General features: G+C 70.8%; 207 protein-coding genes, 1 tRNA gene and 2 pseudogenes. 134 read left to right on the top strand and 76 right to left on the bottom strand.

Features of this window, described 5'->3' with window-relative positions:
- Nucleotides 1-74: 74 nt before the first annotated feature.
- Nucleotides 75-746, bottom strand: coding sequence for a DsbA family protein (locus B8W67_RS00005; RefSeq protein WP_234793871.1), 672 nt, complete (start codon nt 744-746; stop codon nt 75-77).
- Between the two features lie 534 nt (nt 747-1,280).
- Here B8W67_RS00005 and mihF point away from each other — a divergent pair.
- The 5 genes from mihF to metK all read left to right on the top strand — a co-directional run bounded on the left by mihF (nt 1,281) and on the right by metK (nt 5,133).
- The gene (gene mihF / locus B8W67_RS00010; protein ID WP_067333923.1) at nt 1,281-1,598 is read left to right on the top strand and encodes an integration host factor, actinobacterial type; all 318 of its coding nucleotides are present in this window, start codon (nt 1,281-1,283) and stop codon (nt 1,596-1,598) included.
- A gap of 69 nt (nt 1,599-1,667) precedes the next feature.
- Nucleotides 1,668-2,231, top strand: a complete 564-nt coding sequence (gmk, locus tag B8W67_RS00015; protein WP_069391947.1) for a guanylate kinase — start codon at nt 1,668-1,670, stop codon at nt 2,229-2,231.
- Nucleotides 2,232-2,274: 43 nt separating this feature from the next.
- On the top strand, nt 2,275-2,571 hold the full coding sequence (gene rpoZ / locus B8W67_RS00020) for a DNA-directed RNA polymerase subunit omega (protein ID WP_069391948.1): 297 nt from the start codon (nt 2,275-2,277) through the stop codon (nt 2,569-2,571).
- A 13-nt stretch (nt 2,572-2,584) separates the two neighbouring features.
- Nucleotides 2,585-3,838, top strand: coding sequence for a bifunctional phosphopantothenoylcysteine decarboxylase/phosphopantothenate--cysteine ligase CoaBC (coaBC, locus tag B8W67_RS00025; protein ID WP_069391949.1), 1,254 nt, complete (start codon nt 2,585-2,587; stop codon nt 3,836-3,838).
- Nucleotides 3,839-3,930: 92 nt separating this feature from the next.
- A complete protein-coding gene (gene metK, locus B8W67_RS00030; RefSeq protein WP_109561681.1) occupies nt 3,931-5,133 on the top strand; it encodes a methionine adenosyltransferase in 1,203 nt (400 codons plus the stop codon).
- Here the strand turns inward: metK and B8W67_RS00035 are convergent.
- Nucleotides 5,130-5,684, bottom strand: a complete 555-nt coding sequence (locus tag B8W67_RS00035) for a CHAP domain-containing protein (RefSeq protein ID WP_085301854.1) — start codon at nt 5,682-5,684, stop codon at nt 5,130-5,132. The two genes, metK and B8W67_RS00035, sit on opposite strands and share 4 nt — an antisense overlap.
- 76 nt (nt 5,685-5,760) lie before the next feature.
- Between B8W67_RS00035 and B8W67_RS00040 the strand changes: the two genes are divergently transcribed.
- Nucleotides 5,761-6,006, top strand: coding sequence for a hypothetical protein (locus B8W67_RS00040; RefSeq protein WP_133056025.1), 246 nt, complete (start codon nt 5,761-5,763; stop codon nt 6,004-6,006).
- Nucleotides 6,007-6,066: 60 nt separating this feature from the next.
- On the opposite strand, the gene B8W67_RS00045 is transcribed toward B8W67_RS00040, so the two are convergent.
- Both B8W67_RS00045 and B8W67_RS00050 read right to left on the bottom strand, forming a co-directional pair.
- Nucleotides 6,067-6,984, bottom strand: coding sequence for a hypothetical protein (locus tag B8W67_RS00045; RefSeq protein WP_133056026.1), 918 nt, complete (start codon nt 6,982-6,984; stop codon nt 6,067-6,069).
- Between the two features lie 160 nt (nt 6,985-7,144).
- On the bottom strand, nt 7,145-8,083 hold the full coding sequence (locus B8W67_RS00050) for an alpha/beta hydrolase (RefSeq protein ID WP_085301700.1): 939 nt from the start codon (nt 8,081-8,083) through the stop codon (nt 7,145-7,147).
- Here B8W67_RS00050 and B8W67_RS00055 point away from each other — a divergent pair.
- The 6 genes from B8W67_RS00055 to ribD are packed head-to-tail and all read left to right on the top strand — an operon-like array spanning nt 8,082 to nt 14,906.
- Nucleotides 8,082-8,816 carry a lysoplasmalogenase gene (locus B8W67_RS00055; protein ID WP_234806619.1) on the top strand — a complete coding sequence of 245 codons (735 nt, stop codon included), beginning with the start codon at nt 8,082-8,084 and terminating at the stop codon, nt 8,814-8,816. The genes B8W67_RS00050 and B8W67_RS00055 overlap by 2 nt on opposite strands.
- A complete protein-coding gene (locus tag B8W67_RS00060) occupies nt 8,813-10,825 on the top strand; it encodes a primosomal protein N' (RefSeq protein WP_085301702.1) in 2,013 nt (670 codons plus the stop codon). The genes B8W67_RS00055 and B8W67_RS00060 overlap by 4 nt, the downstream gene beginning before the upstream one ends.
- A gap of 52 nt (nt 10,826-10,877) precedes the next feature.
- Nucleotides 10,878-11,810 carry a methionyl-tRNA formyltransferase gene (gene fmt / locus B8W67_RS00065; RefSeq protein ID WP_069392035.1) on the top strand — a complete coding sequence of 311 codons (933 nt, stop codon included), beginning with the start codon at nt 10,878-10,880 and terminating at the stop codon, nt 11,808-11,810.
- On the top strand, nt 11,807-13,186 hold the full coding sequence (locus B8W67_RS00070; protein ID WP_085301704.1) for an RsmB/NOP family class I SAM-dependent RNA methyltransferase: 1,380 nt from the start codon (nt 11,807-11,809) through the stop codon (nt 13,184-13,186). Before fmt ends, B8W67_RS00070 begins: the two co-directional genes overlap by 4 nt.
- A gap of 5 nt (nt 13,187-13,191) precedes the next feature.
- Nucleotides 13,192-13,887, top strand: coding sequence for a ribulose-phosphate 3-epimerase (gene rpe, locus B8W67_RS00075; RefSeq protein ID WP_069391956.1), 696 nt, complete (start codon nt 13,192-13,194; stop codon nt 13,885-13,887).
- Between the two features lie 5 nt (nt 13,888-13,892).
- The gene (gene ribD / locus B8W67_RS00080) at nt 13,893-14,906 is read left to right on the top strand and encodes a bifunctional diaminohydroxyphosphoribosylaminopyrimidine deaminase/5-amino-6-(5-phosphoribosylamino)uracil reductase RibD (protein WP_069391957.1); all 1,014 of its coding nucleotides are present in this window, start codon (nt 13,893-13,895) and stop codon (nt 14,904-14,906) included.
- Here the strand turns inward: ribD and B8W67_RS00085 are convergent.
- Both B8W67_RS00085 and B8W67_RS00090 read right to left on the bottom strand, forming a co-directional pair.
- Entirely contained in the window at nt 14,878-16,467 is a 1,590-nt protein-coding gene (locus tag B8W67_RS00085) for an MFS transporter (RefSeq protein WP_085301706.1), read from the bottom strand. The genes ribD and B8W67_RS00085 overlap by 29 nt on opposite strands.
- The gene (locus B8W67_RS00090) at nt 16,467-17,171 is read right to left on the bottom strand and encodes an LppX_LprAFG lipoprotein (RefSeq protein ID WP_085301708.1); all 705 of its coding nucleotides are present in this window, start codon (nt 17,169-17,171) and stop codon (nt 16,467-16,469) included. The genes B8W67_RS00085 and B8W67_RS00090 overlap by 1 nt, the downstream gene beginning before the upstream one ends.
- A 107-nt stretch (nt 17,172-17,278) precedes the next feature.
- Here B8W67_RS00090 and B8W67_RS00095 point away from each other — a divergent pair, with 107 nt between their 5' ends.
- Nucleotides 17,279-17,884, top strand: coding sequence for a riboflavin synthase (locus tag B8W67_RS00095; RefSeq protein WP_069391960.1), 606 nt, complete (start codon nt 17,279-17,281; stop codon nt 17,882-17,884).
- 23 nt (nt 17,885-17,907) lie between these two features.
- On the opposite strand, the gene B8W67_RS20460 is transcribed toward B8W67_RS00095, so the two are convergent.
- Entirely contained in the window at nt 17,908-18,255 is a 348-nt protein-coding gene (locus B8W67_RS20460; protein ID WP_133056027.1) for a hypothetical protein, read from the bottom strand.
- A 379-nt stretch (nt 18,256-18,634) separates the two neighbouring features.
- Here B8W67_RS20460 and B8W67_RS00105 point away from each other — a divergent pair, with 379 nt between their 5' ends.
- Genes B8W67_RS00105 through ppc form a run of 13 tightly spaced genes read left to right on the top strand, consistent with a single transcriptional unit; the run spans nt 18,635 to nt 32,491 of the window.
- The gene (locus tag B8W67_RS00105; RefSeq protein WP_069391962.1) at nt 18,635-19,909 is read left to right on the top strand and encodes a bifunctional 3,4-dihydroxy-2-butanone-4-phosphate synthase/GTP cyclohydrolase II; all 1,275 of its coding nucleotides are present in this window, start codon (nt 18,635-18,637) and stop codon (nt 19,907-19,909) included.
- Between the two features lie 19 nt (nt 19,910-19,928).
- Entirely contained in the window at nt 19,929-20,411 is a 483-nt protein-coding gene (ribH, locus tag B8W67_RS00110; RefSeq protein WP_069391963.1) for a 6,7-dimethyl-8-ribityllumazine synthase, read from the top strand.
- Entirely contained in the window at nt 20,408-20,881 is a 474-nt protein-coding gene (locus tag B8W67_RS00115; RefSeq protein WP_085301710.1) for a PH domain-containing protein, read from the top strand. Before ribH ends, B8W67_RS00115 begins: the two co-directional genes overlap by 4 nt.
- Before the next feature lie 9 nt (nt 20,882-20,890).
- Nucleotides 20,891-22,840, top strand: coding sequence for an excinuclease ABC subunit UvrC (uvrC, locus tag B8W67_RS00120; RefSeq protein WP_085301712.1), 1,950 nt, complete (start codon nt 20,891-20,893; stop codon nt 22,838-22,840).
- Nucleotides 22,837-23,730 carry an RNase adapter RapZ gene (rapZ, locus tag B8W67_RS00125; protein ID WP_069391966.1) on the top strand — a complete coding sequence of 298 codons (894 nt, stop codon included), beginning with the start codon at nt 22,837-22,839 and terminating at the stop codon, nt 23,728-23,730. Before uvrC ends, rapZ begins: the two co-directional genes overlap by 4 nt.
- A 14-nt stretch (nt 23,731-23,744) precedes the next feature.
- Complete coding sequence (gene yvcK / locus B8W67_RS00130) at nt 23,745-24,785, top strand: uridine diphosphate-N-acetylglucosamine-binding protein YvcK (RefSeq protein ID WP_109470094.1); 1,041 nt, start codon at nt 23,745-23,747, stop codon at nt 24,783-24,785.
- On the top strand, nt 24,782-25,759 hold the full coding sequence (whiA, locus tag B8W67_RS00135) for a DNA-binding protein WhiA (protein WP_084228735.1): 978 nt from the start codon (nt 24,782-24,784) through the stop codon (nt 25,757-25,759). Before yvcK ends, whiA begins: the two co-directional genes overlap by 4 nt.
- 44 nt (nt 25,760-25,803) lie before the next feature.
- A complete protein-coding gene (locus B8W67_RS00140; RefSeq protein ID WP_234806620.1) occupies nt 25,804-26,244 on the top strand; it encodes a VOC family protein in 441 nt (146 codons plus the stop codon).
- Nucleotides 26,241-27,263, top strand: coding sequence for a type I glyceraldehyde-3-phosphate dehydrogenase (gene gap, locus B8W67_RS00145; RefSeq protein ID WP_085301716.1), 1,023 nt, complete (start codon nt 26,241-26,243; stop codon nt 27,261-27,263). The genes B8W67_RS00140 and gap overlap by 4 nt, the downstream gene beginning before the upstream one ends.
- Before the next feature lie 13 nt (nt 27,264-27,276).
- Nucleotides 27,277-28,521, top strand: a complete 1,245-nt coding sequence (locus B8W67_RS00150; RefSeq protein ID WP_085301718.1) for a phosphoglycerate kinase — start codon at nt 27,277-27,279, stop codon at nt 28,519-28,521.
- A 9-nt stretch (nt 28,522-28,530) separates the two neighbouring features.
- The gene (tpiA, locus tag B8W67_RS00155; RefSeq protein ID WP_069391972.1) at nt 28,531-29,316 is read left to right on the top strand and encodes a triose-phosphate isomerase; all 786 of its coding nucleotides are present in this window, start codon (nt 28,531-28,533) and stop codon (nt 29,314-29,316) included.
- Between the two features lie 34 nt (nt 29,317-29,350).
- Nucleotides 29,351-29,584 (top strand): preprotein translocase subunit SecG, encoded by a 234-nt coding sequence (gene secG / locus B8W67_RS00160; protein ID WP_069391973.1) that lies wholly within the window; start codon nt 29,351-29,353, stop codon nt 29,582-29,584.
- A 33-nt stretch (nt 29,585-29,617) separates the two neighbouring features.
- A complete protein-coding gene (gene ppc, locus B8W67_RS00165) occupies nt 29,618-32,491 on the top strand; it encodes a phosphoenolpyruvate carboxylase (protein WP_085301720.1) in 2,874 nt (957 codons plus the stop codon).
- Nucleotides 32,492-32,519: 28 nt separating this feature from the next.
- Here the strand turns inward: ppc and B8W67_RS00170 are convergent, their stop codons facing one another.
- From B8W67_RS00170 to tkt, 6 genes are all read right to left on the bottom strand, one after another.
- Complete coding sequence (locus B8W67_RS00170) at nt 32,520-32,897, bottom strand: hypothetical protein (protein ID WP_069391975.1); 378 nt, start codon at nt 32,895-32,897, stop codon at nt 32,520-32,522.
- Nucleotides 32,898-32,904: 7 nt separating this feature from the next.
- Nucleotides 32,905-33,645: a 6-phosphogluconolactonase gene (gene pgl, locus B8W67_RS00175; RefSeq protein ID WP_069391976.1), complete on the bottom strand. Its 741-nt coding sequence runs from the start codon at nt 33,643-33,645 to the stop codon at nt 32,905-32,907.
- On the bottom strand, nt 33,642-34,568 hold the full coding sequence (gene opcA / locus B8W67_RS00180) for a glucose-6-phosphate dehydrogenase assembly protein OpcA (RefSeq protein WP_069391977.1): 927 nt from the start codon (nt 34,566-34,568) through the stop codon (nt 33,642-33,644). Before opcA ends, pgl begins: the two co-directional genes overlap by 4 nt.
- 34 nt (nt 34,569-34,602) lie before the next feature.
- Nucleotides 34,603-36,084: a glucose-6-phosphate dehydrogenase gene (gene zwf / locus B8W67_RS00185; RefSeq protein WP_109470095.1), complete on the bottom strand. Its 1,482-nt coding sequence runs from the start codon at nt 36,082-36,084 to the stop codon at nt 34,603-34,605.
- A 65-nt stretch (nt 36,085-36,149) separates the two neighbouring features.
- Nucleotides 36,150-37,286: a transaldolase gene (gene tal / locus B8W67_RS00190; RefSeq protein WP_085301722.1), complete on the bottom strand. Its 1,137-nt coding sequence runs from the start codon at nt 37,284-37,286 to the stop codon at nt 36,150-36,152.
- Nucleotides 37,287-37,292: 6 nt separating this feature from the next.
- Nucleotides 37,293-39,395 (bottom strand): transketolase, encoded by a 2,103-nt coding sequence (tkt, locus tag B8W67_RS00195; protein WP_069391980.1) that lies wholly within the window; start codon nt 39,393-39,395, stop codon nt 37,293-37,295.
- Between the two features lie 247 nt (nt 39,396-39,642).
- Here tkt and B8W67_RS00200 point away from each other — a divergent pair, with 247 nt between their 5' ends.
- Nucleotides 39,643-40,575 carry a heme o synthase gene (locus tag B8W67_RS00200; RefSeq protein ID WP_069391981.1) on the top strand — a complete coding sequence of 311 codons (933 nt, stop codon included), beginning with the start codon at nt 39,643-39,645 and terminating at the stop codon, nt 40,573-40,575.
- Here B8W67_RS00200 and B8W67_RS00205 read toward each other — a convergent pair.
- On the bottom strand, nt 40,506-41,504 hold the full coding sequence (locus tag B8W67_RS00205; protein ID WP_109561682.1) for a carbon-nitrogen hydrolase family protein: 999 nt from the start codon (nt 41,502-41,504) through the stop codon (nt 40,506-40,508). The two genes, B8W67_RS00200 and B8W67_RS00205, sit on opposite strands and share 70 nt — an antisense overlap.
- Nucleotides 41,501-42,478 (bottom strand): quinone oxidoreductase family protein, encoded by a 978-nt coding sequence (locus B8W67_RS00210; protein WP_085301860.1) that lies wholly within the window; start codon nt 42,476-42,478, stop codon nt 41,501-41,503. Before B8W67_RS00210 ends, B8W67_RS00205 begins: the two co-directional genes overlap by 4 nt.
- 63 nt (nt 42,479-42,541) lie before the next feature.
- Here B8W67_RS00210 and B8W67_RS00215 point away from each other — a divergent pair, with 63 nt between their 5' ends.
- Nucleotides 42,542-43,405: a DcsG N-terminal domain-containing protein gene (locus B8W67_RS00215; protein WP_085301724.1), complete on the top strand. Its 864-nt coding sequence runs from the start codon at nt 42,542-42,544 to the stop codon at nt 43,403-43,405.
- Here B8W67_RS00215 and B8W67_RS00220 read toward each other — a convergent pair.
- From B8W67_RS00220 to mptB, 4 genes are read right to left on the bottom strand one after another with little or no spacing between them, the layout of a single operon-like run.
- Nucleotides 43,355-44,317, bottom strand: a complete 963-nt coding sequence (locus tag B8W67_RS00220; RefSeq protein WP_069391983.1) for a COX15/CtaA family protein — start codon at nt 44,315-44,317, stop codon at nt 43,355-43,357. The two genes, B8W67_RS00215 and B8W67_RS00220, sit on opposite strands and share 51 nt — an antisense overlap.
- Nucleotides 44,318-44,371: 54 nt before the next feature.
- Nucleotides 44,372-45,163 carry an ABC transporter permease gene (locus B8W67_RS00225; protein ID WP_085301725.1) on the bottom strand — a complete coding sequence of 264 codons (792 nt, stop codon included), beginning with the start codon at nt 45,161-45,163 and terminating at the stop codon, nt 44,372-44,374.
- The gene (locus B8W67_RS00230) at nt 45,160-46,116 is read right to left on the bottom strand and encodes an ABC transporter ATP-binding protein (protein WP_234793873.1); all 957 of its coding nucleotides are present in this window, start codon (nt 46,114-46,116) and stop codon (nt 45,160-45,162) included. Before B8W67_RS00230 ends, B8W67_RS00225 begins: the two co-directional genes overlap by 4 nt.
- Nucleotides 46,113-47,801 (bottom strand): polyprenol phosphomannose-dependent alpha 1,6 mannosyltransferase MptB, encoded by a 1,689-nt coding sequence (gene mptB, locus B8W67_RS00235; protein ID WP_085301727.1) that lies wholly within the window; start codon nt 47,799-47,801, stop codon nt 46,113-46,115. Before mptB ends, B8W67_RS00230 begins: the two co-directional genes overlap by 4 nt.
- Nucleotides 47,802-47,907: 106 nt before the next feature.
- Between mptB and B8W67_RS00240 the strand changes: the two genes are divergently transcribed.
- From B8W67_RS00240 to B8W67_RS00270, 7 genes are all read left to right on the top strand, one after another.
- Nucleotides 47,908-48,615: a helix-turn-helix transcriptional regulator gene (locus tag B8W67_RS00240; RefSeq protein WP_234793874.1), complete on the top strand. Its 708-nt coding sequence runs from the start codon at nt 47,908-47,910 to the stop codon at nt 48,613-48,615.
- Nucleotides 48,616-48,680: 65 nt separating this feature from the next.
- Complete coding sequence (gene sufB, locus B8W67_RS00245) at nt 48,681-50,135, top strand: Fe-S cluster assembly protein SufB (protein WP_069391987.1); 1,455 nt, start codon at nt 48,681-48,683, stop codon at nt 50,133-50,135.
- Nucleotides 50,135-51,310, top strand: coding sequence for a Fe-S cluster assembly protein SufD (gene sufD / locus B8W67_RS00250; RefSeq protein WP_069391988.1), 1,176 nt, complete (start codon nt 50,135-50,137; stop codon nt 51,308-51,310). The genes sufB and sufD overlap by 1 nt, the downstream gene beginning before the upstream one ends.
- Nucleotides 51,307-52,089 carry a Fe-S cluster assembly ATPase SufC gene (gene sufC, locus B8W67_RS00255; protein ID WP_069391989.1) on the top strand — a complete coding sequence of 261 codons (783 nt, stop codon included), beginning with the start codon at nt 51,307-51,309 and terminating at the stop codon, nt 52,087-52,089. The genes sufD and sufC overlap by 4 nt, the downstream gene beginning before the upstream one ends.
- 1 nt (nt 52,090) lies before the next feature.
- The gene (locus B8W67_RS00260) at nt 52,091-53,365 is read left to right on the top strand and encodes a cysteine desulfurase (protein ID WP_069391990.1); all 1,275 of its coding nucleotides are present in this window, start codon (nt 52,091-52,093) and stop codon (nt 53,363-53,365) included.
- A gap of 7 nt (nt 53,366-53,372) precedes the next feature.
- On the top strand, nt 53,373-53,912 hold the full coding sequence (sufU, locus tag B8W67_RS00265) for a Fe-S cluster assembly sulfur transfer protein SufU (RefSeq protein ID WP_085301729.1): 540 nt from the start codon (nt 53,373-53,375) through the stop codon (nt 53,910-53,912).
- Nucleotides 53,909-54,256, top strand: a complete 348-nt coding sequence (locus tag B8W67_RS00270) for a metal-sulfur cluster assembly factor (RefSeq protein ID WP_069391991.1) — start codon at nt 53,909-53,911, stop codon at nt 54,254-54,256. Before sufU ends, B8W67_RS00270 begins: the two co-directional genes overlap by 4 nt.
- A 6-nt stretch (nt 54,257-54,262) precedes the next feature.
- Here the strand turns inward: B8W67_RS00270 and B8W67_RS00275 are convergent, their stop codons facing one another.
- Nucleotides 54,263-54,445: a DUF8730 family Cys-rich protein gene (locus tag B8W67_RS00275; protein ID WP_084228737.1), complete on the bottom strand. Its 183-nt coding sequence runs from the start codon at nt 54,443-54,445 to the stop codon at nt 54,263-54,265.
- A 104-nt stretch (nt 54,446-54,549) separates the two neighbouring features.
- On the opposite strand from B8W67_RS00275, the gene trxA reads away from it, so the two are divergent.
- Genes trxA through B8W67_RS00290 form a run of 3 tightly spaced genes read left to right on the top strand, consistent with a single transcriptional unit; the run spans nt 54,550 to nt 57,444 of the window.
- Nucleotides 54,550-54,936: a thioredoxin gene (trxA, locus tag B8W67_RS00280; protein ID WP_085301731.1), complete on the top strand. Its 387-nt coding sequence runs from the start codon at nt 54,550-54,552 to the stop codon at nt 54,934-54,936.
- 26 nt (nt 54,937-54,962) lie between these two features.
- Complete coding sequence (locus B8W67_RS00285; RefSeq protein ID WP_069391993.1) at nt 54,963-55,814, top strand: enoyl-CoA hydratase; 852 nt, start codon at nt 54,963-54,965, stop codon at nt 55,812-55,814.
- A gap of 7 nt (nt 55,815-55,821) precedes the next feature.
- The gene (locus tag B8W67_RS00290) at nt 55,822-57,444 is read left to right on the top strand and encodes an ABC-F family ATP-binding cassette domain-containing protein (protein ID WP_085301732.1); all 1,623 of its coding nucleotides are present in this window, start codon (nt 55,822-55,824) and stop codon (nt 57,442-57,444) included.
- A gap of 27 nt (nt 57,445-57,471) precedes the next feature.
- On the opposite strand, the gene B8W67_RS00295 is transcribed toward B8W67_RS00290, so the two are convergent.
- The 3 genes from B8W67_RS00295 to acnA form a co-directional block, all read right to left on the bottom strand.
- Nucleotides 57,472-58,155, bottom strand: coding sequence for a peroxiredoxin (locus B8W67_RS00295; RefSeq protein WP_069392040.1), 684 nt, complete (start codon nt 58,153-58,155; stop codon nt 57,472-57,474).
- Between the two features lie 125 nt (nt 58,156-58,280).
- The gene (locus tag B8W67_RS00300; protein WP_069391995.1) at nt 58,281-58,844 is read right to left on the bottom strand and encodes a TetR/AcrR family transcriptional regulator; all 564 of its coding nucleotides are present in this window, start codon (nt 58,842-58,844) and stop codon (nt 58,281-58,283) included.
- A 9-nt stretch (nt 58,845-58,853) separates the two neighbouring features.
- Entirely contained in the window at nt 58,854-61,571 is a 2,718-nt protein-coding gene (gene acnA, locus B8W67_RS00305; RefSeq protein WP_085301734.1) for an aconitate hydratase AcnA, read from the bottom strand.
- 206 nt (nt 61,572-61,777) lie between these two features.
- Here acnA and B8W67_RS00310 point away from each other — a divergent pair, with 206 nt between their 5' ends.
- The 9 genes from B8W67_RS00310 to B8W67_RS00350 all read left to right on the top strand — a co-directional run bounded on the left by B8W67_RS00310 (nt 61,778) and on the right by B8W67_RS00350 (nt 70,759).
- A complete protein-coding gene (locus B8W67_RS00310; RefSeq protein ID WP_069391997.1) occupies nt 61,778-62,359 on the top strand; it encodes an Rv1476 family membrane protein in 582 nt (193 codons plus the stop codon).
- 295 nt (nt 62,360-62,654) lie between these two features.
- On the top strand, nt 62,655-64,070 hold the full coding sequence (ripA, locus tag B8W67_RS00315) for an NlpC/P60 family peptidoglycan endopeptidase RipA (RefSeq protein WP_069391998.1): 1,416 nt from the start codon (nt 62,655-62,657) through the stop codon (nt 64,068-64,070).
- 11 nt (nt 64,071-64,081) lie between these two features.
- Nucleotides 64,082-64,810 carry an NlpC/P60 family peptidoglycan endopeptidase RipB gene (ripB, locus tag B8W67_RS00320; protein WP_069391999.1) on the top strand — a complete coding sequence of 243 codons (729 nt, stop codon included), beginning with the start codon at nt 64,082-64,084 and terminating at the stop codon, nt 64,808-64,810.
- A 126-nt stretch (nt 64,811-64,936) separates the two neighbouring features.
- On the top strand, nt 64,937-66,055 hold the full coding sequence (moxR1, locus tag B8W67_RS00325) for a chaperone MoxR1 (RefSeq protein ID WP_069392000.1): 1,119 nt from the start codon (nt 64,937-64,939) through the stop codon (nt 66,053-66,055).
- A 56-nt stretch (nt 66,056-66,111) separates the two neighbouring features.
- Nucleotides 66,112-67,023, top strand: coding sequence for a DUF58 domain-containing protein (locus B8W67_RS00330; protein ID WP_085301862.1), 912 nt, complete (start codon nt 66,112-66,114; stop codon nt 67,021-67,023).
- A gap of 42 nt (nt 67,024-67,065) precedes the next feature.
- On the top strand, nt 67,066-68,073 hold the full coding sequence (locus B8W67_RS00335; RefSeq protein ID WP_069392001.1) for a VWA domain-containing protein: 1,008 nt from the start codon (nt 67,066-67,068) through the stop codon (nt 68,071-68,073).
- A 64-nt stretch (nt 68,074-68,137) separates the two neighbouring features.
- Nucleotides 68,138-68,890, top strand: a complete 753-nt coding sequence (gene fabG1, locus B8W67_RS00340) for a 3-oxoacyl-ACP reductase FabG1 (protein WP_069392002.1) — start codon at nt 68,138-68,140, stop codon at nt 68,888-68,890.
- A gap of 36 nt (nt 68,891-68,926) precedes the next feature.
- Nucleotides 68,927-69,736, top strand: coding sequence for an NADH-dependent enoyl-ACP reductase InhA (inhA, locus tag B8W67_RS00345; protein ID WP_085301735.1), 810 nt, complete (start codon nt 68,927-68,929; stop codon nt 69,734-69,736).
- 15 nt (nt 69,737-69,751) lie between these two features.
- The gene (locus tag B8W67_RS00350) at nt 69,752-70,759 is read left to right on the top strand and encodes a ferrochelatase (protein ID WP_069392004.1); all 1,008 of its coding nucleotides are present in this window, start codon (nt 69,752-69,754) and stop codon (nt 70,757-70,759) included.
- Between the two features lie 16 nt (nt 70,760-70,775).
- Here the strand turns inward: B8W67_RS00350 and B8W67_RS00355 are convergent, their stop codons facing one another.
- On the bottom strand, nt 70,776-71,624 hold the full coding sequence (locus B8W67_RS00355; protein ID WP_085301737.1) for an Rv1486c family protein: 849 nt from the start codon (nt 71,622-71,624) through the stop codon (nt 70,776-70,778).
- A gap of 58 nt (nt 71,625-71,682) precedes the next feature.
- On the opposite strand from B8W67_RS00355, the gene B8W67_RS00360 reads away from it, so the two are divergent.
- From B8W67_RS00360 to B8W67_RS00370, 3 genes are read left to right on the top strand one after another with little or no spacing between them, the layout of a single operon-like run.
- Complete coding sequence (locus B8W67_RS00360) at nt 71,683-72,114, top strand: NfeD family protein (protein ID WP_085301739.1); 432 nt, start codon at nt 71,683-71,685, stop codon at nt 72,112-72,114.
- A gap of 42 nt (nt 72,115-72,156) precedes the next feature.
- Nucleotides 72,157-73,302, top strand: a complete 1,146-nt coding sequence (locus B8W67_RS00365; protein ID WP_085301741.1) for an SPFH domain-containing protein — start codon at nt 72,157-72,159, stop codon at nt 73,300-73,302.
- A 10-nt stretch (nt 73,303-73,312) separates the two neighbouring features.
- On the top strand, nt 73,313-73,672 hold the full coding sequence (locus B8W67_RS00370) for a DoxX family protein (protein ID WP_085301743.1): 360 nt from the start codon (nt 73,313-73,315) through the stop codon (nt 73,670-73,672).
- Nucleotides 73,673-73,679: 7 nt separating this feature from the next.
- Here the strand turns inward: B8W67_RS00370 and B8W67_RS00375 are convergent, their stop codons facing one another.
- The 3 genes from B8W67_RS00375 to B8W67_RS00385 form a co-directional block, all read right to left on the bottom strand.
- Nucleotides 73,680-74,840, bottom strand: coding sequence for a MalY/PatB family protein (locus tag B8W67_RS00375; protein ID WP_085301864.1), 1,161 nt, complete (start codon nt 74,838-74,840; stop codon nt 73,680-73,682).
- A 68-nt stretch (nt 74,841-74,908) separates the two neighbouring features.
- Nucleotides 74,909-75,673: a hypothetical protein gene (locus tag B8W67_RS00380; protein ID WP_085301745.1), complete on the bottom strand. Its 765-nt coding sequence runs from the start codon at nt 75,671-75,673 to the stop codon at nt 74,909-74,911.
- Nucleotides 75,674-75,715: 42 nt separating this feature from the next.
- Nucleotides 75,716-78,802 carry an MMPL/RND family transporter gene (locus B8W67_RS00385; RefSeq protein WP_085301747.1) on the bottom strand — a complete coding sequence of 1,029 codons (3,087 nt, stop codon included), beginning with the start codon at nt 78,800-78,802 and terminating at the stop codon, nt 75,716-75,718.
- 109 nt (nt 78,803-78,911) lie between these two features.
- Here B8W67_RS00385 and B8W67_RS00390 point away from each other — a divergent pair, with 109 nt between their 5' ends.
- Genes B8W67_RS00390 through B8W67_RS00400 form a run of 3 tightly spaced genes read left to right on the top strand, consistent with a single transcriptional unit; the run spans nt 78,912 to nt 82,342 of the window.
- Complete coding sequence (locus tag B8W67_RS00390; protein ID WP_085301749.1) at nt 78,912-80,753, top strand: DUF2207 domain-containing protein; 1,842 nt, start codon at nt 78,912-78,914, stop codon at nt 80,751-80,753.
- 51 nt (nt 80,754-80,804) lie between these two features.
- Complete coding sequence (locus B8W67_RS00395; protein ID WP_085301751.1) at nt 80,805-81,374, top strand: LemA family protein; 570 nt, start codon at nt 80,805-80,807, stop codon at nt 81,372-81,374.
- An 11-nt stretch (nt 81,375-81,385) separates the two neighbouring features.
- On the top strand, nt 81,386-82,342 hold the full coding sequence (locus B8W67_RS00400) for an NAD(P)H-dependent flavin oxidoreductase (RefSeq protein WP_085301753.1): 957 nt from the start codon (nt 81,386-81,388) through the stop codon (nt 82,340-82,342).
- 31 nt (nt 82,343-82,373) lie between these two features.
- On the opposite strand, the gene B8W67_RS00405 is transcribed toward B8W67_RS00400, so the two are convergent.
- From B8W67_RS00405 to B8W67_RS00420, 4 genes are all read right to left on the bottom strand, one after another.
- Nucleotides 82,374-83,465, bottom strand: coding sequence for a PPE family protein (locus B8W67_RS00405; RefSeq protein WP_085301755.1), 1,092 nt, complete (start codon nt 83,463-83,465; stop codon nt 82,374-82,376).
- A 216-nt stretch (nt 83,466-83,681) separates the two neighbouring features.
- The gene (locus B8W67_RS00410; RefSeq protein WP_069392014.1) at nt 83,682-84,056 is read right to left on the bottom strand and encodes a hypothetical protein; all 375 of its coding nucleotides are present in this window, start codon (nt 84,054-84,056) and stop codon (nt 83,682-83,684) included.
- A 12-nt stretch (nt 84,057-84,068) separates the two neighbouring features.
- Nucleotides 84,069-84,566, bottom strand: a complete 498-nt coding sequence (locus tag B8W67_RS00415) for a nitroreductase family deazaflavin-dependent oxidoreductase (protein ID WP_085301866.1) — start codon at nt 84,564-84,566, stop codon at nt 84,069-84,071.
- A complete protein-coding gene (locus B8W67_RS00420; protein WP_234793875.1) occupies nt 84,566-85,306 on the bottom strand; it encodes a TVP38/TMEM64 family protein in 741 nt (246 codons plus the stop codon). Before B8W67_RS00420 ends, B8W67_RS00415 begins: the two co-directional genes overlap by 1 nt.
- Nucleotides 85,307-85,433: 127 nt before the next feature.
- Between B8W67_RS00420 and mutA the strand changes: the two genes are divergently transcribed.
- The 7 genes from mutA (at nt 85,434) to B8W67_RS00455 (ending at nt 94,105) form a co-directional block, all read left to right on the top strand.
- Nucleotides 85,434-87,284 (top strand): methylmalonyl-CoA mutase small subunit, encoded by a 1,851-nt coding sequence (gene mutA, locus B8W67_RS00425; RefSeq protein ID WP_069392016.1) that lies wholly within the window; start codon nt 85,434-85,436, stop codon nt 87,282-87,284.
- Between the two features lie 5 nt (nt 87,285-87,289).
- Entirely contained in the window at nt 87,290-89,554 is a 2,265-nt protein-coding gene (scpA, locus tag B8W67_RS00430; protein ID WP_069392017.1) for a methylmalonyl-CoA mutase, read from the top strand.
- A gap of 14 nt (nt 89,555-89,568) precedes the next feature.
- On the top strand, nt 89,569-90,555 hold the full coding sequence (meaB, locus tag B8W67_RS00435; RefSeq protein WP_069392045.1) for a methylmalonyl Co-A mutase-associated GTPase MeaB: 987 nt from the start codon (nt 89,569-89,571) through the stop codon (nt 90,553-90,555).
- Between the two features lie 106 nt (nt 90,556-90,661).
- On the top strand, nt 90,662-91,879 hold the full coding sequence (gene lipL, locus B8W67_RS00440; RefSeq protein WP_069392018.1) for an esterase/beta-lactamase LipL: 1,218 nt from the start codon (nt 90,662-90,664) through the stop codon (nt 91,877-91,879).
- Between the two features lie 109 nt (nt 91,880-91,988).
- Nucleotides 91,989-92,429 carry an OsmC family peroxiredoxin gene (locus tag B8W67_RS00445; RefSeq protein ID WP_069392019.1) on the top strand — a complete coding sequence of 147 codons (441 nt, stop codon included), beginning with the start codon at nt 91,989-91,991 and terminating at the stop codon, nt 92,427-92,429.
- A 13-nt stretch (nt 92,430-92,442) separates the two neighbouring features.
- A complete protein-coding gene (locus B8W67_RS00450; protein ID WP_085301757.1) occupies nt 92,443-92,931 on the top strand; it encodes a hemerythrin domain-containing protein in 489 nt (162 codons plus the stop codon).
- A 46-nt stretch (nt 92,932-92,977) separates the two neighbouring features.
- On the top strand, nt 92,978-94,105 hold the full coding sequence (locus B8W67_RS00455; protein WP_069392021.1) for an NAD(P)H-dependent flavin oxidoreductase: 1,128 nt from the start codon (nt 92,978-92,980) through the stop codon (nt 94,103-94,105).
- 14 nt (nt 94,106-94,119) lie between these two features.
- On the opposite strand, the gene B8W67_RS00460 is transcribed toward B8W67_RS00455, so the two are convergent.
- The gene (locus B8W67_RS00460; RefSeq protein ID WP_085301759.1) at nt 94,120-94,338 is read right to left on the bottom strand and encodes a dodecin; all 219 of its coding nucleotides are present in this window, start codon (nt 94,336-94,338) and stop codon (nt 94,120-94,122) included.
- Nucleotides 94,339-94,653: 315 nt separating this feature from the next.
- On the opposite strand from B8W67_RS00460, the gene ileS reads away from it, so the two are divergent.
- From ileS to B8W67_RS00475, 3 genes are read left to right on the top strand one after another with little or no spacing between them, the layout of a single operon-like run.
- Nucleotides 94,654-97,815, top strand: a complete 3,162-nt coding sequence (ileS, locus tag B8W67_RS00465) for an isoleucine--tRNA ligase (protein WP_069392023.1) — start codon at nt 94,654-94,656, stop codon at nt 97,813-97,815.
- Between the two features lie 34 nt (nt 97,816-97,849).
- A complete protein-coding gene (locus tag B8W67_RS00470) occupies nt 97,850-99,202 on the top strand; it encodes a DNA polymerase IV (RefSeq protein ID WP_084228727.1) in 1,353 nt (450 codons plus the stop codon).
- A 57-nt stretch (nt 99,203-99,259) separates the two neighbouring features.
- Nucleotides 99,260-99,556, top strand: a complete 297-nt coding sequence (locus B8W67_RS00475; RefSeq protein WP_069392025.1) for a hypothetical protein — start codon at nt 99,260-99,262, stop codon at nt 99,554-99,556.
- Between the two features lie 217 nt (nt 99,557-99,773).
- Here the strand turns inward: B8W67_RS00475 and B8W67_RS21480 are convergent, their stop codons facing one another.
- On the bottom strand, nt 99,774-100,322 hold the full coding sequence (locus tag B8W67_RS21480; protein WP_085301761.1) for an HNH endonuclease: 549 nt from the start codon (nt 100,320-100,322) through the stop codon (nt 99,774-99,776).
- Nucleotides 100,323-100,467: 145 nt separating this feature from the next.
- Complete coding sequence (locus B8W67_RS00485) at nt 100,468-101,400, bottom strand: asparaginase (protein WP_069392270.1); 933 nt, start codon at nt 101,398-101,400, stop codon at nt 100,468-100,470.
- Between the two features lie 57 nt (nt 101,401-101,457).
- Here B8W67_RS00485 and lspA point away from each other — a divergent pair, with 57 nt between their 5' ends.
- On the top strand, nt 101,458-102,021 hold the full coding sequence (gene lspA / locus B8W67_RS00490) for a signal peptidase II (RefSeq protein ID WP_372507470.1): 564 nt from the start codon (nt 101,458-101,460) through the stop codon (nt 102,019-102,021).
- A complete protein-coding gene (locus B8W67_RS00495; RefSeq protein ID WP_085301763.1) occupies nt 102,018-102,944 on the top strand; it encodes an RluA family pseudouridine synthase in 927 nt (308 codons plus the stop codon). The genes lspA and B8W67_RS00495 overlap by 4 nt, the downstream gene beginning before the upstream one ends.
- Before the next feature lie 9 nt (nt 102,945-102,953).
- Here the strand turns inward: B8W67_RS00495 and B8W67_RS00500 are convergent, their stop codons facing one another.
- From B8W67_RS00500 to B8W67_RS00510, 3 genes are read right to left on the bottom strand one after another with little or no spacing between them, the layout of a single operon-like run.
- The gene (locus B8W67_RS00500; protein ID WP_085301868.1) at nt 102,954-103,709 is read right to left on the bottom strand and encodes a class I SAM-dependent methyltransferase; all 756 of its coding nucleotides are present in this window, start codon (nt 103,707-103,709) and stop codon (nt 102,954-102,956) included.
- A gap of 14 nt (nt 103,710-103,723) precedes the next feature.
- Complete coding sequence (locus tag B8W67_RS00505) at nt 103,724-104,347, bottom strand: MliC family protein (RefSeq protein WP_085301765.1); 624 nt, start codon at nt 104,345-104,347, stop codon at nt 103,724-103,726.
- On the bottom strand, nt 104,344-104,568 hold the full coding sequence (locus tag B8W67_RS00510; protein ID WP_069392274.1) for a dodecin family protein: 225 nt from the start codon (nt 104,566-104,568) through the stop codon (nt 104,344-104,346). The genes B8W67_RS00505 and B8W67_RS00510 overlap by 4 nt, the downstream gene beginning before the upstream one ends.
- 163 nt (nt 104,569-104,731) lie before the next feature.
- Between B8W67_RS00510 and dnaE the strand changes: the two genes are divergently transcribed.
- A complete protein-coding gene (gene dnaE / locus B8W67_RS00515) occupies nt 104,732-108,274 on the top strand; it encodes a DNA polymerase III subunit alpha (protein WP_069392275.1) in 3,543 nt (1,180 codons plus the stop codon).
- Here the strand turns inward: dnaE and B8W67_RS00520 are convergent.
- Entirely contained in the window at nt 108,264-108,758 is a 495-nt protein-coding gene (locus tag B8W67_RS00520) for a PPOX class F420-dependent oxidoreductase (protein ID WP_085301766.1), read from the bottom strand. The genes dnaE and B8W67_RS00520 overlap by 11 nt on opposite strands.
- A gap of 62 nt (nt 108,759-108,820) precedes the next feature.
- Here B8W67_RS00520 and B8W67_RS00525 point away from each other — a divergent pair, with 62 nt between their 5' ends.
- Nucleotides 108,821-109,231: a MerR family transcriptional regulator gene (locus B8W67_RS00525; RefSeq protein ID WP_069392276.1), complete on the top strand. Its 411-nt coding sequence runs from the start codon at nt 108,821-108,823 to the stop codon at nt 109,229-109,231.
- Between the two features lie 38 nt (nt 109,232-109,269).
- Here B8W67_RS00525 and B8W67_RS00530 read toward each other — a convergent pair whose 3' ends face one another.
- Nucleotides 109,270-110,001, bottom strand: coding sequence for a fasciclin domain-containing protein (locus B8W67_RS00530; protein WP_372507469.1), 732 nt, complete (start codon nt 109,999-110,001; stop codon nt 109,270-109,272).
- A gap of 190 nt (nt 110,002-110,191) precedes the next feature.
- Between B8W67_RS00530 and B8W67_RS00535 the strand changes: the two genes are divergently transcribed.
- Genes B8W67_RS00535 through B8W67_RS00545 form a run of 3 tightly spaced genes read left to right on the top strand, consistent with a single transcriptional unit; the run spans nt 110,192 to nt 113,354 of the window.
- Complete coding sequence (locus B8W67_RS00535; protein WP_069392277.1) at nt 110,192-111,001, top strand: enoyl-CoA hydratase/isomerase family protein; 810 nt, start codon at nt 110,192-110,194, stop codon at nt 110,999-111,001.
- Complete coding sequence (gene fadD11, locus B8W67_RS00540; protein WP_085301768.1) at nt 110,998-112,818, top strand: fatty acid--CoA ligase FadD11; 1,821 nt, start codon at nt 110,998-111,000, stop codon at nt 112,816-112,818. Before B8W67_RS00535 ends, fadD11 begins: the two co-directional genes overlap by 4 nt.
- 11 nt (nt 112,819-112,829) lie before the next feature.
- Complete coding sequence (locus B8W67_RS00545; protein ID WP_234793896.1) at nt 112,830-113,354, top strand: DUF488 domain-containing protein; 525 nt, start codon at nt 112,830-112,832, stop codon at nt 113,352-113,354.
- On the opposite strand, the gene B8W67_RS00550 is transcribed toward B8W67_RS00545, so the two are convergent.
- Nucleotides 113,327-113,560, bottom strand: coding sequence for a hypothetical protein (locus B8W67_RS00550; RefSeq protein ID WP_069392279.1), 234 nt, complete (start codon nt 113,558-113,560; stop codon nt 113,327-113,329). The two genes, B8W67_RS00545 and B8W67_RS00550, sit on opposite strands and share 28 nt — an antisense overlap.
- Before the next feature lie 91 nt (nt 113,561-113,651).
- Here B8W67_RS00550 and B8W67_RS00555 point away from each other — a divergent pair, with 91 nt between their 5' ends.
- Together B8W67_RS00555 and ilvA are read left to right on the top strand one after the other, a co-directional pair.
- Nucleotides 113,652-114,089, top strand: a complete 438-nt coding sequence (locus B8W67_RS00555) for a nitroreductase family deazaflavin-dependent oxidoreductase (protein ID WP_085301770.1) — start codon at nt 113,652-113,654, stop codon at nt 114,087-114,089.
- A 28-nt stretch (nt 114,090-114,117) separates the two neighbouring features.
- Nucleotides 114,118-115,398: a threonine ammonia-lyase IlvA gene (ilvA, locus tag B8W67_RS00560; RefSeq protein WP_085301772.1), complete on the top strand. Its 1,281-nt coding sequence runs from the start codon at nt 114,118-114,120 to the stop codon at nt 115,396-115,398.
- Here ilvA and treZ read toward each other — a convergent pair whose 3' ends face one another.
- From treZ to ripD, 5 genes and pseudogenes are all read right to left on the bottom strand, one after another.
- Complete coding sequence (gene treZ, locus B8W67_RS00565) at nt 115,399-117,141, bottom strand: malto-oligosyltrehalose trehalohydrolase (protein WP_085301774.1); 1,743 nt, start codon at nt 117,139-117,141, stop codon at nt 115,399-115,401.
- Entirely contained in the window at nt 117,134-119,413 is a 2,280-nt protein-coding gene (treY, locus tag B8W67_RS00570; RefSeq protein ID WP_085301776.1) for a malto-oligosyltrehalose synthase, read from the bottom strand. Before treY ends, treZ begins: the two co-directional genes overlap by 8 nt.
- 3 nt (nt 119,414-119,416) lie before the next feature.
- Nucleotides 119,417-121,591: a glycogen debranching protein GlgX gene (gene glgX / locus B8W67_RS00575; RefSeq protein ID WP_085301778.1), complete on the bottom strand. Its 2,175-nt coding sequence runs from the start codon at nt 121,589-121,591 to the stop codon at nt 119,417-119,419.
- A 44-nt stretch (nt 121,592-121,635) separates the two neighbouring features.
- A complete protein-coding gene (locus B8W67_RS00580) occupies nt 121,636-123,813 on the bottom strand; it encodes an acetyltransferase SucT (protein ID WP_109470114.1) in 2,178 nt (725 codons plus the stop codon).
- Between the two features lie 115 nt (nt 123,814-123,928).
- Nucleotides 123,929-124,432: pseudogene (gene ripD, locus B8W67_RS00585) on the bottom strand (NlpC/P60 family peptidoglycan-binding protein RipD); the annotation flags it as partial.
- 172 nt (nt 124,433-124,604) lie between these two features.
- On the opposite strand from ripD, the gene B8W67_RS00590 reads away from it, so the two are divergent.
- Genes B8W67_RS00590 through B8W67_RS00605 form a run of 4 tightly spaced genes read left to right on the top strand, consistent with a single transcriptional unit; the run spans nt 124,605 to nt 128,288 of the window.
- Nucleotides 124,605-125,915: an adenosylmethionine--8-amino-7-oxononanoate transaminase gene (locus B8W67_RS00590; protein WP_069392287.1), complete on the top strand. Its 1,311-nt coding sequence runs from the start codon at nt 124,605-124,607 to the stop codon at nt 125,913-125,915.
- A gap of 38 nt (nt 125,916-125,953) precedes the next feature.
- Complete coding sequence (locus tag B8W67_RS00595; protein ID WP_109561683.1) at nt 125,954-127,099, top strand: 8-amino-7-oxononanoate synthase; 1,146 nt, start codon at nt 125,954-125,956, stop codon at nt 127,097-127,099.
- On the top strand, nt 127,096-127,776 hold the full coding sequence (gene bioD, locus B8W67_RS00600) for a dethiobiotin synthase (RefSeq protein ID WP_085301780.1): 681 nt from the start codon (nt 127,096-127,098) through the stop codon (nt 127,774-127,776). Before B8W67_RS00595 ends, bioD begins: the two co-directional genes overlap by 4 nt.
- A 2-nt stretch (nt 127,777-127,778) precedes the next feature.
- A complete protein-coding gene (locus tag B8W67_RS00605) occupies nt 127,779-128,288 on the top strand; it encodes a 2'-5' RNA ligase family protein (RefSeq protein WP_085301782.1) in 510 nt (169 codons plus the stop codon).
- On the opposite strand, the gene B8W67_RS00610 is transcribed toward B8W67_RS00605, so the two are convergent.
- Complete coding sequence (locus tag B8W67_RS00610) at nt 128,281-128,868, bottom strand: TetR/AcrR family transcriptional regulator (protein WP_234806625.1); 588 nt, start codon at nt 128,866-128,868, stop codon at nt 128,281-128,283. The genes B8W67_RS00605 and B8W67_RS00610 overlap by 8 nt on opposite strands.
- A 162-nt stretch (nt 128,869-129,030) precedes the next feature.
- On the opposite strand from B8W67_RS00610, the gene bioB reads away from it, so the two are divergent.
- The 3 genes from bioB to B8W67_RS00625 are packed head-to-tail and all read left to right on the top strand — an operon-like array spanning nt 129,031 to nt 130,943.
- On the top strand, nt 129,031-130,056 hold the full coding sequence (gene bioB, locus B8W67_RS00615) for a biotin synthase BioB (RefSeq protein ID WP_069392363.1): 1,026 nt from the start codon (nt 129,031-129,033) through the stop codon (nt 130,054-130,056).
- Between the two features lie 9 nt (nt 130,057-130,065).
- Nucleotides 130,066-130,293 carry a biotin synthase auxiliary protein BsaP gene (bsaP, locus tag B8W67_RS00620; RefSeq protein WP_069392291.1) on the top strand — a complete coding sequence of 76 codons (228 nt, stop codon included), beginning with the start codon at nt 130,066-130,068 and terminating at the stop codon, nt 130,291-130,293.
- Nucleotides 130,290-130,943, top strand: a complete 654-nt coding sequence (locus B8W67_RS00625; protein ID WP_084228799.1) for a DUF2567 domain-containing protein — start codon at nt 130,290-130,292, stop codon at nt 130,941-130,943. Before bsaP ends, B8W67_RS00625 begins: the two co-directional genes overlap by 4 nt.
- Here B8W67_RS00625 and B8W67_RS00630 read toward each other — a convergent pair.
- Together B8W67_RS00630 and B8W67_RS00635 are read right to left on the bottom strand one after the other, a co-directional pair.
- Complete coding sequence (locus B8W67_RS00630; protein WP_085301784.1) at nt 130,894-132,243, bottom strand: lipase family protein; 1,350 nt, start codon at nt 132,241-132,243, stop codon at nt 130,894-130,896. The two genes, B8W67_RS00625 and B8W67_RS00630, sit on opposite strands and share 50 nt — an antisense overlap.
- 59 nt (nt 132,244-132,302) lie before the next feature.
- Entirely contained in the window at nt 132,303-133,037 is a 735-nt protein-coding gene (locus B8W67_RS00635) for an NUDIX hydrolase (RefSeq protein WP_069392293.1), read from the bottom strand.
- A 46-nt stretch (nt 133,038-133,083) separates the two neighbouring features.
- On the opposite strand from B8W67_RS00635, the gene nadA reads away from it, so the two are divergent.
- Genes nadA through nadC form a run of 3 tightly spaced genes read left to right on the top strand, consistent with a single transcriptional unit; the run spans nt 133,084 to nt 136,582 of the window.
- Nucleotides 133,084-134,148 carry a quinolinate synthase NadA gene (gene nadA, locus B8W67_RS00640; RefSeq protein WP_069392294.1) on the top strand — a complete coding sequence of 355 codons (1,065 nt, stop codon included), beginning with the start codon at nt 133,084-133,086 and terminating at the stop codon, nt 134,146-134,148.
- On the top strand, nt 134,145-135,710 hold the full coding sequence (locus tag B8W67_RS00645; RefSeq protein WP_069392295.1) for an L-aspartate oxidase: 1,566 nt from the start codon (nt 134,145-134,147) through the stop codon (nt 135,708-135,710). Before nadA ends, B8W67_RS00645 begins: the two co-directional genes overlap by 4 nt.
- Nucleotides 135,710-136,582 (top strand): carboxylating nicotinate-nucleotide diphosphorylase, encoded by an 873-nt coding sequence (nadC, locus tag B8W67_RS00650; RefSeq protein ID WP_069392365.1) that lies wholly within the window; start codon nt 135,710-135,712, stop codon nt 136,580-136,582. The genes B8W67_RS00645 and nadC overlap by 1 nt, the downstream gene beginning before the upstream one ends.
- 8 nt (nt 136,583-136,590) lie before the next feature.
- Here the strand turns inward: nadC and B8W67_RS00655 are convergent, their stop codons facing one another.
- Nucleotides 136,591-137,007 carry a nitroreductase family deazaflavin-dependent oxidoreductase gene (locus B8W67_RS00655; protein WP_069392296.1) on the bottom strand — a complete coding sequence of 139 codons (417 nt, stop codon included), beginning with the start codon at nt 137,005-137,007 and terminating at the stop codon, nt 136,591-136,593.
- A 109-nt stretch (nt 137,008-137,116) separates the two neighbouring features.
- Between B8W67_RS00655 and hisD the strand changes: the two genes are divergently transcribed.
- The 9 genes from hisD to B8W67_RS00700 are packed head-to-tail and all read left to right on the top strand — an operon-like array spanning nt 137,117 to nt 145,115.
- The gene (gene hisD / locus B8W67_RS00660) at nt 137,117-138,463 is read left to right on the top strand and encodes a histidinol dehydrogenase (RefSeq protein ID WP_085301786.1); all 1,347 of its coding nucleotides are present in this window, start codon (nt 137,117-137,119) and stop codon (nt 138,461-138,463) included.
- On the top strand, nt 138,460-139,584 hold the full coding sequence (locus tag B8W67_RS00665) for a histidinol-phosphate transaminase (RefSeq protein WP_085301788.1): 1,125 nt from the start codon (nt 138,460-138,462) through the stop codon (nt 139,582-139,584). The genes hisD and B8W67_RS00665 overlap by 4 nt, the downstream gene beginning before the upstream one ends.
- Nucleotides 139,581-140,195 carry an imidazoleglycerol-phosphate dehydratase HisB gene (gene hisB / locus B8W67_RS00670; RefSeq protein ID WP_069392299.1) on the top strand — a complete coding sequence of 205 codons (615 nt, stop codon included), beginning with the start codon at nt 139,581-139,583 and terminating at the stop codon, nt 140,193-140,195. The genes B8W67_RS00665 and hisB overlap by 4 nt, the downstream gene beginning before the upstream one ends.
- A 4-nt stretch (nt 140,196-140,199) precedes the next feature.
- Nucleotides 140,200-140,817 carry an imidazole glycerol phosphate synthase subunit HisH gene (gene hisH, locus B8W67_RS00675; RefSeq protein WP_069392300.1) on the top strand — a complete coding sequence of 206 codons (618 nt, stop codon included), beginning with the start codon at nt 140,200-140,202 and terminating at the stop codon, nt 140,815-140,817.
- Between the two features lie 16 nt (nt 140,818-140,833).
- A complete protein-coding gene (gene priA, locus B8W67_RS00680) occupies nt 140,834-141,568 on the top strand; it encodes a bifunctional 1-(5-phosphoribosyl)-5-((5-phosphoribosylamino)methylideneamino)imidazole-4-carboxamide isomerase/phosphoribosylanthranilate isomerase PriA (RefSeq protein WP_069392301.1) in 735 nt (244 codons plus the stop codon).
- 5 nt (nt 141,569-141,573) lie between these two features.
- Nucleotides 141,574-142,389, top strand: a complete 816-nt coding sequence (locus tag B8W67_RS00685; protein WP_084228801.1) for an inositol monophosphatase family protein — start codon at nt 141,574-141,576, stop codon at nt 142,387-142,389.
- A 1-nt stretch (nt 142,390) separates the two neighbouring features.
- Nucleotides 142,391-143,188 (top strand): imidazole glycerol phosphate synthase subunit HisF, encoded by a 798-nt coding sequence (gene hisF, locus B8W67_RS00690; protein ID WP_069392302.1) that lies wholly within the window; start codon nt 142,391-142,393, stop codon nt 143,186-143,188.
- Nucleotides 143,189-143,198: 10 nt separating this feature from the next.
- Nucleotides 143,199-143,546 carry a phosphoribosyl-AMP cyclohydrolase gene (hisI, locus tag B8W67_RS00695; protein WP_069392303.1) on the top strand — a complete coding sequence of 116 codons (348 nt, stop codon included), beginning with the start codon at nt 143,199-143,201 and terminating at the stop codon, nt 143,544-143,546.
- Nucleotides 143,547-143,597: 51 nt separating this feature from the next.
- The gene (locus B8W67_RS00700; RefSeq protein WP_069392304.1) at nt 143,598-145,115 is read left to right on the top strand and encodes an HNH endonuclease signature motif containing protein; all 1,518 of its coding nucleotides are present in this window, start codon (nt 143,598-143,600) and stop codon (nt 145,113-145,115) included.
- A 6-nt stretch (nt 145,116-145,121) separates the two neighbouring features.
- Here B8W67_RS00700 and B8W67_RS00705 read toward each other — a convergent pair whose 3' ends face one another.
- Nucleotides 145,122-145,586, bottom strand: a complete 465-nt coding sequence (locus B8W67_RS00705; RefSeq protein WP_069392305.1) for a peroxiredoxin — start codon at nt 145,584-145,586, stop codon at nt 145,122-145,124.
- 42 nt (nt 145,587-145,628) lie between these two features.
- Here B8W67_RS00705 and B8W67_RS00710 point away from each other — a divergent pair, with 42 nt between their 5' ends.
- The 8 genes from B8W67_RS00710 (at nt 145,629) to B8W67_RS21190 (ending at nt 154,850) form a co-directional block, all read left to right on the top strand.
- Entirely contained in the window at nt 145,629-147,185 is a 1,557-nt protein-coding gene (locus tag B8W67_RS00710; RefSeq protein ID WP_069392306.1) for an anthranilate synthase component I, read from the top strand.
- Nucleotides 147,178-147,822: a TIGR02234 family membrane protein gene (locus B8W67_RS00715; RefSeq protein WP_069392367.1), complete on the top strand. Its 645-nt coding sequence runs from the start codon at nt 147,178-147,180 to the stop codon at nt 147,820-147,822. Before B8W67_RS00710 ends, B8W67_RS00715 begins: the two co-directional genes overlap by 8 nt.
- Before the next feature lie 70 nt (nt 147,823-147,892).
- The gene (trpC, locus tag B8W67_RS00720; protein WP_069392307.1) at nt 147,893-148,711 is read left to right on the top strand and encodes an indole-3-glycerol phosphate synthase TrpC; all 819 of its coding nucleotides are present in this window, start codon (nt 147,893-147,895) and stop codon (nt 148,709-148,711) included.
- 7 nt (nt 148,712-148,718) lie between these two features.
- The gene (gene trpB, locus B8W67_RS00725) at nt 148,719-149,987 is read left to right on the top strand and encodes a tryptophan synthase subunit beta (RefSeq protein WP_069392308.1); all 1,269 of its coding nucleotides are present in this window, start codon (nt 148,719-148,721) and stop codon (nt 149,985-149,987) included.
- Nucleotides 149,984-150,781, top strand: coding sequence for a tryptophan synthase subunit alpha (trpA, locus tag B8W67_RS00730; protein ID WP_069392309.1), 798 nt, complete (start codon nt 149,984-149,986; stop codon nt 150,779-150,781). Before trpB ends, trpA begins: the two co-directional genes overlap by 4 nt.
- Nucleotides 150,781-152,508 (top strand): prolipoprotein diacylglyceryl transferase, encoded by a 1,728-nt coding sequence (lgt, locus tag B8W67_RS00735; protein ID WP_069392310.1) that lies wholly within the window; start codon nt 150,781-150,783, stop codon nt 152,506-152,508. Before trpA ends, lgt begins: the two co-directional genes overlap by 1 nt.
- Before the next feature lie 54 nt (nt 152,509-152,562).
- Nucleotides 152,563-153,981 (top strand): pyruvate kinase, encoded by a 1,419-nt coding sequence (pyk, locus tag B8W67_RS00740; RefSeq protein WP_085301790.1) that lies wholly within the window; start codon nt 152,563-152,565, stop codon nt 153,979-153,981.
- On the top strand, nt 153,981-154,850 hold the full coding sequence (locus B8W67_RS21190) for an acyl-CoA thioesterase II (protein WP_109470116.1): 870 nt from the start codon (nt 153,981-153,983) through the stop codon (nt 154,848-154,850). The genes pyk and B8W67_RS21190 overlap by 1 nt, the downstream gene beginning before the upstream one ends.
- A gap of 42 nt (nt 154,851-154,892) precedes the next feature.
- Here B8W67_RS21190 and cydC read toward each other — a convergent pair.
- The 5 genes and pseudogenes from cydC to B8W67_RS00770 all read right to left on the bottom strand — a co-directional run.
- Nucleotides 154,893-156,515 (bottom strand): annotated as a pseudogene (gene cydC, locus B8W67_RS00750) (thiol reductant ABC exporter subunit CydC); the annotation flags it as partial.
- Nucleotides 156,502-158,106: a thiol reductant ABC exporter subunit CydD gene (gene cydD / locus B8W67_RS00755; protein WP_069392313.1), complete on the bottom strand. Its 1,605-nt coding sequence runs from the start codon at nt 158,104-158,106 to the stop codon at nt 156,502-156,504. The pseudogene cydC and the gene cydD, both read right to left, overlap by 14 nt.
- Nucleotides 158,107-158,156: 50 nt before the next feature.
- The gene (cydB, locus tag B8W67_RS00760; protein WP_085301794.1) at nt 158,157-159,206 is read right to left on the bottom strand and encodes a cytochrome d ubiquinol oxidase subunit II; all 1,050 of its coding nucleotides are present in this window, start codon (nt 159,204-159,206) and stop codon (nt 158,157-158,159) included.
- A 22-nt stretch (nt 159,207-159,228) separates the two neighbouring features.
- The gene (locus B8W67_RS00765) at nt 159,229-160,704 is read right to left on the bottom strand and encodes a cytochrome ubiquinol oxidase subunit I (protein ID WP_085301796.1); all 1,476 of its coding nucleotides are present in this window, start codon (nt 160,702-160,704) and stop codon (nt 159,229-159,231) included.
- 90 nt (nt 160,705-160,794) lie between these two features.
- The gene (locus B8W67_RS00770) at nt 160,795-161,358 is read right to left on the bottom strand and encodes an HdeD family acid-resistance protein (protein WP_069392316.1); all 564 of its coding nucleotides are present in this window, start codon (nt 161,356-161,358) and stop codon (nt 160,795-160,797) included.
- Nucleotides 161,359-161,446: 88 nt separating this feature from the next.
- Here B8W67_RS00770 and B8W67_RS00775 point away from each other — a divergent pair, with 88 nt between their 5' ends.
- From B8W67_RS00775 to B8W67_RS00785, 3 genes are read left to right on the top strand one after another with little or no spacing between them, the layout of a single operon-like run.
- Nucleotides 161,447-162,379: an ABC transporter substrate-binding protein gene (locus B8W67_RS00775; RefSeq protein ID WP_234806621.1), complete on the top strand. Its 933-nt coding sequence runs from the start codon at nt 161,447-161,449 to the stop codon at nt 162,377-162,379.
- 21 nt (nt 162,380-162,400) lie between these two features.
- On the top strand, nt 162,401-163,288 hold the full coding sequence (locus B8W67_RS00780) for an amino acid ABC transporter permease (RefSeq protein WP_085301799.1): 888 nt from the start codon (nt 162,401-162,403) through the stop codon (nt 163,286-163,288).
- Between the two features lie 14 nt (nt 163,289-163,302).
- Nucleotides 163,303-164,055 carry an amino acid ABC transporter ATP-binding protein gene (locus B8W67_RS00785; RefSeq protein WP_069392368.1) on the top strand — a complete coding sequence of 251 codons (753 nt, stop codon included), beginning with the start codon at nt 163,303-163,305 and terminating at the stop codon, nt 164,053-164,055.
- On the opposite strand, the gene B8W67_RS00790 is transcribed toward B8W67_RS00785, so the two are convergent.
- On the bottom strand, nt 164,038-165,306 hold the full coding sequence (locus tag B8W67_RS00790) for an alpha/beta hydrolase (RefSeq protein ID WP_085301801.1): 1,269 nt from the start codon (nt 165,304-165,306) through the stop codon (nt 164,038-164,040). The genes B8W67_RS00785 and B8W67_RS00790 overlap by 18 nt on opposite strands.
- 68 nt (nt 165,307-165,374) lie before the next feature.
- Between B8W67_RS00790 and macS the strand changes: the two genes are divergently transcribed.
- The 3 genes from macS to B8W67_RS00805 all read left to right on the top strand — a co-directional run bounded on the left by macS (nt 165,375) and on the right by B8W67_RS00805 (nt 169,042).
- Entirely contained in the window at nt 165,375-166,502 is a 1,128-nt protein-coding gene (gene macS / locus B8W67_RS00795; protein WP_085301803.1) for a MacS family sensor histidine kinase, read from the top strand.
- The gene (locus B8W67_RS00800; protein ID WP_069392321.1) at nt 166,472-167,128 is read left to right on the top strand and encodes a response regulator; all 657 of its coding nucleotides are present in this window, start codon (nt 166,472-166,474) and stop codon (nt 167,126-167,128) included. Before macS ends, B8W67_RS00800 begins: the two co-directional genes overlap by 31 nt.
- Nucleotides 167,129-167,197: 69 nt before the next feature.
- Nucleotides 167,198-169,042 (top strand): DUF2339 domain-containing protein, encoded by a 1,845-nt coding sequence (locus B8W67_RS00805; RefSeq protein ID WP_085301805.1) that lies wholly within the window; start codon nt 167,198-167,200, stop codon nt 169,040-169,042.
- On the opposite strand, the gene B8W67_RS00810 is transcribed toward B8W67_RS00805, so the two are convergent.
- From B8W67_RS00810 to B8W67_RS00820, 3 genes are read right to left on the bottom strand one after another with little or no spacing between them, the layout of a single operon-like run.
- On the bottom strand, nt 169,032-170,330 hold the full coding sequence (locus B8W67_RS00810) for an adenylate/guanylate cyclase domain-containing protein (protein WP_085301872.1): 1,299 nt from the start codon (nt 170,328-170,330) through the stop codon (nt 169,032-169,034). The genes B8W67_RS00805 and B8W67_RS00810 overlap by 11 nt on opposite strands.
- Before the next feature lie 29 nt (nt 170,331-170,359).
- Complete coding sequence (locus B8W67_RS00815) at nt 170,360-170,980, bottom strand: maleylpyruvate isomerase family mycothiol-dependent enzyme (RefSeq protein ID WP_234806622.1); 621 nt, start codon at nt 170,978-170,980, stop codon at nt 170,360-170,362.
- A 10-nt stretch (nt 170,981-170,990) separates the two neighbouring features.
- Complete coding sequence (locus B8W67_RS00820) at nt 170,991-172,022, bottom strand: fused (3R)-hydroxyacyl-ACP dehydratase subunits HadA/HadB (RefSeq protein ID WP_069392323.1); 1,032 nt, start codon at nt 172,020-172,022, stop codon at nt 170,991-170,993.
- Between the two features lie 237 nt (nt 172,023-172,259).
- On the opposite strand from B8W67_RS00820, the gene B8W67_RS00825 reads away from it, so the two are divergent.
- Nucleotides 172,260-172,544, top strand: a complete 285-nt coding sequence (locus tag B8W67_RS00825) for a hypothetical protein (RefSeq protein WP_085301807.1) — start codon at nt 172,260-172,262, stop codon at nt 172,542-172,544.
- A gap of 12 nt (nt 172,545-172,556) precedes the next feature.
- On the opposite strand, the gene B8W67_RS00830 is transcribed toward B8W67_RS00825, so the two are convergent.
- Nucleotides 172,557-172,633 (bottom strand) — tRNA-Leu (locus B8W67_RS00830).
- 114 nt (nt 172,634-172,747) lie between these two features.
- Between B8W67_RS00830 and B8W67_RS00835 the strand changes: the two genes are divergently transcribed.
- On the top strand, nt 172,748-173,437 hold the full coding sequence (locus tag B8W67_RS00835) for an ANTAR domain-containing response regulator (protein ID WP_085301809.1): 690 nt from the start codon (nt 172,748-172,750) through the stop codon (nt 173,435-173,437).
- Nucleotides 173,438-173,443: 6 nt separating this feature from the next.
- Here B8W67_RS00835 and B8W67_RS00840 read toward each other — a convergent pair whose 3' ends face one another.
- The 3 genes from B8W67_RS00840 to B8W67_RS00850 are packed head-to-tail and all read right to left on the bottom strand — an operon-like array spanning nt 173,444 to nt 175,348.
- Entirely contained in the window at nt 173,444-173,698 is a 255-nt protein-coding gene (locus B8W67_RS00840; RefSeq protein ID WP_069392325.1) for a DUF167 domain-containing protein, read from the bottom strand.
- A gap of 7 nt (nt 173,699-173,705) precedes the next feature.
- Nucleotides 173,706-174,908 (bottom strand): lipid-transfer protein, encoded by a 1,203-nt coding sequence (locus B8W67_RS00845; RefSeq protein ID WP_197747582.1) that lies wholly within the window; start codon nt 174,906-174,908, stop codon nt 173,706-173,708.
- Complete coding sequence (locus tag B8W67_RS00850) at nt 174,905-175,348, bottom strand: Zn-ribbon domain-containing OB-fold protein (RefSeq protein ID WP_069392326.1); 444 nt, start codon at nt 175,346-175,348, stop codon at nt 174,905-174,907. The genes B8W67_RS00845 and B8W67_RS00850 overlap by 4 nt, the downstream gene beginning before the upstream one ends.
- A gap of 137 nt (nt 175,349-175,485) precedes the next feature.
- On the opposite strand from B8W67_RS00850, the gene polA reads away from it, so the two are divergent.
- The 3 genes from polA (at nt 175,486) to coaE (ending at nt 180,974) form a co-directional block, all read left to right on the top strand.
- The gene (polA, locus tag B8W67_RS00855; protein ID WP_085301874.1) at nt 175,486-178,149 is read left to right on the top strand and encodes a DNA polymerase I; all 2,664 of its coding nucleotides are present in this window, start codon (nt 175,486-175,488) and stop codon (nt 178,147-178,149) included.
- A 143-nt stretch (nt 178,150-178,292) separates the two neighbouring features.
- Nucleotides 178,293-179,720, top strand: a complete 1,428-nt coding sequence (rpsA, locus tag B8W67_RS00860) for a 30S ribosomal protein S1 (RefSeq protein WP_069392328.1) — start codon at nt 178,293-178,295, stop codon at nt 179,718-179,720.
- Between the two features lie 15 nt (nt 179,721-179,735).
- Nucleotides 179,736-180,974, top strand: coding sequence for a dephospho-CoA kinase (coaE, locus tag B8W67_RS00865; RefSeq protein WP_085301811.1), 1,239 nt, complete (start codon nt 179,736-179,738; stop codon nt 180,972-180,974).
- A 30-nt stretch (nt 180,975-181,004) separates the two neighbouring features.
- On the opposite strand, the gene B8W67_RS00870 is transcribed toward coaE, so the two are convergent.
- Together B8W67_RS00870 and B8W67_RS00875 are read right to left on the bottom strand one after the other, a co-directional pair.
- On the bottom strand, nt 181,005-181,442 hold the full coding sequence (locus B8W67_RS00870) for a hypothetical protein (protein WP_069392330.1): 438 nt from the start codon (nt 181,440-181,442) through the stop codon (nt 181,005-181,007).
- Between the two features lie 11 nt (nt 181,443-181,453).
- The gene (locus B8W67_RS00875; protein ID WP_069392331.1) at nt 181,454-181,960 is read right to left on the bottom strand and encodes a ribonuclease FAU-1 family protein; all 507 of its coding nucleotides are present in this window, start codon (nt 181,958-181,960) and stop codon (nt 181,454-181,456) included.
- Between the two features lie 176 nt (nt 181,961-182,136).
- On the opposite strand from B8W67_RS00875, the gene uvrB reads away from it, so the two are divergent.
- From uvrB to B8W67_RS00890, 3 genes are all read left to right on the top strand, one after another.
- A complete protein-coding gene (uvrB, locus tag B8W67_RS00880; RefSeq protein ID WP_085301875.1) occupies nt 182,137-184,326 on the top strand; it encodes an excinuclease ABC subunit UvrB in 2,190 nt (729 codons plus the stop codon).
- Entirely contained in the window at nt 184,323-185,723 is a 1,401-nt protein-coding gene (locus B8W67_RS00885) for an MFS transporter (RefSeq protein ID WP_085301813.1), read from the top strand. Before uvrB ends, B8W67_RS00885 begins: the two co-directional genes overlap by 4 nt.
- 203 nt (nt 185,724-185,926) lie before the next feature.
- Nucleotides 185,927-186,373: a universal stress protein gene (locus tag B8W67_RS00890; RefSeq protein WP_069392333.1), complete on the top strand. Its 447-nt coding sequence runs from the start codon at nt 185,927-185,929 to the stop codon at nt 186,371-186,373.
- A 12-nt stretch (nt 186,374-186,385) separates the two neighbouring features.
- Here the strand turns inward: B8W67_RS00890 and B8W67_RS00895 are convergent, their stop codons facing one another.
- The gene (locus B8W67_RS00895) at nt 186,386-187,063 is read right to left on the bottom strand and encodes an MBL fold metallo-hydrolase (RefSeq protein WP_085301815.1); all 678 of its coding nucleotides are present in this window, start codon (nt 187,061-187,063) and stop codon (nt 186,386-186,388) included.
- A 113-nt stretch (nt 187,064-187,176) separates the two neighbouring features.
- Here B8W67_RS00895 and uvrA point away from each other — a divergent pair, with 113 nt between their 5' ends.
- The gene (gene uvrA / locus B8W67_RS00900; RefSeq protein ID WP_069392374.1) at nt 187,177-190,092 is read left to right on the top strand and encodes an excinuclease ABC subunit UvrA; all 2,916 of its coding nucleotides are present in this window, start codon (nt 187,177-187,179) and stop codon (nt 190,090-190,092) included.
- Here uvrA and B8W67_RS00905 read toward each other — a convergent pair.
- Nucleotides 190,082-190,525 carry a DUF6653 family protein gene (locus B8W67_RS00905; protein WP_085301876.1) on the bottom strand — a complete coding sequence of 148 codons (444 nt, stop codon included), beginning with the start codon at nt 190,523-190,525 and terminating at the stop codon, nt 190,082-190,084. The two genes, uvrA and B8W67_RS00905, sit on opposite strands and share 11 nt — an antisense overlap.
- An 11-nt stretch (nt 190,526-190,536) precedes the next feature.
- Entirely contained in the window at nt 190,537-190,896 is a 360-nt protein-coding gene (locus B8W67_RS00910; RefSeq protein WP_069392335.1) for a DUF1844 domain-containing protein, read from the bottom strand.
- Nucleotides 190,897-191,111: 215 nt separating this feature from the next.
- On the opposite strand from B8W67_RS00910, the gene infC reads away from it, so the two are divergent.
- The 4 genes from infC to B8W67_RS00930 all read left to right on the top strand — a co-directional run bounded on the left by infC (nt 191,112) and on the right by B8W67_RS00930 (nt 193,221).
- On the top strand, nt 191,112-191,750 hold the full coding sequence (gene infC / locus B8W67_RS00915; RefSeq protein ID WP_084228815.1) for a translation initiation factor IF-3: 639 nt from the start codon (nt 191,112-191,114) through the stop codon (nt 191,748-191,750).
- A 30-nt stretch (nt 191,751-191,780) separates the two neighbouring features.
- Nucleotides 191,781-191,975 carry a 50S ribosomal protein L35 gene (rpmI, locus tag B8W67_RS00920; RefSeq protein WP_069392337.1) on the top strand — a complete coding sequence of 65 codons (195 nt, stop codon included), beginning with the start codon at nt 191,781-191,783 and terminating at the stop codon, nt 191,973-191,975.
- A gap of 74 nt (nt 191,976-192,049) precedes the next feature.
- A complete protein-coding gene (rplT, locus tag B8W67_RS00925) occupies nt 192,050-192,439 on the top strand; it encodes a 50S ribosomal protein L20 (protein WP_069392338.1) in 390 nt (129 codons plus the stop codon).
- Nucleotides 192,436-193,221 carry a TrmH family RNA methyltransferase gene (locus B8W67_RS00930; RefSeq protein WP_085301817.1) on the top strand — a complete coding sequence of 262 codons (786 nt, stop codon included), beginning with the start codon at nt 192,436-192,438 and terminating at the stop codon, nt 193,219-193,221. The genes rplT and B8W67_RS00930 overlap by 4 nt, the downstream gene beginning before the upstream one ends.
- Nucleotides 193,222-193,232: 11 nt before the next feature.
- Here B8W67_RS00930 and B8W67_RS00935 read toward each other — a convergent pair whose 3' ends face one another.
- Nucleotides 193,233-194,336: an oxygenase MpaB family protein gene (locus B8W67_RS00935; RefSeq protein WP_084228817.1), complete on the bottom strand. Its 1,104-nt coding sequence runs from the start codon at nt 194,334-194,336 to the stop codon at nt 193,233-193,235.
- 155 nt (nt 194,337-194,491) lie between these two features.
- Here B8W67_RS00935 and B8W67_RS00940 point away from each other — a divergent pair, with 155 nt between their 5' ends.
- From B8W67_RS00940 to B8W67_RS20465, 12 genes are all read left to right on the top strand, one after another.
- Complete coding sequence (locus B8W67_RS00940) at nt 194,492-195,421, top strand: adenylate/guanylate cyclase domain-containing protein (RefSeq protein WP_084228819.1); 930 nt, start codon at nt 194,492-194,494, stop codon at nt 195,419-195,421.
- Between the two features lie 68 nt (nt 195,422-195,489).
- The gene (gene pheS, locus B8W67_RS00945) at nt 195,490-196,542 is read left to right on the top strand and encodes a phenylalanine--tRNA ligase subunit alpha (protein WP_085301877.1); all 1,053 of its coding nucleotides are present in this window, start codon (nt 195,490-195,492) and stop codon (nt 196,540-196,542) included.
- Entirely contained in the window at nt 196,542-199,031 is a 2,490-nt protein-coding gene (pheT, locus tag B8W67_RS00950) for a phenylalanine--tRNA ligase subunit beta (protein ID WP_085301819.1), read from the top strand. Before pheS ends, pheT begins: the two co-directional genes overlap by 1 nt.
- A gap of 37 nt (nt 199,032-199,068) precedes the next feature.
- Nucleotides 199,069-200,121: an N-acetyl-gamma-glutamyl-phosphate reductase gene (gene argC, locus B8W67_RS00955; protein ID WP_372507468.1), complete on the top strand. Its 1,053-nt coding sequence runs from the start codon at nt 199,069-199,071 to the stop codon at nt 200,119-200,121.
- Nucleotides 200,118-201,314, top strand: a complete 1,197-nt coding sequence (gene argJ / locus B8W67_RS00960) for a bifunctional glutamate N-acetyltransferase/amino-acid acetyltransferase ArgJ (protein WP_085301821.1) — start codon at nt 200,118-200,120, stop codon at nt 201,312-201,314. Before argC ends, argJ begins: the two co-directional genes overlap by 4 nt.
- Nucleotides 201,311-202,219 carry an acetylglutamate kinase gene (gene argB / locus B8W67_RS00965; protein ID WP_085301823.1) on the top strand — a complete coding sequence of 303 codons (909 nt, stop codon included), beginning with the start codon at nt 201,311-201,313 and terminating at the stop codon, nt 202,217-202,219. The genes argJ and argB overlap by 4 nt, the downstream gene beginning before the upstream one ends.
- Nucleotides 202,216-203,391, top strand: coding sequence for an acetylornithine transaminase (locus B8W67_RS00970; RefSeq protein WP_085301835.1), 1,176 nt, complete (start codon nt 202,216-202,218; stop codon nt 203,389-203,391). The genes argB and B8W67_RS00970 overlap by 4 nt, the downstream gene beginning before the upstream one ends.
- Nucleotides 203,388-204,314 (top strand): ornithine carbamoyltransferase, encoded by a 927-nt coding sequence (argF, locus tag B8W67_RS00975; protein WP_069392344.1) that lies wholly within the window; start codon nt 203,388-203,390, stop codon nt 204,312-204,314. The genes B8W67_RS00970 and argF overlap by 4 nt, the downstream gene beginning before the upstream one ends.
- The gene (locus B8W67_RS00980; RefSeq protein ID WP_069392345.1) at nt 204,311-204,811 is read left to right on the top strand and encodes an arginine repressor; all 501 of its coding nucleotides are present in this window, start codon (nt 204,311-204,313) and stop codon (nt 204,809-204,811) included. Before argF ends, B8W67_RS00980 begins: the two co-directional genes overlap by 4 nt.
- Nucleotides 204,812-204,844: 33 nt before the next feature.
- The gene (locus B8W67_RS00985; RefSeq protein ID WP_069392346.1) at nt 204,845-206,041 is read left to right on the top strand and encodes an argininosuccinate synthase; all 1,197 of its coding nucleotides are present in this window, start codon (nt 204,845-204,847) and stop codon (nt 206,039-206,041) included.
- A gap of 4 nt (nt 206,042-206,045) precedes the next feature.
- Nucleotides 206,046-207,458 carry an argininosuccinate lyase gene (argH, locus tag B8W67_RS00990; RefSeq protein WP_085301837.1) on the top strand — a complete coding sequence of 471 codons (1,413 nt, stop codon included), beginning with the start codon at nt 206,046-206,048 and terminating at the stop codon, nt 207,456-207,458.
- Nucleotides 207,459-207,464: 6 nt separating this feature from the next.
- The gene (locus B8W67_RS20465) at nt 207,465-207,881 is read left to right on the top strand and encodes a tetratricopeptide repeat protein (RefSeq protein ID WP_133056028.1); all 417 of its coding nucleotides are present in this window, start codon (nt 207,465-207,467) and stop codon (nt 207,879-207,881) included.
- On the opposite strand, the gene B8W67_RS01000 is transcribed toward B8W67_RS20465, so the two are convergent.
- From B8W67_RS01000 to B8W67_RS01010, 3 genes are all read right to left on the bottom strand, one after another.
- Complete coding sequence (locus tag B8W67_RS01000; RefSeq protein WP_085301841.1) at nt 207,800-208,279, bottom strand: MPT63 family protein; 480 nt, start codon at nt 208,277-208,279, stop codon at nt 207,800-207,802. The two genes, B8W67_RS20465 and B8W67_RS01000, sit on opposite strands and share 82 nt — an antisense overlap.
- A 78-nt stretch (nt 208,280-208,357) precedes the next feature.
- Nucleotides 208,358-210,151, bottom strand: a complete 1,794-nt coding sequence (locus B8W67_RS01005) for an ABC-F family ATP-binding cassette domain-containing protein (RefSeq protein ID WP_085301843.1) — start codon at nt 210,149-210,151, stop codon at nt 208,358-208,360.
- Between the two features lie 25 nt (nt 210,152-210,176).
- Nucleotides 210,177-211,004 (bottom strand): acyl-CoA thioesterase, encoded by an 828-nt coding sequence (locus tag B8W67_RS01010; protein WP_085301845.1) that lies wholly within the window; start codon nt 211,002-211,004, stop codon nt 210,177-210,179.
- Nucleotides 211,005-211,146: 142 nt separating this feature from the next.
- Between B8W67_RS01010 and B8W67_RS01015 the strand changes: the two genes are divergently transcribed.
- Nucleotides 211,147-214,137, top strand: a complete 2,991-nt coding sequence (locus tag B8W67_RS01015; RefSeq protein WP_235671926.1) for an acyl-CoA synthetase — start codon at nt 211,147-211,149, stop codon at nt 214,135-214,137.
- Here the strand turns inward: B8W67_RS01015 and B8W67_RS01020 are convergent.
- Nucleotides 214,116-214,889 carry a hypothetical protein gene (locus B8W67_RS01020; RefSeq protein WP_085301849.1) on the bottom strand — a complete coding sequence of 258 codons (774 nt, stop codon included), beginning with the start codon at nt 214,887-214,889 and terminating at the stop codon, nt 214,116-214,118. The genes B8W67_RS01015 and B8W67_RS01020 overlap by 22 nt on opposite strands.
- 68 nt (nt 214,890-214,957) lie before the next feature.
- Between B8W67_RS01020 and B8W67_RS01025 the strand changes: the two genes are divergently transcribed.
- Nucleotides 214,958-215,167 (top strand): Trm112 family protein, encoded by a 210-nt coding sequence (locus tag B8W67_RS01025; protein ID WP_069392352.1) that lies wholly within the window; start codon nt 214,958-214,960, stop codon nt 215,165-215,167.
- Here the strand turns inward: B8W67_RS01025 and B8W67_RS01030 are convergent.
- Genes B8W67_RS01030 through B8W67_RS01040 form a run of 3 tightly spaced genes read right to left on the bottom strand, consistent with a single transcriptional unit; the run spans nt 215,133 to nt 217,299 of the window.
- Nucleotides 215,133-215,753 (bottom strand): TetR/AcrR family transcriptional regulator, encoded by a 621-nt coding sequence (locus tag B8W67_RS01030; protein WP_069392353.1) that lies wholly within the window; start codon nt 215,751-215,753, stop codon nt 215,133-215,135. The genes B8W67_RS01025 and B8W67_RS01030 overlap by 35 nt on opposite strands.
- Entirely contained in the window at nt 215,750-216,607 is an 858-nt protein-coding gene (locus B8W67_RS01035) for an ABC transporter permease (protein ID WP_069392354.1), read from the bottom strand. Before B8W67_RS01035 ends, B8W67_RS01030 begins: the two co-directional genes overlap by 4 nt.
- The gene (locus B8W67_RS01040) at nt 216,541-217,299 is read right to left on the bottom strand and encodes an ABC transporter ATP-binding protein (protein WP_085301850.1); all 759 of its coding nucleotides are present in this window, start codon (nt 217,297-217,299) and stop codon (nt 216,541-216,543) included. Before B8W67_RS01040 ends, B8W67_RS01035 begins: the two co-directional genes overlap by 67 nt.
- A 59-nt stretch (nt 217,300-217,358) precedes the next feature.
- Here B8W67_RS01040 and B8W67_RS01045 point away from each other — a divergent pair, with 59 nt between their 5' ends.
- Complete coding sequence (locus tag B8W67_RS01045; RefSeq protein ID WP_069392356.1) at nt 217,359-217,970, top strand: DNA-3-methyladenine glycosylase; 612 nt, start codon at nt 217,359-217,361, stop codon at nt 217,968-217,970.
- Nucleotides 217,971-217,994: 24 nt separating this feature from the next.
- The gene (gene tyrS, locus B8W67_RS01050; protein ID WP_085301852.1) at nt 217,995-219,305 is read left to right on the top strand and encodes a tyrosine--tRNA ligase; all 1,311 of its coding nucleotides are present in this window, start codon (nt 217,995-217,997) and stop codon (nt 219,303-219,305) included.
- Nucleotides 219,306-219,575 lie beyond the last annotated feature (270 nt).

Consider the following 219,575-nt stretch of genomic DNA (forward strand, 5'->3'; position numbering starts at 1 on the left):
GGGGGGTGGGGGGGGGGGGGGGTGGGGGGGGGGGGATTGGGGGGGGGTGGGCGCGCCGTGCGGCCCTGCCTTCGTCAGTCGCCGACGATCTCGGCGATCTTCGCCCGCAGCGCCGCGGGGGTGCGTGGGGCGTAATCCTCACCGTTGATCCGCACCGTCGGGGTGCCGCGCAGGCCCGCGGCACTGGCGGCGTCCTTCACCGCGCCACGGTAGGTGCCGGTGTCGATGCACTCGCCGACGGCTTCAGAGGCGCCGGCCTCGTGGGCCCACCGGGTCAGCTGCGCATCGTCGGGCTGGTCTGAGCTGGCCTCGTCGGGCTGGGTCGCCGGGTCGAACAGCAGCGCATGGAAGCGCCGAAACGCCGGCACCGACTCGTCGGCCACGCAGTAGGCGGCGGCGCCGGCGCGCGAGGAGTAGGTGCGCGTCCCGGAGTCGAGGATCGCGACCGGGTAGTAGTCGGCGGCCACCGTGCCGCTGTCGATCAGGTCGTCGATGGTCTCGCCGAACGTCTGCTCGAAGTGGCCGCACCCCGGGCAGAGGAAGTCTTCGTAGAGAGCGACGACCGCCTTCGGCTCCCCACTGTCGGGGTCGACCTGCAGATTGTCCGCGGCGACGCGTACCGGATGCAGGGCCTCGGTCGGTGGGCTCGCGGTGGGGTGAGCGCCCGGGGTGGCGGCGGTGCCGCGCAGCAGCAGAAACGCCGCGATCACCCCGATCACCACAACCAGCGCCGCGACGATCACCACGACCGGGGCCAGTGAACGGGATGGAGGGTTGGTGGGGTCTGATGGATCAGTGGGGGGCACCGGGGCCGATCTCCTCCCTGTGCGGCGACCGCGACCCTCTGACACTACCGTGCCGGTGCTGCGGTGATCGCGCCGGTCAGCGCCGTGTCCGACACACCGCGACACGCTCGACACGCGGAAAAACCCGCGAAATCCTGCCCGCGGGGCCGCCGCGGCGTCCACACCCACCCGCCGGCACGGCATCCGTAGCGCCGTCTTCGATGTTTCGTCATCAATCATGGTGCATGGCAACGGATTTGAATTCTCGACGACGGCAGGTCGCGATTTTGCGTCGGTGTGTGAGGGGCGCGCGAACGGGCCCGCGACGTCGGCCTCGCCCCGGATAGGTGGCCTCGGTGCGTGCCCGCCAGGCGGGGGTGGGGTTAGATTTCGTCAGACGGCGTGGGTACGGTCGTCGTCGCTAGCGGGTGTACCCCGGCTGAGACAACAGAAATCGGTGGCCAACGGGGTCGCCGGTGAGGAGACGGAGGAATCGTGGCCCTTCCCCAGTTGACCGACGAGCAGCGCGCGGCAGCGTTGGAGAAGGCCGCCGCCGCACGCCGGGCGCGTGCCGAGCTCAAAGACCGGCTCAAGCGCGGCGGCACCAACCTCAAGCAGGTTCTCAAGGATGCCGAGACCAATGAAGTGCTGGGCAAGATGAAGGTTTCCGCCCTGCTCGAGGCGCTGCCGAAGGTGGGCAAGGTCAAGGCCCAGGAGATCATGACCGAGCTGGAGATCGCCCCCACGCGCCGGCTGCGCGGGCTGGGCGACCGGCAGCGCAAGGCGCTGCTGGAGAAGTTCGACTTCTCCTAAGGCGCGGCCCTGAACGCCGACGGGGGACCGGGCGGCGACCCCCACCGCGGCCCCGAGCGGGCCGGACGGGTGGTGGTGCTGTCCGGTCCGTCCGCGGTCGGGAAATCCAGCGTGGTCGGATGTCTGCGCCAACAGATCCCCGACCTGCATTTCAGTGTGTCGGCCACCACCCGGGCCCCGCGTCCCGGCGAGGTCGACGGCCTCGACTACCGGTTCGTCACCCCGGCGGCCTTCCAGCAGCTCATCGATGACGGTGCGCTGCTGGAATGGGCCGAGATCCACGGCGGGCTGCACCGCTCGGGCACCCCGGCCGCGCCGGTACGTGCTGCAGCGGCCGCCGGGCATCCGGTGCTCATCGAGGTCGATCTGGCCGGTGCGCGCGCGGTGAAAGCCGCGCTGCCCGCCGCTCTGACCGTGTTTTTGGCCCCGCCGGACTGGGCGACGCTGGAGCGCCGGCTGGCCGGTCGCGGCACCGAGACACCGCAGGCGATGACGCGTCGACTGGCGACCGCCCGCGCCGAACTGGCCGCCCAGGGCGACTTCGATGTGGTCGTTGTCAACGACCGATTGGAGAACGCCTGCGCAAAATTGGTATCGTTGCTGGTGGGAACCGCGCCGGAGCCGGCCGACTAACCCGCCGCAGACCCCCGACCCCAACTTCCGGGAGACTATCCACGTGAGCACCACCCAAGCCGACAGCCCGTCGGTCGACAGTTACGAGACCTACGACACGCCGCTGGGGATCACCAACCCGCCCATCGACGAGCTGCTGGAGCGCGCGTCGAGCAAGTACGCGCTGGTCATCTACGCCGCCAAGCGGGCACGGCAGATCAACGACTACTACAACCAGCTCGGGGACGGCATCTTGGAGTACGTCGGCCCGCTGGTCGAGCCGGGGCTGCACGAAAAGCCGCTGTCGATCGCGCTGCGCGAGATCCACGCCGACCTGCTCGAGCACACCGAAGGCGAGTAGCCGGGTCGAACCGATGGACCCCAAGCGGACCCCCAAACGGATCATCGTCGGCGTCGCCGGGGGGATCGCCGCCTACAAGTCCTGCACCGTGGTGCGCCAGCTGGTCGAGGCCGGTCACCACGTCCGGGTGGTGCCGACCGAGTCCGCACTGCGGTTCGTCGGCGCCGCCACCTTCGAGGCGCTGTCCGGGGAACCGGTGAACACCGGGGTCTTCGAGGATGTCCCGCAGGTCCCGCACGTGGCGATCGGCCAGGGTGCGGATTTGGTGATCGTCGCGCCGGCGACCGCGGACCTGATGGCGCGCGCCGTCGCCGGTCGCGCCGACGACCTGCTCACCGCCACCTTGCTCACCGCGCACTGCCCGGTGCTGTTCGCCCCGGCGATGCACACCGAGATGTGGCTGCATCCGGCCACCGTCGACAACGTCGCCACCTTGCGCCGCCGCGGCGCGGTGGTCCTCGAACCGGCCTCCGGCCGGCTCACCGGCGCCGACAGCGGCGCGGGCCGGCTGCCGGAGGCCGAGGAGATCACCACGTTCGCCGAGCTGCTGCTGGAGCGCGCCGATGCGCTGCCCTACGACCTGGCCGGGCGGCGGGTGGTGGTCACCGCCGGGGGCACCCGCGAGCCGGTCGACCCGGTGCGGTTCATCGGCAACCGCAGCTCCGGCAAGCAGGGCTACGCCGTGGCGCGGGTGGCCGCACAACGCGGTGCCCGGGTGACGCTGATCGCCGGGCACACCGCCGGACTGATCGACCCGGCCGGGGTGGAGGTGGTGCGGGTCAGCTCCGCCCAGCAGCTCGGTGAGGCGGTCGCCAAACACGTTCCCGACGCCGACGTGCTGGTGATGGCCGCCGCCGTCGCCGACTTCCGGCCCGCGCAGGTCGCCGCCGCCAAGATCAAAAAGGGCGACAACGCCCCGCCGGTCATCGACCTGGTCCGCAACGACGACGTGCTGGCCGGGACGGTACGGGCCCGCGCCGACGGCCAGTTGCCGAACCTGCAGGCCGTCGTCGGATTCGCCGCCGAGACCGGCGACGACCACGGCGACGTGCTGTTCCACGCCCGGGCCAAGCTGGCGCGCAAGGGGTGCGACCTGCTGGTGGTCAACGCCGTCGGTGAGGGTCGCGCGTTCGAGGTCGACCACAACGACGGGTGGTTGCTGGCCGCCGACGGCACCGAATCGGCGCTGCAGCCCGGATCCAAAACACTGATGGCGAGCCGTATCGTGGACGCGGTCGTCGCGTTTCTGCACGGTCACGCCCGGTAGCGGCCACCGCCGCCCGGCGCCGATCGCCACGGCGATACGATTTGGCTAGCTAACTTTTACGAGGCCCGGGGAAGGATGCCATTGTGAGTGAGATGGGGCGGTTGTTCACCAGCGAGTCGGTGACCGAGGGGCATCCGGACAAAATCTGTGACGCCGTCAGCGACTCGGTGCTCGACGCGCTGCTGGCCGAGGACCCCGCCTCCCGTGTCGCGGTGGAGACACTGGTCACCACCGGGCAGGTCCACGTGGCCGGTGAGGTCACCACCGCGGCCAAGGCGGCGTTCGCCGACATCACCGACACGGTGCGCAACCGCATCCTCGAGATCGGCTACGACGACTCCGCCAAGGGGTTCGACGGCGCCACCTGCGGGGTGAACATCGCGATCGGCAAGCAGTCGCCCGACATCGCTCAGGGCGTCGACACCGCCCACGAGACCCGGGTGGAGGCGGCCACCGACCCGCTGGACGCGCAGGGCGCCGGCGACCAGGGGCTGATGTTCGGCTACGCGATCTCCGACACCCCGGAGTTGATGCCGCTGCCGATCGCGCTGGCGCACCGGCTGTCGCGCCGGCTGACCGAGGTCCGCAAGTCCGGGGCGCTGGACTATCTGCGCCCGGACGGCAAGACGCAGGTCACCGTGGCCTACGACGGCGCCACCCCGGTGCGGTTGGACACCGTGGTGCTGTCCACCCAGCATGCCGACGGTGTCGACCTGGACAACACCCTCGCCCCCGACATCCGCGACCAGGTGGTCAACACCGTGCTCGCCGAGTTGGGTCACTCCACCCTGGACACCTCCGACTACCGGCTGCTGATCAACCCGACCGGCAAGTTCGTGCTCGGCGGCCCGATGGGCGACGCCGGGCTGACCGGCCGCAAGATCATCGTCGACACCTACGGCGGTTGGGCGCGGCACGGCGGGGGAGCGTTCTCCGGCAAGGACCCGTCGAAGGTGGATCGCTCCGCGGCCTACGCGATGCGCTGGGTGGCCAAAAACGTCGTCGCCGCCGGATTGGCCGAGCGCATCGAGGTGCAGGTCGCCTACGCCATCGGCAAGGCCGCGCCGGTCGGGTTGTTCGTCGAGACGTTCGGCACCGAGACCGTCGACCCGGTCAAGATCGAGAAGGCCATCGGCGAGGTGTTCGACCTGCGCCCCGGGGCGATCATCCGGGACCTGGACCTGCTGCGGCCCATCTACGCCCAGACCGCTGCCTACGGACACTTCGGGCGCACCGACGTCGACCTGCCCTGGGAGCAGACCAACAAGGTCGACGACCTCAAACGCGCGATTTAGCCGTCGGCGGGGAGGCCGAACCCGCGCAAACCCGGATCGTCGGCGGTGGTGAAGCGGTGTACCGCGATCCCGCCCTCGTTGCCGCCGACGGTGGTGAGAACCCCGTCGGTGACGGCGACGACGAAGTTGGTGTGCTGACCGAACGGGCTGGGCTCGTCGTAGATGACCACGTCGGCGACCTGCGGGCGATACCCGCCGTCGGCGGGCCGGAACCGCTCGGCCTGTCGAAAGGCCTGCTCCAGGGTGGCCACGCCGGGGATCCGCCACGACCCCGAATTCGGGTTGGTCACCGGGGCGCCGGCGGCACGCAGCACCCAGCTGACGAAATCGGCGCACCACGGCTCATCGAGCCCGTCGGCGTAGGTCGGCCCCGGCGGCTGGTGGGCGTACTGCTCGGCGAGCACGTCGACCACCGCGGCCCGCACCGGGGACAGCCCGGCGGTGTCGACCACCGGGAACGCCACCTCGGGCGGCCGCTGCTGGCAGCCGGCCAGCGTGATGACCAGCGCCGCGAGCGCCGCAACCAGGCGGTGCGGTCGGTGCAGTGCCATGCGATTGAGCGTAACCGGGGCCCCGGTGCGCCCGTTACGCTCACAGGGCGCGCGGAGCGACAGGGAGGCGGCCCCGATGATGATCATGATCGGTCAGGTGACGTTGCTGACGTTCCTGGCGCTCGCGCTGGGCGTGATCGCGGTGGTGTTCGTGCGCGGAGTGCGCCGCAACGGGTTTCCGGACCCGCCGGCCGACCCGTCGGCGGCGGCGCTGCACCGAGCCATCTACGGGCCGCGCCCGCCCACGCCGTTGCCGGAGTGGGCCTACGGCGACGAGATCGGGGATCGGGCCGACGAGGCGCCCTCCGACGAGGCGTCCTGAGCGACGCGCCCCTGACGAGCAACCCTGAGCGCCCCGAGTAGCCCCGAGGGCATCACCGGGTCACAAGGTGCCGAGTACGGCCGTCACCAGGTTCTCGATCGCCAGCGGGATCTGCGTGACGGCGAACATCTGCGGTAGCTCCGCAGTCGCCGAGGCCCACGGCTGCCAGCCCAGTGCCGTGGCGACGGCCATCGGGACCGTCGACGTGAGGACCGAGAGCAGGCCGTTGTCGATCGGGAACGAACCGATCGACAGCAGCCCCGGCCAGAAGTGCCCGCCGCCGGCGTCGGCGACACCGCCATTGAGCAGCGCGCCGGTGACCGCGGCGGGCAGGTTGACCAGACCGCCCAGTGCGGTGAGCGGGTCGCCCTGCCCGACCGCATCGGCCACCGTGTGGGCGGTGTCGCCCAACGCCGCGGCAACACTGTGCACCGGGCCGAGAGCGGCGACCGTGACATACGGATCGGTCAGGTCGGCGAGCGCCGCCACCACGTTCGCCAGATTCTGCGCCATGGTGGCCGGAATCGCCATCACCGGATCCAGGTGCGCGACGGGATCGGTGACCGTCCCGACCAGCAGATCGGCCAGTGCGGTGAACCCCTGATCGAGGTGCCCGGACGTGAGATCGCCGACGATGTCGGTCAGCCCGGCCGGCCACCGCTGGGTCAGGTACCCGAGCAGTTCCCCGGTGCCGCCCTGCAACGCGGTGGCGGTCGTGGCGGCGTAGCCGCCCAGATTGTCGAGGAACTGCGTCAGCGCCGGCAGCCGGCGCGCCATCAGAGATGAGGCCAGGGCCCCCAGATTGTCCGCGGAGGTCGCCAAGACGTCCATCCACGCCGTGACGGGGTCGGCGGCGGCCGCCAGTGCGACCGAGAGCCGCTCCGGATTCGTCGGAACCGGTTCCACCGGCGCGGCGGCGACCAGGGCCGCGGTCAGCGCGACGCTGCCGAACACTGAGCGGTGGCGGGTTGGGTGCACGGCGGTTCCCTTCGCCTGCCCCCGGATCGGTATCGCAAAGACTATAAGCGGGCTTACGGACGCATCGGGGGACAACGGCGAAAATCGTTGCGCACCAGGAGGCGCACCAGGAGGCGCACCCCGTTGCGCACCACGAGGGTCCGGCGGCGATGCGCCGGTTTCAGGCGCGCAGCCCGGCGTGCAGCGCGGCCAGCCCCCGCTCGGTCGCCGCGGTGGCCGCCGGGACCACGCCGGAGTAGCCGAGATAGCCGTGCACCAGGGTCGCGGCGTTGTCGGTCTGCACCGCCACCCCGGCCGCGGTGAGCAGGTCGGCGTAGTGCAGGCCGTCGTCGCGCAGCGGGTCGTATCCGGCCACCGCGATGTAGGCCGGCGGCAGCCCGTGCAGGTCCGCGGTGCGGGCCGGGGCCATCGTCGGCGGCGGGTTCCGCGGATCGACCCCGTCCCCGGCGTACCAGCGGGTGAACGCCGCCAGCGCCGCGCGGTCCATCACCGGGGCGTCGGCGTTCTCGGTGAACGACGGCAGCGACGTGTCGTAGGTGGTGCCCGGGTACCACAGCAACTGGAACACGATCGCGGGCCCGCCCTGATCGCGGGCCAACTGGGCGACCACCGCCGACAGCGTGCCCCCGGCGGAGTCACCGGCCACCGCCAGCCGCGCCGCATCGGCGCCGAATTCGGCGCCGTGAGCAGCCACCCACTCGGTCGCCGCCAACGCGTCCTCGACCGCCGCCGGATGCGGATGTTCCGGCGCCAGCCGGTAATCGACCGACACCACCACCGCGTCGGCGCCGACGGCGTGGTCGCGCGCCGTGCCGTCATGGGTGTCCAGATCGCCGATCGCGAACCCGCCGCCGTGGAAGAACACCACCACCGGGTGCGGCCCGGGGCCCGGCGGCCAGTAGATCCGCACCGGCAGGTCACCGGCCGGCCCGGGGATCACCCGGTCTTCGGTGCGCACCTGGGGATGCACCGGGCGGCGCTTGAGATCACGGAAACGCTTGCGGGCGGCCTGCACCCCGCCGTCGGCGGTCAACCGGAACGGCACCGCGTCCAGTACCTTCTGCAAGATGGGGTCGATGGGCGGTGAATCTGCGGACATGACGACACCTTATGCGCGGCCCGCCACGTCGTGGCGAGCGCGGCTGTGGGGCGCCGCGGCCGTCGCCGGTATCGGCTACGGCGCGGCGTTGATCGTCATCGCGCTGCAGGTGCCGGGCGCTGCGGAACTGACCGGCCGGTTCCCGGCCCAACCGGCGGCCAAAGCGGCGATGGCGGTGCTGTTGGCTGCGGCGGCGTGGACCCACCCGCCGATCCGGGAGCGGCGGTGGCTGGTGGGCGCTCTGGGGTTCTCCGCACTGGGCGACGTGCTGCTGGCCGTACCGGGGTGGCCGCCGTCGTTCGTCGGCGGACTGGGAGCGTTCCTGGTGGCGCACCTGTGTTTCCTGGCGGCGCTGGTCCCGCTGGCCGCCCCGACCCGGGCGCGCTGGGTGGGGGTCGGACTCATGGTGTGCGCCTCAGCCGGGCTGCTGGTGTGGTTCTGGCCGCGGCTGCTCACCGAGGGCCTGGCGCTGCCGGTCACCGGCTACATCGGGGTGCTCGCCGCGATGGTCGCCGCGGCGTTGCTGGCCGGCCTGCCCACGGCGTGGACGGCGGGCGGCGCGGTGTGTTTCGCGGTCTCCGACGCGATGATCGGTATCGACCGGTTCGTGTTGGACTCCGAGACGCTGGCCGTGTCGATCTGGTGGTGCTATGCGGCGGCGCAGCTGTTGATCACCGCCGGACTGTTCTTCCGGCGGGGCCTGTCGGGGCCGGCTGCTAGACCGGCGAGGTGAGCCCCGCCGCCCGGCAGCCCGCCGAACACGAGCCGATCGCCCGGGTACTGCCGATGCTCTCGGTGCCGCACCTGGACCGGGAGTTCGACTACCTGGTCACCGCCGAGCAGTCCGACGACGCCCAACCCGGGGTGCGGGTGCGGGTGCGTTTCCACGGCCGCCTGGTCGACGCGTTCCTTTTGGAGCGGCGCACCGACACCGACCATGTCGGCCGGCTGGCCCGGCTGGAACGCGTCGTCTCCCCGGAGGCGGTGCTCACCCCGCAGGTGCGCCGACTGGTCGACGCGGTCGCCGCGCGCTACGCCGGCACCCGCGCCGACGTGCTGCGCCTGGCGGTGCCGCCGCGGCACGCGCGGGTCGAGCGCGACACCGCCCCGCCGCTGGTGTTGCCGATCGTGGCGGCCCCCGACCCCGACGCGTGGAACGCCTACGGCGGTGGCGGGCAGTTCCTCGCCGCGCTCGGCGAGTCCCGGGCGGCCCGCGCCGTGTGGCAGGCCCTGCCCGGGGAGAGCTGGGCGCAGCGGTTCGCCGAGGCGGCCGCACAGACCGTGCGCGCCGGACGTTCGGTGCTGGCGGTCGTTCCCGACCAGCGTGACGTCGACGCCCTCGCCGCGGCCGCCGCGCAGTACTTCGACGCCAGCACGGTGGCCACCCTGTCGGCGGGGCTGGGCCCGGCCGCGCGCTACCGCCGCTGGCTGACGGTGCTGCGGGGCGGGGCCCGGCTGGTGATCGGCACCCGCAGCGCCGTGTTCGCCCCGGTGCGCGATCTGGGGCTGGTCATGATCTGGGACGACGGCGACGACACCCTCGCCGAGCCGCGCGCGCCGTACCCGCACGCCCGCGAAGTCGGCATGCTGCGCGCCCACCAGCTGCGCTGCGCGGCCCTGATCGGCGGCTATGCCCGCACCGCCGAGGCGCAGGCCCTCGTCGAGAGCGGCTGGGCCCACGACCTGGTGGCCGAACGCTCGACGCTGCGGGCCCGCGCCCCGCGGGTGGTGGCCTCCGACGACGGCGGGTACTCCGGGTCCACCGAGGCCGCCGACCCCGCGGCGCGCACGGCACGGCTGCCGCTGGTGGCGTTGCGGGCCGCGCGAACCGCCCTGGCGGCCGGTGCCTCGGTGCTGGTGCAGGTGCCGCGGCGCGGCTACCTGCCGGCGCTGGCCTGTGCGCGCTGCCGCAGCGTGGTGCGGTGCCGGCACTGCACCGGGCCGCTGGCGCTGCCCGCCCGCTCGGCCAGCCCGGTCTGCCGCTGGTGCGGACGCGCCGACCCGGCCCTGCGCTGCGGGCACTGCGGCTCCGACGCGGTACGCGCGGTGGTGGTCGGGGCGCGGCGCACCGCCGAGGAGCTCGGCCGGGCGTTCCCGGGCACCACGGTGGTCACCTCCACCGGGGACACCGTCGTCACCGATCTCGCCGAGCACGCGCACGCCCCGGTGCTGGCGATCGCCACCCCCGGCGCCGAGCCGAGCGCGCCGGGCGGCTACGGCGCGGCGCTTCTGCTCGACAGCTGGGCGCTGCTGGGCCGCCAGGACCTGCGCGCCGCCGAGGACACCCTGCGGCGCTGGCTGGCCGCGGCGACGCTGGTGCGCGCACACCGTGACGGGGGGACCGTGGTCGTCGTCGCCGAATCCACGATCCCGACGGTGCAGGCGCTGATCCGCTGGGACCCGGTCGGCCACGCCGCGGGCGAGTTGGCGGCGCGCACCGAGGTCGGGCTGCCCCCGGCGGTGCATCTGGCCGCCGTCGACGGCGCCCCCGACGCGGTGGCCGCGGTGATCGCCGAGGCGGCGCTGCCCGGCGGCGCCGAACTGCTCGGACCGGTGGAGCTGCCGGTGGGCGCGCGTCGGCCCGCCGGCACCGACGGGCCGGTCGAACGGATGCTGGTGCGGGTGCCCCGCCACGACGGGCTGGCGCTGGCCGCGGCGCTGCGCCGCGCGGTCGCGGTGTTGTCGGCGCGGCACGGCACCCAGCCCACCCGGGTGCAGATCGACCCGTTGCACGTCGGCTGAGTCCGACCGGCGCGGTCCCGAGGCGCGGTGTGGTGCGGCCTAGACTGGCGCGGTGCGTCTCGTCTTCGCCGGCACCCCCGAACCCGCGCTGCCCGCCCTGCAACGCCTGATCGACGCCCCCGACCACGAGGTGGTCGCCGTGCTCACCCGCCCGGACGCCGCCGCCGGGCGCCGCGGCCGGTTGCAGCCCTCGCCGGTGGCGCAGCGGGCCCTCGACCACGCCATCCCGGTGCTGCGCCCTGCCAGCCCCAACACCGCGGAGTTCGCCGCCGAACTCGCCGAGCTGGCCCCGGACTGCTGCCCGGTCGTCGCCTACGGGGCGCTGCTGGGGCAGCGGCTGTTGGCGATCCCCGCTCACGGCTGGATCAATCTGCATTTCTCGCTGCTGCCGGCCTGGCGCGGTGCGGCCCCGGTGCAGGCGGCACTGGCCGCCGGTGACGAGGTCACCGGGGCCAGCACCTTCCGCATCGAACCGGCCCTGGACTCCGGACCGGTCTACGGCGTGGTCACCGAGACGATCCGCCCCACCGACACCGCCGGTGACCTGCTGGCCCGGCTGGCCGACTCGGGTGCGGCGCTGTTGGCCGCCACCCTCGACGGTGTCGCCGCCGGGACGCTGCAGGCGGTGCCGCAGCCGGCCGAGGGGGTGAGCTACGCGCCGAAGATCACCGTCGACGACGCCCGGGTGCGCTGGAGCCGGCCCGCCCAGGCCGTCGACCGGCAGATCCGGGCGCTCACCCCGCATCCCGGTGCCTGGACGATGCTGGGGCAGGCGCGGCTCAAGCTCGGCCCGGTGAGCGTCGACCCGGATGCACCGGCACCGCTGGCCCCCGGCCAGCTGCACGCCGGGCGCACCGCGGTGTGGATCGGCACCGGCTCCGACCCGGTGCGGCTGAACCGAATTCAGCCGCCCGGCAAGAAGTTCATGCCCGCCGCGGACTGGGCGCGCGGCGCCCATCCCGATCCCGCGGTGTTCGCCTCGTGACCCGGCCGCACCGCCGCCCGCCGCGGCGGACCCGCACCCCGTTGGACCCGGCGCGGCGTGCCGCCTTCGATGTGCTGCGCGCGGTCACCGACCGCGACGCCTACGCCAACCTGGCGTTGCCGCCGATCCTGCGGGAACGCGGCATCGTCGGGCGCGACGCGGCGTTCGCCACCGAACTGACCTACGGCACCTGCCGCACCCGCGGGCTGCTCGACGCGGTGATCGGCGCGGCCGCCGGACGCGACTCCACGGCGATCAATCCGGTGCTGCTGGACCTGCTGCGGCTGGGCACCTACCAACTGTTGCGCACCCGGGTGGAGTCTCACGCCGCGGTCTCCACCACCGTCGAGCAGGCCGGAATCGAATTCGATTCGGCCCGTGCTGGTTTCGTCAACGCGGTGTTGCGCACGATCAGCGCCCGCGACGAGGCCTCCTGGGTGGCCGAGTTGGCGCCGGACGCCGCCGCCGACCCGATCGGGCACGCCGCGTTCACCCATGCCCATCCGCGGTGGATCGCCCAGGCCTTCACCGATGCGCTCGGCGCCGACGCCGCGGAACTGGCCGCGGTGCTCGCCGCCGACGACGAACGGCCCCAGGTGCACCTGGCGGTGCGCCCGGGGGTGCTCGACGCCGCCGAACTGGCCGACGCGGTCGGGGGCCATCCCGGTCGCTATTCGCCGTACGCGGTGTACCTGCCGTCCGGGGACCCCGGGCAACTCGACGCGGTCCGTGACGGGAGCGCGCTGGTCCAAGACGAGGGCAGCCAGCTGGTGGCCCGCGCGCTCACCCTGGCCGAACTCGACGGCCCCGACGGGGGGCGCTGGCTGGACCTGTGCGCCGGACCCGGCGGCAAGACCGCGCTGCTGGGCGGGCTGGCGGCCGTCGCCGGGGCCACCGTCACCGCCGTGGAGCCGTCGGTGCGCCGCGCCGGGCTCGTCACCGAGAACACCGCCGGGCTGCCGGTGCGGGTGCACACCGTCGACGGCCGCGACAGCGGACTGGAACCCGGCTTCGACCGGGTGCTCGTCGACGCCCCGTGCACCGGGCTGGGGGCGCTGCGGCGGCGCCCGGAGGCCCGCTGGCGGCGGCGCCCCGCCGACATCCCGGAGCTGACCCGGCTGCAGCGCGAGCTGCTGGCCGCCGCGATCGCGCTGACCCGCCCCGGCGGGATGGTGCTCTACGCGACCTGTTCGCCGCACCTGGCCGAGACCACCGGGGTGGTCGCCGATGCGCTGCGCCGCCACCGGGTGCGCGCACTGGACACCACCGCCCTGTTCGCCCCGGCCGAGCGACTCGGCGCCGGACCGCACGTGCAGCTGTGGCCGCACCGGCACGGCACCGACGCCATGTTCGCCGCGGCGCTGCAAGTACTCTGAGCGCCATGTCCGACACCGCGGATCGACCGCTGATCGCCCCTTCGATCCTCTCCGCCGACTTCGCCCGACTCGCCGACGAGGTCGCCGCGGTCAAGGGCGCCGACTGGCTGCACGTCGACGTGATGGACAACCATTTCGTGCCGAACCTGACCCTCGGGTTGCCGGTGGTGCAGAGCCTGCTCGGCGTCACCGACATCCCGATGGACTGCCATCTGATGATCGAGGATCCCGGCCGCTGGGCCCCGCCGTACGCCGAGGCCGGTGCACACAACGTCACCTTCCACGCCGAGGCCACCGACGACCCGGTGGCGGTGGCCCGCGACATCCGCGCCGCCGGCGCCAAGGCCGGCCTCGGGATCAAACCGGGCACCCCGCTGGATCCCTACCTGGAGATCCTGCGCTCCTTCGACACCCTGCTGGTGATGTCGGTGGAGCCGGGCTTCGGCGGGCAGGCGTTCATCCCCGAGGTGCTCGACAAGGTCCGCGCCATGCGGCGTCTCGTCGACGCCGGTGAGCTGCGGATCCTCATCGAGATCGACGGCGGCATCAACGCCGACACCATCGAGGCGGCCGCCGAGGCCGGCGTGGACTGCTTCGTCGCCGGCTCCGCGGTGTACGGCACCGCCGACCCCGCCGCCACCGTGACCGCGCTGCGCGAGCGGGCCGCCGCGGTCTCCCCGCACCTGCATCTGCCCCGATGAGTGCGATGCTGACCCCCGAGGCGGCGATGAGCCTGGCGATCGAGCAGGCCGACGCGGTCAAGGGCGCCACCTACCCCAACCCGCCGTGCGGGGCGGTCATCCTCGACGCCGACGGCCGGGTCGCCGGGGTGGGTGCGACCGAACCGGTCGGCGGGGCCCACGCCGAGGTGCGCGCTCTGCGCCGCGCCGGACAGCGGGCCGCCGGCGGCACCGCAGTGGTCACCCTGGAGCCCTGCAACCACCACGGCCGCACCCCGCCGTGCGTGGACGCCCTGCTGGCCGCCGGGGTGGCGACGGTCATCTACGCGGTGCGCGACCCCAACCCGGTCGCCGCCGGTGGCGCCGACCGGTTGGCTGCGGCCGGGATCGCGGTGCACACCGGGGTGGGTGCGGACGCGGTCACCGCCGGGCCGCTGCGCGAGTGGCTGCACAAACAGCGCACCGGGTGCCCGCACGTCACCTGGAAGTACGCCACCAGCATCGACGGTCGCAGTGCGGCCGCTGACGGCTCCAGCCAGTGGATCACCGGCGAGGCCGCGCGCGCCGATCTGCACGTGCGTCGCGCGGCGGCCGAGGCGATCGTGGTGGGCACCGGCACCGTCTTCGTCGACGATCCGACCCTGACCGCGCGCCGCCCCGACGGAACCCTCGCCGACCGCCAACCGCTGCGGGTGGTGGTCGGCCACCGGGAGGTGTCCAGCGATGCGCGGGTGCTCAACGACGATTCGCGCACCATGGTGATCCGCACCCACGATCCGGCGGAGGTGATGGGGGCCCTCGCCGACCGCACCGACGTGATGCTCGAGGGCGGCCCCACCCTGGCCGGGGCGTTCCTGCGGGCCGGGCTGGTCCACCGGATCCTGGCCTACGTGGCGCCGATCCTGCTCGGCGGGCCGATCACCGCTGTCGACGACGTCGGGGTGTCCGCCATCACCGGCGCGCTGCGGTGGCGCTACGACGGCGTCCACCGCATCGACCCGGACCTGCTGGTCAGCTTGGTGCCGTCGGGGACTCGCTGACCGTCTCCGGTGTGGCCGTCTCCGGTGTGGCCTGAGCCGACCCCGACCCGGCCTCGGGGGCGTCGGCGCCGTGCGAGCGGCCCCCGATCAGCAGACCCAGCACCGCGCCGACCACACAGATGATCGCGGTGATGCCGAACATCTCGCCGTACTGCAGTGCGAACGCCAACCGGTAGTTGGCGGCCTCCGCGGTGAGCTTCTCGGCGAGGGTGTCCCCGCCGCGCGCCGGCAGCCCCGCCAGGATCTGGTTGAACCGGTGCAGACCCCACGCCGACAGTGCGGCCATCCCGACCAGCATCCCCGTCATCCGGGCCACCACCACGCCGGCGGAGGCGATCCCGTGCTGTGCCGGGGGAACCACCCGCAGCGTCGCCGACGTCAGCGGCCCGATCACCAAGCCCAGCCCGAGCCCGGCCAGCGCCAGGTCGGTGTCGAGGGCGGGCAGGGTGACGAACCCCAACTCGTGCTGGTAGGAGAGCAGGTCGACCGGCCACTGCGAGATCAGCCGGTAGCCGCCGGCGGCGATGAGCAGCCCGACGAACGTCACCGCCCGGTCGCCGACCCGGGTGGCGATGAACCCGCCCGCGAGCGCCCCGATCGGCAGCGCGATCAAAAACCGCAGCAGCAGCCCGGCCGCTTCGTTCTGGCTCATCGACAGCACACCCTGGCCGAACAGTTCCACGTCGACCAGCGTCACCATCAGCGCCGCGCCGGCGCACAGCGACGCCCCCAGCGCCGCGAGGAACGGTCCGAACCGCACGCCGGCCGGATCGATCAGCCGGGTGCGCGCGAAATACTCCCAGACGAAGAACGCGATCCCGGCCACCGCCGCGCCGACCAGCACCGACGGCCCCCAATCCGGAAGCGCCTGGTCGGCGCTCGGGTCGGGGTTGTACAGCCCCACCACCGCCAACCCCAGGGTCAGCGCCAACAGCAGCCCGCCGATGACATCGACCCGTTCCGGCGGCCCGGCCCGCTGGTCCTTCGACGGCAGACTGAAATGGATCATCACCATCGCGATCGCGGTCAGCGGCAAGTTGATCCAGAACACGTCACGCCAGTCCCGCAGCAACCAGACGATGAAGATCCCGTACAGCGGGCCGAGCACACTGCCGAGTTCCTGACCGGCGCTGATGATGCCGAGCACCCCGGCGCGGTTGCGTTCGGCCCACAGGTCGGCCCCGAGCGCCAGCGTCACCGGCAGCAGCGCCCCGGAGGCCACACCCTGCACCGACCGGCCGACCACCAGCATGGTCAGGTCGGTGGAGAGCGCGGTGATGACCGATCCGACCGCGAACGCGACCAGCGCCAGTTGCAGCAGCAGTTTGCGCCCGAACCGGTCGGAGGCGCGTCCCAGCAGCGGCATCGCCGCGACATAGCCGAGCAGATAGCCGGTGATGATCGGCGTGACCTGCTGGATCTTGTTGATCGGGATGCCGACACCGGCCGGCGGCGGGGCCATGATGTCGCGCATGATGGTGACCACGACATAGGTGTCGAGGGCACCGAGCAGGACCGCGAGGCTGCCAGCGCCGATCGCTATCCCACGGTTGGTCCGCATCACACCGCCGGCTTATCCACGGTGACCGGCGCGTCCCAGTTCGACAGCGTCATCTGCACCGTGTTGTCGCTGCTCTGCTCCAGCTGCGCCTGCACCAGCTGATGCGGGTCGTCGGCCTGGATCCAGGCGGTCGCCGGCATCGGGGCGGTCGCGTCCAGTTGCGGTGCCAGCTTGTTCACCGCGTCGGCGGTGACCTCACCGGAGATCTTGATGGTCTCGACGCCGTCGATCTTCTCGCGACTCTCGGCTTTCGGGTCGGTGAAGTTGGCCAGCACGTTGGCCAGCCCGGTGTCGGGGTCCAAGATCGTCGACGGGTCGTAGATGTCGGCGGCCGGACCCCAGTCCGACCAGCGCTTCCCCGACATCGAGGCGTAGAGAATTCCGTCGACGACGACGAAGTCGGCGTCGACCTCCTGGCCGAGCGCCATGATCTTGGCGTTGCCCTTGGCGGCGGTCTGCGGCTTGATGGTGAGGTCGCCGCTGAGGGAGCTGATCGGCAGCGCCTCGATCTCGCCGTCCACCGACAACTCCAGGTGCGCGCTCTGCAGACCGGCGGTGGTCGTCGACGCGTCCTGCAGCAGGGTGGCCGCGTCGGGCAGGTCGGCGGAGCTGGACTCCGTCGACGACGAACATCCGGCAACCAGTCCGGCGCCGAGCGCGACGGTGGCCAACAGAACAGCAGGAACTCTGCGACGCTTCAACATGGTCGCCAATGGTAGAGGGTCGCCGCGGCCGCGCAGCGCAGCAACACCGTGACGCGGCGCTGACCCGCGATTGCCCCGACCCCGGACCGACGGCCTAACCTGGGGCGATGTTCACCGGAATCATCGAGGAGCTCGGCGAGGTTCTCGCCCGTGACGACCGAGCGGATTCGGCTCGGCTGGTCATCACCGGCCCGCGGGTGACCGCCGACGCCGGGCACGGGGACTCGATCGCGGTCAACGGGGTCTGCCTGACCGTGGTGGACGTCGGTGACGGCCGGTTCAGCGCCGACGTCATGGCCGAGACCCTGCACCGGTCCAGTCTGGGGGACCTGGCGGTGGGCAGCCGGGTGAACTTGGAGCGTGCGGTGGCGGTGGGGGCGCGCCTCGGCGGGCACATCGTGCAGGGCCACGTCGACGGCACCGGTCAGATCGTGGCGCGCACCCCCGCCGAGCACTGGGAGGTGGTGCGGGTGGCGTTGCCGACGGCGCTGGCGCGCTACGTGGTCGAGAAGGGTTCGATCACCGTCGACGGGATCTCGTTGACGGTCTCCGGTCTCGGCACCGAGACGCACGGGTCCTGGTTCGAGGTGTCGCTGATCCCGACCACCCGCGAGCTCACGACCCTGGGCACCAGCCCGGTCGGCGCGGCGGTCAACCTCGAAGTCGATGTGCTGGCCAAATATGTGGAGCGGCTGCTCGCCGGTGATCGGTGAGTGACCCGCTCGGCCCGCCGGGACTACCCGTCGGACTCGGCGGACTCGGCGGACTTTAGCGCGAGGATGTTCTGCACCCGCTGGCGGTGGACCACGGCCAGCTGCGCCGCGACGGCCACCGCCACCACGATCGCCAGGTAGAACCCCGTGTTGACCTTCAAATAGCCGAGGAGCGTCGCGACGACGCCCGTGGCGCCCAGGACAACCGCGGTGAGCACCGCTCTGCGGCGGTCGCGGCGCATCCGGTCGGGACGCCGATCGCCCAGATACGCGGTGCCGAGACGGACCGCCGACCCACGCACCGCCGGATCCTGCGGAACGACACCGGTGGTGATGGCCGCGATGGCCGCCGACCGCTCGGCGGCGCTCAAGCCCGCGACCGCGGCGGCAATCGACCGGTGTCGGCCGCGATTCATGGACAGTAGACAGGCCGACACGGCGACCCCGAAACAGGACGCGGCGATCGCGGTGGAGCACCCGTCGGACCAACCGTGACCGCGGGGTGGCACAAGCGTAAACAGCACCGCCCAGAGTGCGCCGCTGAGCACCGCCAACACCACAAACTGGACCCCGCGCGGTTGCAGCGCGAATCGGAGCGACACAGCGACCAGTATTCACCGTGCTACGGCACCCGGTGCCGGCCCGGCTACTAACCCGCCCGCTAACCGGGCCACGAATTAGCCACAGCGGCGAAGTGGTCCATACTGAACAGGCAAGCAATGTCGATAGGGATGGGACGAGGCGGCACAGATGACGAAGTTCGACACCGTCGAACGGGCGGTTGCCGACATTGCCGCCGGTAGAGCCGTCGTCGTCATCGACGATGAGGACCGGGAGAACGAAGGCGATCTGATCTTCGCCGCGGAGAAGGCCACCCCCGAACTGGTGGCGTTCATGGTCCGCTACACCTCCGGATACCTCTGCGTCCCGCTGGACGGGGCCGTTTGCGACCGGCTCGGCCTGCTCCCGATGTACGCGGTCAACCAGGACAAACACGGCACCGCCTACACCGTCACCGTCGACGCCAAACACAACATCGGCACCGGGATCTCCGCCGCCGACCGGGCCACCACGATGCGGCTGCTCGGCGACCCCGACAGCGTGGCCGACGACTTCACCCGCCCGGGCCACGTGGTGCCGCTGCGGGCCAAGGACGGCGGGGTGCTGCGCCGGCCCGGTCACACCGAGGCCGCGGTCGATTTGGCCCGGATGGCCGGGCTGCAGCCCGCCGGCGCGATCTGCGAGATCGTCAGCCAAAAAGACGAGGGCGCCATGGCCCAGACCGATGAGCTGCGCACCTTCGCCGACGAGCACGGTCTGGCGCTGATCACCATCGCCGATTTGATCGAGTGGCGCCGCAAACACGAAAAGCACGTCGAACGGGTCGCCGAGGCGCGCATCCCCACCCGTCACGGCGAGTTCCGCGCCGTCGGCTACACCAGCATCTACGAGGACGTCGAGCACGTGGCGCTGGTGCGCGGTGAGATCGCCGGGCCGCATCACGACGGCACCGACGTGCTGGTGCGTGTGCACTCCGAATGCCTCACCGGTGACGTGTTCGGCTCGCGGCGCTGCGACTGCGGCCCCCAGCTGGACGCCGCGCTGGAGATGGTCGCGGCCGAGGGCCGCGGCGTGGTGCTCTACATGCGCGGCCACGAGGGCCGCGGCATCGGGCTGATGCACAAACTGCAGGCCTACCAGTTGCAGGACGCCGGCGACGACACCGTCGACGCCAACCTCAAACTGGGACTGCCCGCCGACGCCCGCGACTACGGCACCGGCGCGCAGATCCTCGTCGACCTGGGCGTGCGGTCGATGCGGCTGCTGACCAACAACCCGGCCAAGCGGGTCGGCCTCGACGGCTACGGCCTGCACATCCTCGAACGGGTGCCGCTGCCGGTGCGGGTCAACTCCGAGAACATCCGCTACCTGAAGACCAAACGCGACCGGATGGGCCACGACCTGACCGGGCTCGACGACTGCGAGCACCTGCCGCTGCCCGGCGACCTGGGCGGGGCGCTGTGATCGGCGCGGGACGCACCCGATGAGCGGTGGCGCCGGGGTGCCCGAACTGCCCCAACTCGATGCCTCCGGTGTGCGACTGGCGATCGTGGCGAGCACATGGCACGCCACGATCTGCGATGCGCTGCTGGCCGGGGCGACCGCCGTGGCGGCCCGCTCCGGAATCGCCGAGCCCACCGTGGCGCGGGTGCTCGGCGCGATCGAGATCCCGGTGATCGCCCAGGAATTGGCCAGCAGTCACGATGCCGTTGTCGCATTGGGCGTGGTGATCCGCGGCGCCACACCACATTTCGACTATGTCTGCGACGCGGTCACTCAAGGCCTCACCCGTGTCGGTCTCGACGCGGCCACCCCGGTCGCCAACGGGGTGCTCACCACCGACACCGAACAGCAGGCCCTCGACCGGGCCGGGTTGCCCGACTCGGCGGAGGACAAGGGTGCGCAGGCCACCGCGGCCGCGTTGAGTTCGGCGCTGACACTGCGTGCCCTGCGCGCCGCGCCGTGAGCCCCGCCGAACCCGCCTGGGACGTGGAGATCCGCCCGCACCGGGTGAAGTACTTCGTCTACATCGGGGCGATCTCGATCGCGGCCATCCACATCGCGGTGAGCTTTCTGCTCACGGTCGGCTCCAGCGGCGTGGTGTTTCGGGTGCAGGATCAGATCGCGATCATCGGCATCGGTCTGATCCTGGCGGCGGCGGTGATGTTGCTCGGCCGTCCCCGACTGCGGGTGGGCCCGGCCGGCATGTCGGTACGCAACGTGGCGGGTGACCGTCTCGTGCCGTGGACACAGGTGCAGGCGGTGGTGTTCCCGGCGAATGCCCGCTGGGCGCGGATCGAGTTGCCCCACGACGAGTACGTGCCGTTGATGGCGATCCAGGCGATCGACGACGACCGCGCCGTGGACGCCATGGATACCGTGCGTGACCTGGTGGCCCGCTACCGTCGCGACCCCGACGCGCCGAGCGCCGACTAGCCTGGAGGGGTGCCTGACCCCGCGACCTACCGGCCGGCCCCCGGGACGATCCCGGTCGATCCCGGTGTCTACCGGTTCTTGGATCCGCACGGTCGCGTCATCTACGTCGGCAAAGCCAAGAACCTGCGCAGCAGACTGACGTCGTACTTCGCCGACCTCGCCGGGTTGCACCCCCGGACCCGGCAGATGGTGACCACCGCCGCGCGCGTCGAATGGACGGTGGTGGCCACCGAAGTCGAGGCGCTGCAACTGGAATACAACTGGATCAAGGAATACGATCCGCGCTTCAACGTGCGTTACCGCGACGACAAGACCTACCCGGTGCTCGCGGTGACGCTGGGCGAGGAATACCCACGCCTGATGGTCTACCGGGGGCCGCGCCGTAAAGGGGTGCGCTACTTCGGCCCGTACTCGCACGCCTGGGCGATCCGCGAAACCCTCGACCTGCTCACCCGGGTCTTCCCTGCGCGCACCTGTTCGGCGGGGGTGTTCAAACGTCACCGTCAGATCGGCCGGCCGTGCCTGCTCGGCTACATCGACAAATGTGCTGCGCCGTGCGTGGACCGTGTCTCCGCTGAGGAGCACCGACGGATCGTGGAGGACTTCTGCGACTTTCTGTCCGGCAAGACCGACCGGTTCGCCCGCCAACTCGAACAGCAGATGAACGCTGCAGCAGAGGAACTCGATTTCGAGCGGGCTGCGCGGCTGCGTGACGATCTGGCCGCGCTGCGTCGTGCGATGGAAAAGCAGGCCGTGGTGCTCGGCGACGGGACCGACGCCGACGTGATGGCGTTCGCCGACGACGACCTTGAGGCGGCGGTTCAGGTCTTCCACGTGCGCGGTGGACGGGTCCGCGGCCAGCGCGGCTGGGTGATCGAAAAGTCCGGTGACCCCGGAGATTCCGGCCAGCCACGGTTGGTGGAACAGTTCTTGACCCAGTTCTACGGAGATCAGGCCGAGCTCGACGGCGCCGCCGACGAGGCGACCAATCCGGTGCCGCGGGAGGTCCTGGTGCCATGCCTGCCGCCGGCTGCTCCGGAGGTGGCGGCGTGGCTGTCCGGCCTGCGCGGTTCACGGGTTCGGCTGCGCGTCCCGCAGCGCGGTGACAAGCGGGCGCTGGCCGAGACCGTGCAGCGCAACGCCGCGGAGGCCCTTCAACAGCACAAACTGCGCCGGGCGGGGGATTTCACGGCCAGATCGGCCGCACTGCAAGGAATCCAAGACGCTCTGGGGCTCGCCGAGGCGCCGCTGCGCATCGAATGCATCGATGTGAGCCATGTGCAGGGCACCGACGTGGTGGCCTCCCTGGTTGTGTTCGAGGACGGACTGCCGCGTCGATCGGACTACCGCCGGTTCGCCATTCGTGAGGCAGCTGGGCAGGGCCACTCCGACGACGTCGCCTCGATCGCCGAGGTCACCCGACGCCGGTTCGTGCGCCATCTGCAGGATCAGGCCGATATGGTTGCCCCGGAAGGCAAATCGCGTCGGTTCGCCTACCCACCGAACCTGTTCGTCGTCGACGGCGGGGCTCCGCAGGTCAACGCCGCCGCCGCGGTGCTCGACGAGTTGGGGGTCACCGATGTGGCGGTGATCGGGCTCGCCAAACGACTCGAGGAGGTGTGGGTGCCCGCCGAGCCCGACCCGGTCATCCTGCCGCGCCGCAGCGAGGGCCTCTACCTGCTGCAGCGGGTGCGTGACGAGGCGCACCGGTTCGCCATCGCCTACCACCGCAGTAAGCGGTCGAAACGGATGACCGCCTCGGCCCTGGATTCGGTGCGCGGACTGGGGGAGACCCGACGGCGGGCGCTGGTGAACCACTTCGGCTCGGTGGCCGCGATCAAGAAGGCCACCGTGCAGGAGATTACCGCCGTGCCCGGCATCGGCGCCACGACCGCCGAGGCGGTCCTGGACGCGTTGACCGACACCGAGTCGCAGAACCGGGAGGTGACCGAGGCGTGAACGAGATCGCTGCAGGCAGCACAGGATCCGACATCGATGTGGTGTTGGTGACCGGTCTGTCGGGCGCAGGTCGGGGAACCGCAGCGAAGGTGCTGGAGGATCTCGGCTGGTACGTGGCCGACAACCTGCCGCCGGAGCTCATCACCCGCATGGTCGACCTGGGTCTGGACGCCGGGTCGCGGATCACCCAGCTGGCCGTGGTGATGGACGTCCGGTCGCGCGGGTTCACCGGCGACTTGGACTGGGTGCGTACCGATCTGGCCACCCGCGGTATCACTCCGCGGGTGCTGTTCATGGATGCCGCCGATGACATGCTGGTGCGCCGCTACGAGCACAACCGGCGCAGCCACCCCCTGCAGGGCACGCAGACGCTGACCGAGGGGATCGCCGCGGAGCGCCGTCTTCTGGAGCCGATCCGGGCGGCCGCCGACCTGCTCATCGACACCTCGACGATGTCGGTGCGGGAACTGCGCGAGGCCATCGAGAACGCGTTCGGTGGGGAGACGGTCGCCCACACCAGCATCACGCTGGAATCGTTCGGCTTCAAATACGGGCTTCCGATGGACGCCGACATGGTGATGGACGTGCGCTTTCTGCCCAACCCGCACTGGGTCGATGAGCTGCGCCGCCACACCGGCCAGAACCCGGCGGTGCGCGACTACGTGTTGCGCCAACCGGGTGCAAGCGGATTCCTCGAGACGTACCATCGGTTGCTGTCGCTGGTCGTCGAGGGCTACCGGCGGGAGGGAAAGCGTTACATGACGGTCGCGATCGGCTGCACCGGCGGTAAACACCGCAGTGTGGCGATCGCCGAGGAGTTGGCACGGATGCTTGAACCCGACGACGGGCTCTCGGTGCGGGTGCTTCACCGGGACCTGGGCCGGGAATGACACCGCCGCCCCCGATGACCGACCATCGCATCGTCGCCCTCGGCGGTGGCCACGGTCTCTACGCGACCCTGTCCGCCGCGCGCAGGCTGAGTCCGCACGTCACCGCCGTGGTCACCGTCGCCGATGACGGTGGCTCGTCGGGCCGGCTGCGCAGCGAGATCGACATCGTCCCGCCCGGTGATCTGCGGATGGCGCTGGCCGCGTTGGCCTCCGACAGCAGGCAGGGCCGGCTGTGGGCGACGCTGATCCAACACCGCTTCGGTGGCAGCGGCGCGCTGGCCGGCCACCCGATCGGCAACCTGATGCTGGCCGGTCTCTCCGAGGTGCTCGGCGACCCGGTGGCCGCCCTCGACGAGCTCGGCCGCATCCTCGGGGTCAAGGGCCGGGTGCTGCCGATGTGCCCGGTGGCCCTGCAGATCGAGGCCGACGTCTCCGGCCTGGAGTCCGATCCGCGGGTGCCGCGGGTCATCCGCGGGCAGGTGGCGGTGGCCACCACCCCCGGCAAGGTGCGCCGGGTGCGGCTGCTGCCCGACGATCCGCCGGCCACCCGCCAGGCGGTCGACGCGATCATGGACGCCGATCTGGTGGTGCTCGGCCCCGGTTCCTGGTTCACCAGTGTCATCCCGCACGTGCTGGTGCCGGGGCTGGCCGCGGCCCTGCAGGCCACCTCCGCGCGTCGGGCCCTGGTGCTCAACCTGGTGGCCGAGCCGGGGGAGACCGCCGGGTTCTCCACCGAACGGCACCTGCACGTGCTCGCCCAGCACGCGCCCGGGTTCACCGTGCACGACATCGTCGTGGACGCCCAGGGGGTCGCCGGCCAGCGGGAACGCGACCAGTTGCGCCGCGCGGCCACCCTGCTCGGCGCCGAGGTCCAGTTTGCCGATGTGGCCCGACCTGGTACACCTTTACATGACCCAGCGAAGTTGGCTGCCGCGCTCGACGCGGTGCGGACGCGCGGCGCCGGTGCCGCCGCGAAGACCGCCCCGGTGCGGGTCGAACAGCAACCACAGCGTGCCGGTGTGGAGGGACGGGGAGGTGACGACGGGTGGCGATGACCGCAGAGGTCAAAGATGAGCTGAGCCGTCTCCCGGTCACCTCGGTCACTGCCCGACGCGCCGAGGTCGCCGCCCTGCTGCGTTTCGCCGGCGGCCTGCACATCGTGTCCGGCCGGGTGATCGTCGAAGCCGAACTGGACCTGGGGATCACCGCGCGCCGGTTGCGCAAGGACATCTTCGACCTGTACGGCTACACCGCCACGGTGCGGGTGCTCACCGGCACCGGGATCCGCAAGAACACCCGCTACGTGCTGCAGGTCTCCGCCGACGGGGAGGCGCTGGCGCGCCAGACCGGGCTGCTGGACCTGCGCGGACGCCCGGTGCGCGGGCTGCCCGCCCAGGTGGTCGGCGGCAGCGTCGGGGATGCCGAGGCGGCCTGGCGGGGCGCCTTTTTGGCCCACGGCTCGCTGACCGAGCCCGGCCGCTCCTCGGCGCTGGAGGTCAGCTGTCCCGGCCCGGAGGCGGCCCTGGCCCTGGTCGGTGCGGCCCGGCGCCTCGGGGTGTCGGCCAAGGCCCGGGAGGTGCGCGGCGCGGACCGGGTGGTGGTGCGCGACGGCGAAGCGATCGGCACCCTGCTGACCCGGATGGGCGCCCAGGACACCCGGCTGATCTGGGAGGAACGCCGGATGCGCCGGGAGGTGCGCGCCACCGCCAACCGGCTGGCCAACTTCGACGACGCCAACCTGCGGCGCTCGGCGCGCGCCGCGGTCGCCGCCGCCGCCCGGGTGGAGCGGGCGCTGGCGATCCTCGGCGACACCGTGCCGTCGCATCTGGCCGAGGCCGGCAAGCTGCGGGTCGAGCACCGGCAGGCCTCGCTGGAGGAACTCGGCCGGCTGGCCGACCCGCCGATGACCAAGGACGCCGTCGCCGGGCGGATCCGGCGGCTGCTGTCGATGGCCGACCGCAAGGCCAAACAGGACGGGGTTCCCGACACCGAGTCGGCGGTCACCCCCGACCTGCTCGACGAGGCGTGAGCCCGCCGCCGCCGACCGGGCAGTGGCCCGCGCATCTCCCGGCGGTGCAGGTTCGGCATGCCCGGCCCACCGCCCGGCTCGCGGACATCATCGAGTTCTACGGCGCGGTGCTGGGCCTCCCGGAGCTGCATCGCAACACCGATGGGGACTGGTCGGTGGTCATGTTCGGGCTGCCCGGCGAACACCACCACCTGGAGTTCGTCGCCCACCGTGACGGCATAGGCGACGGCATAGACGGGACCGCGCCGACCCGGGAGAACCTGCTGGTGTTCTATTTCGAATCGACCGCCGGGCAACAGGCGGTGGCCGACCGTTGCCGCCGCAGTGGCGCCCGTGCGGTGACGCCGGACAACCCGTGGTGGGGCCGTCACGGGGCGGTGGCTTTTCTGGACCCCGACGGGTGGACGATAGTGCTCATGCCGGCGCCCATTAGGCTGGTGGGCGGAGCACACCAGACTTCAGCAGAAATGAGGACAGACCAGTGACGGTCCGGGTAGGTATCAACGGCTTCGGTCGAATCGGGCGCAACTTCTTCCGGGCGTTGGATGCGCAGAAGGCGCAGGGCAACGGCCCCGACATCGAGATCGTGGCGGTCAACGACCTCACCGACAACGCCACCCTGGCGCACCTGCTGAAGTTCGACTCCATCCTCGGCCGGCTGCCCCACGAGGTGAGCCTCGACGGCGAGGACACCATCGTGGTCGGCTCCACCAAGATCAAGGCCCTGGAGGTCAAAGAGGGCCCGGCCGCGCTGCCGTGGGGGGACCTGGGCGTCGACGTGGTCGTCGAGTCCACCGGCATCTTCACCAAGCGGGACAAGGCGCAGGGCCACCTCGACGCCGGGGCCAAGAAGGTGATCATCTCCGCGCCCGCCTCCGACGAGGACATCACCATCGTGCTGGGCGTCAACGACGACAAGTACGACGGCAGCCAGAAGATCATCTCCAACGCCTCGTGCACCACCAACTGCCTGGGCCCGCTGGCCAAGGTCCTCAACGACGAGTTCGGCATCGTCAAGGGTCTGATGACCACCATCCACGCCTACACCCAGGACCAGAACCTGCAGGACGGCCCGCACTCCGACCTGCGCCGCGCCCGCGCCGCCGCGGTCAACATCGTGCCCACCGGCACCGGTGCGGCCAAGGCGATCGGCCTGGTGCTGCCCGAGTTGAAGGGCAAACTCGACGGCTACGCGCTGCGGGTGCCGATCCCGACCGGTTCGGTCACCGACCTGACCGCCCACCTGAACAAGGCGGCCAGCGTCGAGGACATCAACGCCGCGATGAAGGCCGCCGCCGAGGGACCGATGAAGGGCATCCTGAAGTACTACGACGCGCCCATCGTGTCGTCCGACATCGTCACCGACCCGCACTCCTCGCTGTATGACGCCGGCCTGACCAAGGTCATCGACGACCAGGCCAAGGTGGTCTCCTGGTACGACAACGAGTGGGGCTACTCCAACCGGCTGGTCGACCTGGTCGCCCTGGTCGGCAAGTCCCTGTAGCGGCGGGCACGTCGTGGCCGACACCGCGATCAAGTCTCTCGCCGACCTGCTGGCCGAGGGGGTGGCCGGGCGCGGGGTGCTGGTGCGCTCCGATTTGAACGTCCCGCTGGACGCCGACGGGGCCATCACCGATTCCGGGCGCATCGACGCCTCGGTGCCCACCCTGTCCGCGCTGGTCGACGCCGGCGCCAAAGTGGTGGTCACCGCGCACCTGGGCCGGCCCGACGGCCGCCCGGACCCGGCGTTGTCCCTGGCGCCGGTGGCCGCCGCCCTGGCCGAGCGCCTCGGCCGACACGTGCAGCTGGCCACCGATGTGGTCGGCACCGACGCGCTGGCCCGCGCGGAGGGACTCACCGACGGCGATGTGCTGCTGCTGGAGAACATCCGCTTCGACCCGCGCGAGACCAGCAAAGACGACGCGCAGCGCCTGGCGCTGGCCCGTGAACTCGCCGAGCTGGTGGCCGCCCCCGACGGCAGCGCCGGGGCGTTCGTCTCCGACGGGTTCGGGGTGGTGCACCGCAAGCAGGCCTCGGTCTACGACGTGGCCACCCTGCTGCCCTCCTACGCGGGGCGCCTGGTGGCCGCCGAGGTGGCCGTGCTGACTCAGCTGACCGAATCCACCGAGCGGCCCTACGCGGTGGTGCTGGGCGGTTCGAAGGTCTCCGACAAGCTGGCGGTCATCGAGTCGCTGGCCGACAAGGCCGACAGCCTGGTGATCGGCGGCGGCATGTGCTTCACGTTCCTGGCCGCCCAGGGACTGTCGGTGGGCACCTCGCTGGTGCAGCCGGAGATGGTCGACACCTGCAAGCGGCTGCTGGAGACCTACCACGACGTGATCCGGCTGCCGGTCGACGTGGTGGTCGCCGAGCGGTTCGCCGCCGACGCCGAGCCGCAGACCGTCCCCGCCGACGCGATCCCCGGCGACCGCATGGGCCTGGACATCGGGCCCGGCTCGGTGGAGCGGTTCACCGCGTTGCTGTCGAACGCGAAAACCGTGTTCTGGAACGGCCCGATGGGCGTGTTCGAGTTCCCGGCGTTCGCCGCCGGCACCCGCGGGGTGGCCGAGGCGATCGCCGCAGCCACCGCCAAAGGCGGGTTCTCGGTGGTCGGCGGAGGCGACTCCGCGGCCGCGGTGCGCGCCCTGGGCCTGCCCGACGACGGTTTCTCCCACATCTCCACCGGCGGCGGGGCGTCGCTGGAATATCTGGAGGGCAAAACCCTGCCCGGCCTCGACGTGCTGCGCAGCACGGGACAGTAAAGGACAGCCATGAGCCGCAAACCGCTGATCGCCGGCAACTGGAAGATGAACCTCAACCACTTCGAGGCGATCGCGCTGGTGCAGAAGATCGCGTTCTCCCTGCCGGAGAAGTACTTCGCCCACGTCGATGTCACGGTGCTGCCGCCGTTCACCGACCTGCGCAGCGTGCAGACCCTCATCGACGGGGACAAACTGCAGCTGACCTACGGCGCCCAGGACCTGTCGGCGCACGACTCCGGGGCCTACACCGGCGAGATCAGCGGGGCGTTTTTGGCCAAGCTGGGTTGCAGCTACGTCGTGGTCGGGCACTCCGAGCGGCGCACCTACCACGGCGAGGACGACGCGCTGGTCGCGGCGAAGGCGGCGGCGGCGCTCAAACACGAACTGACCCCGATCGTCTGCGTCGGGGAGGGCCTGGAGATCCGGGAGGCCGGCGACCACGTCGAGTACTGCGTGCAGCAGGTGCGTGGCTCGCTGGCGGGGCTGTCCGCCGAGCAGATCGACGCCAGCGTCATCGCCTACGAGCCGGTCTGGGCGATCGGCACCGGACGGGTGGCCGGGGCCGCCGACGCCCAGGAGGTGTGCGCCGCGATCCGTGCGGAGGTGGCGCAGTTGGCCACTCCGGCGGTCGCCGAGACGGTGCGGGTGCTCTACGGCGGGTCGGTCAACGCCAAGAACATCGGAGAGCTGATCGGGTGCGACGACGTCGACGGCGCCCTGGTCGGCGGTGCCTCCCTGGACGGGGAGCAGTTCGCCACGCTGTCGGCGATCGCCGCCGGCGGGCCGCTGCCGTGACGGCCGGGCGACGGCCGTGCGATAGGGTGAGCCCATGATTTTGACCCTGAAGATCATCTTGGTGATCACCAGCATCCTGGTGATGCTGCTGGTGCTGCTGCACCGCGCCAAGGGTGGGGGACTGTCGACACTGTTCGGCGGGGGTGTGCAGTCCAGCCTCTCGGGGTCGACCGTGGTGGAGAAGAACCTCGACCGGGTGACGCTGTTCGTCACCGGCATCTGGGTGGTGTCGATCGTCGGCGTGGGTCTGCTGATCAAATACGCCTGACCCGGCGACCCCGGAGCACCGATACTGGGGCCTATGGCCGAACCGTCCGACACCGTCCCGTCTGACACCGTCCCGTCCGACAACATCCCGTCCGACACCGCGTTGAGTCCCATCGGCGCGGTTCAGCGAACCCGGGTGGGCCGCGACGCCACCGAGCCGATGCGCGACGACATCCGCCTGCTCGGCGCGATCCTGGGCGACACGATCCGCGACCAGCACGGCGACGAGGTGTTCGCGCTGGTCGAACGGGCCCGGGTGGAGTCGTTTCGGGTGCGCCGCTCCGAGATCGACCGGGCGGACCTGGCGGCGATGTTCGCCGGGCTCGACACCGCCGCGGCGATCCCGGTGATCCGGGCGTTCAGCCATTTCGCGTTGCTGGCCAACGTCGCCGAGGACATCCACCGGGAACGGCGCCGGGCCGTGCACGTCGCCGCCGGCGACCCGCCCCCCGATTCCAGCCTGGAGGCCACCTACGCCAAGCTGGACCGGCTGCGCGCCGCCGGCGAGCTGGACACCCCGGCGGTCACCGCGGCGCTGGCCGGCGCCCTGGTCGGCCCGGTCATCACCGCCCATCCCACCGAGACCCGCCGCCGCAGCGTGTTCACCACCCAGCACCGCATCACCGTGCTGATGCGGCTGCGTGCGGCCGGGCACACCACCACCGACGACGGCCGTGACATCGAACTGCAGCTGCGCCAAGCGATCCTGCTGCTGTGGCAGACCGCGCTGACCCGGTTGACCCGCCCGCAGCTCACCGATGAGATCAAGATGGGTCTGCGCTACTACCCGGCGGCGTTCTTCGAGGTGGTGCCGCGGCTCAACGCGGAGCTGCGCGCCGCGCTGCGGCAGCGTTGGCCCGACCCGGAACTGCTGGCCGAGCCGATCCTGCGGATGGGCTCATGGATCGGCGGGGACCGTGACGGCAACCCGAACGTGACCGCCGAGGTGGTCCGCTACGCCACCGGCAGCGCCGCCTTCACCGTGCTCAGCCACTACCTCGGTGAGCTGCGGGAGCTGGGCCGGGAGTTGTCGCTGTCGGGGCGGCTGGTCGCCGTCAGCCCGGCGCTGAGCGCACTGGCCGGCGCGACGGCATCCGAATCCGGCGACGACGAACCGTACCGGCAGGTGATCGATTTGATCCGGGCACGGCTGTCGGCGACGGCGACCGGTCTGCTGGACCGCGACCCGCCGGATCTGCTGGTTTTGGACGTGCCGGCCTACCGCACCGCCGCGGAACTGCGCGCCGACCTCGACACCGTCGACGCGTCGCTGCGCGGCCACGGCAGCAGCGTGCTCGCCGACGACCGGTTGGCGCGGCTACGCGAAGCGGTGCACGCGTTCGGGTTCCACCTGAGCGGTTTGGATCTGCGGCAGAACTCCGACGTGCACGAGGACGTGGTCGCCGAGCTGATGGCGTGGGCGGGGGTGCATCCGGACTACGCCGGGCTCGGCGAGGACGAGCGGGTGGCACTGTTGGCCGCCGAGCTGGCAACCCGCCGCCCGCTGTTGCGTCCCGGGGCGGTGCTCTCCGAGGTCGCCACCCGCGAGCTCGGCGTGCTCACCGAGGCCGCCCGCGCGGTCGCGGCGTTCGGGCCGCGGGCGGTGCCCAACTACGTGATCTCGATGTGCCGATCGGTCTCGGACATGCTGGAGGCGGCGGTCCTGCTCAAGGAGGTCGGCCTGCTCGACGGATCGGGGGTCGCCGGACCGGAGGTGGTCAACCCGGTCGGGGTGGTGCCGCTGTTCGAAACCATCGACGACCTGCACCGCGGTGCGCGGATCCTCACCGACGCCCTCGCGCTGCCCGGCTACCGGGCGCTGGTCGCCGCGCACGGCGACACCCAGGAGGTCATGCTCGGCTACTCCGACTCCAACAAGGACGGCGGGTACCTGGCGGCGAACTGGGCGCTCTACCGCGCCGAGCAGGCGCTGGTCGACGCCGCGCGGGCCACCGGGATCCGGCTGCGGCTCTTCCACGGGCGCGGCGGCACCGTCGGGCGCGGCGGTGGCCCCAGCTATGAGGCGATCCTGGCCCAGCCGCCCGGCGCGGTGTCCGGGTCGTTGCGGCTCACCGAGCAGGGGGAGGTGATCGCCGCGAAATACGCCGAGCCGCGCGCCGCGCACCGCAACCTGGAGGCGCTGCTGGCCGCCACCTTGGAGTCGACGCTGCTGGATGTGGAGGGCCTCGGCGCCGACGCCGAGGCCGCCTACGCGGTGCTCGACGACCTGGCGGAGCGCGCCGAGGCCGCCTACGCGGCGCTGGTGCACGACACCCCCGGCTTCGTCGACTATTTCACCGAGTCCACCCCGGTCACCGAGATCGGGGAGCTCAACATCGGCAGCCGGCCCACCAGCCGAAAACCCACCGCCGCGATCGAGGATCTGCGCGCCATCCCGTGGGTGCTGTCCTGGAGCCAGTGCCGGGTGATGCTGCCCGGCTGGTACGGGGTGGGCTCGGCGATCGAGGGGTGGCTCGATGCCGGGCCGCAGAGCCGCGCAGACCGGCTGGCGGTGCTGCGCGACCTCTACCGGCGGTGGCCGTTTTTCACCACGGTGCTGTCGAACATGGCCCAGGTGCTGGCCAAAACCGATCTCGGGCTGGCCGACCGCTACGCCGACCTGGTCGAGGACCCCGCGTTGCGGGCCACGGTGTTCGGGCACATCGCCGACGAGCACGCCCGCACCATCGCCATGCACCAGCAGGTGACCGGCGAACAGAACCTGCTCGCCGACAACCCGGGGCTGGCCCGATCGGTGTTCAACCGGTTCCCGTACCTGGAGCCGCTGAACCACCTACAGGTGGAGTTGCTGCGCCGCTACCGCGCCGGCGACGACGACGAGCAGGTGCGCCGCGGCATCCTGCTGACGATGAACGGTCTGGCCAGCGCGCTGCGCAACAGCGGCTGACCGGTCCGCGCGGGTCGCTCAAGGTCGCTTAGCGTCGCGTCCAGCCGAACACGGTGTTGACCGCGCCGCGCACCGCCGACTCGGCCATCGCCAGGGGTGAACCCACCGCCCCGCGAAGGTCTTTGAGCCCCAGCATGTACTCCACCCGCTCGGCGATCGCCTCCAACCGGTCGACCACCCCGCCCAGCGAGGTGGTGACCTCGTCGAGACTGGCCAACGTGCGATCGAGGTGGTCGAGGGTCCGGTTGAGCGCCACCATCGACGTGTCCAGCCCCTCGATGGTGCCGCTGAGCCCGGAGAGCACCTCATCGACCTGGCCGACGGTGACGTCGGCGTTCATCGCGGCCTGGGCCAGCGTCTTGATGCGTCCCCGAACCGGGGTGTCGCGGTCGGATCGGTCTACCATGGGTTCATTATGGCCGCTGCGGCAGCGCCGCGGCGGCTTCTGCGTCAAGTAACCACACGGTGTGTTCGCTGCCGATCGCCCCGGCCGCCGGGATCTCGCCCGCATCGGCCCCGCCGACCGCGGCGGCGACCGCCTCGGCCTTCGCCGCCCCCGACACCACCAGCCACACCTGCCGGGCGCGGCGCACCGCCGGCAGCGTCAACGTGATCCGCCGCGGCGGCGGCTTGGGGGAGTCGGGCACCCCGACCACCAGTCGGGTCGTCTCGGCGATGGCCGCGGTGTGCGGGAACAGCGAGTTGATGTGGCCTTCGGCGCCCATCCCCAACAGGTGCACGTCGAAGTCGTCGACCGCGGCGATCACCCGGTCGTAGGCCGCCGCCGCGGCGTCGAGGTCGTCGCCGGTGTCCGGGTCGTCGCTGGCGGCCATCGCGTGCACGTTGCCCGCCGGGATGCCCACCCGGTCCAGCAGCGCCTCACCGGCCTGTTTGGCGTTGCGCTCGGCGTCGTCGGCCGGAACGAACCGATCATCGCCGAAGAACACCTGCACCCGCGTCCAGTCGATCGCCGCGGGATGGGCGGCGACGTGGCGCAACAGTCCGATTCCGGTGCCCCCGCCGGTGAGCACGATGCGCGCTCGCCCGCGGGTGGACAGTGCCGCCTCGATCGCGCCCACCAGGCGGTCCCCGGCCGCGGCGACCAGCGTCGCGGTGTCGGGGTAGGTGTGCACGGTGGTCTGCGGGGTGCTCATCGGTACTCCACTCGGTCGAGGCCCTCGAGGGCCGAGCAGTAGATCTCGTCGGCGTCGAGGCGGCGCAGGTCCTCGGCGAGGCATTCGGCGACGTCGCGGCGCGGCAGCGAGATCAGCGTGTCGGGTTTGCCGGTGCGGCTCAACGTCGCGACCACCCCGTCCTGCGGGCGGCTGAGCGTGATCGTCTCGGTGCCGCGGGTGATCTCGATGGTCAGCGCGCCGATCTCCCGGCGCACCGGCGCGTCGAGCCGGCTGGCCAGCCAGCCGGCGAGGATGTCCAGCGCCGGTTCGGTGGCCAGCCCCGACACCACCACACCGGTGACCGGTTCATGCGGCGGCAGATCCAGCGCGGAGGCCAGCAGGGCCCGCCAGTAGGTGATGCGGCTCCACGCCAGGTCGGTGTCGCCGGCGGTGTAGCCGGCGCGCCGACCGCGGATCGCCGCCAGCGGGTCGGCGCTGTTGGTGGCGTCGGTGAGCCGCCGGACCGCCAGCCGGCCCAAGGTGTCCTCGGCCGGGCGGGCCGGAGCCTGATCGGGCCACCACGCCACCACCGGGATGTCGGGCAGCAGAAACGGCACCACCACCGACTCGGCGTGCTGGGCCAGCGGCCCGAAGAGCCGCAGCACCACCACCTCACCGGCTCCGGCGTCGCCGGCGACGCGCAGCTGCGCGTCGAGGCGGGCGGCGTCGGCGGGGTCACCGCGCAACACCACGATCACCCGGCACGGATGCTCGTGGCTGGCGGCGTTGGCCGCGTCGATCGAATCGGCCACCAGGGACGAGTCGGCCGCACCGGCGTCGTCGCCGGGTACGACGATCAGCGTCAGCACCCGGCCCATCGTGACCGCGCCGACCTCCTCGCGGACCTGGTCGAGTCGTTTGTTGATCGCGGTGGTGGTGGTGTCGGGCAGATCCAGGATCATCGGCACCGCTCCTCTCCGCGGCCGTGGCGCCCCGTCACGGCCGCCGCCATTCCCGGCCGGTGCGCGCCAACATCCGCACCGCCGACTCCGGGCCCCAGCTGCCGGCCGGGTACGGGTCGGGCCGGCCGTGGGCGGCCCACCGGTCGAGCACCGGGTCGAGAATCTCCCAGGACAACTCCACCTCGGCGTTGACCGGGAACAGCGACGGCTCCCCGAGCAGCACATCGAGGATGAGTCGTTCGTAGGCCTCCGGGGAGTCCTCGGCGAACGCCGACCCGTAGGAGAAGTCCATGTTGACGTCACGGACCTCCATCAAGTGCCCCGGCACCTTCGACCCGAACCGCAACGTGATGCCCTCATCCGGCTGCACCCGGATCACCAGGGCGTTCTTGCCGAGTTCGTTGGTCATGGTCGCGTCGAACGGCAGATGCGGGGCGCGTTTGAACACCAGGGCGATCTCGGTGACCCGCCGGCCCAGACGTTTGCCGGTGCGCAGGTAAAACGGCACCCCCGCCCAACGGCGCGTGTCGACCTCCAACGTGAGGGCGGCGAACGTCTCGGTGACCGAGTCGTGGGCGAAGCCCTCCTCCTCCAACAGGCCGACGACCTGCTCGCCGCCCTGCCACCCGGCCACGTACTGGCCGCGTGCGGTGGTCTGCTCCAGCGGCCCGACCAGCCGCAGCGCGGAGAGCACCTTGATCTTTTCGACCTGCAGCTGCGAGGGGCCGAAACTCACCGGCTCCTCCATCGCGGTCAGCGCCAGCAGCTGCAGCAGGTGGTTCTGGATGACGTCGCGGGCCGCACCGATCCCGTCGTAGTAGCCCGCGCGTCCGCCGAGCCCGATGTCCTCGGCCATGGTGATCTGCACATGGTCGACGTAGTGGGCGTTCCAGATCGGATCGAACAGCTGATTGGCGAAGCGCAGCGCCAGGATGTTCTGCACCGTCTCCTTGCCCAGATAGTGGTCGATGCGGAACACCGACTCCTCCGGGAACACCCGGTTGACCACCCGGTTGAGTTCGCGCGCACTGGCCAGGTCGTGGCCGAACGGCTTCTCGATCACCACCCGGCTCCACCGGCCCGGCCGCGGATCGGCCAGCCCGCTCGCGTGCAGCTGCTCGCAGACCGCCGGAAACGTCTTCGGCGGGATCGACAGGTAGAAGGCGTGGTTGCCGCCGGTGCCGCGCTCGGTGTCGAGCTGGGTCAAGGTGGCCGCCAGCCGGGCGAACGCCTCCGGGTCGTCGAAGGTGCCCGGCACGAACCGGAATCCCTCGGCCAGCCGGTCCCAGACCTCCTGACGAAACGGGGTCCGGGCGTGGTCACGCACCGCCTCGTAGACCACCTGCCCGAAATCCTCGTCGGCCCAGTCCCGGCGGGCGAACCCGACCAGCCCGAAGTTCGGCGGCAACAAGCCGCGGTTGGCCAGATCGTAGATCGCCGGCATCAGCTTCTTGCGCGACAAATCGCCGGTCACCCCGAAGATCACCACCGCACACGGGCCGGCGATACGCGGCATCCGCTTGTCGCGCTTGTCGCGCAGCGGGTTTCGGGGATTACGCCACTCCTCGGCGGCGGTGACGCTCACTTGCCAGCGGCGTCGAGGTGGGCCTGGGTCTCGGTGGACAGTTCAGCCCACGAATCCTCGAATTTGCGCACGCCCTCGACCTCGAGCAGCTCGAACACATCGACCAGATCGATACCGACACCGGCGAGTTGGTCGAAGACCTTCCCGGCGGCCGCCGCGGTGCCGCTGACGGTGTCGCCGCTGATCGCCCCGTGATCGGCGACTGCCTCGATCGTCTTCTCCGGCATGGTGTTGACCGTGTTCGGTGCGACCAATTCGGTGACGTAGAGGGTGTCGGGGTAGTCGGGGTTCTTCACCCCGGTCGACGCCCACAGCGGGCGCTGCACCCGCGCGCCGGCCTCGGCCAGCGCGGCGAACCGGCTGTTGGTCGGTGCGTTTTCGAACACCTCCTGGTAGGCGGCGTAGGCAAGCCGGGCGTTGGCGACCCCGGCCTGGCCGCGCAGCGCCAGCGCGTCAGGGGTGCCGATCTTCTCCAGCCGACTATCGACCTCGGTGTCGACCCGGGATACGAAAAACGAAGCCACCGAATGGATCTGGGAAATATCGTGGCCCGCGGTGCGTGCCGCCTCGAGTCCGGCGAGGAACGCCTCCATCACCTCGCGGTGCCGCTGCACCGAGAAGATCAAGGTCACGTTGACCGAGATGCCCTCGGCGAGGGTGGCGGTGATCGCGGGCACGCCTTCCTTGGTGGCCGGGATCTTGATGAACAGGTTCGGCCGGTCGACGATCTTCCACAGCTCCACCGCCTGGGCCACCGTCTTGTCGGTCTCGTGGGCCAGCCGCGGATCCACCTCGATCGAGACGCGCCCGTCGACCCCGCCGGAGGCCTCCCACTGCGGCGCCAGCACGTCGCAGGCGTCGCGCACGTCGTCGGTGGTGGCGGTGCGGATCGTGGCGTCGACGTCGGCGCCGCGGGCGGCGAGCTCGGCGATCTGGGCGTCATAGAGGTCGCCCTCGGCGAGTGCCTTCTGGAAGATCGTCGGGTTGGTGGTGATGCCGACCACGCTGCGGGTGGCGATCAGCTCGGCGAGGTTGCCGGTGGTCAGCCGGCTGCGCGACAGATCGTCCAGCCACACCGAGACGCCGGCGGCCGACAGCGCGGCCAGGTTCGGATTCTGGGTTGGTGTGCTCATTGGGTCTTACCCCTCTCGTTGGTTGTGCAGGGTGCGCTCGGCGGCCGCCACGACGGCCTCCGGGGTGAACCCGTACTCGCGGAACAACGTCTTGTAATCGGCCGACTCCCCGAACCGCTCGATCGAGACGATCTCGCCGGTGTCGCCGACCCAGCGGTGCCAGCTCAGCGCCACCCCGGCCTCCACCGCGACCCGGGCGGTCACCGCCGGCGGCAGCACCGCGTCGCGGTACTCGGCGGGCTGGGCGGCGAACCACTCCAGACACGGCATCGACACCACGCGTGCCTCAATGCCCTTGTCGGCCAACAATTTCTGTGCCTCCACGGCGAGCTGGAGCTCGGATCCGGTGCCGATCAGCACCACATCGGGGTCCGCTGCGCCGGCCCCACCGAGCACGTAACCGCCGCGCGCCACCCCGTCGGCGCTGGTGCCGGCGAGCACGGGCACGCCCTGGCGGGTCAAGGCCAGCCCGACCGGGCCGCTTTCGGCACCGCGCGCCAGCACGGTGCGCCAGGCGTACGCGGTCTCGTTGGCGTCGGCCGGGCGCACCACCGACAGGTTCGGGATCGCGCGCAGCGCCGCGAGGTGCTCGACGGGCTGGTGGGTGGGGCCGTCCTCGCCGAGCCCGATCGAATCGTGGGTCCACACGTAGATCGTGTCGATGTTCATCAGCGCGGCCAGCCGCACCGCCGGGCGCATGTAGTCGGAGAACTGCAGGAACGTGCCGCCGTAGGCGCGGGTCGGGCCGTGCAGCACGATCCCGGACAGGATCGCGCCCATCGCGTGCTCGCGGACCCCGAAGTGCAGGGTGCGCCCATGCCAGTGGGCGGTGTACTCGCTGGTGCTGATCGTCGGTGGGCCGAACGAGTCGGCGCCTTTGATGGTGGTGTTGTTGGAGCCGGCCAGATCCGCCGAGCCGCCCCACAACTCGGGCAGAGTCGGGCCGACAGCGGCGAGCACCGCCCCGGAGGCCGCCCGGGTGGCCACCGCCTTGCTGCCCGGCTCCCAGGACGGCAGGTCCGCGTCCCAGCCGTCGGGCAGTTCGCCGGCGAACAACCGGTCCAGCAGGGCCTTGCGCTCCGGGTGGCGCTTCGCCCAGGCGTCGAAGTCGGCCTGCCAGGCGTCGTGGGCGGCCTTGCCGCGCTGCACGAGCGAGCGGGTGTGGGCGATGACCTCGTCGCTGACCGCGAAGTGGCTCTCCGGGTCGAACCCGAGGACCCGTTTGGTGGCGGCGACCTCGTCCTCACCCATGGCGGCGCCGTGGATCGCGCCGGTGTTCATCTTCGTCGGCGCCGGATAGCCGATGACGGTGCGCAGCAAGATGAACGAGGGCCGGTCGGTGACCGCCTTCGCGGCGGCGATCGCCTCCTCGATGGCCGCGACGTTCTCACCGCCCTCGACGGTCTGCACATGCCAGCCGTAGGCGCGGTAACGCGCGGCGGTGTCCTCGCACAACGCGATCGTGGTGTCGTCCTCGATGGAGATCTTGTTGTCGTCGTAGAACACGATGAGGTTGCCCAGCTGCTGCACCGCCGCCAGCGACGACGCCTCGCTGGTCACCCCCTCCTCGATGTCCCCGTCGGAGGCGACGACGTAGATGTGGTGGTCGAACGGGCTGGCCCCCGGCGCGGGGTCCGGGTCGAACAGGCCGCGCTCGTAGCGGGCCGCCATCGCCATGCCCACCGCCGAGGCCAGGCCCTGCCCCAGCGGTCCGGTGGTGATCTCCACGCCGCGGGTGTGGCCGTACTCGGGGTGTCCGGGCGTCTTCGACCCCCAGGTGCGCAGCGCCTCCAGATCGGCCAGCTCCAGGCCGAACCCGCCGAGGTAGAGCTGGATGTACAACGTCAGGCTGGAGTGCCCGCACGAGAGCACGAAACGATCGCGGGCCACCCACTCGGTGTCGGCCGGGTCGTGGCGCATCACCCGCTGGAACAGCGTGTAGGCCAGCGGCGCCAGACTCATCGCGGTCCCCGGGTGTCCGCTGCCGCACTTCTGCACGGCGTCGGCGGCCAGCAGCCGGGCCGTATCGACCGCGGCCGTGTCGACCGCCGTCCAGTCGTCGGGCAGGCGGGGCTCGGTCAGCGTGGCGATGTCTTCGGCTGTGGTCACGAACGTTGTTTCCTCGGGGATCGACGGGGAGGGGTTTCTCCTTCCAGACCTTAGTCGCGGCGCCGGTGGTCCGCACCGCCGCGCCGGGGTTGGGCGCTACCCGCGGGTAGCGCCTGCGGGCTGACCGCGGGCGCCGCCGGTGGCCCGTCAGCACGGCCGGTTCGGTCAAAACGGGTCCGCGGTCTACCATCGGATGTAGTAGAAGCCGGCGCACCGATGGACGCCGGGTGATCTGAGGAGTATTTGCGTGAGCGTTCGGGTGCGTGTCGGACCGACCGCACCGAAGTTGCGGGACCGGCTGCTTGCGTATGTGGCCCTGACCAAGCCGCGCATCATCGAACTGCTGCTGGTCACCACGATCCCGGCGATGCTGCTGGCCCACCGCGACACCATGGACCTGCAGTTCATGCTGCTGATCGGCGCCACCCTGGTCGGCGGCATGATGGCCGCGGCCAGCGCCAACACCCTCAACTGTGTCGCCGACGCCGACATCGACAAGATCATGAAACGCACCGCGCGCCGGCCGTTGGCCCGCGACACGGTGCCGACCCGCCACGCGTTGATCTTCGGGCTGGTGCTCGGTGTCGCGGCGTTCGTGTGGTTGTGGCAGACCACCAACCTGCTCTCCGGTGTGCTGGCGGTCGCCACGATCGCCTTCTACGTGGTGATCTACACGCTGGTGCTCAAACGGCGCACCGCGCAGAACATCGTGTGGGGCGGGGCCGCGGGGTGCATGCCGGTGATGATCGGCTGGTCGGCGGTGACCGACTCCATCGCCTGGCCGGCACTGGCGATGTTCGCGGTGATCTTCTTCTGGACCCCGCCGCACACCTGGGCGCTGGCCATGCGCTACAAGGACGACTACCAGGCCGCCGGGGTGCCGATGCTGCCGGTCGTCGCCACCGAACGCCAGGTCACCCGGCAGATCGTCATCTACAGCTGGTTGATGGTGGCCTCGACCCTGGCGCTGATCCCGGTCACCGGATGGCTCTACACCGCGGTGGCGGTGGCGGCAGGGGCGTGGTTTTTGTTCCTGGCCCACCAGCTCTACGCCGGGGTGCGGCGCGGCCAGCCGATTCAGCCGTTGCGGCTGTTCTTGCAGTCCAACAACTACCTCGCCGTGGTGTTCTGCGCCCTCGCCGTCGACTCGGCGTTCGTGCTGCCCACCGTGCTGGGGTGATGACGGCGATACCACCGCGCGCCTAGGCGGTTCTGGTAGGCCCACGCCAGCGCCGGCAGCGGGCCGCGCTGATGCAGCCAGAACCCGGCCGGGGTCCGCTGTGCCGGCGGCACCCGGCCGACCGTGATCGTGGCCAACGCGAACCCGACGCCGCGGTCCGGGCCGCGACGGGCCAGCACGGTCCCATCGGCGGCGGCGACGACCGCCCCGCCCTCCAGGTGACCGCGGTAGGTCACCGGCGTGCCGGGCAGCCGGCAGTGCAGCGTGCCGCAGTGCGCGGCATGCACCACCGGGGCGCCCACCAGCCGGGCGAACACCGGGGCGGCGCGCGCCGCGGTGGCGGCGTTGGCGGCCTCCCAGTCGGCGGTGATCCGTCGCGGCACCCAGGCGGGAACGCTCCACCAGCAGGAGCCGCCGACCACCACGTCGACCCGCCCGGCCAGTCGCCGCGCCGTCTGGGTGCGGATGAACTCCCAGCACAGCGCCGCGCCGGCGGTGACGCCGTCGACCGTGGGCAGCACGCCGTCCGCGGCGTCACTGTCGGGGTCGGACGCACCGCGGTAGAAGTAGTTCTCCCACATGGTGGGCAGATCCTTGTCGTGGTGGCCGATCACCCCGCCGGGTCCGGCGAGCACGAACCGGTTGTAGGTGTGCCCGTCGGCGCCCCGGCACAGAAACGACCCACCCACGGTCACCGCGTGCCGGCGCGCCAAGGTGGTCAGCAGCGCGGTCGCCGCACCGTCGGCGGGCAGGGCCGCGGTGGCCAGCCCCAGATCGAAACCCATCCCGGTGGTGAAGAACTCGGGCAACACGATGATCTCGGCGCCGGCCTCGGCAGCGGCGGTGGCCAGGCGTTCGGCCATCGTCAGGTTCGCGGGCACATCGGCGAGGATCGCCTGCTGCTGGATGGCGGCCACGGTCGTGGTCACGGCACCAACACCACCGAACCGACGGTGCGCCGGGCCTGCAGGTCGCGGTGGGCCGTCGCCGCGTCATCGAGACGGTACCGGTGCCCGACGGTGACGGCGAGCTCCCCGGCGGCCACCGCGGCGAGGAATTCCCCGGCGCGCCAGCGGAATTCCTCGCCGGTGCGCAGAAAATGGGTCAGCGACGGGCGCGTCAACCAGATCGACCCGGCGGCGTTGAGCCGCTGCGGGTCGAACGGGGGCACCGGGCCGCTGGCGGCGCCGAACAACGCCAGCGTGCCGCGCACCGCGACGCTGGCCAGGCTCGCCTCGAAGGTGGACGCCCCGACCCCGTCGTAGACCACGGCCACGCCGGCGCCGCCGGTGTGCGCGCGGACCCGGTCGGCGAAGACCGCCGGATCGTCGTCGGGGTAATCGAGGACCACCGCGGCGCCGGCCTGCCGGGCCGCGTCGGCCTTGGCGGGGGTGGACACGGTGCTGAGCACCCGCGCGCCGCGGCGCGTCGCCCACTGGGTCAGCAACAGGCCCACCCCGCCGGCCCCGGCGTGCACCAGCACGTCGTCACCGGCGCCCACCGGGTACACCGAGGTGAGCAGATAGTGGGCGGTCATGCCCTTCAGCAGCGCCGAAGCCACCGTCTCCGCGTCGACCCCGGCCGGGCAGACCGCGGTGAATTCGGCGGGGGCGGTGCAGTACTCGGCGTAGGCGCCGGACGCGTTGGCGGTGACGACCCGGTCACCGACCCGCAGCGTCTCCACCTGTTCGCCGACCTCGACGACCTGCCCGGCGACCTCGGTACCGACGACGAACGGCACCTCCCGCGGGTAGAGCCCGGAACGGAAATAGGTGTCGATGAAGTTCACCCCGATGGCCTCGGCCTGGATCAACACCGCGTCGGGGGCGGGGGAGGGGCGCTGCCGGCGCACCGGGCGCAGCACCTCCGGGCCGCCCACCTCGCTGACTTCGATGGCGCGCATGACCCCCATCTAACCCGGTTCACCGCCGCCGGGTGGGCCGGTGCCCCCGTATCATCCGACGGCATGAAGCTGGCCCGCCCCGACGTGTTCCACCCGCGGATCGTGCTCGCCGCGGACCCGGCGCGGCCGGCCGGCCCGCCCGACGACGCCGGCCTGGTCGCCGCGCTGCGCGCCCGCGGGCTGCACGCCCGGTGGCTGGCGTGGACCGACCCGGCGACCGCCGGCGCCGACCTGGTGATCCTGCGCGCGGTCGGTGATCACCGCAGCCATCAGGCGGAGTTCGCCGACCGGATCGCCGCGCTGCCGCAGATGCTCAACCCGCCGCCGGTGCTCACCTGGAACGGCGACAAGCGCTATCTGCTGGACCTGAGCGACGCCGGGGTGCCCACGGTGGAGACCACGGTGTTCGCCCCGGGGCAGGTCGTGCGGGTCGGCGACGATGTGGACGGCGTGGTGGTGGCCCCGGCCGTCGGTGCCGGCGCACGCCGGTTCGACCGCGCCGACGCGGCGCGTGAGCACGCCCACCGGCTGCAGGCGAGCGGGCAGACCGTGGTGATCCAGCCGGCGCAGACCCGGCAGCGCATCGCGCTGGTGTTCCTCGGCGGCGCGCCGTCGCACGCGCTGGCCGCCGCTGCGCCCGTCGACGCCGACTTCGGCGTCTGGGACGTCGGTCAGGCCGCCCTGGCCGCGGCCGCCGCACAGGCCGGGGTGGGCAGCGACGAGATCCTCCTGGCGCGGGCGGTGGTGGCCGACGGCGCCGAGGGCGCCGGGCCGCAGCTGCTGCGGCTGCAGCTCATCGACCCGGTGCTGGGCTGGACGGCCCTGGGCGCCGACGCCCGGGCGCGTCACCAGCGCCAGTTCGCGTTGGCGGTGGAGTCAGCCCTGCAGCGCCGCGGGCTCGGCCCGCTGTCGCATCGCCGCCCATAGCCCGGCGGTGGTCGCGGTGCACAGCACCGCGAACGCCACGTGCACCGCCACCAGTGCCGGCGGGATTCCGGCGTAGAACTGCACGATGCCCACCACCGCCTGACAGGCCACCAGCGCCAGCAGCACCGCCAGGCGCACCAGCAGCGTCCGCGCCGCCCGCACCGCGGCCAGCGCGAAGCCCAACGCCACCAGCAGCGACAGGTAGGCCACCGTCAACGACGAGTGGGCGTGCACCAGCGTGGTGATCTCCACCTGCAGCCGCGGCACCGGCCGGTCGATGTTCTTGTCCCCGGCGTGCGGGCCGGCCCCGGTCACCAGCGTGCCGGCCACCAGAATGGCCGCCAGGATCACCCCGGTCAGCGCGGTCAGCCAGCGCAGCGGCGCCGGCACCCGGGCGAGCACGACCGCGGTGTCGCTGTCGGGTTCGCCGACCTTGACGTAGAACAGCACCGCCAGCCACACCATCGCCATCGAGATCAGCAGATGCAGCGCCACCGTCCACCACAGCAGACCGGTGCGCACGGTGATGCCGCCCAGGATCGCCTGCAGCACGGTCGACGCCGGCATCAACCAGGCGTAGACCTGCACCTCGGCGCGGCGGCGGGCCCGCACCACGGCGAGCACCGCCAGCCCGGCGGCGAGCGCCACCGCGAACGTGACCAGCCGGTTGCCGAACTCGATGGCCTGGTGGAGATGCGGTACCTCGGCGACCGCGACCGGGGTGAAACTGCCCGGGAAACACTGCGGCCAGGTCGGGCAGCCCAACCCCGAGGCGGTGACCCGCACGATCGCCCCGGTCACCGAGATGGTGCCCTGGGTGACGATGACCGCCGCGGCCAGTATCCGCTGGGTTCGCAGGCTCGGCATCGGCAGCACGTCCACCAGGCGCAGCAGGGCGCGTCCCAAGCTCACGACCTGAAACTACCCGATGTAGTAGCAGACCGGGTGGGTGGCCTCACCGCGCACTCAGGTGAAACGGAACCAGCGCAGCGCACCGGCGGCGGCCGCCGCCGCCCAGGCGAGGAGCACCGCGATGCCCAGCCAGTCCACCGACAGCGTCATCGCGCGGGTCAGCGCCTCGGTCAGCGCCCCCGACGGGGTCAGGCGCGCGGCCCAGGCCAGCGCGTCGGGAACGGTGTCGGTCTCGACGGTCAGCGCCCCGAGTCCGGCGAACACGAACCACAGCAGGTTGCCCAGCGCCAGCACGACCTCGGCTTTGAGGCTGCCGCCGAGCAGCAGACCCATCGCGGCGAACGTGGCGGTGCCCAGCGCGATGACGAGTGCGCCGAGCAGCAGACCGGCCGGTTCCGGCCGCCAGCCGAGCGCGAACCCGATCGAGCCGAGCAGCATCGCCTGCAAGAACACCACGGTCACCACGGCCAGCGATTTCCCGACGATGATGCCCCAAACCGGCAGCGCGGTGGCCCCGAGGCGTTTGAGTGCGCCGTAGCGACGGTCGAAGGCCACCGCGATCGCCTGGCCGGTGAACGCGGTGGAGATCACCGCCAGCGCCATGATCGCCGGGGTGAACACCGCGGCCCGCACGCCGGGACCGGAGCCGAACGAGCCCAGCGGCAGCAGGGTCATCCCGATCAGCAGGGTGATCGGGATGAACATCGTCAACAGCAGCTGTTCGCCGTTGCGCAGCAACAGCTTCAGCTCGAGGCGGTACTGGGCGGCCAGCATCGCGGGCACCGCGTTGGGTCGGGGATCGGGGGTGAACGTGCCCGCCGGGAACGGGGCGGATGGGGCGCTCATGCGCGCACCTCCCTTCCGGTCAGCTCCAAAAAGACGTCTTCGAGGGTGCGTTGCTCCACCCGCATCGAGGTCGCCAGCACCGACAGTTCCGCGCACCAGGCGGTGACGGTCGCCAACAGCGACGGATCCACCGGCCCTTCCACCAGGTATTCCCCGGGCACCGGTTCGCTGATCCGGTAGAGCTGCGGCAGCCGGGCGGTCAGCCCGGTCAGGTCCAGGCGGTGCGGCGCGGAGAACCGCAGCTGGTCTTTGGCGCCGGAGCGGGTCAGTTCGGCGGGGGTGCCGGCGGCGACCAGCCGGCCCCGGTCGATGATCACCAGCCGGTCGGCCAGCTCCTCGGCCTCCTTGAGGTGGTGGGTGGTGAGCACCACGGTCACCCCGTCGCGGCGCAGCGCGTCGATGAGCTCCCACACCAGCACCCGGGCGTGCGCGTCCATCCCGGCGGTCGGCTCGTCGAGGAAGACCAGTTCGGGGCGCCCGACGAGGGCGCAGGCCAGCGAGAGACGCTGCTGCTGGCCGCCGGAGAGCCGCCGGTAGGTGGTGCGTGCCGCGGTGGTCAACCCCAGGGTGTCCAGCAGCCACTGCGGGTCCAGCGGGTCGGCGGCGTAGGCGGCGACCAGGTTCAGCATCTCCTCGGCGCGGGCGGCCGGGTAGCCGCCGCCGCCCTGCAGCATCACCCCGATGCGGGCGCGGACCGCGGCGTTGTCGGCGATCGGGTCCAGTCCGAGCACCTCGATGCGCCCGGCGTCGGGACGCACGAAGCCCTCGCACATCTCCACCGTCGTGGTTTTGCCGGCCCCGTTCGGGCCGAGCAGCGCGAACACCTCGGCGCGCTGCACCTCCAGGTGCAGATCGGAGACCGCGTGCACGGCGGTGTCGCCGCTGCCGAACCGTTTGCTGACACCGTGCAGGCGCAGCGGGACCGCGGGGGAGGGATCGACGCTGGTGCTCACGGGGACTCAGCGTAGGACGCGGCGGCGGCCGGGGGACCCGCGGGCCGCTGCCGGGGGCGGTCCCGGTCGCCGGGCAGCCCGCGCCAGGGCAGTTGCCGGTGGGTCAGCGCGATCACCACGGCGACGATCAGGGTGCTGGCCACGGTGGCGTCGACGATCTGGAACAGCGCGAACCGGTCGCCGTTGGCGGTCGGGCCGAACACCCCGACGATCAGCGTCACCGCGATCACCGCGATCCGGAAGCCCGGCCGGGTCGCCCAGGCGGCCAGCGGGATGATCGCCCACAGCAGATACCACGGCTGCACCACCGGGAACAGCAGCACGGTGATCCCCAGCGCCACCCCCAACCCGCCGACCGGGTGCAGCCGTCCGCGCAACACCGCCAGCAGCAGCCAGGCGACGATCGCGGCGATGATCAACACACCGATGCCGCGGGTCAGCCCCAGTACCGCGGTGGTGTGGTCACCCAGGCCCAGCAGGATGCCCACCTGCCCGGTGCCCAAGGCGATCAGCGTCGGCGGCGACATCCAACTGCGCACCACGTTGGCGGTGCCCAGCGTGTTGAGCCACCCGAATCCGAGTCCGCTGGCGACGCCGATCACCACGATCACCGTCAGCGCCACCACGGTCATCGCCGTCCCGGCCGTCAGGAACGCCTTGACGGTGCCGCCCCAGCGGTTCGCCAACGCCATCGCGACGAACCCCAGCGCCAGCAGCGAGGGCAGCTTCACCAGCGCCGACAACGTGATCAGCACGACGCCGGCGAGCAGCATCGCCAGCGGCATCCAGCGTTGCCGCTCCGGCGCTCCGCGCGGCCACCGCCACGGCCGGTCCGGCAGCAGCCCGCGCCCGGCGTCGATGCCGCGCAGCGCGAACTCGGTGCCGGTGAGCATCAGCCCCAGCATCAGCGCCTCGTTGTGGATGCCGGCCACCAGGTGCATCAGCAGCAGCGGGTTGGTCGCCCCCAGCCACAGGGCGCTGACCTCGGCGACCCCGCAGCGGCGCGCCAGCCGGGGCACCGCCCACACGATCATGCCGACACCGATGAGCACCACCAGCCGGTGGCAGAGCACCGCGGCGACGATGTTCTCCCCGGTGAGGTGGGAGATGCCGCGCCCCAGCCACAAGAACAGCGGCCCGTAGGGGGCGGGGGTCTCCCGCCACAGGCTCGGCACCGACAGGGTGAACACGTGGTCGAGCCCCAGCCCGGGTGCCGGACCCACCTGGTAGGGGTCCTTGCCCAGCAGCGAGATCTGGCTCTGCGCCAGGTAGGAGTAGACGTCCTTGCTGTACATCGGCGGGGCGAACAGCAGCGGAAGGATCCACAGCAGCAACGTGCGGTCCAGTTGGCTGCGCGACAACCGGCGGGTGCCCTGGGTGAACCGCCCCAGCAGCAGCCAGCCCAGCGCCATCATCACCGCCCCGGTGGTGGTCATCGTCAGCGAGACGGTCTGGATCCGCGACGGCAGGTTCAGCAGCCGCACCCCGAAGGTGGGGTCTTGCACCACCGGGCGCGCCCCGGCGCCCAGCGCCCCGATCGCCATCAGCACCGTCCCGGTCGCGCCGAACAGCCGGGTGTGGCGCAACGCGACCAGCTCGGCCGGGTTCAGGGGGGAGCCGACGGGGCGTTCGTCGGCGTGCCACCGCGCGATCGTCGAACTCAGCGCGAGGCGGCGGGCGGGCATCCCAGCAGCGTAACCGGCCGGGTGGCGGCGACCACGGGGGCAGGCCCGACGTCGGGTAAGGGTTGCCTTGCTAGACCGGTCCGTGGAATTGCGTCACACTGATGTTGTGAAAATCAAGGCGCCGGTGGCCGCGGCCACCACCGACGCGACGGGGGCGACCGCCGAAGGGCACACCCGTCGCGAGGTCGTGCGTCTGCTCACCGAGTCCGGCTCGATCACCGCCGGTCAGATCGGGGAACGGCTGGGACTCTCCGCCGCCGGGGTGCGCCGCCACCTCGACGCGCTGATCGCCGCCGGCGACGCCGAGGCCTCGCCGGCCGCGGCCTGGCAGCACGTCGGGCGCGGTCGCCCGGCCAAACGTTTCCGGCTCACCGCGGCGGGTCGGGCCAAACTCGAGCACGCCTACGACGACCTGGCGGTGGCCGCGTTGCGGCAGTTGCGCGAGATCGGCGGCAAGGAGGCGATCCGGGCGTTCGCCCGCCGTCGCATCGACACCATCCTCGCCGACGTGACCCCGGCCGCCAGCGGTGAGGACGCCGACATCGCCGCTGCCGCCGACCGGGTGGCCGCCGCGCTGACCGACGCCGGCTACGTGGCCAGCACCGCCCGGGTGGCCGGGCCGATGCAGGGCATGCAGATCTGCCAGCACCACTGCCCGGTCTCCCACGTCGCCGAGGAGTTCCCGGAGCTGTGCGAAGCCGAGCGCGAGGCGATGGCCGCGGTCCTCGGCACCCACGTGCAGCGGCTGGCCACCATCGCCAACGGAGACAATGCCTGCACCACCCACATCCCGCTGATCAGTGCGGACCATTAGCAACCCCCTCAACCTTCGGCGCCCAGCCCGCGCGCCGAAGCCCCAACGAGCGAAGGAGCGGTGAAATGACCGTCACGCCCGAGACCGCGGCAGCCGATGCCCGGCCCGAACCGCTGACCCAAGAGGAGACGATCGCCTCGCTGGGCCGCTACGAGTACGGCTGGGCCGACTCCGACGACGCCGGCGCCGCGGCGCAGCGCGGCCTGTCCGAAGCCGTCGTCCGCGACATCTCCGCGAAGAAGGACGAGCCGGAGTGGATGCTCAAGACCCGGCTGAAGGCGCTGGGCATCTTCGGCAAGAAGCCGATGCCGACCTGGGGCTCCTACCTCGGTGACATCGACTTCGACAACATCAAATACTTCGTCCGGTCCACCGAACGCCAGGCCCAGACCTGGGAGGACCTGCCCGAGGACATCCGCAACACCTACGACAAGCTCGGCATCCCCGAAGCGGAGAAGCAGCGCTACGTCTCCGGGGTGGCCGCCCAGTACGAGTCGGAGGTCGTCTACCACAAGATCCGCGAGGACCTGGAGGAGAAGGGCGTCGTCTTCGTCGACACCGACACCGCGCTGCGCGACTACGAAGACATGATGCGGCAGTACTTCGGCACGGTGATCCCGGCCGGGGACAACAAGTTCTCCGCGCTGAACACCGCCACCTGGTCCGGCGGGTCGTTCGTCTACGTGCCGCCGGGCGTGCACGTCGACATCCCGCTGCAGGCCTACTTCCGGATCAACACCGAGAACATGGGCCAGTTCGAGCGGACCCTGATCATCGTCGACGAGGACGCCTACGTGCACTACGTGGAGGGCTGCACCGCCCCGGTGTACTCCAGCGACTCGCTGCACTCGGCGGTGGTGGAGATCATCGTCAAAAAGGGCGGCCGGTGCCGCTACACCACGATCCAGAACTGGTCGAACAACGTCTACAACCTGGTGACCAAGCGGGCCCGCGCCGAAGAGGGCGCCACCATGGAGTGGATCGACGGCAACATCGGCTCCAAGGTGACGATGAAGTACCCGGCGGTCTGGATGACCGGGGAGCACGCCCGCGGCGAGGTGCTCTCGCTGGCGTTCGCCGGCGAGCAGCAGCACCAGGACACCGGGGCCAAGATGCTGCACCTGGCGCCCAACACCTCGAGCAACATCGTGTCGAAGTCGGTGGCCCGCGGCGGCGGCCGGTCCTCCTACCGGGGGCTGGTCGAGGTGCACAAGGGAGCGCACGGCTCGAAGTCCAACGTGCAGTGCGACGCGCTGCTGGTGGACACCATCAGCCGCTCCGACACCTACCCCTACGTCGACATCCGCGAGGACGACGTCACGATCGGCCACGAGGCGACCGTGTCGAAGGTCAACGAGAACCAGCTGTTCTACCTGATGAGCCGTGGGCTGACCGAGGAGGAGGCGATGGCCACCATCGTGCGCGGCTTCGTCGAGCCCATCGCCAAGGAGCTCCCGATGGAGTACGCCCTGGAACTCAACCGGCTCATCGAGCTGCAGATGGAAGGCTCGGTGGGCTAGTGACCAACCTCACCGAAGCCATCGAGGGCACCACCAAGGGCGAGGTGTTCACCTCGTTCGACGTCGACGCGTTCGAAACGCCCGGCGGTCGCGACGAGATCTGGCGGTTCACCCCGCTGCGCCGGCTGCGCGGCCTGCACGACGGCAGCGCCCCGGCCACCGGGGCGGCGAACATCGCGGTGACCGAGCGTGACGGCGTGCAGGTCGAACGGGTGCGCCGCGGCGATGCCCGCCTCGGCGAGGCCGGGGTGCCCGCCGACCGGATCGCCGCCCAGGCGTTCTCGTCGTTCACCGAGGCCACCATCGTCACCGCGGGCGCCGACGCCGACCCGCACACGCCGATCGAGGTCACCGTCACCGGGCCCGGCGCCGGGGCGGTCGCCTACGGGCACCTGCAGCTGCGGGTCACCGAGCTCGCCGAGGCCACCGTGGTGATCGACCTGCGCGGCGGCGGCACCTACGCCGACAACGTCGAGTTCGTGGTCGCCGACGCCGCCCGGCTCACCGTGGTGTGGATCGCCGACTGGGACGCCGACATGGTGCACGTGAGCATGCACCACGCGACGCTGGGCAAGGACGCGGTGCTGCGCCACGCCGCGGTGCAACTCGGCGGGGAGCTGGTGCGGTTGACCGGCCGGGTCGGCTACACCGGGCCCGGCGGTGACGCCGAACTGCTGGGGCTGTACTTCGCCGACGACGGCCAACACCTGGAGTCGCGGCTGCTCATCGACCACAGCACCCCGGACTGCCGTTCGCACGTCATGTACAAGGGTGCGCTGCAAGGCGATCCGGACTCCGAGCTCCCCGATGCGCGCACCGTATGGGTGGGCGACGTACTCATCCGTGCCGAGGCCTCGGGCACCGACACCTACGAGCTCAACCGCAACCTCGTCCTCACCGACGGGGCTCGCGCCGACTCGATCCCCAACCTGGAGATCGAGTGCGGGGAGATCCTCGGCGCCGGGCACGCCAGTGCCACCGGACGTTTCGACGACGAGCAACTGTTCTACCTGCTGGCCCGCGGGATCCCCGAGGACCAGGCACGCCGACTGATCGTGCGCGGCTTCTTCGGTGAGGTCATCGCCAAGATCGCCGTCCCGGCGGTCCGCGACCGGCTCACCGACGCCATCGAACACGAACTGGCCCTGACCGAAAAGGAAACCAACCGCTCATGACCACCCTGGAAATCACCGACCTGCACGTCAGCGTCGCCCGTTCGGCCAGCGCCGACGGCAACGAAGCCGTGCCGATCCTCAAGGGCGTGAACCTCACGGTGCGCTCCGGTGAGGTCCACGCGCTGATGGGCCCCAACGGGTCCGGCAAATCCACCCTGTCCTACGCGGTGGCCGGACACCCCAAATACGAGGTGACCGGCGGGTCGATCACCCTCGACGGCGAGGACGTGCTGGCGATGAGTGTGGACGAACGTGCCCGCGCCGGCCTGTTCTTGGCGATGCAGTACCCGGTCGAGGTGCCGGGGGTGTCGATGTCGAACTTCCTGCGCACCGCGGCGACCGCGGTGCGCGGCGAGGCGCCGAAGCTGCGGCACTGGGTCAAAGAGGTCAAGGGCGCGATGGCCGACCTGGAGATCGACCCGTCGTTCGGGGAACGCAGCGTCAACGAGGGCTTCTCCGGCGGGGAGAAGAAGCGCCACGAGATCCTGCAGCTGGGTCTGCTCAAGCCCAAGATCGCGATCCTCGACGAGACCGACTCCGGTCTCGACGTCGACGCGCTGCGGGTGGTCAGCGAGGGCGTGAACCGCTACGCCGAGGCCGAGCACGCCGGCATCCTGCTGATCACCCACTACACCCGGATCCTGCGCTACATCAAGCCGCAGTTCGTCCACGTCTTCGTCGACGGGCGGATCATCGAATCCGGTGGTCCCGAACTCGCCGACGAACTCGAGGAGAACGGCTACGAGCGGTTCACCCACGCGGCGGCCGCGGGGTCCTGAGATGTCGGTCTCGGTCAGCGGCCCGGCTGTACTGGACACCACCGCCATCCGGGCCGACTTCCCGATCCTGGGACGGACCATGCGGGGAGGAAACCCGCTGGCCTACCTGGATTCCGGGGCCACCTCGCAGCGGCCCCGGTCGGTGCTCGACGCCGAGTGGCGGTTTCTGACCACCTCCAACGGGGCGGTGCACCGTGGGGCGCACCAGCTGATGGAGGAGGCCACCGACGCCTACGAGGCCGGCCGTGCGGCGGTCGCGGCGTTCGTCGGCGCCGACCCCGACGAGCTGGTGTTCACCAAGAACGCCACCGAGGCGCTGAACCTGGTGTCCTATCTCGCCGGCGACGACCGGTTCGCCGGGGCGGTGGGCCCCGGCGACGTCATCGTCACCACCGAACTCGAACACCACGCCAACCTGGTGCCCTGGCAGGAACTGGCCCGGCGCACCGGCGCCACGCTGCGCTGGTATGAGGTCACCGACACCGGGCCCGACGCCGGGCGCATCGACCTGGATTCGCTGGTCCTCGACGAGCGGGTCAAGATCGTGGCGTTCAGCCATCACTCCAACGTCACCGGCGCCGTCGCCCCGGTGGCCGAGCTGGTGGCCCGCGCCAAGGCCGTCGGGGCGCTCACCGTGCTCGACGCCTGCCAGTCGGTGCCCCACCAGCCGGTCGACCTGCACGGCCTCGACGTCGATTTCGCCGCGTTCTCCGGGCACAAGATGCTCGGCCCCACCGGCGTCGGGGTGCTCTACGGCCGGCGTGACGTGCTCGCCGACGCGCCGCCGTTCCTCACCGGCGGGTCGATGATCGAGACGGTGAGCATGACCGAATCCACCTACGCCCCGGTACCGCAGCGGTTCGAGGCCGGCACGCCGATGACCTCGCAGGTGGTCGGGCTCGGCGCGGCCGCGCAGTACCTGGCGAACCTGGGCATGGCCGCGGTCGCCGCCCACGAGCAGCAGCTGGTCGCCGCGGCCCTCGACGGCCTGCGCGCCGTCCGCGGGGTGCGCATCATCGGGCCGACAACGTTGGCCGACCGCGGCTCGCCGGTGTCGTTCGTCGTCGACGGGGTGCACGCCCACGACGTCAGCCAGGTCCTCGACGACGACGGTGTGGCGGTGCGGGTGGGCCACCACTGCGCGATGCCGCTGCACCGCCGGTTCGGCATCGCCGCGACCGCCCGGGCCTCCTTCGCCGTGTACAACACCCTCGACGAGGTGGACCGCCTGGTCGGCGGGGTGCGCCGCGCTCTGGACTTCTTCGGCAGGACGTGAGGCGGCTATGCGACTCCAGCAGATCTATCAGGAAGTGATCCTCGATCACTACAAGCACCCGCACCACCGCGGGTTGCGTGAGCCGTTCGACGCCGAGGTGCACCACGTCAATCCGGTCTGCGGCGACGAGCTGACCCTGCGGGTGCGGCTGTCGCCGGACCGGCGCCAGATCGTCGACATCTCCTACGATGGGCAGGGCTGCTCGATCAGCCAGGCGGCCACCTCGGTGCTCACCGATCAGCTGATCGGGTTGGCGGTCGACGAGGCGATGGCGACGGTGTCGGCGTTCACCGAGATGGTGTCCTCGCGCGGCACCGTCGACGGGGACGAGGAGGTCATCGGCGACGGCATCGCGTTCGCCGGGGTCGCCAAGTACCCGGCCCGGGTCAAGTGTGCGCTGCTGGGCTGGACGGCGTTCATCGCCGCGCTGGCCGAGGCCAGCACCGAATCCACCGGCGGCGAGCACCCGCAGACCGACCCAGACTCGACGGCGACCGCCTCGGCTGCCGTCACCCAACCCGCACAACCAGTGGAGGTAGAGAAATGACCGAGACACTCACCACCGACGACGAACTGTACGCCGAGGTCGACGAGGCGATGCACGACGTCATCGACCCGGAGATCGGGATCAACGTGGTCGACCTCGGCCTGGTGTACGACATGAAGCTGCAGCGCGAGGACGAGGGCACCACCGTGCTCATCGACATGACCCTGACATCGGCGGAGTGCCCGCTGCAGGACATGATCTCCGATCAGATCCACACCGCGCTGATCGGTAGCGGCCTGGTCAACGACCTGAAGCTCAACTGGGTGTGGATCCCGGCCTGGGGCCCGGACAAGATCACCGACGACGGCCGCGAGCAGCTGCGGGCCCTCGGCTTCACCGTGTAGCGGCGGTCACGCCCCGCCGCGGCGCCGCCACCGGCGGCGCAGCCCGGCCATCATCGGGGTCGCCGGCGGTTGCGGATGCCCGGCGCACCACTGGTCGGGCTTCACCGTCGCACGCACCTGGTCGACGTGCTGGCCGCAGCCAGACCACGTCGTCTTGCCGCATTGCCGGCAGCGGACTGGCTGACACATGAGGACTCCTTTCCCGCGCATCATCATACCCCCAGGGGTATGACGTGCGCTACGGTGGTCCCACCGCGGGAACATTCCCGCCCGCTGCGCACGTTAGGCCGGACATGGCAACAACCCAAGACATCACCACCGCAGAGTTCAACGACCTCATCTCGGGCAACGAGATGGTGCTGGTCGACTTCTGGGCCTCCTGGTGCGGCCCGTGCCGCTCGTTCGCGCCCACGTTCGCCGCATCCGCCGAGAAGCACCCCGACATCGTGCACGCCAAGGTCGACACCGAGGCCGAGCAGGAACTCGCCGCGGCGGCCAACATCCGCTCGATCCCGACGCTGATGGCGTTCAAGAAGGGTCACCTGGTGTTCAACCAGGCCGGAGCGTTGCCGCCGACGGCCCTTGATGACCTGGTCAAGCAGGTCAAAGACCTCGATGTGGAGGCCGCCCTGGCCGCTCAGGAGGCCCAGGACGCCGAGCAGGCCGACGACACCGACTGAGGGCCGCCCGGCGGGCACGCGATAGCGTGCATGCCGTGACATCCGCCCGCCCGCTGGTCCTCGTCGAGCACCCCCGTCCCGAGGTCGCGCTCATCACCCTCAACCGCCCGGAGCGGATGAACTCGATGGCCTTCGACGTGATGGTGCCGCTGCAGGAGACGCTCACCGCGGTGCACCACGACACCGCGGTGCGGGTGGTGGTCCTCACCGGGGCGGGCCGGGGCTTCTCCTCGGGTGCCGACCACAAATCGGCCGGCTCGGTGCCGCACGTGGCCGGTCTGACCCGGCCCACCTATGCGCTGCGCTCGATGGAGATCCTCGACGACGTCATCATGACGCTGCGCCGGCTGCACCAGCCGGTGATCGCCGCGGTCAACGGCGCCGCGATCGGCGGGGGTCTGTGCCTGGCCCTGGCCTGCGACATCCGGGTGGCCGGCGCCGGCGCCTACTTCCGCGCCGCCGGGATCAACAACGGGCTCACCGCCAGTGAGCTCGGCTTGAGCTACCTGCTGCCGCGGGCGATCGGCACCTCCCGGGCCGCCGAGCTCATGCTGACCGGCCGTGACGTCGACGCCGCCGAGGCCGAGCGCATCGGGCTGGTGTCGCGTGCGGTGCCCGACGCGGAGCTGCTGCCCGAGTGCTACCGGCTGGCCGAGCGCATCGCCGGGTTCTCCCGGCCCGGCGTGGAGCTGACCAAACGCACCCTGTGGAGCGGCATGGACGCCGCTAGCCTGGAGGGGCACATGCAGGCCGAGGGCCTCGGTCAGCTGTATGTGCGTCTGTTGACCGACAACTTCGAGGAGGCCGTCGCCGCCCGTGCCCAGCGGCGCGCCCCGAGGTTCACCGACGACAAGTCGGCCCCGCCGGCCGACTCTTAGGAGTGGTGTGATCACCGCAACGGACCTCGAGGTCCGCGCTGGAGCGCGCACGCTGTTGGACGCGACCGGTGCCGCCCTGCGCATCCAGCCCGGCGACCGCATCGGGCTGGTGGGCCGCAACGGTGCCGGCAAGACCACCACGCTGCGCATCCTGGCGGGGGAGAGCGAGCCCTACGCCGGGACCCTGACCCGGGCGGGGGCGATCGGTTACCTGCCCCAGGACCCCAAGCAGGGCGACCTGGAGGTGCTCGCCCGCGACCGGGTGCTCTCCGCGCGCGGCCTGGACACCCTGCTCGCCGAGATGGAGAAACAGCAGGCCCGGATGGCCGAGGCCGCCGACGACGCGGCGCGCGACAAGGCGATTCGTCGCTACGGCCACCTCGAGGAACAGTTCGCCACCCTCGGCGGCTACGGCGCGGAGAGCGAGGCCAGCCGCATCTGCACCAGCCTGGGCCTGCCCGATCGGGTGCTGTCCCAGCCGCTGCGCACCCTCTCCGGCGGGCAGCGTCGCCGGGTGGAGTTGGCGCGGATCCTGTTCGCGGCCGCCGAGGCCGGCGACGACACCACCTTGCTGCTCGATGAGCCGACCAACCACCTCGACGCCGACTCGGTCGGATGGCTGCGCGATTTTCTGCGCAACCACACCGGCGGGCTGGTGGTCATCAGCCACAACGTGGACCTGTTGGCCGACGTCGTCAACCGGGTCTGGTTCCTCGACGCCGTACGCGGGGAAGCCGACGTCTACAACATGGGCTGGAAGAAATACCTGGAGGCCCGCGCCACCGACGAGGCGCGTCGGCGCCGGGAACGCAGCAACGCCGAACGCAAGGCCGCCGCGTTGCGCAGCCAGGCCGCCAAGCTCGGCGCCAAGGCCACCAAGGCGGTGGCGGCGCAGAACATGCTGCGCCGCGCCGACCGGATGATGGCCGCACTCGAGGAGGAGCGGGTCAGCGACAAGGTGGCCCGCATCAAGTTCCCCAGCCCGGCGCGCTGCGGGCGCACGCCGCTGACCGCGCACGGACTGACCAAGACCTACGGCTCACTGGAGGTGTTCACCGGCGTCGATCTGGCCATCGACCGGGGATCGCGGGTGGTGGTGCTCGGGCTCAACGGCGCCGGCAAGACCACCCTGCTGCGGATCCTCGCCGGCGCCGAGGCCGCCGACGCCGGGCAGCTGATGCCCGGCCACGGGCTCAAGATCGGCTACTTCGCCCAGGAGCACGACACGATCGACGACACCGCCAGCGTGTGGCAGAACATCCGCCACGCCGCCCCCGACAGCGGCGAACAGGAGCTGCGCGGGCTGCTCGGCGCCTTCATGTTCAGCGGCGCACAGCTCGACCAGCCCGCCGGGACGCTCTCCGGCGGGGAGAAGACCCGCCTGGCGCTGGCCGGGCTGGTCGCCTCCACCGCCAACGTGCTGCTGCTCGACGAGCCCACCAACAACCTCGACCCGGCCTCCCGCGAACAGGTGCTCGACGCGCTGCGCAGTTACGTCGGCGCGGTGGTGCTGGTCACCCACGACCCGGGGGCGGCCGAGGCGCTCGACCCGCAGCGGGTGGTGCTGCTGCCCGACGGGACCGAGGACCACTGGTCGCCGGAGTACGCCGACCTCATCGAATTGGCCTGATGCCCGGCGGGCAGCCGCCGCGGCGCCTCAGCGCCGGATCGCCTTCTCCACGTCCTCTTCGGAGATCTCCCGGGTGCAGAAGAACCAGTCCTTGCACTCCACCCCGGACTCCGCTCCACCGACCCGGTCGTCGGCGGCACCGCAGGATCCGGCCGGCGGCACGATCACCGGTTCACCGGGACGCCAGTCGGCGGGGGTGGCCACCTCGAAGTGATCGGCGGTCTGCAGGCCCTTGACCACCCGCAGCAGCTCGTCGAAGTTGCGGCCCAGGCTCAGCGGGTAGTAGATGATCGTGCGGATCACCCCGGTCGGGTCGATGACGAACACCGCGCGCACCGCCTTGGTCGAGGCTTCGCCGGGCATGATCATCCCGTACTTGCGCGCCACCGTCATCGTGATGTCCTCGATCAACGGGAACGTGACGTCGACGTCTTTGAGTCCGCGGAACTCGATCTTCTCCTTGATGGTGCGCAGCCAGGCGATGTGGCTGTAGAGGCCGTCGACCGACAGCCCCACCAGGTCGGTGTTGTAGGCGGCGAACTGCTCCTGCATCGAGGCGAACGTGACGAACTCACTGGTGCACACCGGGGTGAAATCGGCCGGGTGGGAGAACAAGATCACCCAGCGGCCACGGTAGTCGGCGGGGAAGTTGATCGGGCCCTGCGTGGTCTCGGCGGTGAACGCCGGTGCGGGATCACCGATCCGCGGCATCGTCGGGGTGGGCTCGGCGATCTGCTGATCGGTTGTCACATTCGTCTCCTTGGCGGTGGTGCGTGGCTGGTGACCCGGCCGGTGAGGCTCGCGGTCGACCCCGGGACCGGCCCGGACATCGAAGTTTACCGGTGCCGTACCGAGTCCTCCACCAGGTCCAGCACCGCGGTCAGCCGGGCCGGGTCCTCCCCGGCGGCCAGCCGGGCCACCAGGCCGTCGAGCACCAGATCCAGATAGCAGTGCAGCACCGGGGCCGGCACGTCGTCGCGGATACGGCCGGCCTGCTTTTGCCGGCGCAGCCGCGCGGTGGTCGCCGCATCCAGTTCGGCGGAGCGCTCGGCCCAGCCGCGGTTGAACTCCGGATCGTTGCGGCGTTTGCGCGCGATCTCCAATCGGGTTGCCAGCCAATCGAATTCGTCCGGTGCGGCGAGCAGGTCACGCATCACCTGGATCAGTCCCTCGCGGGTCGCCACCTGGGCCATCCGTTCGGCGTCCTCGCGGGCCAGCTCGAAAAACAGCGTGTCCTTGTCCCGGAAGTGGTGGAAGATCGCCCCCCGCGACAACCCGATCGCGGCTTCGAGGCGGCGCACCGTGGCACCCTCGTAGCCGTGCTCGGCGAAGCAGCGCCGCGCGCCGGCCAGGATCTGGTGGCGTCGCGCCGCCAGGTGATCCTCGCTGACCCTGGGCACCGGGGCCGCTTAACCGCTGTTGAGCATGTTGCGCAGCACGTACTGCAGGATGCCGCCGTTGCGGTAGTAGTCGGCTTCCCCGGGGGTGTCGATGCGCACCACCGCGTCGAAGGTGACGGTCTGCCCGTCGTCCTTGCGGGCTGAAACCTGCACCGTCGACGGGGTTTCACCGTTGTTGAGCGCGGTGATCCCGGCGATGTCGAAGGTCTCGGTGCCGTCGATGCCCAACGACGCGGCGGACTGCCCGGCGGGGAACTCCAGCGGGATCACCCCCATGCCGATCAGGTTGGAGCGGTGGATGCGCTCGAACGACTCGGCGATGACCGCCCGCACCCCCAGAAGCACGGTGCCCTTGGCGGCCCAGTCGCGGCTGGAGCCCGATCCGTACTCCTTGCCGCCGAGCACCACCAGCGGGATGTTTCGCTCGGCGTAGTTCTGGGCGGCGTCGAAGATGAACGCCTGCGGGCCGCCGTCGACGGTGAAGTCGCGGGTGTAACCGCCGGAGACGTTGTCCAGCAACTGGTTGCGCAGCCGGATGTTGGCGAACGTCCCGCGGATCATCACCTCGTGGTTGCCGCGGCGCGAGCCCAGCGAGTTGAAGTCCTTCGGTTCCACGCCGTGGGCCTGCAGGTACTGCGCTGCCGGGGTGCCCGGCTTGATCGAGCCGGCGGGGCTGATGTGGTCGGTGGTCACCGAGTCGCCCAGCAGTGCGAGCACCCGGGCCCCGGTGATGTCGGCCACCGGGTCGGGCTCGGCGGGCATGCCGTCGAAGTAGGGGGCCTTGCGCACGTAGGTCGAGGAGTCGTCCCACTCGAAGATGTTGCCGTCCGGGGTCGGCAGCGACTGCCAACGGTGGTCGCCGGCGAACACGTCGGCGTAGTTCTTGGTGAACATGTCGCGGCTGACGGTGGCGTTGATGGTGTCCTCGATCTCCTGCGGCGACGGCCAGATGTCGCGCAGGAACACCGGCTCGCCCGACGGGTCGGTGCCCAACGGTTCGGTCTCGAAGTCGAAGTCCATCGTTCCGGCCAGCGCGTAGGCGATCACCAACGGCGGGGAGGCCAGGTAGTTCATCTTCACGTCGGGGGAGATGCGGCCCTCGAAGTTGCGGTTGCCGGAGAGCACCGCGGTCGCCGCCAGGTCGTTGTCGTTGATCGCCGCGGAGATCTCCGTCGGCAACGGACCGGTGTTACCGATGCACGTGGTGCAGCCGTAGCCGCCGAGGTAGAAGCCGAGCTTCTCCAGATACGGCCACAGCCCGGCCTTTTCGTAGTAGTCGGTGACCACCTGCGAGCCCGGCGCCATGTTGGTCTTCACCCACGGCTTCGACGACAGTCCCTTCTCCACGGCATTGCGCGCCAGCAGCGCCGCGCCGATCATCACCGACGGGTTGGAGGTGTTGGTGCACGAGGTGATGCCGGCGACCACGACCGAGCCGTGGTCGAGGGTGAACTCGCCGCGGTCGGCCGAGCGCACGCTCACCGTGTTGTGAGGCCGGTCGCCGCTGCGCTCGCCCTCGCCCTCGTCGACATAGTGGTGGATGTCGCGGCGGAACGCCGCTTTGGACTCGGAGAGCACGATCCGGTCCTGGGGGCGCTTCGGCCCGGCGATCGAGGGCACCACGGTGCCCAGATCCAACTCCAGGTATTCGGAGTACGCCGGTTCGTGGTCGGGGTCGTGCCACAGGCCCTGGGTCTTGGCGTAGGCCTCCACCAGCGCCAGTTGCTCGTCGCTACGGCCGGTGAGGCGCAGGTAGTCCAGTGTCTCGGCGTCGATCGGGAAGATCGCTGCGGTGGAGCCGAATTCGGGGCTCATGTTGCCCAGGGTGGCGCGGTTGGCCAGCGGCACCTCGGCGACGCCCTTGCCGTAGAACTCGACGAACTTGCCGACCACGCCGTGCTCGCGGAGCATCTCGGTGACGGTGAGCACCACATCGGTGGCGGTCACCCCGGCGGTGATCTCGCCGGTGAGTTTGAAGCCCACCACCCGCGGGATCAGCATCGACACCGGCTGTCCCAGCATCGCGGCCTCGGCCTCGATGCCGCCCACACCCCAGCCGAGCACACCGAGGCCGTTGACCATCGTGGTGTGCGAGTCGGTGCCCACACAGGTGTCGGGGTAGGCCTGCTTCGTGCCGGCGCCGTCGCGCACCATCACCGTGCGCGCCAGGTACTCGATGTTGACCTGGTGGACGATGCCGGTGCCCGGCGGGACCACCTTGAAGTCGTCGAACGCGTGCTGCCCCCAACGCAGGAACTGGTAGCGCTCGCTGTTGCGTTGGTACTCCAGTTCCACGTTGCGTTCGAAGGCGTCGGCGCTGCCGAACACGTCGAGGATCACCGAGTGGTCGATGACCAGTTCGGCCGGTGCCAGCGGGTTGACCTTGTCGGGGTCGCCGCCGAGCGCGGCGACCGCTTCGCGCATGGTGGCCAGGTCCACCACGCAGGGCACACCGGTGAAGTCCTGCATCACCACCCGCGCGGGGGTGAACTGGATCTCGGTGCTCGGCTCGCCGGCCGGATCCCACTCGGCCAGGGCCCGGATGTGCTCGGCGGTGACGTTGGCGCCGTCCTCGGTGCGCAGCAGGTTCTCGGCGAGCACCTTGAGGCTGTAGGGCAGGCGCTCGAGCCCGGGCGCCGCATCGAGTCGATAGATTTCGTACTCGTGGTCACCGACCGCGAGGCTCGCGCGGGCACCGAACGAATTCACCGACTCTTTACCGGGCATGGCTCAACTTCCGACGTGGGTGGGCTACCGCCGGCGGGGCTGTGCCGGCGCTCCCCACCAGCCTAACAGTACGGTCGTACTGCATTGCGGAGTGGGCGCACCACGGCTGCGATCCGGTCTCGAGTCGGCCCCGATCGGCGCGTGCGTCTTACCGTGACCGCCCGGTCGCGTACGGTTCGTACCGGACATGACAGAGGAAGGGCGCGATGACCGGGTTGTTGACTGACGCCGCGACCGTCGTCGCGGCACCGCCGCAGACGGTACCGGCATGGGGGCCGACGCTGCCCGTCTACATCCCCGTCGACGTCGACATCGACGCGGTCCAAGACGCCGTCGCCACCTACGCGGTCTCCGCGCCCGCACCGGTGGTGCCGGGGCTGCGCCAGGTGGTCCACGAAGCGCGCGACGAAGGGATCAACCTCAAGGTCGTGGTGGTGGAGACCAACCCGCCGATCGACACCCCGCTGCGCGACATCGCCACCCTGGTGGGTCGCGACTACTCCGACGCGACCGTCCTGGTGGTCAGCCCGTCCTACGCCGGTACCTACAGCCCGCAGTTCGACCGGGTAACGCTGGAGGCGGGGGAGGACGTCGCCAAAACCGGGGACCCGGTCGTTTCGGCGCAGAATTTCCTGCACCAATTGACCACGCCGACATTTCCGTGGACGGCGTTCACGATGGTGCTGTTGGTCGTGGTGGTGGCCGCCGCGGTGGGCACCCGTGTGCTTCAACGGCGCGCAAATTCCACCGCCGACGCTGCGGAATGCGCCGCTGAGGCGAACGCCTAACCCATAGCGGTGTCACCTGCGCAGACGGTGCGCACGCAGCGCCGTCGTTAGCGGCGTCGCGGATAACCGCGCGATGTCAGCAAATTCACCACATCACCGTTTGGTCACAATCATTTCAATTACAAATATGTAGTTCGTGACCTATGGGCTCTCTGTGTCAGATGTGACGTACGGTGCAGTTGGTGCCTGCGTTGTAGTTGTTTTTTCCGGCTGCGGTATCGGCGCCGTCCGGGTGACCCGGACCACCCGGTGCCCACGAGCCAGCCCGTCCAGAGCCAGAGGAGAACCCAGTCGCATGAGACGTCCCCACCCCGGTTCTCGTCGTCCGTTTGCCGTGCGTGTCGCCCGCCTGGCTGTGCCGGCGGTGCTCAGTGCGGCGATGGTGCTGTCCACCCCGGGGTTCGCCGCCGCCGAACCGCCCGCCGACCCGGACACCGTGGCCGGGCTCATCGCCCGCGTCGCCGAGGCCAATCAGCAACTGCAGGATCTCGGCGCATCGATCCAAACCGAGCAGGAGAGCGTCAACAAGGCCCTGGTCGCCGTGCAGGACGCGCGCGACAACGCCACCGCCGCCCAGCAGGCGATCGACACCAGTGCCGAGGCGGTGCGCTCGGCCGACGCCAAGATCGCTGCGGCGCAACACAAGATCGACGACGTCGCGGTCGCCTCCTACGTCAACGGCCCCTCCAGTGGCTACCTGACCGCCGCCGATCCCGACGCGCTGATCGAGGCGGCCAGCACCGACGACATGGTCCAGACCGCCTCCACCGAGGTGATCGATGAGTTGGTCCGCGCCCGCACCGAGCAGGTGAACAAGGCGTCCGCAGCGCGGCTCGCCAAGGAGAACGCCGACGCGGCCGTCGCCGAGGCCCAGGCCAGCCAGGACGCCGCCGTGGCGGCGCTCACCAACGCCCAACAGAAGTTCGGCGACCAGCAGAAACAGATCGACACGTTGGTCGCCAAACGCGACAGTGCCCAGGCGCAGTTGGCGGCGGCCCGGCCCGCGGCGCCGGCCGGTCCGGCCGCGACCCGCGACGACACCGCGCAGGCCCTGGAGTCCAGCTGGGACCGCGGTGCGCCGCAGACGCCGGCGAAATGGGACGGCCCCGCCTGGGATCCGACCCTGCCGGCGGTGCCCAGCGCCTTCGTCTCCGGTGACCCGGTGGCGATCATCAACGCCGTGCTGGGGATCTCGCAGACCTCCGCGCAGGTCACCTCGAACATGGGGCGCTCGTTCTTGCAGAAACTCGGGCTCGCGCCCACCCCCACCGGCTTCACCAACAACGGCGCGATTCCGCGGGTGTACGGCCGTCAGGCCTCCGAATACGTCATCCGGCGCGGCATGTCGCAGATCGGGGTGCCCTACTCGTGGGGCGGCGGCAACGCGGCCGGGCCCAGCAACGGCATCGACTCCGGGGCCGGCACCGTCGGCTTCGACTGTTCCGGGCTGGTGCTCTACGCGTTCGCCGGGGTCGGCATCAAGCTGCCGCACTACTCCGGCTCGCAGTACGACATGGGGCGCAAGATCCCGTCGGCACAGATGCGCCGCGGCGACGTGATCTTCTACGGCCCCGGCGGCAGCCAGCACGTCACCATCTATCTGGGCAACGGGCAGATGCTCGAGGCGCCCTACACCGGGTCGAACGTCAAGGTCTCCCCGGTGCGCACCAGCGGGATGACCCCCTACGTCGTCCGCTACATCGAGTACTGAGGACAGGCAGCATGCGACATCGCACCCGGCTGGGCCGGTTGCTCGCCCCGGCGCTGGTGGCGGGGGCCCTGGTGACCGCCACGACGATCGGCGCCGGCCCGTCGGCCGCCGCGCCCGACGGCGCGTGGGATCCGACGCTGCCGGCAGTGGTCAGCGCCGGTGCGCCCGGCGACCCGGTGGCGATCGCCAACGCCTCGCTGCAGGCCACCGCGCAGGCCACCCAGACCACGATGGATCTGGGCCGCAAATTCCTCGGCGGGTTGGGATTCAACGTCGGCGGCAACGCCGACCCGGCGACCGCCAACACCTCACCGAGCGCGATACCGCGGGTGTACGGCCGCCAGGCGGTCGAGTACGTGATCCGCCGCGGCATGAGCCAACTGGGCGTTCCCTACTCGTGGGGCGGCGGTAAACCCAACGGCCCCAGCGCCGGGGTGGAGTCCGACGCCGGCAAGATCGGGTACGACTGCTCGGGGTTCACCCGCTTCGCCTTCGCCGGGGTCGGGGTGCTGATCCCGAAGTACTCCGGGGACCAGTACAACACCGGCCGGCACGTCAGCCCGTCGGCGGCCAAACGCGGCGACCTGATCTTCTACGGCCCCGGCGGCAGCCAGCACGTGGCGCTGTACTTGGGGAACAACCAGATGCTGGAGGCCTCCGGCAGTGCCGGCAAGGTCACGGTCTCCCCGGTGCGCACCGCCGGGATGACCCAGTACCTGTCGCGGATCATCGAATACTGATCCCGGCGGGCGGCCCGCGGCCTCACGTCGACGGATCCGGACCCGCCTGGAATAGTTGAACCGGGCGCCGCCACGCACGCCGTAGGGTGGCACCAGCCAAAGACGCAAGTTGGGAAAGGGACGTCGATGACATCACCAGGTGGGTCGCCCACTGCCGCCAGCGGTTACCCCGGCGGGGCCCCGTCGGCCACCGAAGCGGGCCGCTCCGGGCTGCCCGCCGAGGTGCAGACCCTGGAACGGGCCATTTTCGAGGTCAAACGGATCATCGTCGGCCAGGACCGGCTGGTGGAGCGGATCCTGGTGGGGCTGCTCGCCAAGGGCCACGTCCTGCTCGAAGGGGTGCCCGGGGTCGCCAAGACGCTGGCGGTCGAGACGTTCGCCCGGGTGGTCGGCGGCACCTTCGCGCGCATCCAGTTCACCCCCGACTTGGTGCCCACCGACATCATCGGGACCCGCATCTACCGGCAGGGCCGCGAAGAGTTCGACACCGAACTGGGCCCGGTGGTGGTGAACTTCCTGCTCGCCGACGAGATCAACCGGGCCCCGGCGAAGGTGCAGTCCGCGCTGCTGGAGGTCATGGCCGAACGCAAGGTGTCCATCGGCGGCAAGACCTATCCGCTGCCGAACCCGTTTCTGGTCATGGCCACCCAGAACCCCATCGAGAACGAGGGCGTCTACCCGCTGCCGGAAGCGCAGCGCGACCGGTTCCTGTTCAAGATCAACGTCGACTACCCCTCCGCGGAGGAGGAGCGCGAGATCATCTACCGGATGGGGATCACCCCGCCGCAACCCAAGCAGGTGCTCGACACCGGGGATCTGCTGCGCCTGCAGGAACTGGCCGCCAACAACTTCGTGCACCACGCCTTGGTCGACTATGTGGTGCGGGTCGTGGAGGCCACCCGCAAACCCGACCAGTTCGGCATGCACGACGTCAAAGCCTGGATCGCGTTCGGGGCGTCGCCGCGTGCCTCGCTGGGCATCATCGCCGCAGCCCGTGCGGTGGCGCTGGTCCGCGGTCGCGACTACGTGATCCCCCAGGACATCGTCGAGGTCATCCCCGACGTGTTGCGTCACCGGCTGGTGCTGACCTACGACGCGCTCGCCGACGAGATCACCCCGGAGGTCATCATCAACCGGGTGCTGCAGACCGTGGCCCTGCCGCAGGTCAACGCGGTGCCCCAGCAGGCTCAACCGGCATCGACCCCGGTGGCCGCTCCGTCGCCGGCGGCGGCCCCCGGTCGGTGAGTGACCAGCAGCCCCGGCACCCGGGGGCCTCTCAGGGCGTCAACCGGCCGCCGTCGATGCTGCGCGGCGAGATCGGCGATCCGAAGCTGGCGGCGGCGCTGCGCACCCTCGAACTGACGGTCAAACGCAAGCTCGACGGGGTGTTGCACGGCGACCACCTGGGGTTGATCCCCGGACCCGGGTCCGAACCCGGCGAGTCGCGGCTCTACCAGCCCGGCGACGACGTGCGCCGGATGGACTGGGCGGTCACCGCCCGCACCACCCATCCGCACGTGCGGCAGATGATCGCCGACCGCGAACTGGAGACCTGGCTGGTGGTCGACATGTCCGCCAGCCTGGACTTCGGCACCACCGGCTGTGAGAAACGGGACCTGGCGGTGGCCGCCGCCGCGGCGGTGGTCTTCCTGAACAGCGGCGGTGGCAACCGGCTGGGGGCGCTGATCTCCAACGGCGACACCACCGTGCGCGTGCCGGCGCGCTCCGGCCGCCAGCACGAACAGACCCTGCTGCGTGCCATCGCCACCATGCCGCGCGCCCCGCTGGGGGTGCGCGGCGACCTGGCGGTGGCCATCGACGCGCTACGCCGCCCGCAACGCCGGCGGGGGATGGCGGTGATCATCAGCGACTTCCTCGGTCCGATCAACTGGATGCGCCCGCTGCGCGCGATCGCCGCCCGCCACGAGGTGCTGGCGGTGGAGGTGCTCGACCCGCGCGACGTGGAACTGCCCGATGTCGGCGACGTCGTCCTCCAGGACGCCGAGACCGGGGTCACCCGCGAGTTCACCATCGACGCCGCGCTGCGCGACGACTTCGCCACCGCCGCCGCCGCGCACCGCGCCGAGGTGGCCCGCACGCTGCGCCGCTGCGGGGCGCCGCTGCTGTCGCTGCGCACCGACCGGGACTGGATCGCCGACATCGTGCGCTTCGTCGCCTCCCGGCGGCGTGACGCGCTGGCGGGCTGCCAGTGACCGACCCGGTGCAGATACCGTGACGAAAAGGACACGCCGAGAATGACTTTGCCGCTGTTGGGACCGATGAGCCTGTCCGGCTTCGCCCACCCGTGGTTCCTGCTGTTCGTGCTGGTGGTCGCCGGCCTGGCCGCGCTGTACCTGGTGGCCCAGCGGGCGCGGCAGCGTCGGATGCTGCGTTTCGCCAACATGGAGCTGCTGGAATCGGTCGCCCCCAAACGACCGTCGCGCTGGCGGCACCTGTCGGCGCTGCTGCTGGTCCTGGCGCTGCTGCTGTTCACCGTCGCGATGGCCGGCCCCACCAACGACGTACGGATCCCGCGCAACCGCGCGGTGGTGATGCTGGTCATCGACGTATCGCTGTCGATGCAGGCCAAAGACGTCGAGCCGACCCGGCTGGCCGCCGCGCAGGAGGCCGCCAAGGAGTTCGCCGACGAGCTGACTCCCGGGATCAACCTGGGCCTGGTCGCCTACGCCGGCACCGCGTCGGTCCTGGTGTCGCCGACCACCGAACGGGCCCCCACCAAGGCGGCGATCGACAAGCTGCAACTGGAGGAGCGCACCGCGACCGGGGAGGCGATCTTCACCGCGCTGCAGGCGATCGCCACCGTCGGCGCGGTGATCGGTGGCGGGGAGGGCCCGCCGCCGGCGCGCATCGTGCTGCTCTCCGACGGCAAGGAGACCGTGCCGCCCAACCCCGACAACCCCCGCGGCGGGTTCACCGCCGCCCGGGCCGCCCGCGACCAGGGGGTTCCGGTCTCGACGATCTCGTTCGGCACCCGCTACGGCTACGTGGAGATCAACGGGCAGCGCCAACCGGTCCCGGTCGACGACGAGTCGCTGCACAAGATCGCCGACATGTCCGAAGGCACCTTCTACACCGCCTCGAGCCTCGAACAACTGCAGCAGGTCTACGACAACCTGCAGGACCAGATCGGCTACGAGACGATCCAGGGCGACGCCAGCGCCGGCTGGCTGCGCCTGGGTGCGGTGGTGCTGGCGCTGGCGGCGCTGGCGGGGCTGCTGATCAACCGCCGGCTGCCGGCCTGAGCGGCGCGCCACGCCGGGTGCAGCCGGTTGCGGCGCCGGGCCGCCGAGACGATAAGTTGATCCGGTGACTGAGAGCAAGACAACCGGCGACGCCGCCGGCGCGCCCCCGTTTGTGTCCCGTTCGGTGCTGGTCACCGGAGGCAACCGCGGTATCGGCCTGGCGGTCGCCCGCCGTCTCGCCGCCGACGGCCACAAGGTGGCGGTGACCCACCGCGGATCCGGTGCCCCCGACGACTTGTTCGGCGTGGTCTGCGACGTCACCGATTCCGCGGCCGTCGACGCGGCCTTCACCGCCGTCGAGGAACACCAGGGTCCGGTGGAGGTGCTGGTCGCCAACGCCGGGGTCACCGCCGACATGCTGATCATGCGGATGAGCGACGAGAACTTCCAGAAGGTGGTCGACGCCAACCTCACCGGGGTGTTCCGGGTGGCCAAACGGGCCTCGCGCAACATGATCAAACGCCGGTTCGGCCGGATGATCTTCATGGGATCGGTGGCCGGGCTGACCGGACTGCCCGGGCAGGCCAACTATTCGGCGTCGAAGGCCGGGCTGGTCGGGATGGCACGTTCACTGACCCGCGAACTCGGTTCGCGGTCGATCACCGCCAACGTGGTGGCCCCCGGGTTCATCGACACCGACATGACCCGCGCACTCGACGAGAAGCAGCAGGAGACCGCGCTCACCGCGATCCCGGCGCAACGCATCGGCACCGTCGACGAGGTGGCCGGGGTGATCAGCTTCCTGGCCTCCCCGGACGCCGGCTACATCTCCGGGGCGGTCATCCCCGTCGACGGCGGCCTGGGCATGGGCCACTAGCCGCGCGCACCGACTCCGCCAGCAGAAAGGTTCGACATGACAGGGTTTCTCACCGGGAAACGAATCCTGGTCACCGGGATCATCACCGACTCCTCGATCGCGTTTCACATCGCCCGCGTCGCCCAGGAGGCGGGTGCGCAACTGGTGCTCACCGGCTTCGACCGGATGCGGCTGATCCAGCGCATCGTCGACCGGCTGCCCGAGCCGGCGCCGCTGCTGGAACTCGACGTGGAAAACCCCGAGCACCTCGACTCGCTGGCCGACCGGATCACCGAGGCGATCGGGGCGGACAACAAACTCGACGGGGTGGTGCACTCCATCGGCTTCATGCCGCAGAGCGGCATGGGGGTCAACCCGTTCTTCGACGCCCCCTACGAGGACGTCGCCAAGGGCATCCACATCTCCGCCTACTCGTATGCGTCGCTGGCCAAGGCGGTGCTGCCGATCATGAACCCCGGCGGTTCGATCGTGGGCATGGACTTCGACCCGACCCGGGCGATGCCGGCCTACAACTGGATGACCGTGGCCAAAAGCGCCCTGGAGTCGGTGAACCGCTTCGTGGCCCGCGAGGTAGGCCCGCACGGGGTGCGCTCCAATCTGGTTGCGGCCGGACCGATCCGCACCCTGGCGATGAGTGCGATCGTCGGCGGCGCCCTCGGCGACGAGGCCGGTCAGCAGATGAAGCTGCTCGAAGAGGGCTGGGACCAGCGCGCCCCGGTCGGCTGGGACATGAAAGACCCCACCCCGGTGGCCAAGACGGTCTGTGCGTTGCTGTCGGACTGGTTGCCGGCCACCACTGGCACCGTGGTGTACGCCGACGGCGGTGCACACACCCAGCTGCTCTAGCCGTCGGGGACCGCCGTGCTGTTCGACGCCGTCCTGCTGCAGTCCTTCGGCGGGCCGGAGGGCCCCGAACAGGTGCGGCCGTTCCTGGAGAACGTCACCCGCGGCCGCAACGTGCCCGCCGAGCGCCTCGACGACGTCGCCGAGCACTACCTGCACTTCGGTGGGGTCTCGCCGATCAACGCGATCAACCGGGCGCTGGTCGATCAGCTGCGCGCCCACACCGGTTTGCCGGTCTACTTCGGCAACCGCAACTGGGAGCCCTACCTGGCGGACACGGTGGCCGCCATGGGTGCCGACGGGGTGCGCCGTGCGGCGGTGTTCACCACCTCGGCGTGGGGCGGGTACTCCAGCTGCCGCCAGTACGTCGACGACCTGGCGCAGGCACGCCACAGCGCCGGCGCCGACGCCCCCGAGCTGGTCAAGCTGCGCCACTACTTCGACCACCCGCTGTTCGTGGCGCTGTTCGCCGAGGCGGTCGGCGCGGCGGCGGCCACCCTGCCCGCCGCACTGCGCGAGCAGGCCCGGCTGGTGTTCACCGCCCATTCCATCCCGGTGGCCGCCGAGTCCTGGTGCGGGGACCGGCTCTATGCCCGCCAGGTCGCCCACGCGGCGCGGCTGGTGGCCGCCGCGGCCGGCCGTCTCGACCACGACCTGGTGTGGCAGTCCCGGTCCGGTCCGCCGCAGATGCCGTGGCTGGAGCCCGACGTCGGCGACCATCTCGCCGCCCTGGCGGCGGCGGGCACCGCGGCGGTGATCGTCTGCCCGATCGGGTTCGTCGCCGACCACATCGAGGTGGTGTGGGATCTCGACCACGAGCTGGCCGACCAGGCCCGTGAGCTCGACGTCGCCTACGCCCGGGCCGCCACCCCGGGTGCGGACCCGCGGTTCGCCCAGCTGGCCGCCGAGCTCATCGCCGAACTGCGCGACGGACGCGCACCGGTGCGCGTCGCCGCCCCCGACCCGGTGCCGCTGTACGGGCAGAGCCGCGACGGCCAACCGTGCACCCCGGCCTGCCACCGCTGACGGCGCGGCCCAGCGGTCAACACGCCCAGGCGGAACGCAGGATCGCGTCGAGCGCGGCGAGACGCGCGGTGCGCACCACCGTCGTCAGCGGACGCAGCGCATCGTCGCCGACCCGGTGCTGGGAGAAGGACTGTATCCCCAGCGGTGACAGTTGCGCGCTGACCGCGAGGATCGCCTCCACGTGAGCGGCCTGCTCCAGAACCCGCAGCGCCCGCGGCGGGGCGTGGGCGGGCACCCGGTGGCCGGCGGCGGCGTCGAGGGCCTGCTCGACCAGCGCCCGCGGGTCGGCGTCGGTCCCGCAGGTCAGGTCCATCGCGCTGAGGGCCTCGGCGGCCGCACGCACCGCGGTACGCAACGCGTATTCGGCGCCGCCCAGGTCGGCGGGCACCCCCGGCTGCGGGGCGGGCAGCGAATAGGCCGTCCAGCGCAGTGTGAACGCCCCGTCGGTCGGCGCATCGAGCACGTCGTCGGGGTAGTCGGGCACCAGGCCGACCGCGGTGCCGTCGGCGGGGCTGCCGGTGAGGATCAGCGCCTCCCCGGCGTCGAGGGCGTCGCGCGCGAAGGCGCTGCCCGGCGGCAGTCCCCGCACGTCGCCGGGCACCGGCAGCACCACCTCGATCGGGGTGGCGTGCGCACCGGGTGAACCGGCGGCGGCCGACCGCAGCGTCTGCAGCACCGCCGTCGCCCCGCCGTGCTCGGCGGCCGGGTAGGGCAACCCGGCGTGGCCGGCGGCCACCGGGTCGTGGGCGGCGATGGTCTGCGCCGGGGCCCACGCCGCCAGCGCATCGAGCACGTCGTCGGGTGCGGCGACACCGGCGAGCCAGGCGTTGGCCCACACCGACAGCGACACCGACGGACACCACATGATCCCGGCAGTCTAGTTGGCGCACCGCCGCGGGCCGGTTGCGCGATAGTGTGAAGGCATGCCCGCCGCCCTGCTCTGGTTCCTCGGCGCGTTGGCGTTGGCCGGTGCCGAGACCCTCACCGGGGACATGTTCCTGCTGATGCTGGCCGGCGGCGCCCTGGCGGCCGCGGGATCCAGCGCCGTTCTCGACGCCCCGATCTGGGTCGACGGTGTGGTGTTCTTGGTGGTGTCGGTGCTGTTGCTGCTCGGGGTGCGTCCCGCGCTGCGTCGCCGGCTGGCTCGTGACACCGCACCGCGCACCGGCATCGAAGCGCTGACCGGCAGCGACGCCCAGGTCCTCGAGCAGGTGGCCGGCCACGCCGGCCAGGTGTTGCTGGCCGGGCAGGTGTGGAGCGCCCGTCCCCTCAACACCGGCGACGTCTACGAGCCCGGCGAGACGGTGACGGTGATGGAGATCGACGGGGCCACCGCGGTCGTCTGGCAGACATAAACCGAACCGGGGCAGACCCCGGGGCAGCAGAAGGAGAACACAATGGCAGGTCTGGTGGTCCTGGCGATCCTGGTCGGGTTCGCGATCATCGTGGTGGCCAAGTCGGTGGCGTTGATCCCGCAGGCCGAGGCCGCGGTGATCGAACGACTCGGCCGCTACAGCCGCACCATCAGCGGGCAGCTGACCCTGCTGGTGCCGTTCATCGACCGCATCCGTGCGCGGGTCGACCTGCGTGAGCGGGTGGTGTCGTTTCCGCCGCAACCGGTGATCACCGAAGACAACCTGACGCTGGCGATCGACACCGTCGTCTACTTTCAGGTCACCAACCCGCAGGCGGCGGTCTATGAGATCAGCAACTACATCGTCGGGGTGGAGCAGTTGACCACCACCACCCTGCGCAACGTGGTGGGCGGGATGACGCTGGAGGAGACGTTCACCTCCCGCGACCAGATCAACCGGCAGCTGCGCGGCGTCCTCGACGAGGCCACCGGCCGGTGGGGGCTGCGGGTGGCGCGGGTGGAGTTGCGCAGCATCGACCCGCCGCCGTCCATCCAGGCGTCGATGGAGAAGCAGATGAAGGCCGATCGGGAGAAGCGGGCGATGATCTTGACCGCCGAGGGTCAGCGTGAGTCGGCGATCAAACAGGCCGAGGGTCAAAAGCAGTCCCAGATCCTGCAGGCCGAGGGCGCCAAGCAAGCCGCGATCCTCTCCGCGGAGGCCGACCGACAATCCCGGATGCTGCGCGCACAGGGCGAGCGGGCCGCGGCCTACCTGCAGGCACAGGGGGAGGCCAAGGCGATCGAGAAGACGTTCGCGGCGATCAAAGCGGGCCGGCCCACCCCGGAGATGCTGGCCTACCAGTATCTGCAGGTGCTGCCGGAGATGGCCAAGGGCGAAGCCAACAAGATGTGGGTGATCCCCAGCGACTTCGGCAGTGCCCTGCAGGGTTTCACCAAGCTGCTCGGCGCCCCCGGCGAGGACGGGGTGTTCCGCTACGAGCCGTCGCCGGTCGACGAGGACCTGCCCAAACCGGAAGACGATTCCGAGGAGGTCGCCGACTGGTTCCATACCCGCACCGACCCGGCGATCGCCCAGGCGGTCGCCAAGGCCGAGGCCGACGCCCGCACCCCGGTGGAGGGCAGCGTGCCCGGACCGCACCAACTGTCGGCGCCGCCCGAGACGCAATAGGCTTGACCGCATGAGTGTGCTCACCTCCCCGAAGACGTACCGAGGGCTCGCGGCGTTGCAGGCGGCCGACGCGGTGGCCTGCGCGATCCCGGTGCCCTACATCGCTCAGGCTCTCGACACGGTGCAGGTGCCCGCCGACGTGCGCCCGGTGTTGCCCGCGGTGAAAGTCGCCGCCGCCGTCGGCTTGGCGTCGGGGCCGCGGTTTCCGCTGCTGGCGCGGTTGACCACCGCGGCGTTGACGCTGTACTTCGTGCTCGCGGTCGCCGCCCACGTGCGGGTCAAAGACCGGGTCGTGAACACCGTGCCGGCGGTGACGATGCTGATCACCTTCGCCGCGATGGCCGCGGCCGCCTGGCGGCGCCCCCGCTGAGCAGAGGTTAGCGTGCGGTCAGCGCGGTGACGATCGCGTCGAGCGCGTCGGAAAGGATCGCGGCGGTGGTGGCGAAGTTGAGCCGCGCGCAGCCGCTGCCCGCCCCGAACGGGATCCCCGGATTCAGCGCCACCCGGGCGTGCCGAAGCAGATAGTCGGCCGGTTCCTCGGGCAGATCCAGCGCACGCAGATCCAGCCACGACAGGTAGGTGCCCTCCGGGCGGGTCACCTGCAGGCCCGGGACCCGCGCCGGCAGCGTGTCGGCCACCCGGTCGCGGTTGGTGCGCAGATACCCCAGCGCCGCGTCCAACCACGGCGCGCCGTCGCGGTAGGCGGCGAGGTTGGCGGCGATCCCCACCGTCGAGGCCCCCATCCAGTTCAGCCAGTTGACCTGCCGCCAGATCGCCGCGTCGGCGGGGTTGGACAGGATCAGCTGGGCGCATTTGAGGCCCGGCAGGTTCCACGCCTTGGAGGCCGACATCACCGTCACCACGGTCTCGGCGGCGGCCGGCGACACCGACGCCGCCGGCACGTGGCGACCGTCGTAGACCAGCGGGGCGTGAATCTCGTCGGCGATGACCCGCGCGCCGTGGGCGGCGGCGAGGTCGACCACCGCGCGCAATTCCGCGGCGGTGAACACCGTGCCCAGCGGGTTGAACGGATTGCACAGGATGATCGAGCCCGCCCCGGCGGCGAACGCCGCGGCGACCGCATCGAGATCCAGGCCGTAGCGCCCGGCGGCGTCGGGCACCATCGGCACCTCGACGCGGCTGCGCCCGGCCACCTGCAGCACGTCGAAGAACGGCATGTAGGCCGGGACCGGCAACACCACCGGGCTCTGCGGGCGGGTCAAAAACCCGATCGCCAGCTCCACCCCTTTGAGCACGTCGGCGACGACGGCCACCCACTCCGGATTGACCGTCCAGCCGTAGCGGTCGGCGCACCAGTCGGCGGTGGCGGTCGGCAGCGCGTCGTGGCCGAAGCGCGGGTAACCGAATTCCTCGCGGTCCACCGCGGCTCGGATCGCCGCGTGGACAGCCGGCGCGGTCGGATAGTCCATCTCGGCCACCCACAACGCCAACACGTCGGGGTCGAACCGGTTCCACTTGACGGTGTTGCGCGCGCGTAGCCGCGCCGGGGTCAGCGCGTCAAATGAGTAGTCGGGCAACCGATCACCGGGGTCGGAGAATCCCATGTGCTCGACCCTACCGGCGGCGGTGTGCCAACCGCCGGTGGCTACAGCGGCAGGCCGTGGGTGACGTGACGCAGCACCTGGCTCAGCGCCCCCACCCGCGGAAAGTGCTTGCGCAGACCCGGGGTTTTGCTGGAGTGCCCGCCGAAACCGATATGCAGGGAAGTGGCGTCGAAGTCCTCCGGCAGCATGCCCGCGTTGGTGAACATCCGGGCCAGCGGCGCCAGGTTGAGGTCCGCACCGTTGCGGTAGCCGCCGAGCAGGTTGGTCGGCAGGTGGGCCAGATCCCAGGCGGCGGCGGTCGGATCGGGATTCGGTCCGCTGAGGTCGCCGACGACCGCGGCCGCGGTGTTGCCCAACGCCACCAGCGGGCTGATGTAGGCCCCCCACCGGCCGCCGGCGACGATGTTGCTCAACGGGGAGAGCAGCAGGTCCAAGGCGGTGGTGATGACGTAGCGCCGGTCGTCGCTGTATCCGGCGGGCAGCACCTGCGGCACCACGATCTGCACCAGGCTGTGCAGCCCGTCGGTGCTGCCGCTGGGCAGGACCGGTTTGCGCAATCCGCTGACCGCGGCGATCCCGGTTTTCGCCCCCGGGTTGCGCAACACGTCGCGCCACCGATCGAGCAGGTCGTTATCGGCGGTCAGCGCCACCGCGGGTTCGGCGGCGGCGGTGTCGTCGGCGGCGGGGGCGGCGAGGCTGTCGACGCCGGTGCTGGCCATCCGGCCGGCGAGCAGCACGGTCAGCGTCACCGCCGCCAGGAGCGCCACCGCATTGGTCAGCCATCGGCGGAGCAGCGGGTGATCCATTACCGTCAGGTCTTTCGGGCTGTCTGGAGGGGGAGGCCGGGCCTATGGTAGCGCACCGCTGCGGGTCGGGCGGGACCGTGACGGCCACCAGCTGGCCCGCCCGAGCAGAGCCGCGATCGCCGGGACGGTCAGTGTGCGCACCAGGAACGTGTCCAGCAGCAGCCCCACCCCGATGACGAACCCGGTCTGCACCAAGGTGGTGAGGCTGGCGGCGAGCATCCCGAACATCGAGGCCGCGAAGATCACCCCGGCGGCGGTGATGACCCCACCGGTCGCCGCGACGGTGCGCAGCACCCCGGTGCGCACCCCGCGGCCGGACTCCTCGCGCAGCCGGGCGAACAGCAGCAGGTTGTAGTCGGCGCCGATGGCGACCAGGATGATGAACGCCAGGCCCGGCAGCGCCCAGTACAGCGGTTGACCCAGCAGGTACTGGAAGACCAGCACCCCGATGCCCAGCGCCGCCAGGTAGGACAGCACCACCGAGGCCACCAGGTACAGCGGTGCCACGATCGCACGCAGCAGCAGGCTGAGGATCACCAACACCACCGCGATGGTCACCATGATGATGAACCGCAGATCGTGGGTGTAGTAGTCGCGGATGTCGCGCAGGGTGACCGATCCGCGGTTCATCGACACCTCGGCGTCGGCGAGCGTGGTGTTCGGTTGGGCGTCGCGGGCGGTGGCCAGGATCGTGTCGACCTGGTCCATCGCGGCGGTGCTGAACGGGTTGAGGCCGGTCTGCACCGCGTAGCGCACCGTGTGGCCGTCGGGGGAGACGTAGAACTGGGCGGCCTGCTGAAAATCCTGCTCGGCCAGGTACTGCGCGGGGATGTAGAACCCGGACATCGACGGTGCGGAGGCCTCGCTCTTGATGCCCTGCAGGAATTCCGAGACGTCGGCGAGGTCCAGGCCCATCGCGGTCACCTGGTCGACGAGCATGCGCACCCCGGCGGCCACCTGCCGGCTGGCGGTGGCCAGCAGGTCGGTGCTGGTGCGGATCGCCTCGAGGTCGTCGTCGGTGCCCTCCTCGGTGGCGTCCTCGGTGGCCAACCCGGTGTTCTCCAGGGTGTCGCCGGTGTCGTCGAGGGTCTCGCGCAGGTTGTCCACCGCCGATTCCAGTCGCTGGCCCTCGGGGGTGTCGCGCAGGCGGCGGCCCGCGTCGGTGGCATTGTCCAACCGGCCCTCGTCGCGGGCGGTCACCAGCCGCGCCAGCCAGCCCCGCACCCGCGCGCAGGACGGCTCGTCGGAGCAGACGGTGCTGGTGTTGAGCCCGTCGAGCACCGAGTCCATCCACAGGAAGTCCTGCGGGGTCCCGTCGAGGTTCTGCTGGACGGTCTCCCCGGCGGCTCGCATCAACGTCAGCAGCATGACCACGTCGTCGGATTCGGCGGCCGCGGCGTCGGTGGCGTCGGCGGCGTTGTCCACCCCGTGCTCCAGCGCGGTGCCGGCCTTCTGCCACGTGCCGCGCAGATAGGCCAACGCCTCGATCAGGTCCCGCACCGCCGGGATGGTCTCGTCGGCCTGGGCGGTCAAGGTGGCCAGCGCGTCGGCGATCAGATCCGCGGCGGTGGCCAGTTGGTCCAGATCCTCGGCGTGGTCGTTGATGGTGGTGGCGGCCTCGTGCAGGTTGTCACCGACCGCCCCGGCCTGAAACGACAGCCGGGCCTGTTCGAGGGGCTTGCCGGTCGGTCGGGTGATGCCGCGCACGGCCTCGACGTCGGGCAGCTGGCTGACCCGGCGGGCGAGCTGTTCGAGATCCGACAGCGCCCGCGGGGTGCGCAGATCGCGCGGCGAGGAGATCAAGATGAACTCGGGGGTGATGCTGTTGGCCGGGAAGTGACGGTCGATGACGTCGGTGCCGTGCACGCTCGGCGCCGACGACGGCAGCGCGGTGCGGTTGTCGTAGTTGTAGTCCACCATCGTCGCCAGCCCGGCCAGGGCCACCAGCACCGCCAGGCTCGCGGCCAGGTATCGGCCGGGGTGGCGCACGATGCGGGCCCCGGAGCGGCGCCACAGGCCGCCGGTGACCGCGGTGCGCGGCGCGACCCACCCGCGCCGTCCCATCACCACCAGCAGGGCCGGCAAAAACGTCACCGCCGCCGCGAAACACACCGTGACCGCGATCGCCAACGCCACGCCGGTGGCCGACACCACCGCCAGGCGGGTGAACCCCATCGCGAAGAAGGTGATCGCCACCGTCGCCGCCGACGCGGCGATCACCTTGCCGATTCCGCCCAGTGCGCGCCGCACGGCCACGTCGGGGCTGTGGCTGGCGCGGCGGAAGTCGTGGAACCGGCTGATGAGGAACACCGCGTAGTCGGTGCCGGCCCCGGCGACCAGCGCCGTCACCAGTGCGACGGTGTGGGCGGTGATGCTCAGCCCCCGCAGACCGAACCCGGCGATCACGGCTTGGGCGGTCATCAGCGCGACCCCGATCGTCGCCAGCGGCACCAGGATGGTGACCGGGTTGCGGTAGATCACCAGCAGGATCACCAGCAGCATCACCGCCATCGCCACCTCGATGCGGCGCTGGTCGAGGGCGCCCAGAACGCCGACGTCGCGCACGGTTGCCGCCGGGCCGGTGACGGCGACCCGCAGCGCCGAGTCCTCGACGGTGGTCTCCGCGATGCGGGTCACCCGGGTGGTCGCGGTGTAGGAGCGCGGCGAGCCCAGCTCGCCGACCAGTTCCACCGGCACCAGCCACGCCTTGCCGTCGGTGCTGCTCAACGCCGGCCGCAGGGCTGGGGTGGACAGAAAATCGCGGACCTGCACCACATCGGTGATGTCGTCGGCGAGCCGGTCGACCAACCGGTGATACACCTGCTCGTCGTCGGCGGTGAGCCCGTCGCGGTTGGTGAGCACCAGCACCAGCGTGTTCCCGGTCGCCGACTCGTCGAATGCGTCGTTCATCTGGTCCGCGGACACCGAACTGGGGGCGTCGGCGGGCAGCAGGGCGGCCGGATCCTTACGGGCCAGCTCCGACAGCGACGGAAACGCCGCCGGCAGTGCGGCCGCCAGCACGATCCAGCCGGCGATCACCAGCCACGGCCAACGGGTTACCAGCGTGCCCAGCCGCGTGAAAACGTCGAGCCGGTGACGCCTCGCATGTGAGCTGCGACGTTTCGACATCTCCGGTCAGGCTAGCCGGTGACGCCCGTACCTCGGAGGGACGCGGAGAAAGTGCGCGGCGCCCCGCGGCGGTCGTGACAAAATCAGTCCGATCGGACGGGAGTGATACATGCAGTTGCTGGTGCGGCTGGCCGCAGCGGTCATGCCGTGGGTCACGGGCGTCTTCTATCGGTTGTTCTGGCCGTTGACCACCGCCCGGATGTGGGCGCTGATGGCGGTGCTGACCGTGCTGGCCGGGCTGGGGATGCTGTTCCCGGTGGCCCGCGACGGTGTCATCGCCGGGTTCGTCAGCCCCACGTTGGATCTCGACAGCGAGATCACCGACTACGACGCCGACTACCGGGTGGATGCTGACGGTACCCTGACCGCCACCGAGACCCTCACCGTCCGGCTGCCGGCCGGCCGCCACGGCATTTTCCGGTACTTCCCGGTCGGTCACCCCGCCGATCCGCACGTCCGCTCGGTGCCCACCGTGACCGAGGTCAGCCAGGACGGCCACCCCGCCGCGGTGCACTACTCGTGGAGCGACGACGGCCGCAGCTACATCGCCCAGATCGGTGACCGGCATTCCGTGCTGGCCCCCGGCAGCTACACCTACACAATCCGTTACCGGCTCACCTCGACGCTGATCGCCCCGCAGCCCGGCCACCTGCCCACCGAGCAGGGGCACAACCCCACCGCGCCGACGGCGACCTTTTTCCACAACGTGGTGGGGTATTGGCCGATGCGAACCCGCTCCGCGCACGTGCGGGTGAGCCTGCCCGGCCCGGCCGGGCTGGTCGGGTGCGCCGACGGGGCTTTCGGGTCCTGCACCGTCGACGGGGCCGGTACCGACCAGGTGAGCGTGAGCGCGGACAACCTGTTGAGCTACACCCCGCTGACCCTGCGGGTGGATTTGGCGGTGCCGCTGCCCGCCCAGAGCCAGCTGCCGTGGACGGAGCGTTACGACACGGTGCTGGGCCGGTCGCTGCCGCTGGTGGCGCTGGTGGCAGTGCTGGCGATGGCGGCGGCGGGCGGCGGCTACCTGTGGATGCGCCGCTCGCGCGAACCCGCGCCGGGGTTCCCGGTGCTCTACGCCCCGCCCCGCGGGCTGGGGCCCGCGCACTGCGCCTACCTGGTGGACGAAAGCGTCGGTGAGCACGCCCTGATCGCCACCCTGCTGTATCTGGCCGAGCGCCGGCTGGTGCGGCTGCAAGCCGTGGATGGGCAGCGCTGGGTGGTCACCGGGCTGGCCGACCCGGCCCGCTGGGCGCAGATCGACCCGGTCAGCCGGCAACTCGGCGAGCGGCTGGGCGTCACCGCCGTGGGCAATTCGCTGTTCGTCGACGGCGGGCCCGACGTCGCGGCTACGGTGTCGCGCGCCCGCGAGGCAATAGCCACCGACTGCCAGCAGTGGGCGCGTGAGCAGGGCATCGTCGCTCCCGCCGCGGGGGAGCGGGTCGGCCGGTTCGCGGTGATCGGCGCAGTGATCGTGGCGGTCATCGTGTTCGCCGGACTCGTGGGCCCGACCATGTGGGGTCTTCCGCCGGCCGCGTTCGCCATCGGCGGGATCGGGTTGCTGGCCACCGGAGTGGGGACCCGTCGCACCGACGCGGGCCGGGCGTGGTGGTCGCAGGCCGCCGGGTTCCGACGGCTTCTGGCCACCCCGTCGGCGGAGCGCCGGTTCGACTTCGCCGCCCGGACCGACCTGTACCTGGCCTACATCCCGTACGCGGTGGCGTTCGGGGTCGCCGACGCCTGGGCGGCGAAGTACCGGATGGCCACCGGGTGGGAGCCGCCGATCCCGCTGTGGTATCCGTTTGTGTGCGACGGCCCCCGATTCTTCGCAGCCAGCCTCGATAGTTTCAGTGCCACGGTCTCGTCGTCGCTGCGCAGTTACGGTCAGGCCACCTCCGCCGGCGCCGGTATGAGCTGGGGACGAGGCGGCGGGGGCGGCGGCGGCACCTGGTAAACCCGCCCGCCGGTTCACCGGTGCGGCGCCACAGTGAAGGAGACAACGACGATGTCCGCAACGATCGTGCTGATCGTGATCCTGGTGATCGTGATCGGGCTGGTCGGGTTCGGTGTCAGCGCGTTCAACGCGCTGCGCCAACTTGACGTGAAAGCGCAGGAGGCACTCGGCGGTATCGATGTGCAGTTGACCCGCCGCGCCGACCTCATCCCCAACCTGGTCAACACCGTCAAGGGCTACGCCACCCATGAGCGCGGGGTGTTCGAAGAGGTCACCGCGGCACGGGCCGGCGCAGCGCAGGCGGCCCACGGCGGCTCCGTCGAGCAGAAAGCCCAGGCGCAGGCCCGGTTGGACCGAGCGGTGTTCAACGTGCTCGCCGTCGCCGAGAACTACCCGGATCTGAAGGCCTCCACCAATTTCCTGCAATTGCAGGATCAGCTCACCGACACCGAGAACCAGTTGGCGTTCGCCCGTCAGTACTACAACGACGCGGTCGCCACGCTCAACCAGCGCGTCGTCACCATCCCCTGGATGTTCTTCGCCGGCGTCGCCGGCGTGGCCCAACGGGCGTTCTACCAGGCGCCGGAAGGCCAACAGGCCCCGCCGCAGGTGCAGTTCTGAGCGGTCGGGGAGTGCTGCCGACCGCGGCGACCCGGCTGTTGGGCATCACCGACCCGGTGGTGTGTGCGCCGATGGCCGCGGTCACCGGCGGCCGGTTGGCCGCCGCGGTCAGCCGCGCCGGGGGTCTCGGGCTTCTCGGCGGTGGCTACGGCGACCCGCGGTGGCTGCGTGAGCAGTTCGCACTCGCCGGCGACACCCCGGTGGGCTGCGGGTTCATCACCTGGGCGCTGACCGAGCGTCCCGAGGTGTTGACGCTGGCGCTGGCGCACGATCCGGTGGCGGTGATGCTCTCGTTCGGCGACCCGGCGCCGTTCGCGGCGAGGATCATCGACTCCGGCGCCCGGTTGATCTGTCAGGTGCAGACCCTGGCCCACGCGCAGCGGGCCCTGCAGGTCGGTGCCGACGTGCTGGTCGCTCAGGGCAGCGAAGCCGGCGGGCACGGCTACGGTGCTCGCTCGACGATGACCCTGGTCCCCGAGGTCGTCGACCTGGTCGCCGCCCGCGGTCTCGACACCCCGGTGCTCGCTGCCGGCGGGATCGGCGACGGGCGGGGGCTGGCGGCGGCGTTGATGCTCGGTGCGTCCGGGGTGCTGTGCGGCACAAGGTTTTTCACTGCTGTCGAGGCGTTGAGTGCTCCCGCGGCGCGCGACCGGGTGGTCGCCGCCGACGGTGACACCACCTGCCGCACCGGGGTGTACGACGTGGTGCGCGGCTACCGGTGGCCCCCCGGGCACACGATGAGCGTGCTGCGCAACGCGTTCACCGAACGGTGGCACGGCGACGAATCCGGACTGCAGACCGCCGGTGCGAGCGTGGCCGCGCAGTACCGCACTGCGGTGGCCGGCGACGACTACCGCATCGCCAATGTCACCGCCGGGCAGGCGGCCGGTGTCATCCGGTCCGCGGCGCCGGCGGGCCAGATCGTCACCGAGATGGTCACCGGGGCCGCGGCGCTGCTGGGCCACTGAACCAGTCTGCCCGCCGCGGCCCGCCCGGTCGCTACACCCCGGTGCGCCACCCGGGCAGCATCTTGGGGCGCACCAGATACCGGGTGTCGGGCAATCCCAGCGTGCTGTTTTTGGTGTTGGTCGCCAGCGGCGCCAGCGGAGCGCCGACCGGGCCCAACATCGCGTTGGACGTGGTCGCGGTGCTCGGTGTCGCCACGGCCAGCGGAGCCGCATTACCGGCGGTCACCCCCCAGGCCGGCGGCACCGACAATGGTCCCAGCGTCCCGGCGCGAGCCAGACCGGCGGTGACCGTGCCCGCCATCCGGGGCGCCGCGGAGCTGACGCCGCCGGCCGCACCGGCGACGCCCCCGGTGGCCGCGCCGGCCCCGGCCGTGCCCAGGGCCCCGGCCGCCCCGGTCGCCAGTGCGCCTTTGGCCAGCCCCGCCGCGCCCACCACAAATCCCAGGCTGGAGGCGACGGTGCGGACGTGACTGCCGGTCTCGGAGGCGAACCGCGACAGCCAATTGAACTGGTCCCACGGCCCGGTCGGCGGCGTGGACTCCGCGGCGGTGGATGCTGCCGCCGTCACCGGCACGGCGCGTGCGGCACCGGTGTCGGCGCCCCGGCCGCCCCGCGTCGGCGGGGACCAGCTCGGCAGCACCGTGGCGGCGGTCGATGCGGTGGCGTAGGCGTGCATGGCGGCGGCGTTCTGCGCCCACATCGCGGTGTAGTGGGCCTCGGTCGCCGCGATCGCGGTGGCGTTCTGCCCCAGCAGGTTCGTGGCGATCAGGGTGGCGTTCAACGCCCGGTTGGCGGCGATCACCGGTGGAGCGACGGTGGCGGCGCGCGCCGTCTCGTAGGCGTTGGCCGCCGCGTGGGCCTGCAGCGCGGTCTGCTCGGCGTGCCCGGCGGTCAGCTGCAACCAGCCGGTGTAGCCGGCCAGGGCCTGCGCCGCGGTCATGGCCGTCGGGCCGCGCCACGCACCGAGCAACTCGACGGCGATCGCGTGGTATCCGGCGGCGGCGGTGGACAGTTCGGCGGCCACCGCCGACCAGGCCGAGGCAGCCGCCAGCAGCGGTGCCGACCCGGGGCCGGTGTAGAGGCGGGTGGCGTTGATCTCCGGGGGGAGGGCGGCGAAGCTCATCACCGGGCCTCCATTGCAGGCAGGGGTGTACACATGGGGTTTCTCCTCGCGGATTCGGTACGGAACCCGTCGCGCGAGCGCAGCCGGTGACGCCGTGACCGAGGCCGGGACGTCACGAGCCGCGGCGATCACCTCGCGACGGCAGGGGGGACACGCGTTCGCCGATGCGAACGCGGCAGGTAAAGGCGCCCGGTGCGACCACCGCGCGCTGACCGATCAGCGCCGCAGAATGCAGAACCGGGTGAGCTGATGGCGCCCGTCGCGGGGCGTGGCGGGTCTCGCCTCCTGGCGCGCCCCCGGACGGGTGGTCACGGCGACGGCGACCGCCGGAGGCGGGGCGGAATGCCCGAGGACCGAGGCCCGCAGCCGCGGCGGCGCGGTCCTGGTGGGCTGGGCCGAGTCGACCGCCCTGTCGGTGTGCGGCGTGGTGTCGTCGTTGAGGTCGGCCGGGGCAGGGGCGGCGATCGTCGGCGCCGCCACCACGGCTTGGGCCCGCGCCAGCGCGTAGCCCAGCGCGCCGGCCCACACGCTGACCACAAGGGAGAGCACCGCGGCCAATTGCCGCCACGTCTTGCGCTGCGCCCCGTTCACGATGGCGCCAGTTTAGCAGTATCCCGGCAGGTCAGCGGCTTCGACGGTGACGGCCACGATCGGCAGCGCGGTGTTCACCGCGGTGACCGGGGTGCCCAGGGTCCGCTCCAGCACCTCGCGAAACCGCGCCCAGGCCCGCGGATGGGCTTCGATGTAGGCGGCCAGCGCCCGGTCGGCCTCCGGTTGGGGCAGCCGGTGGGCGGTGGCCGGCGCGGGGGCGTGGCTGCCCACGGTCACCCGCACCCGCGGGTCGGCGGTGATGTTGCGGAACCACTGGGCTTTCTCCCCGAACCCGGAGGCCACCAGATACCGGCCCGGTTCGGGACGCCCGAGGACTTCGAGCACCACGTAGCGGGGCAGGCCGCTGCGGCGGCCGCGGTGCTCGAGCATCAGCAGCCGCGGGCCCAGCAGCGCGCCGAGTCGGGCGCGGTACAGCCAGATCGGCGCTCGCATCACCGGCGCCGTGCGCAGCAGCGCGGTGGCGGCGGCGACCAGGGGTGAACGAGCCATCAGCATCCTCCTTCGACGGTGGCCGCGGCCGGTACCCCCGGCGCGCGTGTCGGGCTCAGGCGGCGGTGTCGGCGCACCTCGTAGGCCGCCAGCAGGACCCCGAACGCGGCGATACCCGCCGACACCAGTGCCAGCGCCGGGCTGACGCGCCCGGTGACCGCGTCACCGAAGAGCACCAGCGCCGCGGTACCCGGTGTCAGGCCGACCACGGTGGCCACCGTGTAGGGCCGCACGCGGATTCCCGACGCCCCGGCGGCGTAGTTGATCACCGAGAACGGCACCGCCGGGATCAGCCGCAACGCCAGCACCGCCGCCCAGCCGCGCTCACGCAGCCGAGCCCGCAGCACGGTCAGCCGTTCACCGGTAGCCACCCCATCGAGCCGCCACCCGGTGGCGCGCACCAACAGCAGAGCCAACAGTGCGCTGGCGGTGCTCGCCGTCACCGCGAGCAGCACACCCAACCCTGCGCCGAACAGCAGCCCGGCGGCGAGGGTGAACACCGTGCGGGGAAACGGTGCGACCGTCACCACGACGTGAGCGAGGAAGAACACCACCGCGAACCACGGGCCGGCCGCACCCACCCAGTCGCGCACCTGCAACGCGGTCGGCACCGGCACGGCCACCACCACCGCCACGACCGCGGCGGCCACCGCGGCCATCACCGCCAGACGCCGGGCGCTCAGCTGCCCGGCGGTGCTCAACAGCGTTGCCCAGATCGCCCGCAGCTGGGTGGTGGCCACGTCGCCAGGGTACGGTCCGCGGACCGGGAGCAAGGCCCCCGGTAGGCCGGTGCGGCGATAAATTAGCCTGGTTGACATCGGAACGGTCGCCGGGAGGCCGACCAGGTCATCACAACAGGAGTCGCCGGTGTCAGTTGAGGTACCCGCCGAACAGGCCGACCTGGAGCAGTCGCGCGCCCGGTGGCGGCGCGGGGTGGCCGGGGTGCTGGCGAAGAGTCTGCGCTGCGAGCCCGACGAACTCGGCGACGAGCCGGAACGCAAGCTCGACACCCCCACCTACGAGGGGTTCGCGATCCGTCCGCTCTACACCGCGCTCGACGAGCGGCCGGAACCGCCGCTGCCCGGGGTGTGGCCGTTCACCCGCGGCGGCGATGCGCTGCGCGACGTCAAATCCGGCTGGAAAGTCGCCGAGGTCTTCCCGGTCGAGCCCGGCACTGCGGCCGACAACGACGCCGTGCTCGGAGCCCTCGCCGACGGGGTCAGCGCGCTGGTGCTGCGCATCGGCGCCGACGGCGTTCCCGCCGATCAGGTCACGACGTTGCTCGACGGGGTCTATCTGGACCTGATGCCGGTGCTCATCGCCGACGCCGGGCCCGGCGACTACACCACGGTCGCCGACGTGCTGATCGGTCTGGTCGAGGCGCTGCCCGCCGAGCAGCGGCGCACCCTGGCGATCGATGTGGGCGCCGACCCGCTCACCGCAGCGATCAGCGGGCGCCCCGCACCGGAATTGGCGGAACTGACGGCGGTGGCCGCGCGGCTGCCCGCCGGGATGCGTGCGATCACCATCGACGGCGCAGCGCTGCACAACCGCGGCGCCAACGCCAGCTGGGAGCTGGGGGCGGCGATCGCCGCGGCGGTGGCCTACCTGCGGGCGCTCACCGAGGCGGGTCTGTCGGTCGAAGCGGCGCTGAGGCAGATCAGTTTCCGGTTCGCCGCCGACGACGACCAGTTCCTCACCATCGCCAAGCTGCGGGCCGCCCGCCAGCTGTGGGCCCGGGTCGCCGAGGTACTCGGGGTTCCCGACGCCGGCGCCGCCACCTGCCACGTGGAGACGTCCCGGGCGATGATGACCCAACGCGACCCCTGGGTGAACATGCTGCGCACCACGCTGGCGGCGTTCGGCGCCGGCATCGGCGGGGCCGACACGGTGCTGGTGCGCCCCTTCGATGCGGAGATACCGGGCGGGTACCCCGACACCCCGACGAGCTTCTCGCGCCGCATGGCCCGCAACACCCAACTGCTGCTGCTCGAGGAATCCCACCTGGGCCAGGTGCTCGACCCGGCCGGCGGGTCGTGGTTCGTCGAAGACCTCACCGCCCGCCTCGCCGAATCGGGATGGGAGCACTTCACCGACCTCGAGGCCCGGGGCGGCTTCGAGGCGGCCCGCGATCACCTGCTCGCCGAGGTCGACGCCGTCGCCGAGCGCCGCGGCGGCGACATCGCCCACCGGCGCACCGCGATCACCGGGGTCAACGAGTACCCGAACCTGGCGGAGCAGCCGCTGCCGACCACCGGAGGTGACCCGGCCGTGCGCCGCTACTCCGCCGGTTTCGAGGCGCTGCGCGACCGCTCCGATGCGCGGCTGGACGACAGCGGGGCACGCCCGCAGGTGCTGCTGCTGCCGCTGGGGCCGCTGGCCGAACACAACGTGCGCGCAACGTTTTCGACGAACCTGTTGGCGGCCGGCGGGATCGAGGCGATCAACCCGGGCACCGTCACCGCCGAGGGTGTGGCCGCCGCCGTCGCGGACGCCGGTAGCCCGCCGGTGGCGGTGCTGTGCGGCACCGACACCCGCTACGGCCAGGAGGCCGCGGCCGTGGTAGCCGCCGCCCGCGCCGCGGGCGTCGACCACATCTGTCTGGCCGGACCGGCCAGCGCCGTCGCCGACGCCGACCCTGCACCTGACGCCTATCTGACCGCGAAAATCGATGCGGTCGAGGTGTTGTCGAGCCTGCTCAGCCGATTGGGAGCCTAGCCGCGATGACCACCAGCACCACCCGGATCCCCAGTTTCGCCGACACCGCGCTGCACGGCGACGGTCGCACCGACCCGGTCACCCCCGCCGCCGTCGCCGAGCATGTGGCCGCCGCTGCCGCCGCGCACGGCTACACCGGTGAGCAACTCGACTGGCACACCCCGGAGAACATCGCCGTGCGCCCGGTCTACACCGCCGCCGACCGTGACGCCGCGGTCGCCGACGGCTACCCGCTGCACAGCGTGCCCGGGGAGGCGCCGTACCTGCGGGGGCCTTACCCGACGATGTATGTCAACCAGCCGTGGACGATCCGCCAGTACGCCGGATTCTCCACCGCCGCGGACTCCAACGCGTTCTACCGACGCAACCTGGCCGCCGGTCAGAAGGGGCTGTCGGTCGCCTTCGACCTGGCCACCCACCGCGGGTACGACTCCGACCATCCGCGGGTGCAGGGCGATGTCGGGATGGCCGGGGTGGCCATCGACTCCATCCTGGACATGCGCGAACTGTTCGACGGGATCGACCTGGGCGCGGTCAGTGTGTCGATGACGATGAACGGTGCGGTGCTGCCGATCCTGGCGCTGTATGTCGTGGCCGCCGAGGAGCAGGGGGTGCCGCCGGAGAAGCTGGCCGGGACCATCCAGAACGACATCCTCAAAGAGTTCATGGTCCGCAACACCTACATCTATCCGCCGAAGCCGTCGATGCGGATCATCTCCGACATCTTCGCCTACACCAGCGCGAAGATGCCGAAGTTCAACTCGATCTCGATCTCCGGCTATCACATCCAAGAAGCCGGTGCCACAGCGGATCTGGAGCTCGCCTACACGCTGGCCGACGGTGTGGACTACATCAAGGCGGGCCTCGACGCCGGGCTGGACATCGACAAGTTCGCGCCCCGGCTGTCGTTCTTCTGGGGTATCGGGATGAACTTCTTCATGGAGGTCGCCAAGCTGCGCGCCGGGCGGTTGCTGTGGAGCGAACTGGTCGGTGAATTCGCGCCGAAAAACCCCAAATCGCTGTCGCTGCGCACCCATTCGCAGACGTCGGGGTGGTCGCTGACCGCCCAGGACCCGTTCAACAACGTGGCCCGCACCTGTGTGGAGGCGATGGCCGCCACCCAGGGGCACACCCAGTCGTTGCACACGAACGCCCTCGACGAGGCGCTGGCGCTGCCCACCGACTTCTCCGCCCGCATCGCCCGCAACACCCAGCTGCTGCTGCAGCAGGAGTCGGGCACCACCCGCCCGATCGACCCGTGGGCCGGGTCCTATTACGTGGAGTGGCTCACCCACCAGTTGGCGCAGCGGGCACGCGCCCACATCGAGGAGGTCACCGAGCTCGGCGGAATGGCCCAGGCGATCAGCGACGGCATCCCCAAAATGCGCATCGAGGAGGCCGCCGCGCGCACTCAGGCCCGCATCGACTCCGGTCAGCAGCCCCTGATCGGCGTCAACAAATACCAGGTCACCGAGGACCGCGAGATCGAGGTGCTCAAGGTCGAGAACTCCCGGGTGCGCGCCGAGCAGCTGGCCAAGCTCGAGCGGCTGCGCGCCGACCGTGACGAGGACGCCTGCCGAGCCGCTCTCGAGGAACTGACCCGGGCGGCGGCGGCCACCGGCCCGGCCGGAGACGACGGGTTGGGCAACAACCTGATGGCACTGGCCATCGACGCCGCCCGCGCCAAGGCGACCCTCGGGGAGATCTCCGATGCCCTGGAGAAGGTCTATGGTCGCCACCAGGCCGAGATCCGCACCATCTCCGGGGTGTACCGCGACGAGGTCGGAGGAGGGCACGCCGTGACCCCGCTGTCCACGGTCACCGAACTGGTGGCGAGATTCGCCGAGGCCGACGGGCGCCGCCCGCGCATCCTGGTCGCCAAGATGGGTCAGGACGGCCACGACCGGGGCCAGAAGGTGATCGCGACCGCCTTCGCCGACATCGGTTTCGACGTCGACGTCGGTGCATTGTTCTCCACCCCCGACGAGGTTGCCCGCCAGGCCGCCGACAACGACGTTCACGTCGTCGGGGTGTCCTCCCTGGCGGCCGGGCACCTGACGCTGGTGCCGGCGCTGCGCCAGGCGCTGGCCGACGTGGGCCGCCCCGACATCATGATCGTCGTCGGCGGGGTCATCCCACCGGGAGACTTCGACGAACTCTACGCCGCCGGGGCGACCGCGATCTTCCCTCCGGGCACCGTGATCTCCGACGCCGCAAGCGATTTGCTGCACAAACTGGCCGAGGGTCTCGGATACGACCTGACCGACTGAAGTAGGTGGCAGACATCGCAGCACGCGTCGAGACCGTCGCCGAGCGGGCGGCGGCGATCCGCGCCGGGGACCGCGCCGCCTTGGCGCGGGCCATCACCCGGGTTGAGTCCACCCGCGCCGACCACCGTGACGACGCCCAGCAGCTGCTGCTGGAGCTGGCCGCCGACGCCGGGCGTGCCCAGCACGTCGGGATCACCGGGGTGCCCGGGGTCGGCAAGTCCACCACGATCGAGGCGCTGGGAATGCACCTCATCGACCAGGGGATGCGGGTGGCGGTGCTGGCGGTCGACCCGTCCTCGACCCGCACCGGCGGATCCATCCTCGGCGACAAGACCCGCATGCAGCGCCTCGCCACCCATCCGGACGCCTACATCCGGCCGTCGCCGACCTCGGGCACCCTCGGCGGGGTCGCCCGCGCCACCCGGGAGACCATCGTGCTGCTGGAGGCGGCCGGTTTCGACGTCATCCTGGTCGAGACCGTCGGGGTCGGCCAGTCGGAGGTCACGGTGGCCGGCATGGTCGACACGTTCGTGTTCCTCACCCTCGCGCGCACCGGTGACCAGCTGCAGGGCATCAAAAAAGGGGTGTTGGAGCTGGCCGACGTCGTCGTGGTCAACAAGGCCGACGGCGACCATCTGCCGGAGGCGCGGATGGCCGCCCGGGAACTCTCCGGAGCGCTGCGACTGATCTATCCCCGCGAAACCCTGTGGCGGCCCCCGGTATTGACGATGAGCGCGCTGGAGGGCACCGGGGTGGCCGAGCTGTGGCAGACCGTGCAACGCCACCGCCAGGTCCTCACCGAGGCCGGCGAGTTCGACACCCGCCGACGCCGCCAGCAGGTCGAGTGGACCTGGGAGTTGGTGCGCGACACGGTGGTCGACCGGGTGCTCTCCCATCCGGGGGTGCGGGGTCGGCGCGCCGAGTTGGAGAACCAGGTGCTGGCCGGGGAACTCACCCCGGTGCTTGCCGCTGAGCAAATCCTGCGGATCGCAGCGGGCTAACAGTTAGATAACTTCACTTTTGTTTGCCGCCAGACGGCGTACATTCGGTGATATGGGCCACAATTCACCGCGTCGTAACGCCGATCGACCCGGACTTCCGCGTGGGGTGAGCGGTGCCGCGGACCCGCGCTTCTCCGCCGCCGTGCGGTTGTTCACCGCGATGTTCCCGGGCCGCCCGTTCGGCGGCGGTGCGCTCACCGTCTACCTGCACGGACAACCCGTCGTCGACGTCTGGACCGGGTTCTCCGACCGGCGCGGCCGGGTGAGGTGGGGGGAGAACACCGCGGCGATGGTGTTCTCCGGAACGAAAGGCATGGCCGCCACCGTTATTCACCGCCTCGCCGACCGCGGCCTGATCGATTACGACACCCCGGTCGCCGAATACTGGCCGGCGTTCGCGGCCAACGGCAAGGGGGCTCTGACGGTGCGCGACATGCTGCGTCACCGTGCCGGGCTCGACCATCTGCAGGGGGTGAGCAACGCCGAATTGCTGGACCACCAACTGATGGAACAGCGCATTGCTGCAGCCGCCCCGGGGCGCCATCTGGGCAAACCCGCCTACCATGCGTTGACGTTCGGGTGGCTACTGTCGGGGCTGGCCCGAGCGGTGACCGGCAAGGGCATGGGGGAGTTGGTGCGCAGCGAACTCGCCGAGCCGCTGGACACCGACGGGCTGTATCTGGGTCGGCCCCCGGCCGACGCCCCGACCGAGGTGGCGCGCATCGTCATGCCCCAGCGGGGGATGACGATGCCGTTGATGGGCCGGATGGTGCCGGGACTGGCGGCCCGCTCCGGATCGCGGGCGCTCGGCGCGATCTACTTCCCCGGGTTGGTCTCCTCGGTGCAGGGGGTGATCCCGCTGCTGGACACCGAGGCCCCGGCGGTCAACGGGGTGGCCACCGCCCGTGGGCTGGCCCGCATGTACGGCGCGATCGCCAACGGTGGGCGCCTCGACGGCACCGAGTTCCTCTCGGCGAACCGGACGGCCGCGCTCTCCGGGCGGACCCGCCTGCGCGCCGACGGCAACCTGGTGCTGCCGCTGCCGTTCCACCTCGGCTACCACGCCGCGCCGCTGGGGGTGCTGCCCGGCTTCGGCCACGTCGGGCTGGGCGGCTCGGCGGGCTGGGCCGACCCGGCCACCGGGGTGGGGTTCGGCTTCGTGCACAACCGGCTGCTGACGCCGTTCGTGCTCTCCGACCACGCCGGGTTCGTCGCCCTGGGCAACCTGATCCGCCGCGCGGCGGCCGGGCTGCACGAGCGTGACATCACCGCGGTGAGCCGCTTCGGCGCACCGTTTCGCCGCGTCGACGCGGCCGCCGGCTGAGGTTCTGGTCAGCACCGCCGACAATGGTCTAGGGTTTACCCAAGTCACGGTTGGAGAAATGCCGGACCCGACAGTCCCCACAGGTCGACGGTAGAGGAGTCACCACAGCATGAGCATCGCCGAACGCAGCACGCAGACCATCTGGGAGGGCCCGCTGGCCTCCGGGACCGGCACCTTCGCCAACAGCAGCAGCACCGTGCTCGACGGCCAGCAGGTGACGTGGGCGGCGCGCACCGAGGCCCCCGGCGGCAAGACCTCCCCGGAAGAACTCGCCGCGGCGGCGCACTCGTCGTGCTTTTCGATGGCGCTCTCACTGAAGTTGGGGGAGAACAAGACTCCGCCGCAGCGCCTCGAGGTCACCGCGACGGTCACCCTCGACGAGGTAGACGGCGCCCCGACGATCACCACGTCGGCGTTGACCGTGCGCGCCCAGGTGCCCGACATCGACAAGGACACCTTCGCCTCGGTGGTCGACGAGGCCGCCGCGCTCTGCCCGGTGTCGCGGCTGTTCGCCGGCGCGACGATCACCGTCGACGCGCAGCTCGCCTGAGGACACCGCGCCGATGTCCGCTGACACCGCCGACACCGCGCTGTCGGTGATCCTGGAACGCGAACACCACGAGATCGACGCCGGGATCGAGCAATTCCTCACCGCCCTCGGCGACGGCACGGTGAACCCCGAGCCGTTGACGAGTGCGCTGGAGGCGCTGCGCCGGCACATCTACCTCGAAGAGGTGCTGCTGTTCCCGCCGCTGCGAGTGGGCGGGCTGATGATGCCGATCATGGTGATGATCCGTGAGCACGGCGAGATGTGGCACCTGATGGAGGCTCTCGACGCCGGGCTGGCCGACGCGGCCACGCCCGACGAACTGGGGCAGACCTGCCGACAGCTCATGGAGCTGCTGGAGCGGCACAACTCCAAGGAGGAGCCGGTCATCTACCCGCACGCCGACGCCGACATGCCGCCGCAGGCCGACACCAAGGTACGCAAGTTCCTCGACGGCGGCACCACCCCGGATGGGTGGGTCTGCCAGCAGGCCGCGGTCGGCTGACCCGTCGTCGGGTGCCGCGTCCCGCCGGCGCTGATAGCGTGAGCCGATGCACACCAGGGTCGCCGACTTGCTCGGCGTGGAGTACCCGATCTGCGCCTTCAGCCACTGCCGCGACGTGGTCGCCGCGGTCACCAACGCCGGCGGCTTCGGCGTGCTCGGCGCGGTCGCGCACAGCCCCGAGCGTCTCGACACCGAGCTGACCTGGATCGAACAGCAGACCGGCGGCAAGCCCTACGGGGTGGATCTGTTGTTGCCGCCGAAGTACGTCGGCGCCGAGCGCGGTGGACTCGACGCCGACGCGGTGGCAGCGCTGCTGCCGGCCGAGCACCGGGCGTTCGTCGACGAGATCCTGCAGCGCTACCAGATCCCGCCGGTGCCGGAAAGGACACCGATCGGCGGGCTCAACGTCTCCCCGAAGGGATATGAGCCGCTGCTGGAAGTCGCCTTCTCCCACGACATCCGGCTGATCGCCAGCGCACTCGGCCCGCCGCCGCCGGATGTGGTGGCCCGTGCCCACGAGCGTGACGTGGCGGTGGCCGCACTCGCCGGCACCGTCGACCATGCCCGCCGCCACGCGGCCGCCGGGGTGGATCTGATCGTCGCCCAGGGTGGGGAGGCCGGCGGGCACACCGGCGAGGTCGCCACGATGGTGCTGGTGCCCGAGGTCGTCGACGCCGTCGCCCCGGTGCCGGTGCTCGCCGCCGGCGGCATCGCCGGGGGACGACAGATGGCGGCCGCCCTGGCCCTCGGCGCCGAGGGGATCTGGTGCGGGTCGGTGTGGCTGACCACCGACGAGGCCGAGACCCCGCCGGCGGTCAAGGAGAAATTCCTCACCGCCGGGTCGACCGACACGGTGCGGTCGCGCTCCCTGACCGGGAAACCGGCGCGGATGCTACGCACGGCCTGGACCGACGAGTGGGAACGGCCCGATCGCCCCGACCCGTTGGGCATGCCGCTGCAGAACGCCCTGGTCGCCGAGTCCCAACGGGCGATCACCCGCGCCGCGGGACGCCCCGGAACCCGCGCCGACGAGCTGGCCACCTACTTCGTCGGGCAGGTGGTCGGCGCCCTCGACCGGGTGCGCCCGGCCCGGTCGGTGGTGCTGGAGATGATCTCGGAGTTCATCGACGCCGTGCAGCGCCTCGACGGGATGCTCGACGACGACGCGCCCTGAGCGTTTCCCGGCGGTCAGCCGGCACTGTCCTCCAGCCGGAATCCGACCTTCATCGTCACCTGGAAGTGCCCGACCTCGCCGTCGCTGAGGTGCCCGCGGATCGAGGACACCTCGAACCAGTTGAGGCCGCGCATCGTCGCGGCCGCGCGGCCCAGCCCGTTGCGAATCGCCGCGTCCACCCCGTCCGGGGAGCTGCCCACGATCTCGATGACCCGGTAGGTGTTGTCGTTCATCGTCGTCCCGCTTTCTGTCCGGCCACTTGTCGGGCCCCCGTGCCCGCAGGATAGGGTGCCCGCGCCGCCGGTGGCGCCGGATCGTAGAATCGAGGATCAGCGGCGTCGATCCGGCCATCACCGGGGAGCCTTCGGAAGAACAGTCGGGCACCGCCCGGCCAAGTAGACCCGGACGGGTAGGCCCGTGACAGCCGTGATCAAGCGGTCACACCGGGACGGGTCCCGGTGCGACAAGCGGGGTGGTACCGCGGCGACCACGCAGGCGTGGCGTCGTCCCCGCGCCGAGTGACGCGAGGCGCAGGAGACGACAAAGCGGTGCGAACAGACCAGGCCGGCGGCGCCGGCTACCCGAAACTGAGCGGCGGCAGCCCGGATTTCCCGACGTTGGAGACCGAGGTCCTCGACTACTGGGCCGCCGACGACACCTTCCGCGCCAGCATCGCCCGCCGGGCCGACGCCGAGGAGTACGTCTTCTACGACGGCCCGCCGTTCGCCAACGGGCTGCCGCACTACGGGCATCTGCTCACCGGCTACGTCAAGGACATCGTGCCGCGCTACCGGACCATGCGCGGCTACAAGGTGGAGCGCCGATTCGGATGGGACACCCACGGGCTGCCCGCCGAACTGGAGGTGGAGCGCCAACTCGGCATCACCGACAAATCCCAGATCGACACGATGGGCATCGCCGCGTTCAACGCCGCCTGCCGCGAGTCGGTGCTGCGCTACACCGACGAGTGGCGTGCCTACGTGACCCGCCAAGCCCGCTGGGTGGACTTCGACAACGACTACAAGACGCTGGACCCGACGTTCATGGAGTCGGTGATCTGGGCGTTCAAACAGCTCTACGACAAGGGCCTGGCCTACCAGGGCTACCGGGTCCTGCCGTACTGCTGGCGTGACGAGACACCGCTGTCCAACCACGAACTGCGGATGGACGACGACGTCTACCAGAGCCGCCAGGACCCCGCGTTGACCGTCGGGTTCCGCCTCGCCGACGATCCCGCCGCCGGCGAGCTGGCCGGCGCCCACCTGCTGGTGTGGACGACCACCCCGTGGACGTTGCCGTCCAACCAGGCGGTGGCGGTCGGCCCCCAGATCGACTACGTGCAGGTCGCGGTCGGCGAGCACCGTTACGTGCTGGCCGCCGAACGCCTCGGCGCCTACGCGCGCGAACTGGGGGAGGAGCCCGAGGTGCTGGCGCGGCTGCGCGGCGCCGACCTGATCGGGTTGCGCTACCTGCCGCCGTTCCCGTTCTTCGCCGATACGCGGCCCTCGTTCACCGTGCTCGGCGCCGACTTCGTCTCCACCGAGGACGGCACCGGGTTGGTGCACCTGGCCCCGGCCTACGGTGAGGACGACAAGGCCACCACCGACCCGGCCGGGATCACCCCGGTCACCCCGGTCGACGCGCGGGGCCGCTTCGATGACACCGTGCCCGCCTACGCCGGCCAGCACGTGTTCGACGCCAACAAGGCGATCATCGCCGACCTGAAGAACGGCACGGGCCCGGCCGCGGAGGGCGGCGCGGTGCTGGTGCGTCACGAAACCTATGAGCACCCCTACCCGCACTGCTGGCGATGCCGAAACCCGTTGATCTACAAGGCGGTGTCGTCGTGGTTCATCAAGGTCACCGAATTCAAGGATCGGATGGTGGAGCTCAACGAGAGCATCACCTGGCATCCCGACCACGTCAAACACGGCCAGTTCGGCAAATGGCTTGCCGGTGCCCGGGACTGGTCGATCTCGCGGAACCGCTACTGGGGGACGCCGATCCCGGTGTGGGTCAGCGATGACCCCGCCCACCCGAGGGTTGACGTCTACGGCAGCCTCGATGAACTCGAAGCCGACTTCGGGGTGCGTCCGGACAACCTGCACCGGCCCTACATCGACGAGTTGACCCGGCCCAACCCCGACGACCCGAGCGGTCGTGCGGTGATGCGGCGCATCCCCGACGTGCTCGACGTGTGGTTCGACTCCGGCTCGATGCCGTTCGCGCAGGTGCACTACCCGTTCGAGAACGCCGACTGGTTCGACGGCGGGGGCCCGCGGAGCGCCGAGGCCCACTTCCCCGGGGATTTCATCGTCGAATACATCGGCCAGACCCGCGGCTGGTTCTACACCCTGCATGTTCTGGCCACCGCGCTGTTCGACCGTCCGGCATTCAAAACCTGTGTCGCCCACGGCATCGTTCTCGGATCCGACGGGCAGAAGATGAGTAAGTCGTTGCGTAACTACCCGGATGTCTCCGAGGTGTTCGACCGCGACGGCTCCGACGCCATGCGATGGTTTTTGATGTCCTCGCCGATCCTGCGCGGCGGCAACCTGGTCGTCACCGAGGCGGGCATCCGCGAGGGGGTGCGCCAGGTGATGCTGCCGCTGGCCAACGCCTACAGTTTCCTGGCGCTGTATGCGCCCCGGCCGGGTCGCTGGCGCACCGACTCGACCCACGTGCTCGACCGCTACATCCTGGCGAAGCTGGCCGCGCTGCGCGACGAGCTCACCGCACGACTCGATGAGTGCGACATCTCCGGGGCGTGTGAGCGGCTGCGCAACTTCACCGACGCGTTGACCAACTGGTATGTGCGCCGGTCGCGTTCGCGGTTCTGGACCGAGGACGCCGACGCCATCGACACGCTGCACACCGTGCTGGAGGTCACCGCACGTCTGGCCGCACCGCTGCTTCCACTGACCACCGAGGTGATCTGGCGGGGCCTGACCGGACAGCGGTCGGTGCACCTGACCGACTGGCCGTCGGCCCTGCCGGGTGACCTGGCGCTGGTGGCCGCGATGGACCAGGTGCGTGACGTCTGCTCGACCGCGTCGTCGCTGCGCAAGGCCAAGAAGCTGCGGGTGCGTCTGCCGCTACCCAAACTGACTGTGGCGGTAGATGATCCATCCAGCCTGGAACCGTTCGTGGGCCTGATCGCCGACGAGCTCAACATCAAGACCGTGGAGCTCACCGATGACATCGCCGGCTACGGCCGTTTCGAGCTCACCGTCAACGCCCGCGTCGCCGGACCCAGGCTGGGCCGCGACGTGCAGGCCGCGATCAAGGCCGTCAAGGCCGGTGAGGCCGTCCTCGCCGACGACGGCACGCTGCACGCCGGGCCGGCCGTGCTGCAGCCCGGCGAGTTCGAGACCCGGCTGGTCGCCGCCGACCCGGAATTCACCGCCGCGCTGCCCGCGGGCACCGGATTGGTGGTGCTCGACGCCACCGTCACCCCGGAGTTGGAGGCCGAGGGGTGGGCCAAGGACCGGATCCGCGAGTTGCAGGATCTGCGCAAATCCACCGGCCTGGAGGTCTCCGACCGGATCACGGTGGTGATGGCGGTGCCGCAGGCGCGCGCGCAGACCGCGGCCACCCACCGTGACCTGATCGCCGGGGAGATCCTGGCCACCGAGTTCACCTTCGCCGATCCGGGTCCCGATGCCGTCGAGATCGGCGACGGCGTGCGGGTGGCGATCCGCCGGGCGTGACCGCCTTGGCCGTGACCGCCTTAGCATGGCTGGTGTGGCCGCCCGCTGGGTTCTGCATCTGGACATGGACGCGTTTTTCGCCTCCGTGGAGCAGCTGACCCGCCCCACTCTGCGGGGCCGGCCGGTGCTGGTCGGTGGCCTCGGCGGACGCGGCGTGGTGGCCGGCGCCAGTTACGAGGCACGGGTGTTCGGGGCCCGTTCGGCCATGCCGATGCACCAGGCCCGCCGGCTGGTCGGGGCGGCCGCGGTGGTGCTGCCCCCGCGCGGCACGGTGTACCGCATCGCCAGTCGCCGTGTCTTCGACACCGTGCGCCAACTCATCCCGGTCGTCGAGCAGCTCTCCTTCGACGAGGGGTTCGGCGAACCCGCTGAACTGATCGGTGCCGATGTCGCCGCGGTCCGACGCTTCGGCGCCGACCTGCGCGCGCGGGTGCGCGCCGACACCGGCCTGATCGCCTCGGTGGGGGCGGGGTCGGGAAAACAGGTCGCCAAGATCGCCTCCGATCTGGCCAAACCCGACGGGCTGACGGTGGTGGACCCGACCGAGGAACTGGCACTGTTGCATTCGCTGCCGGTTCGCCGGCTGTGGGGTATCGGGCCGGTGGCCGAGGAGAAACTGCATCGTCTCGGTGTGGACACCATCGGCGCACTGGCGGCGCTGACCGACGCCGAAGTCGCCGACATCCTCGGTGCCACGACCGGTCCGGCGCTGCACCGGCTGGCGTGCGGCATCGACGAGCGGCCGGTGGCCGAACGGGCCGAGGCCAAACAGATCAGCGCCGAATCCACCTTCGCCGCCGACCTGACCACCCTCAGCGCACTGCACGAGGTGATCGGCCCGATCGCCGAACACGCCCACCGCCGGCTGTGCCGGGACGGCCGCGGTGCGCGCACGGTGACGGTGAAGCTGCGCAAGGCCGACATGGACATCCTGACCCGCTCGGCGACGCTGCCGTACGCCACCACCGAGGTGGCCACCCTGATCGGTGCGGCCCGTCGGCTGCTGCTCGACCCGCAGCAGATCGGCCCGATCCGGCTTCTCGGGGTGGGCTTCTCCGGACTGAGCGAGGTGCGTCAGGAGTCACTGTTCCCGGGGCTGGAACTAGGGGAGATCCCGCACACGCAGGCGGCGCCGGTCGTCGCGGCCGCTGCGGCGGCCCCGCCCGAGACCGACGCCCGGTGGCGCATCGGCGATGACGTGACGCACCCGCAGTTCGGGCACGGCTGGGTGCAGGGTGCCGGGCACGGGCGGGTGACGGTGCGCTTCGAGACCCGGGCTTCGGGGCCGGGACCGGCGCGCACCCTGGCCGTCGACGACCCCGACCTGGTCCCCGCCGACCCGGTGGCCAGCCTGGACTGGCCCGCGCAGTACCTCACCGAGGCGTGAATGCCGCGCCGAAATTGCGTGTCGGGCACCCCCTCCGGCGGTGTTAGCGTCAGATCCATGGTCAAAAAGATGGTGCGGATCGGTGTCGTGGCAATCGCGGCCGGGGCCGTGGCGGTGTCGGCCGCCGGTGTCTCCGGGGCCTGGCCGACCACCGTCACCCCGGAGATGCAGCGGTACATCGACAACGCCCGCGGCGCCGGCGCCACCGGTGACGACGACGCGCTGCTGACCCAGGGCTACCTGGCCTGCCATGTGCTCTACACCGGCCAGGGGGTGGCGGCTGCGGAGGCGGCCACCAGCGCGGCGGTGGTCGGCGCGGCGCGCGGCACGCTGTGCACCCAGGCCCCGGGCTGAGCGATTCCCTGCGGTCACGCAGCGTCGGGATTAGCGACCGATCCATCCCAACGATTTCACTTGCGGCCCACTATCTGTTGCGGTACAAGATATTCCAGGAAAATTCTGCCCCGCCGTAGCTCATCGATTCCCGGCAGTTCCCAATCACTGTCGATGAATATGCGACGGGCTCCCCTTGGCGTACACACCCACCAGGCGAGGCAACGTTGTCCGTTCGCTAGTTCAACCTTCGCGCTTTTCGCACACGATCAACGAACTGTCGTCCGTCGTCCGTCAGCCCCCACCGAGCGGGGCCGTAATGACTCTCGGGAGTAATAGCCTCCGGTGACGGCGGCTCGCCTGGTCCGACGTAAATAGCATTCTTTGCGGGGCCAAGGTAGGCGAGCATTCCGTCGGAGATCAGATAGTCCAGCAACAGAGCCTGGCTCGTGTCCAAGACAACTTCTGTCTGATCTGGGTGGTTCACAAAGCGATCGATGACTCTTCGTTCGAGGTCGCCGTATCTGCTTGCGAGGATGCTCAGGTTCGCCTTGTAGGCGAGCACTGACTGCCTGTCGATCTCGCCCCCAGTGATTCGTGAGTGACAGATGGCGCACACGAGGATCAGGTTCTCGAAGGAGTGCTCCCGAATCTTGGCCCAATCCTCTATGTGGTGAATCTGCAATCCCGAGGTAGCACGGCATGTCGGGATTGCGCATCGATGCCCAGCCTCAACGCGCACTGCTCGATCGATGGCCCGAGGAATGGCCGGCCGCGCAGCATTCATCGTTAGATCCTCGTTCCCGGCACCTAGACGTTGTGGTAAACCCGGATCACGCCCTGCTCGCTTCCAGGCGTTGTCCTAGCAAATCGCCTCATCCTGCTAGATAAAATCGCATTCATCCTGCTAGATAATGGGTCCGCCCGATTGTCTACCCCCACCGCCCGATCGCCTCGGCCACCGGCGTGCCGGCGGCCAGCGCCGCCATCACCAGCACCCGGGCCTGCGACGGGCGCAGTCGGGGCACCAGCACCGCCCCCGCGTCCAACAAGGCGTGCCCCGGTGCGTAGCGGGGCTCCACCCCGCCGTGGGGCACCCGGGTGGACACCGCCACCGCCACCCCGGCCGCACAGTGCCGCGCGACCGCCTCGATGACCGGCGGCCCGGCGTTGCCGGTTCCCAACGCCTCCAACACCAGCCCGCGCGCCCCGGCGGCCACCCCGGCGTCCAGCGCCGTGCCGTCCGCGCCGGGGTACAGCGCGACGATGTCGACCCGCGGCGGGTCCACCGCCCCGCGCAGCTGCGGACGGGTCTTGGCCGCGGTGAACTCGACCGCGCCGTCGCGCACCGCGCCGATCACCGGACCGGCGAACCCGACCAGCTCGGTGGTGGTGGTCTTCACCACCCCCAGCGGGGCCAGCACCAGACCGGCGAAACACACCAGCACCCCGCGCCCGGCGGCCTCGGGGCTGGCGGCCACCGCCAGGGCGTCGCGCAGGTTGCCCGGGCCGTCGGCATCGGGGGCGGCGCCGCTGCGCTGCGCGCCGGTCACCACCACCGGGGCCGCACCGGTGTAGGTCAGCTCCAGCCACAGCGCGGTCTCCTCCAGGCTGTCGGTGCCGTGGGTGACCACCACCCCGCCGGTCTCGGCCGCGACGCTCACCGCCGTGCCGATCCGCCGCCAGTCGGCCGGGGACATCGCGGCGCTGTCGCGGGCCATCAGATCGGTGACCACCACGTCGAGCCCCGGGGGGGCCACCCCCGCCACCAGATCCGCACCCGACCGGGTCGGGCGCAGCACCCCGTGCCCGTCGTCGCTGGTGGCGATCGTTCCTCCGGTGGTGATGACGGTGACGGTGGCCATGGCCCGATCATCCACCACGGCGCCCGAGCGGATTGACCTTAGGGGATGATGGGGGACGTGGCGGATGAACACACAGACTCCCTCGAGCCGACGGCGGCGCCGCCCGACGAGCCCGCCAAGCCGCCGCGACGGCTGAAACTGCTGCTCTCGGTGGCCGCGGTGGTGCTGCTCATCGACGTCGTCACCAAGGTGCTGGCGGTGCGGCTGCTCACCCCGGGCCAGCCGGTGCCGATCATCGGGGACACCGTCACCTGGACGTTGGTGCGCAACTCCGGGGCGGCGTTCTCGATGGCGACCGGCTACACCTGGCTGCTGACCCTGATCGCGACCGGAGTGGTGGTCGGCATCATCTGGATGGGCCGGCGGCTGGTGTCGCCGTGGTGGGCGATCGGGCTGGGCATGATCCTCGGCGGCGCGATGGGCAACCTGGTCGACCGGTTCTTCCGGGCGCCGGGACCGCTGCAGGGCCACGTGGTGGACTTCCTGTCGGTCGGCTGGTGGCCGGTGTTCAACGTCGCCGACCCCGCCGTGGTCGGCGGCGCGATCCTGCTCGTCGCGCTCTCCCTGTTCGGCTTCGACTTCGACACCGTCGGGCGGCAGAAGGCCGACACACCCCGATGACCCAGCGGGCGATGCCGGTCCCGGAGGGTCTGGCCGGTCTGCGGGTCGACGCGGGGCTGGCACGGCTGCTCGGGCTGTCGCGCACCGCGGTGGCCACCCTCGCCGAGACCGGCGCGGTCGAACTCGACGGCGCCCCGGCGGGCAAATCCGACCGGCTCGTCGCCGGGGCGTGGCTGCAGGTGCAGTTGCCCGAGCCGGCCGCACCGCCGCAGAACACCCCGACCGAGGTGGAGGGGATGCGGATCCTCTACGCCGACGACGATCTCGTCGCCGTCGACAAACCCGCCGGGGTGGCCGCGCACGCCTCGGTCGGCTGGACCGGGCCGACCGTGCTCGGCGGGTTGGCCGCCGCCGGGTTCCGGATCACCACCTCCGGGGCGCCGGAGCGGCAGGGGGTGGTGCAGCGCCTCGACGTGGGCACCTCGGGAGTGATGGTGGTGGCGCTGTCCGAGCGTGCCTACAGCGCGCTCAAGCGGGCGTTCAAGGCGCGCACCGTCGACAAGCGCTACCACGCGCTGGTACAGGGCCACCCGGACCCGTCCAGCGGCACCATCGACGCCCCGATCGGCCGTCACCGCGGCCACGACTGGAAATTCGCGGTCACCGCGAACGGCCGGCCCAGCCTCACCCACTACGACACCCTGGAGGCGTTCGTCGCCGCCAGCCTGCTCGACGTGCACCTGGAGACCGGCCGCACCCACCAGATCCGGGTGCATTTCGCCGCGTTGCACCACCCGTGCTGCGGCGACCTCACCTACGGCGCGGACCCGCGGCTGGCCGGCCGGCTGGGCCTGGAACGCCAGTGGCTGCATGCCGTGTCGCTGGCGTTCACCCACCCCGCCGACGGTCGCCGCGTGGAGATCACCAGCGAATACCCCGACGATCTGCAGCACGCCCTCGACGTGCTGCGCGCCGCGCACTGACCGACACGCTCAGCGGGGGCCGGGTTTGTGGGCCTCGACGAGCACCCGGGTGGCGTGGGCGACGAACGGCCCGCCGGCGGTGAGGCGTTCGTGCAGGTCGCGCAGCCGCGCCCGGTCGGCCTCGACGTCGAAGTCGGGCACCAGCCAGATCACCTTGCGCAGGTAGTAGACGACGGCGCCGACGTCGAAGAACTCCATCCGCAGCCGCTGCAGGCTTGCCCGCTCGACGGTGAGCCCGGCGGCGGTGGCCGCCGCCGTCTCGGCGGTCGGGTCCCGGTGCGCACCGAAGTCCGGTTGCGGCACCCGGAAGAACTCGATGAGCTCGCGCGCGGTGCCCGGGCCCACATGCTGGGCGAAGTAACCCCCGCCGGGACGCAGCACCCGGGCGATCTCGGTCCACCACACCTCGTTGGGGTGACGGCTGCACACCAGGTCGAAGGCATTGTCGGCGAACGGCAGCGGCGGACGGTCGGCGGTGACCACCACCACCCCGCGCCGATGCAGCAGTGCGGTGGCACGCTCGGCATTGGGTGGCCACCCCTCGGTGGCCGCCATGGTGGGCGGCAGTGTGGGCACCCCCGCCAGCACCTCCCCGCCGCCGGTCTGCAGATCCACCGCGGCGGTCACCGTCGCCAGCCGCGCGCCGAGTGCCCGCTGATAACCCCACGGCGGGCGTTCCTCGGTGGCCCGTCCGGCCAGCCAGGTGAAATCCCAGCCGTCGACCGGTGCCGCAGCCGCCTCGGCGACCAGGTCCTCGAAGCGCATCCCGCCGGCGGCGCTCACCGGGTCAGGCAGCGGAAGGCGTTGCCGTAGAAGTCGACGGCGGCCTCACCGTGATGTTCCCAGTACTGGACGCCGGTACGGGTGTAGCGGGAGCCGCTGGCCGCAGGCTCGATGAACGCGACCTCACGGTCGCCCTGCCAGGTGAGCACCACGACGGCCGGATCCAGGTCGTTGTAGAACGCCACCTCCAGCGGCGACACCGGTTCCTCGTCGCTGCCGCGGCAGCGGTCGAACACCGCCGCCGCGTCGGGGGCCACGGCCGGATCGGTGATCGCCACCTCGGCCAGCCGCGTCCGATACGCCTCGCGCAGACAGTCGGTGACCGCCGCGGGCACCCCGGGACGCTGGGCGCAGTCGTTCCGCTGCGCGGTCCACCCGCGCTGCGCCGCGGCCAGCCCCTCGGTATCGGGTCGCTGCCGGGCTAGCCGGTAGGTCTCGGCGAGCCGGTCGTTGAGGGCGGCCAACTGCGGATCCGCGCAAATCACCTCGGTCACCGCCGGACCCGCCGACTCGGTGGCGCAGTCGATGTCCAAGGCGGCGGCCGGGTCCGGCTCCGGCGACGAGCAGCCGGCCAACACCGCCGCGGCCGCCAGCAGCGGTGCGGCGAGCGCCCGGATCACTGGCCCGACGGCGACTGCGGCGGCCTGATCTTGAACGAGATCCGCAGTTTGGTGCGGTAGGTGATCTTGCCTTCCTCGTCGAGGGCCATGTCCTGCTCGACGACTTCGGCAACCCGCACGTCGTGGATGGTGTGCTGGGCTCGCCGCACGGCCTCGGCCGCGGCGTCCTCCCACGACACCGTGGACGTGCCGATCAACTCGGTGACCTTGTACACACTCATGCCTGCCTCCTCAGCTTCACGAACACCCAAGCTAGAACAGCGGGGCCGGTGCTGTCTGGCCAACCCCCGATCTGCTCGGTCGGACACCGGCGCGATCGGGGAAAGACACGCAACCGCGACACGCCCACCCGATGTCGGGCACGGGCCATAGACTGACCTGGCTATGGCCACCTCTGATTCGTTCGTGCACCTGCATAACCACACCGAGTACTCGATGCTCGACGGTGCCGCCAAGATCAACCCGATGATCGCCGAGGCGCAGCGGTTGGGGATGCCGGCGGTCGGCATGACCGACCACGGAAACATGTTCGGGGCCAGTGAGTTCTACAACGCCGCCACCGAGGCCGGCATCAAACCGATCATCGGGGTCGAGGCCTACGTGGCGCCGGGGTCGCGGTTCGACACCAAACGGGTCCGGTGGGGCGATCCCAGCCAGAAGAGCGACGACGTGTCCGGCAGCGGCGCCTACACCCACCTGACCATGGTCGCCGAGAACGCGACCGGGCTGCGCAACATGTTCAAGCTGTCCTCGCTCGCGTCGTTCGAGGGTCAACTGGGCAAATGGTCACGCATGGACGCCGAGATCATCGCCGAGCACGCCGAGGGCATCATCGCGACCACCGGGTGCCCGTCGGGGGTGGTGCAGACCCGGCTGCGGCTCGGCCAGTACCGCGAGGCACTGGAAGCGGCGGGGACGTGGCGGGAGATCTTCGGGGCGGAGAACTATTTCCTGGAGGTGATGGACCACGGCCTGGAGATCGAGCGGCGGGTCCGCGACGGCCTGCTGGAGATCGGCCGCACCCTCGGCATCCCGGCGCTGGCCACCAACGACTGCCACTATGTGACCCGCGAGGCCGCCCAGGGCCACGAGGCGCTGCTGTGTGTGCAGACCGGAAAGACCCTGTCGGATCCGACCCGGTTCAAATTCGACGGCGACGGCTACTACCTGAAGTCGGCGGCCGAGATGCGGGCACTGTGGGACGACACCCTGCCCGGCGCCTGCGATGCCACCCTGCTCATCGCCGAACGGGTGTCCTCCTACGCCGACGTGTGGACGCCGCGCAACCGGATGCCGGTCTTCCCCGTTCCCGACGGCCACGACCCGGCCTCCTGGTTGCGTCACGAGGTCGACGCCGGGCTGGCCGCCCGATTCCCCGACGGGGTACCCCCCGGCTACCACGAACGGGCCGGCTACGAGATCGAGGTGATCTGCAACGCCGGGTTCCCGTCGTACTTCCTGATCGTCGCCGACCTGATCGGCTACGCGCGCTCGGTGGGGATCCGGGTCGGTCCCGGCCGTGGTTCGGCGGCGGGGTCGCTGGTCGCCTACGCGCTACGGATCACCGACATCGACCCGATCCCGCACGGGCTGCTCTTCGAACGGTTCCTCAACCCCGAACGCACCTCGATGCCCGACATCGACATCGACTTCGACGACCGCCGCCGCGGGGAAATGGTGCGCTACGCCGCCGAGAAGTGGGGGCATGACCGGGTGGCGCAGGTGATCACCTTCGGAACGATTAAAACCAAGGCCGCACTGAAGGATTCGGCGCGGGTACACTACGGGCAGCCCGGCTTCGCGATCGCCGACCGGATCTCCAAGGCGTTGCCGCCGCCGATCATGGCCAAAGACATTCCACTGTCCGGGATCACCGACCCCACCCATGAGCGCTACAAGGAGGCCGCCGAGGTTCGGGGACTGATCGACACCGACCCCGATGTACGCACCATCTACCAGACCGCGCTGGGCTTGGAAGGTCTGGTCCGCAACGCCGGGGTGCACGCCTGCGCGGTGATCATGAGCTGTGAGCCGCTCATCGACGCGATCCCCCTGTGGAAGCGGCCCCAGGACGGCGCGATCATCACCGGGTGGGACTACCCGTCGTGTGAGGCGATCGGCCTGCTGAAGATGGACTTCCTGGGGTTGCGGAACCTCACCATCATCGGCGACGCAATCGACAACATCAAAGCCAACCGCGGCATCGACTTGGACCTCGATACGGTGCCGATGGACGACCCGGCGACCTACGAGTTACTCGGCCGCGGAGACACATTGGGGGTCTTCCAGCTCGACGGCGGCCCGATGCGCGACTTGCTGCGGCGCATGCAGCCCACCGGTTTCGAGGACATCGTCGCGGTCCTCGCGCTGTACCGGCCGGGCCCGATGGGCCAGAACGCCCACAACGACTACGCCGATCGCAAAAATGGGCGCCAGCCGGTCACCCCCATCCATCCCGAACTCGCCGAGCCGCTCGAGGAGATCCTCGCCGAGACCTACGGTCTGATCGTCTACCAGGAACAGATCATGCGGATCGCGCAGAAGGTGGCCGGGTACTCGCTGGCCCGAGCCGACATTCTGCGCAAGGCGATGGGCAAGAAGAAGGCCGAGGTCCTCGAGGCCGAGTTCGAGGGATTCTCCGAGGGCATGCAGGCCAACGGGTTCTCCGCCGCGGCGATCAAAGCACTGTGGGACACCGTGTTGCCGTTCGCCGGCTACGCGTTCAACAAGTCCCACGCGGCCGGCTACGGGCTGGTGTCCTACTGGACGGCGTACCTGAAGGCCAACTTCGCGGCCGAATACATGGCGGGACTGTTGACCTCGGTCGGCGACGACAAGGACAAGGCGGCGATCTACCTGGCCGACTGTCGCCGGTTGGGGATCACCGTCATGCCCCCCGACGTCAACGAGTCCGGGCTGGTGTTCAACTCCGTCGGCAGCGACATCCGCTACGGCCTGGGGGCGGTCCGCAACGTCGGCGCCAACGTGGTGAGCTCGTTGATCGCCAGCCGCACCGAGAAGGGCAAGTTCACCGACTTCTCCGACTATCTGCACAAGATCGACGTCGCCGCCTGCAACAAGAAGGTCACCGAGTCGTTGATCAAGGCCGGGGCGTTCGACTCCCTCGGCCATCCCCGCAAGGGCCTGTTTCTGGTGCACACCGACGCGGTCGACTCGGTGCTGGGCACGAAGAAGGCCGAGGCGATGGGTCAGTTCGACCTGTTCGGCGGCGGTGATGATTCCGGCGACAACGACGCGGTGTTCACGATCAAGGTCCCAGACGAGGAGTGGGAGGACAAACACAAGCTCGCCCTGGAGCGCGAGATGCTCGGGCTGTACGTGTCGGGCCATCCGCTGACCGGGATCGCCCACCTCTTGGCCGCCCAGGTCGACACCGCGATCCCGTTGATCCTGGAGGGCGCGGTGCCCAACGACACCCAGGTGCGGGTGGGCGGCATCCTCGCCTCGGTGAACAGGCGGGTCAACCGCAACGGGATGCCGTGGGCCTCAGCACAGTTGGAAGATCTCACCGGGGGCATCGAGGTGATGTTCTTCCCGCACACCTATTCGGCGTTCGGCGCCGAGGTCGCCGACGACGCGGTGGTGTTGGTCAGCGGTAAGGTGCGCAACCAGGACGACCGGATCTCGCTGATCGCCAACGAACTGGTGGTCCCGGACTTCTCGGCTGCGGCCGCCGACCGGCCACTGGCGGTGAGCCTGCCCACCCGGCAATGCACCCACGACAAGGTCAGCGCACTCAAACAGGTACTCACCCGCCACCCGGGCACCTCGGCGGTGCGGCTGCGCCTCATCTCCGGAGAGCGGGTCACCGTGTTGGAATTGGACTCCGCGCTGCGGGTCACCCCGTCCTCGGCCCTGATGGGCGATCTGAAGGCGCTGCTCGGGCCGAGCTGCCTCAGCGGCTGACCGACGCGGCCGGCACCGTCACCGCGACGATCGCGCTGTCCGGCCAGAGCCTCGTCGCGGTGAGCCGCCGCAGCTTCTCGCGCCACGGCAACCCGCGATGGACGTTGACGATCCCGGGCAGCCGGAGCAGCGGCACCACGTTCCACTGCCAACCGTAGCGGCGATGCAGCATCCGGTTGGCGTGCTCGGCCTCGGCTCCGCGCAGGATTCTCGCCCGACCGGTCGTCGTCGGCGCGTCGGGGCGGACCCGGCCACGGTGGTCGCAGACGGTGAGTGCCACGACCGGGTTCGCCGTCAACCGACGCGTTTTCGGGCCGATCTTGGTGCGCAACAGCACCGTGTCACCGTCGAGGAGGAACCACACCGGGGTGTCCACGGCGCGGCCGTCTCGGCGGTAGCTGCGCAACAGCAGGTAGCGGCCCTGCGACAGCGGGTGGGCGGAGTCGGCCGTGGAAAGAGGGGGAGGGCACGAACGGATGGTCATGACCGCAGTCAACGCCTTAAAGTTGACTTGAAGTCAAGGGTCCGCTGCAGGGGGAGGTCCTCGTGACCCAGTTGAGCATCGGCGAGGTGGCCCGGCGTGCCGGGGTGGCGGCGAGCACGCTGCGATACTACGAGCAGATCGGCGTGCTGGTGCCGCCGACTCGCGTCTCCGGGCAGCGCCGCTACCCGGAGACGGTGCTGGCGCGGCTGCGGGTGATCGGGTTGTGCAAGATCGCCGGGTTCACCCTGCCGGAGATTCGGGTGCTCGTCGCCGACGAGGAACCGGGGCGGCCGGCGAGCCGGGCGCTCGGTGCGGCCAAGCTCGCCGAGATCGACACCCGTATCGCAGCCCTGCGGGAAGCCCGTGCCGTCGTGGCCTGGGGCCTGCGCTGCACGTGCCCATCGATCGACGCCTGCACCTGCGGGGTGCACCCGCCGCTCGGCGCGGTCACCGAGGGGTCATCCCGGCCGTGATGACCCGTGGGGCGGAGTCGGCCCCACGGTGGTGCGCGTCAGCCGTCGGCCGGTTCGGTCGCCGGCTCCTCGGCGTCTTCGGCATCCTGGGCGGGCGCCTGCTCAGGGGTGGCGGCCGCATCCGGCGACGTGCCGATCGGCGGCGGGGCCTGCGCCGGGTCGAGCACCGCGTCGATGATGTAGATCTGCGCGTTGGCCGCCGAGATGCCCCCGCAGACGTTCTTGGCGGTGTCGTTGACGGTCACGTCGCCGCCCTTGCCGTCGACCTTGATCGGCGCGCCGTCCTGGGTGGGCCACTGCCCGTGCACCTGGTCGGGGCCGAGCAGGCCGAGGAACGCGTGGTAGTAGCCGAGCTTGGTCACCGCGGCGGGATCTGCGGTGATCGCGTCGAGCCGGCCCGGCTCCATGGCGGCGAACGCCTCGTTCGACGGCGCGAACACCACGTAGGGGCCGTTGTTGAGCACCGGAACGATGTTGGCGGCCGGGTTGGCCTGCCCGGAGATCAGCGAGTTGAACGTGGAGATGTCCGGGATCCCGGCGAGCACGGTGCCCACCGGCTGGCCGGCGAAGTCCTTCCAGTCCGGCACCGCGGCCTTGAAGGCGTCACAGCCCGGACCCTGCGGATCGGGGACCGGCGCGCTCGGCTTCGGCTCCGGCTCCGCGGCCGCGGTACCGATGACCAGCGGCGAGACGGCCACCGCGGCGACCGCCGCCAGCCCGGCGGCCCTCCGCCAGGGGTGCCCCGACGCCTTACCTGACCCGATCTTCACAGTGAGCTCCTTCATCAGTGTGGCCGACACGATCCGGTGTCGTGATTACCCAACAGCGAAGTCGCGCGGGGCGGCCCCGACGTTACCGGGTCAGCCGCCGGCCGCGATGACCGCCTCGACACGCCGATCGCGGACACCGGCTCGATGAAATGGCCGCCTCGGCGCGCGTTGCGCCGCTAGCGTCGAGGTCATGGAGGCCCCCGCCACGACCACGCTGGAGGTCCGCGCCGACGGTGAGCGCGGCACGATCATGCTCAACCGCCCGGACAAGCTCAACCCGCTGGGCACGGTGACGTTGCGTGAACTCGTCGCCGTGGCGCGGTGGTTCGACGAACAACCGCAGGTGAAAGTCGTCGTGATCGGCGGTCACGGCAGGGCGTTCAGCGCCGGTGCCGACCTGGCCGCGTTCACCGCGGTGGACTCCGACACCGCCGCCCTGCGCGCCGCCGCCGACGCCGGGCGCCAGATGGCCGAGGCGATCGAGGCGATGACCGCGGTCACGGTGGCCCGCATCCACGGTCACTGCGTGGGCGGGGCTCTGGTGCTGGCCGCGGCCTGTGATCTGCGGGTGGCCGCCGAGGACGCGCGGTTCTCGATTCCCGAGGTGGACCTGGGTATCCCGTTGGCGTGGGGCGGGATCCCGCGGCTGGTCCGCGAGATCGGCCCGGCACTGGCCAAGGAGTTGGTTTTGACCTGCCGCCCGTTCGACGCCGCCGAGGCGAAGACGGCCGGGTTCCTCAACCGGGTCGTGCCCGCCGGCGACCTCGACGCCGCGGTCGAGGAGTTGACCGCGGCACTGGTCACCAAATCGGCGATGACCCTGAGCGCCACCAAACGTCACACCAATGCCGTGACCGCCGGGATGGTCGACCCGGGACGGGCGTGGAACGACGCGGACAGTCTGCTCGCCGCGATGAACGACACCGAATCCCGCCGGGCCGCAGCACAGTATCTGGCCAACCGCGATCTGGCCAACCGCGCCGCGGGGACGACACGATGAGCGCCGCACCCCGCACCGTCTGCGCGGCGTTCCAGACGGTGGCGGCGACCGACCCCGACGCGGTGGCGCTGCGCACCGTGGGCGACACCGAACAGCTCACCTGGCGCGAGTACGCCGAGCAGGTGCGCGCGGTCGCCGCCGGGCTCGACGGACTGGGGGTGCGCCGCGGCGACACCGTGGCGCTGATGATGGCCAACCGGATCGAGTTCTATCCGCTGGAGGTCGGCGCCCAACACATCGGGGCCACCGCGTTCTCGGTGTACAACACGCTGCCGGCCGACCAGTTGCGCTACCTGTTCGACAACGCCGGGACCGCACTGGTGTTCTGCGAGGCTCAGTACGTCGAACGGATCCTCGCCAGCGGCGCGCCGCCGCAGCATGTGGTCTGCATCGACGGTGACCGCGGGCAGGTGCCCGCCGGAGCGATGTCGATGGACGAACTGCTCGCCGCGGCGCGCCCGGATTTCGACTTCGAGGCCACCTGGCGCGCGGTGACCCCCGACGACGTCGTCACGCTGATCTACACCTCCGGCACGACCGGCAACCCCAAGGGTGTGGAGATGACCCACGCCAGTCTGCTGTTCGAGGCCGACGCGATGAACCGGGTGCTCGGCATCCGCTACGGCGACCGGACCACCTCCTATCTGCCGTCGGCCCACATCGCCGACCGGCTGATGGCGCTGTACAACCAGGAGATCTTCGGGGTGCAGGTCACCACCGTCGCCGACCCGGCCGCGATCGCGGCCGCCCTGCCCGACGTGCGCCCGACCGTCTGGGCGGGGGTGCCGCGGGTGTGGGAGAAACTCAAGGCCGGCATCGAGTTCGCCGTGCAGGCCGAGACCGACCCGCAGCGCCGCGACGCGCTGGGGTGGGCGCTGTCGGTGGCCGCGATGAAAGCCGACGCGCTCATCGCCGGCACCGACCTCGACGCCGAGACCGCCGGGCAGTGGGAGCAGGCCGACGCGCTGGTGCTGGGCGCGTTGCGCAGCAAGCTCGGTCTGGACCAGCTGCGGTGGGCGGCCTCCGGGGCTGCGCCGGTGCCCAAGGAGACGCTGGGGTTCTTCGCCGGGCTGGGCATCCCGATCACCGAGGTGTGGGGGATGTCGGAGCTCAGCTGTGTGGCCTCGGTGGCCCATCCCGATGAGGCGCGCCCCGGCACCGTCGGGCGGTTGCTGCCCGGGCTGGAGTCCCGCATCGCCGACGATGGGGAGTTCCTGGTGCGCGGCCCGCTGGTGATGCGGGGCTACCGCAAGGAGCCGGCCAAGACCGCCGAGGCGATCGACCCGGACGGCTGGCTGCACACCGGGGACATCTTGACCTGCGACGACGACGGCTATCTGCGGATCGTCGACCGGAAGAAGGAGCTGATCATCAACGCCGCCGGCAAGAACATGTCGCCGGCGAACATCGAGAACGCGATCCTGGCGGCCTGCCCGCTGATCGGCTCGATCGTGGCGATCGGGGACGCCCGCCCCTATGTGACCGCGCTGCTGGTGTTCGACGCCGATGCGGTCGGCCCGCTGGCCGCCCGCTACGGCCTGCCCGACGCGTCGGCGGGTGCGCTGGCCGCCCACCCGGAGGTGCTGGCCACCCTGGCCGCGGGGGTGGCGGCGGGCAACGCGACACTGTCGCGGGTCGAGCAGATCAAACGGTTCCGCGTGCTGCCGACGCTGTGGGAGCCCGGCGGCGACGAGATCACCTTGACGATGAAGAAGAAGCGACGGCCCATCACCAGCAAGTACGCCACCGAGATCGACGAGCTCTACGCCGACCCGCCCGGTCCGCAGATCCACCAGCCGGCCCCGGGGCAGCCCTGAGCACCACCACGGTGGTGACGTTCGGGCACGGCACCGCCGATTCCGCGGAGATCACCACGCTGCTCCGGGGTGCGGCGGTGACGCAGCTGGTGGATGTGCGCACCGCCCCGGGCAGCCGGCACAACCCCGATTCGGGCCGCGAGGCGATGGCGCAGTGGCTCCCGGCGGCGGGGATCGGCTACCGCTGGGAGCCACGGCTGGGCGGGTGGCGCCGCGGCGGGGACTCCGGACCGGACGTGGCGCTGCGCAACGCGTCGTTCCGGTCCTACGCCGGCTACATGCGCAGCGAGGAGTTCCGCGCCGGCATCACCGAACTGCTCGACGGCGCCGTACGCGAGCAGACCGCGATCATGTGCGCGGAGACGGTGTGGTGGCGCTGCCACCGCAAGCTGGTCGCCGACTATCTGACGCTGGTCTGCGGGATCGAGGTCCGCCACCTGATGCACGACGGGGCGCTACGGGCCCACCGGCCCACCGCCGAAGCTCGCGTCGACGGCGCGGCGTTGGTCTACGACCGGGCCGTCGAGGAGCCCTGACGCGGTGCGCCGCGCACCGCGGCCAGTGCCACCCAGACCGCCGCGGCGACCGCGGCACCGCTGAGCACCGCCGGGGCGGCCGTGCCGGTGACCGCCGCGACCAGCACCAACGTCAGCATCCCGGCGGCCAGCGCGAGGAGCTTGTGCGCCGGCCACGGCACCCCGGCGACCGGGATGTCGGTGCGCAGCAACTCCGGGGTGGTCATGCCTACGACGATAACTCGTAACCGCGATTTCGGCCAGCCGAAACACTGCGGACGGGTTCCCGGTGTCGGCGGCGGCGCATAGGCTGGGGCGATGCCCCTCTCCGGTGAATACGCCCCAGGCACGTTGGACTGGTCCCGCCGCAATGCCGAGACGATCATGGCCTCCGGCGGCACCGAGGGCACCGAACTGCGCGGCATGCGCGTGGTGCTGCTGACCAGTGTCGGCGCCAAGACCGGCAGACTGCGCAAGACCCCGTTGATGCGGGTCGAACACGACGGGTGCTACGCGATCGTCGCGTCGCTCGGCGGAGCCCCCAAGCATCCGGTCTGGTACTACAACGTCACCAAGAACCCGCGGGTGGAGCTGCAGGACGGCACCTCCGTCGGTGACTACGACGCCCGCGAGGTGTTCGGCGAGGAGAAGGCGCTGTGGTGGGAGCGCGCGGTGGCGGCGTTCCCCGACTACGCCGACTATCAGAAGAAGACCGACCGCGAGATCCCGGTGTTCGTGCTGACCCCGGTGCGCTGAACCCGCCGCGCGGTGGCACCATTGACCGGTGTCTGCCGAACCGACCGTGACCGCCGGGTCCGCCCCGGTGACCGCCGCGGACGTGCGCGCCGCGGCCGAGCGCATCGATCCGGTCATCACCCGCACCCCGCTGCAGTTCAGCGATCGGCTGTCGGCGGCCACCGGCGCCGACGTCTACCTCAAGCGCGAGGATCTGCAGTCGGTGCGCTCCTACAAGCTGCGCGGCGCCTACAACCTGCTGGTGCAGCTGTCCGACGCCGAGATCGCCGCCGGGGTGGTGTGTTCCTCGGCGGGCAACCACGCCCAGGGCTTCGCCTACGCCTGCCGTTCGCTGGGGATACGGGGGCGCATCTACGTGCCCGGCAAGACACCCCGGCAAAAACGTGACCGGATCCGTTACCACGGCGGGGAGTTCATCGACCTGATCGTCGGGGGAGCCACCTACGATCAGGCCGCCGAGGCGGCGCGCGCCGATGTGGAGCGCACCGGGGCGACGCTGGTGCCGCCGTTCGACGATCCGCGCACCATCGCCGGGCAGGGCACGATCGCCGTGGAGATTCTCGACCAGCTCGACGGCGAACCGGATCTGGTGGTGGTGCCGGTCGGCGGCGGCGGCTGCATCGCCGGCATCACCAGCTATCTGGCCGAGAACACCGACCACACCGCCGTACTGGGGGTGGAGCCGGCGGGCGCGGCCTCGATGATGGCGGCGCTGGCCGCCGGGGGACCGGTCACCCTGGGCGAGGTCGACCAGTTCGTCGACGGCGCGGCGGTCAACCGCGCCGGGGAGGTGCCCTACCGGGTGCTGGCCGCCGCCGGCGACATGGTGTCGTTGACCACGGTCGACGAGGGCGCGGTGTGCACCGCGATGCTGGAGCTGTACCAGAACGAGGGCATCATCGCCGAGCCGGCGGGCGCGCTGTCGGTGGCCGGGCTCACCGAGGCCGACCTCGAGGCCGGGACGACGGTGGTCGCTCTGATCTCCGGCGGCAACAACGACGTCTCCCGCTACGGCGAGATCCTGGAGCGCTCGCTGGTGCATCTGGGACTCAAGCACTATTTCCTGGTCGACTTCCCGCAGGAGCCCGGCGCGTTGCGCCGCTTCCTCGACGAGGTGCTCGGCCCCGACGACGACATCACCCTGTTCGAGTACGTCAAGCGCAACAACCGGGAGACCGGGGAGGCGCTCGTCGGCATCGAGTTGGGGTCCGCTGCCGGCCTGGAGGGCCTGCTGGCCCGGATGGCCGCCTCCCAATTGCACGCCGAACGCCTGGAGCCGGGTTCGCCGGCCTACCGGTATCTGACCTGATCACCGATGCCGGGCGGTCCGCAGGATCGCGAACGACTGCCCGTCGACGGTGGTCGCCTCGGCGCCCAGAGTCGGTGGCGCCCAGGCGGTGACGACCTCACCGGTCACCGGGACGGTCGCCGGTGTCTCGCCGAGGTTGGCGATGATCGCCAGTGCGCCGCGGTGCACCACGATCCATCGGGCCGCCTCGTCGACGTCGATGCGCATCCGCGGCAGCCACGGGTCGGCCAGGTCGGCGTCGGTGTGGCGCAGCGCGATCAGGTCGCGGTAGCAGCGGTAGAGCCGGGCGTGTTCGCCGCTGCTCAGCTCGCCCCAGTCCAGTTTCGATCGCTGGAAGGTCGCCGGGTCCTGCGGGTCGGGCACGGTTTCGGCGTCCCAGCCGTGCTCGGCGAACTCGCGGCGGCGGCCCTCGACGGTGGCGCGCGCCAGCTCCGGTTCGGGGTGAGAGCTGAAGAACTGGAACGGGGTCCCCGTGCCCCACTCCTCGCCCATGAACAGCATCGCGGTGTAGGGGGAGGTCAACACCAGCGCGGCGCTGAGCGCCAGCTGACCGGCGCTCAGCGTGGCCGACGGCCGATCACCGAGCGCACGGTTGCCGACCTGGTCGTGGGTGCAGGTGTAGGCCAGCAGCGCGGTGGCCGGGATGCCGGTCTCCGCGGTGGTGTCCAGGGGCCGGCCGTGGCGGCGGCGCCGGAACGACGAGTAGGTGCCGGCGTGGAAGAACCCGTGGCGCAACGTGGTGGCCAGGGTCTGCAGCGACCCGAAATCGGCGTAGTAGCCCTGCCGTTCGCCGGTGACCGCGGCGTGCAGGGCGTGGTGGATGTCGTCGTCCCACTGGGCGGTGAGCCCGTATCCGCCGGCGGCGCGCGGGGTGATCAGCCGCGGGTTGTTGGCGTCGCTCTCGGCGATCAGCGTCAACGGCCGTCCCAGCGTGTCGGCGAGCCGGTCGGTCTCGCACGCCAGCTCTTCGAGCAGGTCGATCGCGGTGGTGTCGACCAGCGCGTGCACCGCGTCGAGGCGCAGCCCGTCGGCGTGGAAGTCACGCATCCAGCGCAGCGCGCAGTCGAGGATGTACCGGCGCACCTCGTCGGAGTCGGGGCCGGCGATGTTGATGCCCGGCCCCCACGGGTTGGCGTGCTCGGACTGGTAGGGGCCGAACCGGGGCAGATAGTTGCCCGACGGGCCCAGGTGGTTGAAGACCGCGTCGATGAGCACCGCCAGCCCGCGGGCGTGGCAGGCGTCGACGAACGCCACCAGCCCGTCGGGGCCCCCGTAGGGTTCGTGCACGGCGTACCAGAGCACACCGTCGTAGCCCCAGCCGCGGTCCCCGGCGAACGCGTTGACCGGCATGAGCTCCACGGCGTCGACCCCCAGGTCGACGAGGTAGTCGAGTTTGTCGATCGCGGCGGTGAACGTGCCCGCGTCGGTGAAGGTGCCGATGTGCAGCTCATAGAGGACCCCGCCGCGCAGGTCGCGGCCGGTCCATCCCTGATCGGTCCAGCGCGCCGCGCCGGCGTCCCACCGCTGCGACGGGGCGTGCACCCCGTCGGGTTGGCGCGCCGAGCGCGGGTCGGGCAGCACCTGCGGGTCGTCGTCGAGCAGGAAGCCGTAGCGGGCGTCGGGGGCTGCCGGCACCTCGGCGTGCCACCAGCCGCCGACGGTCGCGGTCATCGGATGGGTCGCCCCGGCGACTTCCAGGGTGACCACCCCGGGTTTGGGTGCCCACACCGCGAACTCAGCCATCGGTGCGCTCCAGTGCCACCGCGGGCAGCGTCGCGAACAGCGTGCCCGCCGCGACCGTGCCCCGGTGGCGGGCTCCGCTGATCGCGTCGGTCCAGGTGCCGGCGGGCAGCCGCAGCGCGGTGTCGGCCCAACCGGCGGCGGCCAGGCGCACCGTGAGGCGGGGGACGGCGACCAGCACGTCGGCACCGCGGCGAAACGCCAGCAGATGCGCCGCCGCGTCACCGGCGGCGAGCACCGGACGGTAGTCGCCGTCGGTGAAATCCCTAGGGTGGCGGCGGCGCACGGCCAGTGCGGCGCGCACCACCTGCAACTTGGGGTGCCCGCCGGTGCCCAACTCCCGGCGCCGCGCAGCGAAATCGACCGGGCGCCGGTTGTCGGGGTCGACGAGGCTGTCCTCCCACAGTTCGGTGCCCTGGTAGACGTCGGGGATCCCGGGCACGGTCAGCGCCAGCAGCTTCTGGGCCAGGCCGTCGCTGGCGGCGTGCGGGGCGATCTCGGTGGCCAGCGCGGTCAGCTCGGCGGCGGCCGGGCCGTCGATGACACGATCGAGCCAGCCGGTCAGGGCGGTCTCGAACTGCTCGTCGGGGTCGGCCCAGCCGGTGTGCCGGTCGGCTTCGCGGGCAGCCTTGCGGGCATAGTCGCGGAGCCGTTCACGCAAGGTGGCGCTGATCGGACCGTCCGGCGGCCACACCCCGATGAGGTTCTGCCACAGGAAAAGTCCGGTGTCGACAGCGGGGCTGGGGGCGAGCTGCTCGCAGCGGCGCACCACCTCGGCCCACCGCCGCGGCATCTGGGAGAGCACGCTGATGCGTGCCCGCACGTCCTCACCGCGTTTGGTGTCATGGGTGGACAGGGTGGTCATCGCCTGCGGCCAGTGCCGCGCCCGCAGGGTGTTGGCGTGATGGAATTCCGCGACGCTGACGCCGAACCGCTGCGGATCGCCGCCGACCTCGTTGAGCGACACCAGCCGCGCATCGCGGTAGAACAGGCAGTCCTCGACCGCCTTGGCGGTGGCCGCCCCGCACAGCTGCTGCAACCGCGCCCCGGCGGTGCCGTCACCGGCCAGTGCGGTGGCGATCACCGCCAGCGACGTCGCCAACCGCGGTGCCGCCGCGGCGGTGTGGGCCAGCGCGGTCGGCAGCATCGCCGCCAGCCCCGGGTAGTCGCAGCGGTACACCCCGATGCGGGCCACCAGCGCGGCCAGGGCCTGCGCCAGCTGCGGGTCGTCGGTGCCGGCCTCGGCGGACACCGTGCGGCGCAGCCGGTCCAGTTCGCTGGCGAGGGTGTCGCTCACCGCGGCGGTTTTGAGCGCGGCCACCGGTTCGGGCTCGGCCGCGGCGGCCAGCGCGGTGAGATCGGCGGCACCGGCGGGGTCGACGAAGACCCCGCCGATGAGCCGCAGCGCGTCGTAGCCGGTGGTGCCGGCGATCGGCAGGGTCGGCTCCAAAGCCTCGTCGGCGGCGAGGATCTTCTCGATGACGATCCAGGCGCGCGGGCCCAGCAGGGCCCGCAGCCGCCGCAGGTAGCCGACCGGGTCGGTGAGCCCGTCGGGATGGTCGATGCGGACCCCGTCGACGAGGTCCTCGGCGAACCAGCGCGCCACCTCGGCGTGGCAGGCGTCGAAGACCTCCGGGTCCTCCTGACGCAGCGCCGCCAGGTCGGTGATCGAGAAGAACCGCCGGTAGCCGCAGATCCCGCGGCGCCAGCCCACCAGGCGGTAGTGCTGGCGGTCGTGGACCGCCGCGGCGCTGCCCGCGCCGGTGCCCTCGGCGATCGGCCAGCAGCGCTCCCCGAGGCGCAGCACGTCGCCGTCGACGCGCAGGTCCTCGGCGTCGGAGTCGGAGCCGAGCACCGGCAGCACGATGCGGCCGCCGTCGAGGTCCCAGTCGATGTCGAAGAACGCCGCGTACGGTGAGCCCCGGCCGGCCCGCAGCACGTCCCACCACCACCGGTTCTGCTCGGGGCGGCCGACCCCGAGGTGGTTGGGCACGATGTCGACGATCAGTCCCATGCCACGGGCTCGCGCCGCAGCGGACAGCCGGGCCAGGCCGTCGGGGCCGCCGAGGGCGGGGGAGACGCAGGTGGGGTCGGTGACGTCGTAGCCGTGGCTGGATCCGGTGACCGCGGTCAGGATCGGCGACAGGTACAGGTGGCTGACGCCCAACTCGTCGAGGTAGTCCACCAGGGCTGCGGCGTCGTCGAAGTCGAAGCGCTCGCCGCTGTCGGCACCGCGCAACTGCAACCGGTAGGTGGACAGCACGCGGGTGATCATCGGCTACGACGTCTTGCGTAGCACGATCAGCGAACGACCTGGGATCTCCAGGGCCGCACCGGCGTCGACGACCGCGTCGCTGGCCCCGACCGGGTCGTTGGTGTCGAGTGCGCCGGTCCATTGCCGGGCGTAGCCGTCGTTGGGGGTGACGAACTCGACCGGTTCGTAGTGGGCGTTGAAACACAACAGGAACGAGTCGTCGACGACCCGCTCGCCGCGGGCGTCGGCTTCACGGATCGCCTCACCGTTGAGGAAGACCATCACGCATTTGCCGAAATGGGTGTCCCAGTCCTGCTGGGTCATCTCCTGGCCGGCCGGTGTCAGCCAGGCGATGTCGCGGATCTCGTCGCCGCTGCGGATGGGTCGGCCACGGAAGAAGCGGCGACGGCGGAACACCGGGTGGTTGCGGCGCAGGGCCGTCGCGGTGCGCGCGAACGTCAGCAGGTCGGCGTTGGCCGTCTCCAGCGACCAGTCCATCCAGGACAGCTCGGAGTCCTGGCAGTAGACGTTGTTGTTGCCCTGCTGGGTTCGGGCCATCTCGTCGCCGTGGGCGATCATCGGGGTGCCCTGGCTGACCATCAGGGTGGCGAAGATGTTGCGCATCTGCCGGCCCCGTAGCGCCTCGATGTCGGGGTCGTCGGTGGGCCCCTCGACCCCGCAGTTCCAGGAGCGGTTGTAGCTTTCCCCGTCCTGGTTGTCCTCGCCGTTGGCCTCGTTGTGTTTCTCGTTGTAGCTCACCAGATCCCGCAAGGTGAATCCGTCGTGGCAGGTGACGAAGTTGATCGAGGCGCCCGGGCGGCGCCCGGTCGCCTCGTAGAGGTCCGACGACCCGGTGAGGCGGGAGGCGAACTCCCCGAGGGTCTCCGGTTCGCCGCGCCAGTAATCACGAACTGTGTCACGGTATTTGCCGTTCCATTCGGTCCACAGCCCCGGGAAGTTACCCACCTGATAGCCGCCTTCGCCGACGTCCCACGGCTCGGCGATGAGTTTGACCTGGCTGACGATCGGGTCTTGCTGCACCAGGTCGAAGAACGCGCTGAGCCGGTCCACCTCGTGTAGCTCGCGGGCCAGGGTGGAGGCCAGGTCGAAACGGAAACCGTCGACGTGCATCTCGGTGACCCAGTAGCGCAGCGAATCCATGATCAGCTGCAAGGTGTGCGGGTTGCGGGCGTTGAGGCTGTTGCCGGTTCCGGTGAAATCCCGGTAGTAGCGCGGGTCGTCGTCGAGGCGGTAGTAGGCGGCGTTGTCGATGCCGCGGAAGTTGATCGTGGGCCCGAGGTGGTTGCCTTCTGCGGTGTGGTTGTAGACGACGTCGAGGATGACCTCGATGCCGGCCTGGTGGAAGGCGCGCACCATCGCCTTGAACTCGGCGACGGCCCCACCGGCGCTGCGGTTGGCGGCATACCCGTGGTGCGGGGCGAAGAACCCGAAGGTGTTGTATCCCCAATAGTTTCGCAACCCCATATCCAGCAGGCGACGATCGTGCATGAACTGGTGTACCGGCATCAACTCGATCGCGGTGGCGTTCAGCGATTTGAGGTGCTCGATGATCGCGGGGTGGGCGAGCCCGGCGTAGGTGCCGCGCAGATCCTCCGGAATGTCGGGGTGGGTGGCGGTCATGCCCTTGACGTGGGCCTCGTAGATGACGGTCTCGTGGTAGGGGGTGCCCGGCGCCCGATCGGCGGCCCAGTCGAAGAACGGGTTGATCACCACGCTGGTCATGGTGTGCCCCAGCGAGTCGATCATCGGCAGGGCGGTGTCCTCGCCGGTGTCGGCACCGTCGGACTCCCCGGTGTCCATCGGGTAGGAGAACAGTGCCGGGCCGAAGTCGAAGTCGCCGTGGAACGCCTTGCCGTACGGGTCCAACAGCAGCTTGCTCGGGTCGCAGCGGTGACCGGCGGCCGGGTCGTAGGGGCCGTGCACCCGGTAGCCGTAGCGCTGGCCGGGGCCGATCGTGGGCAGGTAGGCGTGCCAGACGTAGCCGTCGACCTCATCGAGGCGAACGCGGGTCTCGGTGCCGTCCTTGCCGATGAGGCAGAGTTCCACCTTCTCGGCGACCTCGGAGAACAACGCGAAGTTCGTGCCCGCCCCGTCGTAGGTGGCCCCCAGCGGGTACCGGCGGCCGGGCCACACGCTCGGCGCGGGTGTGGGCGGCGCGGCAGTCTCGCTGGGGGTCATGGACCGACCCTATCCGCGACGGAAGCGGGCCGTACGGAGGACGGTCACCACCACCCGGTCACGGCGGCGAGTTGGCGGCCCAGCTCACCGGCCATCGTGCGCATGTAGCTCGCCGACAGGTGATGGGAGTCGTGGTAGACCATCACGTTGCCCTCGACCGCCCGGCAGACGTCGGCACGGCACACCGCGTCGGTCATGTCGAGGGGCTTGAGCACCGGGAACCGGTCGACGAACTCCAGTGTCGGGTTCGTTTCGGCCAGCAGGTCAGAACGTTTTCCTCCGCAGGAGACCGCGTTGCCGCCCTTGGCCAGGCAGTCCGGCGGCACCACCGCTTTGCCGTCGGAGACCAGCCACGGGGTGTCACGCATCGCCAGCACCGGGATGTTGTTGTCCTGGAAGCGTTCCCAGATGCCAATGTAGGTCGCCGGCATGACGTCGCCGGGTTTGATGTTCCACGGGCGGGTGGAGGTGGTGAACACGTAGTCGGGCGCGTCGGCAACGAGTTTGTCCATGGTGCGCTGCACCCAGTCGTGGCATTGCGGATAGGCGGCGTTGCTGCCCATGATCCGCGGCACCTTCTGCGTCGACAGCGCGCACCCCATCTTCAGATACGTCACCACCTTGAAGTGGTGGCGGCGGCCCAACAGGTCCAGCGCGGTCAACCAGTGTTCGGCGTGCGAACCGCCGGCCAGGGCGATGGTGCGGGTGGCGTCGTGGTCGCCGTAGCTGCAGTTGATGATCTCGGGGTTCTTGAACGTGCTGATGCAGCCGTCGATGGTGGAGGCCGGCAGGTCCTTCTTCGCCTCCAGCACGGTGGGCCGCATCCGCAGCTTGGGCACCCGCACGTGGTTGAGCAGCGCCCGCGCCCCCGGGTAGTCGCGGGCACTGAGCCCGGCGAGTTCCTTGCCGCTGGACCGCTGCACGGTGACGTGCTCGCGCCAGGTGAACGACGTGGCGGTCAGGGTCACCCCCAGCAGGGCCACCACCGACCCCAACACGATCGTCGGGCGGCGCATCCGCACCCGCCACGGCACCGCCGCCACCACGGGGGCGGCCACCGGATCGGTTTTGCGGATCCGCAGCGGGTCCTCGACGAACCGCATGGTCAGATACGCCAGCACCCCGGAGATCACCAGCACCGCGGTGCCCTCGAGCACGCTGGCGTGCCTGTTGCCGCTGTAGGACAGCCAGAAGATCAGCAGTGGCCAGTGCCACAGGTACAGCGAGTACGCCATCGAGCCCAGAGTCATCAACGGTCCGGCCGCCAGGATCCGGTTGGGCAGCGGCATCGCGTCGGTGCCGGGGGTGGCGTGCCGGTTGGCCCCGGCCAGGATGAACAGCACGGTCGCCCCGACCGGGACCAGCGCCCACGGGCCGGGGAACTCGTTGACCCCGTCGATGAGCGCGCCGCAGGACAGGATCGCCGCCAGCGCCACGGTGGCCACCACCGTGCGCAGCCACAGCGGCCAGCGGATATAGGTGACCAGCGCCCCGGCCAGCGCCCCGATCAGCAGTTCCCAGCCGCGCGCGAAGCTGTCGTAGTAGGCCAGGGCCTGATTGTCCTGGTGGGCGAAGATCGCGTAGACGAACGACGCCACCGTCAGCGCGGTCAGCACCACGATGAACACGATGCGCATCCGCGCCGGCGAGAGCAGCCGGCGTCCCAGGTAGCCGAGCCCGAAGATCAGCAGCAGAAACGAGACGTAGAACTGGCCCTGGACCGACATCGACCAGATGTGCTGCAGCGGACTGACGGCCTCACCGGCCTGCAGATAGTCCGCGGCGGTGTTGGCCAGCTCCCAGTTCTGGTAGTAGCCGAGGCTGGCCAGGCTCTGGTCGGCGAAGGCCTCCCAGCGGGTCTGCGGCTGGATCAGGATGGTCAGCACCGCGCAGCCGGCGAGCACCACCACCAGCGCCGGCAGCAGCCGGCGCACCAGCCGGGTCAGCTGCGGGCGCAGCGCCAGCGACGCGGTCGGATTCAGTGCCGCACGCAGCAGTTTTCCGCCGAAGAAGAAGCCCGAGAGCGCCAGGAAGACGTCGACGCCGCCGGAGACCCGGCCGAACCAGACGTGGAACATCGCCACCAACGCGATCGCGATCCCGCGCAGTCCGTCCAGGTCGTGGCGGTAGAACCCGGACGTGCGGGTACCCATCTCCGGGCGAGCGGGCGTCGTGGTAATCGCGGGCCGCGGTGTGGGCCGGCGTGCGGTCAGCGTCGTCATGATCGACCTGACAATCTACCGAATCATGACGATTTTCCCGCATCACGAACACGCCGCCCGGCCGCTATACGCAGCCGGGCGGCGGTGGGGAACCGGTCGGGGCCGGTCAGGAATCCAGGATTCGCACCAGGTAGGGCGTCATCTCCGCCGAGCGCACCGGCGCGACGTTGACGGTGTCGGAGACCTCCAGCATCTGCTGGTTGCCCAGGTACAGCGCCACGCTCTGGCTGCCCTGCGGACCGTAGAAGATCAGGTCACCGCGTTTGGCCTGCGCCGGCGGGACCTTGCGGCCCACCTGGTACTGGGTGGTCGAGGAGCGGGGCAGTTTGATCCCGGCACCGGCGAATGCGTACTGGGTCAGCCCCGAGGCGTCGAATCCGACCACGGTGGCGTAGCGACCGGCCCCGCGGGTGGGTCCGCTGACCCCGCCGCCGCCGTAGGAGAACGGCACCCCGCGCTGGGAGAGCCCCCGGGCGATCACGTAGTCGATCATCGACCCGTTGCCCTGCGCGGAGGTGCCCGGGATCGCCGACGCCACCCCGGGGGTGGCCACCAGCAGCGCGGCGCTGAGCACCGCACCCATCACGACGCCGAACAGGAGGGCGGCTACACGTCTCATCGGAGGTCCATTCTCTGAAGTCACACAAATCACTACAGTCACTTCTACAACACGGCCGGGGCAGTGTGCCACCGCCGGCGGGCATCGGCGGCCAGAATTCGCCGGACCGTGACCCGACGGTGACGTTCGGGGGGCCGAAGCGGGGCCGCCGGACTGCATTACCCTCGATCGGATGGCCGCGCCGACGCCGGGGTTGACCCCCGCCCAGATCAGCGCGCTCGACGCCCGCCACCTCTGGCACCCCTACAGCACCCTGGGGGTCGACGCCGCCGGCCCCGCGCCGTTGGTGGCGACCGCGGCGCGCGGTGCCTGGCTGACGCTGATCCGCGACGGTGAGCCCGTCGAGGTCCTCGACGCGATGAGTTCGTGGTGGACCGCCGTGCACGGTCACGGCCACCCGGTGCTCGACGCCGCGCTCACCCGCCAGCTGCAGGTGATGAACCACGTCATGTTCGGCGGTCTGACCCACGAGCCGGCCGCACGGCTGGCCGAGTTGCTGGTCGCGATCACCCCGGCGGGTCTCGACACCGTTTTCCTCGCCGACTCCGGGTCGGTCTCGGTGGAGGTGGCGGTGAAGATGGCGCTGCAGTACTGGCGGGCCCGCGAGCGCCCCGGCAAGCACCGGCTGATGACCTGGCGGGGCGGCTACCACGGGGACACCTTCACCCCGATGAGCGTCTGCGACCCCGACGGCGGCATGCACGCGCTGTGGACCGACATCCTGGCCCGCCAGATCTTCGCCCCCGCGGTGCCGGCCGACTACGACCCCGCCTACAGCGCCGCGTTCGAGGCGCAGCTGGCCGACCATGCCGACGAGGTGGCCGCGGTCATCGTCGAACCGGTGGTCCAGGGCGCCGGGGGCATGCGTTTTCACGACCCGCGCTACCTGGCCGACCTGCGGGCGGCCTGCGACCGTCGGCAGGTGCTGCTGATCTTCGACGAGATCGCCACCGGGTTCGGCCGCACCGGTGCGCTGTTCGCCGCCGACCACGCCGGGGTCAGCCCCGACATCATGTGCGTGGGCAAGGCGCTCACCGGCGGTTACCTCACGTTGGCGGCCACCCTGTGCACCCGCACCATCGCCGAGACCATCAGCGCCGGGGCGGCCGGAGCGCTGATGCACGGGCCGACGTTCATGGCCAACCCGCTGGCGTGCGCGGTCTCGGTCGCCAGCATCGAGGTGCTGCTCGACGGCGACTGGCGCGCCCGGGTCGCCGCGATCGAAGCGGGCCTGCGGGCGGCGCTGGCGCCGGCAGCGGAGCTGCCCGCGGTGGCCGAGGTGCGGGTGCGCGGCGCGATCGGGGTCATCGAATGCCACGCCCCGGTGGACATGACGGTGGCCACCGCCGTCGCCCTCGATCACGGGGTGTGGCTGCGCCCGTTCCGCACCCTGATCTACGCGATGCCGCCCTATATCTGCACGCCCGAGGAGATCGACCGGATCGGTGCGGCGATGGTGGCGGTCGCCCGTGCACTAGCCTGAACGGTGTTCAAGTCGCACCGGGGGTCAAGGAGCATCGGGTGAGGAGCACGGGGATATCCCCGCTGGCCTGGCTGGCCGACGTGGCCGAGCAGCGCCGCGCCGCCGGTCTGCGCCGCGGCCTGCGCACCCGCCCGGCGGTCACCACCGAACTGGATTTGGCCTCCAACGACTATCTGGGGTTGGCGACGCACCCGGCGGTGATCGCCGGCGCGGCCGCAGCCCTGCACACCTGGGGTGCGGGCGCCGGCGGGTCGCGGCTGGTCACCGGCAACACCGCCCTGCATGAACAGTTCGAACAGGAGTTGGCGGACTTCCTCGGCGCCGAGTCCGCGCTGGTGTTCTCCTCCGGCTACACCGCCAACCTGGGCGCGGTGGTCAGCCTGTCGGGCCCGGGCACACTGGTGGTCTCCGACGCCGCCTGCCACGCGTCACTGGTCGACGCCTGCCGGCTCTCCCGCGCGCGGGTGACGGTGACCGCGCACCGCGACGTCGACGCGGTCGCCGCCGCCCTGGCTGCGCGCACCGAGGACCGCGCGGTGGTGCTCACCGAGTCGGTGTTCAGCGCCGACGGCGGCCTCGCGCCGCTGCGTGAACTGCACGCGGTCTGCCGCCGCCACGGCGCCCTGCTGATCGTGGACGAGGCGCACGGGCTGGGGGTGCGCGGCACCGGCGGGCGGGGGCTGGTCGCCGAACTCGGGTTGGCCGGGGCCCCCGACGTGGTGGTGACCACCACGCTGTCCAAGGCGCTCGGCGGGCAGGGCGGCGCGGTGCTGGGCCCGACGGCGGTGCGCGCGCACCTGATCGACAACGCCCGGTCGTTCATCTTCGACACCGGGCTCACCCCGGCCGCGGTCGGGGCGGCGCGCGCCGCACTCGGGGTGCTCGCCGCCGATCCGGACCTGCCGGCGGCGGTGTTGCGCCACGCCGAGGCACTGGCCGCCATCTGCGGGGTGGCGACGGTGCCGCAGTCGGCGGTGGTGTCGGTGATCCTGGGTGATCCGCAGGTGGCCGTGGATGCCGCGGCGGCCTGCCTGGACGCCGGTGTGCGGGTGGGCTGTTTCCGCCCACCGACGGTGCCGCCGGGCACCTCGCGGCTGCGGCTGACCGCGCGGGCCTCCCTGCGCCCGGAGGATCTCGACACCGCCCGCCGGGTGCTCACCGCCGTGCTGGCGGGCGCCCGATGAGCGTGCTGGTCGTCACCGGCACCGACACCGGCGTCGGCAAGACCGTCGCCACCGCGGCGCTGGCCAGCTGCGCCCGCCAGGCGGGCCTGGACGTCGCGGTGTGCAAACCGGTGCAGACCGGCACCGCCGCCGGCGACGACGACCTCGCCGAGGTGGCACGCCTGGCCGGGGTCCCCACGGTGCCCGGCGGGGCCCGCTACCCCGAGCCCCTGGCGCCGCGTGCTGCGGCCACCGCGGCCGACGCCAGGCTGCCCACCGGCGCGCAGTTGCGCCGGTTGGTCACCTCGGCCGACCACCCGGGCAGGCTCACCCTCGTCGAAGGGGCCGGAGGGCTGCTGGTCGAACTCGGCGCCGACGGGGTGACGCTGCGCGATCTCGCCGCCGACGTCGACGCCGCGGTCCTGGTGGTCGTCGCCGCCGGACTGGGCACCCTCAACCACACCGCACTGACGCTGGAGGCGTTGGACCGCGATGGGCTGCGCTGCGCGGGTCTGGTGATCGGCGCCTGGCCGGAACATCCCGGGGCCCCCGAGACCGACAACCGCGGCGCGCTGGGTCGGATGGCCCCGCTGCGGGCAGTGCTCCCGGCAGGCGCCGGCGCCGCGGACCCGGTGGCGTTCGCTACTCTCAGCGCTGCCGCCTTCGATCCGGATTGGGTTGCGGCGCTGGCTGGTTGACCATGGTGCATTCCCTGGAGCTGGTCTTCGACGACGCCACCGAGACCGCGATCCGCGCGCTGTGGACCCGGTTGGCCGCCGACGGGATACGCACCCCGCCGCCGACGGCGCGCCCGCACGTCACCCTGGCGGTCGCCGACCGTATCGACGCGCAGGTCGGCGCCGCGCTCACCGGGCTGATCGCGGGGTTCCCGCTGGCCTGCCGGGTCGGGGGAGTGCTGCTGTTTGGCCGGGACCGTCCGGTGCTGGCCCGTCTGGTGGTTCCCAGCGTCGCGCTGCTGGAGTTGCACGCCGCGATCGGCGCTGCCGCCGCACCGTGGTCGCATCCCGCCCTACGCCCCACCACCGCGGTGGGGCGGTGGAGCCCGCACGTCACCTTGGCCCGCCGGCTCACCGCCGATCAGCTGGGCCCGGCGCTGCGCGTCGCGGCGCGCCCGGCGGAGCTGCACGGGTGGTTCGTCGGGGTGCGGCACTGGGACGGCGGGGCGCGCACCGCCACCGCACTCAGCTGAGCGCGGCCCCGGCGCGAACGGCCAGCCCGTCGGTCAGCAGCCGCAGGCCGAACCCGAAGTCACGGTCCGGACGGGCCCGCGGGCCGTCGGCCCCCAGATCGGTGGCGGCCACCGAGGCGCCGGCGGCGTCCCACTGCCGTCGGGACTGCTCGTCGACGGTGAAGCCGAGCACGTAGTAGAGGATCGAGCGTGCCGCCAGCTCGGATTGCTCCGGGTCCAGCCCGCCCTCGGCGGCGGCCTCGGCCAGCGCCGCCGTCACCGCCTCGATGCGCGGCGAGCGCCCGGCGGCCAGGCTCGCCGACACCAGCTCGGCGCCGTCGGTGTGCGACAGCAGGGCGTCGCGCAGCCGCCGGCACAGCTCCTCGATGCGGTTCTGCCACCCCTCGCCGCACCCCGCTCCAGACCCCGCGGCCTCGACCGGGGTCAGCAGCCGGTCGGCGACGGCACCGAGCAGCGCCTGCTTGTCGGCGAAGTGCCAATACAGCGCGCCGGGAGTCAATTCCAGTTCACGCGCCAGCCGGCGCATGCTCAGATCGGCGATGCCGTAGCGGTCCAACAGTGCGACCGCGGCGTCGACCACGTCGCGCTTGAGATCGCGCTTCGGGGTGTGGCCGAGCTCACCGCACGGGCCATGGTGGGGGTCACGTTTGTGCGCGCGCACCCGGCTACCCTAACCTGAACACCGTTCAAGGCGAACACGATCTTTAGGAGTGACCTGGTGACACAGGCGGGAACCGAGTCGATGACCGGTGGCGCGGCGAGCGCCGAAGACAGCTCGGACATTTTGGCGGTCGCCCGCGACCAGGTCCTGGGCCGCGGTGAGGGACTGAACAAGGACCAGGTACTCGCCGTGCTGCAGCTTCCCGAGGAGCGCCTCGACGAGCTGCTGGAGCTGGCCCACGAGGTGCGGATGCGCTGGTGCGGCCCGGAGGTCGACGTCGAGGGCATCATCAGCCTCAAGACCGGCGGCTGCCCGGAGGACTGTCATTTCTGCTCGCAGTCGGGGCTGTTCGAGTCGCCGGTGCGCAGCGCCTGGCTCGACATCGACAACCTGGTGGAGTCGGCCAAGCAGACCGCCAAGAGCGGGGCCACCGAGTTCTGCATCGTCGCGGCGGTCCGCGGCCCCGACGAGCGGCTGATGGCCCAACTGGCCGCCGGCATCGAGGCGATCCGCAGCGAAGTCGACATCCAGATCGCCGCGTCGCTGGGGATGCTCACCCAGGACCAGGTGAACCGCCTGGCCGAGATGGGTGTCCACCGCTACAACCACAACCTGGAGACCGCCCGGTCCCACTTCCCGAACGTGGTCACCACCCACACCTGGGAGGAGCGCTGGGAGACCCTGTCGATGGTCCGCGACGCCGGCATCGAGATGTGCTGCGGCGGAATCCTCGGCATGGGTGAAACCCTGGAGCAGCGTGCCGAATTCGCCGTCGAGCTCGCCGAACTCGGCCCCGACGAGGTACCGCTGAACTTCCTGAACCCGCGGCCTGGCACCCCGCTGGCCGACGCCGAACTGGTGCCGGTGGCCGAGGCGCTCACCGCGATCGCGGCGTTCCGGCTGGCGCTGCCGCACACCATGCTGCGGTTCAGCGGCGGCCGGGAGATCACGTTGGGGGACCTGGGCGCCAAACGCGGCCTGCTCGGCGGTGTCAACGCGGTCATCGTCGGGAACTACCTGACCACCCTGGGGCGCTCCATCGACGACGACCTGGAGATGCTCGACGAGCTGAAGATGCCGCTCAAGGCGTTCAACGCGAGCCTGTGACGCACCGTGATGACCGCTGAGCTGCCCGCCCCGGTGGGTGCCGGCGTCTACAACGTCTACACCGGGGGACCGGCCGGATCGGCGTCGCCGACCGCCGCGCAGTTGGGCCTGGAGCCGCCGCGCTACTGCGCCGAGTGTGGCCGCCGCATGATCGTGCAGGTGCGGCCGAACGGCTGGCTGGCGCGGTGCTCGCGGCACGGCGAGGTCGACTCCGTCGAGTTGGATCCGCGCCGGTGAGCGAGGCGCCACCGCGGCTGTCGCGGCCGTCGGCTGCGGCGCTGGTGGTCGCCGCGCTGGCTCTCGGCGGTGTCGTGGTCGGTGCGCTGTGGGCGTGGCTGGCGCCGGCGGCGGACGGGGTGGTGGCGCTGACCCGCGACGGTGAACGCAAACACGCCTATCTGGGCAACGAGGCCGATCATTTCTTCGTGGCCGCGTTTTTGATGCTCGGGCTGCTCTGTGTGCTCGCGGTGGTGGCCGCGACCGTGGTGTGGCAGTGGCAGGCCCACCGGGGTCCGGTGATGGCCGCGGCGCTGACCGTCGGGATGATCGGCGCGGCCGGTGCCGCCACCGCCGTCGGCGGTGCCGCGGTGCGGTTGCGCTACGGCACGCTGGACATCGACGCCGCTGCGGTCAGCCCGCAGCACCGGCTGGCCTACGTCACCGAGGCCCCGGCGGTGTTCTTCGGCACCGCGCCGCTGCAGGCGGCCGCCACGCTGCTGTTGCCGGCGGCTGCGGCCGCCCTGGCCTACGCGGTGGCCACCGCCGCCGCCCTGCGCGACGACCTGGGCGGCTATCCGCCGCAGGAGCCGTCGCTGCCGTCACCGCAGCCGGCGACGGTCACAGCGGCAGGCGGCGCACCATCTGATGGGTCAGCACCCGGGCGGTGACCATCGCCAGCCGCGCCATGCCCTGATAGGTCGCCGGGTGGAACAGCACCGGCCACGTGCTGCGCAACCGGTGGTCGGTGCGCGGGCGCCCGGCGAACCGGTCGGTCAACCACCGCAGCGCCATCGGCGCCGACAGCGGGTGCAGCAGCAGATGCTCGCCGAACGCGTCCCGGTGGTAGGTGACATCGGTGCCGCCGGCCCGGTACGTCTCGGCCAGCGCGTCGATGTCGTCGACCGAGATCACCGGATCGTGGACGGCCTGCACCAGCAGCACCGGCAGGGCTGGGGCCGCGGTGCCCAGTGTGGTGTCGGTGAAGACGTGCTCGACCTCCGGCAGCGCCAGGATCTCCGGCAGCGGACGGTCGATGTAGTCGTCCATGTCCAGCCCGCGCATCTTCACCAGCGCCGCACCGGTGGTCATGGTCTCCAGCCGGGCCAGCAACGCACGGCCGGCCTCGGTGGCGTGTTCGTCGACGACCTTCTTCAGTCCCGGGTAGCGGTGCGCCAGCGCGGCGATCACCAGCGCCGGCAGCGCGGCGAAGAAGGTGCCGTTGAGCCGGCGGAAGGTCTCGCCGAGGTTGCCCACCGGGGACCCGAGCACCGCACCGGCGACGTTGAGCTCCGGGGCGTACTGTCCGGCGGTCTCGGCGGCCCACGCGGTGGCCAGACCGCCCCCGGAGTAGCCCCACAGTCCCACCGGGGTCTGTGCCGACAGCTCCAGCGGCTGGTAGCTCAGCGCCGCACGCACCCCGTCGAGCACCCGGTAGCCGGGCTCGTACGGGGAGCCCCAGAGTCCGGCGAGGCCCTCGTGGTCGGGGACCGCGATCGTCCAGCCCTCCGCCAGAGCCGCCGCGATCAGCAGGAACTCCAGTTGCGGCACCGAGCCGAGGGCGTGGGAATGACGTCGCAGCGCATAGGACGGGAAGCAGCGGGAGGTCACCGCGTCGATCGCGCACTGATATGACAGCAGCGGGCGCGGCGAGCCCGGATAGCGCCCGACGGGGGCGAGCACGGTGGTCACCGCCGCCTCCGGCACCCCGTTCATGTCCATCGTGCGGTAGAGCAACTGGGTGGCGCTGACCCGCACCGGCAGCACCCCGAGAAATGCCAGCTCGACGTCGCGGCTGCGCAGCACGGTGCCCGGCTCGGCGTGTTCGAAGCCCGACGGGGCGGCGTAGAACGGGTCGTCGGTCGGCAGCTGCGGGCGGACACCGGCCTGCAGAACCTCGTGCGGTGCGGCACCGATCCATTCCGGCTGGCCGGCGTCGGTCAGTGCGTGCGCAGGTTGTGCGGGCCCCATGGGCTGTCTCCCTTCGCGGCCCAGCGGCGGACCGCTAGCCATTCTTGCTTAAGGAGACCCTAAGAATCCAGTCGACTCTCCCCGGGAGGCCGAAATGCCGCAAATTCGTCGGTGATCCGCAACCGCGACTCGGTGAACCGGTACAGCGCCGCCGGGCGTCCGCCGCTGCGCCCGGACTGCGCGGTCGTGCCGGTACGACTGATCACCTTGCGGCGGGTCAACACGCGTTGCAGGTTCGTGGCGTCCACCTGATAGCCCAGTGCTGCCTCATAAATGTCGCGCAACGTCGACAACGCGAATTCAGTTGGCGCCAAGGCGAACCCGATATTGGTGTAGGACATCTTCGCGACCAGGCGGGCCTGGGCGTGCGCCACCATCGGGCCGTGGTCGAACGCCATCGCCGGGGGCGCATCCACCGGGTGCCAGCGCGTGTCGGACGGCAGCTCCGGGGTCGCGGGGGAGGGGACCAGACCCAGGAAGGTCGACGCCACGGTGCGCGGACCGGGCATGCGCCCCGGATCGGAGAACACGGCGAGTTGCTCGAGGTGGGCCAACTCCTGCAGGTCGACCTTCTCGGCCAACTGGCGGCGCACCGAGGTCACCAGGTCTTCGTCGTCGCGCAGCCGGCCGCCCGGCAGCGACCAGGCGCCGCGTTCGGGATTTTGTGCGCGTTCCCACAGCAGGACGTTGAGCTGCGGTGTCACCGCGCCCGCGGCGGGCGCGCTGGTGACATCGAGGCCCCGAACCTGGAACACCACGGCGAGCACCTCGTGGCGGGTGTTACCATAAACCATGTTTTCGATTGTAAGTCGAAAACCTACGCGGCGGAAGGATACGGCCATGACGGTCCTGAATCGCACAGGCCTGGAGACGGCGGAAACCGTGGCGAGCAGCCTCGCCGACCAGATCGTCGACACCCCGACCGGCTACGGCGGGGTGGAGCCCGACGAGCACTGGGCCCGGGAGATCCGCCGGCTGGCCAAGGCCCGCAACGCCACGATCCTGGCGCACAACTACCAGGTGCCGGCCATCCAGGACATCGCCGACCACGTCGGCGACTCGCTGGCGCTGGCGCGGGCGGCGGCCGCCGCACCCGAGGACACCATCGTGTTCTGCGGGGTGCACTTCATGGCGGAGACCGCCAAGATCCTCAGCCCGGGGAAGACGGTGCTCATCCCCGACCAGCGGGCGGGTTGTTCGCTGGCCGACTCGATCACCGCAGAGGACCTCGCCGAGTGGAAGGCCGAACACCCCGGCGCGGCGGTGGTCAGCTACGTCAACACCACCGCGGCGGTCAAGGCGCTGACCGACTACTGCTGCACCTCCTCGAACGCCGTGGAGATCGTCGAGTCGATCGATCCCGACCGCGAGGTGCTGTTCTGCCCCGACCAGTTCCTCGGGGCCCACGTGCGGCGGCTCACCAACCGCACCAACATGCACATCTGGGCCGGGGAGTGTCACGTCCACGCCGGCATCAACGGCGACGAGCTGACCGCCCAGACCCGCGACAACCCCGAGGCGGAGTTGTTCGTCCACCCGGAGTGCGGGTGCGCGACCTCGGCGCTGTATCTGGCCGGGGAGGGTGCGGTGCCCGAGGAGCAGGTCAAGATCCTGTCCACCGGCGGGATGCTGGCGGCGGCGAAGTCGACCGGGGCGAAGAAGGTGCTGGTGGCCACCGAGGTGGGGATGCTCTACCAGTTGCGCAACGCCGCCCCCGACGTCGACTTCCAGGCCGTCAACGAGAAGGCGTCCTGCAAGTTCATGAAGATGATCACCCCCGCGGCGCTGCTGCGCTGCCTGGTCACCGGCGCCGACGAGGTCGACGTGGACCCGACCACCCGCGAGGCCGCGTTGGCCTCGGTGCAGCGGATGATCGCCGTCGGGCAGCCGGGCAGCGGCGAATGAGCGCCGGCCCGGCCTGGGTGCAGCGCGCCGACGTCGTCGTCATCGGCACCGGGGTGGCCGGGCTGACCGCCGCCCTGGCCGCCCACCGGGCCGGGGCCGCGGTCGTGGTGCTGGCCAAATCCGGGGCCACGGCGACCCGCTACGCCCAGGGGGGCATCGCGGTGGTGCTGCCGCAGACCGCCGATTCGGTGCAGGCCCACGTCGCCGACACCGTCGCCGCCGGCGCGGGACTCTGCGACCCCGCCGCCGTGTCCTCGATCGTGGCCGACGGCTACGCCGCCGTCGCGGAACTCGTCGGGGCCGGTGCGCGGTTCGATGAGGCGGCCCCCGGCCGCTGGGCGCTCACCCGCGAGGGCGGGCACTCCCAGCGCCGCATCGTCCATGCCGGCGGTGACGCCACCGGCGCGGAGGTGCAGCGCGCCCTCGATGCGGCGGCCGCAGCACTTGACATCCGCGCCGGCGAGATGGCCGTGCAGATCCTGCGCGACGACACCACCGGGTCGGTCACCGGGGTCCAAGTGCTCGGCGCCGACGGCCTCGGTGTACTGGAAGCACCCGCGGTGATCCTGGCCACCGGCGGGCTCGGCCAACTGTTCGCGGCGACCACCAACCCGGCCGGCTCCACCGGCGGCGGTATCGCCCTGGCGATGGGCGCCGGCGCGCCGGTCGCCGACCTGGAGTTCATCCAGTTCCACCCCACGATGCTCTACGGCGGGCCCGGCGGGGCGCAGCGCCCCCTGGTCACCGAGGCGCTGCGCGGGGAGGGCGCGGTGCTGCGCGACGCCCGCGGTGAGCCGATCACCGACGGGGCCCACCCGATGGGCGACCTGGCCCCGCGTGACGTCGTCGCCGCCGCGATCTCCGACCGGATGCGCGCCACCGGCGACCCGTGTGTGTTCCTCGACGCGCGGGCGCTGCCGAACGTCGCCGGCCGGTTCCCGACCGTCACCGCCGCCTGCCGCCGCGCCGGCATCGACCCGGCCCGCCAGCCGATCCCGGTGGTGCCCGGCGCGCACTACAACTGCGGCGGCGTGCTCACTGACGTGCACGGCCGGACCGCGGTGCCGGGGCTGCTGGCGGCCGGCGAGGTGGCCCGCACCGGCATGCACGGCGCCAACCGGTTGGCCTCCAACAGCCTGCTGGAGGGCCTGGTCGTCGGGGGACGCGCCGGGCGCGCGGCCGCCGACCAGGCTCGCGGCGCCTCCCGGGTCTCCGCGCGCTGGCCCGGACCGCCCGTGCGGGCGGCCCTGGCGCGCGCCACCGTGCAGCAGGCGATGACCCGCGAGGCCGGCGTGGTGCGCGACGGCGCCGGGCTGGCCCGGCTCACCGATCTTCTGCGCGCCGCCCCGCTGCGCACCCTGACGGATTCGACGACGGCGGAGGACGCCGCGCTGACCCTGACCGCGCAGGCGGTCGCGCTCGGCGCCACGCTGCGCACCGAGAGCCGCGGGGCGCATCACCGCGGCGACCATCCGGACACCGACTCCGCTCAAGCCCACCCCAACCCGGTCGACCTCGCCGGCGGCGTGCTGCGGGCGGTCACCCCGGCGGTGGCGTGCTGATGACACCGTCCAGCCCGGAATTGGCCCCCCACGAGCTGGCCGAGGCGCGCGCGGTCATCGCCCACGCGCTCGACGAGGACCTGCGCTACGGACCCGACGTCACCACGCTGGCGACCGTGCCCGAGGGCGCGATGGCCACCGCCGCGCTGGTCACCCGCGAACCCGGGGTGATCGCCGGGGTGGACGTGGCGCTGCTGGTGCTCGACGAGGTGCTCGGCCCGGAGGGGTTCCGCGTCCTCGACCGGGTCGCCGACGGCACCCGGCTGCCCGCCGGTGCGCCGCTGCTGCGGGTGGAGGCGCTCACCGTGGGTCTGCTCACCGCCGAACGCACCCTGTTGAACCTGGTGTGTCATCTGTCCGGGGTGGCGACGGCCACCGCGGCGTGGGTCGACGCGGTCGACGGCAGCGCCGCGCGCATCCGCGACACCCGCAAGACCCTGCCGGGCCTGCGGGCCCTGCAGAAGTACGCGGTGCGGGTCGGCGGGGGCGTCAACCACCGGATGGGCCTCGGAGATGCCGCGCTGATCAAGGACAACCACGTCGCCGCGGCCGGATCGGTGGTCGCGGCGCTGCGCGCCGTGCGCCAGGTCGCCCCACAGGTGCCGTGCGAAGTCGAGGTCGATTCCCTCGAGCAGCTCGACGCGGTGCTCACCGAGGGCGTCGAGCTGATCCTGCTGGACAATTTCCCGGTCTGGCAGACCCAGATCGCGGTGCAACGGCGCGACGCGACCGCCCCCGAGGTGCTGTTGGAGTCCTCCGGCGGGCTGTCACTGGACGTCGCCGCCGACTACGCCCGCACCGGAGTGGACTACCTGGCGGTCGGGGCGCTGACCCACTCGGTGCGCGTGCTCGACATCGGCCTGGACATGTGAGCGCCGGTTTACGACACGATGTCGGCGACCAGCACCGCCACCCGTTTGCCCTGCAGACGCACCGCCCACGGCAGGTCGTCGCCGGCCGGTGCGCCGGCGGGGATCACCCGCGGATGGGTGATGTGAACCTCGTTGCGGAACAACCGCACATCGGCCTCGCCGGCGGCCAGCACGTTCTTCACCCAGTCGGCCTTGCCGTGCCCGAGGGCGATCGCCAACTGGTTGCCCTTGCGGTAGGTGGTCACCACCGTCTCGTAGGGCTTGCCGGATTTGCGGCCCCGGTGCTTGATCACCGACGCGCCGGGCAGATACCGCGACAGCGGGCGCATCCACGGGTTCATGTACTTGATCTGCAACCGGTCCAACCACGGCGGGAAGATCACCGGCATCCCGGGGGCGCTGGCGGGGTTCTGCTTGTCGGGCATGACGGCTCCGTTCACCGAGGTCGGGTGCGCTCAACCTTACCGTCCGCGCCTGCGGCGGGATCGGTCGTTCCGGCGCACCGGGAAAACTCGGTTGAGCTGCTCTGGGACAATGGGCGACGTGACCGCTGAACTGATGGCCCGCCTCGACCTGCGCGGCGCCGACCTCACCGCGGCGGCGCTGCGCAGCGTGCTGCCGCGCGGCGGTGTCGACATCGACGCCGTCCTCGGCGACGTCGCGCCGATCGTCGCGGCGGTGGCCCACCGCGGCGCCGAGGCGGCGCTGGAGTACGGCGCCACGTTCGATCAGGTGCGCCCCGCCGCGGTGCGGGTGCCCGACGCCGCGCTCGCCGACGCGCTCGGCGCCCTCGACCCGCAGGTGCGCAACGCCCTGCAGCTGGCCATCGATCGCGCCCGCGCGGTCCACGCCGACCAGCGCCGCACCGACACCACCACCACGGTCGCCGCGGGGGCCACGGTGACCGAGCGGTGGGTGCCGGTGGACCGGGTGGGGCTGTATGTGCCGGGCGGCAACGCGGTCTACCCGTCCAGCGTGGTGATGAACGTGGTGCCCGCCCAACTCGCCGGGGTGCCCTCGCTGGTGGTGGCCAGCCCCCCGCAGGCCCGGTTCGGCGGACTGCCGCACCCCACCATCCTGGCTGCGGCCGCCCTGCTCGGTGTCACCGAGGTGTGGGCGGTCGGCGGCGCGCAGGCGGTGGCGCTGCTCGCCTACGGCGGCACCGACACCGACGGCACCGAACTGGCGCCGGTCGACATGATCACCGGCCCGGGCAACGTCTACGTCACCGCCGCCAAACGGCTGTGCCGCTCGCGGGTGGGAATCGACGCCGAGGCCGGCCCCACCGAGATCGCCATCCTCGCCGACGACACCGCCGACCCCGTGCACGTCGCCGCGGATCTGATCAGCCAGGGCGAACACGACGAGATGGCTGCCGCGGTGCTGGTCACCGCGAGCACCGCCCTGGCCGACGCCGTCGACACCGAAGTGGCCCGCCAACTGGACACCACCGTGCACCGCGATCGGGTGCGCGCGGCGCTGACCGGCCGGCAGTCGGCGATCGTGCTCGTCGACGATCTCGGTGCCGGGATCACGGTCGTCAACGCCTACGCCGCCGAGCACCTGGAGATCCAGACCGCCGACGCCGCGGCCGTCGCAGGCCGAATCCGTTCTGCCGGGGCCGTCTTCGTCGGGCCCTACGCACCGGTGAGTCTCGGGGACTACTGCGCCGGGTCCAACCACGTGTTACCGACCGCCGGCTCGGCACGCTACGCCAGCGGGCTGTCGGTGCAGACGTTCCTTCGCGGCATCCACGTCATCGACTACACCGAAGCCGCCCTCAAGGAGGTCAGCTCCCAGGTCATCGCGCTCGCCGACGCCGAAGATCTGCCCGCCCACGGGGAGGCGGTCCGGCGCCGGTTCCAGGACGGCCCGCGATGAAGCCGCCCATCACGCTCGCCGACCTGCCGCTGCGTGACGACCTGCGGGGCAAATCACCCTACGGCGCACCGCAGTTGGCGGTGCCGGTGCTGCTAAACACCAACGAGAACCCGCACCCGCCCAGCCGTGCCCTCGTCGAGGATGTGGCGGCCTCGGTGGCCGAGGCGGCCGGCGATCTGCACCGCTACCCGGATCGGGACGCGGTCGCGTTGCGCACCGATCTGGCCGCCTATCTGACCGCGCAGACCTCGGTGGCGCTCACCGTCGACAACGTGTGGGCGGCCAACGGCTCCAACGAGATCCTGCAACAGCTGTTGCAGGCGTTCGGCGGGCCGGGGCGCACGGCGCTCGGGTTCGTGCCGTCGTACTCGATGCACCCGATCATCGCCGACGCCACGCAGACCGAATGGCGAGAATCCCGGCGCGACACCGATTTCGGCATCGACATCGAGGTCGCCGTCGCCGCGATCGCCGACCGGCGTCCCGATGTGGTGTTCGTCGCCAGCCCCAACAACCCGTCCGGCCAGAGCATCACGGCGGCCGAGTTGCGCCGTCTGCTCGAGGCGGCACCGGGGGTGGTGATCGTCGACGAGGCCTACGGAGAGTTCTCCACCCAACCGAGCGCGGCGGCGCTGCTGAGTCAGTTCCCGACCAAGCTGATCGTCACCCGCACCATGAGCAAGGCGTTCGCGTTCGCCGGCGGGCGGTTGGGGTATCTGATCGCCGACCCCGCGGTGATCGAGGCGATGCTGCTGGTGCGCCTGCCCTACCACCTGTCGACGCTGACCCAGGCCGCCGCCCGCGCGGCCCTGCGCCATGCCGACGACACCCTGGCCAGCGTCGCCACCCTGATCGCCGAACGGGAGCGGGTCAGCGCCGCGCTGCACGCCGCCGGGTTCCGGGTGATCCCCAGCGACGCCAATTTCGTGCTGTTCGGCGCGTTCGCCGACGCCCCGCGAGCGTGGCAGCGCTACCTCGACGCCGGGATCCTCATCCGCGACGTCGGCATCGCGGGCTATCTGCGGGCCACCATCGGGTTGGCCGCCGAGAACGACGCCCTGCTCGCGGCCAGCACCGATCTGGCCGCATCCGAGCTCACCCAACCGCAAGGAGTCCAGTGACCGAGCACCGCCGCGCCCACGTGGAGCGCACCACCAGGGAGTCCACCATCGTCGTCGACCTCGACCTCGACGGCAGTGGGGCGGTGCAGATCGACACCGGCATCCCGTTCTACGACCACATGCTGACCGCGCTGGGCAGCCACGCCAGCTTCGATCTGACCGTGCGCGCGACCGGCGACGTCGACATCGAGGCCCACCACACCGTCGAGGACACCGCGATCGTGCTCGGCCAGGCACTCGGGCAGGCACTGGGCGACAAGGCCGGGATCCGCCGGTTCGGCGACGCCTTCATCCCGATGGACGAGACGTTGGCCCATGCCGCCGTCGACGTGTCCGGGCGGCCCTACTGTGTGCACAGCGGCGAGCCCGAGCACCTGCTGCACACCACGATCGCCGGCAGTGCGGTGCCCTATCACACGGTGATCAACCGCCACGTCTTCGAGACGTTGGCGTCCAACGCCCGCATCGCGCTGCATGTGCGGGTGCTCTACGGCCGCGATCCCCACCACATCACCGAGGCTCAGTTCAAGGCGGTGGCGCGGGCGTTGCGCCAGGCCGTCGAACCCGATCCGCGGGTCTCCGGGGTGCCGTCGACCAAAGGGGCGCTGTGAGCCGGTGAGTCCACGTGTCGTGGTGCTCGACTACGGGTCGGGCAATCTGCGTTCGGCGCAGCGCGCCCTGGAGCGCGTCGGTGCGACCGTGGAGGTCACCGCCGACGCCGATGCCGCCCGCGCCGCCGACGGGCTGATGGTGCCCGGGGTGGGAGCGTTCGCGGCGTGCATGGCCGGGTTGCGCGCCATCGGTGGTGACACCCTCATCGCCGAGCGGGTCCGCGCCGGGCACCCGGTGCTCGGGGTCTGTGTGGGCATGCAGACACTGTTCGCCCGGGGAGTGGAGTTCGGCGTGCAGACCACCGGCTGTGGGCAGTGGCCGGGGGAGGTCAGCCGCCTCGACGCCCCGGTGATCCCGCACATGGGCTGGAACACCGTCACCGCGGCCGCCGACAGCGTGCTGTTCGCCGGGCTCGACGCGGCCACCCGCTTCTACTTCGTGCACTCCTACGCCGCCCAACGCTGGGACGGGTCGGCGAACGCCCGGCTGGGCTGGTCGACCCATCACAGCCGGTTCCTCGCCGCCGTGGAGGACGGTCCGCTGGCGGCCACCCAGTTCCATCCGGAAAAAAGCGGCGATGCCGGTGCGCAGCTGTTGCGCAACTGGGTCGCCGCCCTGTGAGTTAGGGTCATTTGCCGTGGCGCTCATTCTTCTTCCCGCAGTCGATGTCGTCGAGGGTCGCGCCGTGCGACTGGTGCAGGGCAAGGCCGGCAGCGAGACCGAGTACGGATCGGCGCTCGACGCCGCCCGGGGCTGGCAACGCGACGGCGCGGAGTGGATCCATCTGGTCGACCTGGATGCGGCGTTCGGGCGCGGCAGCAACCGCGAACTGCTCGCCGAGGTGGTCGGGCGCCTTGATGTCAACGTCGAGCTCTCCGGCGGGATCCGCGACGACGACTCGTTGGCGGCGGCGCTGGCCACCGGCTGCGCGCGGGTCAATCTGGGCACCGCGGCGCTGGAGAACCCGCAGTGGTGTGCGCGGGTGATCGCCGAGCACGGCGAGAAGGTGGCCGTCGGCCTCGACGTGCAGATCGTCGGCGACGAGCACCGGTTGCGCGGGCGCGGCTGGGAGAGCGACGGCGGTGATCTGTGGCCGGTGCTCGAACGCCTCGACGCCGAGGGCTGCTCCCGGTTCGTGGTCACCGACGTCACCAAGGACGGCACCCTCGGTGGACCGAACCTGGAGTTGCTGCGCAACGTCGCCGAATGCACCGACGCGCCGGTGATCGCGTCCGGGGGAGTGTCGAGCCTCGATGATCTGCGCGCGATCGCCACCCTCACCGAGTCCGGAGTGGAAGGCGCCATCGTCGGCAAGGCGCTCTACGCCGGCCGGTTCACGCTGCCGCAGGCCCTGACCGCGGTGCGGGAGTAGGTCGCGTGCCGCTGGACACAGGTGATCTGACCGCGCTGGTGGGCACGGCGTCACGGATTCTCGACGCCGCCCGTGAGCCCTTCCTGTCCGGATACCGTGCAGCGGCGGCGGTACACAAATCCGGCAACGATTTCGCCACCGAAGTCGACCTGGCCATCGAACGCCAAGTGTCCGATGCACTGGTCGCCGAGACCGGAATCGGGGTGCACGGTGAGGAATTCGGCGGCCCACCGATCGATTCACCCCTGGTGTGGGTGATCGACCCGATCGACGGCACGTTCAACTACGCCGCCGGCTCACCGATGGCCGCGATCCTGCTCGGCCTGCTGCGCGACGGGGAACCCGTGGCCGGGCTGACCTGGATTCCGTTCACCGGCCAGTCCTACACCGCCGTGGATGGCGGGCCACTGGTGTGCAACGGCGAGCCACGACCGGCACTGCCCACCGGGCGCCTCGAGGAGGCGATCGTGGGGATCGGCACGTTCAACGTCGACTGGCGCGGCCGGTTCCCGGGCCGCTACCGCCTCGCGGTGCTCGAACACCTCAGCCGGGTCACCTCGCGGCCCCGGATGCACGGCGCCACCGGCATCGACCTCGCCTACGTTGCCGATGGGATCCTCGGCGGGGCACTCAGTTTCGGCGATCACATCTGGGATCATGCCGCCGGGGTGGCGCTGGTGCGCTCGGCCGGCGGCATCGTGACCGATCTGTCGGGGCAGCCGTGGACCGTCACGTCACGGTCGGCCCTGGCCGCTGCCCCGGGTGTTCACGAGCAGCTCCTCGAGGTGCTGCAACAAGTCGGGATGCCGAAGGACTATTGAGATGGGGTCACCGGAAGTGAAGGTCAATGATGTTGCGGTGCGGGTCATTCCGTGCCTGGACGTCGATGACGGACGGGTGGTCAAGGGCGTCAACTTCGAGAACCTGCGTGACGCCGGCGACCCGGTGGAGCTGGCCGCCCGTTACGACACCGAGGGTGCCGACGAACTGACGTTCCTCGACGTCACCGCGTCGTCGTCGGGCCGGGCCACGATGCTCGACGTGGTGCGCCACACCGCCGAGCAGGTGTTCATCCCGCTGACCGTGGGCGGCGGGGTCCGCAGCGTCGCCGATGTCGATGCGCTTCTGCGCGCCGGGGCGGACAAGGTGTCGGTGAACACCGCCGCCATCGCACGCCCGGAGTTGCTGGGCGAGCTGGCCGCCCAGTTCGGGTCGCAGTGCATCGTGTTGTCGGTTGATGCGCGCAGCGTGCCGGACGGACAGGACCCTACTGCGTCGGGCTGGGAGGTCACCACCCACGGCGGGCGCCGAGGCACCGGCATCGATGCCGTGGAGTGGGCGGTGCGCGGTGCCGAGTTGGGAGTGGGGGAGATCCTGCTCAACTCGATGGACGCCGACGGCACCAAGGCCGGCTTCGACCTGCCGATGCTGCGTGCGGTGCGCGCGGCGGTAGCGGTTCCGGTGATCGCCAGCGGCGGGGCCGGCGCGCCAGAGCATTTCGCCCCCGCGGTGTTCGCCGGCGCCGACGCGGTGCTCGCGGCCAGCGTCTTCCACTTCGGTGAGCTAACCATCGGGCAGGTGAAGGCGGCGATGGCCGACGAGGGGATCATCGTGCGATGAGCGAGCCACGATGAGCGCCCTGGATCCGGCGATCGCGGCCCGACTCAAACGCAACGCGGACGGATTGTTCACCGCGGTGGTGACCGAGCGTGGCACCGGAGATGTCCTGATGGTCGCCTGGATGGACGACGCGGCGCTGGCGCGCACGCTGGCCACCCGCGAGGCCACCTACTTCTCCCGCTCACGCGGCGAGCAGTGGATCAAAGGCGCCACCTCCGGGCACACCCAACACGTCGTCTCGGTGCGCCTGGACTGCGACGGCGACGCTGTGCTGCTGGAGGTCGACCAGGTCGGCGGGGCCTGCCACACCGGGGATCACAGCTGTTTCGACGCTGATCTTCTGCTGGGGCCGGAGTAGCGCGCCGCGCCGCCAGGTCAATGTCGGACCCCCTCCCTACAATGCGAAAGCATGTTCGATACCATCGCGGATCTCGCGGATCTCGCCGATCTCGCCGATTTCACCGAAATCGATGACGCTGCCCTGGCCGCCGCGATCAGCGGGTGGACCCGAGCGGAGGCGGCGACCGCGGCGCGCCGGCTGGCCGCGATCGCGGAGTTCGTGCGACGCCGCGCGAACGGGCCGGTGGAATGCCAGCGGTGGTCGTGCGACAACTGGGATTCGATGGCCGCCGAGGTGGCCGCCGCGATGGGGGTCAGCCATGGCATCGCCTCGGGGCAGATGCACCTCGGCGCGGCCCTACGGGAACGGTTTCCGCTGGTGGCAGCCATGTTCGCCGAAGGAAAGATCAGCGCCCGGATGGTGAGCCTGGTCGTGTGGCGCACCGGGCTGATCGAAAACGCATCGGTCCTGGCGAAGGTGGACCGCGATCTCACCCGGAACCTGCGGCGCTACGGGCGTCTGTCGTTGAACAAGGCCACCGCGGCCATCGACGCGATCGTCGACTACCACGACCCGGGGGCGCTGCGGCGCACCCGCAACGACACCCGGAGTCGTGAAGTCGTCTTCGACAGCGAAGCGGAGAACTCTCCGGGAATCACCGCGTTCTGGGGTCGCCTCTACAGCACCGACGCCAGCGTTCTCGACCAACGGCTGACCGCGATGGCCCGCGAGCTCTGCGACGCCGACCCGCGGACCATCGCCCAGCGCCGTGCCGACGCGCTCGGCGTGCTCGCCGCCGGTGGGAAACACCTGGCCTGTACGTGCGGGAACGCGGATTGCCCGGCCGCAACCGATGCGGGCCGGGGAGCCTCGGCGGTCGTCATCCACGTCGTCGCCGACAAGGAATCCCTCGCTGCGCCCGCGGACACCGAACTGTCCGGGGAAGGGTTGGCCCCGGTCACCTCACAGCTCGTTCGGCCAGCGGCCAAGCCGCCGCTGCTGATCGGCGGGGAGGTGCTGCCCAACCCCCTGCTGGCTGAACTCGTCGCCCAAGGCGCCGCCATCCGCACCATCCGCCATCCCGGTGCCAGCGCCCCCGAGCCCGGTTACCGTCCCTCGGCGGCACTCGCCGAGTTCGTCCGCTGTCGCGATCTGACCTGCCGTTTCCCCAACTGTGACCGGCCCGCCCAGTTCTGCGACATCGACCACACCATCCCCTACGGCGACGGCGGGCCGACCTGCGCGTCCAACCTGAAACTTGTTTGCCGCAAACATCACCTGTTGAAAACTTTCTGGACCGCCTGGCACGACGAGCAACGTCCCGACGGCACCGTCATCTGGACCGCCCCTACCGGGCAGCGTCACACCACACACCCGGGTAGCAGCATCCTGTTTCCCACGCTGTGCCAGCCGACCGCCCCCGTGCCACCGCGCACACCTGGTCGCGAGCCGCCCACGCCGCAACGCTCGGCGATGATGCCGACCCGCCGCTGCACCCGAGCCACCGACCGGGCCCGCCGCATCCACGCCGAACGCGTCCTCAACGCCGAGCATGTGGCCGAGCGCAACCGCCCGCCACCGTTTTAACGGCGCCTACGCCGCACCGCGACCCCGCAACACCTCCAGCGCCTTGTCGGCGTGGGTCTCCATGCTGAATTCGCTGGAGATCACCTCGAGCACCCGCTGGTCGGTGTCGATGACGAACGTGGTGCGTTTGACCGGCAGCAGCTTGCCCAACAGCCCCCGCTTCACCCCGAACTCCGCGGCGACGGCGCCATCGGTGTCGGACAGCAGCGGGTAGTCGAAGGTGTACTTCTCGGCGAACTTCGCCTGCTTGGCCACCGGGTCCGCGCTGATTCCGACCCGCTGGGCGCCGACGGCGGCGAACTCGTCGGTCAGGTTGCGGAAATGGCAGGCCTCCTTGGTGCATCCCGGAGTCATCGCCGCGGGGTAGAAGAACAACACCACCGGCCCGTCGGCCAGCAGGGCGCTGAGCCGACGCGGGGTGCCGGTCTGATCGGGCAATTCGAAGTCGGCCACCGTGTCACCAGGTTTCATGGCCGCCACGCTACGCCGGACCGCCACGGCGCGTCTGGGAGGATGAACCGCGTGCAGACCGACACCGACGACCCGCAGGCCACGCTGTCTCGCGAGGCCTTCCGCGCGCTTGCCGCCGACCACCGGGTGGTGGCGGTGACCCGCAAGGTGCTCGCCGACGCCGAGACCCCGTTGTCGGCCTACCGCAAGCTCGGCGCGGGGCGTCCGGGCACCTTCCTGCTGGAGTCCGCCGAGAACGGCCGGTCCTGGTCACGATGGTCATTCATCGGTGCCGGTGCCCCCACGGCGTTGACCGTGCGCGACGGTGCCGCGATCTGGCTCGGCGCCGCACCGCAGGGCGCACCCACCGGCGGGGACCCGCTGCAGGTGCTGGCCGCCACGTTGGAGGTGCTGGCCACCGAGACCCTGCAGGAGTTGCCGCCGCTGTCGGGCGGGATGGTCGGTTTTTTCACCTACGACCTGGTGCGCCGCTTGGAGCGGCTCCCGGAGCGGACCGTCGATGACCTGGGTCTGCCCGACATGCTGCTGCTGTTGGCCACCGACATGGCCGCCGTCGACCACCACGAGGGCACGATCACGCTGATCGCCAACGCGGTGAACTGGGACGGCACCGCCGATCGGGTCGACGAGGCCTACGACGACGCCATCGCCCGCCTCGACGTGATGACCGCCGCGTTGGGCCAGCCGCTGCCGTCCACGGTCGCCACGTTCACCCGCCCCCAGCCGCAGTACCGCGCCCAGCGCACCGAAGCCGAATACAGCCAGATCGTCGACCGGTTGGTCGGTGAGATCGCGGCCGGGGAAGCCTTCCAGGTGGTGCCGTCACAACGGTTCGAGATCGACACCGCCGTCGACCCGATCGACGTCTACCGGATGCTGCGGGTCTCCAACCCCAGCCCGTACATGTACCTGCTGCAGGTGCCCGACGGGCACGGCGAGGTGGCGTTCTCGATCGTCGGCTCCAGCCCGGAAGCGCTGGTCACCGTCTCCGACGGGCGGGCGACCACCCATCCCATCGCCGGCACCCGCTGGCGCGGCCAGACAGACGAGGAAGATCAGCTGCTCGGAAAGGAGTTGTTGGCCGACCAGAAGGAGCGTGCCGAGCATCTGATGCTGGTCGACCTGGGCCGCAACGACCTGGGGCGGGTGTGCGTGCCGGGCAGTGTCCGGGTGGAGGACTACAGCCACATCGAGCGCTACAGCCACGTCATGCACCTGGTATCCACCGTGACCGGCCTGCTGGCCGAGGGCCGGACCGCGCTGGACGCGGTGACCGCCTGCTTCCCGGCCGGCACGCTATCGGGAGCGCCGAAGGTGCGCGCGATGGAGCTGATCGAAGAGGTCGAGAAAACCCGCCGCGGCCTCTACGGCGGTGTGGTGGGCTACCTCGACTTCGCCGGCAACGCCGACTTCGCGATCGCCATCCGCACCGCGTTGATGCGCGACGGCACCGCCTATGTGCAGGCCGGCGGCGGCGTGGTGGCCGATTCCAACGGCCCCTACGAGTTCACCGAGGCCACCAACAAGGCCCGCGCGGTGCTCGGCGCCATCGCCGCTGCGGAGACCCTCACCCGTCCAGCCGGTGGCCGGGATGGCTGAGCCGCCGGCCCGCCGCCACACCCAGATGCCGCTGCGGATCGCCCAGCTGTTGCTACTGGTCGGGGCCGGGGGCCTGTGGGCCGCCTCGCGGCTGCCGTGGGTGACGATCCACTCCGCCGACGGGCTCGGGCTGCCGACCAGCACCACCGTCGACGGGGCGACCTGGTCGTCGGGTCTGGTGGCGTTGGCGGTGGTGCTGGTGGCCGCTTCGGTGGCCACCGTGGCGGTGCGGGGCTGGCCGCTGCGACTGTTGGCGCTGTTGGTCGCCGGGGCGAGCCTGGCCACCGGATATCTGGCCGTCGGCCAGTGGGCCGGCGGCGACGTGGCGGCACGGGCCGCCGAGTTGGCCGATATCCCGGTGCAGTCGCTGACCAGCGGCACCGAACGGCACTTCACCGGTGCCGCCGTCGCGCTGGCGGTGGCGGTGGCGACCCTGGTGGCGGCGGCGCTGTTGATGCGTGCCGCCACGCATCGGGATGCGACCGCGAAGTACGTCGCGCCCGGCACCCGACGCTCGCAGGCCCAGGCCACCGGATCGGCCGGCGATGTCGCAAAGATGTCGGAGCGAATGATCTGGGATGCCCTCGACGAGGGACGTGACCCCACCGATGCCGAGGGCCGGGGCGAGGGCCGGTGAGCGTCGACACGGTACCGACGGCTACCCTTCGAGGTGCACCATTCGGTATGTGGGGAAGGAACCGACGGCCATGAGTTCGGCTACTGTGCTCGACTCCATCATCGAGGGAGTCCGTGCTGACGTCGCCGCTCGGGAGGCCCGGATCCCGCTGGAAGAGATCAAGGCCACCGCCGAGTCGGTCCCGCCGCCGCATGACGTGATGGCGGCGCTGCGCGAACCCGGCATCGGGGTGATCGCCGAGGTGAAACGGGCCAGCCCGTCCAAAGGGGAGTTGGCCTCGATCGGTGACCCCGCGGAGCTGGCCCGCGCCTATGAGGCCGGTGGTGCCCGAGTGATCAGCGTGTTGACCGAGCAGCGACGGTTCGGCGGTTCCCTCGACGATCTGGACGCGGTGCGCGCGGCCGTGTCGATCCCGGTGCTGCGCAAAGACTTTATTGTACGGCCGTATCAGATTCACGAGGCCCGCGCCCACGGTGCGGACATGTTGTTGCTCATCGTGGCGGCGTTGGAGCAGCCCGCCCTCGTGTCACTGTTGGAGCGCACCGAATCGTTGGGCATGACCGCTCTGGTGGAGGTCCACACCGAAGAGGAAGCCGACCGTGCGCTGCAGGCCGAGGCGAAGGTCATCGGCGTCAACGCCCGCAACCTCAAGACCCTGGAGGTGGACCGGGACTGCTTCGCCCGCATCGCCCCGGGCCTACCCAGCAACGTTATCCGGGTCGCCGAGTCCGGGGTGCGCGGACCGGCCGACCTGCTCGCCTACGCCGGTGCCGGCGCCGACGCCGTGCTCGTGGGGGAGGGCGTGGTCACCAGTGAGGACCCGCGCGTCGCGGTCGCTGACCTGGTCACCGCCGGAACCCACCCGTCCTGCCCGAAGCCGGCCCGCTGACCCGCTGATGGCACGTTCGTCGGGCCCCGACCTGCCCCGCCCCAGTGCCGCCGTCGCCGAACCGACCGCGCACGACCCGGACGTCGGCGGCCACTTCGGCGTCTACGGCGGGCGTTTCGTCGCCGAAGCCTTGATGGGGGTGATCGAGGAGGTCACCGCCGCCTACGACAAGGTGCGCACCGACCAGGAGTTCCTCGACACCCTCGACCGGTTGCAGGTCCACTACACGGGTCGCCCCTCACCGTTGTATGAGGCCGAACGCCTCAGTGAACACGCTGGGGGAGCGCGCATCTTCCTCAAACGGGAAGACCTCAACCACACCGGATCCCACAAGATCAACAATGTGCTCGGGCATGCGTTGCTCGCCAAGCACATGGGGAAGACCCGGGTCATCGCCGAGACCGGTGCCGGCCAGCACGGGGTTGCCACCGCCACCGCCTGTGCACTGCTGGGACTGCAATGCCGGGTGTACATGGGCGCGGTCGATACCGCGCGCCAGGCGCTCAACGTCGCGCGGATGCGGTTGCTCGGTGCAGAGGTCATCGCGGTCGAGGCCGGTTCCAAGACCCTCAAAGACGCTATCAACGAGGCGTTTCGGGACTGGGTCACCAACGCCGACGGCACCTACTACTGTTTCGGCACCGCGGCCGGACCACACCCGTTCCCAGCCATGGTGCGCGACTTCCAGCGGATCATCGGGCTGGAGACCCGGGTGCAGATCCAGGACCAGGCGGGCCGCCTGCCCGACGCGGTGACCGCCTGCGTCGGCGGCGGCTCCAACGCCATCGGCATCTTCCACGCGTTCATCGATGACCCGGCGGTGCGGCTGATCGGATACGAAGCCGCGGGCGACGGTGTCGAGACCGGCCGCCACGCCGCCACGTTCGCCGGCGGCACCCCCGGGGCCTTCCACGGCTCGTTCTCCTATCTGCTGCAGGACGAGGACGGTCAGACCATCGAGTCACACTCGGTCTCAGCGGGATTGGACTATCCGGGCGTGGGACCTGAGCACGCCCAGTTGCGCGACCTCGGCCGTGCCGAGTACCGCCCGATCACCGACACCGAGGCGATGGAGGCATTCCGACTGCTCTGCCGCACCGAGGGCATCATCCCGGCGATCGAATCGGCGCACGCGGTCGCCGGCGCACTGCAATTGGGCAAGGAACTGGGTCGCGGTTCGGTCATCGTGGTGAACCTCTCCGGCCGGGGCGACAAGGACGTCGAGACCGCCGCTCGTTGGTTCGGGTTGCTCGACGAGAGCGCGGAGCAGGAATGACCGAAAGCAGGCTGGCCGGACTCTTCGAGACTTGCCGCAGCGAGAGCCGTTCGGCGCTGATCGGGTACCTGCCGACAGGCTTCCCGGACGTGCCGACCTCGATCACCGCGATGACCACGCTGGTTGAATCCGGTTGCGACATCGTCGAAGTCGGTGTTCCGTATTCGGATCCTGGCATGGACGGACCGACGATCGCCGCAGCCACCTCGACGGCGTTGGCCGGAGGGGTTCGAGTGCGTGACACGCTGGCGGCAGTGGAGGCGATCAGCAACGCCGGCGGTCGGGCGGTGGTGATGACCTACTGGAATCTGGTGCTGCGCTACGGCGTCGACGCGTTCGCCCGCGATCTGGCCGCCGCCGGAGGTGACGGCTTGATCACCCCGGACCTCATCGTCGACGAGGCCGACGATTGGATGGCGGCCTCCGATGCCCACGGGTTGGATCGGATCTTTCTGGTGGCGCCGTCATCGACGCCACAGCGGTTGGCCACCACGGTCGAAGCAACCCGAGGTTTCGTCTACGCAGCGTCCACCATGGGGGTCACGGGCGCGCGTGACGCGGTGTCCGATGCGGCGCCGGAACTGGTGAGTCGAGTCCGCGAGGTCTCTGACATCCCGGTCGGTGTCGGACTGGGCGTGCGTTCACGCGAACAGGCCGCCGAGATCGGTGCATACGCAGATGGAGTCATCGTCGGCTCAGCATTGGTCACAGCGCTCAGCGAGAGCGTGACGGCTCTGCGCGGGCTGACGACCGAATTGGCCGCCGGGGTTCGGCAAAGGACGGCAGCACCATGATGACGGATCTGATGACCTTCCTTCCCAGCCCGTCGCGCGGCGTGTGGTATCTCGGCCCCATTCCGATTCGTGCCTACGCGCTTTGCATCGTGGCGGGCATCTTGGTCGCCCTGTGGCTCGGGGACCGACGATGGGTGGCGCGCGGTGGGCAGCGCGGGGTCATCTACGACATCGCCTTGTGGGCGGTCCCGTTCGGTCTGGTGGGCGGTCGGCTGTATCACCTGATGACCGATTGGCGCAGCTATCTCGAGCCCGGCGGCCCCGGGTGGGCCGGCATGTGGCGAATCTGGGACGGTGGTCTCGGAATCTGGGGTGCCGTAGCCCTCGGCGGTGTCGGCGCATGGATCGCCTGCCGCCGTCGCGGCATCCCGTTGCCCGCGTTCGGTGACGCGATCGCCCCGGGAATCATTCTGGCGCAGGCGATCGGTCGGATCGGCAACTACTTCAACCAGGAGTTGTACGGACGCGAGACCGACGTGCCGTGGGGATTGGAGATCTTCAACCGCGGCCCTCACGGCTGTGTGGGAGTACAGCCGTTCGACGGGGTCTCCACCGGAGAAGTCTGCGCGGTGGTGCATCCGACGTTCCTGTACGAACTGCTGTGGAATCTCGCGGTTTTCGTGATGTTGATCGTCGTCGACCGCCGCTTCCGAATCGGCCACGGGCGGCTGTTCGCCTTATATGTTGCGGGCTACTGTCTGGGTCGATTCTGGGTCGAGTTGTTGCGTTCAGACCACGCCTCGATGCCGATTGCCGACATCCGTGTCAACTCGTTCACGTCCGCTTTGGTGTTCATCGGGGCGGTGGTCTACATCGTCCTGGCCACCAGGGGACGTGAGGATCCGGCGTCGCTGGGTGGCACAGATGTCGAGGCGGGCACGGATGGCACCGCCGCAGTGGCCGCCACAGCTGCCACTGGCGCGGCTGGCGCCACCGTCGCCACCACGGACACATCCGCCGAAGAGAAGGCTCCGCTCCCGGACTCCGTGACCACTGATGCCGAGAGCGATTCCGGAGACGAGGCGATCGGCGCCGACGAGACCTCGCCTCAGGACGGCGAGGAAACCGACAGCGACAGCGAATCCGCCGACACCGCAAACGAGACCGTCACCGAAGACGAGTCGGACGAGGCTGAGGCCGACGTCGCAGAGGACGAAACCTCCGACACTGCCGGCGACACCGCCGACGAAACCAGCGACGAGGCCGACGTCGCCATCGAGGCTGAGCCCGACGACACCGACGAGGAGACCTCACCACAAGACGGCGAGGAACCCGCCGACGTCGAGCCCAGCGACGAGGCAGACTCAAACGACGAACCTGAATCCGACGACACCGTCACCGACGACGAGGCAGACGAGGCCCCCGAACTCGACGACACCGACGACGAGACCGCACCCCAAGACGACGAAGAAACCACCGACACCGTCAGCGACACCGACGACGAGGCCAGCGTCGAGGCAGACGCCACCGACGAGCCTGAATCCGACGGCGCGGTCACCGACGACACGGCCAATGACGAAACCACCGACACCGCCGACGAAGACGAGGTAGACGAGCCCTCGCAAGACGGCGAGGAAACCACGGATGAGGTCGAAACTGACGGCGCCGAAAACGAGGACTCGGACGCCGAGACCGGCGACGCCACCAGCCCCGATGCCACCGACGAGGACGCTGACGACACCACGGATGAGGACACCGACGAGGAGACTCCCAACGCGTCGGAGTAGCGGGGGCAATGGTGCGCCGCGCGGCGAACCGACCCGCACGACTATGCTGGCCTCGTGACACGACGCGGAAAGATTGTCTGCACGCTCGGTCCAGCAACCAGCAGCGGCGAGATGGTAAAAGCCCTGGTCGAAGCCGGGATGGATGTCGCGCGACTGAACTTCAGCCACGGTGAGCACGCCGACCACAAGCTCGCCTACGAGCGGGTGCGGATCGCCTCGGACGCCACCGGCCGGGCCGTCGGCGTGCTCGCCGACTTGCAGGGCCCCAAGATCCGGCTGGGAAAGTTCACCGCCGGGTCGGTCTATTGGTCTGAAGGGGAGATCGTTCGTATCACCGTCGAGGAGTGCGCAGGCACCCACGACCGGGTTTCCACCACCTACACCGATCTGGCCAACGACGCGGTGCCCGGTGACCGCGTCCTGGTCGACGACGGCAATGTCGGCCTCGTGGTCGACGAGGTCGACGGCAACGACGTTGTCTGCCGAGTCGTCGACGGTGGACCAGTCAGTGACCACAAGGGCATCTCGCTGCCCGGGGTGAATGTCTCCGCGCCGGCACTGTCGGACAAGGACGTTGAGGATCTGGAGTTCGCCCTCGGCCTGGGGGTCGACATGGTGGCCCTGTCGTTCGTCCGGTCGCCCTCCGACGTCGAACGGGTGCACGAGGTGATGGACCGCGTCGGTCGACGTGTCCCGGTGATCGCGAAACTGGAGAAACCCGAAGCGATCGAAGACCTGGAAGCGGTCGTCCTGGCCTTCGACGCGGTGATGGTGGCCCGCGGCGACCTCGGCGTCGAAATGCCGCTGGAAGAGGTGCCGCTGGTCCAGAAGCGGGCGATCCAGATGGCGCGGGAGAACGCCCGACCGGTGATCGTGGCCACCCAGATGCTCGAATCGATGATCGAGAATGTCCGACCCACCCGCGCCGAGGCCTCCGACGTGGCCAACGCGGTTCTCGACGGCACCGACGCGGTGATGCTGTCGGGGGAGACCGCCGTCGGCAAGCACGCGCTGGCGGCAGTGCGCACCATGAGCTCGATCCTGCGTGCGGTGGAAGAGGATTCGACCGCTGTGCCGCCGTTGGCGCATCTACCCCGGACCAAGCGGGGTGTCATCTGCTACGCAGCCCGCGATATCGGGGAGCGCCTCAACGCCAAGGCGCTGGTGGCGTTCACGCAGTCCGGTGACACGGTGCGCCGGTTGGCGCGCCTGCACTCACCGCTGCCGCTGCTGGCGTTCACCTCGCTGCCGGAGATCCGCAGCCAGTTGGCGATGACATGGGGCACCGAGACGTTCATCGTGCCCGAGCGTCACTCCACCGACGACATGATCCGCGAGGTGGACAAGGCGATGCTGGAGCTGGGCCGCTACGAGCGGGGCGATCTGATCATCGTCGTCGCCGGCGCGCCGCCTGGCACAGTCGGTTCGACCAACATGATCCACGTGCACCGCATCGGTGAGGACGATGTCTAGTGTCCAGCAGCGACTTCGCCGAACTGCTGACGCTTCTCGACCTCTCCCGTATCGACACCGACCGATTCACCGGCACCCACCCGAGTAAGAATCCGCCACGCACGTTCGGGGGTCAGTTGATGGCCCAGTCGTTTGTGGCCAGCAGTCGCACCTTGGAACGCGACCTGCCTCCCAGTGCGCTGTCGGTGCATTTCATCAACGGCGGCGACATCGACAAGGACATCGAGTTCCAGGTAATTCGATTGCGCGACGAGCGGCGCTTCGCCAACCGCCGCGTCGACGCCTACCAGGACGGCAGGCTGCTGGCGTCGACGCTGATCTGCTATCTGGCCGGCGGTGACGGCCTCGAACACGGGATCACACCCCCGGAGGTCGCCGCCCCGGAGACACTGCCACCGGTGACCGACCTGCTGGTCGGCTACGAGAAGACGGTGCCGCTGTTCATCGAAGCGCTACGGCCAATCGAATGGCGTTACACCAACGACCCCGCCTGGGTGATGCGGGACAAAGGTGAGCGGCTCGAGTACAACCGCGTGTGGGTCAGGGCGGACGGGCCGATGCCCGACGACCCGGTGCTGCACACCGCCGCGTTGGTGTACTGCTCGGACACCACGGTGCTGGACTCGATCATCACCACCCACGGACTGTCCTGGGGCTTCGACCGGATCTTCGCCGCCAGCGCCAACCACTCGTTGTGGTTTCACCGGCCGATCCAATTCAATGATTGGCTGCTGTACTCGACATCGTCACCGGTGGCCACCGACCTGCGGGGGCTGGGCACCGGTCACTTCTTCGACCGCGCCGGTCAGGTCGTGGCCACGGTCGTGCAGGAAGGTGTGGTGCGCCACTTTCCCAGCCGCTCCCGGTAACCGAGCGGGCTGCAGACGCCATTGCGGGACAACGGCTGTCGCCGGCAGATGGTGAGTGGCGACGACCACAGTCTGCTCCGGGTGGAATACTCCGCCGTCGGGGTCGAGCACGGCGGTCAGGAGCCGGTCACTGTCGGCGGCGTCGAGATTCTCGGTGGGCTCGTCGAGCAAGATCACCCCGGCCGGGACCAGCATGGCGCGCGCCAACAGCACACGCCGGCGCTGCCCCGCCGAGAGCGCCTCGGCACCGCCGTCGAGCACGGTTTCCAGACCGTTGGGCAACCCGGCCAGCCAGTCGCCCAGACCGACCCGGTCGAGCGCCGCGAGTATCTGCGTATCGGTGCTGTCACCGCGAGCGACCAGCAGGTTGTCGCGCACGGTGGTGGCGAACAGATGCGCATCCTCGGCGAAGAACAGGATGCGGCTGCGCAATTCGTCCTCGGCGAACTCGCCGATGGATCTGCCGTCGACGGTCACTCCGCCGCGAAGTGGTGCCAGAAGACCGGCCAACGTCATCAGCAGTGTGGTCTTGCCCGCACCGCTGGGCCCGGTCACCGCCAGCCGTGTCCCGGTGGAAAGGTCAAGGGTAACCGGCTCGTTCAGCGCGCGGTGGTGTCCGACAACGAGCTGTTCGGCACGCACGTCGCCCGTGGGGCATGCCCGCGGATGTCCGACGGTGGGCACCGGTGCCGGCGTCGCCAGTTCAGGCGCCACCGCGAGCAGGTGGCGCGCGGCGATGCGGGAACGGGTGAGTTGGATCGCCGCGGACGGCAGGACCGTTGTGGCCTCGAATGCCGACAGCGGCAACAGCATCAGGATCGCCAGCGTGGTGGGCGCCACGTCGGGAGCGATCGCGATGCCGGCCACCACAGCAGCGATCACACTGACCGCGGTGGCCGCGGTCGGCATTGCCTCCGCCCAGGCGGCAGGAGCGGCAGCCGCATCGGTCGCGGCACCCCAGTTCCGTTGGTGACGTTGCGATTGCGTGATGAACTCCGGTAGCCGCCCACTGATCCGCAACTCGGCCGCGTGCTCGAGGGCGGTCACCGCCGCCACATCGCGCTCCCCGTGGTGGCGGCGGGCCAGTTCTTCGGCCGAACCGGCCGCACGGCTCGCCACCCAGGGGGCGATGACGCCCGCGATGAGCAACCCCAGGGCCAGCATCACCGCGGCCGGCACCGAGATGACCGCGATGACGCCGACCGCGATGACCGCCAGCACCGCCCCCACGGCGATCGGTAGAACCGCCCGCACCAGCACCTCGGCGAATGCGTCGACGTCGGCGCCGAGGCGGGCCACCAGCGTGCCGCTGGGAACACCGGTGGTGATCTCGACCGGTCCGTAGGCGAGGCGCCGATACAGCTGCACGCGGGCGCTCCCGGCGGCCCGCAGCGCCGTGTCGTGGCTGGCCAGACGCTCGCAATAGTGCAGCACACCGCGGGCTATCGCGCAGGCCCGCACGGTCACCACCGCCACCGACAGGTCCAGGATCGGCGGCATCTGCCAGGCCCGGGTGATCAGCCACGCCGACACCCCCGCCAACCCGAGTGCCGCAATCAGCGACGCGGCCCCCAGCACGATGGCCAACGCCAACCGGGGCAGCCGCGGACGCAGCAGTCCGACGGCGCTGCACAGGGGATCGCGGTGGCGGTCAGGGCGCGACATGAGCCCCCTCCGTCACCTCGATGATCTGGTCACCGATCGCCAGCACCGGGTCACGGTGTGCGGCGATGACCACCGTCGCTCCCGCGCGGGCACGGTCGGCGATCGCGACGAGCGCCCGTTCCTCGGTCGCCGCATCGAGGTGCGCGGTCGGCTCGTCGAGCAACAGCAGCCCGGCCGGGGAACCGAGGGCACGGGCCAGACCCAGCCGTTGACGTTGCCCGAGGGACAGGCCCACGCCGCCGCGGCCGATCCAAGTCTGCAGCCCCTCGGGCAGATCATGCAGCACCCGGTCGAATCCACTTGCCGCGCAGGCACCGTCGATGTCGGGCAACGCACCGAACAGAGAAAGGTTGGTCGCGACAGTGCCGGGCACCAACACCGGGCGTTGCGGCAACCAGGCCAACCGACGCCACCACGACGCCAAATCGAGCTCGGATAATTCCGTGTCGCCCACCCACACTCGGCCGCCGGTCGGAGCGGTGAGGGCGGCGAGAACCTGCAAGGTGGTGCTCTTTCCGGCCCCGTTGGCCCCGGTGAGCACGGTGATCTCGCCGGGGCGCAGGGTCGCCGCCACCCGATGCGGCGCGGCCCGACCCCGACTCGCCACGGTGAGGTCCTGCAGGCGGATCACCGCGGCATCCTCCGGTTCCCGCTGGCCACCGGCCGGCAGATCGGAGGGTTCATCGATGAGGGCGAAAGCACGTGCCGCCGCGGTTTTGCCGTCCTGCGCGGCGTGGAATTCCACTCCGATGCGTCGCAGCGGCCAGTACACGTCGGGCGCCAGCAGCAGCACGGTCAGGCCGGTGGTCAGGCTGAGTTCACCGAACACCAGCCGCAATCCGATGCTCACCGCGATCAGGGCGACACACAGCGCCGCCAGCAACTCCAACACCAGGGCGGAGAGAAACGCGACCCGCAGGGTGGCCATCGTGGAGTGCCGATGGGCGTTCGACAGCTCGGCGATGCGGTCCTCGGGCTCGCTCGCCCGGCCCAGCGCACGCAGGGTCGGAATGCCGGCGACCAGATCCAGTAGCCGCGCCCGCAAGGTGGTCAGGGTGGACAGCGCGGCCGCGGAGCGGTCGGCGGTGGCCACCCCGATCAACACCATGAACACCGGGATCAGCGGCAAGGTCAACGCCACTAGCAGTGCCGATTGTCCATCGGAGCAGGCGATGACCACCACGGTGGCCGGGGTGAGCACCGCCGCCAGCAACAGCGCGGGAAGGTAACCGGTCAGATACGGCCGCAGCCCGTCGAGGCCGTGGGTGACGATGGTGATCGCCTCGTCACGTTCGACGGCGACCCGGCGTGGCGACCGGGCTGTGACGGCGCCGAGGACCTGCGCGGCCAACTCGGCGATAACAGCGCTGGCGCCGCGTTGTCCCAATCGGGCCTGCAGCCACCGGGTGAGGGTACGTACCGTCCACAGGCCGGCCAGAACCACCAGCAGTGGCGCCCATGCCGACAGGCTGCGCGCTGCCGGTTCGGTGATCACCGCGGCGGCGATGTGGGCCAGCAGAACCGCTGTGCCGATCGCGCAGCCGGAGATGACGACGCCGCAGGCGACCGCGGCGACCAGGTACCTTCGCATCGCCGCGGAGGCCCGCCACAGCCGAGGGTCGACCGGGGCGCGCTCGGCCCTCAGGATGGATGCCTCGTCAGCCCGGTCGACGCGGGGATCCGCTCAGCAGAGATGCGTTGGCGGAACACCCAATACGTCCAGCCCTGGTACACCATGACCAAGGGGGCGAAGATCGCTGCGGCCCAGGTCATGATCGTGAGGGTGTACGGCGTCGACGATGCGTTGTAGATCGTCAGACTCCAGTCGGAGTTGGTGGTGGAAGGCACCAGGTTCGGGTACAGCGCACCGAACAGCAGGACGACCACCGCCGCGACCACCACGGCGGTGGCGAAGAACGCCCACCCGTCGGCGATGCGACGCCACACCAACGCCACCGCACCCACCAGCGCCGCGACCGCAACTGCCAGCACCGCCCAGGTCCATCCCTTGCCGTGGGCGATCTGGGTCCACACCCCGAAGCCGGCGACCGCCGCGATCGCCGGAAACGCCAGTCCGCTGGCGAAGCGGAGGGCGTCGTCACGGATGGCGCCGGTGGTCTTGAGGACGACGAAAACCGCCCCGTAGAACAGGAACAACGTCGCGGTGGCCACGCCGCCGAGCAGCGTGTAGACGTTGAACACGTCGGTGAGGCTCAGGTGGATCTGGTGTTCGGCGTCGACGGGCAAGCCGCGCACCAGCATCGCGAACGCCACCCCCCACAGCACCGCCGGCAACCAGGAGCCGGCGGCGATGCCGAGGTCCGCCCAGCGCCGCCAACGGGGGTCATCGACCTTGCCGCGCCATTCGATGGCCACGACCCGCACGATCATGCCGACCAGAATCGCCAGCAGCGGAAGGTACAGCCCCGAGAACACGGTGGCGTACCAGCCGGGAAACGCCGCGAACATGGCCCCGCCGGCGGTGATCAGCCACACCTCGTTGCCGTCCCAGACCGGTCCGATGGTGTTGAGCGCGGCGCGCCGATGAGCCTCGGCGGTTTCAGGCGGCCCGTCGGCGACCCACCCGAAGGGCGCCATCAGCATGCCGACACCGAAGTCGAACCCCTCCAGCAGGAAGAAGCCCAGGAACAGCACGGCGACCAGCACGAACCACACTTCCTGCAACGCCATGGTCATCGACTCCCTTCGGGGCTCAGTAGGCGAACGACAGGGGCGCGATCTCGTCGTCGCCGGATCGCGGCGGTGTAATCGGTTCCGCGTCGTGCTCGTGCGGGCCCTCCACCACGTAGCGTTTCAACAGCCAGAACCAGATGACCGCCAGCACCGCGTAGACCAGCGTGAAGGTCACCAGCGAGATCACAACCATGGCCGGACCGTGCCCGGAGACCCCCTCGGCGACGGTGAGGCGCACCTGTTGATCCCCGGTCGGGTTGGGCACCACCACCCAGGGTTGGCGGCCCATCTCGGTGAACACCCATCCCGCGCTGTTGGCGAGGAACGGGGCGGGCAGCGTCCACAGCGCGAACCGCGACAGCCAGCGCTGGTCGGGGATGCGTCCGCGCCGGGTACACCACAGGGCGGCCAGCGCGAACAGCACCGGCACCGCCAGCAGTCCGATCATCGCCCGGAACGACCAGTAGGTGACGAACAGGTTGGGCCGATAGTCGTTGGGGCCGAACCGTTGTTCGTAGTCGGCCTGGATGTCGCGGATGCCTTGCAGGGTCACCCCCGAGAGCCGGCCCTCGGCCAAAAACGGCAGCACGTAAGGCACCTCGATCACCCGGGTGAGGTGATCACAGTTGTTCTGACGCCCGACGGTCAGGATCGAGAAATCCGGGTCGGTCTGGGTGTCGCACAGCGACTCCGCCGACGCCATCTTCATCGGCTGCTGTTCGAACATCAGCTTGCCCTGGATGTCTCCGGTCACGAACAGTCCGGCGGCCGCAACCAACGCGACCCAGCAGCCCAGGATCGTGGCCGGCCGGTACATGCCGGTGGCCTCCGCCGAGGGCGCGGCCGGGGAGGATCCGCCGCGGTGGTGGGAGCGCACCATCAACCACGCGCAGACCGCGGCGACGAACGTTCCGGCGGTCAGCAGCGACCCGACGACAGCGTGGGCGACCGCGGCTTGGGCGGTGTTGTTGGTGAACAACGCGACGATGCTGGTCAACTCGGCACGTTTGGTCTCCGGGTTGTAGCGGGCGCCCACCGGGTGCTGCATGAACGAGTTCGCGGCGATGATGAAGAACGCTGACAGGTTCACCGCGACCGCCACGATCCAGATGCAGGCGAGGTGAACCAGTTTCGGTAGCCGACCCCAGCCGAAGATCCACAAGCCGATGAACGTCGACTCGAAGAAGAACGCGGCCAAGCCCTCCAGCGCCAGCGGTGCGCCGAAGATATCGCCGACGAACCGCGAGTACTCGCTCCAGTTCATCCCGAACTGGAATTCCTGCACGATTCCGGTGGCGACACCGATCGCGAAGTTGATCAAGAACAGCTTGCCGAAGAACCGGGTGAGCCGGTACCACGCGGGGTTGTCGGTGAGCACCCATACCGTCTGCATGACCGCGATCAGCGGGGCCAACCCGATGGTCAGCGGCACGAAGATGAAGTGGTAGACCGTCGTGATACCGAATTGCCAGCGGGACAGGTCCAGGGCACTCATCGGCTCAACTCCTCGGAGCGGCGACACCAGTCCTACGGAGTGTAGTAGATCGCGGCGCCTGAGCCTAGGGGGCGCCGCGGACCGATCCCGCTAGCGGGGCGCCAGCACCCGGTCGACGCGGTTGGCCGCGCTGCGCATGCTCAGCGCGGAGAGGATCTCGAAGACCCCGATCACCACGAGCCAGCAACCGGCGACCAGGGTCAAGATCGCGATCGACTCGAACGGCGAGGCGAGCATCACCACCCCGGCCAACAGGCTCACCACACCGATGAAGATCGTCCACCCTCGACCGGGCAGCTCGGCGTCACTGACGGCGGCCACGGTGGTGGCGGTGCCGCGGAAGATGAACCCGATCCCGATCCAGATCGCCAGCAGCCAGATCGCCAGCAGCGGGTCCTCCCCGAAATGACGAAACGCCATGACCGCCAGGATCAGCGCAGCGGCACCGCTGATGAACGACAGCACCCGGCCGGCGGCGCTGATATGCAAACCGAAGGCGAAAATGACCTGCGCGACGCCGGTGACCAGCAGATACAGGCCGAACAGCACCGCTGCGACCAGCAAGGTCTTGCCGGGCCAGGCCAACACCGCCACGCCGAGGACCACGGTCAACAGCCCCGAGACCAGCGCTGATTTCCACAACTGCGGCAACATATTTGACACCCCGGTCATTTCCATGTGGCCAGTGTTGCACACTTGTGCCGGTTATCTCAGGCGAAGCACGGATCAGGTTCCGACCGGCGTGTCCGTCGCGACCTCGGCCCGCGCCGCGGGCAACGATAGAGCGGTGTGGTCCGGTAAACGGTGCGTGGCGGTGCTGGGGGTGGCCGCGGTGCTGGTCGGCGGCTGCGTGCACAACGTCGACGAGCCGGCCGGGCTCCCCACCGCCACCGTGACGGTGTCGCGGATCGCCACGCTGGCCGCGTTGCTGCCCGACGAGGTTGCCGCTCGCGGCCGACTGGTGATCGGGGTCAATCTGCCGCAGCCGCCCAACCAGTTCCGGGATTCCGCCGGGCGCATCGTCGGATTCGACATCGACCTGATCACCGCCGTCGCGACGATCTTGGGGCTGCGGGCGGACTACCGGCAGGCCGACTTCGAAAAGATCATCCCCGCGGTCCGCGCCGGCGGCTACGACATCGGGACCGCGTCGTTCACCGACACCCGCGAGCGCGAAAGGGTGGTCGATTTCGTCACCTACTACGCCACCGGGACGCTGTGGGTGCAGCGCGCCGGATCGACACTCACCCCGCAGAGCGCTTGCGGCAGCACCGTCGCGGTGCAGACCGCGACGATGGCCGACACCCACGAGGTGCCCGCCGAGAGTGCGGCGTGCCGCCGCCGCGGCCTGCCGCCGATCGAGAAGGTGAAGTTCGACCGGCAGGACGTCGCCACCAATGCACTGATGCTCGGCCGGGTAGCGGCGATGTCGGCGGACCAGCCGGTGTCGCTGTGGGCGATCGAGCAATCCGGGGGACGGTTGGTCGCTGCGGGGGAGCCCTCGACACCCACCCCCTACGGCTGGCCGGTCGCCAAGGACTCGGGGCTGGCCGAACCGATCCGGCAAGCCCTGCAGCATCTGATCGACACCGGCGACTACCGGCGTATCGCCGCGGCGTGGAACCTGACCTCGGGAATGGTCTCCGCGGCGGTGATCAACGGCGCCCTGAACTGACCCCCGACCGAAAGGACCACGGTGAGCACGGAGTTCTCGACGGTCTCGGCCCCAGCGCCCATCGACGCGGTTCCGCTGCGCCACCCGGGGCGCTGGATCGCCGCCGCGGTGGCTCTGGTGGCGGGCGGGTTGTTCGCCTACGGTGCCGCCACCAACCCGGCCTACGGCTGGCCGATCTACCGCCGCTACCTGTTCGACGAACGAATCGTCGCGGCCGCCTGGAGCACTGTGCAGTTGACGGTGCTGGCGATGGCGCTCGCGGTGGGCCTCGGGGTGACGTTGGCGATCATGCGCGGCTCACCGAACCCGGTGCTGCGGGTGCTGTCCTGGGTCTACCTGTGGGTGATGCGCGGAACGCCGGTGTATGTACAGCTGATCTTCTGGGGACTGTTGCCCACGCTGTACGGCAATCTGCGACTGGGGGTTCCGTTCGGTCCGACGGCGGCACACCTCGACCTCACCGACCTGTCGGCAGGTTTCGTGCTCGCGATCATCGGCCTCGGCCTCAACGAGGCGGCGTATCTGGCCGAGATCATCCGAGCCGGGATCAGCTCGGTGCCCGAGGGGCAGGTCGAAGCGGCCACGGCGCTGGGCATGACACGACCCCAGGTCCTGCGCCGTACCGTGTTGCCGCAGGCGATGCGGGTGATCATCCCACCCACCGGCAACGAGGTGATCAGCATGCTGAAAACGACGTCGCTGGTGACTGCGGTGCCCTACAGCCTGGAGCTCTACGGGCGCTCCCGCGACATCGCCGGGGTGATCTTCGAACCGATTCCGTTGCTGCTGGTGGCCGCCACCTGGTACCTGGCGATCACCAGCGTGCTCATGGTCGGCCAGCACTACCTGGAACGCTATTTCTCGCGCGGGGTGTCGCGCAGCGCCCGCCGCGGGGAGCCGCGCCCGTGAGCGCCGGGGTGCCGATGGTGCAGGCCGACCGGGTCTGCGCCGGCTACGGCGGTACGACGGTGCTGCGCGATGTCAGCCTGCGGGTCGAGCGCGGGCAGGTGCTGTGCCTGGTCGGGCCGTCCGGGTCGGGGAAGTCGACGCTGCTGCGCTGTGTGAACCATCTGCATCCGATCACCGCGGGACGGTTGTATGTCGACGGCGATCTCGTCGGCTACCGCGAGTCCCGGGGCAAGCTGCACGAGTTGCGTCCGCGGGACATCGCCCGGCAACGTCGCACGATCGGCATGGTCTTTCAGCAGTTCAACCTGTTCGCGCACCGCACCGCCGTGGAGAACATCATCGAGGCGCCGATCCTGGTCAACCGGGTCCGCCCCGACATCGCCCGACGACGAGCCCGCGACCTGCTGGACCGGGTCGGATTGGCCGACAGCGCCGACGCCTACCCGGTGCAGCTCTCCGGCGGCCAGCAGCAGCGGGTGGCGATCGCGCGGGCGCTGGCGATGGACCCGACACTGATGCTGTTCGACGAACCGACCTCGGCGTTGGACCCGGAACTGGTCGGGGAGGTGTTGGCCGTCATGCGCGCGTTGGCCCGCGACGGCATGACGATGCTCGTCGTCACCCACGAGATGGGGTTCGCCCGCGACGTCGCCGATCAGGTGGCCTTCCTCGACCGGGGTGTCGTCGTCGAGAGCGGCCCACCGGCGCAGGTGCTCACCGCGCCGCGCCACGACCGGACAAAGGCGTTTCTATCGCGGCTGCGCTGACGCCGTGGCGCGCAGGCTGCTGACGGGCGCATACACCTCGGCGAGGAACTGTTCGACGGCCCGTGCGGTGTGGTGAGCCCGCGGCGAGCCGAAGATCTCGAACGCATGCTGGGCGTAGGGCAGTTCGGCATAGACGACCGGGTTGTGGCTGGCCTCGCGCAGCCGGGCGGCGAAGTCGCGGCCCTGCTCGACCGGCACAAGAGAATCGTTGCGGCCGTGCAGCACGAAGAACGGCGGCGCATCGGGACCGACATAGCTGACCGGCGAACTCGCTTGGTACACATCGGGGAAGCGACGCCGGCTCTGCTTGAACACATACGACTGCAGTGCCGGCACCAGCAGTGGGTGCATGCGGCTGACCGTGCCGGTCATGTCGTAGACGCCGTAGAACGGCACGGCGGCGCGCACCGAGGTGTCGGCGTCTTCGAAACCGGGCTGGAACTCCGGGCGGTTGGGGGTCAGTGCGGCCAGCGCACTCAGATGTCCGCCCGCCGATCCGCCGGTGATCGCCACCCAATCCGGGTCGCCGCCGTAGTCGGCGATGTTCTCCTTGGTCCAGGCCAGCGCCTGTTTGACGTCGACGATGTGATCGGGCCAGGTGGAGCGGGGACTGAGTCGGTAGTTGATCGATACGCACACCCAGCCGAGGTTCACCAGATGACTCAGCAGCGGATAGGCCTGGTGACGTTTGCTGCCGACCATCCAGGCACCGCCGGGCACCTGCAGCAGCACCGGGGCCTTCGCATCGGGGGCGAGGTCGGGGTGACGCCAGATGTCGAGGTGGTTGCGGCTGCCGTACCGGCCGTAGGACACATCGGCGGCGTGGACGTAGTGGCGCACCGCGCCCATGGTGCGCACCACCCCGGCGGGTTTCACCGCCGGGACCCCCGCCGCCGTGCGCGACCACACCCCGGTGGCCGAGCTGCGCCGGTCGGTGCCCAGTTCGGCGTCGAGCGCGGCGGTCAGCGGCTGATCGGCTTGCCGACCGATCCGGTCGAGTCCGGCCAGGCCCAGCCACGACAGCGCCGAGAGCAGCCAACTGACCTTGCGCGCCCGCGGGGACAGCCACCGCGACACCGCGGCCAACGCCGCCGACTGCCCGGCGATCAGCGTCAACGGCAGCTCGGTGGCGAACACCCCGGCGGCGAACGCGTACAACGAGCCGTAGCCGTCCTTGGTCAGCGGGCGATACCCGTTGGCGGTGACGGCGACCCCGGTCAGCGTGGCCAGCAAGGCGGCGAGTTTCTTCATGGCCACACTTAACCATCCGTCACACCAACCTCGACGCGGGCCTCAGGCGCGGCGCTTATGCTTCGCCCATGCCGGCCGATCGCGACCCGAGCACCCCGCTGTGGCGCGCCGCCCAGGTGTTCCGGCTGCTCAGCTGCGGTTATGCCCTGGGGTTTCAGGTCGCGGTCAACGACGACCTGGACCGCCCGGTGCTCGGCTGGGCGCTGTTCGCGGTGCTTCTGGGGTGGAGTGCGGTGCTCGGCGTCGGGTATCTGCGTGGCTTCGCCCGGCGGCCGGCCTGGGTGATCGCCGAGGTCGTGGTGGTGGCGGCGTTGATGCTCTCCACGAACGTCGTCGCCTCCACGGCCTGGATCGGCGACAACCAGTCCTGGCCGACCACGCTGTGGGCGACCAACGCGGTGATCTCCGCGGCGGTGCTGCGCGGCCCGGTCGCCGGGATGGCGGTCGGGGTCGCGGTGACGGTGGTCAACACGGTGCTCAAAGGCCACGTCGACTACAACCTGGGCCGCAACGCCACGCTCGTGGTGGAGGTGGCGGTCGGCCTGGCGGTGGGCATGGCCGCCCAGACCGCGCGGCGCGCCCACGTCGAGTTGCAGCAGGCCACCCGGCTGGCCGCCGCCGTCGAGGAACGCGAACGGCTCTCCCGCCATGTGCACGACGGGGTGATCCAGGTGTTGGCGTTGGTCGCCCGCCGTGGCCGCCAGATCGGCGGCGACACCGCCGAATTGGCATCACTGGCCGCCGAACAGGAACGGGCCCTGCGCCGGCTGGTCAGCTCCACTGACACCGATCGACGCGACGACGAGAGCCTGGATCTGCGAATGTTGTTGCAGCGCCGCGAATCCGACCAGGTGGTGTTGAGCCTGCCGGGCACCGCGGTGCCGCTGCCCGCGTCGGCGGCCACCGAACTCGACGCGGCGGTCGGCAACGTGTTGGACAACGTTCGGCTGCATGCCGGTCCGGCGGCGCGCGCATACGTTCTGGTCGAGGACGTCGATGACACCGTGACCGTCAGTGTCCGCGACGACGGTGTGGGCATCGCTCCCGGACGCCTGCAGGAGGCGGAACGGCAAGGGCGGATCGGGGTGTCGAAGTCGATCGTGCAACGGTTGGCGACGCTAGGAGGGCAGGCGCTGCTGCAGACCGCGCCCGGGGAAGGAACCGAATGGGAACTGAGTGTGCCACGCCGAGCGTGATGGTCGTCGACGACCACCCGATCTGGCGGGACGCCGTCGCCCGCGACCTCGCCGACGACGGGTTCACCGTGGTGGCCACCGCCGACGGGGTGGCCTCGGCGCGGCGACGCGCCGCCGTGGTGCACCCCGACGTGGTGCTCATGGACATGCGACTCGGCGACGGCAACGGGGCGCAGGCCACCGCGGAGGTGCTGGCGGTCTCGCCGCGCAGTCGTGTTCTGGTGTTGTCGGCCTCCGATGAGCGCGACGACGTGTTGGAGGCGGTCAAAGCCGGCGCGCTGGGCTATCTGGTCAAAAGCGCGTCGAAAGCCGAACTGGCCGAGGCGGTGCGGGCCACCGCCGCCGGCCGGGCGGTGTTCACCCCGGGTCTGGCCGGGTTGGTGTTGGGGGAGTACCGGCGGATCGCGAAGGCGCCGGGCGGCGCCGACGGCCCCCAGCTCACCGACCGGGAGACCGAGGTGTTGCGCTACGTCGCCAAGGGCCTGTCGGCCAAGCAGATCGCCGCGAAGCTGACGTTGAGTCACCGCACCGTCGAAAACCATGTGCAGGCGACATTTCGGAAACTGCAGGTCGCCAACCGGGTCGAGTTGACCCGCTACGCCATCGAACACGGCCTGGACCGCTGAGCGGGCGGCCAATTGCTCGGGCGGAATTGCGTAGTCTTACCCACGCTGTGCCGTGTCAGGGTTACCGGTATGAGCAACACAGCCCCTGACCTGCGCAGCATCATCAGCGAAGTCGACACCGTGTCCCAGCAGCTGGCGACGATCTCCGGACGGCTGCACGCGTTTGACGACGCGTGGAGCGCCGCCGCGGGGCGTGCCCCGGCCGCCGTGCCCGCCGCGCCCCATGCGATGCCAGTGCCGACGCCGATGCCGGTGCCGACGCCGGCCATGCCCGTGCCGGCGCCGCGGCCGACTCCCCGCGTCGCGGCGCCACCGGTCCTGCCGGCCGCGCTGACCGGTGGGGACGCGGAGACCGACACCGGCGATTCGCGCTGGATCGGCAAACTGTTGGCGGCCGCGGGGGTGGCGGTCACCCTGATCGGGGTGGTGCTGCTGCTGGTGCTGGCCGCCCAGGCGGGGCTGCTGCGTCCGGAGGTCCGGGTGGCCGGCGGGCTGCTGCTGGGAGCCGGGCTCGTCGCGGCCGGTGTGTGGTGGCGGGATCGGCCCGGCGGTCAGACCGGGGCGGTCGCGTTGGTCGCCACCGGGATGGCCGCCGGTTACCTCGATGTGTTGGCGGTGACCGCGATCTACCACTGGACGCCTGCGGCGATCGGGCTGGTGCTGGCGTCACTGATCGCCGCCGGCGGGCTGACGTTGGCGCGGTTCTGGGACAGCGAGACGCTGGGTCTGCTGATCGTGGTGCCGCTGATCCTGCTGGCCCCGGCACTCACCGGCGGGGTGGACGTGCTGCTGATCTGGTTCATGCTGGCGCTGTCGGCGGCGGTGCTGCCGGTGCAGATCGGCAAGGACTGGGTGTGGTTGCACGGCACCCGTATCGCCGCGCCGACCCTGCCACTGCTGCTGGCGTTGGGCCTCGGGGACCTGGCCGAACCGCGGCTGCTCGCGGTTGCCGCGGCCCTGGCCGCCGCACTGGCGCTGGCCGGCGCGGTGGCGGTGATCCCTTCCTCGACACTCCCGGCGATCCCGACCCTGCTCAGTGCTTTGGGCTGCGCTCCGGTGCTGCTCGCCGGCCCGGTGGTCGGCCGCCCCACCGCGGCGGTGTCGGCGGCGGCGTTGGCCGCCGCGGCCCTCGCACTGGCGGTCGGGCCGGTGGTGGCGTCGCTCGCCGCCCGGCGGGTCTTCGGTGGGCTCAGCGCGGTGGCGACGGTGGTGGCGGTGACCGTCGCGTTCGAGGGGCCGGTTGTGGCACCGGTGTTGCTCGGCCTGGCCGGTGTCGTCGTCCTCACCGGCCACCGCGATGTCGCCGCACGCTGGGTCTCCGCCGGGTTCGGGCTGCTCGGGCTCGGTTTCTTCCTCGCTCAGGCGGGCCCGGACACGGTCGTCACCGCGACGGTGCTGCCGACCGGAACGGCGGTGTCGACACTGGTGGCCGCGATGCTGACCGTCGGCTGGCTGCTCGCAGCGGGCTGGGCGCTGCAGCAGCAACGCCCCGGGGCCAGATTGGAGTCGGAGAACGCCAAACTGATCGCCGTCCTCGCCGGCGGGGTGGTGATCTACGCGATCACCGTGTTCACCGTCACCGCCGGGGTGGTGGTGTTCGGGCCGGGTTCCGGGTTCCTCGCCGGGCATGTGGCCGCCACCCTGTGCTGGGTGGCGATGGCCGCCGGGCTGTTCGCCTACGCCTCGCAGTTGCCCGCACGCGACCAGCGCGCCGTGCCGATCGGGGTCGGGCTGACCCTGATCGCCGCCGCGATGGCCAAGTTGTTCCTGTTCGACCTCGGCACCCTCGACGGCATGTTCCGGGTGGCGGTGTTCTTGATCACCGGGCTGTTGTTGCTGGCCATCGGTGCGGGCTATGCCCGCACCCTGGCCCGCCAGGACCAGCAGCGCGACGGTGCCCCGCTCAGCCGGTGAGCACCGTCGCGGCGCTGACCGTGTCGGTCTCGGCCTTCGGCCCGATCAGAAACCAGGTCCGCATCACACCCTTGCCCTTGACGACGATCTCGCCGCGTTCTTCGAACACGAAGTCGTCCCGGAGACGTTCGTAGACGTCCTGGGGCACCTGGATGCGGCCCTCGGTGTCGGTGGATTCCATCCGGGCGGCGACGTTGACCGCATCACCCCACACGTCGTAGAAGAAGCGGCGCGACCCGATCACCCCGGCGACCACCGGGCCGGCGGCTAACCCGATCCGGATTCGCAGTGGCCAACCGTACGGGGCGCGGACCTGCGCGGCGGCCTCGGCCATGTCCAGGGCGAACCCGGCCAGCGCCGCCAGATGGTCGCTGCGGCGCCGCGGGACACCGCTGACCACCATGTAGGAGTCACCGCTGGTTTTGATCTTCTCCAGGTTGTGTTTCTCCACCAGCAGGTCGAAACGGGTGTAGAGCAGGTCGAGGAACCGCACCAGGTCCTCCGGCGTCATGTCCCCGGCGTGTTCGGTGAAGTCGGCGATGTCGGCGAAGAGCACCGACGCGTCGGGGTACTGGTCGACCAGGACGCCGCCGGAGGCGTCCTTGAGCCGCTCGGCGACCGTCGCCGGCAAGATGTTCGTCAGCAGGGTTTCCGACCGGCGGTACTCCGAGGCCAGCGCAGCTTCCGCGCGGGCCATCTCCCGCAGCGCCACCCATACCGTGGCCAAGCTCATGAAGCAGCCGGAGACCACCATGGCGGCGAACCCGACGGTCAGCAGCCAGGCCGGCTGGGCACCGGTGTCGTCGGGGACCAGCAGCTCCAGACCGATCGCGAGCGCGGCGCCGATGCCGGTCAGCACCGCCGCCAGCAGCAACCGTTCGATACCGAGCACCAGCAACACGATCGCGGCCGACACCAGGAAGAAGAACTGGGCGCCGGAGTCGGTGCCCACCGCCCACGCGGCCACCACCAGCGAGGCGTAGGCGCACAGCACGAACGTCACCGGGGCCAGCACCGTTCCGTAGCGGTGCAGTTTGGGGATGGCCAAAAACAGCGCAGCGGTGAACAGGTTGAAGACCCCGATCCAGCGCAGCGATTCGCCGGTGGTCAGCTGCAGCAGACCGAAACCGGCGGTGATGCCGGCGGCGATGCGTGCGGTCACCCGCAGCACCTGCAGACGGCGTCGCGCCGCCCCGGCGACATAGCGCTGGGTGGGTCGTTCCACGCAGCGCGAGCGGCGGTGAGCGCTGACCGCCTGGCCCGCGGCGGCGAGTCTGCGTCTGCTCACCACGCACCAAACTGTAACGCCGGGCGGCGTCACTGCAACCGGTTCACTCCCGATCCGCACAATTCGTCGGCGACGGCGCCGCCCCGCCCGGTCATCGCCAGCAGCAGTGCCTCGGCCGGTCCGCTCACCTCCGGCCCGCGCCCAGCCGACCAGTCCAGGTCGGTGGCGATCAACCGCAACCCGGCGGTGCGCCGCGCGGCCCCGATGACCGGGCTCGCCCGCGCGTAGCGCAGCGCCGCCCGCAACCGGTCGCCCGGCACCGACCGGGGCAACCCGAGAGGACGGCGGATGTCCTGCTGGTGGATGAGGCATTCGATCAGCGCCACCCGGCACCCGTACAGTGCGCCGGCGCCGGCCGGGTCGGCACCGGCACGCATCAGGGCCGCCAACTGGTCCGGGGGCAGCCGGGCGTAGGTGGGCAGGGCGGCGGCGTTGAGGGGGTCGACGTGGCCGCGGTGCCGGATCATCGCGGCCAGCAGACCGCGGCGGCTCTGCGAGAGGTAGGCCAGCGTGTGGGCCACGACATCGCGCACGCTCCACCCCGAACACAGGCTGTCCGCCGACCACTGTGCCGGGGAGAGCCCGTCGAGCAGGTCGGCGAAGTCGCTGCGTTCCCGGTACGCCAGGTCGCGCACGCTCAGCGGCACCACCGCGGGCGGCTCAGCGGAACCGCACGGCCAGCGTCGCCAAGCCGAAGATCTTGCGGCCCCCGGATTTCGCGGCGACGAGCACGACCCCGCTGCGGGTCTCCGGGTCCAGCGATTTGATCCTTCCGCTGAACTCGATGTCACCGCCCTCCTTGGCGGACACGATCGCCGGCTGCGACAGCCGCACCGCGTACCGGGTGACCGCGCCGGGGTCCCCGGACCAGGCGGAGACGAACCCGGCGCCGAGACCCATGGTGAGCATGCCGTGGGCGATCACGTCGGGAAGGCCGGCCAGTTTGGCCAGTTCCTCGTCCCAGTGGATCGGGTTGGCGTCGGCGGCCACCCCGGCGTAGTTCACCAGGTCGCCGCGGGAGAGCCGGGCGTGGTGGGGGGCCAACACGTCACCGACGGCCACATCCTCGAACGCCGGGGTGCCCGGCGTACGGGTCTGGGTGGCCGCGGAGATGTGGAACGGTGTGTCGGGGCGGACGGTCTTGCGGTATTCGGCCTCGGACTCCTCGGGAGCGAGGATGTTGACGTCGTGCATCATCGCCTTCTGCACCGCGGACTTGACCGCGTCGTCGACCTCCTCGGCGGTCACCCCGACGACGGTGGTGTGCAGGGTGTGCACCCGTTCCCCGGCGGCGTCGGTGAGGGTGTTGGTCACCGTGACCAGATCCCGGCCGGCGACCCGGCGCACCGCGGTCAACTCGACATCGGTCATCAGCTCATCACCGGCCACGATCGGGCGGTGCTGCTCGAAGACCTCCTCGGTCTGCACGTAGGTGTCGTAGCCGACGACCACCGATTCGAACATGCGCCGGTTGCACGCCATCGCCGGCACGGACGTGAACGTCAGCGGCGCCACCAGGTCCGAATAACCCAACTCCGCGGCCGCGTCGGTGTCCCAGTGCGCCGGGTGGTAGTCCTGGACGGCACGGGCGTACTCACGCACCTTCTCGCGACCCACCTGGTAGGTGGTGTCGGCCTGGTAGTAGTGGCCGACCCGCGCCTGCAGCGGCGACGCCTCTGTTGCTGCCGTCATGGAATTCTCCACCGTCCTGTCGCCGTCAAGGGAAATCCGACCTGTCACACTAACCCGCCGACCCGCCGAATCCACAGTTCACCGGGGTGGACCCGGCGGGGCGGCCGCTAAAATTACGGCTCGTGACGAGACGACCCGGCAGTGGGCCGTGGACCGACGAGCATTCCGCGGTCGACCCGGTCGGGCGGACCGACGACCTGTTCATGGTGGTGGTCGCGGTGCTGTCCGCCGGGGCGGATGCTGCGGGCGCGCCGCCGCACCCCGCTGTGGGTGTCGCAGGAGGGGATCGGCTACCCGCCGGAAACCGCCGAGGACCCGGGTTTCCTGCGATGGGCCCAGGTCGCCGCGGTGAGCCACGATGTCCACGACGTGCGCGGCCTGGTGTACAGCCACGGGTGGACGATCACGGGCACCGATGGGGAACGGCGCACAGTGGTCTATCCGGCCGGGGCGAGCCCGCGGCCACGGGAAGTGCGCCGGACGATTCGGGACCTGGCCCCGGCGGTGGAGTTGAGCCGGTGACCGGGTCGGCGGTGGTGCCCTCGGTGAGACTCGAACTCACACTGTACGGGTTTTGAATCCGTTTCCTCTGCCAATTGGGATACGAGGGCTGCGGTGCGGTGTCCCAGGATAGTGGATGCTCGCGGCGCGTCGAGCATCACGTCGGCGAACATCACAGGGCCCCGCGCTTTCGGCCGGGGCACCGCCCACGACACAATGTGGGGATGACCGCGCCCAGCACCGATACCGCCGAACCCGCCACCCACCGGGTGCTGATCGCCGAGGATGAGCCGCTGATCCGGCTCGACCTCGCCGAGATGCTGCGCGACGAGGGCTATGAGGTGGTCGGGGAGGCCGGCGACGGCCAGGAGGCCGTCGATCTGGCCGAGAAGCTCAGCCCGGACCTGGTGATCATGGACATCAAGATGCCGCGCCGCGACGGCATCGACGCCGCCTCGGAGATCGCCGGCAAGCGGATCGCCCCGATCGTGATGCTCACCGCGTTCAGCCAACGCGACCTGGTGGAGCGCGCCCGCGACGCCGGAGCGATGGCCTATCTGGTCAAACCGTTCTCGATCTCGGATCTGATCCCGGCGATCGAGTTGGCGGTGAGCCGGTTCGGGGAGATCGCCGCCCTGGAACGCGAGGTGGCGACCCTCGGTGAACGGTTGGAGACCCGCAAACTCGTCGAGCGGGCCAAGGGCTTGCTGCAGGCAGCACACTCGATGACCGAACCTGAAGCGTTCCAATGGATTCAGCGTGCAGCGATGGATCAACGCACCACGATGAAACGGGTCGCCGAGGTGGTCGTGGAGACGCTGACTGCCCCCAAGGGCGACCCCAAAGGCGCCCCCAAAGACGACCCCAAGACCGACCCGCAATCGGGACCGGACACCGCCGACCCGGCAACGTAATCCGTTCTAGCCGCGCTCGACGCGGAACCGTTTGATCCGGGCGGTCGCCCCGGCGACCAGGGTGACCCGGCTCGGCGGGACCCCGAAATGCTCGGCGAGCACCCGGCGCACTGCGCGGTTGGCTTTGCCTTCCACGGCAGGTTCACGCACATACACCGTCCACGGCTGGCCGGCCTCGACCGCGACGTCGACCAGCGGACCTTTGCGGCTGCCCGCCTTGACCGCCACGACGACGATCTCGGTGCCGGCGCCGTCACTCACCGCGGTGTCAGCGGGCGACGATCACCGACGAACCGTGCCCGAACAGGCCCTGGTTGGCGGTGACGCCGACGGTCGCGCCCTGCACCTGGCGGCCCTCGGCCTGCCCGCGCAGCTGCCAGTTCAGCTCGCAGACCTGCGCGATCGCCTGAGCGGGAATGGCCTCGCCGAAGCAGGCCAGCCCGCCGGAGGCGTTGACCGGCACCTTGCCGCCGATCGTGGTGGCGCCGCTGCGCAGCAACTGCTCGCCCTCACCCTTGGCGCACAACCCGAGGTGCTCGTACCAGTCCAGTTCCAGCGCGGTGGACAGGTCGTAGACCTCGGCCAGGCTCACGTCCTCGGGGCCGATCCCGGCCTCGGCGTAGGCGGCGTCGAGGATCTGGTCTTTGAACACCCGGTCCGGGGCGGGCACCACCGCGGTGGAGTCGGTGGCGATGTCGGGCAGCTCGGGCAGGTGTTGCGGGTACTGCGGGGTGACGGTGGACACCGCCCGCACCGACGGCACCCCTTCGAGAGACCCGAGGTGCTTCTTCGCGAACTCCGCGCTGGCCACGATCACCGCCGCCGCGCCGTCGGAGGTGGCGCAGATGTCCAACTGGTGCAGCGGGTCGGCCACCACCGGGCTGGCCAGCACGTCGGCGACCGCGGACTCCTTGCGGTAGCGGGCGTACGGGTTGGCGAGCCCGTGGCGGGAGTTCTTCACCTTGACCGCCGCGAAGTCCTCCACGGTCGCCCCGTAGAGGTCCATGCGGCGCCGCGCCAGCAGCGCGAAGTACACCGGATTCATCGCCCCGATCAGGTGGAACCGCTGCCAGTCCGGGTCGTTCTTGCGTTCCCCGCCCACCGGGGCGAACGCACCCTTCGGCGTGGTGTCAGCACCGATCACCAGCGCGACATCGCAGAACCCGGCCAGGATCTGGGCGCGCGCGCTCTGCAGCGCCTGCGAACCGGACGCGCAGGCGGCGTAGCTCGACGACACCGGCACCCCGTTCCAGCCCAGCTTCTGGGCGAACGTGGACCCGGCGATGAACCCCGGATAGCCGTTGCGGATGGTGTCGGCACCGGCGACCAGCTGGATCTGGCGCCAGTCCAGGTTGGCTTCGGCGAGCGCGGCACGGGCGGCGACGACGCCGTATTCGGTGAAGTCGCGGCCCCACTTGCCCCACGGGTGCATGCCCGCACCCAGGATGTACAGCGGTTCGGGCGTGCTCACGCGCTCACCTTCTTCCAGACGTAGGTCAACCGCTGCACGCCGTCGTCGTCGGTGTAGAGCGGCTCGAGGCCCAACTCCAACTCCATGCCCAGCGTCAGGTCGGCGGCGAGGGTGCCCTCGGCGACCTTCGCCAGCACGATCAGACCCTCGGCGGCCAACTCGACCGCCGCGATCGCGAACGGCTCGAACGGATCCGGGGCCGGGTACGGCGCCGGCGGCGGGTACCGGTTCTCGGTGTAGCTCCACACCGTGCCGCGCCGGGACAACTCGACCGCCTCGAGCACGTCGCTGTCGCAGGCCGGGTTGGGGCAGTTGTTCTCCCGGGGCGGGAAGACATAGGTCCCGCACTGGGGGCATTTCGCGCCGATCAGATGCGGCGCGCCGGTGTCATCGGTGGCGAACCACCCGTCGATCGCTGGTTGCGGAGATGCTGCTGGCACGTCGACAGCGTACCGACAAGTCCGGCCAGAGTTGAAACGTGTTCCAGTCCCGCCACGCTGGTTTCGCGCCGCCGCCGGATGCATAGAGTGGGGCGGTGAGCCCGACCGAGAACGCCGCGCCCGCCAAACCCACCCTGATGCTGCTCGACGGCAACTCACTGGCCTATCGGGCGTTCTACGCGCTGCCCGCGGAGAACTTCAAAACCCAGGGCGGACTGACCACCAACGCCGTCTACGGGTTCACCGCGATGCTGATCAACCTGCTGCGCGACGAGGCGCCGAGCCATGTGGCCGCCGCATTCGACGTGTCCCGCCAGACGTTTCGCTCCGAGCGCTACCCGGAGTACAAGGCCAACCGGTCGACGACCCCCGATGAGTTCCGCGGCCAGATCGACATCACCAAGGAGGTTCTCGGGGCGCTGGGGATCACCGTGCTCGCCGAGGAGGGGTTCGAGGCCGACGACATCATCGCGACCCTGGCCACCCAGGCCGAGCAGGCCGGCTACCGGGTGCTGGTGGTCACCGGGGACCGCGACGCGCTGCAACTGGTCGACGACGACGTCACGGTGCTCTACCCGCGCAAAGGGGTGAGCGAGCTGACCCGGTTCACCCCGGCGGCCGTCGTCGACAAGTACGGGCTGACCCCGGCGCAGTACCCCGATTACGCCGCGCTGCGCGGCGACCCCAGCGACAACCTGCCGGGCATCCCGGGGGTGGGGGAGAAGACCGCCTCGAAGTGGATCACCCAGTACGGCACCCTGCAGGGCCTGGTCGACCACGCCGACGAGGTGCGCGGCAAGGTCGGGGACGCGCTGCGGGCCAACCTGGCCACGGTGCTGCTCAACCGGGAACTCACCGACCTGGTCACCGCGGTTCCGCTGGCCCAGACGCCGGACACTCTGGAGTTGCAGCCGTGGGACCGTGACCAGATCCACCGACTCTTCGACGACCTGGAGTTCCGGGTGCTGCGCGACCGGCTGTTCGAGACGCTGGGCACCCCCGAACCCGAGGTCGACGAGGGCTTCGAGGTGCGTGGCACGGCCTTGGAGCCCGGCACGGTGGCCGACTGGCTGGCCGCCCACGTCAGCGACGGCAGCCGGGCCGGGATCGCGGTCACCGGCACCCACCGCACCTTCGACGGGGACGCCACCGCGCTGGCGATCGCCGTCGCCGACGGGGAGGGCTGTTACCTCGACACCGCCGCCCTGACCCCCGACGACGAGGCGGCGTTGGCGGCGTGGCTGGCCGATGCGGCCCAGCCCAAGGCGCTACACGAGGCGAAGCTGGCCATGCACGACCTGGCGGGGCGGGGCTGGACGCTGGGCGGGGTCACCTCCGATACCGCGCTGGCCGCCTATCTGGTGCGCCCCGGACAGCGCAGCTTCACCCTCGACGACCTGGCGGTGCGCTACCTGCGCCGGGAGTTGCGCGCCGACGACCCCGACGACCAGCAGCTGTCGCTGCTCGACGAGGCCGACGGCACCGACAGTCAGGCGGTGACCACGCTGATCCTGCGGGCCCGAGCGGTCACCGACCTCGCCGAGGCGCTGGACGCCAAGCTCGCCGAGATCGACTCCGCGGCGCTGCTCGCCGAGATGGAGTTGCCGGTGCAGCGGACGCTCGCGGCGATGGAGACCGCCGGGATCGCCGTCGACACCGACCGGCTCACGGAGCTGCAGAGCGGGTTCAGCGACCAGATCCGCGACGCCGCCGAGGCGGCCTACGCGGTGATCGGCAAACAGATCAACCTCGGATCCCCCAAGCAGCTGCAGGTGGTGCTCTTCGACGAGCTGGGCATGCCCAAGACCAAACGCACCAAGACCGGCTACACCACCGACGCCGACGCGCTGGTCTCACTGTTCGACAAGACCGGGCATCCGTTCCTCGAGCACCTGCTGCGCCACCGCGACGTCACCAAACTGAAGGTCACCGTCGACGGGCTGCTCAAGGCGGTCGCCGCCGACGGGCGCATCCACACCACGTTCAACCAGACCATCGCTGCGACCGGGCGGCTCTCGTCCACCGAGCCGAACCTGCAGAACATCCCGGTGCGCACCGCACACGGCCGCACCATCCGCGACACGTTTGTGGTGGGCGAGGGCTACACGGCGCTGATGACCGCCGACTACAGCCAGATCGAGATGCGCATCATGGCGCATCTGTCCGGTGACGCCGGGCTGATCGAGGCATTCAACTCCGGGGAGGATCTGCACTCCTTTGTCGCCGCCCGGGCGTTCGACGTCGATCCCCACGCGGTCACCCCCGACCTGCGCCGTCGGGTCAAGGCCATGTCCTACGGGCTGGCCTACGGGCTGAGCGCCTACGGGCTGTCCCAGCAGCTCAAGATCTCCACCGAGGAGGCCCGCGAGCAGATGGACGCCTATTTCGGCCGCTTCGGTGGGGTTCGCGACTACCTGCAGGCCGTCGTCGACCAGGCCCGCAAGGACGGTTACACCTCCACGGTGCTGGGCCGGCGCCGGTATCTTCCCGAGCTGACCAGTTCCACCCGCCAGGTGCGCGAGGCCGCCGAGCGCGCCGCGCTCAACGCGCCGATCCAGGGCAGCGCCGCCGACATCATCAAGGTGGCGATGATCGAGGTGGATGAGGCGCTGCGCGCCGCCGATCTGACCTCGCGGATGTTGCTGCAGGTCCACGACGAGTTGGTGATCGAGGTCGCCGACGGGGAACACGACCGGGTCGAGGCGCTGGTGCGGGAGAAGATGGGCGGCGCCTATCCGTTGGCGGTGCCGCTGGAGGTGTCGGTCGGCTACGGGCGCACCTGGGACGCTGCGGCGCACTGACCTCGGCGTTGGCACCGGTTTGTCCAGCGTGCAATCGGTCGAGTAACCTTGTCGGGCACCCGTGTGCACTGGTTCACGGGTCGCGACACAAGCAGTCCGTCATCCTGTCCCTACGATTCAACCTGTCCGGAGCAACCCACCACATGCCAAGTCCCTCCGTCACCTCGCCGCAAGTAGCCGTCAACGACATCGGCTCGGCCGAGGATTTCCTTGCCGCCATCGACAAAACGATCAAGTACTTCAACGATGGCGACATCGTGGAAGGGACCATCGTCAAGGTTGACCGCGACGAAGTCCTGCTCGACATCGGGTACAAGACCGAAGGGGTCATCCCGTCCCGCGAACTGTCGATCAAACACGACGTCGACCCCCACGAGGTTGTCGCCGTCGGCGATGATGTCGAAGCCCTCGTCCTCACCAAGGAGGACAAAGAAGGCCGACTGATCCTGTCCAAGAAGCGCGCCCAGTACGAGCGCGCCTGGGGCACCATCGAAGAACTCAAGGAGAAGGACGAGGCCGTCAAGGGCACCGTCATCGAGGTCGTCAAGGGTGGCCTCATCCTCGACATCGGGTTGCGCGGCTTCCTGCCGGCCTCGCTGGTCGAGATGCGCCGCGTGCGCGACCTGCAGCCCTACATCGGTCGCGAGATCGAAGCGAAGATCATCGAGCTGGACAAGAACCGCAACAACGTGGTGCTGTCCCGGCGCGCCTGGCTGGAGCAGACCCAGTCCGAGGTGCGCAGCGAATTCCTCAACCACCTGCAGAAGGGCGCCATCCGCAAGGGTGTCGTCTCCTCGATCGTCAACTTCGGCGCGTTCGTCGACCTCGGCGGGGTGGACGGCCTGGTGCACGTCTCCGAGCTGTCCTGGAAGCACATCGACCACCCGTCGGAGGTCGTCGCCGTCGGCGACGAGGTCACCGTCGAGGTGCTCGACGTGGACATGGACCGCGAGCGGGTTTCGTTGTCGCTCAAGGCCACCCAGGAAGACCCGTGGCGGCACTTCGCCCGCACCCACGCCATCGGCCAGATCGTGCCCGGCAAGGTCACCAAGCTGGTGCCGTTCGGGGCGTTCGTCCGTGTCGAGGAGGGCATCGAGGGCCTGGTGCACATCTCCGAGCTCTCCGAGCAGCATGTCGAGGTGCCCGACCAGGTGGTCGCGGTCGGCGACGACGCGATGGTCAAGGTCATCGACATCGACCTGGACCGCCGCCGGATCTCGCTCTCGCTCAAGCAGGCCAACGAGGACTACACCGAGGAGTTCGACCCCTCGAAGTACGGCATGGCCGACAGCTACGACGATCAGGGCAACTACATCTTCCCGGAGGGCTTCGACGCCGACACCAACGAGTGGTTGGAGGGCTTCGAGACCCAGCGCGCCGAGTGGGAGGCCCGTTACGCCGAGGCGGAGCGCCGGCACAAGATGCACACCGCGCAGATGGAGAAGGTCGCCGCGGCCGAGCACTTGGAGTCCGAGCACCGCAGCACCGGCCCGGCCGAGGAGTCCGGTGGGTCGCTGGCCAGCGACGAGCAGCTGGCGGCGCTGCGGGAGAAACTCGCCGGCAACGCCTAGTCGGCCCGCGCTGGCATGCTACGGATCGGGCTGACCGGAGGCATCGGCGCCGGCAAATCCACGGTCGCACGGACATTCAGCGACTGCGGAGGCGTCATCGTCGACGGCGATGTGCTGGCTCGCGAGGTCGTCGAACCCGGCACCGAGGGGCTGGCCGCGCTAGTCGAGGCGTTCGGCAGTGCGATCCTGCAGCCGGACGGGACGTTGGACCGTCCGGCGCTGGCCGCGCTGGCGTTCTCCGATGAGAGCCGGCGGGCCACGCTCAACGGGATCGTGCATCCGCTGGTGGCCGGTCGCCGCGCGCAGTTGATCGCCGAGGCCGCGGCCTCCCCGGACAACCCGGTCGTCGTCGAGGACATCCCGCTGCTCGTCGAATCGGGGATGGCGCCGCTGTTCCCGCTGGTGGTCGTGGTGCACACCGAGGAGCAGACCCGGGTGTCCCGGCTGATCGAGCACCGCGGAATGACCGCCGCCGACGCCCGTGCCCGCATCGCCGCGCAGGCCACCGAGAAGCAGCGTCGCGCTGTGGCCGACGTGTGGCTGGACAACTCCGGCACCCCGGACCAGTTGGCCGCCGACGCCCGGGCCCTGTGGCAACAGCGCATCGCGCCGTTCGCTGCCAACCTGGAGGCCGGCCGCTCGGTGCCGGCACCGCTGCGGGTCAGTGCCGCCGACCCGACCTGGCCGGAGCAGGCGGCCCGCATCACCGCCCGGCTGTCCACGGCGTGCGGGCATCACGCGGTGCGGGTCGACCACATCGGGTCGACCGCAGTGGCCGGACTGGACGCCAAGGATGTCATCGACGTACAGGTGACCGTAAGGTCCCTCGAGGATGCCGACGCGGTGGCCGAGAACATCCGCGCCGCCGGGTATCCGCGGTGGGAGACGGTCAGCGCCGACATGGCCAAACCCGACCCCCGTAGCACCGTGGCCGAGTTCGACCATAACGATGATGTGGCGTTGTGGCAGAAGCGATTCCACGCATCCGCCGACCCGGGTCGGCCCACGCACGTGCACATCCGGGTGGACGGCTGGCCCAACCAGCAGTTCGCGCTGCTGTTCGTCGACTGGCTACGCGTCAACCCGGATCTGCACGCCGAGTATCTGGCCGTCAAGCGCGACGCCGAACGGGCGGCCTCCACCGGGGAAGCGATCGCAGACTACGCCGAGGCGAAAGAGCCGTGGCTCGTCGACGCGTATCGGCGCGCCTGGCAATGGGCCGACACCGTCGACTGGCGTCCCAGCGGTTCGTAAACCGGGCTAGAAACCGGACTTGAGACCTGACTAGGCGGGGGAGTCCGCAGCGGGGGCGGCATGCAGCGGCGCCCCGCAGGTCGCCACCCCGCCCTCATCGGAGCCCGGCTGGGCGGAGACCATCTCATCGGTCTGCACCGCGACCGCATCGTCCACCTGGATCTCGCAGTGCACGTTGGCCGAGTACGGCCACGGCAGCCGGATCTCCATGCCGGCTTTGGCCGGGTCATCGAGCACGGCGTTGGCCTCGAACACCCGGCCGGGGAGGGCGCTCAGCGGGGAGCTGCTGGTCTGCCCGTCACCGGTGACGAAGGTGGCCTCTCCACCGGGGGCGACACCATCGACGCGGGCCAGGTAGGTGATGTTGTGCAGTTCGTCGCCGTCGGCGACGGCGACCGGCGCCAGGGCCCAGCCCGCGCCGAACAGCGCGGCGGCCACGGCGGCGCCCACTCGGATGCTGACGTTCATGCCTGCTGACCCTACCGCCGCTGCCAGGTGAGCTCCATGCCGTGGGTGGTCAGCCAACGGTGCAGGTCATAGCCGTGGGCGGCCAGACCGTCGACGGCACGCACCGCGCGGCGCACCGCCCGATCGGCGCTGGTCGCATCCAGTAGGCCGTCGCGGACCGCGATCGCCAACTCGTCGGCGTCCTCCAGGTCGACCCCCACGCCGGTGCGCACCACCAGGTCCAAGTAGTGGTCCACCGAATGCCACACGGCGGCGCCCGGCGTGTACTCGCCGATGTCGAGGTAGAAGTCCTGGTCACGGTGGTGGCCGGGGGTGAAGTCGAACACAGTGACCCGCAGCCCCAGTGCCGGCAGCAGCCAGGACTGCAGGTAGTGGAAGTCGGCGCGGCCGGGGGTGGGGCGGGCCAGATACAGCCCCCAGGGGTGCACCGTGTAGGTGTCGACCGTCCGCACGATCCCCTTCGGGTCGGTGTTGGTGTGATTGAGCAGGTCAAACGTCTCCCGTTTGGGTGGGTGCACGGCCGTGACCCTACCCGCGGACCGCCGAGGGCCGTGACGCTGCTGAGATCGATGCTCCAGCGGACATACGGGTGCCATTTTCGGGCCCGTATGTCCATATGGGTGTCGATCTCAGCAGTGACCGGGCCCACCGGCGGCCGGTGGCACTGTCCGAACGCACGCTTACCCTGGTGACCATGGCCTTCGCAACCGAGCATCCCGTGGTCGCGCACTCGGAGTACCGGCCGGCCGGTGAGGAGGTCTCCGGACTGGTCCGGTCCGGCGGCCACTTCGAGGTCGTGAGCCCCTACGCCCCGGCCGGGGACCAGCCGGCCGCCATCGACGAGCTGCAGCAGCGGGTACTGGCGGGGGAGCGGGAAGTGGTGTTGCTCGGTGCCACCGGGACCGGCAAGTCGGCCACCACGGCCTGGCTCATCGAGCGGCTGCAGCGCCCCACCCTGGTGATGGCGCCGAACAAGACACTGGCCGCCCAGCTCGCCAACGAGCTGCGGGAGATGTTGCCGCACAACGCGGTCGAATACTTCGTCTCCTACTACGACTATTACCAACCGGAGGCCTACATCGCGGCCACCGACACCTACATCGAGAAGGACAGCTCGATCAACGACGATGTCGAGCGGCTGCGACACTCGGCCACCTCGGCGCTGCTGTCCCGCCGCGATGTGGTGGTGGTCGCCTCGGTGTCCTGCATCTACGGTCTGGGCACCCCGCAGTCCTATCTGGACCGCTCGGTCGCGTTGGAGGTCGGCACCGAGGTGCCGCGTGATGCGTTGCTGCGGCTGCTGGTCGACATCCAGTACGACCGCAACGATGTGGCGTTCACGCGCGGCACCTTCCGGGTCCGCGGCGACACCGTCGAGATCATCCCGTCCTATGAGGAGTTGGCGGTCCGGATCGAATTCTTCGGTGACGAGATCGAAGAGCTCTACTACCTGCATCCGCTCACCGGCGAGGTGATCAAGAAGGTCGAATCCCTGCGGATCTTCCCCGCCACCCACTATGTCGCCGGCCCGGAGCGGATGGCCCAGGCCATCTCCACCATCGAAGAGGAGCTCGCCGAGCGCCTCGCCGAGCTCGAACGCCAGGGCAAACTGCTCGAGGCTCAGCGGCTGCGGATGCGCACCGGCTACGACATCGAGATGATGCGCCAGGTCGGGTTCTGCTCGGGCATCGAGAACTACTCCCGCCACATCGACGCCCGGCCGGCCGGGTCGGCACCGGCGACCCTGCTCGACTACTTTCCGGAGGACTTCCTGCTGGTCATCGACGAATCCCACGTGACGGTCCCGCAGATCGGCGGGATGTACGAGGGCGACATGTCACGCAAACGCAACCTGGTCGAGCACGGTTTCCGGTTGCCGTCGGCGTGCGACAACCGGCCGCTGACCTGGGAGGAGTTCAGCGCCCGGATCGGCCAGACCGTCTACCTGTCGGCGACCCCCGGGCCCTACGAGCTGGCCGCCACCGGCGGGGAGTTCGTCGAGCAGGTGATCCGGCCGACCGGGCTGGTCGACCCGAAGGTGGTGGTCAAACCCACCGAAGGCCAGATCGACGATCTGATCGCCGAGATCCGCCGCCGCGCCGACGCCGACGAGCGGGTGCTGGTGACCACGTTGACCAAGAAGATGGCCGAGGACCTCACCGACTACCTGCTGGAGTTGGGCATCCGGGTCCGGTACCTGCATTCGGAGGTCGACACGCTGCGCCGGGTGGAGCTGCTTCGCCAGCTGCGCCTCGGCGAATACGACGTTCTGGTCGGGATCAACCTGCTGCGGGAGGGCCTGGACCTGCCGGAGGTGTCGCTGGTGGCGATCCTCGATGCCGACAAGGAGGGCTTCCTGCGGTCCTCGCGCAGCCTGATCCAGACGATCGGACGCGCCGCCCGCAACGTCTCCGGTGAAGTGCACATGTACGCCGACACGGTCACCGAGTCGATGCGCGAGGCCATCGACGAGACCGAGCGCCGCCGCGCCAAGCAGATCGCCTACAACACCGAGCACGGCATCGACCCGCAGCCGCTGCGCAAGAAGATCGCCGACATCCTCGATCAGGTGTATCGCGAGGCAGACGACACCGACGAGTCCGCCGCCGCGGGACAGGTCCCGATCGGCGGGTCGGGCCGCAACGCGTCGCGGGGCCGGCGCGCCCAGGGCGAGCCGGGCCGTGCCGTCAGCGCCGGGGTGATCGAGGGACGCGACACCACCGCGATGCCGCGCGCCGAGCTCGCCGATCTGATCACCGACCTCACCGAGCAGATGATGACCGCGGCCCGCGACCTGCAGTTCGAGCTGGCCGCCCGGCTGCGTGACGAGATCGCCGATCTGAAAAAAGAACTGCGCGGTATGGATGCCGCCGGTCTGAAGTGACCGCCGACCCGCACGCTGCCCTCACCGCCGGCAGTTGGGGCGTGCTGCTCAATCGGCGCCACCTGGGCACGGTCACCCTGCTGGCCGGGGCGGTCGGCCTGTATGCCACCAACGAGTTCCTGACGATGAGTCTGCTGCCGGACACCGTCGCCGAGATCGGCGGCCAGCGGCTCTACGCCTGGGTGACCACGCTGTACCTGGTCGGCTCGGTGGTGGCGGCCACCACCGTGTCGGCGGTGGTGCGCCGGGTGGGCCCGCGGTGGGCGTTTCTCGGCGGGCTCGCGGTGTTCGCGCTGGGCAGCGCGGTCTGCGCGATCGCCCCGGACATGGCGGTGCTGCTGGTGGGCCGCACCGTGCAGGGCAGCGCCGGGGGACTGCTGGCCGGACTGGGATACGCCCTGATCAACGTCGCGCTGCCACGGCCGCTGTGGACGCGGGCCTCGGCGGTCGTCTCGGCGATGTGGGGAGTGGCGACCCTCATCGGACCGGCGACCGGCGGGCTGTTCGCCCAATTCGGACTCTGGCGTTGGGCGTTCGCGGCGATGGTGGCGTTGGCCGCGGCGATGGCGGCACTGGTGCCGCTGGTGCTGCCCGCCGAGACCGCCGGCGGCACCGTGCCGAGCCTGCGGATCCCGATCCGGTCGCTGCTGCTCTTGGGCACCGCCGCGATGGCGATCAGCGTCGCCGAGGTGCCCCGGTCGACGGCCCCGACGGTGGCGCTGCTCGGCGTGGCCGTGGCGCTGGTGGTGGTGTTCGTCGCCGTCGATCGGCGCGGCGCCGTGGCGGTGCTGCCCCCGAGCACGTTCGCACCCGGCCCCCTGAAATGGGTGTATCTGACGATGGCGGCACTGATGTGCACCGCCATGGTCGACATGTATGTCCCGCTGTTCGGGCAGCGCCTGGCCCAGTTGACCCCGGTGGCGGCCGGGTTCCTGGGCGCGACGCTGGCGGTGGGGTGGACGGTCAGTGAACTCCTCAGCGCCTCCCTGCGGAGCCGTCGGGCGATCATCGCGGTGGTGACCGTCGCCCCGCTGGTGATGGCGGCGGGCCTGGCGGTGGCGGCCGGCGCCCGCTCCACGGGCACCGCGACCGGGCTAGTGATGCTCTGGGTGGGCTCGCTGCTGGTGGCCGGCACCGGCATCGGGATGGCCTGGCCGCACCTGGCGGCCTGGGCGATGAGCGTGGTCACCGATCCCGCCGAGGGCGCGGTGGCGGCCGCCGCGATCAACACCGTGCAGTTGATCGCCGCCGCGTTCGGCGCCGGACTGGCCGGTGTCCTGGTCAACGCCGCCGACGGCAACGATGTGCTGGCGGCACGAGCGGTGTTCGCCGTCTTTGCCGCCGTGGCCCTGATCGGGGTGCTGGCGTCGACGCGGGCGAGCCGTGCCGGCGACTGATCGTGGTGGCGCACATCACTTTCCGGGCGCCGACACGACGGTGTCGGCAAGCTCACGCCGGTACTCCGAATTCGGCATCGTGGCCGCTCGCGGCCCTGCCCCCGGGCGACTGAATCCGAACTGTGTCGCCAATCGCACCCCCGAGTGCCGCCCGAGGCGCTAATCTCGCGGTGGCTTGGCTTCTCGACAACTGGAGGGCATGGATGAGCGGCTATAAGACCGTCGTGGTCGGCACGGACGGCTCCGATTCTTCGCTACGAGCGGTGGACCGGGCCGGTGCCCTCGCGTCCGGGCCGGACGCGAAGCTGATCGTGACCACCGCCTACTTCCCGACAGCCGGGGACTCGCGGGCGGCGGACACCCTCGGCGCGGAGGGCTACAAGGTGTCCGGGAACGCCCCCGTCTACGACATCCTGCGGGAGGCAGAGGACCGCGCCCGCGCGGCCGGCGCCACCAACATCGAACAGCGCCCGGTGGAGGGCGCCCCGGTCGACGCCCTGGTCGAACTCGCCGAGGCGACCAAGGCGGACCTGTTGGTGGTCGGCGACGTCGGGTTGAGCACCATCGCAGGGCGGCTGCTCGGATCGGTGCCGGCCAACGTGGCACGACGCGCCAAACTCGACGTGCTGATCGTTCACACGACCAGCTGACGGCTGCGCGGTCTACCAGCCGCGGTCCCGCCACTCGCCGAGGTGGGGGCGTTCGGCGCCGAGTGTGGTGTCGTCACCATGACCGGGGTAGACCACCGTGGAGTCCGGGTAGACGTCGAACAGCTGCGTCTGCACGTCGGTGAGCAGCTGGGTGAATGCACCCGGCTCCCACGTCTTTCCCACCCCGCCTGGGAACAGGCAGTCGCCGGTGAACAGCTGCGTGACCCCGCCGACGGCGGGCCCGCTCACCGCCAGCGCCACCGACCCCGGGGTGTGCCCGCGCAGGTGGATCACGTCGAACACCAGCTCCCCGACGGTGATCCTGTCGCCGTCGGCGAGGAAGTGGTCGGGCGTGACCGGCAACGGCTCGGCGTCGATCTGGTGCGCCGCGGTGGGCGCCCCGGTCGCCTGGGCGAGAGCCTCCAGCGCCTGCCAGTGGTCGAAATGCTGGTGGGTGGTGACGATCAGCGCGACCGTCGGGGCGTGCTCGGCGACCAGCTGCCCGAGGAACTCCGCATCGTTGGCCGCGTCGATGAGCAGCGTCTTGCCGGTCGCGGTGCAGGTCACCAGGTAGGCGTTGTTGTCCATCGGGCCGACCGACGCCTTGATGATCGTGGCGCCGGGCAGCACCCGGCGCGCCGCGGTGCCGGGCTCGACATGGCCGGTGTAGGTGTCGTCGACAACGGTCATGGACGGCCTCCTCCTGGTCGGTTGCCGGTGCGCGCCGACATCGGCGCACACCCTGACCGCCAGGTTACTGGCCGCCACCGGGGATGTCGGGGCCTCCGCATAGCATGGGACCGATGGCTGATCAGCTGATCATCAAGGGCGCCCGCGAACACAACCTGCGCGGCGTCGACCTTGAGCTTCCCCGCGACGCCCTGATCGTGTTCACCGGGCTGTCCGGCTCGGGCAAGTCGTCGCTGGCGTTCGACACGATCTTCGCCGAGGGGCAGCGCCGCTACGTCGAGTCGCTGTCGGCGTATGCCCGCCAGTTCCTCGGCCAGATGGACAAACCCGACGTCGACTTCATCGAGGGTCTGTCCCCGGCGGTCTCGATCGACCAGAAGTCCACCAACCGCAACCCCCGCTCGACGGTCGGCACCATCACCGAGGTCTCCGACTACCTGCGGTTGCTCTATGCCCGTGCCGGCACCCCGCACTGCCCGGTCTGCGGGGAGCGGATCGCGCGTCAGACCCCGCAGCAGATCGTCGACCAGGTGCTCGCGATGCCCGAGGGTGCGCGGTTCCAGGTTCTCGCCCCGGTGGTGCGCACCCGCAAGGGCGAATTCCTCGACCTGTTCGACAAGCTCAACGGTCAGGGGTTCAGCCGGATCCGCGTCGACGGGGTGGTGCACTCGCTGACCGACCCGCCGAAGCTGAAGAAACAGGAGAAACACGACATCGAGGTGGTGGTGGACCGCCTCACCGTCAAACCCTCCGCCAAGCAGCGGCTCACCGAGTCGGTGGAGACCGCGCTGGGGCTCGCCGACGGGATCGTGGTGCTCGACTTCGTCGACCGCGACGAGAACGACGCCGATCGCGAGCAGCGGTTCTCCGAGAAGCTGGCCTGCCCCAACGGCCACCCCCTGGCGGTCGACGACCTCGAACCGCGGTCGTTCTCGTTCAACTCGCCCTACGGGGCGTGCCCGGAGTGCGCCGGGCTGGGCATCCGCAAGGAGGTCGACCCGGAACTGGTGGTGCCCGACCCGGACCGCACCCTGGCCGAGGGCGCGGTGGCCCCGTGGTCGATGGGCCACAGCGCCAAATACTTCACCAAGCTGCTGGCCAGCCTCGGGGAGGCGATGGGCTTCGATGTCGACACCCCGTGGCGCAAACTGCCGGCCAAGGCCCGCAAGGCCATCCTCAACGGCGCCGACGAGCAGGTCCATGTGCGGTTCCGAAACCGCTATGGCCGCACCCGCTCCTACTACACCGAGTTCGAAGGGGTGCTGGCGTTCCTGCAACGCAAGATCGAGCAGACCGAGTCGGACCTGATGAAGGAACGCTACGAGGGCTTCATGCGCGACGTTCCCTGCCCGGTCTGCGACGGCAGCCGTCTCAAACCGGAGATCCTGGCGGTGACGTTGACCGCCGGTGATCTCGGCGCGAAGTCGATCGCGGAGGTCTCCGAACTGTCGATCGCGGACTGCGCGACGTTCCTGGGTGCGCTCACCCTGGGCTCCCGCGAGCAGGCCATCGCCGGTCAGGTGCTCAAAGAGGTGCAGTTCCGGCTGGGTTTTCTGCTCGATGTGGGGCTGGAGTACCTGTCGCTGGCGCGGGCGGCCGCCACCCTCTCGGGCGGGGAGGCCCAGCGGATCCGGCTGGCCACCCAGATCGGCTCCGGTCTGGTCGGGGTGCTCTACGTGCTCGACGAGCCGTCGATCGGCCTGCACCAGCGCGACAACCGCCGGCTCATCGAAACCCTCACCCGGCTAAGGGATCTGGGCAACACTCTGATCGTCGTCGAACACGACCTGGACACGATCGCCGCGGCCGACTGGATCGTCGACATCGGTCCGGCCGCCGGCGAGCACGGCGGGAAGATCGTGCACTCGGGTCCCTACGCCGATCTGGTGGCCAACCCCGACTCGATCACCGGGGCGTATCTGTCCGGCGCCCAACAGATTCCGGTTCCCGCCGTGCGAAGGCCGACCGATCCGCGCCGTCGGCTCACCGTGGTCGGCGCCCGCGAACACAACCTGCGCGACATCGATGTGGCGTTCCCGCTGGGTGTTCTCACCGCGGTCACCGGGGTCTCCGGGTCCGGGAAGTCGACGTTGGTCAACGACATCCTGGCGGCGGTGCTGGCCAACAGGCTCAACGCCGCGCGTCAGGTGCCCGGCCGGCACACCCGGGTCACCGGCCTGGAGCATGTCGACAAGTTGGTGCGCGTCGACCAGTCACCGATCGGACGCACCCCGCGGTCCAACCCGGCCACCTATACCGGTGTGTTCGACAAGATCCGGGCGTTGTTCGCGGCCACAACCGAGGCGAAGGTGCGCGGCTACCAGCCGGGACGGTTCTCGTTCAACGTCAAGGGTGGCCGCTGCGAGGCCTGCACCGGCGACGGCACCTTGAAGATCGAGATGAACTTCCTGCCCGACGTCTACGTGCCGTGCGAGGTCTGCCACGGGGCCCGCTACAACCGGGAAACCCTCGAGGTGCACTACAAGGGCCGCACCATCGCCGAGGTGCTCGACATGTCGATCGAGGAGGCGACGGAGTTCTTCGAGCCGATCACCAGCATCCACCGCTATCTGAAGACCCTCGTCGAGGTGGGGCTGGGGTATGTGCGCCTCGGCCAGCCCGCCCCGACGCTCTCCGGCGGGGAGGCCCAGCGGGTGAAGCTCGCCAGCGAACTGCAGAAACGCTCCACCGGGCGCACCGTCTACATTCTGGACGAGCCGACCACGGGCCTGCACTTCGATGACATCCGCAAACTGCTGGCGGTGATCAACGGCCTGGTCGACAAGGGCAACACGGTGATCGTCATCGAACACAACCTGGACGTGATCAAAACCGCCGACTGGATCATCGACCTGGGCCCCGAGGGCGGCGCCGGCGGCGGCACCGTGGTCGCCGAGGGCACCCCCGAGGAGGTGGCCGCGACCGCCGGCAGCTACACCGGGCGCTACCTCGCCGAGACGTTGGAGCCACCCGCTCCCGCGCCGGCCCGCCGCACGGCGGGCAAGCGGCGCCGCAAGGTCAGCGCCTGAGCGCCGGCGGCGCCCCGTGGCCCGCCTGGTCGTGGTAGCGCACCATCAACGCCCAGTAGCCCAGGGTCACCGCCATCGCCGTCGCGGTCGCGCCCAGCATCGCGCGCGGACGCCGGCGCCGGGCGGCCAGCAGCGCCACCCCCAACGCGAGACTCGCGACAGCATTGAGCGCCAGCGCGGCGTCGCGGGGCCGGTCGACGATCCACTGCTCCTCGCCGAGCATCGCCCGTGTCGACCACGCCGACGTGTCGCGCGGCGGGGCGAACAGCACCGGGTTGACCGCGAACCACAGCGCCACCGGCGCAGCGTGACGCCAGCGGCGCGTCCACACCGGGACCAGCAGCAACGGCGTCGAGGCCCAGCGGCTCCAGGCGCTGCGCGGGTTGGCGTGCCGGGCGAACACGGCGCGACGCCACCGCGCCGGCCGACTCACCGCCGGTCCGGTCACCCGAACAGGCCGGTGAACCGTTCGCCGGGTCCCTGACCCATCGGGTCGGGGAAGGCGCTGGTCTCGCGGAATGCCGCCTGCAGGCTGGCCAGCCCGTCGCGCAGCGGGTCGGCGTGAATACCCAGGTACTCACCGCTGGCGGTGACCAGCCCGGCCAGCGCGGTGATCAGCCGGCGCGCCTCGTCGAGGTCACGACGCGCACTGGTGTCCGGATCGGGATCGGAGAGACCCAGGTTCTCCGCGGCCGCGCTCATCAGCATCACCGCGCAGCGGGTGATCACCTCCACCGCGGGAATGTCGGCGAGATCGCGGACCTGCTCGTCGGGGTCCGCCGCGCGGTTCGGGGAATCGTTCATGGCTGCTAGACTGGCATGCGCGACCGTCCCGGTGCACACCGGGGACAGCAAGTGGAGTCCCACTCCCACCGTTGGCCGTCGCGGCACAACGGTCCGGTCACGAGCATCCACCGATGCTCGTTCCGCGCGACGCGCGGGCACCGCCGAGCTATGGTCGGCGGCGCGATCGGTCGGCAACGGGCCCTGCTTTGTGCAGGGCTTTTCTGCTGACGGGGGTGGTTCTCCGTGCCTGCTGGGTTGCCAGGAGCACGACTACCCAGGGAGGCCCCATCAGCACTGAGACCCGCGTCAACGAGCGCATTCGCGTACCTGAAGTCCGCCTGATCGGTCCGGGAGGGGAGCAGGTAGGCATCGTGCGCATCGAAGATGCCCTGCGTGTCGCCGCGGAAGCCGATCTCGACCTCGTTGAAGTCGCGCCCAACGCCCGGCCACCGGTCTGCAAGATCATGGACTACGGCAAGTTCAAATACGAGACCGCACAGAAGGCCCGCGAGTCCCGCAAGAACCAGCAGCAGACCGTCGTCAAGGAACAGAAGCTGCGTCCCAAGATCGACGATCACGACTACGAGACCAAGAAGGGCCATGTGGTGCGCTTCCTGGAGGCCGGATCGAAGGTCAAGGTGACGATCATGTTCCGTGGCCGTGAGCAGTCCCGCCCCGAGCTGGGCTACCGCCTGCTGCAGCGGCTCGGCGCCGATGTCGCCGAATACGGGTTCATCGAGACCTCCGCCAAGCAGGACGGCCGCAACATGACGATGGTGCTCGCGCCGCACCGCGGCGCCAAGACCCGCGCCCAGGCGGCCGAGCAGGCCGGCGCATCGGCGCGGCCCGCCAAGAACACCACACCCGAATAAGCCCCGACCAGACAGAAACTGAGGTCCGATATGCCCAAGGCGAAGTCCCACAGCGGCGCCTCGAAGCGGTTCCGCCGCACCGGCACCGGCAAGATCGTGCGCCAGCAGGCCAACCGTCGCCACCTGCTGGAGCACAAGCCGTCCAAGCGCACCCGCCGTCTCGACGGCCGCACCGACGTCGCGCCCAGCGACACCGCGCGCGTGAAGAAGATGCTGAACGGCTGAGCGGTCCGTCCGCCCCGCCGAACCAGCGGTCTTTAGCCCTCCGAGTCGATCGTCAGAAGAACAGGAACACCTTTATGGCACGCGTGAAACGGGCCGTCAACGCCCAGAAGAAGCGGCGCAGCATCCTCAAGGCCTCCAAGGGGTACCGGGGTCAGCGTTCCCGGCTGTACCGCAAGGCCAAGGAGCAGCAGCTGCACTCGCTGACCTACGCCTACCGGGACCGTCGTGCCCGCAAGGGCGAGTTCCGCAAGCTGTGGATCTCGCGGATCAACGCCGCCGCCCGCGCCAACGACATCACCTACAACCGCCTCATCCAGGGCCTCAAGGCCGCCGGCGTCGAGGTGGACCGCAAGAACCTCGCCGAGATCGCCGTCAGTGACCCGGCGGCGTTCACCGCGCTGGTCGAGGTGGCCCGCGCCGCACTGCCGGCCGACGTCAACGCACCGTCGGGCGAGGCCGCCTGAGCGAGGTTCTCGGCCACCGCGCGGCCCGAGTGGCCGCGGCGGTGAAACTGCACCGCACGGCCCACCGGGCCCGCACCCGGCGGTTCCTCGCCGAGGGGGCGAACCTGGTGTCCGCGGCCGCCGCCCGCGACCTGGTGGTCGAGGTGTTCGTCACCGAGGCGGCCGCCGCACGGCACCGCGGCCTGCTGGGCGGGCTCACCGCCCCGGTCCACCGGGTCACCGACCGGGCGGCGGCGACCCTGTCGGACACCGTCACACCGGCCGGACTGGTCGCGGTATGCACGCTGCCGGGCACCGATCTGGCCGGCGTCATCGCCGCACAGCCGCGCCGGGTGGTCATCGCCGTCGGCGTGGGCGAGCCGGGCAACGCCGGCACCCTGATCCGGCTGGCCGATGCGCTCGGCGCTGACGCGGTGGTGCTCACCGGCCACAGCGTCGACGCGTTCAACGGAAAATGCCTACGCGCCTCGGCGGGCAGTATTTTCGCGCTGCCGGTGGTGACCGATCCCGACACCGAGGCGGTGCTGTCGGCTGTGCGCACCGCCGGCCTGCAACTGCTGGCCACCACCCCCGAGGGGGAACTGGATCTCGCTGGGGCCGGTCCGGTGCTTGCCCGCCCCAGCGCCTGGCTGTTCGGGGCCGAAGCGCACGGGCTGCCCGCCGATGTCGCCGCCGCAGCCACCCACCGGGTGCGCATCGAGATGACCGGCACCGCGGAGAGTCTCAACGTCGCTGCGGCCGCGGCGATCTGCCTCTACCAGAGCGCTCAGGCGCAGCGCTGAGCCCGGATCGTTCAGGCGACCCGGGCGCGGCCCAGACCGCCGGCCAGGCCGCCGGCGAGCGAGAAGGTGCCGTGCACCAGTGACCCGGCCCGCTCCAACAGCGCCCGCGCCGGCGAAGCGCCCGGGGGAACGTAGTGCATACCGTTGTCGCGGCGGTCCTTCGGCGGACCCGTGAACCAGGGAGCCTCCACCAGCGGGGCGTCCTCGTCGACGGGTTTGCCCTGCTCGCGACTGTGTTCGCGACGGTAGCCGGCCAGTGCGCGCGGGTGCAGGCGCACCTCGTCGGGCACGAACGCGAACATGATCTGTACCGCCTTGCCGAACAGCCGGAACAGGATCTCATCGCCGTCGTTCCACTGCAGACCGGCTTTCTCGCGCACCACCGGCTCGAACAATCCGGTGGCGATCCAGCGCTGCGCGGACAGCATCGGCTTGAACAACTGGCCCCACACCGCGTCGGGCACGAGCACGAACCACGGCTTGGGGATGCGCATGTTCAAGATCCCGTCGGCGGCCTTGGTGTACTCCAGCTCGTCGGCGCAGACCCGGTCCCAGTATTCGCAGAACCCCTCCCACGAGTCGGGCACCGGACGCATGCTCATTCCGTACTGCGCATACCACTGCACGTGCTCGTCGAAGAGTTGATGTTTCTGGGCCTCGGTCAGCCCGCCGCCGAAGTAGTCGGCCAGCTTGATCACCATCATGAAGAACGTCGCGTGCGCCCAGTAGAAGGTGGCCGGGTCCAGCGCGTGGTAGCGCCGCCCGGCGGAATCCACGCCCTTGATGTCGCGGTGCCAGTCCCGGATCATCGCCCCGGTCCGCCCGGCACGGTCACCGTCGTAGACGACACCCATGATCGGGTAGACCGACCGGAACACCCGCTGCAGCGGTTCGCGCCACAGGCTCGAGTGATCTTCGACGCCGGCGCCGAGACCGGGGTACATGTTCTCGATCGCGCCGATCCACATGCCCATCATCCCGGTGCGGATGTCGCCGAAGTATTTCCAGGTCAACGAGTCGGGGCCGAGCGGTTCGACGGCCGGGCGCCGATCCGCGCCGACCGCGGTGACCGGCGTCGGGGCGGAGGTGGTGGATGTCGCCGATGGTGTGCTCATGACGGGGCTCCTTCCCAGTGCTGCCCTCAAGATAATGCTGACAACGGGCGTTGTCTATTAGCCGCGCGGCATTTTCGCGCGAGTTTGCCGGGCGTGGCCGACACCACCGGCGGTCCCGTTGCCGGTCGTCAGATCTGCCGCCTACGCTGACTCGAGTGGACCGCGAGCGCTCAGAACGGGGGTCCGGCGAACTCGAGGCCGCTGGATCCGCCGAGGCGGCCGTCCCGGTGCAGCGCTTACCGGTCTCGCTGCAGGATGCGGCGAAGTGGCTGCGCAACGGCAATCACCACCCCGGGGTGATCGCGCTGATCCGGCGAGCCCGCCGTGCGCTGCCCGGCGACCCGGAATTCGGGGACCCGCTCTCCACGGCCGGCGAGGGCGGTCCGCGTGCGGCGGCCCGCGCCGCCGACCGGTTGCTGCGCGATCGCACCGCCGCCTCCCGCGAGGTCAGCCTGGGCGCGCTGCAGGTCTGGCAGGCGGTGACCGAGATGGTCGCCCGCCGTCCCCGCGACTCGCAGGTCACCCTGGTCTTCACCGACCTCGTCGGGTTCTCGGCCTGGTCGCTGCGGGCCGGCGACGACGCCACCTTGACCCTGCTGCGCCGGGTGGCGCAGGCGATCGAGCCGCCCCTGCTCGACGCGGGCGGGCGCATCGTCAAACGAATGGGCGACGGCACCATGGCGGTCTTCCGCGATCCCCTGGTGGCGTTGCGTGCGGTGCTCATCGCCCAGGACGAACTCGCCGGTGTCGACGTCGACGGCTACACGCCGCGCATGCGGGTGGGGATCCACACCGGACGCCCGCAGCGGCTGGGCTCGGACTGGCTCGGTGTCGACGTCAACATCGCCGCCCGGGTCATGGAGCGCGCCACCCGCGGCGGGGTGATGCTGTCGGGGGCGAGCCTGGACCAGATCGACCCCGACGGACTTGCCGAACTCGGGGTGAACGCCAAACGCGCCCGCCGGCAGGTCTTCGGTGCGAAGACCACCGGGGTACCGCCGGACCTGGCGATGTACCGCGTCCATGCGCACCGTCCACCGTCGGCCGACAGCGGGCCCGCCGACCCGTCGGGGCCGATCAATTAAGATCGGCACTTGCGCCACAGCCGTGTCATGTGTCGTACACCGCCCGTCTGCAAGGAGAGTCCCGCCGCGTGGGTGAACAACCCGTCGACCTCGCGCTGTTGGCGCCGGAGTCGCTGACCGCCGCCGTCGATGCGGCCCGCCATGCCTTCACCGAGGCGTCCGACCTTGATGCGCTGGCCCGCGCCAAAACCGCCCATCTCGGCGACCAGGCGCCGCTGGCACTGGCCCGTCGGGCCCTCGCCGGGTTACCCAAGACCGACCGCGCCGAAGCGGGCCGCACGGTCAACACCGCCCGCACCGCCGCCCAGGACGCCTACGCGGAGCGGTTGGCGGCGCTGCGCGCCGAGCGCGACGCCGCGGTGCTGGTCGCCGAGCGCATCGACGTCACGCTGCCGGCGGTGCGCCGGCCGGTGGGGGCGCGGCACCCGATCACGATCCTGGCGGAGCGGGTCGCCGACACCTTCGTCGCGATGGGCTGGGAGCTCGCCGACGGGCCCGAGGTGGAGGCCGAGCACTTCAACTTCGACGCGCTGAACTTCCTCACCGACCATCCGGCGCGCAGCATGCAGGACACCTTCCACGTCGCCCCGGAGGGCTCCGGGCAGGTGCTGCGCACCCACACCTCACCGGTGCAGATGCGCACCCTGCTGGCCCGGGACCTGCCGGTCTACATCGCCTCGATCGGGCGGGCCTTTCGCACCGACGAACTCGACGCCACCCACACCCCGGTGTTCCACCAGGTCGAGGGTCTGGCGGTGGACCGCGGCCTGACCATGGCGCACCTGCGCGGCACCCTCGACGCGCTGGCCCGCGCCGAGTTCGGCCCGGACGCCCGCATCCGGTTCCGACCGCACTTCTTCCCGTTCACCGAGCCGTCCGGGGAGGTCGACGTCTGGTTCGCCGACCGCAAGGGCGGCGCCGGCTGGGTGGAGTGGGGCGGCTGCGGCATGGTGCACCCCAACGTGTTGCGGGCCGCCGGGATCGACCCCGACGAGTACACCGGGTTCGCGTTCGGGATGGGGCTGGAACGCACCCTGCAGTTCCGCAACGGGATCGCCGACATGCGCGACATGGTCGAGGGCGACGTGCGTTTCGCGCTGCCGTTCGGGGCGGGGCTGTGATGCGGGTTCCCTACAGTTGGCTGCGCGAGATCGTCGCGACCGGGGCACCGCAGTTCGATCCCGGCGCCGCGGACCTCGAGCGCGCGCTGATCGGGCTGGGCCACGAGGTCGAGGACGTCATCACGATCGAGCCCGCCGACGGCCCGCTCACCGTCGGGCGGGTGACCGCGATCGAGGAACTCACCGAGTTCAAAAAGCCGATCCGGGCCTGCCGGGTCGATGTCGGCGAACCGCAGGATCGCGAGATCATCTGCGGAGCAACAAATTTCTCGGTCGGCGACCTGGTGGTCGTGGCACTTCCGGGCACCACGCTGCCCGGCGGGTTCACGATCACCAGCCGACGCACCTACGGGCGCACCTCCGACGGCATGATCTGTTCGAGCACCGAGCTCGGGCTCAGCGCCGAGGCCCCCGGCATCCTGGTGCTGCCCGCCGGCACCGCTGCGCCCGGGGCGGCCGCGGGCAGCACGTTGGAGCTCGCCGACGTGGTCTTCGACCTGACCATCACCCCCGACCGCGGCTACGCAATGTCGCTGCGCGGGCTGGCCCGCGAGGTCGCCTGCGCCTACGACCTGGATTTCGTCGACCCCGCCTCGGTGGCGGCGCTGCCCGTCGACGGCGAGGCCTGGCCGCTGACGGTCGACCCGGACACCGGGGTGCGGCGGTTCGCGCTGCGGGCGGTCACCGGCATCGACCCGGCGGCGGTCTCGCCGTGGTGGCTGCAGCGCCGGTTGCTGCTCTGCGGCATCCGGGCGATCGCCCCGGCGGTCGATGTCACCAACTACGTGATGCTGGAGTTGGGCCACCCGATGCACGCCCACGACCGGGACCGGGTGCAGGGTGGACTGCAGGTGCGTTTCGCCCGCCCGGGCGAGACGGTCACCACCCTCGACGACGTGGCGCGTCGGCTCGATCCCGCCGACGTGCTCATCGTCGATGACGCCGCGACCGCCGCGATCGGCGGCGTGATGGGAGCCGGTGCCACCGAGATGCGCGCCGATTCCACCGCGGTGCTGCTGGAGGCCGCCGTGTGGGATCCGGCTGCGGTCTCGCGCACCCAACGTCGCCTGCACCTGAGCAGCGAGTCCAGCCGCCGCTACGAACGCGGCGTCGACCCGGCCATCTCGGTGGCCGCGGTGGACCGGGCCGCCCGGCTGCTCACCGAGATCGCCGGGGGTGCGGTCGGTGCCGGGCTGACCGACTGGACCGGGGACCCGCCGCGCACCCGGTGGACGCCCCCGCCGATCACCATCGACGCCACCCTGCCCGACCGGGTGGCCGGCGTGACCTATCCGCCCGGCGCCACCCGCCGGCGCCTCGAGCAGGTGGGGGCCGCGGTCGCCACCGCCGAGGACGGCACGCTGCAGGTGACGCCGCCGAGCTGGCGCCCCGACCTGCTCCAGCCCGCCGACCTGGTCGAGGAGGTGATGCGGCTGGAGGGCTATGACGCGATCCCGTCGGTGCTGCCGGCCGCCCCGGCCGGGCGCGGCCTCAGCGCCGCGCAGCGCCGCCGCCGTGCGGTCGGCAAGGCGCTGGCGCTCAGCGGCTACGTCGAGGTGCTGCCCACGGTGTTCCTGCCGGCCGGGGCGTTCGACGCCTGGGGGCTGGCCGCCGACGATCCGCGTCGGCGCACCGCCCGGGTGCTCAACCCGTTGGAGTCCGACCGCCCGGAGCTGGCCACCACAGTGCTGCCCGCGCTGCTGGAGGCGCTGGGGCGCAACGTGGCCCGCGGCACCGTCGATGTGGCGCTCTTTGCGCTCACCCAGGTGGTGCAACCGTCGGCATCACACCCGCCGATGCCGGTGCTGCCGGTCGATCACCGGCCCAGCGCGGCCGAACTCGCCGCCCTCGACGCGGCCCTGCCCGACCAGCCGCTGCACGTCGCCGCGGTGCTGTGCGGGCTGCGCGAGCCGCGCGGTCCGTGGGGACCGGGCCGGCCGGTCAGCGCCGCCGACGCGTTCGAGGCGGTCGCGCTCATCGCCGCCACCGCCGGCGTCGAGGTCGGCCTGCGCGCCGCCCACCGGCTGCCGTGGCATCCGGGCCGCTGCGCCGAGGTACTCGTCGGTGACACCGTGGTCGGGCACGCCGGACAACTGCACCCGGGGGTCATCGAGCGCAGCGGGCTACCGGCCGGCACCTGCGCGCTGGAGGTGAACCTCGACGCGCTGCCGCTCACCGAATCACGGCCGGCACCGGCGGTCTCGCCATTCCCGGCGGTCTTCCAAGACGTCGCCCTGGTGGTGGACCGGGAGACCCCGGCCGCCGCGGTGGCCGACGCGATCGCCGCCGGCGCCGGCCCGCTGCTGGAGTCGGTGAACCTGTTCGACGTCTACACCGGCACCCAGGTCGGTGAGCAGAACAAGTCGCTGGCGTTCGCGTTGCGGTTCCGCGCCCCCGACCGCACCCTCACCGAGGACGAGGCCAGCGCCGCGCGCGACGCGGCGGTGCGCCACGCCGCCGAGCAGTGCGGTGCGCGACTGCGCGACTGATGTTATTTATTTGCAACAACATGAATAAACATGCAGAATGGTGGCCATGTCGGGAACAGTGACGGTGGCGGTGGCCGGGGCCAGTGGATACGCCGGCGGTGAGATCCTGCGGTTGCTGCTCGGGCATCCCGCCTATGCCGACGGCCGGCTGGAGATCGGGGCGCTGACCGCGGCGTCGAGCGCGGGGGACCGCCTCGGCCTGCACGCGCCGAACCTGGTGCCGCTGGCCGACCGGGTGCTCGCACCCACCGACGTCGAGACGCTGGCCGGCCACGACGTGGTGTTCCTCGCACTGCCGCACGGACATTCGGCCCGGCTGGCCGAGGAACTGGGGGAGCAGACCCTCATCGTTGACTGCGGTGCGGACTTCCGCCTCACCGACGCCGAGGTGTGGCAGCGCTATTACGGATCTCCGCACGCCGGCAACTGGCCCTACGGGCTGCCGGAGCTGCCCGGGGCGCGCGACCGGTTGCACGGGGCGCGGCGCATCGCGGTGCCCGGCTGCTATCCCACCGCCGCGCTGCTGGCGCTGCTGCCTGCGGTCGCCGCGGACCTCATCGACCCGCAGATCACCGTGGTGGCGGTCAGTGGCACCTCCGGGGCCGGTCGGGCCGCCAAAACCGACCTGCTCGGCTCGGAGGTGATCGGGTCGGCACGCGCCTACAACATCGCCGGGGCGCACCGGCACAACCCGGAGATCGCCCAGGAGTTGCGGACCGTCAGCGGCCGTGACGTCGCGGTCTCGTTCACCCCGGTGCTCATCCCCGCCGCCCGCGGAATCCTGGCCACCTGCACCGCACCGACCCGGGCGTCGGCCGCACAGCTGCGCGAGGTCTATGAGACCGCCTACGGCAGTGAGCCGTTCGTGCATCTGCTGCCGGAGGGACAGCTGCCGCGCACCGGTGCGGTGATCGGCAGCAATGCGGTGCACCTGTCGGTCGCCGTGGACACCGACGCGTCGACGTTCGTGGCGATCGCCGCGATCGACAACCTGGTCAAGGGCACCGGCGGTGCCGCGGTGCAGTCGATGAACCTCGCGCTGGGCTGGCCGGAGACCGCCGGGCTGTCGGTGGTCGGGGTGGCCCCGTGACCCGGCTGCTGCACGATCAGGGGGTGACCGCGCCGGCGGGATTCCGGGCCGGCGGTGTCGCCGCCGGCATCAAGTCCACCGGTGCGCCGGACATGGCGTTGGTGTTCAACGAGGGGCCCGACTACGCCGCGGCCGGGGTGTTCACCCGCAATCAGGTGAAGGCCGCCCCGGTGCTGTGGAGCCGGCAGGTGCTGACCACCGGGCGGCTGCGCGCGGTGGTGCTCAACTCCGGTGGGGCGAACGCCTGCACCGGGCCGGACGGCTTCGCTGACACCCACGCCACAGCCGAGGCGGTCGCCGCGGCGCTGTCGACCTGGGGCACCGAGACCGGCGCGGTGGAAGTGGCGGTCTGCTCGACCGGGCTGATCGGCGACCGGCTCCCGATGGACAAGGTGCTGCCCGGCGTCGAGCACCTGGTCCAGGAGATGGCCGGTGGACTCGTCGGCGGCGAGGAAGCCGCCCGGGCGATCATGACCACCGATACGGTCCCGAAACAGGCTGCGCTGCACCATGACCAAAACTGGACGGTCGGGGCGATGGCCAAAGGCGCGGGCATGATGGCGCCGTCGCTGGCGACCATGCTGGTGGTGATCACCACCGACGCCGTCGCCGACGCCGCGATGCTCGACCGCGCGTTGCGGGCGGCCACGGCGGTGACGTTCGACCGGCTCGACATCGACGGCTGCTGCTCCACCAACGACACCGTGCTGCTGCTGGCCTCCGGGGCCAGCGAGATCACCCCGAGCCAGGCCGATCTCGACGAGGCGGTGCGGCGGGTCTGCGACGACCTGTGTGTGCAGTTGCTCGCCGACGCCGAGGGCGGCACCAAGCGGGTGAGCATCACCGTCACCGGCGCGGCCAGCGACGACGACGCGCTGTGCGTCGCACGGTTGGTGGCGCGCGACTCCCTGGTCAAAACCGCGTTGTTCGGCTCCGACCCGAACTGGGGCCGGGTTCTCGCCGCAGTCGGTATGGCGCCGTTCACCATCGATCCGGATGCGATTGTGGTGTCGTTCAACGGCTTCGCGGTGTTCCAAGCCGGGGCGCCGGTCGCCGGGGCACGATCGGTGGACCTGTCCGGAGCCGACATCACCGTCGCCGTCGACCTGGCCGCCGGCGCCGGCACCGCCACCGTGCGCACCTCGGATCTGTCGCACGGCTACGTCGAAGAGAACTCGGCGTACAGCTCATGAGCATCCCGACCGCGGTGAAGGCCCAGGTGCTCGCGGAGGCGTTGCCCTGGCTCAAACAGCTGCACGGCCGCATCGTCGTGGTCAAATACGGCGGCAACGCCATGACCGACGAGAACCTCAAGCAGGCTTTCGCCGCCGACATGGCGTTTCTGCGCAACTGCGGGATCCACCCGGTGGTGGTGCACGGCGGCGGTCCGCAGATCAGCCGGATGCTGGCCCGACTGGGGGTGCCCGGCGACTTCAAGGGCGGCTTCCGGGTCACCACCCCGGAGGTGCTCGAGGTGGCGCGGATGGTGCTCTTCGGTCAGGTCGGCCGCGAGCTGGTCGGGCTGATCAACGCGCACGGACCGTACGCGGTCGGCATCACCGGTGAGGACGCCGCGCTGTTCACCGCGGTGCGCCGCAACGTCACCGTCGACGGGGTCGCCACCGACATCGGTCTGGTCGGCGACGTGGCGCAGGTCAACACCGACGCGGTGCGCGACCTGATCGCCGCCGGACGCATCCCGGTGGTCTCGACCCTGGCCCCCGACGCCGACGGGGTGGTGCACAACATCAACGCCGACACCGCCGCGGCCGCGCTGGCCGCGGCCCTCGGCGCGGAGAAACTGCTGATGCTCACCGATGTGGCGGGGCTCTACACCCGCTGGCCCGACACCGACTCGCTGGTCAGCGAGATCGACACGGCCGCACTGGCGCAGCTGGTGCCGCAGCTGGAGTCCGGGATGGTGCCGAAGGTGGAAGCCTGCCTGCGCGCGGTGGCCGGCGGGGTGCCCAGCGCCCACATCATCGACGGCCGGGTCGCGCACTGCGTGCTGGTCGAGTTGTTCACCGACGCCGGAACCGGAACCAAGGTCAGCGATCCCACTGCCGGGCGCACCGACGAGGAGGACCCGCACAGATGACGCTGCAGCAACGCTGGGCGGCGGTGATGATGCCCAACTACGGCACCCCGGCGCTGAGCCTGGTCAGCGGGGACGGTGCGGTGGTCACCGACACCGCGGGCACCGAGTACGTCGACCTGTTGGCCGGGATCGCGGTCAACGTGCTCGGGCATCGCCACCCGGCGGTGATCGAGGCGGTCGGCCACCAGGTCGCCACGTTGGGGCACACCTCCAACCTCTACGCCACCGAGCCGGGTATCGCACTGGCCGAGGCGCTGGTGGAACGCCTCGGCACGCCCGCCCGGGTGTTCTTCTGCAACTCCGGCGCGGAAGCCAACGAGGCGGCGTTCAAGATCTCCCGGCTCACCGGCCGCACCCATCTCGTCGCCGCCGAGGGCGCCTTCCACGGCCGCACGATGGGCTCACTGGCCCTCACCGGCCAACCCGGCAAACAGGCCCCGTTCGCCCCGCTGCCCGGTGAGGTGACCCATGTGCCCTACGGCGATGCCGCCGCACTGGCCGCCGCCGTCGACACCGACACCGCCGCGGTGATCCTCGAACCGATCATGGGGGAGGGCGGCGTGGTGATGCCGCCCGACGGCTATCTGGCGGCCGCCCGCGAGATCACCGCTGCCGCGGGTGCCCTGCTCATCCTCGACGAGGTGCAGACCGGCGTCGGGCGCACCGGCACCTTCTACGCCTGCCAGCACGACGGCGTGGTCCCCGACGTGATCACCCTGGCCAAGGGCCTCGGCGGTGGGTTGCCGCTCGGAGCGTGCCTGGGCATCGGCGCAGCCGGGGAGCTGCTCACCGCCGGCACGCACGGCAGCACCTTCGGCGGCAACCCGGTCTGTGCGGCCGCCGGGCTGGCGGTGTTGCAGACGCTGGCCGCCGAGGACCTCGTGGCGCGGGCGGCGACGGTGGGCAAGGCCCTGGGGCACCGCATCGAGGGACTGGACCACCCGCTCGTCGACCACGTGCGCGGGCGCGGCCTGCTGCTGGGGGTGGTGCTGCGCGCCCCGGCCGCCAAGGCGGTGGAGACCGCGGCCCGCGACGCCGGTTTCCTGCTCAACGCCGCCGCGCCCGACGTGGTGCGGCTGGCCCCGCCGCTGATCATCACCGACGGGCAGCTCGACGCGTTCGTCACCGCCCTGCCCGCCATCCTCGACGCCGCCCGGGAGGCCGCCTCGTGATCCGCCATTTCCTGCGTGACGACGACCTGAGCCCCGCCGAGCAGGCCGAGGTGCTCGCGCTGGCCGCCGAGCTGAAAACCGCCCCGCACAGCCGCCGGGTGCTGGCGGGCCCGCGCGGGGTCGCGGTGATCTTCGACAAGAACTCCACCCGCACCCGGTTCTCCTTCGAGCTGGGGGTCGCACAACTCGGCGGGCACGCCGTCGTCGTCGACGGCCGGTCCACGCAGCTGGGCCGTGACGAGACCCTCGAGGACACCGCCCGGGTGCTGTCGCGCTACGTCGACGCGATCGTGTGGCGCACCTTCGGCCAGGACCGGTTGACCGCGATGGCGAGCACCGCGACGGTGCCGGTGGTCAACGCGCTCTCCGACGACTTCCATCCCTGCCAGGTGCTGGCCGATCTGCAGACGATCGCCGAACGCAAGGGGCGGCTGGCGGGGCTGCGACTGTGCTACCTCGGCGACGGCGCCAACAACATGGCCCATTCGCTGCTGTTGGGCGGGGTCACCGCCGGGCTGCACGTCACCGTCGCCGCCCCGGAGCAGTTCCGGCCCGACCCGGCGGTGGTCGACGCGGCACGGCGCCGGGCGGCCGAGGTCGGCGCCTCGGTGACGCTGACCGAGGATCCAGTGGCCGCCGCCACCGGCGCCGACGTGCTGGTCACCGACACCTGGACGTCGATGGGCCAGGAGGACGACGGCCGCGACCGGGTGGGCCCGTTCCGGCCCTACGCGATCACCACCGCCCTGCTCGACCACGCCGCCGACGACGCGATGGTGCTGCACTGCCTGCCCGCCCACCGCGGCGAGGAGATCACCGACGCGGTCATCGACGGGCCGGCCAGCGCGGTGTGGGACGAGGCCGAGAACCGGCTGCACGCCCAGAAGGCGCTGCTGGTGTGGCTGCTGGAGCAGCGCCGGTGAGCAGCGCGTCGGCCGCGCCGACCGGCCCGGCCACCCGGGCGGGCCGGCAGGCCCGCATCGTGGCACTGCTGGCGTCGGCGCAGGTGCACAGCCAGGCCGAGCTGGCCGATCTGCTGGCCGCCGAGGGGATCGCGGTCACCCAGGCCACCCTCTCCCGGGACCTCGAGGAGCTCGGCGCGGTGAAGCTGCGCGGCAGCAAAGACGGCGCCGGCGGTTACGTCATCCCCGAGGACGGCAGCCCGGTGCGTGCGGTCAGCGGCGGCACCGACCGGTTGGCGCGGCTGCTGGGGGAGTTGCTCGTCGGCACCGACGCCAGCGGCAACATCGCGGTGCTGCGCACCCCGCCGGGCGCGGCGGACTACTTGGCCAGCGCCCTGGACCGGGCGGCACTGCCCTCGGTGGCCGGCACCATCGCCGGTGATGACACCATCTTCGTGTTGGCCCGCGAACCGATGACCGGCGCGGAGTTGGCCGCCGCACTCGATAACCTCACCTGACCCGACCACCCTCGAGCACAAGGAGTCCCTCTCATGTCCGATCGCGTCATCCTCGCCTACTCCGGCGGCCTGGACACGTCGGTGGCGATCAGCTGGATCGGTCAGGAGACCGGCCGCGAGGTGGTCGCGGTCGCCATCGACCTCGGGCAGGGCGGCGAGGACATGGAGGTGGTGCGCCAGCGCGCGCTGGACTGCGGCGCGGTCGAGGCGGTCGTCGTCGACGCCCGCGACGAGTTCGCCGACGAATACTGCCTGCCCACCATCTGGTCCAACGCGCTGTACATGGACCGCTACCCGCTGGTGTCGGCGATCAGCCGACCGCTGATCGTCAAACACCTGGTGGCCGCCGCCCGTGAGCACGGCGGCGGCACCGTGGCGCACGGCTGCACCGGGAAGGGCAACGACCAGGTGCGCTTCGAGGTCGGGTTCGCTTCGCTGGCACCGGATCTCGATGTTCTCGCCCCGGTGCGCGACTATGCCTGGACCCGGGAGAAGGCGATCGCGTTCGCCGAGGAGAACGCGATCCCGATCAACGTCACCAAACGCTCACCGTTCTCCATCGACCAGAACGTGTGGGGCCGCGCGGTGGAGACCGGGTTCCTCGAACACCTGTGGAACGCGCCCACCAAGGACGTCTACGACTACACCGAGGACCCGACGACCAACTGGTCGACCCCCGACGAGGTGATCATCGGGTTCGAGGCCGGGGTGCCGGTGAGTATCGACGGGCGTCGGGTCTCGGTGCTCGAGGCGATCGAGGAACTCAACCGCCGCGCCGGGGCCCAGGGGGTGGGCCGCCTCGACGTGGTGGAGGACCGGCTGGTCGGGATCAAGAGCCGCGAGATCTACGAGGCGCCCGGCGCGATGGTGCTCATCGCGGCCCACACCGAGTTGGAGCACGTCACGCTGGAACGCGAGCTGGGCCGGTTCAAACGCCACACCGACCAGCGGTGGACCGAACTGGTCTACGACGGGTTGTGGTTCTCGCCGCTGAAATCGGCGCTGGACGCGTTCGTCGCGCACACCCAGCAGCGGGTCTCCGGGGAGGTGAGGCTGGTGTTGCACGGCGGGCACATCGCGGTCAACGGCCGGCGCAGCGACGAGTCGCTCTACGACTTCAACCTGGCCACCTACGACGAGGGCGACAGCTTCGACCAGTCCGCCGCCAAGGGCTTCGTGCACCTGCACGGGCTGTCGTCGAAGATCGCCGCCCAGCGCGACCTGCGGTGAGCACATGAGCACCAACGAGGGGTCGCTGTGGGGCGGGCGGTTCGCCGACGGGCCGTCGGCGGCGTTGGCGGCGTTGAGCAAGTCCACCCACTTCGACTGGGTGTTGGCCCCCTACGACATCGCGGCGTCGCGGGCACACGCGAAGGTGCTGTTCGCCGCGGGGCTGCTCACCGCCGAGCAGCGCGACGGGCTGCTCGCCGGGCTCGACCGCCTCGACGGCGATGTCGCCGACGGCACGTTCGCACCGGCCGAGTCCGACGAGGATGTGCACGGAGCGTTGGAACGCGGGCTGATCGAGCGGGTCGGCCCGGACCTGGGCGGGCGGTTGCGGGCCGGCCGGTCGCGCAACGACCAGGTCGCCACGCTGTTCCGGATGTGGCTGCGCGACGCGGTGCGCCGGGTCGGCGCCGGGGTGCTGGAGCTCGTCGATGCACTGGCCGGGCAGGCGGCGGCACACCCGGGCGCGGTCATGCCCGGCAAGACCCATCTGCAATCCGCCCAGCCGGTGCTGCTGGCCCACCACCTGCTCGCCCACGCCCAGCCGCTGCTGCGTGACGTCGACCGGTTGCTGGACTTCGACGCCCGTACCGCGGTCTCGCCGTACGGGTCGGGGGCGCTGGCCGGGTCGTCATTGGGGCTGAGCCCGGAGGCGATCGCCGCCGACCTGGGGTTCGCCGCGGCCGCGGACAACTCGATCGACGCCACCGCCGCCCGCGATTTCGCCGCCGAGGCGGCGTTCGTGTTCGCGATGATCGGGGTCGATCTGTCCCGGCTCGCCGAGGACATCATCATCTGGAGCTCCACGGAATTCGGCTACGTCACCTTGCACGACGCGTGGTCGACCGGCTCCTCGATCATGCCGCAGAAGAAGAACCCCGACATCGCCGAGTTGGCGCGCGGCAAATCGGGCCGACTCATCGGCAACCTCACCGGCCTGCTGGCGACGTTGAAGGCGCAACCGTTGGCCTACAACCGGGATCTGCAGGAGGACAAGGAACCGTTGTTCGACTCGGTGGCGCAGCTGGAGATGCTGCTGCCGGCGATGACCGGGCTGATCGCGACCCTGCGGTTCGACACCGAGCGGATGGCGCAGCTGGCTCCGGCCGGCTACACCCTGGCGACCGATATCGCCGAATGGCTGGTACGCCAAGGAGTCCCATTCCGGGTGGCGCACGAGACCGCCGGGGCAGCGGTGCGCGCAGCCGAGCAGCGCGGCGTCGGACTCGAGGAGTTGCGCGACGACGAGTTGGCCGCGATCAGCACCGATCTGACCCCGCGGGTGCGCGAGGTCCTCTCCGTCGAGGGTTCGGTGGCCTCCCGCAATGCCCGCGGGGGCACCGCGCCGCAGCGTGTCGCCGAGCAACTCGACCGGCTGCGCCGACGCGTCGATGATCAGCGCGACCGGCTGCACAGGTAACCGTCGATGAGTGAGCCGGACGTCGACGCGGTCATCGAACGGGCGCAGCTGCTGGCCGAATTGGGCCAGCTCGCCGATGCCGACGCCGCGCTGCGCGCCGCGCTGACCTCCGAGCCCGATGACCCCCGACTGCTGACGGAGTTGGCGGCGGTGGCGCTGCAGGCCGGCGACATCGTCACCGCCTCACCGGCCTGCACCAGGGCGTCGGCGTGGTGGCCACCCGCGACGAGCAACCCGATCAGCCGCACCCGCAGTTCGATGACGTCGGGGTACTCGGCGACGGTGGCGCGCAGTTTGTCCAATTCCGGGTCGCGGTCACCGTCGCATCACCGCCGGTCGATTCAGCCGCGCCAAATCAGCAGATCCTCCATGCCGTTGTTCATGGTGACGTCACGGGGATTCGCCCCGGTGACGTCGAAGTAGATCTTCCCGGTCGCGCTGGCGCCCTGCGCGATGGTGGCGCCGCTGATCGTGGTCGGCGCGGCGACCTGCCACAGCACCCGGTAGCTGTCCTGCCCCGGTGCGACGGCGTTGAACTGGGAGATCGCCGGGGTCACGGTGCCGCGAACGGCGTGCACGGTGGCGGTGGCCTCCCACAGCCGCCCGGCCACCGGGTAGCCGGGCACCGCGTCGGTGCTGGGCTGCAGCGCGGCGACCCGCCACGAATACTGGACCTGCCCGACGGTGTCGGTCATCTCCAGGGTGTCGCCGAGCGCGCCGACGGTCGGTGGGCTGGCGGCGGCCAGCGGTGCGGTCAGCACCGCCACGACCGCCAGGATCAGGGTGCTCAGGGTCAGTCTGCTCGCCGTGACGATGCTCATGATGTCCTCCGTCGGTGCCGGCGCTTGTGCCGCCTCATTTTACGTCCACCAGCGGCACCGGCGACAGGAAAACCGCGGCTATTCGGCCAGCTCCGCGAGCTCCAACCAGCGCTGCTCGCGCTCGCTGACCTGCTGGTGCAGCGCGTCGAGGTCGGCGGTGAGTGCAGCCAGGCCGACATGATCGCTCGGGTCGTGGTCGGCCATCGCCCGGTGCACGGCGGCGATCCGCTCGGCCAGCTTGGCCAGGGCACGATCGATCGCGGCGATCTCCTTGTGCACGGCGCGCTGCTGCGCGCCGACGCTGCGCACCGGTTTGTCCGGCGCCGGGCGTGACGTGGCGGGCTCGGGACCGGCGGCGGTCAGGCGCAGGTATTCCTCGACACCGCCGGGCAGATGGCGCAGCCGCCCGTCGAGGATCGCGTACTGCTGGTCGGTGACCCGCTCCAGCAGATACCGGTCGTGGGAGACGACGATGAGGGTGCCCGGCCAGGCGTCGAGCAGATCCTCGATGGCGGTGAGCATGTCGGTGTCGACGTCGTTGGTGGGCTCATCGAGGATGAGCACGTTCGGCTCCGCCAGCAACGTGAGCATGAACTGCAGCCGGCGGCGCTGCCCGCCGGAGAGTTCGCGTACCCGCGCGGCGAGTCGACCGCGGTCGAATCCGAGCCGTTCCAGCAACTGGGCGGGGGTCAACTCCCGACCGCCGACCTGATAGCCGCTGCGCAGCTCGCTGATCACGTCAGCGACCCGGTCGTCGGCGAGGTCGGACAGCTGCCCCATGCGTTGGTCGAGCATGGCCAGCTCAACGGTCTTGCCCCGTTTGACCCGGCCGGAATCGGGTGTCACGGTCCCGGCGATCAACCCCAGCAAGGTGGATTTTCCGGCGCCGTTGGCCCCGAGGATGCCGGTGCGCTCACCGGGCCCGATCCGCCACTCGATGTCGCGCAACACCGGCACGGCGTCGGCAGAGTCCCGGGCCTGCCCGAACGACACCGTGACGTCGAGCAGGTCGACGACGTTCTTGCCGAGTCGGGCGGTCGCCAGTTTCGCCAGCTCGACGCCGTTGCGCAGCGGCGGCACGTCGGCGATGAGCGCGGTGGCCGCGTCGATGCGGAACTTCGGTTTGGAGGTGCGCGCCGGGGCGCCCCGGCGCAACCAGGCCAACTCCTTGCGCAGCAGGTTCTGCCGTTTGTTCTCCGCGACGGCGGCCTGGCGGTTCCGCTCGACCCGGGCCAGCACATACGCCGCGTAGCCGCCGTCGAAGGGTTCGACGACCCCGTCGTGGACCTCCCAGGTGGTGGTGGCGACCTCGTCGAGAAACCAGCGGTCGTGGGTGATCAGCAGCAGCCCCCCGGTGGAGCGCGACCAGCGGTTGCGCAGGTGCGTGGCGAGCCAGTGGATGCCCTGCAGATCCAGGTGGTTGGTGGGCTCGTCGAGGGCGATCACGTCCCACTCGCCGATGAGCAGCGCACCCAGTTGCACCCGGCGGCGTTGCCCGCCGGAGAGGGTGTCCACCGCGGCCCGCCAGTCCAGGTCGGAGACCAGCCCGGCGACCACGTCGCGGATGCGGGGATCGGCGGCCCACTCGTGGTCGGCGGCGTCGCCGACCAGCGCCCGCCCCACCGTCTGCCCGGCGGGCAGGGTGTCGTCTTGGTCCAGCACCCCGACCCGCAGCCCGGCGCGGTGGGTGACCCGTCCGCCGTCGGGAGTGATCTGGCCGGTGAGCAGGCCCAGCAGCGAGGATTTGCCGTCGCCGTTGCGCCCGACGATGCCGATCCGGTCGCCCTCGTCGACGCCGAGGCTCACCGACTCCAGCACCACGCCGCTGGCGTACTCCAGATGCAGGGCCTCCGCCCCGAGCAGATGGGCCATCGCCGCTACCGCCCCGACCGGTCCGTCACACCCGCCACAGCGCCTCCTGGGCGGTGCTGGCCACCAGCGCCCCGGCGCGGTCGTAGAGCGCCCCGCGGGCCAGGCCGCGGCTGTCACTGTTGTTGGCGGCGGCGACCTCGTAGCGATGCCATTGGTGCGGGGCGAATCGACGGTGGAACCAGATCGAGTGATCCAAGCTGGTGGCGAACGCGGAGCCGAAATCCAGCTCGGTACCCGGCGGGCGTACCGCGGGCACCGGCCCCAGATCGGAGATGAACGTCAGCGCGCAGGCACAGATCAGCGGATCGTCGCCGAGCGGGTCGCGGGTGCGGATCCAATACGGCGGCACCGCATACGGTGAGCGGTCCCGCGGATCGGTGCGGATCTCGAATCGGTCGGTGTACTGCAGCACCGGCTGCTTGGGCACCGACGTGTCGAACGGCAGCGCGGACTCGACGTCAGGATGCCAGTCGGCGCCGGGCTCGGGGTGGTGGAACGAGGCGATGAGTTCCAAGATCACCGCGTCGTCCTGCCGGACGCTGACCTGGCGGGTGTCGAAGGACCGGCCGGTGCGGATGCGTTGCACCTGCATGTGCAACGGCGCGTCGTAGTGACCGCCGCGCACGAAATAGGCGTGCAGCGAGTGCGGTGGCTTGTCGGCGTCGACGGTGCGCCCGGCCGCGGCGAGGGCCTGGGCGGCGATCAGCCCCCCGAACAGCCGGGGTGCCGGACCGGCCTCGATGGTGCGGACGACGAACGTGTCCCCGGCACGGTCGAAGTCCAGCAGCCGCGCCAGCCAACTCGGCTCGTTCCCGTCACGGCGGCGGTTCTCGGCGTTGTCGGTGGCGGTCATGGCCCAACCACCCTATCGACCGCTTGGTGGGGCGCTCAGCCCGGCTGCCGGTCGCATCGGGCGGATCCCACACCCGCGCTGGCGTGGACCGATAGGTTTTATGATGGCCGGATCAGCTAGGCAGGGGAGCAATGCGTTGGAGATGAACCTCTCGGCGGTCAAACGACCGCTGGACCGCTTGATGGCGACCGCGCAGAACGGGCTGGAGGTACTCCGACTGGGCGGACTGGAAACCGGCAGCGTGCCCTCGCCGTTCCAGATCGTTGAGAGCGTGCCGATGTACAAGCTGCGGCGGTACTTTCCGCCGGACAGCCGCCCCGGGCAACCGCCGGCCGGCCCGCCGGTGCTGATGGTGCACCCGATGATGATGGCGGCCGACATGTGGGACGTCACACGCGACGAGGGCGCGGTGGGCATCTTGCACGCGGCCGGATTGGACGCCTGGGTCATTGATTTCGGCTCGCCGGACAAGGTCGAGGGTGGCATGGACCGCGACCTCGCCGACCACGTCGTCGCGCTGAGTGAGGCGATCGACACCGTGCGCGCCACCACCGGTCACGACGTGCACCTCGCGGGGTATTCCCAAGGCGGGATGTTCTGCTACCAGACTGCCGCCTACCGGCGCTCGAAGAACATCGCGAGCATCGTGGCGTTCGGGTCACCGGTCGACGCGCTGGCGTCACTGCCGATGGGCGTCCCGTCGGATCTGGCGACCACGGCCGCCAACTTCATGGCCGATCACGTGTTCACCCGGCTGGACATCCCGAGCTGGTTGGCCCGCACCGGGTTCCAGATGATGGACCCGCTGAAGACCGCCAAGGCGCGACTGGAGTTCGTCCGCCAGCTCCACGACCGCGAGGCGCTGCTGGCCCGCGAACAGCAGCGCCGCTTCCTGGATTCCGACGGCTGGATCGCCTGGTCGGGGCCGGCGATCTCGGAGCTGCTCAAGCTGTTCATCGCCCACAACAGGATGATGACCGGCGGATTCGCCATCCGGGGCCAGTTGGTGACGTTGACCGACATCACCTGCCCGATCCTGGCCTTCGTCGGGGAGGTCGACGACATCGGCCAACCGCCGGCGGTGCGCGGCATCCGACGCGCCGCACCCAACAGCGACGTCTACGAATATCTCTTGCGCGCCGGTCATTTCGGTCTGGTGGTGGGTTCCAAGGCCGCCGAGCTGACGTGGCCGACGGTGGCCGACTGGGTGTTGTGGATCGTCGAGCAGGGGCCGAAACCGGCCGGGATCGTGCCGATGGCCGACCAGCCTGCCGAGCACGCCGACAGTGGCGTACCGATCAGCTCGCGGGTGGCCCACGGGCTCGGTGAGGCCTCGGAGATGGTGTTGACCCTTGCCCGCGGAGCCGCGACCGCGGTGGTCGCCGCGAACAAGTCGGTGCGCACGCTGGCCATCGAGACGGTACGCACCCTGCCCCGGCTGGCCCGACTCGGCCAGATCAACGACCACACCCGGATCTCGTTGGGCCGCATCATCGACGAGCAGGCCGCCGACGCCCCCGCCGGGGAGTTCCTGCTCTTCGACGGCCGGGTCCACACCTACGAGGCGGTCAACCGCCGCATCAACAACGTGGTGCGCGGCCTCATCGAGGTCGGGGTGCGCCAGGGCGACCACGTCGGCGTGCTGATGGAGACCCGCCCGAGTGCGCTGGTCGCGATCGCGGCGCTGTCACGGCTGGGCGCGGTGTCGGTGCTGATGCCACCGGGCAGCGACTTGGCCACCGCCGTGCAGATCGGCGGCGTCAGTGAGCTGCTCACCGACCCCACCAACCTCGACGCGGCCCGGGGGCTGCCGTGCCAGGTGCTGGTTCTCGGGGGCGGGGAGGCCCGCGACCTGCACCTGCCCGACGACAGTGACGTCATCGACATGGAGCAGATCGACCCCGACGCGGTCACCCTGCCCGGATGGTATCGGGCCAACCCCGGCTACGCGCGCGACCTGGCGTTCATCGCGTTCAGCCGGGTGGGCGGTGAACTGGTCGCCAAACAGATCACCAACTACCGGTGGGCGCTGTCGGCGTTCGGGACCGCCTCGGCCGCGTCGCTGGACCACACCGACACCGTCTACTGCCTCACCCCGCTGCACCACGAGTCGGGGCTGCTGGTGAGCCTCGGCGGCGCGGTGGTCGGTGGGACCCGCATCGCGTTGTCCCGGGGGCTGCGCCCGGACCGGTTCGTCGCCGAAGTCCGCCAGTACGGCGTCACCGTGGTGTCCTACACCTGGGCGATGCTCGACGAGGTCATCAAGGATCCCGGGTTCGCGTTGCACGGCAACCATCCGGTGCGGCTGTTCATCGGCTCGGGGCTGCCGACCGGGCTGTGGCAGCGGGTCACCGAGGCGTTCGCCCCGGCGCACGTGGTGGAGTTCTTCGCCACCACCGACGGCCAGGCCGTGTTGGCCAACGTCTCCGGGGCGAAGGTGGGCAGCAAGGGCCGGCCACTGCCCGGCGCGGGGGAGGCGCAACTGGCCGCCTACGACGCCGAACACGACCTGATTCTGGAGACCGACGACGGGTTCGTGCAGGTCGCCGAGACCGACGAGGTGGGTGTGCTGCTGGCCCGCTCGCGCGGCCCGATCGACCCGGCCGCCTCGGTCAAACGCGGGGTGTTCGCCCCGGCCGATACCTGGGTGTCCACGGAGTATCTGTTCTGGCGGGACGCCGACGGGGATTACTGGCTCGCCGGTGGACGCGGGGCGGTGATCCACACCGCCCGCGGTGTGGTCTACCCGGTCCCGGTCACCGACGCGCTGGGGCTGATCAACGGTGTCGACCTGGCCGCCACCTACGCGGTCACCGTCGGATCGACGCAGTACGCGATCGCGGCGATCACCGTGACCGCCGGCGCCACGGTGACCCCGGCCGGTCTGCACGAGGCGATGGCGCAACTGCCGGTGGGCGAGCCCCCCGATCTGGTGCACGTGGTGGCGACGTTGCCGCTGAGCAGCACCTATCGCCCGACCACCGGCGACCTGCCGCACGCCGGTCTGCCCAAGGCCGGCCGCACCACCTGGTATCTGGACGCCGAGACCGGCCAGTACAAACGGCTGACCGCCGCCGTGCGCAAGGCGCTGATCGGCGCCGACACCGCGGGTCAGGAACCCGAGCGGTCGTAGAGGCTGGCGACCCACGGTTCGGCGCAGAACCGGTGCTGGGCCCCTGCCGGATCGATGCCGGCGTCGCGGAGTGCCGCGGTGCGCGCCGCCAGCGCCCCCGGCGGGTAATCGTCCTCGCTCAACGCGCACTTGGTGGCGCCGTGGGTCTCCCAGTCCACATGCCCGGGCGGATCGGCCCAGTCGGCGGCCTGCACCCGCAGTTCGGCCACCGTGACCAGATGGTCGTCGACGAACCGCGAGAGGGTCACGGTGCCCGCGCGCGCCCCGAGGTGGGCGTATTGAGCGGTGAATCCGTCGGCGGTCTGCCAGAAGGTGCGGAATCCGAACACCTCGCCGGCCGGGGCGTACGTCGTCTCCTCGCCCCGGGCACGCCACACCGTCATGGTCTCCCCGCCGGTGCCGCCGGAGTCGGTGATGATCAGCAGTTCGTCGCGCCCGTCGGCATCGAGATCGCGCAGCAGGTACCGCGGACCGTAGTCGTGGTCGGTGTCCTCGGTGATGACCTGGGGGCTGCCCCGGCCCGGGGCGATCACGGTGACCGCGGTGCGATAGCTGTGCGGCCCGACGGTGGTGGTGTGACCCTCGAACGTCAGTCCGAGCCGGTCGGTGGAGACGGTGCGGCAGTCGCTGGCCGCTCCGATGGCGGGGCGCTCGATGTCGGAGCAGTCGGGCATCTCGTCACCGCGCGCCGGGGACGCCGCGAGCAGCGCCACAGCGAACACCGTCGTCCCGATCGGCGCCCACCGCATCATGACCTGGATCTTAGGTCGCCGGGTTAGGCTGCGGTGTGTCTTCTGCTCAGCCCGCCGCGCCCGCCTGGTTGCCGGAGTTGCTCCCGCTGCTGGTCTGCCCCGACGACCGGGGTCCGCTGTTGGCCTGCGGGCCGACCGTGCTCTACAACCCGCGGCTCCGGCGCGCCTATCGCATCGATGACGGCATCCCGGTGCTGCTCATCGACGAGGCTCGCGACGTCGACGACGACGAACACGAGCGCCTCATGGCCGCAGCGGATCCGGCAGCTCCCCGCTGAGATAGCGCTGCAGCGTCGGGCCGATCATCGCGACGACCGCGTCGGCGGGCAGCGACGCCATCGGCTCCAATCCGACGATGTAGCGCGCCACCACGATCCCCATCAGCTGGCTGGCCACGAATTCCGCCCGCACCACACCGCTGCCCGGCGGATCGTCGGCCCGCGCGGACAGCTCGGCCACGACGATGTCGCGGAAGAACGACCGCGCCAGTGGGACGTCGCCGCCGGTGAGCAGCGTGCGCAAGGTGGCCAACAGTCCGGCGCCGGCCGCGGAATCCCACAGTGTCAACAGGATCGCGGGCAAGCGGTGCCCGAGTTCGTCCAGGGGCAGTTCCCGCAGCGGGATCAGGATGGTCATCGGGTCCACGGGTGCGTCGATCGCCGCGGCGAACAACTGTTGTTTGGTGCCGAAATAGTGGTGCACCAGGGCGGAGTCGACGCCGGCGGCGGCAGCGATGGCCCGCACGGAGGTGCCGGCGAACCCGCGGTTGGCGAACAGGTCGCGCGCGTTGGTCAGGATCCGTTCGCGGGTGTCGCTGTGCCCCGGCGGGCGGCCGCGGCGCCGCCGGGCGGCGTCGGCACTCACGGCGTCCGGCGCCGCAGCGTCGCCGCCGCCAGGCCGAGCGCGGCGAGCGCGAAGCCGATCACCACGGCGATGTCGCGCGCGGCGATCCCGGTGAGGCCCGGGTGGGCACCGACCTGTTGGAGCGCCTCGAGCGCGTAGCTCGCGGGCATGACGTTGCTGATCCATTGCAGCCAGTCGGCCATCACCGGACGCGGCACGATGATCCCGGCGAGCAGCAGCTGCGGCACCATCACCACCGGGATGAACTGGACCGCCTGGAATTCGGTGCGGGCGAACGCACTGCACAACAGGCCAAGGCCCACTCCGAGGATCGCGTTGACGATCGCGATCAGAAACACCCAGGCGGGATTGCCTTCGGTGCGAAATCCCAAGAACCAGAACGACACCGCACACGCCAAACTGGCCTGGGCAACAGCGGCCACAGAGAACGCTGTGCCGTAGGCGGCCAGCAGGTCCAACCGGCGCAGCGGGGTGGTCAGGATCCGCTCAAGGGTGCCCGAGGCACGTTCGCGCTGCATCGTGATCGAGGTGATGATGAACATCAAAAACAGCGGGAACAGCCCCAGCAGGATCAGACAGGCGGTGCTGAACGGCGGCGGGCTGCCCGGCGGGTGTGGGGCGTTTTCGAACATGAAGTACATCAACGTGATGATCGCCGTGGGCACCACCACGATCATCGCCACGCTGCGCCGGTCGGTGGCCAGCTGGCGCAGGATCCGCGCCGTGGTGGCCAGATACGGCCGTAGCCCCCAGCGCAATCGGCCACCGCGGGGGCCGTCGGGCGTCCTCACCCCCGGGCGTCGGCGGTGCTGCGCCGAATGATCGACAGGAACGCGTCTTCCAGTGACGTGCATCCGGTGTCCTTTCGCAACTCGGTGGGGGAGGTGTGGGCCAACAGCCGCCCGTCGCGCAGCAGGAGCAGCCGCCCGCAGTGGTCGGCTTCGTCCATGACGTGGCTGGAGATCAGCAGCGTGCTGCCGGCCTTCGCCAACGCGTCGAATTGTGCCCACAGTTCGGTGCGCAGCACCGGGTCGAGCCCGACGGTGGGCTCGTCGAGCACCAGCAGGGCCGGGCGGGCGACCAGCGCACACGCCAACGACACCCGGATGCGTTGACCGCCGGAGAGGTCCGCGGCGAAGTTGGTGCGCTGGTCGGTGAGCCCGACGGTGTCCACGGCGGCGTCGGCGTCGCCGGTCGCCGCCCCGTACAGCGCGGCGAAATAGCGCACGTTGTCGATGACCCGCAGGTCGGGGTAGACGGTCGGATCCTGGGTGACGTAGCCGACCCGGCGGCGCAGCCACGCCGACCCGGCGGGGCGCCCGAGCACGGTTACCGCGCCCGACTCCACGATCTGGGTGCCGACGATGCAGCGCATCAGCGTGGTCTTGCCGCATCCCGACGGGCCCAGCAGTCCGGTGATGGTGCCGCGGGGGATCTGCAGGCTGAGGTCGTGCAGGACCGGACGGCCACCGCGCACCACCTGCAACCGGTCGACGCGGACCGCGGGCTCGACAGCCCTTAATTCATCAACTGATGAACTCATCATGTGATGAATATGAACCACCGGGGGCGGGATGTCAACACCGGTTGGGCAGAATCGAGGCGATGGGCCCCGACGAACTGCAGACCGAACCGCTGGCCGCGGCCCGTCGTGTTCTCGGCGCGACGCTGACCGGGCGCGGAGTGCGCGCGGTCATCGTCGAGGTCGAGGCCTACGGCGGGGTCCCCGACGGCCCGTGGCCGGACCCGGCCGCGCACTCCTATCGGGGGCCGACCGGGCGCAACCGGGTGATGTTCGGCCCGCCCGGGCACCTGTACACCTACCGCAGCTACGGCATCCACATCTGCGCCAACGTCGCCTGCGGCCCCGACGGCACCGCGGCGGCCGCGCTGCTGCGGGCCGCGGCGATCGTCGACGGGGCCGCCGTGGCCCGGGCGCGCCGCGGCGAGCAGCACCGGCCGGTGGCGCTGGCGCGCGGGCCGGGAAATCTGTGTGCCGCGCTGGGGATCACCCTCGACGACAACGGTCTGGACCTGTTCGACCCGACCAGCCCGGTGCGGTTGACCCTCAACGCCCCGCAGCCCGCGGCGACCGGCCCCCGGGTCGGGGTCAGCAGCGCCGCCGACCGGCGTTGGCGGCTCTGGCTGCCCGACCACCCGGAGGTGTCGAGTTACAAACGCAGCCCCCGGGCACCGGCACCGGGGGACAGCGACTGACGGGCGTTCTGCGAAACTTCCCCCATGGGTAGCCCTTCGGAGATTCTCGACGAGCTCGACTGGCGGGGGCTGATCGCGCAGTCCACCGATCGGGACGCACTGACCGCCGCCACGCGCAGCCCGCTGACCGTGTACGCCGGCTTCGATCCGACCGCACCGAGCCTGCACGCCGGGCATTTGGTGCCGCTGTTGACGCTGCGCCGGTTCCAGCAGGCCGGCCATCGCCCGATCGTGTTGGCCGGCGGGGCGACCGGACTGATCGGCGACCCCCGCGACGCCGGGGAGCGCACGCTGCAGTCGTCGGACACGGTCGCGGCGTGGGTGGGCCGCATCGGCGAGCAGTTGGCGCGCTTCGTCGACTTCGATGACGGGCCCACCGGCGCGATCGTGGAGAACAACCTGGATTGGACACAGCGGCTCAGCGCGGTGGACTTCCTCCGCGATCTGGGCAAGCACTTCTCGGTGAACACCATGCTCGACCGCGAGACCGTGCGCCGGCGGCTGGACTCCGACGGCATCTCCTACACCGAGTTCAGCTACATGCTGCTGCAGGCCAACGACTACGTCGAGCTGCACCGCCGCCACGGGTGCACCCTGCAGATCGGCGGCTCCGACCAGTGGGGCAACATCGTCGCCGGGGTGCGACTGGTACGCCAACAGCTCGGGCAGACCGTGCACGCCCTGACGGTGCCCCTGGTCACCGCGGCCGACGGGACGAAATTCGGTAAGTCCACCGGTGGCGGCAACCTGTGGCTGGACCCGGAGCTGACCAGCCCGTACGCCTTCTACCAGTATTTCGTCAACACCGCCGACGCCGACGTAATGCGCTACCTGCGCTGGTTCACGTTCTCATCGGCCGAGGAACTGGCCGAGCTGGAGACCGCCACCGCCGAACGTCCCCAGCAACGCGCCGCGCAGCGGCGGCTGGCCCGCGAGATCACCACCCTGGTGCACGGGCAGGCCGCCACCACCGCCGTCGAGCAGGCCAGCCAGGCACTGTTCGGCCGCGGCGACCTCGGCGGGCTCGACGAGGCCACCCTCGGCGCCGCGCTCGCCGAGACGCCGGTCGCCCGCCTGACCCCCGGCGACCCGGACGGCATCGTGGACCTGTTGGTCGCCAGCGGGCTCTCGGCGAGCAAGGGCGCGGCCCGGCGCACGATCGGCGAGGGCGGGGTCTCGGTGAACAACGTCCGGATCGACAGCGTCGAGTGGGCCCCGAGCGTCGGCGACTTCCTGCACGGCCGCTGGCTGGTGCTGCGACGTGGCAAGCGCCACATTGCGGGCGTCGAGGCCGGCCCCGGCGTCCACGGTGCCACCGCCGACACCGCCAAGTAGCGCAGCGAGATACCGGCCCTAGCAGGGGATTTGACTCCCAGCCGCCCCTCACGTAACTTATGAGTCGTCGCCGCGACGCGGGATTCCCGCGCCAGCGCGGCGGCGTCCCAGAGGAGACACCACTTCGGTGGGTTTCCTCGCCGTCCGCTCTACGTCCTACGGCTAATCGCCGGCGGTCGTCGCGCGGCCGGAGCAGGGTGTGTTGTTTGAGAACTCAATAGTGTGTTTGGTGGTTTTTGTTTGTTGTTGTTTTTTGCCACATTCTTGGCC

Source organism: Mycolicibacillus koreensis (assembly GCF_002104795.1).
GTDB classification, from domain to species: Bacteria; Actinomycetota; Actinomycetes; order Mycobacteriales; family Mycobacteriaceae; genus Mycobacterium; species Mycobacterium koreense.

Bases quoted from the DNA above. Each gene is read 5' to 3' on its own strand.
- B8W67_RS00475 (WP_069392025.1), top strand. From the start codon at position 99,260: ATGGTCAAAAAGATGGTGCGGATCGGTGTCGTGGCAATCGCGGCCGGG.
- B8W67_RS00835 (WP_085301809.1), top strand. From the start codon at position 172,748: ATGACCGCGCCCAGCACCGATACCGCCGAACCCGCCACCCACCGGGTG.
- cydB (WP_085301794.1), bottom strand. From the start codon at position 159,206: ATGGCGTTGCAGGAAGTGTGGTTCGTGCTGGTCGCCGTGCTGTTCCTG.
- B8W67_RS00370 (WP_085301743.1), top strand. From the start codon at position 73,313: ATGAGTGTGCTCACCTCCCCGAAGACGTACCGAGGGCTCGCGGCGTTG.
- metK (WP_109561681.1), top strand. From the start codon at position 3,931: ATGGGGCGGTTGTTCACCAGCGAGTCGGTGACCGAGGGGCATCCGGAC.
- B8W67_RS00295 (WP_069392040.1), bottom strand. From the start codon at position 58,155: ATGCCGCGGATCGGTGATCCCGCACCGGCGTTCACCGCCGAGACCACG.
- whiA (WP_084228735.1), top strand. From the start codon at position 24,782: ATGACCGCAGAGGTCAAAGATGAGCTGAGCCGTCTCCCGGTCACCTCG.
- pheT (WP_085301819.1), top strand. From the start codon at position 196,542: ATGCGGGTTCCCTACAGTTGGCTGCGCGAGATCGTCGCGACCGGGGCA.
- rpe (WP_069391956.1), top strand. From the start codon at position 13,192: ATGTCCGACACCGCGGATCGACCGCTGATCGCCCCTTCGATCCTCTCC.
- B8W67_RS00055 (WP_234806619.1), top strand. From the start codon at position 8,082: ATGACGACACCTTATGCGCGGCCCGCCACGTCGTGGCGAGCGCGGCTG.
- B8W67_RS00215 (WP_085301724.1), top strand. From the start codon at position 42,542: ATGAAGCTGGCCCGCCCCGACGTGTTCCACCCGCGGATCGTGCTCGCC.
- B8W67_RS00535 (WP_069392277.1), top strand. From the start codon at position 110,192: ATGGAGGCCCCCGCCACGACCACGCTGGAGGTCCGCGCCGACGGTGAG.
- acnA (WP_085301734.1), bottom strand. From the start codon at position 61,571: ATGCCCGGTAAAGAGTCGGTGAATTCGTTCGGTGCCCGCGCGAGCCTC.
- B8W67_RS00710 (WP_069392306.1), top strand. From the start codon at position 145,629: ATGAACCGCGTGCAGACCGACACCGACGACCCGCAGGCCACGCTGTCT.
- B8W67_RS20465 (WP_133056028.1), top strand. From the start codon at position 207,465: ATGAGTGAGCCGGACGTCGACGCGGTCATCGAACGGGCGCAGCTGCTG.
- B8W67_RS00510 (WP_069392274.1), bottom strand. From the start codon at position 104,568: ATGAGTGTGTACAAGGTCACCGAGTTGATCGGCACGTCCACGGTGTCG.
- B8W67_RS00580 (WP_109470114.1), bottom strand. From the start codon at position 123,813: ATGACGACGCTGACCGCACGCCGGCCCACACCGCGGCCCGCGATTACC.
- zwf (WP_109470095.1), bottom strand. From the start codon at position 36,084: ATGCCGCGTATCGCCGGCCCGTGTGCGGTGGTGATCTTCGGGGTGACC.
- ribD (WP_069391957.1), top strand. From the start codon at position 13,893: ATGCTGACCCCCGAGGCGGCGATGAGCCTGGCGATCGAGCAGGCCGAC.
- B8W67_RS01015 (WP_235671926.1), top strand. From the start codon at position 211,147: ATGAACCTCTCGGCGGTCAAACGACCGCTGGACCGCTTGATGGCGACC.
- rpsA (WP_069392328.1), top strand. From the start codon at position 178,293: ATGCCAAGTCCCTCCGTCACCTCGCCGCAAGTAGCCGTCAACGACATC.
- inhA (WP_085301735.1), top strand. From the start codon at position 68,927: ATGACAGGGTTTCTCACCGGGAAACGAATCCTGGTCACCGGGATCATC.
- B8W67_RS00870 (WP_069392330.1), bottom strand. From the start codon at position 181,442: ATGAACGTCAGCATCCGAGTGGGCGCCGCCGTGGCCGCCGCGCTGTTC.
- B8W67_RS00825 (WP_085301807.1), top strand. From the start codon at position 172,260: ATGCTGCGGGCGCGCCGCCGCACCCCGCTGTGGGTGTCGCAGGAGGGG.
- argH (WP_085301837.1), top strand. From the start codon at position 206,046: ATGAGCACCAACGAGGGGTCGCTGTGGGGCGGGCGGTTCGCCGACGGG.
- glgX (WP_085301778.1), bottom strand. From the start codon at position 121,591: ATGACCCCCAGCGAGACTGCCGCGCCGCCCACACCCGCGCCGAGCGTG.
- rplT (WP_069392338.1), top strand. From the start codon at position 192,050: ATGGCACGCGTGAAACGGGCCGTCAACGCCCAGAAGAAGCGGCGCAGC.
- B8W67_RS00225 (WP_085301725.1), bottom strand. From the start codon at position 45,163: ATGAGCGCCCCATCCGCCCCGTTCCCGGCGGGCACGTTCACCCCCGAT.
- B8W67_RS01035 (WP_069392354.1), bottom strand. From the start codon at position 216,607: ATGCACGTCACTGGAAGACGCGTTCCTGTCGATCATTCGGCGCAGCAC.
- moxR1 (WP_069392000.1), top strand. From the start codon at position 64,937: ATGACATCACCAGGTGGGTCGCCCACTGCCGCCAGCGGTTACCCCGGC.
- tpiA (WP_069391972.1), top strand. From the start codon at position 28,531: ATGAGCCGCAAACCGCTGATCGCCGGCAACTGGAAGATGAACCTCAAC.
- B8W67_RS00890 (WP_069392333.1), top strand. From the start codon at position 185,927: ATGAGCGGCTATAAGACCGTCGTGGTCGGCACGGACGGCTCCGATTCT.
- trxA (WP_085301731.1), top strand. From the start codon at position 54,550: ATGGCAACAACCCAAGACATCACCACCGCAGAGTTCAACGACCTCATC.
- macS (WP_085301803.1), top strand. From the start codon at position 165,375: ATGCCGGCCGATCGCGACCCGAGCACCCCGCTGTGGCGCGCCGCCCAG.
- B8W67_RS00390 (WP_085301749.1), top strand. From the start codon at position 78,912: ATGCAGTTGCTGGTGCGGCTGGCCGCAGCGGTCATGCCGTGGGTCACG.
- B8W67_RS00085 (WP_085301706.1), bottom strand. From the start codon at position 16,467: ATGCGGACCAACCGTGGGATAGCGATCGGCGCTGGCAGCCTCGCGGTC.
- B8W67_RS00395 (WP_085301751.1), top strand. From the start codon at position 80,805: ATGTCCGCAACGATCGTGCTGATCGTGATCCTGGTGATCGTGATCGGG.
- B8W67_RS00035 (WP_085301854.1), bottom strand. From the start codon at position 5,684: ATGGCACTGCACCGACCGCACCGCCTGGTTGCGGCGCTCGCGGCGCTG.
- B8W67_RS00095 (WP_069391960.1), top strand. From the start codon at position 17,279: ATGTTCACCGGAATCATCGAGGAGCTCGGCGAGGTTCTCGCCCGTGAC.
- B8W67_RS00665 (WP_085301788.1), top strand. From the start codon at position 138,460: ATGAAGCCGCCCATCACGCTCGCCGACCTGCCGCTGCGTGACGACCTG.
- B8W67_RS01005 (WP_085301843.1), bottom strand. From the start codon at position 210,151: ATGGCCCATCTGCTCGGGGCGGAGGCCCTGCATCTGGAGTACGCCAGC.
- cydD (WP_069392313.1), bottom strand. From the start codon at position 158,106: ATGCGAAGGTACCTGGTCGCCGCGGTCGCCTGCGGCGTCGTCATCTCC.
- B8W67_RS00765 (WP_085301796.1), bottom strand. From the start codon at position 160,704: ATGAGTGCCCTGGACCTGTCCCGCTGGCAATTCGGTATCACGACGGTC.
- B8W67_RS00380 (WP_085301745.1), bottom strand. From the start codon at position 75,673: ATGGATCACCCGCTGCTCCGCCGATGGCTGACCAATGCGGTGGCGCTC.
- B8W67_RS00495 (WP_085301763.1), top strand. From the start codon at position 102,018: ATGACCCAGCGGGCGATGCCGGTCCCGGAGGGTCTGGCCGGTCTGCGG.
- B8W67_RS00335 (WP_069392001.1), top strand. From the start codon at position 67,066: ATGACTTTGCCGCTGTTGGGACCGATGAGCCTGTCCGGCTTCGCCCAC.
- B8W67_RS00450 (WP_085301757.1), top strand. From the start codon at position 92,443: ATGTCCGCTGACACCGCCGACACCGCGCTGTCGGTGATCCTGGAACGC.
- yvcK (WP_109470094.1), top strand. From the start codon at position 23,745: ATGACCGACCATCGCATCGTCGCCCTCGGCGGTGGCCACGGTCTCTAC.
- hisD (WP_085301786.1), top strand. From the start codon at position 137,117: ATGGGCGACGTGACCGCTGAACTGATGGCCCGCCTCGACCTGCGCGGC.
- B8W67_RS00260 (WP_069391990.1), top strand. From the start codon at position 52,091: ATGTCGGTCTCGGTCAGCGGCCCGGCTGTACTGGACACCACCGCCATC.
- uvrA (WP_069392374.1), top strand. From the start codon at position 187,177: ATGGCTGATCAGCTGATCATCAAGGGCGCCCGCGAACACAACCTGCGC.
- B8W67_RS00705 (WP_069392305.1), bottom strand. From the start codon at position 145,586: ATGAAACCTGGTGACACGGTGGCCGACTTCGAATTGCCCGATCAGACC.
- B8W67_RS00360 (WP_085301739.1), top strand. From the start codon at position 71,683: ATGCCCGCCGCCCTGCTCTGGTTCCTCGGCGCGTTGGCGTTGGCCGGT.
- B8W67_RS00645 (WP_069392295.1), top strand. From the start codon at position 134,145: ATGAGCGCCGGCCCGGCCTGGGTGCAGCGCGCCGACGTCGTCGTCATC.
- B8W67_RS00935 (WP_084228817.1), bottom strand. From the start codon at position 194,336: ATGAGCACACCATCGGCGACATCCACCACCTCCGCCCCGACGCCGGTC.
- B8W67_RS00270 (WP_069391991.1), top strand. From the start codon at position 53,909: ATGACCGAGACACTCACCACCGACGACGAACTGTACGCCGAGGTCGAC.
- trpA (WP_069392309.1), top strand. From the start codon at position 149,984: ATGACCGAAAGCAGGCTGGCCGGACTCTTCGAGACTTGCCGCAGCGAG.
- B8W67_RS00655 (WP_069392296.1), bottom strand. From the start codon at position 137,007: ATGCCCGACAAGCAGAACCCCGCCAGCGCCCCCGGGATGCCGGTGATC.
- B8W67_RS00770 (WP_069392316.1), bottom strand. From the start codon at position 161,358: ATGTTGCCGCAGTTGTGGAAATCAGCGCTGGTCTCGGGGCTGTTGACC.
- B8W67_RS00700 (WP_069392304.1), top strand. From the start codon at position 143,598: ATGTTCGATACCATCGCGGATCTCGCGGATCTCGCCGATCTCGCCGAT.
- treY (WP_085301776.1), bottom strand. From the start codon at position 119,413: ATGATCACCCGCGTGCTGTCCACCTACCGGTTGCAGTTGCGCGGTGCC.
- argB (WP_085301823.1), top strand. From the start codon at position 201,311: ATGAGCATCCCGACCGCGGTGAAGGCCCAGGTGCTCGCGGAGGCGTTG.
- B8W67_RS00210 (WP_085301860.1), bottom strand. From the start codon at position 42,478: ATGCGCGCCATCGAAGTCAGCGAGGTGGGCGGCCCGGAGGTGCTGCGC.
- sufB (WP_069391987.1), top strand. From the start codon at position 48,681: ATGACCGTCACGCCCGAGACCGCGGCAGCCGATGCCCGGCCCGAACCG.
- lgt (WP_069392310.1), top strand. From the start codon at position 150,781: ATGACGGATCTGATGACCTTCCTTCCCAGCCCGTCGCGCGGCGTGTGG.
- ribH (WP_069391963.1), top strand. From the start codon at position 19,929: ATGAGCGGTGGCGCCGGGGTGCCCGAACTGCCCCAACTCGATGCCTCC.
- opcA (WP_069391977.1), bottom strand. From the start codon at position 34,568: ATGATCCTGGATCTGCCCGACACCACCACCACCGCGATCAACAAACGA.
- sufU (WP_085301729.1), top strand. From the start codon at position 53,373: ATGCGACTCCAGCAGATCTATCAGGAAGTGATCCTCGATCACTACAAG.
- secG (WP_069391973.1), top strand. From the start codon at position 29,351: ATGATTTTGACCCTGAAGATCATCTTGGTGATCACCAGCATCCTGGTG.
- tal (WP_085301722.1), bottom strand. From the start codon at position 37,286: ATGAGCACACCAACCCAGAATCCGAACCTGGCCGCGCTGTCGGCCGCC.
- bioD (WP_085301780.1), top strand. From the start codon at position 127,096: ATGAGCGTGCTGGTCGTCACCGGCACCGACACCGGCGTCGGCAAGACC.
- tyrS (WP_085301852.1), top strand. From the start codon at position 217,995: ATGGGTAGCCCTTCGGAGATTCTCGACGAGCTCGACTGGCGGGGGCTG.
- B8W67_RS00985 (WP_069392346.1), top strand. From the start codon at position 204,845: ATGTCCGATCGCGTCATCCTCGCCTACTCCGGCGGCCTGGACACGTCG.
- bsaP (WP_069392291.1), top strand. From the start codon at position 130,066: ATGACCGCTGAGCTGCCCGCCCCGGTGGGTGCCGGCGTCTACAACGTC.
- scpA (WP_069392017.1), top strand. From the start codon at position 87,290: ATGACCACCAGCACCACCCGGATCCCCAGTTTCGCCGACACCGCGCTG.
- B8W67_RS00445 (WP_069392019.1), top strand. From the start codon at position 91,989: ATGAGCATCGCCGAACGCAGCACGCAGACCATCTGGGAGGGCCCGCTG.
- B8W67_RS01000 (WP_085301841.1), bottom strand. From the start codon at position 208,279: ATGAGCATCGTCACGGCGAGCAGACTGACCCTGAGCACCCTGATCCTG.
- B8W67_RS00455 (WP_069392021.1), top strand. From the start codon at position 92,978: ATGCACACCAGGGTCGCCGACTTGCTCGGCGTGGAGTACCCGATCTGC.
- ripA (WP_069391998.1), top strand. From the start codon at position 62,655: ATGAGACGTCCCCACCCCGGTTCTCGTCGTCCGTTTGCCGTGCGTGTC.
- B8W67_RS00040 (WP_133056025.1), top strand. From the start codon at position 5,761: ATGATGATCATGATCGGTCAGGTGACGTTGCTGACGTTCCTGGCGCTC.
- B8W67_RS01045 (WP_069392356.1), top strand. From the start codon at position 217,359: ATGGGCCCCGACGAACTGCAGACCGAACCGCTGGCCGCGGCCCGTCGT.
- B8W67_RS00800 (WP_069392321.1), top strand. From the start codon at position 166,472: ATGGGAACTGAGTGTGCCACGCCGAGCGTGATGGTCGTCGACGACCAC.
- trpB (WP_069392308.1), top strand. From the start codon at position 148,719: ATGGCACGTTCGTCGGGCCCCGACCTGCCCCGCCCCAGTGCCGCCGTC.
- pgl (WP_069391976.1), bottom strand. From the start codon at position 33,645: ATGAGCACCCCGCAGACCACCGTGCACACCTACCCCGACACCGCGACG.
- B8W67_RS01020 (WP_085301849.1), bottom strand. From the start codon at position 214,889: ATGATGCGGTGGGCGCCGATCGGGACGACGGTGTTCGCTGTGGCGCTG.
- B8W67_RS00050 (WP_085301700.1), bottom strand. From the start codon at position 8,083: ATGTCCGCAGATTCACCGCCCATCGACCCCATCTTGCAGAAGGTACTG.
- hisF (WP_069392302.1), top strand. From the start codon at position 142,391: ATGGGGTCACCGGAAGTGAAGGTCAATGATGTTGCGGTGCGGGTCATT.
- B8W67_RS00485 (WP_069392270.1), bottom strand. From the start codon at position 101,400: ATGGCCACCGTCACCGTCATCACCACCGGAGGAACGATCGCCACCAGC.
- B8W67_RS00550 (WP_069392279.1), bottom strand. From the start codon at position 113,560: ATGACCACCCCGGAGTTGCTGCGCACCGACATCCCGGTCGCCGGGGTG.
- B8W67_RS00415 (WP_085301866.1), bottom strand. From the start codon at position 84,566: ATGGCTCGTTCACCCCTGGTCGCCGCCGCCACCGCGCTGCTGCGCACG.
- fadD11 (WP_085301768.1), top strand. From the start codon at position 110,998: ATGAGCGCCGCACCCCGCACCGTCTGCGCGGCGTTCCAGACGGTGGCG.
- B8W67_RS00895 (WP_085301815.1), bottom strand. From the start codon at position 187,063: ATGACCGTTGTCGACGACACCTACACCGGCCATGTCGAGCCCGGCACC.
- B8W67_RS00910 (WP_069392335.1), bottom strand. From the start codon at position 190,896: ATGAACGATTCCCCGAACCGCGCGGCGGACCCCGACGAGCAGGTCCGC.
- B8W67_RS00590 (WP_069392287.1), top strand. From the start codon at position 124,605: ATGGCCGCGCCGACGCCGGGGTTGACCCCCGCCCAGATCAGCGCGCTC.
- B8W67_RS00330 (WP_085301862.1), top strand. From the start codon at position 66,112: ATGCTGCGCGGCGAGATCGGCGATCCGAAGCTGGCGGCGGCGCTGCGC.
- B8W67_RS00385 (WP_085301747.1), bottom strand. From the start codon at position 78,802: ATGTCGAAACGTCGCAGCTCACATGCGAGGCGTCACCGGCTCGACGTT.
- B8W67_RS00605 (WP_085301782.1), top strand. From the start codon at position 127,779: ATGGTGCATTCCCTGGAGCTGGTCTTCGACGACGCCACCGAGACCGCG.
- B8W67_RS00170 (WP_069391975.1), bottom strand. From the start codon at position 32,897: ATGGTAGACCGATCCGACCGCGACACCCCGGTTCGGGGACGCATCAAG.
- mptB (WP_085301727.1), bottom strand. From the start codon at position 47,801: ATGCCCGCCCGCCGCCTCGCGCTGAGTTCGACGATCGCGCGGTGGCAC.
- B8W67_RS00460 (WP_085301759.1), bottom strand. From the start codon at position 94,338: ATGAACGACAACACCTACCGGGTCATCGAGATCGTGGGCAGCTCCCCG.
- B8W67_RS01040 (WP_085301850.1), bottom strand. From the start codon at position 217,299: ATGATGAGTTCATCAGTTGATGAATTAAGGGCTGTCGAGCCCGCGGTC.
- coaE (WP_085301811.1), top strand. From the start codon at position 179,736: ATGCTACGGATCGGGCTGACCGGAGGCATCGGCGCCGGCAAATCCACG.
- B8W67_RS00365 (WP_085301741.1), top strand. From the start codon at position 72,157: ATGGCAGGTCTGGTGGTCCTGGCGATCCTGGTCGGGTTCGCGATCATC.
- B8W67_RS21480 (WP_085301761.1), bottom strand. From the start codon at position 100,322: ATGAATGCTGCGCGGCCGGCCATTCCTCGGGCCATCGATCGAGCAGTG.
- B8W67_RS00820 (WP_069392323.1), bottom strand. From the start codon at position 172,022: ATGACGGCAGCAACAGAGGCGTCGCCGCTGCAGGCGCGGGTCGGCCAC.
- B8W67_RS00105 (WP_069391962.1), top strand. From the start codon at position 18,635: ATGACGAAGTTCGACACCGTCGAACGGGCGGTTGCCGACATTGCCGCC.
- ppc (WP_085301720.1), top strand. From the start codon at position 29,618: ATGGCCGAACCGTCCGACACCGTCCCGTCTGACACCGTCCCGTCCGAC.
- sufC (WP_069391989.1), top strand. From the start codon at position 51,307: ATGACCACCCTGGAAATCACCGACCTGCACGTCAGCGTCGCCCGTTCG.
- B8W67_RS00500 (WP_085301868.1), bottom strand. From the start codon at position 103,709: ATGCGCTTCGAGGACCTGGTCGCCGAGGCGGCTGCGGCACCGGTCGAC.
- nadA (WP_069392294.1), top strand. From the start codon at position 133,084: ATGACGGTCCTGAATCGCACAGGCCTGGAGACGGCGGAAACCGTGGCG.
- B8W67_RS00355 (WP_085301737.1), bottom strand. From the start codon at position 71,624: ATGTGGTGTCCGTCGGTGTCGCTGTCGGTGTGGGCCAACGCCTGGCTC.
- B8W67_RS00630 (WP_085301784.1), bottom strand. From the start codon at position 132,243: ATGGGGCCCGCACAACCTGCGCACGCACTGACCGACGCCGGCCAGCCG.
- B8W67_RS00275 (WP_084228737.1), bottom strand. From the start codon at position 54,445: ATGTGTCAGCCAGTCCGCTGCCGGCAATGCGGCAAGACGACGTGGTCT.
- bioB (WP_069392363.1), top strand. From the start codon at position 129,031: ATGACCGGTGGCGCGGCGAGCGCCGAAGACAGCTCGGACATTTTGGCG.
- rpmI (WP_069392337.1), top strand. From the start codon at position 191,781: ATGCCCAAGGCGAAGTCCCACAGCGGCGCCTCGAAGCGGTTCCGCCGC.
- B8W67_RS01010 (WP_085301845.1), bottom strand. From the start codon at position 211,004: ATGACCGCCACCGACAACGCCGAGAACCGCCGCCGTGACGGGAACGAG.
- polA (WP_085301874.1), top strand. From the start codon at position 175,486: ATGCTGCTCGACGGCAACTCACTGGCCTATCGGGCGTTCTACGCGCTG.
- B8W67_RS00520 (WP_085301766.1), bottom strand. From the start codon at position 108,758: ATGACCATCCGTTCGTGCCCTCCCCCTCTTTCCACGGCCGACTCCGCC.
- B8W67_RS00090 (WP_085301708.1), bottom strand. From the start codon at position 17,171: ATGTTGAAGCGTCGCAGAGTTCCTGCTGTTCTGTTGGCCACCGTCGCG.
- B8W67_RS00790 (WP_085301801.1), bottom strand. From the start codon at position 165,306: ATGAAGAAACTCGCCGCCTTGCTGGCCACGCTGACCGGGGTCGCCGTC.
- trpC (WP_069392307.1), top strand. From the start codon at position 147,893: ATGAGTTCGGCTACTGTGCTCGACTCCATCATCGAGGGAGTCCGTGCT.
- uvrB (WP_085301875.1), top strand. From the start codon at position 182,137: ATGGCCTTCGCAACCGAGCATCCCGTGGTCGCGCACTCGGAGTACCGG.
- B8W67_RS00405 (WP_085301755.1), bottom strand. From the start codon at position 83,465: ATGAGCTTCGCCGCCCTCCCCCCGGAGATCAACGCCACCCGCCTCTAC.
- treZ (WP_085301774.1), bottom strand. From the start codon at position 117,141: ATGGCTGAGTTCGCGGTGTGGGCACCCAAACCCGGGGTGGTCACCCTG.
- B8W67_RS00310 (WP_069391997.1), top strand. From the start codon at position 61,778: ATGACCGGGTTGTTGACTGACGCCGCGACCGTCGTCGCGGCACCGCCG.
- argC (WP_372507468.1), top strand. From the start codon at position 199,069: ATGGTGGCCATGTCGGGAACAGTGACGGTGGCGGTGGCCGGGGCCAGT.
- B8W67_RS00635 (WP_069392293.1), bottom strand. From the start codon at position 133,037: ATGGTTTATGGTAACACCCGCCACGAGGTGCTCGCCGTGGTGTTCCAG.
- B8W67_RS00555 (WP_085301770.1), top strand. From the start codon at position 113,652: ATGCCCCTCTCCGGTGAATACGCCCCAGGCACGTTGGACTGGTCCCGC.
- B8W67_RS00715 (WP_069392367.1), top strand. From the start codon at position 147,178: ATGGCTGAGCCGCCGGCCCGCCGCCACACCCAGATGCCGCTGCGGATC.
- dnaE (WP_069392275.1), top strand. From the start codon at position 104,732: ATGGCCACCTCTGATTCGTTCGTGCACCTGCATAACCACACCGAGTAC.
- B8W67_RS00785 (WP_069392368.1), top strand. From the start codon at position 163,303: ATGGTGCAGGCCGACCGGGTCTGCGCCGGCTACGGCGGTACGACGGTG.
- B8W67_RS00805 (WP_085301805.1), top strand. From the start codon at position 167,198: ATGAGCAACACAGCCCCTGACCTGCGCAGCATCATCAGCGAAGTCGAC.
- ripB (WP_069391999.1), top strand. From the start codon at position 64,082: ATGCGACATCGCACCCGGCTGGGCCGGTTGCTCGCCCCGGCGCTGGTG.
- coaBC (WP_069391949.1), top strand. From the start codon at position 2,585: ATGGACCCCAAGCGGACCCCCAAACGGATCATCGTCGGCGTCGCCGGG.
- hisI (WP_069392303.1), top strand. From the start codon at position 143,199: ATGAGCGCCCTGGATCCGGCGATCGCGGCCCGACTCAAACGCAACGCG.
- B8W67_RS00970 (WP_085301835.1), top strand. From the start codon at position 202,216: ATGACGCTGCAGCAACGCTGGGCGGCGGTGATGATGCCCAACTACGGC.
- nadC (WP_069392365.1), top strand. From the start codon at position 135,710: ATGACACCGTCCAGCCCGGAATTGGCCCCCCACGAGCTGGCCGAGGCG.